This is a genomic window from Bacteroides sp. LFL-34 (genome assembly GCF_027257075.1).
GTDB lineage: Bacteria > Bacteroidota > Bacteroidia > Bacteroidales > Bacteroidaceae > Bacteroides > Bacteroides ovatus.
The window spans coordinates 1-230,686 of sequence record NZ_JAPQKZ010000003.1 but is presented as its reverse complement, the minus strand read 5'-3'; the positions used below and the strand labels follow the sequence as shown (position 1 = coordinate 230,686).

Annotated in this window: 151 protein-coding genes and 1 pseudogene (1 of these 152 cut by a window edge); 61 read left to right on the top strand and 91 right to left on the bottom strand. The window is 41.3% G+C overall.

Features of this window, described 5'->3' with window-relative positions; all coding sequences use genetic code 11:
• The 3 genes in view from N5O98_RS03005 to N5O98_RS02995 are tightly spaced (at most 13 nt apart) and all read left to right on the top strand, a layout consistent with a single transcriptional unit that may run on beyond the window.
• Positions 1–2,129, top strand: partial view of a S9 family peptidase gene (locus N5O98_RS03005; protein WP_022199977.1) — the 3' portion only. Its footprint begins 229 nt before the window's first position; only the last 2,129 of its 2,358 coding nucleotides appear in the window; its start codon lies beyond the left edge, outside the window; it ends in the stop codon at positions 2,127–2,129.
• The gene (locus N5O98_RS03000; protein ID WP_022199976.1) at positions 2,113–4,830 is read left to right on the top strand and encodes a S9 family peptidase; all 2,718 of its coding nucleotides are present in this window, start codon (positions 2,113–2,115) and stop codon (positions 4,828–4,830) included. Before N5O98_RS03005 ends, N5O98_RS03000 begins: the two co-directional genes overlap by 17 nt.
• A gap of 13 nt (positions 4,831–4,843) precedes the next feature.
• Positions 4,844–5,248: a lipocalin family protein gene (locus tag N5O98_RS02995; protein ID WP_022199975.1), complete on the top strand. Its 405-nt coding sequence runs from the start codon at positions 4,844–4,846 to the stop codon at positions 5,246–5,248.
• Positions 5,249–5,405: 157 nt separating this feature from the next.
• On the opposite strand, the gene ybeY is transcribed toward N5O98_RS02995, so the two are convergent.
• Positions 5,406–5,822, bottom strand: coding sequence for an rRNA maturation RNase YbeY (gene ybeY / locus N5O98_RS02990; RefSeq protein WP_004298035.1), 417 nt, complete (start codon positions 5,820–5,822; stop codon positions 5,406–5,408).
• Positions 5,823–5,838: 16 nt separating this feature from the next.
• Positions 5,839–7,071 carry a nucleoside recognition domain-containing protein gene (locus N5O98_RS02985; RefSeq protein WP_022199974.1) on the bottom strand — a complete coding sequence of 411 codons (1,233 nt, stop codon included), beginning with the start codon at positions 7,069–7,071 and terminating at the stop codon, positions 5,839–5,841.
• A 126-nt stretch (positions 7,072–7,197) separates the two neighbouring features.
• On the opposite strand from N5O98_RS02985, the gene ruvB reads away from it, so the two are divergent.
• The 5 genes from ruvB (at position 7,198) to N5O98_RS02960 (ending at position 14,114) form a co-directional block, all read left to right on the top strand.
• Positions 7,198–8,229 (top strand): Holliday junction branch migration DNA helicase RuvB, encoded by a 1,032-nt coding sequence (ruvB, locus tag N5O98_RS02980; RefSeq protein ID WP_004298040.1) that lies wholly within the window; start codon positions 7,198–7,200, stop codon positions 8,227–8,229.
• 62 nt (positions 8,230–8,291) lie between these two features.
• Positions 8,292–9,068, top strand: coding sequence for a dienelactone hydrolase family protein (locus N5O98_RS02975; RefSeq protein WP_022199973.1), 777 nt, complete (start codon positions 8,292–8,294; stop codon positions 9,066–9,068).
• 30 nt (positions 9,069–9,098) lie between these two features.
• A complete protein-coding gene (locus N5O98_RS02970; RefSeq protein WP_022199972.1) occupies positions 9,099–10,595 on the top strand; it encodes an oligosaccharide flippase family protein in 1,497 nt (498 codons plus the stop codon).
• 2 nt (positions 10,596–10,597) lie between these two features.
• The gene (locus tag N5O98_RS02965; protein ID WP_004298044.1) at positions 10,598–11,953 is read left to right on the top strand and encodes a TIGR00341 family protein; all 1,356 of its coding nucleotides are present in this window, start codon (positions 10,598–10,600) and stop codon (positions 11,951–11,953) included.
• Between the two features lie 19 nt (positions 11,954–11,972).
• Positions 11,973–14,114, top strand: coding sequence for a S46 family peptidase (locus tag N5O98_RS02960; RefSeq protein ID WP_004302969.1), 2,142 nt, complete (start codon positions 11,973–11,975; stop codon positions 14,112–14,114).
• A gap of 28 nt (positions 14,115–14,142) precedes the next feature.
• Here N5O98_RS02960 and N5O98_RS02955 read toward each other — a convergent pair whose 3' ends face one another.
• Positions 14,143–15,009 carry a DMT family transporter gene (locus tag N5O98_RS02955; protein WP_022199971.1) on the bottom strand — a complete coding sequence of 289 codons (867 nt, stop codon included), beginning with the start codon at positions 15,007–15,009 and terminating at the stop codon, positions 14,143–14,145.
• 143 nt (positions 15,010–15,152) lie between these two features.
• Between N5O98_RS02955 and N5O98_RS02950 the strand changes: the two genes are divergently transcribed.
• Positions 15,153–17,810 (top strand): glycoside hydrolase family 78 protein, encoded by a 2,658-nt coding sequence (locus N5O98_RS02950; RefSeq protein WP_022199970.1) that lies wholly within the window; start codon positions 15,153–15,155, stop codon positions 17,808–17,810.
• Here the strand turns inward: N5O98_RS02950 and N5O98_RS02945 are convergent.
• The 9 genes from N5O98_RS02945 to N5O98_RS02905 all read right to left on the bottom strand — a co-directional run bounded on the left by N5O98_RS02945 (position 17,804) and on the right by N5O98_RS02905 (position 28,555).
• Positions 17,804–18,010, bottom strand: a complete 207-nt coding sequence (locus N5O98_RS02945; RefSeq protein WP_008776139.1) for a sugar-binding domain-containing protein — start codon at positions 18,008–18,010, stop codon at positions 17,804–17,806. The genes N5O98_RS02950 and N5O98_RS02945 overlap by 7 nt on opposite strands.
• 558 nt (positions 18,011–18,568) lie before the next feature.
• Positions 18,569–20,503 (bottom strand): DEAD/DEAH box helicase, encoded by a 1,935-nt coding sequence (locus N5O98_RS02940; protein WP_004311911.1) that lies wholly within the window; start codon positions 20,501–20,503, stop codon positions 18,569–18,571.
• Positions 20,504–20,618: 115 nt separating this feature from the next.
• Positions 20,619–21,686: a tyrosine-protein phosphatase gene (locus tag N5O98_RS02935; protein ID WP_004311910.1), complete on the bottom strand. Its 1,068-nt coding sequence runs from the start codon at positions 21,684–21,686 to the stop codon at positions 20,619–20,621.
• Between the two features lie 163 nt (positions 21,687–21,849).
• Positions 21,850–23,319 carry a glycoside hydrolase family 125 protein gene (locus tag N5O98_RS02930; RefSeq protein WP_008776138.1) on the bottom strand — a complete coding sequence of 490 codons (1,470 nt, stop codon included), beginning with the start codon at positions 23,317–23,319 and terminating at the stop codon, positions 21,850–21,852.
• Between the two features lie 35 nt (positions 23,320–23,354).
• A complete protein-coding gene (locus N5O98_RS02925; protein WP_008776137.1) occupies positions 23,355–24,518 on the bottom strand; it encodes a glycoside hydrolase family 76 protein in 1,164 nt (387 codons plus the stop codon).
• Between the two features lie 214 nt (positions 24,519–24,732).
• The gene (locus tag N5O98_RS02920) at positions 24,733–26,349 is read right to left on the bottom strand and encodes a DUF6377 domain-containing protein (RefSeq protein ID WP_061447504.1); all 1,617 of its coding nucleotides are present in this window, start codon (positions 26,347–26,349) and stop codon (positions 24,733–24,735) included.
• 152 nt (positions 26,350–26,501) lie between these two features.
• A complete protein-coding gene (locus N5O98_RS02915) occupies positions 26,502–27,422 on the bottom strand; it encodes a carbohydrate kinase family protein (RefSeq protein ID WP_004302990.1) in 921 nt (306 codons plus the stop codon).
• The gene (locus tag N5O98_RS02910) at positions 27,410–28,015 is read right to left on the bottom strand and encodes an SIS domain-containing protein (protein ID WP_004298060.1); all 606 of its coding nucleotides are present in this window, start codon (positions 28,013–28,015) and stop codon (positions 27,410–27,412) included. The genes N5O98_RS02915 and N5O98_RS02910 overlap by 13 nt, the downstream gene beginning before the upstream one ends.
• Before the next feature lie 6 nt (positions 28,016–28,021).
• Positions 28,022–28,555, bottom strand: a complete 534-nt coding sequence (locus N5O98_RS02905; RefSeq protein ID WP_004311906.1) for a TIGR00730 family Rossman fold protein — start codon at positions 28,553–28,555, stop codon at positions 28,022–28,024.
• A gap of 105 nt (positions 28,556–28,660) precedes the next feature.
• On the opposite strand from N5O98_RS02905, the gene N5O98_RS02900 reads away from it, so the two are divergent.
• From N5O98_RS02900 to N5O98_RS02890, 3 genes are all read left to right on the top strand, one after another.
• Positions 28,661–29,881: a M16 family metallopeptidase gene (locus N5O98_RS02900; RefSeq protein WP_004298062.1), complete on the top strand. Its 1,221-nt coding sequence runs from the start codon at positions 28,661–28,663 to the stop codon at positions 29,879–29,881.
• A gap of 85 nt (positions 29,882–29,966) precedes the next feature.
• Positions 29,967–31,535: an ATP-binding protein gene (locus N5O98_RS02895; RefSeq protein WP_008776135.1), complete on the top strand. Its 1,569-nt coding sequence runs from the start codon at positions 29,967–29,969 to the stop codon at positions 31,533–31,535.
• 13 nt (positions 31,536–31,548) lie between these two features.
• Positions 31,549–32,646, top strand: a complete 1,098-nt coding sequence (locus tag N5O98_RS02890; protein WP_022199967.1) for an SGNH/GDSL hydrolase family protein — start codon at positions 31,549–31,551, stop codon at positions 32,644–32,646.
• 107 nt (positions 32,647–32,753) lie between these two features.
• Here the strand turns inward: N5O98_RS02890 and N5O98_RS02885 are convergent, their stop codons facing one another.
• The 7 genes from N5O98_RS02885 to N5O98_RS02855 form a co-directional block, all read right to left on the bottom strand.
• Positions 32,754–33,653 carry a glycerophosphodiester phosphodiesterase family protein gene (locus N5O98_RS02885; RefSeq protein ID WP_004298066.1) on the bottom strand — a complete coding sequence of 300 codons (900 nt, stop codon included), beginning with the start codon at positions 33,651–33,653 and terminating at the stop codon, positions 32,754–32,756.
• A 66-nt stretch (positions 33,654–33,719) separates the two neighbouring features.
• Positions 33,720–34,685, bottom strand: coding sequence for a glycerophosphodiester phosphodiesterase family protein (locus tag N5O98_RS02880; RefSeq protein WP_004311901.1), 966 nt, complete (start codon positions 34,683–34,685; stop codon positions 33,720–33,722).
• Positions 34,686–34,755: 70 nt separating this feature from the next.
• Entirely contained in the window at positions 34,756–36,426 is a 1,671-nt protein-coding gene (locus N5O98_RS02875) for a PKD domain-containing protein (protein ID WP_224262811.1), read from the bottom strand.
• 29 nt (positions 36,427–36,455) lie between these two features.
• Positions 36,456–37,850: a RagB/SusD family nutrient uptake outer membrane protein gene (locus tag N5O98_RS02870; RefSeq protein ID WP_022199965.1), complete on the bottom strand. Its 1,395-nt coding sequence runs from the start codon at positions 37,848–37,850 to the stop codon at positions 36,456–36,458.
• A gap of 10 nt (positions 37,851–37,860) precedes the next feature.
• Complete coding sequence (locus N5O98_RS02865; RefSeq protein WP_272219541.1) at positions 37,861–41,106, bottom strand: TonB-dependent receptor; 3,246 nt, start codon at positions 41,104–41,106, stop codon at positions 37,861–37,863.
• Positions 41,107–41,400: 294 nt separating this feature from the next.
• Positions 41,401–42,342, bottom strand: coding sequence for a FecR family protein (locus N5O98_RS02860; protein WP_004311897.1), 942 nt, complete (start codon positions 42,340–42,342; stop codon positions 41,401–41,403).
• A 149-nt stretch (positions 42,343–42,491) separates the two neighbouring features.
• Positions 42,492–43,058: an RNA polymerase sigma factor gene (locus tag N5O98_RS02855; protein ID WP_004298079.1), complete on the bottom strand. Its 567-nt coding sequence runs from the start codon at positions 43,056–43,058 to the stop codon at positions 42,492–42,494.
• A 394-nt stretch (positions 43,059–43,452) separates the two neighbouring features.
• On the opposite strand from N5O98_RS02855, the gene N5O98_RS02850 reads away from it, so the two are divergent.
• The 4 genes from N5O98_RS02850 to N5O98_RS02835 all read left to right on the top strand — a co-directional run bounded on the left by N5O98_RS02850 (position 43,453) and on the right by N5O98_RS02835 (position 48,719).
• Positions 43,453–44,076, top strand: a complete 624-nt coding sequence (locus N5O98_RS02850) for an HU family DNA-binding protein (protein ID WP_008648950.1) — start codon at positions 43,453–43,455, stop codon at positions 44,074–44,076.
• A gap of 257 nt (positions 44,077–44,333) precedes the next feature.
• A complete protein-coding gene (locus tag N5O98_RS02845; protein ID WP_022199964.1) occupies positions 44,334–45,434 on the top strand; it encodes an AraC family transcriptional regulator in 1,101 nt (366 codons plus the stop codon).
• A gap of 209 nt (positions 45,435–45,643) precedes the next feature.
• Positions 45,644–47,326 (top strand): leucine-rich repeat domain-containing protein, encoded by a 1,683-nt coding sequence (locus N5O98_RS02840; RefSeq protein ID WP_022199963.1) that lies wholly within the window; start codon positions 45,644–45,646, stop codon positions 47,324–47,326.
• 508 nt (positions 47,327–47,834) lie between these two features.
• The gene (locus N5O98_RS02835) at positions 47,835–48,719 is read left to right on the top strand and encodes a D-isomer specific 2-hydroxyacid dehydrogenase family protein (protein ID WP_022199962.1); all 885 of its coding nucleotides are present in this window, start codon (positions 47,835–47,837) and stop codon (positions 48,717–48,719) included.
• Here the strand turns inward: N5O98_RS02835 and N5O98_RS02830 are convergent.
• Complete coding sequence (locus N5O98_RS02830) at positions 48,702–49,490, bottom strand: aspartate dehydrogenase domain-containing protein (protein ID WP_022199961.1); 789 nt, start codon at positions 49,488–49,490, stop codon at positions 48,702–48,704. The two genes, N5O98_RS02835 and N5O98_RS02830, sit on opposite strands and share 18 nt — an antisense overlap.
• Positions 49,491–49,672: 182 nt before the next feature.
• Between N5O98_RS02830 and N5O98_RS02825 the strand changes: the two genes are divergently transcribed.
• The 9 genes from N5O98_RS02825 (at position 49,673) to N5O98_RS02785 (ending at position 66,627) form a co-directional block, all read left to right on the top strand.
• Positions 49,673–51,316 carry a DUF6377 domain-containing protein gene (locus tag N5O98_RS02825; RefSeq protein ID WP_118161196.1) on the top strand — a complete coding sequence of 548 codons (1,644 nt, stop codon included), beginning with the start codon at positions 49,673–49,675 and terminating at the stop codon, positions 51,314–51,316.
• A gap of 210 nt (positions 51,317–51,526) precedes the next feature.
• Positions 51,527–54,532 (top strand): SusC/RagA family TonB-linked outer membrane protein, encoded by a 3,006-nt coding sequence (locus N5O98_RS02820; protein ID WP_004313826.1) that lies wholly within the window; start codon positions 51,527–51,529, stop codon positions 54,530–54,532.
• On the top strand, positions 54,532–56,067 hold the full coding sequence (locus tag N5O98_RS02815) for a RagB/SusD family nutrient uptake outer membrane protein (protein WP_004313827.1): 1,536 nt from the start codon (positions 54,532–54,534) through the stop codon (positions 56,065–56,067). The genes N5O98_RS02820 and N5O98_RS02815 overlap by 1 nt, the downstream gene beginning before the upstream one ends.
• A gap of 30 nt (positions 56,068–56,097) precedes the next feature.
• Entirely contained in the window at positions 56,098–57,588 is a 1,491-nt protein-coding gene (locus N5O98_RS02810; protein WP_004309890.1) for a glycoside hydrolase family 30 protein, read from the top strand.
• Positions 57,589–57,610: 22 nt separating this feature from the next.
• Positions 57,611–59,608 (top strand): DUF5125 domain-containing protein, encoded by a 1,998-nt coding sequence (locus tag N5O98_RS02805; RefSeq protein ID WP_118161195.1) that lies wholly within the window; start codon positions 57,611–57,613, stop codon positions 59,606–59,608.
• Between the two features lie 185 nt (positions 59,609–59,793).
• A complete protein-coding gene (locus N5O98_RS02800) occupies positions 59,794–62,046 on the top strand; it encodes a glycoside hydrolase family 3 C-terminal domain-containing protein (RefSeq protein WP_008770461.1) in 2,253 nt (750 codons plus the stop codon).
• 213 nt (positions 62,047–62,259) lie between these two features.
• Positions 62,260–63,069: a Fic family protein gene (locus tag N5O98_RS02795; protein ID WP_004309893.1), complete on the top strand. Its 810-nt coding sequence runs from the start codon at positions 62,260–62,262 to the stop codon at positions 63,067–63,069.
• Positions 63,070–64,233: 1,164 nt separating this feature from the next.
• On the top strand, positions 64,234–64,722 hold the full coding sequence (locus tag N5O98_RS02790; RefSeq protein ID WP_004310328.1) for a hypothetical protein: 489 nt from the start codon (positions 64,234–64,236) through the stop codon (positions 64,720–64,722).
• Between the two features lie 195 nt (positions 64,723–64,917).
• On the top strand, positions 64,918–66,627 hold the full coding sequence (locus N5O98_RS02785; protein WP_004324264.1) for a GH35 family beta-galactosidase: 1,710 nt from the start codon (positions 64,918–64,920) through the stop codon (positions 66,625–66,627).
• Positions 66,628–66,681: 54 nt separating this feature from the next.
• Here N5O98_RS02785 and N5O98_RS02780 read toward each other — a convergent pair whose 3' ends face one another.
• The 4 genes from N5O98_RS02780 to dapB form a co-directional block, all read right to left on the bottom strand.
• Positions 66,682–67,317: a WbqC family protein gene (locus N5O98_RS02780; RefSeq protein ID WP_004310330.1), complete on the bottom strand. Its 636-nt coding sequence runs from the start codon at positions 67,315–67,317 to the stop codon at positions 66,682–66,684.
• Between the two features lie 82 nt (positions 67,318–67,399).
• Positions 67,400–68,341 carry a signal peptidase I gene (gene lepB / locus N5O98_RS02775; protein ID WP_004313835.1) on the bottom strand — a complete coding sequence of 314 codons (942 nt, stop codon included), beginning with the start codon at positions 68,339–68,341 and terminating at the stop codon, positions 67,400–67,402.
• A gap of 42 nt (positions 68,342–68,383) precedes the next feature.
• Entirely contained in the window at positions 68,384–69,868 is a 1,485-nt protein-coding gene (lepB, locus tag N5O98_RS02770; RefSeq protein ID WP_004307501.1) for a signal peptidase I, read from the bottom strand.
• A 35-nt stretch (positions 69,869–69,903) separates the two neighbouring features.
• The gene (dapB, locus tag N5O98_RS02765; RefSeq protein WP_032856028.1) at positions 69,904–70,668 is read right to left on the bottom strand and encodes a 4-hydroxy-tetrahydrodipicolinate reductase; all 765 of its coding nucleotides are present in this window, start codon (positions 70,666–70,668) and stop codon (positions 69,904–69,906) included.
• 83 nt (positions 70,669–70,751) lie between these two features.
• On the opposite strand from dapB, the gene N5O98_RS02760 reads away from it, so the two are divergent.
• Together N5O98_RS02760 and N5O98_RS02755 are read left to right on the top strand one after the other, a co-directional pair.
• Positions 70,752–72,035: a DUF2851 family protein gene (locus tag N5O98_RS02760; RefSeq protein WP_118161194.1), complete on the top strand. Its 1,284-nt coding sequence runs from the start codon at positions 70,752–70,754 to the stop codon at positions 72,033–72,035.
• 139 nt (positions 72,036–72,174) lie between these two features.
• The gene (locus N5O98_RS02755; RefSeq protein ID WP_004310334.1) at positions 72,175–73,518 is read left to right on the top strand and encodes an energy transducer TonB; all 1,344 of its coding nucleotides are present in this window, start codon (positions 72,175–72,177) and stop codon (positions 73,516–73,518) included.
• A 170-nt stretch (positions 73,519–73,688) separates the two neighbouring features.
• Here N5O98_RS02755 and N5O98_RS02750 read toward each other — a convergent pair whose 3' ends face one another.
• From N5O98_RS02750 to N5O98_RS02725, 6 genes are all read right to left on the bottom strand, one after another.
• A complete protein-coding gene (locus N5O98_RS02750) occupies positions 73,689–75,044 on the bottom strand; it encodes an O-antigen ligase family protein (RefSeq protein ID WP_225483861.1) in 1,356 nt (451 codons plus the stop codon).
• 430 nt (positions 75,045–75,474) lie between these two features.
• Entirely contained in the window at positions 75,475–75,921 is a 447-nt protein-coding gene (locus N5O98_RS02745; protein ID WP_008641713.1) for a hypothetical protein, read from the bottom strand.
• A complete protein-coding gene (locus tag N5O98_RS02740; protein ID WP_008776122.1) occupies positions 75,918–76,376 on the bottom strand; it encodes a hypothetical protein in 459 nt (152 codons plus the stop codon). The genes N5O98_RS02745 and N5O98_RS02740 overlap by 4 nt, the downstream gene beginning before the upstream one ends.
• 4 nt (positions 76,377–76,380) lie before the next feature.
• Positions 76,381–77,922 (bottom strand): hypothetical protein, encoded by a 1,542-nt coding sequence (locus N5O98_RS02735; RefSeq protein ID WP_008641715.1) that lies wholly within the window; start codon positions 77,920–77,922, stop codon positions 76,381–76,383.
• A 7-nt stretch (positions 77,923–77,929) separates the two neighbouring features.
• A complete protein-coding gene (locus tag N5O98_RS02730) occupies positions 77,930–78,982 on the bottom strand; it encodes a hypothetical protein (RefSeq protein ID WP_118161193.1) in 1,053 nt (350 codons plus the stop codon).
• 30 nt (positions 78,983–79,012) lie between these two features.
• Positions 79,013–80,818: a transglutaminase domain-containing protein gene (locus N5O98_RS02725; RefSeq protein ID WP_004313842.1), complete on the bottom strand. Its 1,806-nt coding sequence runs from the start codon at positions 80,816–80,818 to the stop codon at positions 79,013–79,015.
• Between the two features lie 286 nt (positions 80,819–81,104).
• Here N5O98_RS02725 and N5O98_RS02720 point away from each other — a divergent pair, with 286 nt between their 5' ends.
• Positions 81,105–81,665 carry a hypothetical protein gene (locus N5O98_RS02720; protein WP_004313843.1) on the top strand — a complete coding sequence of 187 codons (561 nt, stop codon included), beginning with the start codon at positions 81,105–81,107 and terminating at the stop codon, positions 81,663–81,665.
• Positions 81,666–81,758: 93 nt separating this feature from the next.
• Here N5O98_RS02720 and N5O98_RS02715 read toward each other — a convergent pair whose 3' ends face one another.
• Genes N5O98_RS02715 through N5O98_RS02695 form a run of 5 tightly spaced genes read right to left on the bottom strand, consistent with a single transcriptional unit; the run spans position 81,759 to position 90,094 of the window.
• Entirely contained in the window at positions 81,759–82,274 is a 516-nt protein-coding gene (locus tag N5O98_RS02715) for a DUF1573 domain-containing protein (protein ID WP_099146105.1), read from the bottom strand.
• A gap of 38 nt (positions 82,275–82,312) precedes the next feature.
• The gene (locus tag N5O98_RS02710) at positions 82,313–84,466 is read right to left on the bottom strand and encodes a DUF4838 domain-containing protein (RefSeq protein WP_118161192.1); all 2,154 of its coding nucleotides are present in this window, start codon (positions 84,464–84,466) and stop codon (positions 82,313–82,315) included.
• Positions 84,441–87,410, bottom strand: a complete 2,970-nt coding sequence (locus N5O98_RS02705) for a hypothetical protein (protein ID WP_118161191.1) — start codon at positions 87,408–87,410, stop codon at positions 84,441–84,443. Before N5O98_RS02705 ends, N5O98_RS02710 begins: the two co-directional genes overlap by 26 nt.
• A 30-nt stretch (positions 87,411–87,440) precedes the next feature.
• The gene (locus tag N5O98_RS02700; RefSeq protein ID WP_269495479.1) at positions 87,441–88,916 is read right to left on the bottom strand and encodes a glycosyltransferase family 2 protein; all 1,476 of its coding nucleotides are present in this window, start codon (positions 88,914–88,916) and stop codon (positions 87,441–87,443) included.
• 5 nt (positions 88,917–88,921) lie between these two features.
• The gene (locus N5O98_RS02695) at positions 88,922–90,094 is read right to left on the bottom strand and encodes a HEAT repeat domain-containing protein (RefSeq protein ID WP_004298140.1); all 1,173 of its coding nucleotides are present in this window, start codon (positions 90,092–90,094) and stop codon (positions 88,922–88,924) included.
• 325 nt (positions 90,095–90,419) lie between these two features.
• On the opposite strand from N5O98_RS02695, the gene N5O98_RS02690 reads away from it, so the two are divergent.
• The 3 genes from N5O98_RS02690 (at position 90,420) to N5O98_RS02680 (ending at position 95,705) form a co-directional block, all read left to right on the top strand.
• The gene (locus N5O98_RS02690) at positions 90,420–91,790 is read left to right on the top strand and encodes an LruC domain-containing protein (RefSeq protein ID WP_008776119.1); all 1,371 of its coding nucleotides are present in this window, start codon (positions 90,420–90,422) and stop codon (positions 91,788–91,790) included.
• Between the two features lie 115 nt (positions 91,791–91,905).
• Positions 91,906–92,598: a DUF6250 domain-containing protein gene (locus tag N5O98_RS02685; RefSeq protein WP_118161190.1), complete on the top strand. Its 693-nt coding sequence runs from the start codon at positions 91,906–91,908 to the stop codon at positions 92,596–92,598.
• 35 nt (positions 92,599–92,633) lie between these two features.
• On the top strand, positions 92,634–95,705 hold the full coding sequence (locus N5O98_RS02680; RefSeq protein ID WP_269495476.1) for a chondroitinase family polysaccharide lyase: 3,072 nt from the start codon (positions 92,634–92,636) through the stop codon (positions 95,703–95,705).
• Between the two features lie 417 nt (positions 95,706–96,122).
• Here N5O98_RS02680 and N5O98_RS02675 read toward each other — a convergent pair whose 3' ends face one another.
• The 23 genes from N5O98_RS02675 to N5O98_RS02565 all read right to left on the bottom strand — a co-directional run bounded on the left by N5O98_RS02675 (position 96,123) and on the right by N5O98_RS02565 (position 141,484).
• Positions 96,123–97,400, bottom strand: a complete 1,278-nt coding sequence (locus tag N5O98_RS02675; RefSeq protein ID WP_008019293.1) for a DcaP family trimeric outer membrane transporter — start codon at positions 97,398–97,400, stop codon at positions 96,123–96,125.
• 54 nt (positions 97,401–97,454) lie between these two features.
• Positions 97,455–98,402 carry a tRNA-dihydrouridine synthase family protein gene (locus tag N5O98_RS02670; RefSeq protein ID WP_004313853.1) on the bottom strand — a complete coding sequence of 316 codons (948 nt, stop codon included), beginning with the start codon at positions 98,400–98,402 and terminating at the stop codon, positions 97,455–97,457.
• Positions 98,403–98,629: 227 nt separating this feature from the next.
• A complete protein-coding gene (locus tag N5O98_RS02665) occupies positions 98,630–99,730 on the bottom strand; it encodes a DUF5017 domain-containing protein (RefSeq protein ID WP_004313854.1) in 1,101 nt (366 codons plus the stop codon).
• Positions 99,731–99,760: 30 nt separating this feature from the next.
• Complete coding sequence (locus tag N5O98_RS02660) at positions 99,761–101,533, bottom strand: RagB/SusD family nutrient uptake outer membrane protein (protein WP_004313855.1); 1,773 nt, start codon at positions 101,531–101,533, stop codon at positions 99,761–99,763.
• Positions 101,534–101,560: 27 nt separating this feature from the next.
• Complete coding sequence (locus N5O98_RS02655; RefSeq protein ID WP_004310356.1) at positions 101,561–104,719, bottom strand: SusC/RagA family TonB-linked outer membrane protein; 3,159 nt, start codon at positions 104,717–104,719, stop codon at positions 101,561–101,563.
• Positions 104,720–104,878: 159 nt separating this feature from the next.
• Positions 104,879–106,414, bottom strand: a complete 1,536-nt coding sequence (locus tag N5O98_RS02650; protein WP_004310357.1) for a sulfatase-like hydrolase/transferase — start codon at positions 106,412–106,414, stop codon at positions 104,879–104,881.
• A gap of 292 nt (positions 106,415–106,706) precedes the next feature.
• A complete protein-coding gene (locus N5O98_RS02645; protein ID WP_004310358.1) occupies positions 106,707–110,765 on the bottom strand; it encodes a hybrid sensor histidine kinase/response regulator transcription factor in 4,059 nt (1,352 codons plus the stop codon).
• A 195-nt stretch (positions 110,766–110,960) separates the two neighbouring features.
• Positions 110,961–112,256: an acetylxylan esterase gene (locus N5O98_RS02640; RefSeq protein WP_004310359.1), complete on the bottom strand. Its 1,296-nt coding sequence runs from the start codon at positions 112,254–112,256 to the stop codon at positions 110,961–110,963.
• Positions 112,257–112,261: 5 nt separating this feature from the next.
• A complete protein-coding gene (locus tag N5O98_RS02635) occupies positions 112,262–113,332 on the bottom strand; it encodes an endonuclease/exonuclease/phosphatase family protein (protein ID WP_004310360.1) in 1,071 nt (356 codons plus the stop codon).
• A gap of 22 nt (positions 113,333–113,354) precedes the next feature.
• Positions 113,355–115,127: a RagB/SusD family nutrient uptake outer membrane protein gene (locus N5O98_RS02630; protein WP_004310361.1), complete on the bottom strand. Its 1,773-nt coding sequence runs from the start codon at positions 115,125–115,127 to the stop codon at positions 113,355–113,357.
• 11 nt (positions 115,128–115,138) lie between these two features.
• On the bottom strand, positions 115,139–118,171 hold the full coding sequence (locus tag N5O98_RS02625; protein WP_118161188.1) for a SusC/RagA family TonB-linked outer membrane protein: 3,033 nt from the start codon (positions 118,169–118,171) through the stop codon (positions 115,139–115,141).
• Positions 118,172–118,183: 12 nt separating this feature from the next.
• On the bottom strand, positions 118,184–120,022 hold the full coding sequence (locus N5O98_RS02620; RefSeq protein WP_004310363.1) for a RagB/SusD family nutrient uptake outer membrane protein: 1,839 nt from the start codon (positions 120,020–120,022) through the stop codon (positions 118,184–118,186).
• A gap of 19 nt (positions 120,023–120,041) precedes the next feature.
• Complete coding sequence (locus N5O98_RS02615; protein WP_008776109.1) at positions 120,042–123,281, bottom strand: SusC/RagA family TonB-linked outer membrane protein; 3,240 nt, start codon at positions 123,279–123,281, stop codon at positions 120,042–120,044.
• Positions 123,282–123,309: 28 nt separating this feature from the next.
• A complete protein-coding gene (locus N5O98_RS02610; RefSeq protein WP_004310365.1) occupies positions 123,310–125,058 on the bottom strand; it encodes a hypothetical protein in 1,749 nt (582 codons plus the stop codon).
• A 37-nt stretch (positions 125,059–125,095) separates the two neighbouring features.
• Positions 125,096–128,605, bottom strand: coding sequence for an alpha-galactosidase (locus N5O98_RS02605; RefSeq protein ID WP_004310366.1), 3,510 nt, complete (start codon positions 128,603–128,605; stop codon positions 125,096–125,098).
• Entirely contained in the window at positions 128,602–130,701 is a 2,100-nt protein-coding gene (locus N5O98_RS02600) for a glycoside hydrolase family 36 protein (protein WP_004310368.1), read from the bottom strand. Before N5O98_RS02600 ends, N5O98_RS02605 begins: the two co-directional genes overlap by 4 nt.
• Before the next feature lie 12 nt (positions 130,702–130,713).
• Entirely contained in the window at positions 130,714–131,868 is a 1,155-nt protein-coding gene (locus N5O98_RS02595) for an MFS transporter (RefSeq protein WP_004310370.1), read from the bottom strand.
• 136 nt (positions 131,869–132,004) lie between these two features.
• Positions 132,005–133,606, bottom strand: coding sequence for a hypothetical protein (locus N5O98_RS02590; protein WP_008641751.1), 1,602 nt, complete (start codon positions 133,604–133,606; stop codon positions 132,005–132,007).
• A 22-nt stretch (positions 133,607–133,628) separates the two neighbouring features.
• On the bottom strand, positions 133,629–134,207 hold the full coding sequence (locus N5O98_RS02585) for an SIS domain-containing protein (protein ID WP_004310374.1): 579 nt from the start codon (positions 134,205–134,207) through the stop codon (positions 133,629–133,631).
• A gap of 5 nt (positions 134,208–134,212) precedes the next feature.
• Complete coding sequence (locus N5O98_RS02580; protein WP_004310376.1) at positions 134,213–135,181, bottom strand: ROK family protein; 969 nt, start codon at positions 135,179–135,181, stop codon at positions 134,213–134,215.
• Between the two features lie 5 nt (positions 135,182–135,186).
• On the bottom strand, positions 135,187–137,589 hold the full coding sequence (locus N5O98_RS02575) for a glycoside hydrolase family 2 protein (RefSeq protein WP_004310379.1): 2,403 nt from the start codon (positions 137,587–137,589) through the stop codon (positions 135,187–135,189).
• A gap of 122 nt (positions 137,590–137,711) precedes the next feature.
• The gene (locus tag N5O98_RS02570) at positions 137,712–140,348 is read right to left on the bottom strand and encodes a family 78 glycoside hydrolase catalytic domain (protein WP_004310380.1); all 2,637 of its coding nucleotides are present in this window, start codon (positions 140,346–140,348) and stop codon (positions 137,712–137,714) included.
• Between the two features lie 125 nt (positions 140,349–140,473).
• Complete coding sequence (locus tag N5O98_RS02565) at positions 140,474–141,484, bottom strand: LacI family DNA-binding transcriptional regulator (protein ID WP_004310382.1); 1,011 nt, start codon at positions 141,482–141,484, stop codon at positions 140,474–140,476.
• A gap of 187 nt (positions 141,485–141,671) precedes the next feature.
• Here N5O98_RS02565 and N5O98_RS02560 point away from each other — a divergent pair, with 187 nt between their 5' ends.
• Complete coding sequence (locus tag N5O98_RS02560) at positions 141,672–142,313, top strand: carbohydrate-binding family 9-like protein (protein WP_004310385.1); 642 nt, start codon at positions 141,672–141,674, stop codon at positions 142,311–142,313.
• A gap of 84 nt (positions 142,314–142,397) precedes the next feature.
• Here the strand turns inward: N5O98_RS02560 and lpxA are convergent, their stop codons facing one another.
• The 5 genes from lpxA to N5O98_RS02535 form a co-directional block, all read right to left on the bottom strand.
• Positions 142,398–143,168, bottom strand: coding sequence for an acyl-ACP--UDP-N-acetylglucosamine O-acyltransferase (lpxA, locus tag N5O98_RS02555; RefSeq protein WP_004307481.1), 771 nt, complete (start codon positions 143,166–143,168; stop codon positions 142,398–142,400).
• 18 nt (positions 143,169–143,186) lie between these two features.
• On the bottom strand, positions 143,187–144,578 hold the full coding sequence (locus N5O98_RS02550) for a TolC family protein (protein WP_061447859.1): 1,392 nt from the start codon (positions 144,576–144,578) through the stop codon (positions 143,187–143,189).
• Positions 144,579–144,589: 11 nt separating this feature from the next.
• The gene (locus N5O98_RS02545) at positions 144,590–148,021 is read right to left on the bottom strand and encodes an efflux RND transporter permease subunit (protein WP_022199066.1); all 3,432 of its coding nucleotides are present in this window, start codon (positions 148,019–148,021) and stop codon (positions 144,590–144,592) included.
• Positions 148,022–148,037: 16 nt separating this feature from the next.
• On the bottom strand, positions 148,038–149,213 hold the full coding sequence (locus N5O98_RS02540; RefSeq protein ID WP_118161187.1) for an efflux RND transporter periplasmic adaptor subunit: 1,176 nt from the start codon (positions 149,211–149,213) through the stop codon (positions 148,038–148,040).
• A 184-nt stretch (positions 149,214–149,397) separates the two neighbouring features.
• Entirely contained in the window at positions 149,398–152,505 is a 3,108-nt protein-coding gene (locus N5O98_RS02535; RefSeq protein WP_022199064.1) for a glycoside hydrolase family 2 TIM barrel-domain containing protein, read from the bottom strand.
• A 484-nt stretch (positions 152,506–152,989) separates the two neighbouring features.
• Between N5O98_RS02535 and N5O98_RS02530 the strand changes: the two genes are divergently transcribed.
• From N5O98_RS02530 to N5O98_RS02515, 4 genes are read left to right on the top strand one after another with little or no spacing between them, the layout of a single operon-like run.
• Positions 152,990–156,115, top strand: a complete 3,126-nt coding sequence (locus N5O98_RS02530) for a SusC/RagA family TonB-linked outer membrane protein (RefSeq protein ID WP_061447849.1) — start codon at positions 152,990–152,992, stop codon at positions 156,113–156,115.
• 11 nt (positions 156,116–156,126) lie between these two features.
• Entirely contained in the window at positions 156,127–157,923 is a 1,797-nt protein-coding gene (locus tag N5O98_RS02525; protein ID WP_004310397.1) for a RagB/SusD family nutrient uptake outer membrane protein, read from the top strand.
• 27 nt (positions 157,924–157,950) lie between these two features.
• Entirely contained in the window at positions 157,951–160,722 is a 2,772-nt protein-coding gene (locus N5O98_RS02520; RefSeq protein ID WP_008649039.1) for a SusC/RagA family TonB-linked outer membrane protein, read from the top strand.
• Between the two features lie 8 nt (positions 160,723–160,730).
• A complete protein-coding gene (locus N5O98_RS02515) occupies positions 160,731–162,386 on the top strand; it encodes a RagB/SusD family nutrient uptake outer membrane protein (protein ID WP_004298337.1) in 1,656 nt (551 codons plus the stop codon).
• A gap of 96 nt (positions 162,387–162,482) precedes the next feature.
• Here the strand turns inward: N5O98_RS02515 and N5O98_RS02510 are convergent, their stop codons facing one another.
• From N5O98_RS02510 to N5O98_RS02500, 3 genes are all read right to left on the bottom strand, one after another.
• The gene (locus N5O98_RS02510; protein WP_004298336.1) at positions 162,483–162,959 is read right to left on the bottom strand and encodes an HU family DNA-binding protein; all 477 of its coding nucleotides are present in this window, start codon (positions 162,957–162,959) and stop codon (positions 162,483–162,485) included.
• 333 nt (positions 162,960–163,292) lie between these two features.
• Positions 163,293–163,637: a hypothetical protein gene (locus tag N5O98_RS02505; protein ID WP_004298335.1), complete on the bottom strand. Its 345-nt coding sequence runs from the start codon at positions 163,635–163,637 to the stop codon at positions 163,293–163,295.
• Between the two features lie 475 nt (positions 163,638–164,112).
• Positions 164,113–164,724 (bottom strand): DsbA family protein, encoded by a 612-nt coding sequence (locus N5O98_RS02500; protein WP_022199784.1) that lies wholly within the window; start codon positions 164,722–164,724, stop codon positions 164,113–164,115.
• Between the two features lie 337 nt (positions 164,725–165,061).
• Between N5O98_RS02500 and N5O98_RS02495 the strand changes: the two genes are divergently transcribed.
• Together N5O98_RS02495 and N5O98_RS02490 are read left to right on the top strand one after the other, a co-directional pair.
• On the top strand, positions 165,062–166,978 hold the full coding sequence (locus tag N5O98_RS02495) for an Ig-like domain-containing domain (RefSeq protein ID WP_008649040.1): 1,917 nt from the start codon (positions 165,062–165,064) through the stop codon (positions 166,976–166,978).
• Entirely contained in the window at positions 166,923–167,798 is an 876-nt protein-coding gene (locus tag N5O98_RS02490; RefSeq protein WP_008641759.1) for a DUF3108 domain-containing protein, read from the top strand. The genes N5O98_RS02495 and N5O98_RS02490 overlap by 56 nt, the downstream gene beginning before the upstream one ends.
• Before the next feature lie 169 nt (positions 167,799–167,967).
• Here N5O98_RS02490 and N5O98_RS02485 read toward each other — a convergent pair whose 3' ends face one another.
• From N5O98_RS02485 to N5O98_RS02475, 3 genes are all read right to left on the bottom strand, one after another.
• On the bottom strand, positions 167,968–168,378 hold the full coding sequence (locus N5O98_RS02485; RefSeq protein ID WP_004298330.1) for a PaaI family thioesterase: 411 nt from the start codon (positions 168,376–168,378) through the stop codon (positions 167,968–167,970).
• 32 nt (positions 168,379–168,410) lie between these two features.
• A complete protein-coding gene (locus N5O98_RS02480; protein WP_004310926.1) occupies positions 168,411–169,403 on the bottom strand; it encodes a FecR family protein in 993 nt (330 codons plus the stop codon).
• 101 nt (positions 169,404–169,504) lie between these two features.
• The gene (locus N5O98_RS02475; protein ID WP_004310927.1) at positions 169,505–170,101 is read right to left on the bottom strand and encodes an RNA polymerase sigma-70 factor; all 597 of its coding nucleotides are present in this window, start codon (positions 170,099–170,101) and stop codon (positions 169,505–169,507) included.
• Positions 170,102–170,506: 405 nt separating this feature from the next.
• Between N5O98_RS02475 and N5O98_RS02470 the strand changes: the two genes are divergently transcribed.
• From N5O98_RS02470 to N5O98_RS02430, 9 genes are all read left to right on the top strand, one after another.
• Positions 170,507–172,231, top strand: a complete 1,725-nt coding sequence (locus N5O98_RS02470) for a hypothetical protein (RefSeq protein ID WP_004310928.1) — start codon at positions 170,507–170,509, stop codon at positions 172,229–172,231.
• 57 nt (positions 172,232–172,288) lie between these two features.
• Positions 172,289–175,789, top strand: coding sequence for a TonB-dependent receptor (locus N5O98_RS02465; protein WP_004307468.1), 3,501 nt, complete (start codon positions 172,289–172,291; stop codon positions 175,787–175,789).
• 20 nt (positions 175,790–175,809) lie between these two features.
• A complete protein-coding gene (locus N5O98_RS02460; protein ID WP_008776094.1) occupies positions 175,810–177,642 on the top strand; it encodes a RagB/SusD family nutrient uptake outer membrane protein in 1,833 nt (610 codons plus the stop codon).
• 26 nt (positions 177,643–177,668) lie between these two features.
• Complete coding sequence (locus N5O98_RS02455; RefSeq protein WP_004307466.1) at positions 177,669–178,754, top strand: family 43 glycosylhydrolase; 1,086 nt, start codon at positions 177,669–177,671, stop codon at positions 178,752–178,754.
• A gap of 3 nt (positions 178,755–178,757) precedes the next feature.
• On the top strand, positions 178,758–179,834 hold the full coding sequence (locus N5O98_RS02450; protein ID WP_008641764.1) for a metallophosphoesterase: 1,077 nt from the start codon (positions 178,758–178,760) through the stop codon (positions 179,832–179,834).
• Positions 179,835–179,873: 39 nt separating this feature from the next.
• Positions 179,874–181,682, top strand: coding sequence for a glycoside hydrolase family 2 protein (locus N5O98_RS02445; protein WP_118161186.1), 1,809 nt, complete (start codon positions 179,874–179,876; stop codon positions 181,680–181,682).
• A gap of 282 nt (positions 181,683–181,964) precedes the next feature.
• Positions 181,965–183,167: a glycoside hydrolase family 88 protein gene (locus N5O98_RS02440; protein ID WP_004308000.1), complete on the top strand. Its 1,203-nt coding sequence runs from the start codon at positions 181,965–181,967 to the stop codon at positions 183,165–183,167.
• Between the two features lie 151 nt (positions 183,168–183,318).
• Entirely contained in the window at positions 183,319–184,869 is a 1,551-nt protein-coding gene (locus N5O98_RS02435; protein ID WP_004298319.1) for a sulfatase family protein, read from the top strand.
• A 113-nt stretch (positions 184,870–184,982) separates the two neighbouring features.
• Positions 184,983–187,844 (top strand): chondroitinase family polysaccharide lyase, encoded by a 2,862-nt coding sequence (locus N5O98_RS02430; RefSeq protein ID WP_004308001.1) that lies wholly within the window; start codon positions 184,983–184,985, stop codon positions 187,842–187,844.
• A gap of 139 nt (positions 187,845–187,983) precedes the next feature.
• Here the strand turns inward: N5O98_RS02430 and cysS are convergent, their stop codons facing one another.
• From cysS to N5O98_RS02405, 5 genes are all read right to left on the bottom strand, one after another.
• Positions 187,984–189,465 carry a cysteine--tRNA ligase gene (gene cysS / locus N5O98_RS02425; protein ID WP_118161185.1) on the bottom strand — a complete coding sequence of 494 codons (1,482 nt, stop codon included), beginning with the start codon at positions 189,463–189,465 and terminating at the stop codon, positions 187,984–187,986.
• Between the two features lie 231 nt (positions 189,466–189,696).
• Positions 189,697–190,509, bottom strand: coding sequence for a Cof-type HAD-IIB family hydrolase (locus N5O98_RS02420; RefSeq protein WP_004307449.1), 813 nt, complete (start codon positions 190,507–190,509; stop codon positions 189,697–189,699).
• 163 nt (positions 190,510–190,672) lie between these two features.
• On the bottom strand, positions 190,673–192,676 hold the full coding sequence (locus N5O98_RS02415; RefSeq protein WP_004307448.1) for a PL29 family lyase N-terminal domain-containing protein: 2,004 nt from the start codon (positions 192,674–192,676) through the stop codon (positions 190,673–190,675).
• A gap of 21 nt (positions 192,677–192,697) precedes the next feature.
• Positions 192,698–195,301 (bottom strand): DUF4955 domain-containing protein, encoded by a 2,604-nt coding sequence (locus tag N5O98_RS02410; RefSeq protein ID WP_004308007.1) that lies wholly within the window; start codon positions 195,299–195,301, stop codon positions 192,698–192,700.
• 145 nt (positions 195,302–195,446) lie between these two features.
• Complete coding sequence (locus tag N5O98_RS02405) at positions 195,447–198,287, bottom strand: DEAD/DEAH box helicase (protein WP_008641771.1); 2,841 nt, start codon at positions 198,285–198,287, stop codon at positions 195,447–195,449.
• A gap of 53 nt (positions 198,288–198,340) precedes the next feature.
• Between N5O98_RS02405 and mnmA the strand changes: the two genes are divergently transcribed.
• The gene (gene mnmA / locus N5O98_RS02400) at positions 198,341–199,498 is read left to right on the top strand and encodes a tRNA 2-thiouridine(34) synthase MnmA (protein WP_004308010.1); all 1,158 of its coding nucleotides are present in this window, start codon (positions 198,341–198,343) and stop codon (positions 199,496–199,498) included.
• 180 nt (positions 199,499–199,678) lie between these two features.
• Here mnmA and N5O98_RS02395 read toward each other — a convergent pair whose 3' ends face one another.
• Positions 199,679–201,205, bottom strand: a complete 1,527-nt coding sequence (locus N5O98_RS02395) for a GH3 auxin-responsive promoter family protein (protein WP_004308011.1) — start codon at positions 201,203–201,205, stop codon at positions 199,679–199,681.
• Between the two features lie 137 nt (positions 201,206–201,342).
• Between N5O98_RS02395 and N5O98_RS02390 the strand changes: the two genes are divergently transcribed.
• A complete protein-coding gene (locus N5O98_RS02390; RefSeq protein WP_004298309.1) occupies positions 201,343–202,353 on the top strand; it encodes an ATP-dependent 6-phosphofructokinase in 1,011 nt (336 codons plus the stop codon).
• On the opposite strand, the gene rnc is transcribed toward N5O98_RS02390, so the two are convergent.
• The 3 genes from rnc to N5O98_RS02375 are packed head-to-tail and all read right to left on the bottom strand — an operon-like array spanning position 202,295 to position 204,833.
• The gene (gene rnc, locus N5O98_RS02385; RefSeq protein WP_004298308.1) at positions 202,295–203,353 is read right to left on the bottom strand and encodes a ribonuclease III; all 1,059 of its coding nucleotides are present in this window, start codon (positions 203,351–203,353) and stop codon (positions 202,295–202,297) included. The two genes, N5O98_RS02390 and rnc, sit on opposite strands and share 59 nt — an antisense overlap.
• Positions 203,319–204,581, bottom strand: coding sequence for a beta-ketoacyl-ACP synthase II (gene fabF / locus N5O98_RS02380; RefSeq protein WP_004307441.1), 1,263 nt, complete (start codon positions 204,579–204,581; stop codon positions 203,319–203,321). Before fabF ends, rnc begins: the two co-directional genes overlap by 35 nt.
• A 15-nt stretch (positions 204,582–204,596) precedes the next feature.
• The gene (locus tag N5O98_RS02375) at positions 204,597–204,833 is read right to left on the bottom strand and encodes an acyl carrier protein (protein ID WP_004291965.1); all 237 of its coding nucleotides are present in this window, start codon (positions 204,831–204,833) and stop codon (positions 204,597–204,599) included.
• Positions 204,834–204,931: 98 nt separating this feature from the next.
• Between N5O98_RS02375 and purN the strand changes: the two genes are divergently transcribed.
• Positions 204,932–205,558 (top strand): phosphoribosylglycinamide formyltransferase, encoded by a 627-nt coding sequence (gene purN / locus N5O98_RS02370; RefSeq protein WP_004324324.1) that lies wholly within the window; start codon positions 204,932–204,934, stop codon positions 205,556–205,558.
• Positions 205,559–205,664: 106 nt separating this feature from the next.
• Here purN and pdxB read toward each other — a convergent pair whose 3' ends face one another.
• Complete coding sequence (pdxB, locus tag N5O98_RS02365; protein ID WP_004308015.1) at positions 205,665–206,705, bottom strand: 4-phosphoerythronate dehydrogenase PdxB; 1,041 nt, start codon at positions 206,703–206,705, stop codon at positions 205,665–205,667.
• A gap of 117 nt (positions 206,706–206,822) precedes the next feature.
• On the opposite strand from pdxB, the gene N5O98_RS02360 reads away from it, so the two are divergent.
• Genes N5O98_RS02360 through N5O98_RS02350 form a run of 3 tightly spaced genes read left to right on the top strand, consistent with a single transcriptional unit; the run spans position 206,823 to position 209,597 of the window.
• Positions 206,823–207,428, top strand: a complete 606-nt coding sequence (locus N5O98_RS02360) for a DUF4254 domain-containing protein (protein ID WP_004307438.1) — start codon at positions 206,823–206,825, stop codon at positions 207,426–207,428.
• 3 nt (positions 207,429–207,431) lie between these two features.
• A complete protein-coding gene (locus N5O98_RS02355) occupies positions 207,432–208,463 on the top strand; it encodes a glycosyltransferase family 9 protein (protein WP_004308020.1) in 1,032 nt (343 codons plus the stop codon).
• Positions 208,464–208,520: 57 nt separating this feature from the next.
• Positions 208,521–209,597 carry a glycosyltransferase family 4 protein gene (locus N5O98_RS02350; protein ID WP_008776084.1) on the top strand — a complete coding sequence of 359 codons (1,077 nt, stop codon included), beginning with the start codon at positions 208,521–208,523 and terminating at the stop codon, positions 209,595–209,597.
• On the opposite strand, the gene N5O98_RS02345 is transcribed toward N5O98_RS02350, so the two are convergent.
• A complete protein-coding gene (locus N5O98_RS02345; protein WP_022199021.1) occupies positions 209,580–210,638 on the bottom strand; it encodes a glycosyltransferase family 9 protein in 1,059 nt (352 codons plus the stop codon). The two genes, N5O98_RS02350 and N5O98_RS02345, sit on opposite strands and share 18 nt — an antisense overlap.
• Positions 210,639–210,870: 232 nt before the next feature.
• Between N5O98_RS02345 and N5O98_RS02340 the strand changes: the two genes are divergently transcribed.
• Positions 210,871–211,782, top strand: coding sequence for a lipopolysaccharide kinase InaA family protein (locus tag N5O98_RS02340; RefSeq protein WP_004298299.1), 912 nt, complete (start codon positions 210,871–210,873; stop codon positions 211,780–211,782).
• Here N5O98_RS02340 and N5O98_RS02335 read toward each other — a convergent pair whose 3' ends face one another.
• The 7 genes from N5O98_RS02335 to N5O98_RS02305 form a co-directional block, all read right to left on the bottom strand.
• Entirely contained in the window at positions 211,783–212,595 is an 813-nt protein-coding gene (locus N5O98_RS02335; protein ID WP_004298298.1) for an FkbM family methyltransferase, read from the bottom strand. It abuts the gene before it with no gap.
• A complete protein-coding gene (locus N5O98_RS02330; RefSeq protein WP_004307434.1) occupies positions 212,592–213,725 on the bottom strand; it encodes a glycosyltransferase family 4 protein in 1,134 nt (377 codons plus the stop codon). The genes N5O98_RS02335 and N5O98_RS02330 overlap by 4 nt, the downstream gene beginning before the upstream one ends.
• 29 nt (positions 213,726–213,754) lie before the next feature.
• Entirely contained in the window at positions 213,755–214,567 is an 813-nt protein-coding gene (locus N5O98_RS02325) for a LicD family protein (RefSeq protein WP_004308026.1), read from the bottom strand.
• Between the two features lie 15 nt (positions 214,568–214,582).
• Positions 214,583–215,314 carry a phosphocholine cytidylyltransferase family protein gene (locus tag N5O98_RS02320; RefSeq protein ID WP_004308027.1) on the bottom strand — a complete coding sequence of 244 codons (732 nt, stop codon included), beginning with the start codon at positions 215,312–215,314 and terminating at the stop codon, positions 214,583–214,585.
• Positions 215,311–216,360, bottom strand: a complete 1,050-nt coding sequence (locus N5O98_RS02315; protein ID WP_004308028.1) for a pyridoxal phosphate-dependent aminotransferase — start codon at positions 216,358–216,360, stop codon at positions 215,311–215,313. The genes N5O98_RS02320 and N5O98_RS02315 overlap by 4 nt, the downstream gene beginning before the upstream one ends.
• Before the next feature lies 1 nt (position 216,361).
• Complete coding sequence (locus N5O98_RS02310; RefSeq protein WP_004308029.1) at positions 216,362–217,171, bottom strand: glycosyltransferase family 2 protein; 810 nt, start codon at positions 217,169–217,171, stop codon at positions 216,362–216,364.
• A 422-nt stretch (positions 217,172–217,593) separates the two neighbouring features.
• The gene (locus N5O98_RS02305; protein WP_004298291.1) at positions 217,594–218,583 is read right to left on the bottom strand and encodes a glycosyltransferase family 2 protein; all 990 of its coding nucleotides are present in this window, start codon (positions 218,581–218,583) and stop codon (positions 217,594–217,596) included.
• Between the two features lie 293 nt (positions 218,584–218,876).
• On the opposite strand from N5O98_RS02305, the gene N5O98_RS02300 reads away from it, so the two are divergent.
• A complete protein-coding gene (locus N5O98_RS02300; RefSeq protein ID WP_004308031.1) occupies positions 218,877–219,881 on the top strand; it encodes a glycosyltransferase in 1,005 nt (334 codons plus the stop codon).
• 93 nt (positions 219,882–219,974) lie between these two features.
• Here the strand turns inward: N5O98_RS02300 and N5O98_RS02295 are convergent, their stop codons facing one another.
• Positions 219,975–220,916: a glycosyltransferase family 2 protein gene (locus N5O98_RS02295; protein WP_004298289.1), complete on the bottom strand. Its 942-nt coding sequence runs from the start codon at positions 220,914–220,916 to the stop codon at positions 219,975–219,977.
• 276 nt (positions 220,917–221,192) lie between these two features.
• Here N5O98_RS02295 and N5O98_RS02290 point away from each other — a divergent pair, with 276 nt between their 5' ends.
• From N5O98_RS02290 to N5O98_RS02280, 3 genes are all read left to right on the top strand, one after another.
• Positions 221,193–222,173: a glycosyltransferase family 2 protein gene (locus N5O98_RS02290; RefSeq protein WP_004308032.1), complete on the top strand. Its 981-nt coding sequence runs from the start codon at positions 221,193–221,195 to the stop codon at positions 222,171–222,173.
• 11 nt (positions 222,174–222,184) lie between these two features.
• Positions 222,185–223,159: a glycosyltransferase family 2 protein gene (locus N5O98_RS02285; RefSeq protein ID WP_004308033.1), complete on the top strand. Its 975-nt coding sequence runs from the start codon at positions 222,185–222,187 to the stop codon at positions 223,157–223,159.
• 119 nt (positions 223,160–223,278) lie between these two features.
• A complete protein-coding gene (locus N5O98_RS02280) occupies positions 223,279–224,190 on the top strand; it encodes an alpha-1,2-fucosyltransferase (protein ID WP_118161184.1) in 912 nt (303 codons plus the stop codon).
• A gap of 18 nt (positions 224,191–224,208) precedes the next feature.
• Here the strand turns inward: N5O98_RS02280 and N5O98_RS02275 are convergent, their stop codons facing one another.
• Complete coding sequence (locus N5O98_RS02275) at positions 224,209–225,000, bottom strand: family 6 glucosyltransferase (RefSeq protein ID WP_008776080.1); 792 nt, start codon at positions 224,998–225,000, stop codon at positions 224,209–224,211.
• A gap of 313 nt (positions 225,001–225,313) precedes the next feature.
• Positions 225,314–226,312 carry a glycosyltransferase gene (locus N5O98_RS02270; RefSeq protein ID WP_004322484.1) on the bottom strand — a complete coding sequence of 333 codons (999 nt, stop codon included), beginning with the start codon at positions 226,310–226,312 and terminating at the stop codon, positions 225,314–225,316.
• A 384-nt stretch (positions 226,313–226,696) separates the two neighbouring features.
• Between N5O98_RS02270 and N5O98_RS02265 the strand changes: the two genes are divergently transcribed.
• The 3 genes and pseudogenes from N5O98_RS02265 to N5O98_RS02260 all read left to right on the top strand — a co-directional run bounded on the left by N5O98_RS02265 (position 226,697) and on the right by N5O98_RS02260 (position 229,525).
• A complete protein-coding gene (locus tag N5O98_RS02265) occupies positions 226,697–227,569 on the top strand; it encodes a glycosyltransferase (RefSeq protein ID WP_118161183.1) in 873 nt (290 codons plus the stop codon).
• A 168-nt stretch (positions 227,570–227,737) separates the two neighbouring features.
• Positions 227,738–227,926, top strand: a pseudogene (locus N5O98_RS27465) (ATP-binding protein); the annotation flags it as partial.
• A gap of 45 nt (positions 227,927–227,971) precedes the next feature.
• Positions 227,972–229,525, top strand: coding sequence for an ATP-binding protein (locus tag N5O98_RS02260; protein ID WP_004298280.1), 1,554 nt, complete (start codon positions 227,972–227,974; stop codon positions 229,523–229,525).
• A gap of 171 nt (positions 229,526–229,696) precedes the next feature.
• Here the strand turns inward: N5O98_RS02260 and N5O98_RS02255 are convergent, their stop codons facing one another.
• Positions 229,697–230,308: an HU family DNA-binding protein gene (locus N5O98_RS02255; RefSeq protein ID WP_004298279.1), complete on the bottom strand. Its 612-nt coding sequence runs from the start codon at positions 230,306–230,308 to the stop codon at positions 229,697–229,699.
• Positions 230,309–230,686 lie beyond the last annotated feature (378 nt).

Genomic DNA, 230,686 nt, shown 5'->3' with positions numbered 1-230,686 from the left:
ATCCGAAGAAAAAGGAAAAACGTCTTCTGTTTGATACGGCTGAATTATTGAGTAAAATTGCAGTATATACCAAGAAAGCCTATTCTTCGGCAGATCCATATTTGTCTTTCACTTTCATGAAGGATAACGAAACGATTCGTATTGATTTTGACCGTGGACTTTATACGTACAATATTCATACGAAAGCACTGAAGCAGCTTAATGAGAAACCATCTTATGGAAATAGTGATCCGTATTGGATGAAGTATTCTCCAGATAGTCTTTATTTTCTTTATGCCAGCAAGGATAATTTGTATTTTGTTGGGAATCAAAAGAAAGGGCAAGATACCATTCCTGTACAACTGACAACGGACGGTGAGCCGAATTATACATTTAACCGTGAAGATGAGGGTAAGCTGGAAGGACGCTTCGGAGCCGAATCTACTCATTGGATTCCAGGTAGCCATCGTTTTTATGCTGTTCGTGAGGATAACAGGAAAGTGCGTGATTTATGGTTAATCAATTCGTTGTCTACTCCATATCCGACACTGAAAACTTATAAAGCCGAACTGGCAGGCGATACACATGTCACCCAATATGAATTGTTGATTGGAGATGTCGATACCCGTGAAGTGAAGAAAATCGATATTAATCGCTGGCCTGATCAGTATATTGACATATTGTATATTTCAAAGGACGGGAAGCGTTTGTATTTCCAACGTTATAACCGTCCATGGAACCAGTCGGATATTTGCGAGGTAGACGTAGAAACCGGAAAAGTGCGCGTAGTGATTCATGAAGAAAACAAACCATATCTCGATTATCAGATGCGTAATGTTTCTTTCCTGAATGACGGGAAAGAAATCCTTTTCCGTTCCGAACGTAATGGTTGGGGACACTATTACCTGTATGACACAGCAACGGGAAACTTAAAGAACCAACTGACCGATGGAATATGGGTAGCTGGTCCGGTTACCAAGATTGATACTATCGGGCGTAAGATGTATTTCTATGGTTATGGTCGTGAGAAAGGCATTGACCCTTATTATTACATTCTTTATGAAGCTCAACTGGATCGTCCGAATGCTGTTCGTCTGTTAACTCCGGAGAATGCGTCACATGATGTCAGTATCTCTCCGTCTTACCGATATATGGTAGATTCTTATTCTACTGTTTCGCAGGAACCGGTGAATGTGGTTCGTAACCGGAATGGAAAGGTGATTATGACGTTGGAAAAGCCCGATTTGCAGCCTGTCTATGAGATGGGATGGAAAGCACCGGAACGCTTTAAGGTAAAAGCTGCCGATGGAGTGACCGATTTGTATGGCGTGATGTGGAAACCTGCCGACTTTGACTCGACAAAGGTTTATCCTATCATTTCGAATGTTTATCCGGGACCGTTCTTCGAATATGTGCCGACACGTTTCACGATTAATGATGTTTATAATACCCGTTTGGCTCAACTGGGGTTCATTGTAATCACTGTGGGGCACAGAGGTGGCACTCCGATGCGCGGAAAGGCTTATCATACCTATGGATACAACAATATGCGTGATTATCCGTTGGCGGATGATAAATATGCTATTGAGCAACTGGCTGCCCGTTATCCGTTTATTGATGCCACCAAAGTCGGTATTTACGGCCATTCCGGTGGAGGGTTTATGTCGGCGGCTGCCATTTGTACTTATCCTGATTTCTATTCGGCTGCTGTTTCATCGGCAGGTAATCATGACAATCGTATTTATAATAAAGGCTTTGTTGAGATTCATTTCGGTGTAGATGAGAAGGTGAAAACGACTAAAGATAGTTTGGGAGTAGAAAGTACGATGTATGATTATAGTGTCCGTGTACGTCCGAATCAAGAGTTGGTAAAGAATTACAAGCACGGCTTGTTGCTGTTTACCGGTGCGATGGATAAAACTGTGAATCCTGCTAACACATTGCGTCTGGTGGATGCATTGATTAAGGCTGATAAGGATTTCGAAATGTTTGTATTGCCGAAATGTACACATGGATTCTTCGGTGAGTCTGAGGATTTCTTCGAGCATAAGATGTGGCGTCACTTTGCCCGCTTGTTATTGCATGACAACTCGGCTGATTCTGATGTCGATTTGAATAAGGATATGATTAAAGATGACAGGAGAAGATAAGATGAACCGGATATTTGTATATATAGGGATTATAGCAGGATTGTTGCTGGGGGGAAGCTTGTCTGTTGAGGCTCAAAAGAAACCGTTGGATATAGAAGCATGTACATCTTGGAAACGTATTGATGCACCGGATATTTCACCGACAGGCAGATGGGTGACTTACCGTATATCGTTGATGGAATATAATCCGGCTAGCAAGGAAGAAAAAAAACTGCATTTATTCGATTCCCGTACGCGGAAGGAAATATTGCTGAATGGCGATATAGAGCGTCTGGAGTTTTATAATAACGACCAGGGAGCTTTTTATCGGTTGGCAGACTCGGCAGGAGTAATGAAAACATTTTTGTTGTCATTGCCTTCGGGAGTAAAGACCGAATGGAAACATAAAGAGGCTTTTCGTCCTGTGGAAGGGACCCCTTACTCAATCTCTGTAACTAATGTGTCGAAAGATACGGTAAATCATGTTCCGGCTTTTAACAGGCTGGTGGTACGTCATCTGAAGACAGAAGTTGCTTTTCATATTGACAGTATCGGCTATCATACATTATATGACGGAGGACGTTCTATTCTTTTCATTCGTAAAAAGTCAGACAGGAACGAGCTATGCTATGGCCCTTTAGCTGGTCCATATAAGACTCTTTATCAGAGTTCTGTAAAGAGTGAACCCTCTTCTTATAGTTTTAATGAAAAAGAGATGATCGGGGAGTTTAGCGTAAATGATTCTTTGTGGTATGCTTTTTCATTAAAGAAGCCGGGTTGTAACTTGCTTTTTGACCGGAAAGAAATTGTTTTGCCTGATGGTATGTCTGTCGGACGTATTGACTTGTCTAAAAGCCATAATTTTTTGATACTTGAACTTCGGGACTCACAGCAGATTTCCCGTAGAAGGGAAGAATCGGAGAAGAAACCGGACAAGAGTTTTGAATTAGAGTTGTGGACGTGGAACGAAATGGAAGTTCCGACTTTACAAAGGGGCGGACGTTATAGGCAAGATAAGTCGGTGACGTATATTTATGATATTTTTTCTAAGAAGCTCACAGAAGTTGCTCCATTTACCGTAGATTTACTCTTACCATCGGGAGCAGAGAATTTGAACTATGTGCTTTACACAGATGAATCTCCTTATAAGATGCAGCGTGAGTGGTTGGATCGGTTGCCGTTCGATATATATTCAGTGAATGTGCATACAGGTGCAAAACGGTTGATCGGACGTAGTTATCGTACAGCTCCCAAATGGTCGGTAAATGGCAAGTGGGCAGTAATGTATGATCCGATTGCTCAAGTCTGGAATAAGTTTGATGGTGCTACCGGTAAGGTTGTTAATATATCTGATGCTATCGGTTATCCAATGTTCATGGAAAGTTATGATAAACCGGCTCCTGCTCCCGCTTATGGAATAGCAGGGTGGACGGCTGACGGGAATAATGTGTTTCTGTACGATGCATATGACTGGTGGAAGATTGATTTGACAGGAGAACGTCAGCCGGAGTGCCTGACTAAAGGATATGGTCGCAAGCATGGCAAATCTATTCGTAAAATGACGAGTAATATAGATAAGGATGTTTTTCAGAAAGACGAAAAAGTCATAGTTAGCCTTTGGGATAAAGACACGATGGATGAGGGTGTCTATCAGCTTGATATGAAAGGCCGTCTGAGAAAATTGATGGAGGGGAATTATGTATATACTATACATCGTTTTTCTGACAATCATGAGTATTGCGTTTGGAATCGTCAGAATGTATCGGAATTTAGGGATTTGTGGTGGAGTAAGTCCGATTTCTCCAATCCCGTTAAAGTGACGAATGCGAATCCTCAACAAGCAGATTATAAATGGGGTACAGTTAAACTGATAAAGTGGACTAATTATGAGAATAAGGAAAATAAGGGGTTGCTTTATCTTCCGGAAGATTATGATCCTCAAAAAGAATATCCGGCGTTGGTGCAATTTTATGAAACTCATTCCGGTGAGTTGAATATTTATCATGCACCTTTGTTGAGTAGTGCGTTAGGGAATCCTATGTATTTTGCCAGCAATGGTTATATTGTGTTTATGCCGGATGTGCATTTCACGGTTGGGACTCCCGGTCAGAGTTGTTATGATGCTGTTGTGAGTGGAACGAAGTATCTGATAGAGCAGGGGATAGTACATCCCGGGAAAATAGGTTTACAGGGACATAGCTGGTCTGGCTATCAAACATCATATTTGGTGACAAAGACAGATCTTTTCACTTGTGCCAATATAGCGGCTCCAATTACGGATATGGTGACCGGATATTTAGGAATTCGTAATGGAAGTGGGTTGCCACGCTATTTTATGTACGAAGAGACACAAAGCCGGATGGGAAAGACTTTATGGGAGGCAAAAGATAAGTATCTGGCAAGTTCAGCAATTTTGGAGGCTGATAAGATACATACACCTTTGTTGATATTACATAATGATGAGGATGAGGCTGTTGCATATGAACAAGGACGTGCTCTTTATTTGGCTATGCGTCGCTTACAACGTCCTGCATGGTTGTTGAATTACAAAGGTGAAGGACATTTCGTACTGGGAAGAGGTGCACAGAAAGACTGGACAATCCGGATGATGCAGTTCTTTGACTATTACCTGAAAGGAACAAAAGAACCACGTTGGATGAAGGAAGGTATTCATCTGCGAGAGCGTGGAATTGATCAGAAATACGATTTACTAAAAAAATAAATATTGATTTAAGATGAAAAAATTATTGATTACGGCTATGGCTCTGTCTTGTTTCGCTTTAAGCTACGGACAGAAGAAAGTAGAAAAACAGATTATCGGAAAATGGTGCAATCCTTATACATACAAGTCTACGGGTGAGTTGAAAGGATTTGAGTTCAAGAAAGGTGGTAAGTGTTCTACTATCAATATTCCGTCTTTAGATTTGAAAACGTGGAAAGTGGATAATGGTTATCTGATTGTGGAAGGATTCAGCAAGGAAGATGATGGAAAGGTTGAGGTGTACAAAACTCGTGAGCGTATCGGCTACCTGACATCGGATTCATTGCAGTTGATAGTGAACGAAGGAACTCCTCGTTTGGCTTTCCTGTACCTAAATACAAAATCAATTAAGGAACTGGTTACTCCTGAAGTGAAGTAACTCCAAACTATTAATAAATTGACTAAATCTCTCTCTTAATAATTTAGTGTTAATTAGCATAAGCTAATGGAGTGCCTCGGCGTAGTGATTACGCCGGGGTTTCTTTTTTATGAAAGGCGAATTGAAAAGCAGTGTACGAATTGAAAGCAATGAGCGCTTATCGCAACATCCCCAATGCCTTATTCTCAGCTGCTTCCATAACTTCCCGTTCTCCGGGACCTTTATCGTTGATGCCGCACAAATGAAGAATTCCGTGGATAATCACACGATGTAGTTCGTCTTCGTATGAAGCACCAAACTGTTCCGCATTGGTGCGTATCGTATCCAGGCTGATGAATAAGTCACCTGATAGACGATCGCCTTCACAATAATCGAAAGTAATAATGTCCGTGTAGTAGTCATGTTGCAGATACTGACGGTTTACCTCCAGAATTTTTTCGTCCGAGCAGAAGATATAAGCGATTTCACCGAGTCTTTTCCCGTAAGAAGCAGCTACGGTCTTTATCCATTCCGTAGTCTCACGTTTCTTGATATCAGGCATTTTTACGCCTTCTGTTTGATAAGTTACAGCCATAATTGAATGTTATGATTTAAAAGAAAAATAAATAACTGATTAAGATAGCGGCTATGATACCCGAGAAGTCTGCTATCAGACCGCAAGTCACTGCATTACGAGTCTTGGTTATACCCACACTGCCGAAGTAAACGGCCAGAATGTAGAATGTGGTATCTGAAGCTCCGCGTACTACGCAACTCATACGCCCTACAAATGAATCCGGTCCCAGTTCTTTCATCGTATCGATCATCAAGCCGTTGGCACCGCTACCGCTAAGCGATTTCATCAATGCAGTAGGCAGTGCCCCTACAAAGCTCGTGTCAACTCCGCATGAGCCTACTATGTAGCCAATGCCTCCCACTAGAAAATCCATAGCTCCCGAAGTGCGGAACACGGCGATTCCTACAAGGAAAGCAACCAGATAAGGTATGATACGTACAGCTGTCGTAAATCCTTCTTTAGCTCCCTCTACAAACGAATCGTATACATTGATTTTTTTCCTGACTCCCGTCAGAATAAACAGGATAATGACACTGAATAGCAGAATATTCGCTATCAATGTAGAATAAGTACCCATATCCTCTCGTGAAACGCTTAGGAACAGATAAATCAAACCGGAAAAGAAAAGGCAGATAACGCCCATTAAAATGAGAATAGGCTTATTGATTAAGTTTATCTTTTGAGCGATGCTGACTGCTATGACTCCTACTAAAGTTGAAATGAAAGTACTTAGCAGGATAGGGATAAATACATCTGTAGGCTGTGCAGCCCCCATTTGTGCACGATATACCATGATACTGATCGGAATGATGATAAGGCCGGATGTATTAATCACCAAAAACATAATCATCGGATTGGAAGCAGTGTCCTTTTTCGGATTCAGATCCTGTAGCTCTTTCATAGCTTTCAACCCCAGCGGGGTGGCGGCATTGTCGAGACCAAGCATATTGGCGGACATATTCATGAAGATGGAGCCTAACACCGGATGCCCTTTAGGAATGTCTGGAAACAGACGGCAAAGCACCGGACTAAGAAAGCGGGCCAGTGCATTAATCAATCCGCTGTTCTCGCCGATTTTCATGATACCTAACCAAAGGGCCAGTACACCCGTAAGTCCCAGCGATATCTCGAAAGCTGTCTTTGAAGAGTCGAATGTAGCGTTCATGATAGCCGTAAATATCTCCGTATCTCCCAAAACAATCACTTTTATAAGAGCGATGATAAAGGCAATGACGAAGAATCCTATCCAAATGTAATTTAGAACCATAGTTGATAACGTGTATATAGATAGTGCAAAAGTAGTTATTACGTTTCAAATAAACTAAATCTTCGTCTTTCTTATACTGAAAATGAATGTAAATCTCTATCTTTGTCTCCTACTTTCAAGAAATAAATGGAACAGGAAGATTTTAACATACGCGAACATCAGCTTACTTCAAAAGAACGGGATTTCGAGAATGCACTCCGTCCGTTAAGTTTTGAAGACTTTAGCGGGCAGGACAAGGTGGTGGAAAACCTTCGCATTTTTGTGAAGGCGGCACGTCTGCGTGGCGAAGCACTCGACCATGTGCTGTTGCACGGCCCTCCCGGATTAGGAAAAACAACTCTTTCGAATATTATCGCTAACGAATTAGGAGTTGGCTTTAAAGTAACTTCCGGTCCGGTACTTGATAAACCGGGTGACCTGGCAGGTGTATTGACCAGCCTCGAACCGAACGACGTGCTTTTTATTGATGAAATTCATCGGCTGTCGCCTGTGGTGGAGGAATATCTTTATTCGGCGATGGAAGATTACCGCATCGATATTATGATCGATAAGGGACCTTCGGCACGCAGCATCCAGATAGATTTGAATCCTTTCACGCTGGTTGGTGCAACCACACGTAGCGGTCTGCTGACGGCCCCGCTTCGTGCACGTTTCGGTATTAATCTTCATTTGGAGTACTATGATGATGATATTTTGAGCAATATCATTCGTCGTTCTGCGTCCATACTGGATGTGCCTTGTTCGGTACGTGCAGCATCGGAGATCGCTTCCCGTAGCCGCGGAACGCCCCGTATTGCAAATGCCTTGCTCCGTCGGGTACGTGATTTTGCGCAGGTGAAAGGCTCCGGTTCTATCGATACGGAGATCGCCCAGTTTGCATTGGAAGCACTGAATATTGATAAGTACGGCCTGGATGAGATAGACAACAAGATACTTTGCACCATTATAGACAAATTTAAAGGTGGTCCGGTAGGTATCACTACCATTGCCACGGCTTTGGGAGAAGATGCGGGAACCATTGAGGAAGTTTACGAACCTTTCCTGATAAAAGAAGGATTTATGAAGCGTACTCCCCGTGGACGTGAGGTGACCGAACTTGCCTATAAACATTTGGGAAGAAGTCTTTATAACAGTCAAAAAACGCTGTTTAATGACTAACATAAAGCGTCATGTGACAAGTGGTATTAACGGTATAAAAGAACTTTATAAAGCATAGTTGGATGATGAAGCAATGGACTACTTTACTTGTTTTTCTCTTTTTGAGCTTGTCTTTATCGGCTCAACAGGAATATGGGAGGGATATTTTTGTCTCTTCTAAAGGAGACTCTTTACCTTATCGGATGATTCATCCCGAATCGGTGAAGCCAGGTGAAAAGTATCCGCTCGTACTGTTTCTGCATGGAGCCGGCGAACGGGGAAATGATAATGAGAAACAGTTGACTCATGGTGGACAGATGTTTCTTAATCCGGTCAATCAAGAGAAGTATCCCGCTTTCGTTCTAATTCCACAGTGTCCGACAGACGGTTACTGGGCTTATACAGGACGTCCGAAGTCGCTTATCCCTACAGAAATGCCAGTGGGACAAGAGATCAGTCCTATATTGCAAACGCTTAAACAGTTGCTCGACTCTTATCTGGTAATGCCCGAAGTGGACACACAACGGGTTTATATTATCGGTCTTTCAATGGGAGCGATGGGAACGTATGATTTAGTCGTGCGTTATCCGGAGATTTTTGCAGCTGCAGTTCCTATTTGCGGTACAGTCAATCCAAGTCGGCTATTGGTTGCCAAGGATGTGAAATTTCGTATCTTTCACGGAGATGCGGACGATGTAGTTCCGGTGAAAGGTTCTCGCGAAGCGTATAAAGCACTGAAAGCTGCCGGTGCAGATGTGGAATATATTGAATTCCCCGGTTGTAATCATGGGAGCTGGAATCCGGCTTTCAATTATCCCGGATTTATGGATTGGTTGTTCAAACAAAAGAAGAAACGTTGAACCAATCTGAATGATAATCACTAATAAAACATGGCTGGACTAAAATCATTAGCTAAAGATACGGCAATTTATGGGTTGAGTAGTATTGTCGGACGGTTCCTTAACTACATGCTGGTGCCTTTGTACACAGCGGTATTGCCGGCTTCCACCGGAGGTTATGGAGTTGTTTCAAACGTATATGCGTTTACAGCCCTGATGCTTGTACTGCTTACGTTCGGTATGGAAACGGGTTTCTTCCGTTTTGCCAACAAATCGGGAGAAGACCCGATGAAAGTATATGCCAACTCCTTGTTATCGGTAGGAGGGGTATCTTTGATTTTTGTTTTCCTTTGCCTGTTATTCCTGCAACCCATTTCCAATTTACTGGATTATGGCGATCATCCGGAGTTTATAGCGATGATGGCTGTTGTGGTAGCTTTAGACTCTTTCCAATGCATTCCTTTTGCCTATTTACGGTATAAAAAGCGGCCTATTAAGTTTGCTGCTATCAAACTGCTCTCTATCGTTGGTGGCATCGGTTTGAATCTATTTTTCCTACTGGTGTGCCCGTGGCTGAATGTACATTGTCCGTCAACGATCTCCTGGTTTTATGATTCGGATTATTTAGTGGGATATATTTTTATTAGCAACCTGATTATCTCGGTTGTTCAGATGTTCTTTTTTATCCCGGAACTGACGGGGTTTGCTTATAAGTTGGACCGGGTATTGCTGAAACGAATGGTCGTATATTCTTTCCCGGTATTAATCTTAGGTTTGGTAGGTATTCTAAATCAGACTGTGGATAAGATGATCTATCCGTTTCTTTTTGAAGACCGGCAGGAAGGGTTGGTGCAATTGGGTATCTATGCAGCAACCAGTAAGATTGCGATGGTGATGGCAATGTTTACGCAAGCTTTCCGTTATGCTTACGAACCGTTTGTTTTTGGCAAAGACCGAGAAGGAGACAACCGGAAGATGTATGCCGCTGCGATGAAGTATTTTCTTATATTTTCCTTGCTGGCTTTCCTTGCTGTCATGTTCTACCTCGACTTGCTGCGTTATCTGGTGGCAAGGGGTTACTGGGAAGGCCTGGGGGTAGTAGCTATTGTAATGCTTGCAGAGATCTGTAAAGGGATCTATTTCAACCTTTCCTTTTGGTATAAACTGACGGATAAGACCTATTGGGGAGCCTACTTCTCGGTGATTGGTTGTGTTATTATTGTCGTATTGAACATCCTGTTTGTGCCGGTTTACGGTTATCTTGCTTCGGCATGGGCTTCTGTTGCAGGCTATGCAGTTATCTTGCTGCTATCCTACTGGATAGGACAGAAAGAATACCCGATTCATTATGACTTGAAGAGCCTGGGACTTTATGTTCTGCTGGCAGCGGTACTTTACGTTATTGGAGAGCAGGTTCCTATCCCTAATATAGTGCTCCGTCTCGCTTTCCGTACCGTACTCTTATTGCTATTTATAGCTTATATTATCAAGAAGGATTTACCATTGAGTCAGATTCCTGTTATTAATCGATTTATAAAGAAGAAATAACTATGAAGACAGATGAACGTAATAAGTTTGCTATCAAGTCCTTTCTGGGAGAATATCTGGACTTGAGGAAAGATAAGGATAACGAACTGGCCACAGTGGATTCTATCCGTAAGGGGGTAGAGTTCAAAGGTGCCAATTTATGGATTCTGATCTTTGCCATATTCATGGCATCACTCGGATTGAATGTGAACTCCACTGCCGTTATTATCGGTGCCATGTTGATTTCTCCATTGATGGGACCTATTATGGGAGTAGGACTGTCTGTCGGACTGAATGACTTTGAATTAATGAAACGCTCTTTGAAGAGCTTTCTCATAACGACTGCTTTCAGTGTGACTACGGCAACAATCTTTTTCCTTCTTGCCCCTATTGCCGGTTCACAGTCAGAGTTGCTGGCACGTACATCGCCCACTATTTATGATGTATTCATCGCGCTTTTTGGTGGTTTGGCAGGTGTCGTGGCTCTCTCTACCAAGGAAAAAGGAAATGTGATTCCGGGTGTTGCCATTGCTACTGCATTGATGCCGCCGCTTTGTACGGCAGGTTACGGACTGGCTTCCGGTAATCTCATTTATTTCCTGGGTGCTTTTTATCTTTACTTTATCAACTCTGTTTTTATCAGCCTGGCTACTTTCCTCGGTGTTCGTGTGATGCATTTCCAACGGAAAGAGTTTGTGGATAAAACCCGTGAGAAGACCGTACGTAAATACATCGTTCTGATTGTAGTGCTTACCATGTGCCCTGCAGTTTATCTGACATTTGGAATTATAAAGAGCACTTTCTATGAAGCAGCAGCCAATCGTTTTATAAACGATCAGTTGAGCTTTGAGAATACGCAGGTACTTGATAAGAAAATTAGCTATGACCATAAAGAAGTACGGGTTGTTTTGATTGGTCCTGAAGTGCCTGACGCTTCGATATCTATTGCTCGTAGCAAGTTGAAAGAGTATAAGCTGGAAGATACGAAACTGATTGTATTACAGGGGATGAACAATGAGGCGGTAGATGTATCTTCTATCCGTGCCATGGTCATGGAAGACTTCTATAAAAACAGTGAGCAACGGCTTCAACAACAGGCGGTGAAAATTTCCCAACTGGAGACAACACTGGAGCAATACAGAACGTACGATGCTATGAGTCGTACATTAGTACCCGAATTGAAGGTACTTTATCCTTCCATCACAACTCTTTCCATCGCTCACTCGCTCGAAGTGCGGGTCGATTCGATGAAGACGGATACGGTAACATTGGCTGTCCTTAAATTCGCCAGACATCCGTCTGTTGCTGAAAAAGAGAAAATCAGCGAATGGCTGAAAGCCCGCGTAGGAACGAAGAAGTTGAGGCTGATTACAGAATAATGAATCTAAAAATAATAATATGAAGTTCAGACTAACCGTCTTGATAGTCTTTTCTCTCTGTCTGTCGAATGTATTTGCCGATGAGGGAATGTGGTTGTTGGGAAATCTCCGAAAGAATAAACAGACTGACCGGGTAATGAAAGAACTTGGTTTGCAGATGCCTGTGAATAAAATATATGATCCGAAGAAACCATGTCTGGCAGATGCTGTTGTCAGTTTTGGAGGCTTCTGTTCAGGAGTGGTGGTTTCTGAAGACGGTCTGGTGTTTACTAATCATCATTGTGGCTTTAGCAGTATTCAGCAACATTCTTCAGTGGAACATGATTATCTGAAAGATGGCTTCTTTGCACGTAGTCTTGAGGAAGAACTGCCGAATCCGGAGTTGTATGTTCGTTTCCTGCTTCGTACGGAAGATGTTACTAAACGTGTATTGTCTGCCGCCCGGCATGCTAAAACGGAAACAGAACGTCGTGTGGCTGTTGATTCGATTATGAATGTAATTAGTATGGAAGTCTCCGAAAAGGATTCTACATTGACTGGTATTGTAGATGCTTATTATGCAGGGAATGAATTCTGGCTTTCTGTTTATCGTGATTATAATGATGTCCGCCTGGTTTTTGCACCTCCTTCTTCTGTCGGGAAGTTCGGATGGGATACGGATAATTGGATGTGGCCGCGTCATACGGGCGATTTCAGCGTATTTCGTATCTATGCTAATGCCAAGAATGGTCCGGCGGATTATTCTCCTGAAAACGTCCCTTATCATCCCGAATATGTAGCACCCATTTCTTTGGATGGATACAAAGAAGGTTCTTTCTGCATGACGCTTGGCTATCCGGGCAGTACGGAACGTTACCTTTCCTCGTATGGTATCGAAGAGATGATGAATGGAATCAATCAGGCAATGATTGATGTACGGGGAGTGAAACAAACCATCTGGAAACGAGAGATGGACCGTCGTCCGGATATTCGCATTAAGTATGCTTCAAAATACGATGAAAGCTCCAATTATTGGAAGAATAGCATCGGAACGAATAAAGCCATCAAGCATTTGAAAGTGTTGGAAAAGAAACGGGTGGCTGAAGCAGCGCTTCGTAACTGGATTCAGTCTCATCCGGAAGAGAGAGAAAAACTGATTCGTTTATTCTCTTCTTTAGAGTTGAGTTATAGTAATCGCCGTGAAACCAATCGTGCGTTGGCTTATTTCGGTGAATCGTTTATAAATGGTCCCGAGTTAGTGCAGCTCGCTCTTGAAATTCTCAATTTCGACTTTGAGGCGGAAGAGAAGTTGGTGATAACCCGCATGAAAAAGTTACTGGAGAAGTATGATAATCTCGATCTTTCCATTGATAAGGAGGTTTTTGCTGCCATGCTCAAAGAGTATCAGTCGAAAGTGGATAAAAAGTTTCTGCCTGCTATGTATGAGAAGATAGATACGCTCTACAACGGGAATATTCAGACCTATGTAGACTCTTTGTATGCAACTTCCAATATAACGTCTCCTAAAGGCTTAAAACGCTTTCTGGAGCGAGATACTACTTATAATCTCATAGAGGATCCGGCTGTTTCCTTAAGTCTGGATTTGATTGTGAAGTATTATGAGATGAATCAAAGCATTTCCGAGGCTTCCGAGCAGATAGAGGAGGGGGAGCGTTTGTTCAATGCAGCCATGCGCCGGATGTATGCTGATCGTAATTTTTATCCGGATGCCAACTCTACCATGCGGCTTAGTTTCGGAACGGTTGGAGGATATACTCCTTTTGATGGAGCCACTTATGATTACTACACAACCGTGAAAGGCATTTTTGAGAAAGTGAAGGAACATGCGGGTGATATTGACTTTGCCGTTCAGCCGGAGTTGTTGAGTTTGCTTTCTTCCGGTGATTTCGGAAGATATGCCAATGCGCAGGGAGATATGAATGTTTGTTTTATCTCCAACAATGACATTACAGGCGGTAATTCCGGCAGTGCCATGTTTAATGCCAAAGGAGAATTACTAGGCTTGGCTTTTGATGGCAACTGGGAAGCAATGAGCAGTGATATCGTATTCGAACCAGATTTGCAGCGTTGCATTGGGGTAGATGTGCGGTATATGCTCTTTATCATAGAAAAATACGGTAAGGCAGCCCATCTTATTCAGGAATTAAAAATGGGTCGATGAAGTAAATATTCCGATGAAACCGCATTTTTTATCGTTTTAATATAATAACGATTACGGCAGCGATAATCAGTGCAATACCTATACCAATGCTTGTGGTGAAGGCTTCCCCGAAAAGAAAGATACCTACACATACAGCAGTTACCGGCTCCATAGCTCCCAACACAGAGGTGAGTGTGGAGCCGATGCTTTTTACGGCTCTTACTAGAGCAAGATTAGAAACTACGGTAGGGATTAAAGCTAATAGAATCAAGTTGCCGGCAGTATGCCATTCGCTGATGGGTTGAAGCTGGCTGATGGTTTCCGTTCCGATAAAAAGGAGAATACCTCCGAAAAGGAATACGTAGAAAGTAAGCAGTAGCCCCTTCATCTGTCCAATTTTTAGTTGGCTCATTGTGACGAGATAAAGCGCATATCCGAGTGCCGACAGAAGAACAATGAAAAGTCCCAGGAAAGAAAAGCTTCCCGTTTTTGTATCTCCGCCGGATAAGAAATAAACTCCTGCCACTGCGGATGCAATGGCAGCGATCCGCCAGCCGGACTTCTTTTCTTTAAAGAAGAGCATCATGATTAACGTGGTAAGCACCGGATACATGAAATGAATAGTGGTGGCAACTCCGCTAGCCATAAACTTATATCCCCAGAACAGGAATACGGCAGACATTAAATAAAGAAGCGCAAGAAGAAACAGGGAAGGAATGTCCTGCCTCTTGATGCGAAATGATTGATCATTCACCAATAAGATTCCGCCTAGCGCCAGACAGGCAAACAGGAAACGATAGAAAAGTATAGACTCAAATTGCATCCCTGCTTGCATGGCAGGAATGGTAAATAGAGGGATAAGTCCAAAAGAAGCCGATGAAAGCAGCCCATATAGTAAACCATTAACTTTATTCATAGTCAAGTATATATTCGGGCCGCAAAGATATAGCTTTTTTGAGGCAAGTAGATAAAGCGTCCATACAATATTTTTCGTAAATTAGCACGCGATGTAAATATGGCATCCGATTGAAAGAAAATACAAACTAATTTTTGGATAAAATGAAACGATTGACACTATTACCGGGATTACTATTTTTAATGCTGCAAGCAGCATTTTCACAAGAGTCGGGCAGCTGTAAACCAGTGAATCTGGTTTGTGATTATTTGGTGAATCCCTTGGGAATAGATAATCCTGCTCCCCGGTTATCATGGATGCTGAATGATGCTCGAAAAGGAGCACGGCAAACAGCCTGTCAAGTCATCGTAGACAAAGACTCTCTTGAATTGATTGCAGGGAAAGGAACTATCTGGGATTCGGGCAAAAAGGACTCCGAACAGATTCTGATTACCTATTCCGGACAGGAACTTCGTCCTTTTACCAAGTATTATTGGAGAGTGAATGTATGGGATAAGGATGGAGTGAAATCTTCTTCGGATATTAATAGTTTCGAAACGGGCATGATGGGGATGGAACACTGGCAAGGGGCTTGGATTAGCGATAACAAAGATATTAATTACCGTCCTGCTCCCTATTTCCGGAAAGTGTTTGATGCACGAAAGAAGATACGGTCGGCAAGGGCATATATTGCCGTAGCAGGTTTGTATGAACTGTATATCAATGGTGAGAAGATTGGAAACCACCGGCTGGACCCGCTATATACCCGGTTTGACAGGCGTAATTTCTACGTTACTTATGATATTACTTCCCAAATACAGAAAGGGAAAAATGCGATTGGTGTGTTGCTGGGCAATGGATGGTATAATCATCAGTCAATGGCCGTGTGGGACTTTCATTGTGCACCTTGGCGTAACCGTCCTGCTTTCTGTATGGATGTGCGGATTACTTATGAGGATGGTTCCGTTGAAGTCGTTTCTACGGAGCGGGACTGGAAAACTTCATCCGGCGCATTGATCTTTAATAGCATTTATACAGCCGAGCATTACGACGCCCGTTTGGAACAGAAAGGCTGGAATACCGTGAACTTTGACGATTCTAAATGGAATGGAGTAGGATATAGGGCTGTTCCTTCACAGAATGTGGTGTCACAACAAGTGCAGCCGATTCGTGCAGTAGAAACGATCCCCGTAAAAACCTGGAAGAAACTTAATGACACAACGTATGTATTCGATTTTGCCCGCAATATGGCAGGAATCACCCGCATTAAAGTGTCCGGGGAAGAGGGAACTGTAGTGAGACTGAAACATGGTGAGCGGTTGTATGACAACGGACGAGTGAATACGTCAAATATTGATGTGTATCACCGCCCGGTAGACAACTCCGATCCTTTTCAAACGGACATCCTCGTTTTGAGTGGAAAGGGAGAGGATGAATTTATGGCACGATTCAATTATAAAGGTTTCAGATACGTGGAAGTAACAAGCACTAACCCCCTTGTATTGAATGAGAATAGTCTGACTGCCTACTTTGTGCATAGTGATGTTCCGCAGAAAGGGACGATTCATACTTCGAACGCACTTATCAACCGTCTTTGGTGGGCAACAAATAATGCCTATTTGTCCAACTTGATGGGGTATCCTACCGACTGCCCCCAGCGTGAAAAGAACGGATGGACAGGCGACGGTCATTTTGCTATTGAAACGGCATTATACAATTATGACGGTATCACTGTTTATGAGAAATGGCTTGCCGACCATAGAGACGAGCAACAGCCCAATGGTGTACTTCCCGATATAATTCCTACAGGAGGCTGGGGATATGGCACGGATAATGGACTGGATTGGACAAGCACTATCGCTATTATTCCATGGAACATTTATATGTTTTATGGCGATCATAAACTGTTGGCAGACTGTTATGAAAATATAAGGCGGTATGTAGACTATGTGGATCGCACCAGTCCGACCGGATTGACCTCATGGGGAAGAGGAGACTGGGTGCCTGTTAAATCACATTCTTCCAAGGAACTGACCTCTTCTGTCTATTTCTATGTGGACACCAAAATACTTGCCAATGCCGCAAAGATGTTTAATAAAACGGAAGACTATAAATATTATTCTGCTCTTGCCAATAAGATAAAGAACGCGATTAATGACAAGTTTCTGAATAGAGAAACGGGCATTTATGGTAGCGGCGTTCAGACGGAACAAAGCGTTCCTTTGCAATGGGGCATTGTTCCCGAAGAGTTGAAGAGAAAAGTAGCCCGGAATCTGGCAAAACAGGTGGAAGCAGCCGGCTTTCATTTGGATGTAGGTGTGTTGGGGGCAAAAGCTATATTGAATGCGTTAAGTGAGAACGGTGAAGCTGAAACGGCTTATAAATTAGCTGCACAAGACACTTATCCATCATGGGGCTGCTGGATTGCCAATGGTGCTACCACATTACTGGAGAACTGGGATTTGAATGCCACACGTGACATATCGGACAATCACATGATGTTCGGTGAAATTGGCGGATGGTTCTATAAAGGATTAGGTGGGATCTTCCCTGACCCCGAAAATCCCGGATTCAAACATATTCTTCTTCGGCCTAATTTCCCCAGTGGATTAAATGAGTTCGAAGCCAGATATCAATCACCTTATGGGGAAATCTGCTCTAAATGGGAACGTAAAAAGAACCGTATTGTCTATCATGTAACTGTTCCGGCAAATAGCACTGCTACCTTTTATGCACCCGACAATGTGAAAGGAGAGCGTGCAGTAAATTTGGAAGCAGGAAAACATATCTTGGAATTACCTATAAAGAGAGCTGTTTATTGAATGTCTTTCGATTGGTAATCCTGGTTGCTGTTTACCCAGATGTAAAAAACTGCTTCTACACCATTGAAACGGATGAATATATCTCTCCCCTTCCATGAATCGGGCAGAGTGAAATCCTTCCGATAGCTACCTACCGGATTGGGCATGGAAGCGAAAGTATAATCTGCCGGACGAGGCTGGATGACATTGGGCCACTGCACTCCTTTGCTATAATCGCAGAATGGATAGATCACGTTACAATAGAGAGGTTTGTCCCAATTTCGTGCTTTTGTATAGCTGCTTTATAACTAATAGATGGAGTGTTTTGAAATAAGAACTTGACAAACGACTTTTTATTTTGTATCTTTGTGATCAGAAAAGAAACTTATTGATTGGAAATTATGTGTATGAATAGTATAATATTAGAACAGAGTTGCCGACGATTTACCTCTCTTTAGAAGAAGAGGAAATTTATTATATACTAAAGGTTGCAGACTTTTGATGAGTTTGCAACCTTTTTTGTTGTATAAAATTGAATTGTTTGCAGTAGATATACTTCTTATCGTTTTTAATAAATAGGAATACCGTTTATTAAAAACGATAAGAAAGTTTATTAGAAACACAAAAGTAGATTCTGTATGAACAGTTGTCTTTTTTCAATAAGATAGAATAGGGATAATGTTGTTCCTTCTCATTAGAATGTCAAGATGGTAATTAGTTGTAACATAAAGACCTCTGACTAATAATGTACAAATCTACGGATTATGCTTGCTTCATATTTATTTCTTCTTAGGTTTTCTACGTGCCCATCCTTCTTCGCTGAAGTCAGGTTCTTTATCTTTAAAAAACTCTTGCCAGTCATCTTTCTTTTTCGGACCGCGAGCATCAGAGTATCCTCGCTCAGCACGACTAGGCTTATCTTTTTTTGTTGACTTTGAGTCTTTTGCAGAAGCATCTTTCGGTTTTCTATCCTTATTTTCATAGCGCGGTGCACGTTCGTCGCTTTTGCCGCCGAATCGTTTACCTCCCTTGCGCTCATTTGAACCGTTTTCACGTCCTTTTCCGTTTTCTTCACCGGCACCGGCAATCTCAACAACTACCTTGCGTCCGTTCCATTTAGCCCTATTCAGCGCCTTGATTACATTTGTCGCTTCCTTTTCCGGCACTTCAAAGAAAGAATAGTTCTGCATTAGGTCAATACGTCCCAACTCGATACGTCCTCTTGTGTTACTATTTAGTAGTCCGATAAGATCGCTAGGGAAGAAACTGTCTGTTTTACCCAAATTGATAAACAGGCGGTTAAAGCCCGGTGCAGCTTGGCGGCTTCTTTTTTCGAAACCACCTTCTTTGCGGTCACCCCGTCCGGTACGTTCTCCTCTGATGTCAGTCGGTACTTCTATTTCTGCACGGTTGCGATAATACTCGGCGAAACGGTTGAATTCGTGAGAAACCATTCGTTTAATCAGGTCCTCTTTGCTCAACCATTCCAGTTTACGATAGATTTCCGGCATAAAGTCAGCAATCTCTTCCTCGTTTACTTTTACTTTTTCGAGATCATCAATAACCTTAATCAGCTGCTTCTGACAGATTCCTGCTGCTGTTGGCATTTTTCCGACAATGAATTTTTTGCTGATAATCCGTTCAATTTCTCTCATCTTTCCTTTTTCACGGAGGTTGATGATGGCAATGGAAGTTCCTGTTTTTCCGGCACGTCCTGTACGTCCGCTGCGATGTGTATAACTCTCTGTATCGTCTGGTAATCCGTAATTGATAACATGCGTCAGATCGTCTACATCAAGTCCGCGGGCAGCCACGTCAGTTGCCACGAGCAGTTGCAAGTTGCGGATGCGGAATTTCTGCATAACAGCATCCCGTTGTGCTTGAGAAAGCTCACCATGCAAAGAATCGGCATTGTAGCCTTCTTGCATTAATTTGTCTGCAATTTCCTGAGTCTCTTTACGGGTACGGCAGAAAATGATACCGTATATTTGTGGGTAGTAATCGACGATACGCTTTAAAGCTTCGTATTTGTCTTTAGCCTGTACGGTATAAACAACGTGTTTAACGTTGTTGGTACTTTCATTCTTACGGCCAATAGTGATTTCTTTCGCATTGCGCAGGTAATTTTTGGAAATGCGTGCGATTTCCGGACTCATTGTTGCGGAAAACAATAGAGTGTTGCGTTCCTGCGGTACATCAGCCAGAATGGCGTTGATGCTTTCTGTGAACCCCATATTAAGCATTTCGTCCGCTTCATCCATTACTACATTGTGGATGGTAGACAAGGAAACGGTTTTGCGTTCCATCAGGTCCAACAGGCGTCCGGGTGTAGCTACAATGATGTGTACTCCTCGTTTGAGGCTGCGTATCTGGCTGTCAATAGAAGAACCACCATATACAGGTAATACTTTTAGTCCATCAATGTATTTGGAATAGTCGTTCAAATCTCCTGCTATCTGGAGACAGAGCTCGCGGGTAGGGCAGAGGATAAGCGATTGTGGAATTCTGTTTTTTACGTCAACTTGTTGGAGCAAGGGCAAACCGAATGCGGCTGTTTTACCTGTTCCTGTCTGTGCAAGAGCTACTACATCATTATTTTCTCCTAAAAGGTACGGAATCACTTCTTCTTGTACCGGCATGGGATTCTCGTATCCCATTTCTTCAATTGCTCTACGTATCTCCGGAGAAACGCCAAGCTCTTCAAATGTCTTCATTAAATCTCTGTATATCTTTTATTTCGGCTGCAAAGATAGTTAATTTAGTTGATAATGAATGATTGATAGTAGATAATTATTATAGACGCCACCCTATTTTATCACTTATCAACTATTAATTATCAGTTAGTAAGATGCTGCGTAACTGTTCAATTTCTTCTGCAGAAAGTCCGATTCCCTTTTTCAGATAGGTCTGTACGCTCCCGTATTCAGCCTCAATCTGTTCTTTGGCAGCGTTCAGGAAATCTTCTTTTGCAGAGTAGATGGTTGTAATGGCTTCTTGCGAATTGACCGATAACTTATATGCATATTGAGAAGCTTTGGGAATATTAAAATAGTCATTACTCAAACGATAGTCTTCCATAATGACGTCTTCGTTGACTCCAAGAGCGGCAAGCAATAAGGCGGAAACGACCCCTGTACGCCCTTTCCCGGATGTACAATGAATCACAACCGGATAATGAGTACGGTCGAGAAGGACGGTGAACAGCTTTTTGAATTCCTTTTGGTAGTTTATAACTAATTCCCGATTCATTTGTTCTACCAAACGATAAATAGTGTCACTTTTTATCTTCTCTTCCTGAATTCCTTGCAGAATTTCTTCCATGTTCCCTGTGAGAATAGGGATATGTATGATATTAAATTCATCATCATGCAATTGCGGGTAGTTGTGGCGTTCATTTTCAGAACGTAAGTCTATAATCGTCCGTACGCCCATATTCTTGAGTTCCCGGCGTGAGCAGGGAGGAATACTGTCTATTTGTGCGGAACGGTATATCATTCCCCAGCGAAGAGATTTTCCGGTACCAGCAGATTCGTATCCTCCTAAATCGCGGAAATTCTGTATGCCGGGGATGTTAATGTTGCGGGTGGCCACTTTAACCCGGTATTTGTTATTAAATACCATCAAGTAGTAATAACGTTGAGACGGATCGTTGGTTACGATTGTCATTTTACCACTGGAAATGTTTGCCATTGCAATGGGAGAATCTTCCGGAATAGCTTCAGGAGAAGTAGAGGTGTATACTTTTACCTGTCCTTTTAATACCGGTGCTGTTTCCCATTTGATAATACAGTTTCCTACGTTATTTTCTTCACATACCACAGATATAGCAGGTGATGTGCCAGAACATGATGGGAGCACTAATAAAACAGTAAGCCAGCTTAACAGGTTTCTATACATAGTTTCTTTGTCTTGAATCGTATACTGCAAAGATAAGAATTACCCGAAGATGTGGTAATTCCTTTGCTATAATTAGCCAAAGTTAATAGTAATTTACGTGTTAAAAAAGGGCGCTTCTTCGTTATAGAAGAGCGCCCTGAATGAGAAGTAACCTAAGTTTGCTTTATTGAATATTGTTCAATAGATCTATTTTTCCTTCGTTGACCAACTTTAAAATGAGCTCACCAAATAAGGTGTTTTGCCATGCAAACCAGGCGCGTGTGAAGTTTTTAGGGTCATCCTTATGGAAAGATTCGTGCATGAATCCTGTTCCTGCATCTGTATCCATCAGCATTTTTATGCAAGACTTAATTTCCTGGTCGTCCTGACTGGTGAATGCCTTCATCATGATACTCATAGGCCATATCATATCATAACCGATGTGAGGTCCTCCAATACCTTCTCCTGCCTTTCCTTTGAAGAAGTAGGGGTTGTCTTTGCTCCATACAAAACGACGTGTGTTTTGATAAATAGGATCGTTGATGTCTACATCTCCCAGATAAGGCATTGCCAGCAGGCTTGGTACGTTGGCGTCGTCCATTAAGAGATGATTTCCGAATCCGTCTACTTCAAAAGCATAGATTGTACCATATTTAGGATGATTGTAAGTTGCATATTCTTTTAATGCGGTTTCTACTTCTTGTGCCAAATCTGTGCATTGTTTCGCCAGACTGGTGTTTTTGTTTACAACATTCAGAATTTCCGCAGCTTTCTTTAGAGAAGAAACAGCGAAGAAATTAGACGGTACGAGGAACTGTAAAGTGGTTGCATCGTCAGACGGACGGAAAGCTGAAACAATGAGTCCGACAGGATTTACAGGAGCACCTAGACCGTTATTGTTTAATGTGTCGAGTGCGCGTTCTGTCTTACGCTGGAATTTATAGGGACCCACTCCCTCTTTGCGCTGTTGTTCCTTGAAAGTTGTCAGTATGTTGGCGATAGCCTGTATCCATTCATTATCAAAGATGCTTGCATCACCGGTTTCTTTCCAATATTGATAGGCCAGACGTAATGGATAACATAAAGAATCTATTTCCCATTTACGTTCGTGCAGTTCCGGTTTCATATCGGTCAGGTCGGACATCCAATCTCCTCCCACAGCCCCATCATTGAAAGCATTGGCGTATGGATCGATATTTATACATTTAAATTGTCTGCGTATCACTCCTTCGAGCATTTTCTTCAATTCCGGGTCTTTATTCGCTAATTGTATATAAGGCCAAACCTGTGCTCCTGAGTCACGTAACCACATGGCATGGATATCTCCTGTGTAGACGAAAGTATCAGGCTTACCGTCTGTTGTACGGTAATGAACTGTTGTCTCAAGGGTATTTGGAAAACAATTCTCGAACATCCATGCCAATTTTTGATTAGTAAGTAGCTTTTTCACCCTGATGATTTCTGCTTCCACGGCTTTTGATTTAAAAAGCCGCTTGTTTACGGGTGGACGATTACTTTTATAAGCGGCAATTTCAGCTGCTTGATTGACCACATTGGTATGATCCTTAGCCAGGATAAGTTCTGTAGCTTTGGCAGGACCTCCCATTAATAGGGTGGTCGTGATGATACATATTCCGATATTTCTTTTCTTCATATCTCTATTGTTTTTAAGAGGGTTATTAAAAGTGATTATTGCAAATCGATTCCGCCTAGTCTTCCATACATTTCTATGAAAGCAGCTTGTGTCAAGAGCCATTTTTTCTCGTTTTTATCTGTGCCGCTCCAATCTGTCTGGAACAAGCCCCGTTCATCTCTGGCATGATGCCATGCGTAATCAAGACTTTTCTGGAAATCGGTTAGATAAGTCTTGTTATGGTCTATCTGATAAAGTTCAATAAAGCCTCTAAGCATAACGGCTGTGAACCAAATATTTCCTTTTTTCAGTAATTGGAATGTTTGTCCGTCTGGAGAGGTGAACTGAGTGAAGAAGTGCTTGTGACACGCTTCTGCTATATTTTGTGCATCTTCCAGATAACTTTTCTGTTTGGTAATTTGATAGAGTAGGGCAGCTGCCTGCATCATTTGTCCACTGTTATAGGCAAATTTGGCACGACCGATTTTCTTGTTGAGTGAGATGTTGTCAAAGTATAGATGATCTTTTGAGTCTTCCAGGTTCTTTTTAGTCCATTCGTATAACTCTTTTCCTTCTTTTAAATAGGCATCATCTTGAGTAGCTTGAAATAGTTTGAGAGCGAATACGGCTCCCGGTGCATTAGAACAAGTATTTTTAGATTCCTTCTTTTGTTCGCACCAGTAGATTCCTCCGCCGAGTACGTCATCTTTACCACTAAGGATAAACTTCCATATTAGTTTAGCTTTCTCCAGATAAGCTTGTTTTCCTGTCATACGATAAGAATCGGTAAAATCGATACCTAACCAGACGTTGTCATCATAAAAACGATCGGAGAGAGGTTGACTGCTGATATAAGATGAGTAAGCGAATGGTTTCCTTCGTGTGTCGAAATACTCTTCTAATCCGGGTAGTACTTTATTTTCCAAAAGTTTTTTATACTTTTTATTTTCAGTGCTCTCCAGTAGTGCATTTACTGCAGAGAATGTACCCGAATACGGCCAAAGGTAGGAATATTCATTGCGTCTTTTTGCTTGTTCTTCTGATGCCAGATAAGTTGCCTTATTGTCCTGGTCAAAAGGATAATTCTCACGTAACAGACAAGTGTTGGTTGCTGCATAGTTTTGGTAAAGAGCATCCAAAGTTTGCTGTGCTTTTTCTATGTTAGGATTTGCGTTTGCAATGGTGAAAGCACAAATAACATTAAGTAATAGGCCGTTCATAATTTTTTATTTAAGTGGTGTTTATATAAATAGTAATTTGAATGAGTTCGCAGGTTTTATTGTGACTCTACAAAAATACCTTATTTCGGTTACTTTTTAAATGGGGAGTGAGCAGATTGTAAATGATTGTTTGGGGTATGTTGTTGATAATCAGAGAGTCTTTGATCGGAGAGTCTCTGATAAATGTAAATGATGCTGTATGATTAATACACTGTTATTCCCGGATTTGTTGTCCGATTCGAGCTACTTTTTCTTCAAATTCATTCCGGTCTCCATTTGCTTTGATCCGCATTTTTGAGCGGTAATTATAGATGGTCGATAATGAATACTGTAAGAAATGAGCTATTTTCACACTGTCTGTAATTCCAAGTCGGATAAGTGCGAAGATCCGTAACTCGGGTGTTAAGAGTTTGCCGGGTCCTGGAATGATTGCATTTTCCGGTAAAAGCAATGCGTTAAAATCTTCGACGAAATTCGGAAAGAGATTCAGGATTGCTTTGTCGAAGTTATTATAAAATTCAGCCAGATCTTCTTCTGTATTGAGAGAGGAGTGGAGGAAAGAGGTTACTTTCTTTATATCTTCACTTTTGGCTATTTTGAGTGCTCTTTTCTTAAAATTGGCAATTTTACTGATATAACTGGTATATTGTTCCATATACAGCCCTACATATTCTTCTTTGATTTTATTGTTATCTGCCAATATTGAGTTCATTTGTTGTATTTCGTAAAGATGATAAGACAAACTCTCATTAGCTTGTTCCACTTTACCTTTTTGTTTTTTCAGTTGTACGGACAGGATGAATAGCAGAATGCAGACAATGCATAATGCAATGAGCAATGCCGTTATGATGATAAATTTATGTTTCTCCTTTTCTTGAAATGCCTTATCTATGAAAAGATACATATCTGAGGCTTCGATGGTGTTAATTCTCGCATTGCATAGGATAGCGTCCTCCATTGCATTTTTCATATATTTAGATGCCCGGTCTATATCCCCACTCTCAAAGATCAGCTTGGCTAATATTTTTAAAGAGAGATTTTCTCTAGCTCCATTTAATACATCAGAAATGGCGGATATTGCGAAATATTTAATCGTATTTTCACGGTCATTTTTACCTTGATAGGCAGATGCCAGAGAATATGCTATGATTCCGGCATTTCTTGAATAGGGTGTATAACTTTGATAAGTGCTGTCCAGTATATGAATAGCATCATCATACTTTTTATGGAAAAGAAGAGTCGGTGCAGTTATAAAAGCTCGTACGTTTGATGGGACTTCTTTGCATTGGAGCAGCGAATCGCGATATATTTGTGCTATCAGATCATTTTCTTGTGAATCGTCCTCGTTGGAAGCAAAAGCTTTCTGGTGATTATAGATCGTGACTTGTCCGAGAAAATATTCAGCTTTGAGTTTAGGAGATAGTTGCTTTTGTTGCATCGAATTGGTAATTGCCAAAGCTTCTTTGAAAAAGCCCATCGAAGATAATATTCTTGAATAATCCAGTTTAGCTTCAATTAAAAGTTCTTTGTCATTACTTTCTTGAGCGAACCTGTTCATGTGGATGGCATAGGCTAAAGCGGAATCTTTTTGGAAAGATGAATACTCAAAACAAAGAGACTGTGCTGTCCCAACTTTCTTTCGAATATCCCTGGATTGTCTTAATATTATTTTCAGGCTGTCTATCTGTCTTTGCTTTTGTTGGGTATAACTAGCTTTGTTTTGTAGAGATTTATCTAATACTTTTAACAATGTTTTTACTTCATCGTTTGCTTTTGCTGGTAAACTGATGAAGATAAAGATTATCAATAGAGGTAAAATAAATCTTTTCATATATTAAGTAAGATTGCTTATTGAATATGGTTGTTTGCAAAGATAAGGAAATCCATATTAAGTTAAGGTTGACAGATTAACTTAATATGGATTTTATGAAAATAGGGATTTCGCTGGATGAATTACTTATATCCAAATCCTTATTTGTAATATCACTTGTATTTTTGTGCAAACTCCACCGAAACCGAATTGCTGAAACTTCGGCAAACTTCAGCTGCGAAGTCTTTCCCGCATTGGATTATTTTATCCCAGATCTCTTCATTCAAGTTATTTAGATCGCGGTATCGGACATCGTATTTGAGTAATCCGTAGATCAGCCCTGCATTGAAGTTATCACCAGCTCCAATAGTACTGACTGCTTGTAATGGTTCTATCGGATAATCTTTATTGACCAGATTAGTGCGTAACGCTACCTTTTCCGCACCTGCAGTACAGATGAACCGGGGACAGTAGAATTTGATTTTATCCTTGTAAATCTTGTCTATATCCTGCATGTTATACATATATAGAAAATCCTCTAAAGAACCGCGTACAATATCCGCATATTCCAGATTTTCAATAATGGTCGGAGCCAGTTTCATGGCTTCATTCTTGTGTGAAGAACGGAAATTCGGGTCATAATAGATGATGGCTTTCTTTTCACGTGCCTGATCTAGTAATTCGAGAATCTTCTCCCTCAGAACCGGATTCAGTGCGTAATAAGAACCCACCATGACAATGTCGTCTTCCTCTAGTTTCGGAAACAGAACATCCAGACGTTGCTTCGGGTAGTCTTTGTAGAAGATATATTCAGCATCACTCTGCTCGTTCAGGAAAGCTAAGGATACGGGCGATTTTCCATCCGGGAATACATTTACATGATCGGTTGGGATATGATTCTCACGCATAAACTGCAGGATAATATTGCCTACACGGTCATTCCCGGTTTCACTGATGAAGCCGACGTTTATTCCCATTCGTCCCAATGAGACAATACCGTTGAATACAGAACCTCCCGGTACGGCGGCAGAAGGCTGGTCACCTCGAAAGATGATATCGAGGATGGTCTCTCCGATACCGATTACTTTTCGCATAGTGATCTTGATTTTTCTCCCAGATAACCGCCGTGGTGACGTTTTGAATATTCAGCGATAGTAAATCCTGTTTCCTTCATGGTTTGTACTACCAATATATCTCCGATCACTGTCATGGCAGTAGTGGATGTAGTAGGAGTCATCCCTAACACACAGACTTCTGCAGGCTTGCCGGTACTTAGACAGACATCCGATTCTTTTGCCAGCGGACTATCCGGATTTCCGGTGATAACGATAAACTTCAGATCCGGGTCCAGATTATGGGCCAGGCGGGTTAATTCCACAATCTCACGTGTCTTGCCAGAGTTAGAGATCAGCAGGAGTAGATCGTTTTTTTGTAAGATACCCAAATCCCCGTGTTGCGCCTCGCTAGGATGCAGAAAGACGGATGGAATACCGGTGGAACAGAAAGTCGTAGCAATGTTCATAGCAATCTGCCCGGCTTTTCCCATACCGGAAGTTACCAGTTTTCCCTTTTTCTGGTGTATTTGTTCTACAATCAGTTTCACCGCTTTTTCATAAGCGTCTGTTACGGGGATGTTGAGCACAGCTTGTGCTTCCTGTTGCAAAAGTTGTTTGATGGAGTCTATCATATAGGATTAGTTTATTTTTTCTTTTAATTCATTTAATGTGTTTGCTACTTCGTAATAGGTTGAGAAAGGCTGTCGTGCAAAACCTTTGTCCTCCAGGGTGTGGAGTGCTTTTAATAGCTCATCGTAAAAACCATATTCATTGTAGAAAATGACCTTCTTCCGATGATATCCGATAGAGGCAGCGGCTATTACGTGGAAAATCTCATCAAGAGTACCGACGCCTCCGGGGAGTGCAACCAATACCTCCGACTTCTCCGTTATGATATCTTTGCGGTCACTCAAGTTACGGGTATGAATTTCTTCATCTAACAGAGTGCTTACCTTGCCATTCTCTTCCAGTTTGGCAGGAACTACTCCAATAACCTTACCACCATTTTCTTTCACGGCACGAGCTATGCATTCCATTAATCCGAGGCTGGCTCCTCCATATATCAAGGTTTTGCCTGTCTGCCCCATCCATTTGCCTATTTGGCTGGCGCTTTCGAAGTACATTTTGTCAATGTTATCGGAGGCGGAACAGAATATTCCTATCTTTTCCATATACGTTGTTGCTGTTATAGTCCACAAATATCTGCAATTTTCTATAAACAGCAATAAGTTTTATTGTATTTTTGTGGCATTAATTCAATAAGGAAGTATAAAACGATGCAAGGTAACGAATATACATTGCCAAATGGCCTGCGTATTATCCATGAACCAACCCTCTCAAAAGTAGCTTATTGTGGTTTTGCGATTGATGCCGGAACTCGTGATGAAGCGGAGAATGAGCAGGGAATGGCCCATTTTGTAGAACATCTGATTTTTAAGGGAACGGAGAAGCGGAAAGCCTGGCATATCCTCAACCGGATGGAGAATGTAGGTGGTGACCTGAATGCCTACACAAATAAGGAAGAAACTGTCGTCTATGCCGCTTTCCTGAAAGAACATCTGGAACGTGCGCTTGAGTTGTTGGGGGATATTGTATTTCATTCAACCTTTCCGCAGCATGAGATAGAAAAAGAAACAGAGGTCATTATCGATGAAATCCAGTCGTATGAAGATACTCCGTCGGAACTGATATTTGACGATTTTGAAGACATGATCTTCCGCAATCATCCATTGGGAAGAAACATTCTTGGTAAGCCGGAACTTCTGCGAAGTTTTCGCACGGAAGATGTTCTATCGTTTACCCGCCGTTTTTACCAACCGGGAAATATGGTGTTTTTTGTTCAGGGGCAGTACGAGTTCAAGAGAATCATCCGCCTGGTAGAAAAATACCTGTTGGATATTCCTGATGTGAAGGTAGAGAATCGGCGTACACCTCCGCCTCTGTATGTGCCGGAACATTTGACGGTGGCTAGAGATACGCACCAGGCACATGTTATGATCGGTAGCCGTGGCTATAATGCGTATGATGACAAGCGTACTGCACTCTATCTGCTGAATAATGTCCTTGGAGGTCCCGGAATGAATAGTAAACTGAATGTGTCCCTTCGCGAACGCAGAGGACTGGTCTATAATGTCGAATCCAATCTGACTTCCTATACGGATACGGGAGCTTTCTGTATTTATTTCGGGACGGATGTGGATGACATGGATACTTGCCTGAAATTGACCTATAAGGAATTGAAGCGGATGCGCGATACAAAGATGACTTCTTCCCAGTTGGCGGCAGCGAAAAAGCAGTTGATCGGGCAAATCGGAGTAGCGTCCGATAACTTTGAGAATAATGCGTTAGGGATGGCGAAAACATTCCTTCATTATCATAAGTATGAATCATCCGAGCTTGTTTTTAAGCGTATAGAAGAGCTAACAGCAGAGATGTTGTTGGAAGTTGCCAATGAGATGTTTGCAGAGGAATACTTATCTACGTTGATTTACAAATAATTGATTGACAGATTTGCTTTCATTGCCAGAATTCGTATTTTTGTAGCAGATACGTATGTGATAACAATCTAATAGTAGAAATTGTATGTTGGTGACGGGCAGAAAACTCCCTATCGGGATTCAGACTTTCGAAGATATCCGCAATGACGGATACTTGTATGTAGATAAGACCGCATTGATGTGGACTATGGCAAACATCGGTAAACCTTTTTTTTTAAGCCGTCCGCGCCGATTCGGAAAGAGTTTGTTAATTTCTACGTTTGAAGCCTATTTCAAGGGACGGCGTGACCTTTTCACGGGACTTGCCGTGGAACAATTAGAAAAGAAGTGGGAAGAATATCCCGTACTGCATCTGGATTTGAATGCCGAGAAATATGATTCACCGGACAGATTGGATGCTATTTTAAGTAACCAGTTAACTCAATGGGAAGCTATATATGGCAGGGGAGAAGATGAAACCACTTTGTCTTCCCGCTTCTTGGGTGTCATTCGTCGTGCCTCCGAACAAGCAGGCAGGGGTGTTGTAGTCCTGGTGGATGAGTATGATAAGCCCTTACTACAGGCTATTCAGAATGAACCGCTTCTCAATTCTTACCGTTCTACTTTGAAAGCTTTCTACGGTGTGTTGAAGAGTGCAGACCGCTATCTTCGTTTTGCTTTTCTGACAGGTGTCACCAAATTCTCGCAAGTAAGTGTGTTTAGTGATCTGAACCAATTGAATGACATCAGTCTGAATTATGACTTCTCTACTCTTTGTGGAATCACCCGCGAAGAACTTCTTGCTAATTTTGAACCGGAGATTGCAGCTTTATCGCAAGCAAATGACATCAATACGAAAGAAGTTGTGGAAACAATGACCCGGCAGTATGACGGTTATCATTTTCATCCTAATGGAGAAGGAGTGTTCAATCCATTCAGTGTTCTGAATGCATTTTTCAGTAAAGAGTTCGGTAATTACTGGTTTCAGACCGGAACTCCTACTTTCCTTGTGGAGTTATTGAAAGAGAGCGATTATGATCTTCGCTTGCTGATGGATGGTATAGAGACAGCTGCTTCCGCTTTCACTGAATATCGTGCTGATAGGAAAAATCCTATTCCATTGATTTATCAGAGTGGTTATCTGACTATTAAAGATTATGACAGAGAGTTTAGACTTTATCGTTTAGGCTTTCCTAACGACGAAGTACGTTATGGCTTTCTTAACTTTTTACTCCCATTTTATACGGCAGTCACGGATGAAGAACGAAGCTTTTATATAGGTAAGTTTGTTCAAGAACTACGTACAGGCAATGTTGACGCTTTCATGCACCGCTTTGAAGCTTTCTTTGCAGATTTTCCTTACGAGTTGAATGACCAGACTGAACGTCATTATCAAGTCATCATATATTTAATATTCAAACTGATGGGACAATTCACGCAGGCAGAAGTACATAGCTCACGGGGACGTGCAGATGCGGTTGTACGAACCCCGAAGTTCATCTATATTTTCGAATTCAAGCTGAATGGGACTGTTGAGCAGGCCATGGAGCAGATTGAAGAAAAAGGTTATGCTTTTCCTTATACGGCAGAGGATCAACAAGTGATAAAAGTTGGTGTAGAGTTTAGCGCAGAGAAACGAAATGTAGAGCGCTGGATGGTAGCGAAAGAAATTTAATATAAAATTGATTATGAAAAACTTAATACGAAATGTCTGGGTTTGCTTGGGGCTGATGGTGCTTCCCTTCACAGCCTCCGGACAACAAAAGGATAACATTACCTATGTACCGGCTCAAGAGCTTTTACTGGTAGGCAAAGCAACTACCGAAGGCGAATACTTCCATCGGGTAGATACAGCCAAGTATTGTACAATGCCTCCCACAGTGAAGAAACTATTCACAAACTCTGCCGGTCTGGCTATCTCTTTTACAACGAATAGCCCCGTCATAAAAGCCAAATGGATGGTTCCTGATAATTACCAGTTACCCAATCTGACCAGAGTTGCTCAGAAAGGTCTGGATTTATATATCAAACGGGATGGAAAATGGCAATTTGCCGGAGTAGGGATACCGGGTGGTGTGACTACGGAAAAAGTGCTTGTTGATAATATGGGTACGGAAGAGAAAGAATGTTTGTTATATCTGCCTTTATATGATGAACTGAAAAGTCTGGAAATAGGTGTTTCTTCTGATGCACACATACGTAAAGGAGAAAATCCGTTCAAAGAAAAGATAGTGGTATACGGGTCCAGTATTTTGCAGGGAGCATCTGCCAGTCGTCCCGGGATGGCTTATCCGGCTCGTTTGTCCCGTAGCAGCGGATATAATTTTATCAATTTAGGATTGAGCGGAAACGGCAAGATGGAGAAAGAAGTTGCCGAGATGTTGGCGGATATTGATGCGGATGCTTTCATTCTCGATTGTATTCCTAATCCTTCTCCCAAAGAGATAACCGACCGGACTGTTGATTTTGTAATGACGTTGCGCCAGAAGCATCCGGATACGCCTATTATTGTGATACAGACATTGATACGTGAAACAGGTAATTTCAACCAGAAAGCTCGTGAGAATGTAAAACGGCAGAACGAGGCCATCGCTGAACAGGTAGAAGTATTGCGAAAGAAAAATGTCAAAAACCTGTATTTCATAAAAGAAGATCAATTCTTGGGAACAGACCATGAGGGGACTGTAGATGGGACCCATCCGAATGACTTGGGATTCGACCGAATGTTGAAGAAATATAAACTGGCTATCAGTAAGATTCTGAAGATCAAATTCAAGGCTGAATAACAGGAATGAAAGATTATAACAGAGACAGATAGAAAAAAATAAAGGTCAATTCATGGGGGTGAATTGGCCTTTTTCTTTTGCAAATGTGTTAAGTTGCTGTTGGTATTTTATAGTTTCCTTAAACCTTTATCTTCTAAGTATTTGATTAATTCTTGGGGACGATCAGTTTGTATCATAGTTGCCTTATGTTCCAGTATCCATCCCCAATGCTTATCTTTACCTTCTAATAGGGCGTTTTCGTCATCATGTCCACCGCATAGACTATCCCATAGAGTATTCATCCATACCCGACTACCAGATTGTACAATTTTATCAATAACCTTTAAATTTGAAGTCTGTTCGTCTTTGAAGCAGAGTTCATAGGCTATTGGCGTAAAGTCTTTAATAAAACTTTCGGTCGCTTTTATATCTTCTTCTTTCCATAAATGAATGATAGGCATATAGAGCATACTGGTATTGGTTCCATATTCCTCTTGAACTTTCTCGACAGGATACCTTCCTTTTATAATCACTTGTTTTTCCATTCCACATTTTCGAATGATGGGAAGAATCTCCTTTATATATGTTCCGCCTTTATCTATATTGACCAGAATACGGTCTTTACATGTCATTAACGCTTCTTCTAAAGTGGGTATGGATCGGCGGGTCTTTATACCGTTTCCACTTTTCAGCACAAATTGTTTTAGTTCTGTTGTCGTATAGTTTTTAATGGCGCCTTTTCCTGTTGAAGTGCGGTCTAGCGTTGCGTCATGCATACAAATAAAGTTGTTGTCTTTGGTTTGCTGAATGTCAAGTTCAACCATGTCTGCTCCCATAGCGATGGCATTCTCTATACATTGTATGGAGTTCTCCGGAGCATTCCTCCAGTCGCCACGGTGAGCTATAACAAATACATATTGAGAATTCTTGTCGTGAAGATTCCTCAATAGTTTATCAATTCTGGATTCTGCTTCAGCAGATAATGAAACCAGAAGAACTGATAATAGAAATATAATTTTCCTTGTCATACGTGCTTTTCTTAAATAAAATGTTTTGATCTATATTGGGTACCTATGAAAAACTATCCTATAAAGTTATCTTAATCCTTTTTCTTTTAAATAAGAGTTGACAAGATCAGAGTAATCAGTTTGCACAACTTCTATTTTGTTATCTATAAAAGTTTGAAGGTGCGAATATTTACTATTCAGTAGATCGCTATCCCAATCTAAATGATTGGCATAACCTACTAACTTGGCATCTTTAATAGCTCCCATTAGTTCAGTGAGAGATGCATTGTCTATTCCGAATTGTACCATTTGTACTTTACTGTAATATTTGGCGAGGACTTTTACTTCTGCCGCAGTGGATACCCATGGAAAAGGAATGGCTCCAGGGTTAATAGTATTCATTTCTTCAATATATGATGTACTGGAACCAGTATAATAGCAAACCTGGTCGATCATCCCTTTTTCTGCAACCGTTTTAATGATTTTACCTAAAAGCCCCTTCTCTTTTACATCGACACAAACATAGATTTTGCCTTTCGCAGCATCCAATACTTCCTCAAGTGTAGGCACTTTGTATTCAGTGATACCTTTAGAACCTTTTAAAAAATATTGATAAAGAGTTTGATAAGTCATATTGGCTACAGCACCAGTTCCGTTTGTTGTAGCATTAATGGTTGTATTGTGCATATTTACGATTACTCCGTCAGAAGTAGCTCTAGGGTCTATTTCAATCATATCGGCACCGACTTCTATTGCATATTGGATAGCGGGAATAGAATTTTCAGGAATTCCGTCACGTATTCCCTTATAGGTGTTGCTACGATGAGCGCAAGTCCACATTTTCAGACTTGTGTTGCCGGAAAGATTCTTTAAGTCGGTTGTTAAACTTTTAGTGTCAGGTTCTTCACCTGGGTCCTCCGGGTCTTCATTATCATCCGGAGGAGTCGGCTGATTTTTGTTTTCATATTCATCATTGGAAGAGCCGCAACTGGTACACATCACTTGCCCGGATACAAGTAAGATGATTGCCAAAAGAAAAAATACTTTCTTCATAGTCTTTTTATTTTATTTATTAGATAATGTAGGATAGGTTATCGAAATAACCTATCCTGTTTGATTTGAATTATTTTACTGTAGCAGTGTGTTGAGCGTCTTTTGCACGCATCGGCCAGCCTGTTGTTGGTAATCCTTTCACATATTTGGATGACAGGGCCACTAATAAACTTTTCGATTCATCTTGAGTGTTAGTAATGGCCACATAGATAGTCCCGTCTGCATCCACTACCGGTGAACTCCAGAATTTGCCTTGTGTTGCAGCCCATTCGGATGCATAAGCACTTTCGCTGTTAGCAATTGCTCCGGCCACATCAAGTACGGCAATAGCGTCAGTACCATTTGCGTCAAGGATATAGAAATTACCACGTTCCGTACCGAACAAGATATGTCCATCCTTATCAATAACAGGAGTACTGCTGACACTTTCTGATATCTCATATTGCCATTTGATAGTTCCACCTGCTGACAATGCAACAATTCCGCCAGGCATATCTCCCTGACTTTTCAATGAGGCATATACAGTGCCATCTGTGCCGATAACGACTCCTCCCTGATCTTGTTTGCCGGTATTCTCAATAGGGGTAGTCCAACGTACACTACCGTCACTGGCAACGGAATAGATGGTAGTAGTCAGATCAGATGTATAAATCATGCCATATACATTTCCTTCATTGTCTATGGCCATTGATGCATGACAGCCGCTGTTCAAACCACTGTCAAATGCTCTCCATGCCCATGGGCTGAAAGTATTGTCATCTTTAGCCATAGTAGCTTTTGCTACACCAAACATTCCGTAGTTGGTACACATGATATACATCATTCCTTGTTTGGAGATAACAGGACCTGCATAAACACCTCCGGCAGGACCGCTGGTACCATCTGCGTTAGTTAAATAGCTAACACGGTTTCCTGTTGTTTTGTCTACCGCAATCATTGAACCGGTGCTTCCCCCATTACCACAGTATACATATTTATCATCAAATGCTGGTGACACACTACGCATTTTGGCATTGGCGGCGTTACCTTTATTCCAGAAACCGGTAGTCGGATCATTGAAAGTAATCCATTTCTTATTTCCATCAGGATTGATAGCAAATAGTTTACCATTGCTTCCGTCACCTGTGCCAATGTAGATTGTACCATCCGTATCTACAGACGGTGTCATGTTTGAGCCTCCTGTTGCCTGCGCTCCCCAAGATGGATCAGTCATGTCGAATGACCATTTTTCAATACCTGAAGTTACATCATAACTATGTAATATGTGGTCATTACTATTGATGTAAACCGTTTTTTCATCAGGAGAAAGAGCGGCGGAATTGGAAACTAACTTGGCTAAATGAGTGGAGGAGGTCCATAGTAATGTAAGGTCTCCTTTTTCTACTACTTTATCGGTAATTTCAATTGTTTTCCGGTAGAGGTTCGATCTTCCACTGCTGTCGGTTATGGTCAAACTAACAACAAATATACCTTTCTCATTGTACACGTGCTTCGGGTTTTCTTCGGTAGAAGTCGTTCCGTCCCCGAAATCCCATACATAAGTAAAGTTGCCACTACCTCCATAAGATGCGTTAGTGAATTGTATTTCACCTTCTATTTGCCCTCTTTCGGGAGCGATTGAGAAAGTTGCGGAAGGAATATCTTTCCCGGCATTGTCTTCGTTGCTGCATGCGGCAAATAATAAAAGACAAACAATATATATGAACGGACATATCCGTACTTTATTTTTAATAGTTGTCATACACATAATAATCATTTAAGGTTTTGTTATTAATTTCCTGTATATCCCGCATATCCGGGATTTTGTGGGTAGGCTACCGTACCGGCCATGTCAATCTCATCTTGAGGGATCGGATAATACATCAGATAAGTACGACCATCAAGTGTTTCTAGCAATTCTAAGCGATTTGTACGTTTGATGTCCTGCCAGCGCATACCTTCAGCATAAAATTCACGACGGCGTTCGTCCAAGATCAATGTCTGATATTCTTTGTCCGATAGAGCTTTGATTGCTGCTTCACTTGGAGCGGTAGTATATCTTTTTTTCATATATTCCACTAATGCGGCGGCTCCGTTCGTTTTTCCGAGAGCTTCGGCTTTTACCAGATACATTTCTGAAATACGGGAGATTACTACCGGTGTGCAGGTATAATCTGACGTTTCCGCCAATTGATAAGTCCCATTCGGATATTTGATTACGCGGTTGGCATCTTGGCTGGTGAATGTGGCTTTTAACCGTACGTCTCCTTTGCGTGAAAGAGTATTATCATCAGCAAAAAGACTACTATAACACCAATCAGATGGAGCATAATTCCATGAACCGTCCGTGTCATTAACGTATAATGTGAAGTTTAGAGGACTGGATGCTCTTGAATTATTAACATAGGCAAATATAATTTCCGGACTTGAACTTCCTGCAACCCAATTTTTAGAGAAATCCATAGCGGTGGATGCGAGCGAGAAACTGGAATTAGCTAATACTGCTTCTGCATAGTTTGCAGCATCCGTCATCTTGTTCTGGAAAAGAGCTACACGTGCAGCAAGTGCATTTGCTGCGTCAGAAGATACGTACCATTTGGAATCTGCTTTTGACAGTAAGCGGATAGCTTTACCCAAATCTTCTTCGATGAATGTCCATACTTCAGCTTCCGGAGAGATAGGAACCACCTCTTTTGAACGTTTACGCAGGATGGGGACATTTCCATAATGAGAGGCCAGACGATAATAAATAAATGCACGGAAATAGTAAGAGACACCACCTACTTTTTTCATAAGAGCACTTTCTTTATTTTCGGAAGCTTCATAAGTTTCTACGAGAAAATTGACCTGATGCAATGTTGTAAATGAGTTTCTCCAAAAGGAGAGAATGTTAATTGCCTGATTGGTATACGAGGGAGACATTTCGCATGGGTCTGTAATTTGACCTCCTCCGGGACCTGCTTTGAAATTTTCCCCTTGTATATCATCCAACCACCAGAAAGTGAATGTATAATTTTCCATAGTGGCGTATACTCCATTTAATAGCTTTTCGAGATCATCATCCGTCAAGGCTGATTGAGGAATTGCATGTCGGGGGCTGATGTCGTCCAGCCAGTCAGAACAGCTCGTGCCGAGTATAGTTATGGTCATTAAAACCAGAGTGAATAATAGTTTTATATTTTTCATATCGTTAGTTTTAGAAGTTAATGCTTGCACCTATGATAAAACTCTTTAATGTGGCTTGTTCTCCGAAATCTGCTCCGTAGCTGTTGCCTGTCGGATTACTTTCGTATGAGAATTCCGGATCATATCCGGAATATTTGGTCAGTGTAAAAAAGTTGTCGAGAGAAACAAAGATGCGAGCTCCCGTTACATGTATTTTTGACAACAGAGAATGAGGAAGGCTATATCCCAATGTGATGGTTTTGAATTTGAAATAAGAAGCATCTTCCAGATAACGGGTAGAAACAAGATTGTTTCCGAAACCGCCGGTGAACGTGCCTGCCAAAGTAGGGCGTGGAACAGTGTTGCTAGTTCCTTCTCCCCTCCAGTAATGGTTGGCGGCATATTTTGATATGTTATAGAATTGTTCCGAATCGACCAGTGTGCCATTTTTGTAACCTTTGATACTGCTGGACGCCAAGCCGAGATGTTCCGTACCTTCTGTTCCCCCGCAGCCTTTCCATGCTGACAGGATTTTACCTCCGGCTGCAAATTGGCAGAAAATGGATAAGTCGAAGTTTTTCCAGTTCATAGTCGAAGTGATACCACCATAAATGTCAGGTGTAACCTTTCCTACATACATGCGGTCATCGTCTGTGATGTCTCCGTCATTGTTGTAGTCAAAGTACTTACAATCACCAGCACGTACTCCTTTTGCGTAGAGTTTGCTTGGTACTTCCTGGTCGGTTTGATAAATACCATCCTGACGCAACATATAGAAAGCACTAACCGGTTTACCTACCATTAAAGCATGCATTACTTTACCGGTATTGGCACCACCACCGTTGATTTTCATATCAAGTACTCCATCCAATGACAACAGTTTGTTTTTTGTATAGGAGAGGTTAGTAGCAAGCTCCCATTTAAAAGGACCATCGAATATTTTACCGCTCACCATCACTTCCAATCCTTTGTTCTCCAGCGAGCCGATATTGGCTGTCCGGGTAGTATATCCTGTTGTAGCAAGAGTACTGATATTATAAAGTAATCCGCTTGTCTTTTGATAGTATCCGTCTACAGATAGCGCCAGTCGTCCGTTGAATAGCTCTGCGTTGATTCCGACATTCACCTGATTAGCTTTCTCCCAGATAAGATCCGCAGCATCTGCTCCGATTTTAAAACCGGATGAACCATTATAGGAATTTCCTCCCGAAGTTACTAATGACATAGCTGCCCAGTTACTGATACCATCCATACTGCCAGTCTTACCCCAACTGGCTCGTAGCTTTAAGTCATTCAGTGGCGTGCCTTTAGGGAAAAAAGGTTCGTTGATAATCCGCCACGCGAAAGAAGCAGAAGGAAATGTTCCATAACGTTTATCTTTTGAGAAACGTGAAGAACCGTCACGACGCATCGTTACATTTAAGATATAGCGATTATCCCAATTCAGGGCGGCACGTCCGAAATAAGATTCGAGTGCATATGCATTATATCCGATACTACCTGCGTAGATGTTAGAACCGGAATTTATCAGACCGAAGCTGGAAGAAGGATAAGCACCGTTTGCGTAATTATCACTGTAAGCTCCAAAAGTTTCATAGTTATACTCTTCGTATGAGTGACCAAGCATGGCTGAATAAGTCAGTTTATCCCAACTATTTTCATACGAAATTACGTTGTCTATAACATATCGGTAACTTACATTTTTCTGTTCGCTAAGTGCACCCCATCCTGCATTTTTGGAACGTGCGTCATGTTTCTCTGAAATTGTTTTCTTTTCTTCATCAAGAATACCGTATATGCTGAATGAGGGAGTGTATTTGAGTCCTTTGATAGGAGTAATATCAAAACTAAGGGCAGCTACTCCTTGTTTCTTATGTACAGTCCAGTCTTCTTCATTAATCAGCATAACGGGATTATGACGACATAATTCTGTTGACATCACTGTATAGCCTCCATCTTCCCGATAAGCTCCAATCCATGGTTGTTCTTCACGGGCAGTACGAATCACTTTCAAACTGGTAGATGACTCTTCCACTTTATCGAAACGGCTGTAAGATCCTGTGAGATTCAGATTCAGTTTAAACCATTTGTTCAGCTGATGAGTAAATTTTGCCCGTAGGTTGGTTTGCTGGAATCCGCTGGTGCGGATGATACCTTGTTGGTCGTTAAATCCCACAGAGGTGAAAAAAGTAGTTTTCTCATTACCTCCCGAGAGATTGATAGATGCCGTAGTAGAGTGTGCTATATCACGTTGAATGAGTCCGAGCCAGTCTGTTTCGGTAATCCGGTCGGGGATAAAGAATGATTTTGTGTCCTTCTTCTGCACATTCCAATTATCTACGGCTGCTTGCATAGTACGAGTATATTCTGCTACATTTGCCATTGGTATATCGTTGGCAATCCATCCAAGGCTGTGGCGTACACTGGCATTTACGCGTGTTTTACTGTTGGTGTTTCCCGATTTTGTGGTGATGATGACAACACCGTTGTTAGCTCGCGAACCATAGATGGCAGCAGCTGAAGCATCTTTCAATACGTCCATGCGTTCGATGTCGTTGGGGTTTAGCATAGGCATTGATTCACTGGGAACTCCATCGACCACATACAATGGGGTGCTGTTACCTGTGATGGATGCAATACCGCGTACCCGTACACTCGGTTGTTCACCGGGGGTACCGCTGGCAGAGGCTACATTTACACCAGGAGTACGACCTTGCAGCATTTTAGCTACATTGTAGTCACTGCCTTGGTCCAGATCATCCACTTTCAGGCTACTGATAGAAGTAGTTACTAGTTTTTCGGACTGGGAGCCATAGCCGACTACAACTATCTCATTTAATGCAATGCTACTTTCTTTCAAATATATTTTCAGATTGTTTTTATTGCCGGCTTTCACTTGTTGTGAGTCAAATCCAATATAAGATACTGTTAGTGGTTGGTTAGGATCTGCTACAATGGTAAAGTTTCCGTTAATATCTGTAATGACTCCGGTTCCTTTTCCTTGCATGACATTGGCGCCAATAATAGGAATTCCACTTTCATCTAGTACGGTTCCTTTAATCGCTCTCTTTTCATTACTTCTTTGTTCTGTCTCCTGCTTTACCAATACGATGGTGTTGTTGGTAAATGAATAAGATATATTCAAAGGAGTAAATACCTGTGAGAGCGCTTCGCTGATAGGTTTCTTTGTGCAGCTAATTGTCACTTTAGTCTGATCGTTAAGAACATGATTCCGGTATACAAAAGTATATCTCGTTTGCTGTTCTACTTGTTTCATGAAAGTTTTTACCGTGCCATTTTTGATATGAATGGACACATTTCCTTCTTGGGCAAACACTCCCGAAGGGAATAAAATTATAGCAGCGGATAAAATGGTAAAGTTTCTAAAAATAAGGCTGTTCCGCAGTTTCCTTCTCAATAAAAATGTTAACTTTGTGATATTCATAGTTGATAATGTTTTGATGTATAAAATTTTATCGACTTCCATACAACCAAAGGATTGGGCGATTCTTTGGTTGTTCTTTTTTGATTTTAACTACTATGTGTTTTCCATAAGCTCCTTTCTTTTAAATTAGTAAATAGTTATTATATCTTTATGTATCTCGTACTTAAATCCGTATTGTATGCTTAAGGATCTTATGACATTCTGTATACTTTCGTTTCGGAAAGATCCCGATAGTAAATCTTGTGCGATTTGCTTATGATGCAATCTGATTTCCACCCCATACCATCGTTCTATCTGGGCTATTACATCAATTAATGGTGTGGATTCAAAGATGAGGTAATTATCTCTCCATCCGGCTTCAACATGGGCATCCGCTTTGCTTATTCGTAGTGTTCTGTCCATAGCGGAATAGGTTGCCTTTTGTCCAGGTGAAAGCGTATATTCATGGGGAAGTGAACCACCTGATATTCTGATTCGTCCGCTAAGTAAAGACGTTTCTACAATGTCTTTTTTATAGGTCTTTACATTGAATGAAGTTCCTACTACTTCAATTTGCAGATCGTTGATTATTACCTTGAATGGGCAATCGGGATTCTTGGCAACATCGAAAAAGGCTTCTCCTGATAGTTTGACGAGGCGTTGCTTGGAGTTGTTTACATCATATTCCAGGTTTGTAGCCGCATTTAGATGTACAAATGTACCATCAGGGAGAGCCATTTCTGCTTTACTGCCAGCTCTAACTGTTACAGCAACCATTTGACTTTCCGGGTTATTCATCCATGTATAAAGTCCAAAAGAGGATGATAGGATGATAGCGATAATGGCAGCATATTTCATATATTGCAGCCAACGGCGTCTCCAAATGATTTGTTGTAGTTCCTTTCGAATTTGCTTTTTCATCATAGGAGGCATCTTTATCTCTACTGTGTCGTTTTCCATATCTATCATGGTATTCCATAACTCTTCGTCAGGTATGTTGTTGAGTTCATTTCTGAACTTTCCAATATCGGAAGAGGTGATTCCTTTTTCGATGTACTGGCAATATAACTTTTTAAATTGTGGACTCATATTATTGGTGTTTCTATAGGTTATACGTAAATACATAAAGGGAGTACTAGACTTTTTTTATGTTGTAGAGCATGGAAAAAGTTAGGAATAGTAGGTGTTTGTAGAGTTTTGTGGAGTTTTAATTATTCCTACTGAAAGTGTTATTCTTGTTACAGGAAGAAAATAAAGAGAATATTATATTTCATCATTTCGCTGCGAAGAATCTTCAGGGCGGAAGTCAGATAGTTTTTCACCGTTTGTTCGGAGAGATCCAGTTGTTCGGCTATTTGCTTGATGGGGATATGTTTCTCCCTGCTTAATTCATAAATCTCGTGTTCCCGTTGTGACAGAACTTTCTTCGATTGTTGAAGTTGTTGCAGGAATTCGTCGTACAATAAGATATCTTCCGGCGATACGTCAGTTGCCTGGTTCTCGCAATACTCCATAAAGTCTTCGAATTGCAGTTCGTTGACTTGTTTGCGGAAATAATCGATTACCTGATGTTTGGCAATAGTGAAAATAAAGGCTTGCAGATTGCCGAAGCTATTCAACTGGTTACGGTTGTCCCATAGGCGTAAAAAGGTATCCTGAACAATATCCTGTGTCAGGGAACGATTTTTTAGTTGTTTAAGAACAAAGCTGTAAAGTCGGTCGGCATAGGCTTCATAAATCTGTGTAAAAGCCTGGTAGGAGCCGTTGCGTAGTTCTTTTATGCACTGTATTTCGTCTATTTTCATCCTTTCTGCAATAGAAGTAGGTCGGGCAAATGTACTGAAATAATTTAGAAATCAACAAATCTATGTGAATAAATAAAGAGAAACCGATGTCCGGTAGTTGGCAGATGAATTTTATTTTGCAATCATATTACAATCATATATTGAGCTTTATTGTGCCGTCTCTTGCTTTCCGCTAATTAATTTTGTATCTTTACTGTTTTTTACCCTTGTAAAGACAGGTGGTCACCTTATGCAGTGATAAATATCACCTTATAAGGTGACATTAGGCTGTTTACAAAGTGACTATTGTCCCGTTACAATCGGACAACTACCCGAGTGCATAAACAATGATAAATCTCTGCACTGAAAATCTTTATTCTCTGCACTGAAAAATCTTAAATATAACAATAAGATTATGGCCTTTTACAATTTAAAGAAGAAGCCTGCCTTGACTACTAAGGAAGGAGAAACGGAAACAATGTATGCCGACATTGTCTACAGTGGAACGATTCCGGCAGAACGATTGATCCGTGGCGTTGCTAAGAGAACCGGATTTAAGGAAGGAGTGATAGAAGGTATCCTGATGGAACTGAAAGACGATGTATTGCAATATCTGGGTGAAGGATACCGCGTCGAATTGGGAGAGTTCGGCTTCTTTTCAGCCAAAGTGAAAGCTTCCCGATTGGTAGCAAATAAGAATGATATTCGTTCTGAATCCGTAGCTTTCAACGGGGTGAATTTCCGTGCTTCCAAGAGTATGCGTGTAGGTATTCGCGGAGATTTGGAGCGTAGAAAGTGTGTCGATTTCAACACTTCGCGTAAGTGGGACAGAGACAATCTGAAGAAACTTGTCCTGCAATATATCGGAGAGCATGGCTTCATCACAAGAGCCACTTATACGCAACTTACAGGACGCCTGAAGAATACTGCATTGGACGATCTTAAATCTTTTGCAGCCGAAGGCATTATCAAGCGAGAGGGACGGGGTAATCAGATGCATTTCATTGCACCGCCACGAAAGGAACCGGATGGCGAGTAGTGAAATCTAACGGAATATCGATGGAAACCTTTGTCGTACAAGATTGGAGATTGGGAACAGAACAGAGAAATGAAGAGGTAGTATCTACCCGAATGGATTGAATCAGTGCAAAATGTGGTATAAGTATGATGTATGGCTAAAAAAATACAGTACCTTTGGCTGTGAATACAGGTAAAACGGTGATGAGGTGTATATGAAACAGCCTTACAGTGGATTTCTCGTCCGAATGTTGTTTGACCGATAACACAAACTATAATATGTTGGATATCATATACTACTTCAATATCTTCGGTTGTCTGACGATGGGGATGGCTCTACTGTTGATTCAAACAGCCCCACAGCTGATAAACCCGCACTACCGCAATGCCAAACGATTCCTGGGTATTGCATCGATTATCGTGGCTCTGTGCAATGCGCTTATCCTTTACAACAGGGTGCAGGAGAGTGTTGCCGAGATATTTGCAATGCCTGTGCTCGTTGCGGCACAGTTGCAGGCGGCGCTTTTTACTTTTATCGTACTGATACTTTTTCATTCACCATACGTTTGCCGGCGAAATATTTTGCGACACCTCTGCCCGACATTGTTTTTTGTGGGACTCTATCTATTAACGATACTTCTATTTCCTGATGTGAGGATCTATTCGGTGGATGAGTATATAGCGAATATCACGAATCCGGTTCTTTTGTTAAGAACTGTATTTGCGGCTACTTATCTGACGCAGATCGTGATTTACGTCCGTTTATTCCGGCGTGAGCAACGGAATTATATGGCCAAGATTGAGAACTATTTCTCCGACACCGGCAAATATGAATTCCGGTGGGCTTCGAGACTGTTCTACGAGGCTGCCTGTATCGGCATTGCCGTTCTGGTGTTCAGTATATTCCCTGCCCCGTTATTCGACGGAATAATTACGGTGGTGGTTACAGTGTACTACTTTAACTTTGGAGTGAGGTATATCAACTACCAATACAAACTTTACTATGAGGCTTTGCCCGCGATAGAGGAGAAGGAAGAATCGCAGCCGACAAAGGAGAGTGAAGGAGACAGGGAACTGGAAGATGAAATGGCAAAACTATTATTGTATCTCCAGCAGGGTGTTGTGCTGGGCGACTATGCCGAGGCTCTGCATATCCCGGAACGGAAACTATCTGTATTCATCAATTCGACTTACGGGGTGAGTTTCAAACGTTGGGTGAACAATAAACGGGTAGAATACGCCACAGAGCAAATGGCGAAACATCCGGATTATACAATGGAGAGAATTGCCGAGCTTTCGGGTTTTGCCCACAAAAGCCATTTCTGTAAAATCTTCCGGGAGATAACAGGGGGATCTTTTACCGAGTACAAAAATAGATAACACCTCCAAGCTGTTGTATATTGGGTGATACAGCTTGTTTAAACATATAATAAACCCACAAAAAAACACTTGTGTTGCACGTTTCGACGTCAGATATGCGTAAACATGCACCAATCATCCAAAATTTTCATTATATTTTTGCTGCGTAGGGCATAAACCGCTCTGCGCTTTTTTGTTTTCCCATGAATATTAATCAAATATAAAACAACATGAAAAAGATTTTTTCTTTGTTAGTGCTATGTGCAACAGTAGTCTTTGCTTCGTGCAGCAAGGACGATCCGGTAACGGAGCCCGTGCCGGAAGGTATCACCGTCACCACCTACGAAGCCCTGCTCACCGCCCTGCAGACGGGCGGCACCTCGGCCGACGCCCCTACACTCATCACGCTGGGCGGCGACATCACGATACCCGCGGGAGGTGACAACAACAACCCTCCCATAAACGGCAGCGGCCACTTCAAGATAGACGGCGGCGGCCACACCCTCACCTGGGAAGGGGAAGGCAACAACTTCCACTTCCTCGGCAATTCCAGCCCCGACGCCGATGCCGTTTATATCGAACTCACCAATATCAATCTGGTCCGACAAGGTATGAACTCCGCGGTAGGTGTTTACAACGGCAGGATTACGCTGGGCAAAGACGTGGCATTGAACGGGCAATATGAAAACATGATTGTGGCTGTCGGCGAGAAAGCGGCATTGGAACTGGGTGACGGCTGCGAATTGTCTTGCACGGCAGTCAGCGGTTCGTGCTGTGTAAGCGTCTGGTATGGCGCCATCCTCGTGCTGAACGGGGGAAAGACCGCTGCCGGGGCTTACATAGACCTATACAGCATTTTTAACCCGACCGTTTCCCATCCCCTTATCTCTGTTCCGAAAGCCCTCACGGGTGATGTGCATCTCCTTTTCACCACGACCGGTGTAACCTCCATCGCCCAAGGTGCCGGCGGTTACCAACTGACGCAGGCGGACTGCGACCGTCTGAAAGTGAATCCGGAGTCAATGGTCAGCCTCTATGGAGAGCCGCTTCAGAAGTACGACGACAACTTCGAGCTTTACCTCGACCCGGCGGCGGAACATCAAATCGAGCTGCGCCTGAAGAATTTCACACCCCCCACTTCCGGCAACATCGACATGACCTCCATGACTGCCGACGAAGCGCAGCTAACCATCCGTGCCGCCCTCGCCGCAGGCTTCACCGAAATCAAGCTGACGGGCGAACTTTCCAAAACAGGAATTGGCGGTAACTGGGGTACATTTACCAATAATAAAAAAATCACGAAATGCGACCTCACCGGAGTGACGGACTGGGGTAGAACGCCAACTTTGCCCGATGCCGCCTTTTCGAATTGCACCGCCTTGCAGGAGGTGACGCTGCCCGATGATATGAAAGTAATCGGAGGTGGTGCTTTTTTCGGTTGCGCTGCGCTGACTAAGGTGAATCTTTCGCAGGTTACCTGGATTAATCTAAACGCATTCTGGGAATGCACTTCATTGGAGACGCTCGCTTTGAATAATGTGACTGCGATAGGCCGGGAGGCTTTCTACGGATGCACGGGCCTCGAAACGCTCAAAATACCGAAGTGTACCCAGTTCGGCAATTATATCGTAACGGGCTGCAAAGCTCTCACCCGGATAGAAGCCACCGCAGCCGGAGATTTCGTTGACATAAGTTATGGTACCAGCAGTATAGAGCGCTCCGCCGTTTTTCACAACAGAGACGGTCATACCGGAGATAACGCATTCGATCCCGCCAAGTGCGACCTCGTGCTGAACGCCGACAAGCAGTATGGTGGCACTGCCGTCCCCACAGCCACAGCCTACAACGAATGGACTGTGGGGGAAAACGGCTCCCCCATGAAATGGAAGAGCGTCAGCATCACGCCACCATAATCCGCGCCTTTCCCGAAGTTGAACTTCGAGGCGGTCTGATTTATTTTTTGAAATCCAATTTTATGCCTGATGCGGTAGACGACATATGTTGTCGTAAAAAGATTATATCTTAATTAGTAGTCGATTAAAAAGGCTCTGCCATTGGCAGATTACAAAATATATCTCCGCCCAACTTGCAAAAAGGGTCCCTACTGTCAAATTGCAGGGATCCTTTTGCTTTATACAATTTACTCCGCATGACTTAGGAAAGCTGTCCTCTGTCAAAAGGAAGATTATCGAATAACGGAGTTTTTTTTACTGTCGAATTGTATAAAAACCGGTCGTGAGTTTGTTTCCTGAGAGAATTTTGTTACTTTTGTATTCGAAAGAGTTACTTGAAGATACAACTCTGCAAATCGCTAAAATGCGCACAGTTACCAAATTGTTATCTCTCAATTCCCCAAATTATGCAAAGTGTTTATTCTTCAATTGGTTATCTTAACCGCGAATAATCTAAAATAAAAAAACGATGTTTCAGAAACTTGTAGTTATAGAGCCGGTCAGTCTGGTTCCGTCGGCCGAAAAAGCGTTGTATTCATTTGCCGGTCAGGTGGTGATGTATCCTGACATACCCGCGAATGATGATGAAATCATTGCCCGTATCGGAGATGCTGATGCGGTGCTTTTGAGTTACACCTCCCGTATCAACCGGTATGTACTTGAATGTTGTCCGAATGTGAAATACATTGGAATGTGTTGTTCACTCTATTCTCCCGAAAGTGCCAATGTTGATATTCGTTATGCCAATGAACGGGGTATCACGGTGACAGGTATCCGGGATTATGGTGACGAGGGGGTAGTGGAATATGTAGTCAGTGAGTTGGTGCGCTGTTTGCACGGCTTTGGACAGGAATCGTGGGAGCAGTTGCCTCGTGAGATTACCGGATTGAAAGTCGGAATAGTCGGACTGGGTAAGTCTGGCGGCATGATAGCGGACGCCTTGAAATTCTTTGGTGCTGAAATTTCATATTATGCCCGCAGTGAGAAAGAAGTGGCTACTGCCAAAGGATATCGCTTTTTGCCATTGAGGGAACTCCTGGCAGAGAGTGAAGTCATTTGTTGTTGCCTTAATAAAAATACGATTCTGTTGCACGAAGAGGAATTTAAGCAGATGGGTAACCGGAAGATCTTATTCAATACCGGTTTGTCACCAGCATGGGATGAGGCTGCTTTTACTGAATGGCTGGAAGGTGATAACCTTTGCTTTTGTGACACGATAGGTGCATTGGGGGGTGAGCAACTTCTCAATCATCCGCATGTACGTTGTATGCAGGTGTCTACTGGCCGCACGCGTCAGGCGTTTGACCGCCTGAGCGCAAAAGTGTTGGCCAATCTGTCAGAATACAATGGGTGAAGCGATATTAATCAGGGTGCTCACTACTGACCACCCTGCAATATCCGATGTGGCACTATAAATGTCTACTACGGCATGCACCTGGTCGTTTTTGATTTCTACTCTTTGCGTATCTCCCACAAATCCGGGAGTAGACTGTATGGATACCTGCATGTTCTCCGGACCGACAGAAGCCCGTGAGGCGGCAACTGTAACATTCACTTTGGTTGGAAAGAGGCGAATAGCTTCCGCAGCACTACCGGAGAAAACAGTGCGCTGCTCCGTTTGCAAGGAATCATCATAAACGGGAGTTCCTTTGAGTCCATTAGGACCTTTTTCATTGAAGAAGCGGCCCGTCGTATTTCCCATCAGAGAGGCAGTTCTTAAAACATCGAATCCACCGGTAGCTCCGGATGCAATATAGACCCGTGTACCATTTGCTCTGGCGGTTTCTGTCACTTCCTGATAGAATGTCTCGTCTGCCAAAGCACCGATAGACAAGGTAATGACAGACGTTCCGTTTTTCAATGCCGGCAAAGCCAATTCCCGCATAGCGGCAGGAGAGGCCGATTCCACCAGATAATCTGGTTTTAATGCCAATAACTCTTCCAATGTGGCGCAAGCAATGCAAGGCTTGCCATGTTGCTGCATTTTATTTACGATGTGTGCTGCTTTTGATGCCGTACGCGAATAGACACCTACCAGATGATAATCTGCTAATAAGCCTTTGACAACTGCATCCGCAACGATTCTTGCAAGTCGTCCACATCCTACAATGACTAACTTTTTCATGCAACAAAGATAATACTTTTATTGGTAAGAGCTTCGGTTGGTAATATGGTATTTATTTTCATCAGGTATGTATCCGGGGGTTGTTCCTTTAATTTATGAACTATTTGTAATAAGATTACGAAGATTTTCTCTACATTTGTCTTTATTAATCTTGTAATCTTCTATTAAAGTTTAATACTCCGATGAAAAAAAAGTACCTGATATTTCTTTTACTTCTCTCTTTTCCATTATATACCTGGGCCGATAAGACCTTGGACTCACTGTTGAATGTGCTTGATTTGACGATTCAAGAACATGAGACTTATGTCGCTCAACGTGAATCACGTATCAAGTACCTTAAAGAACTGACGCACGGAATAGAACCTAATTCCGCGGAACAGTACAATCTGAACAGTCAGATATACAAAGAATATAAAGCCTTTATCTGCGACTCTGCAATCCACTATTTGAATGAAAATATCCGGATTGCAGAGCGCTTGCGTGATACGGACCGGAAGATAGAAAGTCAGTTGCAGCTTTCGCTATTATTATCATCAACTGGAATGTATAAAGAGTCTCTTGATGTGCTGGAATCGGTAGATCGTCGGAAAATCATTCCTCGTTTAATAGCCGATTATTACACCTGCTTTGACCATGTGTATGGCGAGTTGGGCGTTTATACACAGGATAAAACCTTTTCGGGACGTTATTGGAGTATTTCACAGGCATATAGAGATTCATTATATGCTATATTGCCTCCGGAATCGGAAGAATACCTGCTGATGCGTGAAGCATCATTTCGCGATCAACGCCAGTATGAGGATGCCCTGAAAGTGAATGATCTCCGGTTGACGAAAATAGAACCATATACTCCCCAATATGCGATGGCTACTTATCATCGTTCTTTGATTTACAAGTACAGTAATGATAGTCTGGGAGAGAAACGGAATCTTTGTCTTTCTGCTATATCGGATATTCGTTCTGCCATTAAGGACCATGCTTCGTTGTGGATGCTTGCCCAGCTACTTTACGAAGATGGTGATATGGAACGTGCGTACCAATATATGCGCTTTTCGTGGAATGCGACCAAGTTCTACAATGCCCGTCTGCGTAGTTGGCAGAGTGCTGACGTGCTTTCATTGATTGATAAAACCTATCAGGCAATGATTGAAAAGCAGAACGACCGTCTTCAACAGAACCTGCTGCTTATCACTGCACTATTGGTGTTGTTGATTGTAGCTTTGGGATATATCTACCGTCAGATGAAAAAGCTGGCAGATGCAAGAAATCATCTTCAGGTAGCTAATAAGCAGTTAAACGGATTGAATGAGGAGTTGAGGCAAATGAATAGTTGCTTGTCTTCTACCAATATCGAACTCTCGGAGTCCAATCAGATCAAGGAAGAGTATATTGCCCGTTTCATCAAGTTGTGTTCTACTTATATCAACCGTTTAGACGCTTACCGGCGGATGGTGAATAAGAAAGTGTCTGCCGGACAAATTGCGGAGTTATTAAAGATAACGCGTTCCCAAGATGCTCTTGACGAAGAACTGGAAGAATTGTATGCTAACTTTGATACAGCCTTTTTGCATCTCTTCCCTAACTTTGTGGGAAAATTCAATGACTTATTACAGGAAAATGAACAGATTTTACCGAAGAAAGGCGAGTTATTGAATACTGAACTGCGCATCTTTGCTTTGATACGTCTGGGTATTGAAGACAGTTCACAAATTGCGGAGTTTCTTCGTTATTCGGTGAATACAATTTATAATTATCGGGCGAAAGTAAGGAATAAAGCCCGTGGATCGAGAGAGGATTTTGACGATTTAGTGCGAAAAATTCGCTAATTCGGACTGTAAATCAACCACTTTTTTAGGTATACGTTCTGAATGTAAATAGATGAAAATAAGTGGATTATCGTTTTGTGTAATCCACTTATTGCCCCCTCCTTGTTAGCTCACTTTAATTTCTTTATACTTTTGACCTGTGCTTCGAAAGTAATGAGAATAGCCCATTGCTGACGAGCGTCTTATTATTAACTTTAAAACTTAGTACGCATGAAAAAAAACAGGCGAAAAATCCTTTCGGGGAGTCGCAAGATTTTCTTTGCTATCTTGGCAATGTTTTTATCTTTGAGTGCATCCGCACAGCAAATTACTGCATCCGGTCAGGTCCTGGATGCTCAAAAAGAACCGCTAATCGGTGTTAGTGTACAAGAGAAAGGTACGTCTAACGGAGCAATTACCGATTTAGATGGCAACTTCACATTAAACGTTAAGCAAAACGCCATTTTGATATTCTCTTATGTGGGTTATAAGTCGCAGGAGGTAAAGGCAGCCCAACAGATGAAGATCACACTTCAGGAAGATAATGAAGTGCTTGATGAAGTGGTGGTCATCGGTTATGGTTCGGTGAAACGGAAAGATGTGACTACCGCTATCTCTTCCGTATCTACCAGGGATTTGGATATGCGGCCTATTGTTTCGGCAGGGCAGGCCATTCAAGGTAAGGCAGCCGGTGTCTCGGTGATTCAGCCTAACGGAACGCCGGGCGGTGAAATGTCTATCCGTGTTCGTGGTACTACTTCAATGAATGGTAGTAATGACCCGTTGTATGTAGTAGATGGAGTGCCTGTAGACAATATCAAGTTCCTTTCTCCGAATGATATTGAGAGTATGCAGATATTGAAAGATGCTTCATCAGCATCTATCTACGGTTCGCGTGCTGCTAACGGAGTCATTCTAATTACTACGAAGGCCGGTGCAGCCGGTAATGCCAAAGTTTCTTTGACAGCCCAGTTCGGTTTGAACAAAGTGGCCGATAAAGTAGAATCCCTGAATGCAGCACAATATAAAGAATTGCAGGATGAAATCGGACTAGTGTCTTTGCCGGACGGATTACCCGACCGCACCGACTGGTTTGATGAAACGTATACGACCGGAAAGACTCAAAATTATCAGGTAGCTGTATCCAATGGTAATGAGAAAATGAAATATTACCTTTCTGCGGGTTACCTCAAAGAACAGGGAGTGTTGGACATCTCTTATTACAAGCGTTACAATTTCCGGGTAAATCTGGAAAATCAGGTTCGTAAATGGCTGACAGTAAGTGCTAATATCTCTTATTCAGATTATACAAGCAATGGAGGCGGAGCAATGGGAACAGGCTCGAATCGGGGTGGTGTTATTCTGGCTGTTATCAATACACCGACTTATGCGCCGGTGTGGGATGCTTTGAACCCTAATCAGTATTACAATAACTTCTATGGAGTGGGGAATATCACCAATCCATTAGAAAATATGGCCCGTGCGAAAAATAACAAAGACAAAGAAAACCGCTTGTTGGCATCGGGTAATATATTGCTGACTCCATTTCCGGAACTGAAGTTTAAGTCTACTCTTACTCTTGACCGTCGCAACGCCGTTAATACCACTTTTCTTGATCCGATTTCTACTGCTTGGGGCCGCAATCAGTACGGTGAGGCTTCGGACAATCGGAATATGAACACAGTGCTGACATTTGATAATGTATTGACTTATAATAAAAACTTCAAGAAACATGGCTTGGAAGTAATGGCCGGTTCGTCATGGACGGATTCAGACTATTCAAATAGCTGGATCAATGGCTCCCACTATCGTAGCGATCAGATTCAAACATTGAATGCTGCCAATAAAATATCTTGGGATAATACGGGTACGGGTGCATCTCAATGGGGGATTATGTCATTCTTCGGACGTGTAGCTTATAACTTCGACAGTAAATACCTGGTAACAGCTAATCTTCGTGCCGATGGTTCTTCTAAATTGCATCCTGATCATCGTTGGGGCGTATTTCCTTCATTCTCTGCAGCCTGGCGTATTTCTTCAGAAAAGTTCATGGAGAACCTTACATGGATTGACGATTTAAAATTGCGCGGTGGTTGGGGACAAACCGGTAACCAGTCGGGCATTGGTGACTATGCATATTTGCAGCGTTACAATATCGGTCGTATCGAATGGTTTAAGAAAGGCGGCGAAGGTGATTCTACTGATTATGCAAATGCTGTTCCTACCATTAGCCAGGCCAACTTGCGTACATCTGATTTAACATGGGAAACCACGACACAGACCAATATAGGTCTGGATCTGACCATATTGAATGGACGATTGACGTTTAATGCCGACTATTATTATAAGAAGACCAAAAACATGTTGATGAATGTATCATTACCTGCCGGTGCCGCAGCCGCTACGTCTATTGCCCGTAACGAGGGTGAAATGGTAAATAAGGGTTTTGAGCTTTCTATTAGTTCGAAAAATCTTCGTGGAGGAGCATTTACATGGGATACAGACTTCAATATCTCTTTTAACCGGAATAAATTGACAAAACTGGAATTACAGAAAGTTTATTACGATGCTAAAACTGCGGATGTGGTGAATGACTATGTGGTACGTAATGAGCCGGGCCGTGCTTTGGGAGGTTTCTACGGTTATATAAGTGATGGGGTAGATCCTGAAACCGGTGAATTGATGTATCGTGATTTGAACAATGACGGTAAAATATCATCTTCCGACCGTACCTATATCGGTGATCCGAATCCCGATTTCACCTATGGTATGACTAATACCTTTTCATGGAAAGGCTTTAATTTGAGTATCTTTATCCAAGGTTCTTATGGAAACGATATTTATAATGCTTCACGTATTGAAACGGAAGGTATGTATGATGGTAAGAATCAGTCGGCTCGTGTACTGAATCGTTGGAAAATACCCGGACAGATAACAGACGTGCCTAAGGCTAATTTCAAATTGCTCAATTCTACCTATTTTGTAGAAGATGGCAGTTATCTAAGATTGAAGGATGTTTCCTTGTCCTACAACGTTAAAGGTAAACTATTGAAGAAATGGGGAATTACCCGTTTGCAACCTTACTTCACGGCTACTAACCTGCTGACATGGACCAGCTATTCGGGAATGGACCCGGAAGTAAACCAATGGGGTAACAGCGGTACGGTACAAGGTATCGATTGGGGTACTTACCCGCATTGCAGATCATACGTGTTTGGTATTAATGTTGAATTCTAATGAAAGGAAAGATTATGAAACTAAGAACTATATTTTACGGATTAACCTCCGGCTTGCTATTGGGACTTTCTTCCTGCTCGCTGAATTATGAGCCATTAGACACCTATTCGGATGTGACGGAAGGAGTGACAAGTGATGGTACAAAAATCGTATTCAAGGATAAAGCTGCAGTTGAAAGTCATCTGACAACGCTTTATAATCAAATGCGTGACCGTCAGGAACATTGGTATGTGGATTTACTTTTGATTTCAGATTCCCATTCGGATAATGCTTATGCCGGTACTACCGGAGCGGAAGTTGTCCCGTTTGAGAATAACTCTATTGAAGGTTCCAATTCTGTGTTGGAACGTGACTGGAACCGTTATTTGGAGGATGTGGCCCGTGCCAATAAACTCATTTGTAACATTGACCTGGTGACAGATAATTCGTTGACTACTGCCGAACGGGCGCAATACAAAGCAGAAGCGAAGATATTCCGTGCCATGGTAATGTTCGACATGGTACGTCTGTGGGGTGATTTCCCTGTGATTACAACGGTGGCTGATGATATTACTTCTGAAAACATTGATGAGGTATATCCACAATATTTCCCCAAACAAAATACGGAACTTGAAGCTTATCAGCAGATTGAAAAGGATTTATTGGATGCAGTATTGTATGCTCCGGACAATACGCCGGGGAATAAGACGTTGTTTTCCAAATCTGTAGCTCGTACCTTATTGGCTAAAATATATGCCGAGAAACCTTTGCGTGATTATACGAAAGTTATCCAATATTGTGATGAGGTGAAAGCAGACGGTTTTGATCTGGTAGATGATTTCAGTGATTTGTTTGGAATGAATGCTGCGGGAACAGATGCAAAGATGCGTAATACAAAAGAATCGATTCTTGAAGCACAATTTACATCCGGAGCAGGTAACTGGTGTACATGGATGTTCGGGCGTGATCTCGTGAACTGGAATAACAATTTCACGTGGGCGAAATGGGTGACTCCGTCCCGTGACCTGATTAGTGCTTTCAAACAGGAAGGGGATGAAGTCCGTTTCAAAGAATCAATAGTCTATTACGATTGTAATTGGAGCAACTATTATCCGTCTGATAATTATCCGTTCATGTATAAATGCCGCTCTGCCAACAGCAGTATTATCAAGTACCGTTATGCCGATGTCCTGTTGCTGAAAGCAGAAGCACTGATTATGCAGGATACGCCGGATTTGGAAGGAGCCGCCGATATAATAGATGAAGTGCGCGACCGTGCCAAATTGGGAGCACTTCCCACCTCTGTCCGTTCAAACAAAAACGTCCTGCTGAATGCCTTACTTAAAGAACGTCGGTTAGAACTGGCTTTTGAGGGACAACGATGGTTTGATCTGGTCCGTCTGGACAAGGTAGAAGAGGTGATGAATGCAGTGTATTCCAAGGATTCAGGTCGCAAAGCGCAGATTTACACTTTTGATAAGAACTCTTATCGTTTGCCAATTCCGCAGTCGGTAATCGACGCGAATGATAAGATTCACCAGAATCCGGGTTATTAATTCAACTAAAAACATAGAAAACTTAAGATTATGATAGACATGAGAAATATAGCATTGACCTTTTTAGGATGCTTCACCATATTAGCTGCATGCAGCAACAGTGACGATGCGGAGAAACCGGTTACACCTGTTCCGACCGGAGATGTGACTATTTATGCGACCACTAGCAGCCTGACTCGCGATTTGACCCGTGATGCCGTTAATTTCAGCTCGAAAGATAATTTGGCACCTACTTCAATCACATTGAATCCGACTGAACAATATCAGACAATGGATGGCTTCGGAGCTGCTATCACAGGCGCCACTTGTTTTAATCTTCTGCAAATGAAACCGGAAGATCGTCACGCCTTCCTTACGGAAACATTCTCTGACGACAAAGGCTTCGGATTTAGCTATATCCGTATCTCTATCGGCTGCTCGGACTTTTCATTGAGCGAATATACCTGCTGTGATACGAAAGGTATTGAGCATTTTGCTTTGCAAAGTGAAGAGAAAGACTATATCCTTCCGATTCTGAAAGAGATTTTGAGCATCAATCCTTCTATTAAAGTCATTGCCGCCCCTTGGACTTGTCCAAAATGGATGAAAGTAAAGAGTCTCACAGATCTTACTCCGCTGGATTCATGGACAAACGGTCAGCTGAATCCAGCCTATTATCAGGACTATGCCACTTATTTTGTGAAATGGGTACAAGCCTTCAACGCCGAAGGCATTGATATTTATGCTGTAACTCCCCAGAACGAACCGTTGAACCGTGGTAATTCCGCTTCACTTTATATGAGTTGGGAAGAACAGAGGGACTTTGTGAAAACAGCACTCGGACCTAAATTCAAAACAGCCGGACTGGCTACGAAAATTTATGCATACGATCATAACTATGATTATAGTGATATTGCAACGGAAAAGAACTACCCCGGTAAGATGTATGAGGACGCAGCTGCTTCCCAATACCTGGCCGGAGCTGCTTATCACAACTATGGCGGGAATCGCGAAGAGCTTTTAAATATACATAAAGCCTATCCTGAAAAGGAACTTCTTTTCACGGAGACTTCTATCGGAACATGGAATAGCGGACGTGATTTGTCGAAACGATTGCTGGAAGATATGAAAGAAGTAGCATTGGGTACGATCAACAACTGGTGTAGGGGAGTTATAGTGTGGAACCTGATGCTTGATAATGACCGTGCTCCTAACCGTGAAGGCGGTTGCCAGACTTGCTACGGAGCGGTGGATATCAGTAATAGCGACTATAAGACAATTATCCGCAACTCACATTATTATATCATCGCCCATCTCTCAAGTGTGGTGAAACCGGGAGCGGTACGTATCGGTGCATCCGGCTATGCTGATAGCAATATCATGTATTCTGCTTTCGAGAATCCGGATGGAACATACGCTTTTGTACTGATGAATAATAATGAAAAGACTAAAAAGATAACCTTAAGTGATGGTAAGCGTCATTTTGCTTATGATGTTCCGGGCAAATCTGTGACTTCCTATCGTTGGGCAAAGTCGGAATAAGAACTTTAAAACGATCAAGACAATGAAAAAAAACAGTTATATTATATTGGCTTTGGCAGGAATGTTATCCATGAATTCCTGTAATGATGACGAATTCTTGCCCGGTAATCCGAGTATGGAAATCAAAGCAGAGAATGCAGATGCTCTTTTTGGTGACAGTCTTCCGTTTACGATTAAAGCCTCGGATGTGGATGTGCCTCTTTCTACGTTGAAAGCACAGCTTTTTTATGGAGAAGAACAAGTGTCTGAAACGGTCATCCGTACAAAGACAAGCGGAAATGACTATACTGGTAAAATCTTTGTTCCTTATTATGCTAATATTCCTAATGGAAAGGCAACTTTGAAATATATTCTTCAGAACATTCATTTTACTACCACAGAAATGACGAAAGAACTCGCTCTGGCACGACCGGACTTCCCCTATCTGACATTAGTGGATGAGGAAGGAAAAGAGTACCGGATGGAACGGCAAGCCATGTACAAGTATAGTGTGACAGGAGACTTCTCGCAAAAGATGAAAGCGTATATCAAGACTCCGAAAGTGGGAGAGAATGGGAACGAATTGACCTTCGGCTGGGAGAATGGAACGATTGAAGCCGGTTCTACTAATGCTATCTCATTTTCTAATACGGAACCGGGAAATTATGCTATCAAGTTTAATACGTTGACTTACGAGGCAGAACCATTTGCCAAATTAAAGGTGAACGGTGAAGATATGGAATTGGTAGAGAATGATATCTATGCAATCAAGTTGACTTTGAAGAAGAATGACATTCTAGCGTTTGAAGGGGTGCCTGATTATGATAATTGGTGGATAGACCAGGATTATTTTGAAAAGCAGGAAGATGGAACATTGAAATTCCTGCCGATTGACGGAAGTTACCAAATAACAGCCAATGGTAAAATGAAGTATTTCTCTGTCATTGCTTTGAAGAATGGTGAGGCTGCCAAGTTGCAGGATGATGGAACAGGTGCTATCTGGGCTATTGGAACAGGAATCGGTAAACCGTCGGTGGCACTTTCTGAAGTAGGGTGGACTCCGGAAAACGGTCTGTGTATGCCACAGCTTACTGCGAAGAAGTATCAACTGACATTTATAGCTGGCGTTACCATGAAAGTGGATGATATTAACTTTAAGTTCTTCCATATCAATAAATGGGACAACGGCGAGTTTAAGGGTGATGCTATTTCTACAACGAGTGAATTGGTTAAAATCTCATCGGACGGAAACTTGGGACTGGAAGAAGGTCAGAAGTTCGAAAGAGGAGGTATTTACAGGTTTACAGTTGATGTGACGAAAGGCAATACCAAGGCTGTGTTGACAGTGGAGAAAGTAGGGAAGGTAGATTTACCTGCACCGGATATTTTCTTTGGTAATGATAAGATGGAGGTGACAGATACTGATATATATAAGTCGGAACAGGCGTTTACACAAGGACAAATGATAACTGTCACGGGCATTGATAATTTGAATGAATGGTGGATCGATCCTGATTTCTTTGAGAAACAAAGTGATGGTGCATTGAAGTTCCTGCCGATTAACGGAGATTATCGGGTGACAGCTAATGCTGTTTTGAAGTATTTTTCTGTAATGGCTTTGAAAGATGGTAAACCGGCCAAATTGCAAGATGACGGAACGGGTGCAATCTGGGCTATCGGAAAAGGAATCGGTAAGCCTTCTGTTACGTCTTCCGAAGTAGGTTGGGAGCCAAGTAAAGCGCTCTGTCTGGCGCAAGTTGCTTCTAAAAAGTATCAGCTAACCTTGAAAGCCGGGGAAACGTTGAAGACTAGTGGTGACCCGGAAGTGATTAGTTTTAAGTTCTTCCATCAAAATGATTGGGGAGGAGAATTCGGCAATTATGCAAGCTCTATTTTAGTGGAACAGCTTAAACTTGCAGATTCCGGAAATTTGGAAATGCAGGATAATAAAGCATTTGAAGAAGGAGCTGTCTATCGATTTACCATTGATGTAACGAATGGCAATGCAAATGCTGATCTGAAGGTTGAGAAAATAAATTGATCTGAAGATTAATGCCGGATTTTTATTGAAACTATCCTGAAAGGGTATGATGAATTGTACCCTTTCAGGATTCATCTTTGGTCGGAATAATGTAAAAAACATTAATAAACTCGTCCGCAACTAGGAAATATCCCCTGTTTGGGAGTCTATATAAATAAAGTATGAACTTATTTCTTATATCATAAATGAACATGAAATTCAAAGCAATGTTACTTGGCTTGTCTGTGATAACTGCGTTGCCTGCCTTTGCGCAGAAGCCCGTGTATCTGGACACTGGTAAGCCTATCGAAGAGAGAGTGAAAGATGCATTGAACCGGATGACCCTTGAAGAAAAGGTGAAGATGATTCATGCACAGTCTAAATTTAGTTCGGCAGGCGTTCCCCGCCTCGGAATTCCCGAAGTATGGGCTACCGACGGTCCTCATGGTATCCGTCCGGAAGTGTTGTGGGATGAATGGGATCAGGCTGGATGGACAAACGATTCCTGTATTGCCTATCCGGCATTGACGTGTCTTTCTGCTACATGGAATCCCGAAATGTCGCATCTTTATGGGAAAAGTATCGGTGAAGAGGCGCGTTACCGCAAGAAAGACATCTTGTTGGGGCCCGGTGTGAATATCTACCGTACTCCCTTGAACGGACGTAACTTCGAGTATATGGGAGAAGACCCGTATCTGTCCGCCACTATGGTGGTTCCTTACATCAAAGGTGTACAAGAGAATGGGGTAGCTGCCTGTGTGAAGCATTATGCATTGAACAATCAGGAGTTCAACCGTCATACCACCAATGTGCAATTGAGTGATCGTGCTCTTTATGAAATATACCTGCCTGCTTTTAAAGCGGCTGTTCAGGAAGGTGGAACATGGTCGATTATGGGCTCTTATAATCTTTATCAGGGACAGCACGCTTGTCACAACAAACGTCTGCTTAAAGATATTCTTCGTGATGAATGGGGTTTTGATGGCGTTGTAGTGTCCGACTGGGGAGGTGTGCACAACACCGAACAGGCTATTCACAATGGCATGGACTTGGAGTTTGGTTCATGGACGAACGGACTGTCTGCCGGAACGAGAAATGCGTATGATAATTATTACCTTGCTTTCCCTTACCTGAAACTGATAAAAGAGGGTAAAGTAGGAACAAAGGAACTGGATGAAAAGGTTAGTAATGTCCTTCGTCTGATTTTCCGTACTTCAATGGACCCGCACAAACCATTTGGCTCTTTAGGTTCTCCCGAACACGGGCAAGCCGGACGTCAGATTGGAGAAGAAGGGATTGTACTGTTGCAGAACAACGGTAACTTATTGCCTATCGATTTGAATAAAGCTAAGAAAATAGCCGTTATCGGTGAAAATGCCATTAAGATGATGACTGTGGGCGGTGGTAGTTCTTCTTTGAAAGTGAAATATGAAATTTCTCCATTGGATGGACTGAAAAGTCGTGTGGGCTCAAAAGCAGAAGTAGTATATGCCCGTGGGTATGTAGGCGACCCGACAGGAGAGTATAACGGTGTGAAAACCGGTCAGGACTTGAAAGATAACCGTTCGGAAGATGAATTGCTTGCAGAAGCTTTGCAAGTGGCTAAAGATGCCGACTATGTAGTCTTCTTCGGTGGCTTGAACAAGAGCAATCATCAGGATTGTGAAGATTCGGACCGTGCTTCTTTAGGTTTACCATACGCACAGGATAGAGTGATTAGTGAACTCGCAAAGGTGAATAAAAACCTGATCGTGGTCAATATCTCCGGCAATGCTGTGGCTATGCCTTGGGTAAATGAAGTGCCGGCCATTGTACAAGGCTGGTTCCTGGGTTCGGAAGCCGGAACAGCTCTTGCTTCCGTATTGGTAGGAGACGCCAATCCTTCGGGAAAACTTCCTTTCACCTTCCCGGCAAAACTGGAAGATGTAGGGGCTCATAAATTGGGCGAATATCCGGGCAATAAGGAGGAACTGGCACAGTCTAAACATAGAGGAGATACGATTAATGAAATCTATCGGGAAGATATTTTTGTAGGTTACCGTTGGGCGGATAAAGAAAAAATCAAACCGCTGTTCCCGTTCGGACACGGATTGAGCTACACAACTTTCGCTTATGGAAAGCCTTCGGCTGACAAGAAAACAATGACAGTAGATGATACTATCTCTTTCACGGTCAATGTGAAGAATACAGGAACTCGTGAAGGTCAGGAAGTTGTTCAGCTTTATATCAGTGATAAGAAATCCTCTCTCCCTCGTCCGGTAAAAGAGTTGAAAGGTTTTCAGAAAGTGAAACTGGCTCCGGGAGAAGAGAAGGCGGTAACGCTGACGATTGATAAGAAAGCATTGAGCTTCTTCGATGATGCTAAACACGAATGGGTGGCCGAACCGGGTAAGTTTGAGGCAATCATCGGTAGTTCATCCAGAGATATTAAAGGTACTGTACCATTTGAGTTGAAATAGGTAGATGTTTGGTTAGAGATTTTTTTAAGGAGATGACAGAGAGTCTGGGTACTCGGAAAACGCTAAGTGATTGCAACAAATCGACCTAGCGTTTTTTTATTGCCTAATTTTCCCAGCGTTTGCAAAAAAATAGTAAGAAAGTAGTCGTTTCGCTTGGTAAAGTGTTGTATCAGAAGTAATTTTGGGAAAAATAACAATTAAGGTAACCTAATTATGGAAAAAGGTATTTGGCTGGAAATAGAGGAACTGTATAAGGAGTTTCAGCAACTCGGTATCAGTCAGTCGGTGGACTATGAGAAGTACTACCTCTATTCTCTTATTACCCATTCTACAGCCATTGAGGGTTCTACACTAACCGAAATGGATGCACAGCTTCTTTTCGATGAAGGTGTAACAGCTAAAGGAAAGCCGTTGGTATATCATCTGATGAATGAGGACTTGAAGAAAGCATACGAGCTTGCTAAAAAGGAAGCGCAACGCAATACTGTTATAACTCCTGCTTTTTTGCAGAAGTTAAACGCTACTTTGATGCGGACAACAGGGGGAAGGCATAATACAATAGGCGGCTCTTTCGATTCTTCCAGAGGTGAGTTCCGTTTGTGTGGCGTTACGGCTGGTGTAGGTGGGCGTTCTTATGTGGGTTATCAAAAAGTACCTGTTAAAGTAGAAGAACTTTGTTTCTTGTTGCAGGAACGGCAAAAGAATGTGGAAACGTTCCGTGAACAATACGAATTAAGTTTTAATGCTCACCTCAATTTAGTGACTATTCATCCTTGGGTGGATGGCAACGGGAGAGCAGCTCGCTTATTGATGAACTATATTCAATTCTGCTATCATCTTTTCCCCGCTAAGATTTTTAAGGAGGATAGGGCAGATTATATCCTTTCTTTACAACAGGCGCAAGATGATGAAACCAACCAGCCTTTTTTGGATTTCATGGCGGTGCAATTGAAAAAATCACTGTCTTTGGAAATTCAAAAATATAAAGCTTCTCACGATAAAGGATTTAGTTTTATGTTTTAATCTTGTAGGGCTTCTTTTGATAAGACTTCCACCCATTGTATATTGTGTTGTTTTTCATTAACGAAATCACCATTACAGTAACGGCGGTTGCATTTATTAATATCGAACTTATGTAATTCTCTAATAGTTTTAAATAAAGGTTCATCAGTTTCACCGTTAGCTGAATAGTTATAGACCAGATATTTATGGTGGAAGAGGTACATAAAATAATAAAGAATCATCCTTCACACTCTTCACTGTTCTTTTTATATGCCATAAGCTAAAGTAAATATGCTATAAGCAAAAACGAATATGCTATCAGCTAAAATTAATAAGCTCATAGCAAACGCTCCATCAAGTATTAACATTTGAGCTATCGACTATTAATACTTTGTATTTAGGCTATTAATACTTGAGTTGTTGGCTATATATACCCAAGACGCACGATATATATATCCAACGTGTTAGATCTATATGACCAATACATTGGATCTATATGCCCAACAAATAGGGTGTATAGACCCTTAATCTATACGATATAAGCGTCTTTTAGTCTGGTTATTTGAAAGAAAGAGAAACAATCTTGTTAATATCTGCTAAGGAGCTATATCGATAAAAAGCTATCTAAACTTGGGGGCTTACTAGTTCTTCGTTAACAATCTTAAAGCTTATAAGAAGTCTCTCTTTCGAGTGCAAAACTAAAAGACGCTTACTTTTATTTTGTGAAGGAGGTGAAGGATGATTCTTTATTATTTTATGTACCTCTTTCACCATAAACATCTGATTTATACTCATTCAACTAAAGGTGAAACCGGTGAACCTCCTAAATGAATTTTATAGTTACAAGTAGCTTTAGAAGATTTTGTCTTTTGCTGATCGCTGTAAACTTCAATTTATATTGATTTTCTTTTCTCTTTTCTGATTTTATATTCTATCTTTGCAATGCTCTTTATCAAAATCCACAGCAGGGGAACCTGCTGTATCAATGTGGCAGGCTTTTTTATGCTTGTCCTATCATTCTATATGGCGGTTTCGTACCCCCATGTAGGATGTTAATGCACCTACTGCCTGTTGTGGATGGTGAAGAGCAATGGGACAGGCGGAACCGCTTCTTTTATTTCTTAAAACTACCTTTCTGTATCGCCCCATTAAACTTAATTTATTCACCATTTAATTAAAATTCTTATGAAAGAAGTTTTAAGCAACCAGCAGGCCCGTCCGGGGGACGCGACGCAACTCATGCACGCTATCTTTTCATCCGATGATGAAATGATGTCTTTTTATCTGACCCTCAATCGTTTTATGAATCCTGAAAGCTATCTAGTGGAACGAACAGATCGAAAGAGACTGGAGGATTTAGCTAGTACGCTTTGTAGTAATGTGGCAGCCTTTGAAGCCATCCGTAATTATAAGTCGATAAGTGTGAAAGAGGTGATTAGAGGATTCGGGGCGCACATGATGAATACGCTAATCTCCAATACCAATCGTTTCCAAAGTGCCGATGCCGTGGGAATGTTAATGAATTGCATACTGAATACCACTAAAAACAGTTGGCAGTTTAAGAAAATGGATCGGAATAACGATATACATCTTCAAAATGTACGCTATTTGTTGAGTCGGCTGGATGCGGCAGAATCTAATGAAGAGAAGAACTGTGAAGAAGTAGCGATATAAACAGTTTTCTCTAAAAATTACTTAGGAAACGCAAATAGAGGGTATAAGAATCGGAGATAATGTATAGATAAAGGCAAATGTAACGTAACATAAAGCATCTGTAACCTGCCCGATAGAAAAGGAACACAAGACGTTGTGCTCCTTTTTTATATTGTTGTAACTTTGCTTTCAGATAATATGATAAAGCTGATTGTTATGAGAAACACACTTTTTGGGATTCTATTCCTTTTTATTTTGCCTCTTCAGGCACATCAGAAACTTCCGTATTTGCAGAAACAGGGAAGTACCACACAACTTATGGTAGATGGAAAGCCATTCTTGGTGATTGGCGGTGAATTGGGAAATTCTTCAGCTTCCTCTATTGAAGATATTGAACGTATATTCCCGAAATTGCAACGTATGGGGCTGAATACGGTACTGGTTCCTGCATATTGGGATTTAACAGAACCACAGGAAGGTAAATTTGATTTTACTCTGACGGATAAAGTGATTCAACAGGCTCGCGCGAATGATTTGAAGGTGGTTTTCCTTTGGTTCGGTGCGTGGAAAAACTCAATGAGTTGCTACGCTCCGATCTGGTTTAAGGAAGATTATAAGAAATACCCGCGTGCCTATACGAAAGCAGGGAAGCCCCTCGAAATAGCCAGTTCCTTTTCGGAGAATGTGTTTCAGGCGGATAGCCGTGCTTTTTCCCAATGGATGAAACACATTGCTTCTGTGGATAAGGAAGAGGGAACGGTTATCATGATTCAGATAGAAAACGAAATCGGAATGTTGGAAGATGCCCGCGATTATTCCAAAGAAGCGGATAAACTGTTTTATGCACCAGTTCCGTCTCTTTTCATCGACTATTTGCAAAAGAACAAGAGATCTCTGCATCCCGAAATGTTGGCAAAATGGGAGAGCCAGGGATTCAAGAAGAAAGGTACGTGGCAGGAAGTGTTTGGTGCAGACGTGTATACGGATGAAATTTTTATGGCCTGGTCGTATGCGCAGTATGTAGAACGAATGGCAAAGTTAGCACGTTCTATCTATAATATTCCGTTGTATGTCAATGCAGCAATGAACAGTAGGGGGCGGAAACCGGGAGAATATCCGTCGGCAGGACCATTGGCTCATTTAATAGATGTATGGCATTATGCAGCACCCAACATTGATTTTCTGGCTCCGGATTTATATGATAAAGGTTTCGTTGATTGGGTGGCAAAGTATAAACTGCACAATAATCCTCTCTTTATACCTGAAATTCGGTTGGAAGACAATGATGGAGTACGTGCTTTCTATGTGTTTGGTGAGCATGATGCGATTGGCTTTTGTCCTTTCTCTATTGAAAGCGGTTCGGATAGAGCAGATGCACCTTTGGTACAGAGCTATATTAAATTGAAAGAACTGATGCCTTTATTGACAAAATATCAGGGTAAAGGAGTGATGAACGGTCTTTTGTTTGATGAAGAGAATAAAGAACGAATACTTTCATACGATGATTTGGAGATTACCTGCCGTCATTACTTCACTCTGCCATGGGACCCACGTGCCCGGGATGGCACTGTATGGCCTGAAGGGGGAGGTGTTTTGCTACGTCTGGCTCCAGATGAGTATATCGTTGCCGGCAGTGGCTTGGTACTTGAATTTAAGAAACAGGGGGAAAATAAAATGAAAAGTTCACCGGCATTGGGCGAGGATGGTTTTGCCAGTGTGGGCGGAAAGGCATCAAAAACGGAAAATAGCTGGCAAGGTGGTATGAGAGCCGGTATCGGTTCTGTAGATGAAGTTAATGTGAACGAAGATGGTTCACTGAAATATATCCGGCGCCTGAATGGCGATCAGGACCATCAGGGAAGGCATGTACGTATTCCTGTCGGAGAATTCAGTATTTTACACGTCAAACTGTACGAGTATAAATAATGTGACGACATGGTGCACCTTTGTTGGCTACATACGTATAGAAGAGTGGAGTCATTACTTGCCTAGTACCAACAGACTTTCCGGTCCCATATTGAACAACAGGTCTATGATACTCAAATTAGGAAGAAAACCCAGTTTGGGCTCGAAAACCTGATAGTAAGGTTGCGGAATAAACTCTGTATCCACTTCTCGGAAATCCTTTTTGGGATGAATGACTTCCCGAAAATCGAATTCTCCGGGAGCAAACTCCATCTTATATTCGCTAGTACGCTCCATAGTGGGGTGAATATCTATCAATTCACAGACCATCCGGCATAGTTCTTCGTTGAAATCGATTAAAAACTCGTATTTCTTTTCGTAGAAGGGACGGAAGTCGTCCTTGTAATATTCAAAGAAAGGAGTACTGTTGTAGGCTGATTCGATGGCGTTCCAGTGCAGATGTCTCCAGTTGCCGTGGTCGGAGATGCGGATATCTTTCATCGGACACTTCAATGTGTCGGGTTTTACGGTTGGGATAGAAAGAGCTAATTCGCCGGATGGGCCGGCAATGGTGCACCGGTTACGATAGGTTTGTTTGATATAGTGGTCGTGTTGCTCTACAAACACTTTGTCATAAGCCAGAAGTTTGGTATAATATTCGACGGGAGCGAGATAAGCTGAAGATAAATAAGCTATTTTCATTTCTTTCATTTTAATACGTTTAGGGGGCTCTATAATAAGGATATTAATTAAGGATATTATTAAGGAGTTATTTCTTTTATGTTCCGGAAGATTATTTCACCGTTCTGAAGAAACGGTTCCATCGGTATCCGTCAAACAAGCCTGTCTCTTTTTCTTTGGAGAACCAAATGATGGAGGCTTTCCCGATGATATGGTCTTGCGGGACAAACCCGAAGAGCCGTGAGTCGGAAAAGTTGACGGTATTGTTAGATCCCATCCAATAGTAATCTTTAGTGAAATAACAGTGTTGTGTAGGTTTGCCGTCTACGTAGAGAGTGTCGTTCTTTATTTCTGCCTGTTTGCCTTCGTGCATCACGAGGGTATTCCGCAGTAAGGTTATGTTCCAGGGATAGACCCGGATAAATTTCCCTTTTCCGGGAACAATCAGCGGATTCGGTTCGGCATCTTCCCTGTTTGACAAAGGTTGGACAAAACTCTCTTTCCCATTCATTGCCTGTTCCAACAAATAATATTCGTAACGGCTGAAACTACGCACATGAGTACTGTCATTACTTCCCATCAATCCGTCGTTGGTGATGGAAAGAGTATGCATGAGTGAGGTAATCAGATTTTCTTTTGACGCGGGGTACGAATAAAGCCTTTTCTTATCCGGATTGAATTGTGCCTCTGGAGAAATAACGGAGAAAAGAGAATCGACCAATAATGTATCTCCCGGAACTCCGAGGCAACGGCTGATATAGATTTCCCGGCGGTCGATGATAGGTTCCCGGATTCCAGCCGGATTATTGAACACTACAATATCTTGTTGCCGTACAGGACTTTCGCACCAACGATGATAAGAAAAGAGCGACATGAAAGGAACTCGCAATCCGTAACTCCATTTGTTCACTAAGATACGTTCACCCTGGAAAATGGAGTTTTCCATACCGGTGGAAGGGATAAGGCAGGACGTAAAAGCAAATCCCCGGAGCAGAAGCACTACGACTACTGCTCCGGCAAATGCTAGTATCCATTTGAATTTACGAATGTTCATCAATATTTATCACCTTATCACTCTATTCTATCCGTACACTTATCAGTCTACCCACTTGAAGAGGCGGTTCCAGCGAATCTTACCGTCAAACCATCCACGGTCTTTGTCAAGCGACAGCCATACGACAATCGGCTTGCCCACTACGTGATCTTCGGGTACAAAACCCCAATAACGGGAGTCGGCAGAGTTGTGACGGTTGTCACCCATCATCCAGTAATAATCCATTTTGAAGGTATATTCATTGGTCTTTTCACCGTTGATGTAGATACCGTCCGGTTTCACTTCCAGCTTGTTGCCTTCGTAGGCTACGATGCAACGCTCATAGATAGGCAGGTTGTCTTCTGTGAGGGTAATGGTAGCTCCTTTGGCAGGAATCCAGATCGGACCGTAATTGTTGCGGTTCCATTTGGTATAAAGGTTCAGCGGATACATCTGTCCGGCGTATTCTTCCGGTTCCATTACTATTTTGCTGATTAGCTTTTTATTGCCAAGGAGAGTGTCATACATCTTTTTAGTCAATGGAAGATGATATACCGGATTCAGTTTGCCTTGCGCATTCCGGTTGTCCAGTCCCATATCCAATAATCCGCCTTCCCAGCCAGAGTCTTCTATCAGCATGGTGTCATCCTTGCTGATGCCTAATTCGCGGAGCATATCTTCCGGAATGTACGGGCCGGTAGTCTGTACGAAGTAGTTGAATTGCAGGTTTTCGGGGTTCTCAATCGCCTTACCGTCAATCATCACCTGTCCGTCTACAATTTGCAATGTATCACCGGGCAAGCCGACACAACGTTTCACATAATTCTCGCGACGGTCTACCGGACGCCACAGTACTTCACCGTAAGTACGCGGATTGTTTAGAATCTGTTTACGTCCGGCGTCATAGTAGAGGTCATAGATTGCACGTTGCTGTGAACGTGTCAGGCTATCCATTTCAATCTGTTTGGAGTAGATGCGTTGTCCTTCACCATAAGCCAGCGTATAGAAGTCCGTTGTCTGTTGGTAGTTCACTGCCACCGTATCTCCTGCCGGGAAGTTGAAAACCACAATGTCATTCAGCTTCACTTTGCCGAAGCCCGGTACCCGTTTGTATTTCCATTGTGGCCACTCAATATACGATTTAGTATTGAAGACAGGCAGCGTATGTTGTGCCAACGGCATAGAAAGGGGAGTGTTCGGTACGCGGGGACCGTAGCTCATCTTGCTTACATACAGGAAATCGCCTACCAGCAATGATTTTTCCAGCGAAGAGGAAGGAATCTGGTAATTCTGGAAGATGTAGATATTGACGAAGTAGACGGCAACCAACGCAAATACGATGGCATCCACCCAACTCATCACACTGCGGACAGCCGGATTCTTCGACTTCTTCCAAAAAGACCAAGGTATTTTCTTTGTGATATAAATATCGAAAATGAAAGGAACAACAATCAATCCCCACCAACTCCGTACCCAGAGGAGGAAGACGAGGTAAAGTAGAATAGCAATGGCACATTTGATCCATTGTGCGCGTGTGGCTTGTCTCATAATGTTATATTTGTTTAGAACTAGCTTCTGAAATCTTAGTCGTTCAAGAATGGGAATAAATCACTCATGCCCAAAAAACCTTCGTGTGTGGCAGTATATTCGGCTGCCAGTACGGCTCCCAATACAAATCCGCCACGACTTTTGGCATCATGCGTGATAGTTATGCTGTCTACATCAGATTCATAGCGAATGGTATGAAGGCCGAACACTTCTCCTTCGCGGATAGAGGCGATAGGAAGTTCATTTGGGGCGCAATCGTTGGTTCCGCTAATGGTTCCGTCCGGTGCAAGGAAAGTGCCTTTCACCCATTTGTCCTTACGGTCCAGCTTTTCCAGAATACCTTCCGCCAATGTAATGGCTGTTCCGCTGGGAGCATCCAGTTTGTGGATATGATGTGTCTCGCTCATGGTGACATCATAAGCAGGGAACTGATTCATGATTTTAGCCAGATACTTGTTGAGAGCGGAGAAGATGCTGACTCCCAGGCTGAAGTTGGACGACCAGAAGAGTGTTTTGCCCTCTTCCGTGCAGAGCTTCTTGATTTCTTCGCCATGCTCGGCCATCCATCCGGTACTGCCCGATACCAGTTTCACACCGGCTTTGAACGCTTTCATATAATTGCTGTAAGCTACCATCGGATTGGTAAACTCAATGGCCACATCGGCCGATTTGAATGCTTCCGATTCGAAGTCATCCTGATTATTGATGTCAATGATGCAGACGATTTCATGTCCGCGACTACGGGCAACCTTTTCTATCTCTTTGCCCATCTTTCCGTAACCGATCAGTGCTATTTTCATTGTTTTCTGACTTATATTCAAAATAATAGTCGCAAAGATAAGATTTTTATTACATTTGCAGCGCACATTAACGTCTTGTTAACATGGAACATCTTCTCCACTACGTGTGGAAACATAAATTATTTCCCCTGAAAGTACTGCAAACCACCAACGGCTTACCGGTAGAAGTGATTGACTCCGGTCTGCAAAACCCGAATGCCGGTCCCGACTTTTTTAACGCGAAACTAAAGATTGATGGTGCCTTATGGGTAGGGAATATAGAAATACATACACATTCTTCCGATTGGTTTCGCCACGGGCATGATTGCGACAAAGCCTATGATTCTGTGATTCTCCATGTGGTGAGCGAGGCGGATACGGAAATAACCCGTACCAACGGTGAACAGATACCACAACTATTGCTGACTTGTCCGGAAAATGTGCAATCCCATTATCATGAACTTTGCGTAGCCGATCATTATCCGGCTTGCTATCCTATCCTTGCTTCTCTTCCCAAACTTACCATCCATTCCTGGCTGACCGCTTTGCAAACAGAGCGTTTGGAGCAGAAAGCACAGTTAATCATGCAGCGTCTCGAACTTTGCAACAATAATTGGGAAGATGCTTTCTTTATCACCCTTGCCCGTAATTTCGGTTTCGGCTTGAATGGAGATACTTTTGAAACGTGGGCGGGATTGTTGCCATTTCGTGCGATGGATAAGCACCGGAATGATTTGTTTCAGATAGAGGCTTTTTTCTATGGCTTGGCGGGATTGTTGGAAGAAACGTTTCTGAAAAAGGAACAGGAAGACGAGTATAGTATTCGTCTTTGCAAAGAGTTTCGTTATTTGCAGCGAAAATTTGAAATCGGGCAGGGGATGGATGCTACTTTATGGCGTTTTCTACGGCTTCGTCCGGAAAACTTTCCGCATATTCGCTTGGCGCAGTTGGCCTATCTCTATCAGAAAGGAGATAGGCTGTTTTCACGTTTACTGGAAGCGGATACTCTGACGGATGTGAGAGCTTTACTGGATACACGTACGTCTTCCTATTGGGAGAATCATTATTTATTCGGGCGACTTTCTTCACAAAAGGAAAAGACGATGGGAGAGCGTTCCAAGGATTTGATTATCATTAATACAGTGGTTCCTTTTCTTTATACTTACGGATTGCATAAGGCAGATGAACGAATGTGTGAACGTGCCGGACGTTTTCTGGAAGAATTGAAGGCGGAGAGCAATCATATTATCCGTTCGTGGAGTGATGCCGGGCTTCCGGTTGTCAGTGCGGCGGATAGTCAGGCATTGATACAGTTGCAAAAAGAGTACTGTGATAAGCGAAAGTGTCTGTACTGTCGCTTCGGTTATGAATATTTGAGGAAAAAGTAGCTTCGAAAAAAAGGCTTTGGTCGATGAAATATGTATAATTTTACCACGTTAGTGTATTTTTCTATGTATACGTTTTTTTATTTTATCACTATCTTTACATTGTGCAATAAACAAAACATCTTATAGAAAGAACAATATTATGAATAAAATTATTAGCCTTTTCATTGCTGTATTTTTTAATGTATATACTTCTGCTCAGATAAATGCAGGAAGTACCAAAGAATCTTTAATGACTCTTGACGAGATGCCATCATGGATTTTAAGTAATATTCAATTTCCTCAAGAAGCGTACAAATATGGAATAGCTGGCATTGAACAAGTTTGTATTAGTGCATCTTGGGATGGAAAAGTTTTCATAACAAGCATACTGAATACATTAAATCCTGCTTTTGAGAAAGAAATTATGGATGTCATAAGTAAAGCTCCTCGATGTCGATATAATGGAAGTCAACCTAAAGATATATATAAATATATGCTAATTGATTTTCATCAATATATTCCTGAAGATAAACGGGAACAAATACAACAAGTAACTATGCATATTCCACCGCGTTTATCGAATATTCCTACGAGTCCTTTTAATAGCAGGGACAAGTTTGTTCAATGGATACACAACAATATTCAAATACCATCAACACTGAAATGTTATTCAGATACATTACTTTTTCAGTATACAATAACTAAAAAAGGAAAGGTAAATAATATATCTATATTACAGTGTAAGAATGATATTGTAAAATGTGCGATAGAGGATTTATTAAAAAAATCTCCTAAATGGGAACCGGCCATTGCTGATAGAACAACTCCAATTGATGTTACTATATGTGATAAGATTATTATAAAAACCGATAATGATGGAATGCTTTTGCCATTAATAGTGTATCGTGATGATGTTTTTTGTAATACAAGAAGCAAACCAACTGATCCGGATATGATCGTTTTTAATCCAGAAATAAAGGCAAAATACAATGAAGAGGGTAATTTCTTGAAAAATATTATGTGTGATGTTATAGTTGATAAAAAAATGGTTCTGAATGGCTCGTTTGTTATAGAAAAGGATGGTACGACTAGTCATATAGAAATTTCAAACAGTCCGGACGCGGAAACTGATAGTATTGTAACAGAAGCTATCGCTCGAACAAAATGGATCGCTGCGATGCAAGGAGAAAGCGCAGTACGAACGATTTATTCATTTGGGGTAAATAAGCAACCGCGAAAACAAAATCAATCCAGTAAGTATTCTTATTATGATATTTTCGGTAAATATTTTATAGCCCTCCAAGCTAATCCGATGCGTACGTCATATAGATTCATTCAGGGGGATGGAACGATACAGAACTATCCATTTAATAATCAAGGACTGTTTGACTATAAGGCTTATTACCAAGGAATGTTATATTACTACAAAAATATGGCCGGAAAGAATAGTAATATTTCAAGAGATTATTTTGATAAACTCTATAAAATGTATGCGGGATATTAAAAGAAAAGATTTGTGCAAAAAGACAATTTCAAGGAAAAAAATTTAGTCCCCAATATTAGATATTGCGGTCTCTATCAAGGAAGCCAAAGTCTGCTTATAGACTTTCTTCAGTAATCTAATGGGTTACAGATGGCAGATGTGTGATAGCTGACTTGTACTGTGGTAGATACTTATTGTGTTTTCTTTATATTCTTTTCTTTATGAAGAAACTCTAAAATTTCAGCTTCCATTCGTAAAGCTTTTGTTCCTTTTTTCTTTATCGGTTGTTTTAAAAGATAATTTCCCATGTCGATGGCTGCATTTATATTTCCTTTGTCTATATAAAGCTGGAATAATTTGTACGAAGGAGTGATATGATGTGGAATCATGGCAGCAGCCGTTTGATAGCATGCTTCAGCTTGAGCGTAATCTCTTTTTTGTTTCCAAAAATCTCCCATCTTGATATATAGTTCACTATTAGGAGCAATTCGGGCAGCTGTTTGTAATATTTGTGGTTTTGTATTTAAAGGATAATCTTCCAAACTACTTTTTGAGTAGATGTACATTAACTGTGGATTATAACAAAATAATGGGTATAATGTGGATAGTTGAGAATGGGCTTCTTCGGATATTTTATTTTTATCCACTATCCTGATAATTGTGGTAAAAGTTTTATGGTAAATATGATAGGACCAGATTGATATACATATAATAGAGATGGAGGCTATACTTCTAACGATGTATTTTGCTAAAATAGATATTGTAAACACTTTTATGGTTTTGCTTTTCATCATTCCTATTATGCTGATGAATAATATTTCTAATGGAAAAACCTGGCCAGGATAAGAAAAAAAAGAGAAGACTAGGAAAGTGGTTAAGGCGGATTTCAGACAATGGTCAGTATTATTCTTTTCTTTATAACTAAATAATGCATAAAACAACCATGAAACAACAACTAATCCAACTATTCCCTGTTCTGCTGTTATATATAAAAATTCGTTGTATGTATAAAAAATGTTGTCAGCTAATAATGTGTATGGAGAATTTGTAGCTTGTAAGAAATATTCAGCTTGGTAAAGCATGTAATTAGCTTGCCATCCTCCGGTCCCAATACCGAATAGAGGATAATCTTCTATCATCTTTATTGTGTTATACCATATTAGCAATCGGCCATCTGCCGAATCTCTTCTTATAAAGTAGATTGATATGATAAAAACGGTGATGATAAGCAGAAAACCTGATTTCAAAAGAGTTGGTTTGACTTTGATTGTATGTTTTCTTTTTAACCATTGCCATAGGAATATCATGCTTCCTACCAATGCAGCTGTCCACCCGGCGCGTGAACCAGATAATAGTAAACCATATAAAATAAAACAGGCTATCATGCAAAATGATAATGTTAATATACGATGCTTGTTTTGTATGTTTTCATAAATGAAAAAAATAGATACTATCCAGCATACTGCTAATAATCCGCCTAATGGTCCTGGATTTCCAAACGTTCCTGTGATTCCGAAATCATGATGATTGCTCTCTAAATAATTCACTTTTTGAAGTGTTGAAATGATTACTTCGGTAATTCCCCAAATACAGACTATGTATAATAGGCAATAGCACTGTCGTTTTGGCATAATGCGTATACACGTATATATAAGGCATAATACAGTCACTCGCCAAATTGATGAGTAGTCAATAGGTACAGCTCTATTTAAGAACAGTAATATGCAAATTGATATAAGTAATATATCTTGTATTCTGATGTTTTCAATAGAATAGCTTTTCATACTGTTTATAAGGTACATTTAATTTAAGTGGAAATATATTTATATATGATTTATCCTAAAGATGAGCAATGTGTAATCTAAATTTTCCAGCACTCTTGGTTTTGTTTTACACAAAGAATGCTGGAAAATAATAATTTTCATAATCGATCGGCACTAATTTTTACAGAACTGTACCGTATAATAATAAAACTTCTTAATCTATATATAAATTCTTCTCATATCTTTTAGAAGTTAGTTTTCCTGTTTTTTCATCATTAGAATATGTTGAAAGAAACAAATGTGCCCTTACTACATTATTGGCTGGGATAGAATCCAAAGGATAGGAGAGTTCTATTCTTCCTTTTGGAGATAAACTCTTGTGTAATATCCATTTCCCGCTTTCAAGAGTAAATAGACAAATCGTCAAATCCGCGCTTTTCCCATTAGAAGATTCTGTTAAAACAATATAGCTTCCACTAAATTCACTTAACCGCCCTTGATTCATAACTAAAATTTCTTTGTCTGTATTATTAGTAAGTATAAGGGTTAAAGAATTATTCGGTTTATCATAAGAAAATTCAATTTTTACTTCTTGGGCGGTACAAAAAATAGAAATGCCCAAAAGTACAATACCTATAAATAAATGTTTACTTGTTATCATTTAATTTGTTTTATGGGTAAATCATTTTTATATCTTTTGCTAACTAATTTTCCTGTCTTCCTATCTCTAAAATATGTGGAGAGGAATAATCTAGCTCTTGTAACATTATTTGCAGGGATAGCTTCAAATGAATAAAAAAGTTCTAGTCTTTCGTTAGGGTTTATTGTTTTAGAACGGATCCACTGTCCATCTTCATAGTCATATAACGAGATGATTAGATCACTCTGTCCATTATCATGTTTTTCAGTTAAAATAATGCAGCTTCCAGATGATTCATTCAATAGGCTTTGATTCAATACTATTATTTCTTTATCCGTATTATTGAAAAGTTTTAGAATCAAAGCATTGTCTTGTCTATTATAAGCAAAAGTAATTTCTAAATCCTGTGTTTGTCCCTTGCTAGGAATTGACATACACAATAATATACTTATAAAAAAAGATTTAATTGTATTCATAATTTTATTTATTTGATGATTGTTCTGTAGCAATTATTAGAAGTTGTTCATAAGTCCATTCTAACCAAGTTCTTTCATTCTCATAATAATGTGATACCTCTGGAAAGTTTTCGCGTTCTGCTTTATGCGTCTCTAATTCATTTTTATAATATTCTATTGTTCCATAGCGATCAATGATTAATTCTTGCTTAAAATCAGCTTCTCTTGTTTCGGGAGTCATTATATATTTGCCATACATTATATCTAATCTTTCATTCAATATCTTTTCAATATATGGTGGAGGATTTAGGACAATTGTTTTTTCGAGAATAGTCATTTCAAGTTTTCCATAATGCTTATGGTCAATATGGTACATCTCATGCCATATTGTGGCTATTCTATCTATTTCTGTTAAATTATCTGAGCTAAAAAATAATTGACATAGTTGAAGAACTCCATCCTTGCTTGTACGTGCAGTTGAACGACAATAGTTTTGTTTTTCAATTGTGTATTTCGTTCGATCAATATTCTTAAGCTTTTCTAGTTGGATTAAAAGGCTATTTACTGCTTTTTTTTCAGCTGTAGATAAAGGAATAGATTTTTCATCAGAATTCTGGTCACCATTATTATTTTCTGTCACAGTATCATCTTCCGTACTCGTCGATTCCGGTTCTGTCGGTTCGGGGTCTATTGTTCCACTATCGGGAGGTGCTATGATTTCCCATTCATCGTTTCCGCCACTTGTTTCATTATTATTTGATTCTGGAGTAATTATGACTTCTTCAAGTGTCTCACCAATATAAGTGTAATCATCTTCATTACCATAATCATAATCGTAGTTATAGTCATCTTCTCCACGCGTTAAGACCATCTTTTTCTTTTGAATATATACAGTAGATGCTAATGCGCGAGCCTGCTCATACTTATCTGATAAATTAGTTTTCCCTGAAGCATTTAATAGAAATACCCCTCTCGTTTTTACTCCGTTCTTAAAAGTACTTATACGAGCTGTAACTTGTGAATATACACAGGAATATAATGCTACTCCTGTAAAACCACCCTTGTCTGCACAATTTATAAAGTTGTTACAAGTTTGTGCACCATTTCTACTATCATATAATTTGGAGGGTATCAAAGTTAAGATGTATTGATCCATTCTATTGCTCTTTACATCTTTTACTATCACTAGTTTCTGATATACATTGACTTTTCCTGCAGAAGGCTTGCCATTTCTTTCATCTACATAAATTGCTTTAAAGTGATAAGTCGGAGTTATAGGAATATCATAGCAAGCGAGTCCGTTGTTGGTAGAACTGACTGCTGCATCCCAGTTAGGTACGAAATCACCGGGGGAAACTGTTTTATTCCTTTTGTTATCCAATGAACGACTTAATGTTAAATTAGCATGAGCTTGAGTTTGAAAAAAGTTTTTAGCTTCTTGCAAACTAAAATCTTTCATGTCAGTCTGTAAACCTGATTCTAGCAAATCTTCATCTTTGCAATTTACTATACTAATGACAATTGCAATTACACATAAAACAGTATAAATATAAGTTGATTTTTTCATAAAATAATCATTTTAATCCTTTTCTTTTCATTTTTCTTTCAAAATCGTATTTCCACCAACCATACCATTTTTTATAATTATCAACCTTGAATAAAGGATTTACTGTCTTACAGAAGGTTTCACCTAATTGGGAGAGTTGGTCGTATTTATCGCTATCAGACAGTTTTTTCTGATTGAGAATCTTATATTCTTCAATTGCATACTTATTATAAGCTGTCTTGAATTTGTTTATTTGCTCCTGATTTAGCCCATATCTTGATTTCAAAGTATGATCTAATGCTGCATTATTTACTTTTTTCCACTTTACAGAAACAGACGGAACAGTCTTTGCTATTTTTTTTGCCATCTCATCATCAATAGCCATCAGTTCCACTTCCCTTTCGGCATTTTTTTTATTGCTATTGAGTATGTTTGCACGTTTTTGTTTATACGTATCTTCTATTTTTGCTATGGTAAAGGCATCTTTGTATGTAACTCCATATTTGTCCATATTGTCAAGTGCTCTGAAGAACAGTCTCTTATATTCGATATACCAAGTCCCATTTTCAGTTCCTAATATTTGTTTTATTTTAATATTTAGCTCGGATACCATAGTATCACTATTTTCATATTTTTCCCATGCTTCTCCAGTATCTTTATGCATTTTATCTCGTTCTTTGCCCCATTCCGATTCGGCCTTATACAAAGCACGCATTTTTTCATATGGAATAAATTTGTTTTCACTTAGTATTTGGTAACGTTCCATTTCTTGGGTACAAGAGCTCCATTTTTTATGTTTTCCTCCAGAAAATGCTTGGCTGATTATTGTACCATATTTTTTATAAAGCTTTTTTTGTTCCGCTTTAAATTGAGTAGAGCTAATTTTCCGATTCTTTAGCTGGTCATTCTCTTTCTGTAAGGAGAATAGAATTTGTTCGTATTCATCTGCCTTTTGACTATTGATTTTATACGTTCTCATCATATATTCCTTGCGTTTACCGATGTTTACGCCCGGAATAATTTGTGAAAAGCCCACACTTCCTATTAAAAGTAAGGACAAAAACAAAGTAATTTTTTTCATAATTTTATTATTTAATAGTTAGAAATAATTTTACCACCATATCTGTTTCCCATTTTCATAAGTGAATGGACGTTCTTCACGGCCTTTAGTCAAATTGCGCAACCATAACAGAGCTTTTTGAGGTACGTTATCATAAACGACACTATCACCTATTGGTCGTTTCCGGCCTAAACTTATCCATTGATCCTGCCAATAAAACAGTTCATAAGTGTCTGTTGAAACTATTGCATTATCGTCATTACGTGGAGCAAATCCAATTTTTGAAATCTTCACAGGTTTATATAAATCCACACCAACCCATAAGTCTATGCCACCACTCACTTGATAATAGGTAAGTGGTTGTCCATCGAAAATATTAAGCATAGTACTGTCTTCGTATATAGCATCACAAGCTATAGGGTGGAATGGTAGAAGCTTTTCATCAGATTGATATAAACAAAATTCTGCGATACTAAAGGTCCCTTTTGGTTTTCTATAACGTATGTAACGATAGGCTTTCTCTGCAGATATTTCTATCTTTTGCATTTTGCTTTCCGGAGTTTTTGTTATTTTATAAAGTTCCGTTGCATCAGAAAAGTCTGCTTTATTTGCCCCTTCAAAAACTCCCATAATCATCAATTTTGAGAAATCAACAATTCGCATATTCAAAGGGAATTTGCGTTTACATACTACTCTTTCAAGATGTTTAGTGTCTGGTTTTATTTCCCTTACTGAATCCTCCGATACTATTATTGGGCTGCCTATTGGAATGGCCTCTTCATTTACCCAGTGAGTTGGGAGATAAACTATGCCATCACCTAAATCAATAGCTTCCTTATTACGATCAACATTGTATATATTTCCAGTCCCAATGTGATGGAATGTTTGAGAAGAGGAAAAAGCAACAGGTACCCATCTTTTTGGGGAAAATACAGATAAAAAATTTTCTTTTTCTTTATTTATATTAGTCGAGACTGTAACATCACAAGAGCCGATGTTGTGCAATTTTGTAACATCCAGTAGGTCATTGTGACGAAATAATTCGGGAATATTGTCGATGTGTTTGGCTAAATCTTGTATTGAATACATCTTACGATATATTTTAGGAGTTTTACGTGATAGGTAATAATCTCCGTTTGCTTGTTTGTCTGTGTTTTGTAATGGATATATTTTATTGTCTGGTAATATAATTGAAACAAAAGAATGTCCATTGTTATTGCTTCCCCAATAAGGTACAAATTCAAATGCGGCAGGAATTCCTACTGACCGTAAGGCCATAGTAACTAATGCTGTTCTATCATCACATTTACCATATCCTGTCTTTATTATTGATGAATATGATTTTAATGTATCTTTGTAAAATTCGGGAGATAGCTCTATTTTAATTTGAGCATTTATATTCTGTGCTGTTTGAATAATATCGTTGGTACATTGTTTCTCAAATTTTCTACTACAGTCCCATTTCCAATAATATTGTAATGATTCATCAGCGACTCTGTATGGTAAGATGTATTCGCAGAACTGTTCGAATGTATAATTTTTCAAATAAGGACTCTTTTCTTTTAAAAAGAATGAATGCTCTAGTGATTTTATGAGAGAGTCAGCTTTTACTATATCAATATCATATATTTTCTGTTCTTTGCCATTGATGGAATATTTGTTAGGCATATTTTCTATCAGAAAGCAAGCAGCTTTATATTTATCTTTGTCCTTATTTGTTTTATAATGTTCTAAAAAGCGAGTAAGTTCCTTTTTATTTGTTTGAGAATTGTTTGCTATTTCCCATGCTAGTTTTTCACTGGATGAAGTACAACTGAGTAACAAGAGAAGTAAAAATACGGTGTAAATTGTTTTCATAGTATTATAATGTTAAAGTGTATTCTTTGTTTGTATGTTGTTACAAAGGTGAGGAGAAATAAGTATTTAGGTATGAGTAAATGGTACATTAGTAGGATGAAAACGTACATTATTTGACCGTAGACGAATGGAATCGGATATTTCTTTAAAATCTTTTATTTAGAACGTAATAACGAAGTTTCTTTTGTGCCTTGATTTGAACCAATTTTAATGTATAAAAGTATTGCAAAACCAAACTTGTTACTATCTTTGCGCCGTCAATTAAACTATTAATTTATATAGTGTTATGAGAGCTAAAAAGTTTGTATGCTGCTTGCTGGCTATGATGCTGCTCGCAGGTGTTTCGTTTATCTCCTGCGGTAATAGTTCCAAGGCAAAAGCCGATAGTGAACTGACTACACAAGACGGTGAAGATTTCAAATCCTTTCTGGATAAATTTACTTCCAGTGCAGCCTTCCAGTATACTCGTATCAAGTTCCCATTAAAGACTCCGATCACTTTGTTGGCAGATGACGGAGAAACCGAGAAAACATTCCCTTTCACTCGGGAAAAGTGGCCGTTGCTGGATAGCGAAACCATGAAGGAAGAACGTATCACCCAGGAAGAGGGAGGTATTTATGTTTCCAAGTTTACGTTGAATGAACCGAAGCATAAAATCTTTGAGGCAGGCTATGAAGAATCCGAGGTTGATTTGCGTGTCGAGTTCGAGTTGCAGTCGGACGGGAAATGGTATGTGGTAGATTGCTATACAGGTTGGTATGGATATGACTTGCCGATTGGAGAGTTAAAGCAGACTATTCAGAATGTGAAAGAAGAAAATGCCGCATTCAAAGAAATACATCCTTAGAAAGGAGAAATAAGTATTAAGTATCAAGTGTTGAGTATTAGCCAGTCATTTGATGTTAATACTTAATATTTGATACTTGATACATGATATCGATTACGGTTCTCCGACATAATATCCCAGTTCAGATTCTTTTCCATCCACCATCTCTCTGACAATACCATTTTTGGTGTTGAACTCTTGATAGAGTTCTTCATAATCACGTGTATAGTCTGCATCGGGGACTACGTTAACATCAAATTTAAGTTCGGCTCTCCCGTCGGGGAGCATATTGCCGAAAATCCGGATGCGGTGAACCACTTCGCCTACATTCTTGATGCTGTTGTAGGTTGCTTTGAATTGCCTGATACCGTCTTCGGGAATGATGATATGCGAACTTTTATCCAGAATGATACAGCCACAGGAAGGTTGCATTTCTGAAATGATTAACGGAGCGTCTCCCGTGTTGGTGATGGTAAACATGATATCGAGTTGCTGACCTTGCTTGATAGGGTAATAGTGTCTGACGGAATCTTTTATCGTCATGCTGGTGGGACGTACTTCCTTCCTGCACCCTGTAAAGCAGAGCGGAAGTGCCGTCAGTAGTAAAATATAGAATATAGATTTATTCATTGTTGCCATTTATTTTTGTTATATCACTTTTTCAGCATTTAAGGGATGAATGCAATTTCATCGATACCCATTTGCGTTCCCGGCTTCTTTAAACAACTGATTTTTATGCTTAATTGTTCTGTTCCGTTCAAGTCTGCCGGAACGGTGGCTTTCATCATTTCTCCTTTTTCTGGGGAGTCTTCCGGTTTCAAGTCTATTGTTTTATAGGCTACTCCGTCTTTCAACAGTTGAACTTGCTGTGGAGCATAGATACGGTGGCGGGGAAGATTCAGAAAACTGATATAGAATGTTCCTGATGCATTGAGTCCTTTAACCGGTAGGTTGATGGTACATTCTTCTCCCGGAATGATAACCCAACCGCAATGATAGTCTCCGGGTAAACCGTGAGTGCCGTCGGTCAGTTTCTTTGAATCATTTTTATTTAGTTTAGGGGTTGTGGAAGGATTCATTCCCAGAAACAAACTTTTCTTTATGTCGGAAGCAAGTATATATTGTTCCCATTCCTTTATATAATAGTCAATCTCATAAGCTGACTCATTATAATATTCCATTCCGGCAAATGCTTGATGCTCTTTGAGCTGGGTGACCCATTTACGAGCTTGGGGAAGCGGTTGAATATCCTTTCCATTCCGCTTGGCATATCCGTAAGCGTCGAAACTGTGGTCACGTGCTAATTCCATGCGCGTGAAAGACAAGGCGGTCTGGAGCTCGTGCAGCTTTTTGCGCTCTTTCCCTTTTGCTTCGGATACAAAATCTCCCATTTCATCATAGAATTTGATAAACTTCTCCGGATAGAGGAATCCTTTTTCCGATTCTCTGATACCGACGTAAAGTCCGAGCCGCTTTCCGGATTGGGCGTTGTTTTCTAGCTCTGTGTAGTAATCGTACAGCCATTTTTTGGATACCGGGTATTCCTGATTGAAATAGCTTTTAATTAACTCATCAACCGGAAGTTCCGGGTTGATAAGAAGGGCTGATAATACAAAAGTCCTCATTTCATCGAAGGAAGAATAGCTGTAACCGCTTCCGTTGAAAAATATGCCGCTGGCTCCGTGTTGTTTGAAAAGTTGGAGTCTTTGCTGGGCTATCTTTAATATGGGGAAAGGAGTGAGGTAGTCGTCGAAGTTGTTGATATAGTCCCATATATAGATGTTGTTCGTTACTTTCTTCCAGTTGTCGAGTTGTTCCGCAAATTTCTTGTCTTGCTCGTCCTTGCCGTCTGTCCGGCGGAGCGGGTAGTCGATAGTGCTGACAATTACCCCGACGTTAGGCGGGAGCTGCTTGTTTGTGACTTGTTGCGTAGTCAGGTAGGAAGTCGTAAAGAACGTGTGTTTGGAAAAACGCTGCGACAGGCGGAGGATCAGTTCCGTAACGGCGGGAGTTGCGTTCTTCTCTGTATTTCCTAATGCGGTGCAGGTGGCACACGTACAGGCGTACGGAGTATCATCCGGTGCGATTACAAAACGGAAATTCCCCTTTTCACCGAAGTTATCTACGATGTAACTTTCTATCTGGCGATACATATCCTCGGAAGAGAAACACAGTTGTGAGTCATCTGTCTTCCCGTGAATGGTGGCATATACTTTCTCTGCATCTTTTCCCAAGACTTTTCGCAGGTTGTGTCCCCATATTCCCCAGCTGTCGTCAAAGTTGTTCAGGCCGATAACGCCTGTATGATCGGCGTTCAGGCCGTATGGAGAATAAATACTTTGATAGTCAAATGCAAAAGCTCCGCAAGTATCGTTGAGATTGATAAGGGCGGGAGGAAGATCCGAACCGTCTATACGCGGGTCTTCTTTGCTGATCTTCTTTATCAGTTGGTATTGCAGCCATAACATTTGTTTGTCGTCACTTGCGGTCAGTCTGATATCAGAGCCTTTGCAGGCTACTTTGAATCCTCTCTGCAATGTTGGGTCTATCTGTATGATGATGCGCCACATGTCCATTTCGGAAACGCCAAAAGCTACTATTTCATCGTCGTTTGCACGCTTCTTGAGATGTTCGTACAGGTATTTCGCCCACCGGGTGTCTCTGTCGGTCGGATCCTCACCAATGGTGACGAGATACCCTTCTTTAGATGGGAACATCTCCGTGCGTGCCTGCATACGGCAGCCGGATAAAAGGCAGCAAATACATATCATTCCTGCCAATACAGGGCCAAGCGTATCAGAATGAAATATAAACTTGTGCATAAATGTTATATAAGTTTTTATAGCGTGTCGATATGGATTCTATCGGGTTGAGCGGACTGGTCCCTCGCACGGTGTTGGTCTGGTTATAATAAGTATTCCAGGTACCCATCAGACCTATGGTAATGTTAGGACTGACCATATACTGGCCTCCCAATCCCACCATAGTATTGGTGTGAGAGAAAGAGCCGGGCAGCGCATAGTCCAGTACGGCCGTTTCCGGTGCCGATCCGATGCTTGCCATGGCGTTGATATTTGTCTTTCCGTCATTAGCCGGGAAGTATTTGGCGCCAATCTGAGCATTGTAATAGAAGTTGGAGTTGAAGAAGTGCATATCTATCTTCGTGTTGAGACGAACGACTTCAATGGTCTTGGCTAATTCTCCGCCTACAGTGAGTAGGTTAGTTTTTGACTCATTCCAACCCGTAAACAGATAGCCATTGTCTCCGGTGCCACCTGCAAAGAATTCATCGTTCCATTCATAACGCTTTGTGTAGGCGGCTACCCGTCTATAACCCACATGTGCACCTATTTCCCAATCATTCTTGAGATAATGCCGTAAAGCGACATCAGCCGTTATGTCCGGGAAGTATTTGGTCGCAAAGGCTGCATTGGCCGTGAGGCTCCACTTCGGTGAGAAGTGATGCGTCCACTCACCTTGTACCTGAATGCCGACTCCTCCCGGTGTCTGTTCTTCAGCCTCCATGCTGTCGCTTGCCGAGCCGCTTCGTCCTGCATAGTTGAGACGTCCCGTGTAGCTGTTCTTCTGGCCTTTTCGAGTGTATTCAGCGGTGGCAACGGAGGTAATGATGTCTTCTTCTCCGTAGCGTGCACGCAGGTAGGTCAAAGCAATCTCATTCTTGAGCATCATGCTTCTAAGGCCCGATAAATGTCGTTGGAAAGAGCGATATTCCATGATGGATGGCTCGTAGTACTTTTGGTAATAATAGGCTGAATCCGCTTGACGGTTGGCTTCATATACCACTCCCTTAGTGTACTTCAATGATTTGTTCTGACTGTCATAAAGCAAAGCTGTATCAAGAACAGCGAGAGCCTTTTCCGGTTCTTTGGCCTTTGTCAGTTGCAGGGCACGGTATTCACTGCTCTGTGAGAATGCGCCTATAATCTCTTTGTTGCTCGGGTATTTGTTGAGTATCGGCTTCAGGAATTCCAAAGAAGCTTCGTATCTCTTGTCACGTTCAAGCACGGTAGCTCTTTTAGCCTGATAGAATGGTTCTTCAGGATAATAATTGATTCCTTGTACTGTATATTTCTCGAATTCATCGTATTTTCCGAGTAAACCGGACGAATTGATGGCATACCGTAATCCGAGATCGCTTGATGGATTCAGGCTAATTAGCTTAACAGATTCCTCGTATGCTTTCTTCGTAGCTCCGGCTTCCATACATTTCTTGATGTACGGCACTGCTAGTTCCTCGTATCCGATAACATAGAAAATGCGCATATCCTCATCACTCTGCTCGATGGCAGATAGATACAGTTGCAAAGCCTCTTCGGTTTTATCCATTTTATCGAGAATAAATGCCCTTTTCAACGTGCCGTTTTCGTAATCAGGGAAGTGAAGAGTGATGGTGTCCAATGTTGCAAGTGCTTCATTGTAACGTTTCATATTGATATAGCAACTCAAGGCTTTTTCCCATGCGGCACCGTTCACTTCATTGTCGTCTACATGTTTTTGAGAAACGAACAATACGTGCGGCAATGCTTCTGCGTACAGACCAAGTTCCATCAGTTTTTCAGCTTTCTTCATGTGTTGTGCGCTCATGGCAAGCGTAATATCATAATCATCAGGATACATCTCATACATCTTTTTCAGCGTTGAATAGGCAAGATCATCCTCATTCATCTGGCGATAAAGCATATATTCTTTATAAAGAATTCCTTTATCATTGTTGCCATATTGTTTTTTAGCTTCTCTGATATAGAAGAGTGCGTCATCGGTATATCCCCGGGTGACGGAAGTGTTCAGCAGGTAGTCTAATGCTTCCTTGTTCTTATTACCTCCTTCGTAGGCCATGCCATATAATACATAAGGATCCCGCTGCTTCTCTGCTCGGGCAGCCTCCATTAACAGGTCGTTATACATACGCCGTATGGCAGGGCTGTTGTTTCTTCGCATTTGCTCGCGTATAAACACCAGAGCTTCCGGATAACGTGCCAATTCACTAAGGATACTCGCCCTTTTGACGATAAGCGCACCGCTTCCCGGTATGGCAGCCAAACCGTTGGATGACCAGCCTAGAGCAGCTTCCCGGTTTCCTTCCTGTAAATGCAGGTTAATGATGTCCAGATAATATTCTTCGTTTTGAGGAGATACTTTGATAAGCTCCGTCAGCTTTTCGATAGCCTCTTTTCGGTTACCGCCTTTTTTTATTTGCTGGTAGCCTACCTCCATGCTGTAGATATAATCCTTCCTTAGAATCGTATCGTTCGGGTAAATCTGATTGATTCGTTTCAACAGGCGGTCTGCTTCCACATCGTTGTTCTGCTTGCGGTACAGTTCAATCTTTCTTCGCCATAAACCTCTCCAATACGGATTCACTTCCAGCAACTCATTAACGTAACAAATAGCACTGGAATAATTCTCGGTGATATCTTCTACGTCTACCAGCAGATGTTTGGCATTGACGTTGTTGTAATTGTCATCTATCGCTTTGACAAGATGATAACGCGACTGGTCATAGTTCTTTTCGTGGAACCAGTATTTTCCCATGAGCCATTCAAGGTCAGAAACATTCGGGTATTTCTGAAGGCCCTCCTCCAACAGCTCTTTCCCTGCTTCCCATTCCTCGTTCGCAAAATGCTCCTGTACAATCTGGGCATATTGCTCCGGTGTCTGGAATCCGTTGTCGGTCCCGGAGGAAGAGGTTATCAGTAAAAACAGACAACCTAATATGGTGATCTTATGGAGAAATTCTCTGTTCATTCTATCTTGTCTTTAATCTTTCTTTCTTGTTTAAATCGTAGCAGGTTCGGGCTTCATTGCCGTTATATCAGTACCGTCTGCACTTTCTTCTTTCTGCTTGAATCCCTTACGTTCCATGTTCTTCCACTTGAAGTCTCTATTGGTCAGATAACTGAGGTATCCTCTCAATGAACAGAAAGTGATGATGGGATGATAGAAGATAGGCTCTAATATGGACGCAATGATAATCCACAGGTATTCGTATCCTCTTTTATATAGCATCCCGACATAGTAGTCGTAGGTAATAACAACGATGGAAAGGAACTGGCAGAACGTATAGATCGTCAGGTAAATCATCCATGCCGTGTTCCAGTTGACTGCTCCTGTAAAGGCCAGATAGATAAATACTATCAAACCGACGAGCTCGATGATCGGCGCTAGAAACTCAAAAACGAACATATAAGGCAGAGTTAACAGTCCCATCTGTTTATACGTCTTTTTGAAAATCATCTTACGATGGATATTAAGTGTCTGGAACAATCCCCGTGCCCAACGGGTACGTTGCCGGTAAAGCATTGCCAGGTTGGGAGGTCCTTCCGTCCAACAACAAGTATCAGGAATCTGTACGATCTTATAAGGACGGGAGAAGTCGCACATATATCCTACCATGCGGGTGATGAGGTCCATGTCTTCGGCAAAAGAGGGAGCATCGTATCCTCCGGCTGCAATCGCTACCGAACGATCGAAAAGACCGAATCCACCGGAAACATTCGGCATACCATTGATAGCGGACCATCCCATCTTACCAATCAGATAAGAGCGCATATACTCCAGATTCTGGAAAAGTGGAATCGGTGTACGGGGAGTTCTAACGTCTATGATTTGTCCGTCTTTCACGACGCATCCGTTAGCCATCAACATCGTTCCGCTGACTGCAATTACTTGTTTTTCTGAAGATATAATGGGCGAGATACAACGATAAAGAGCATACTTTTCCAAAATGCAATCCACATCCGTGCAGATAAAATAAGGATGAGAAGCAGCGTTGATACCCGCATTGGATGCATCCGCTTTGGTTCCTCCATTTTCTTTGTCTACAACGATGAGTCGGCTGTATTTCGGGTTGGAGGATTTGAGGAGTCTTCGGAACGGTCTGGTTTTGATTCGCTCGATATAAGCATAGGGCACTTCTACCAGTTCATAATATTCGGTCATCTTTTCCAATGTACTGTCCGTACTTCCATCATTTACAATAACCACCTCGAAAAGCGGATATTCCAATGCAAGCATGGAGTTCACATTATCAATGATTGTCTTTTCTTCATTGAAGGCAGGAGCAATTACCGAAATGCCTGGTGTATAGGGGGATTCCTTGATTGTTTTCCGCATATAGCTTTCCACATAGTAATCCTTTCTCCGTTTTAGAGAAATGAAAGAGAGGAAGGCGAATGTGACGAAGAATATCGCCAGCATGCTCGTATAAAAGAATACGAAATAATTGAAGAATGTAAATATTATATCTCTCATGTTCTCTAGTTTAACTGGTTGATTAACGGATGCTTGGTGTGGGCAAACAATATAGCTGTGTGGGAATCTGCTTTTCTTTCCAATTGATCGAATGTTTTCCTTCCCATTGCACTATACTCATAGAGGGCTTTGAGTATGACTCTCTTGGTTCCCCAGTTATCTGCTTCATCATAAGCATTGTAAAGAAATCCTAAAGCCTTATCGGTCTTTAGATCCGCAATAGCCGAAATGATTTGTCGTTTGACTTCTTCCGGTTGTACATTATACATTTCAATCAGCTTAGGTTCAACCTCTTTGTATTTTAGTTTACCTAAAGTCTTGATCGCTTCACCTCGTATTTCCACAGAACGGGCATTGAGTTGCTTCGCGAGAATTGGGGCACTTTCGGTTTCATTATATAGCCGGATTTCGTTGATAAAGAATATCTTAACGTTTTCTTCAGCTGAAGTATTCACCCATTTAATAAAGGTGGGTGTGTTATATCCCACTTTCTTACGGTGCTCCAAGATAGCGTGTAACTCCATCATGTCCCATTGCCTTAACTTCATGCCGATGTCTTCGTCGAAGAAGCGGAACGGGTCACCCTGGCTTAACCACATATAAGTGTAGCGTGCCGAGTTTCTTAGTTCTAGTTCACGATGATAGAGGAAACGCACCAATACCGCTTCAGAAGCATACCCATTGATGGACTGAATAAGTTTCAGAGCTTGTATCTTTGATCTTTTGGAACCGAATTGAAGTTCGCGTTCAAGGAAACGTGTGATTTGGAATACGGTTTGAATCGTTTGATAGTTTAGTTCATTGATCTCATCTTCATGCACACTCTTGATTTCTGTTAATAGTTGAGTGATAATGCGTAACTCGTTAGGTTTCGGGCGCTTTTTCGTATCATATTCTAATCTGTCAGCTATCTCTTCTTCACTCAATGTGTTGGAATCTAGTGAGATAGATTTCATTTCTTCATAATACTTATCAAATGCTTTATTGTATTTCCGCTTCTCTTTTCGCCTTTTAAATATACCATATATAATATGGAATAGGAGAAATAAGTACGCAATAATACAAAACATTACAGCAATTGAGCATATTCTTATGATTAAAGGATAGCCAATAAACTTGTAATATATCCAATAGAAATAATATTCTATGTAATCTATACCATACAGTACTTGATCCATTTCCCTTGATATATTTATATATAGAACTTGTATATTCGGAATAAAAGCTCTATATTTGTTGTATTGAATGTTCTGTCTAATGCAAATATACGAAATAACTTGTATATATTATCCAGTGTTCATGAACAGGCCTTTTGAGCCCTATTTTAGCTCTTGTGATTATTCTCGATGGAAAGGATTGAAATTACAAATAAAGGCAAGCAAAAAGCTATTAGGAGTTAAATATATTTTTGATAAGTTAACAAATGGAGCCTGAAAATAAGTGTGATAAGCCAGGTTCTCATGCGAAACAAAAACAAACAATAAATTTAAAAATTAAATTAAGATGAAAATTAAAAGTTTGATGTATGTCCTTATGGGGACAATGTTGGTTACTACTTCCTGCTCTGATAATGAGTTGGAAAAAGGTAACGATGGTTCGGGAACTGTTGACCCGGTAAATGCTTCTGCACTTGTGAATGTATATTCCGATAAAAGTGGTTCTGAAGCGAGTCTGCTTGTGGGAGATGTATTAGTGAAAGATTCCCGTACTCTTACGTTGAATGTTCCTGCTGCTTGCGAGAAAGTGTATATGAAATACAATACAGTTTCGGGAACAGAAGCTACAAAAGAATTTGCTTTGTCTCCTGTTAGTCGTGGTGTAGATCAGAGTACTGGTTTCAATTTTGAAACAAACCGTCTGGCATCGGTAACTCTTGCGCTTCCTGAAGATGCAGTGCAGCCGACAAATGAAACGGACCAAGGCTATCTTTTCTATCATAACACAGGTGTGGTGATGTTCGAAGATGGTTGGCCTATTCAACTGGATTCATGGTATGATGAAGATTTCAACGATGTTGTATTCGAGTATGACTTGAAGGTGACTGAATGTCATAGTCAACAGATGATGGAGACTGTAGGAGGTAAAGAAGAATTGTTGTTGACTTTGGATGTTCGTGCTGTAGGTGGTATATACCCGACTGTGTTAGGTGTTGTACTGGATGGTTTGAAAAGCGAGTATGTTGATCGGATTACTGCAAGCCTTGTACTAAAAGGTGGTCAGGGAACAATGACAGACTTAGCTAAAGAGGAACTTTCTACAAAAAATATAGTGAAAGTTGAAAATAAAAATTGGAATTGGAGTAATGATACTCGCAAAGAACCGCGTTTCGCAATATTGACAGTGGATAAAGCACAAGCGGAAGGAACTGTTATTACACTGGATGGTTTAACTTCTTTGATGGATAATAATCAGGATATGTTTCAGGTAACACAAGGAAAAGTAAGAGAAGGACTACCTATGTTGCGTGCTGAAGTTAGACTGATTGGTAAAGAAGGATTAACTGGAGCTGAAAGAGATGCTCAGCTTGCAGCATTTAGAGAGTTGATTTTAGATACTAATAGACAGAATTTCTTTATTAAGGTGAACGGTGGTAAAGAAATACACATGAGGGGTTATGCACCGACTTCTGCTTACAAAGCAGAATATGAAGCATTGGTTGCGGGTGACACTACACTGGATGCAAATGTTTATTATTCAAATACCAAAGGTTCCACTTGGGGAGTTAAACTTCCGGTTGGCACACGTCATGCTTATGAACGTGTACCATTTAGAGAAGCATATCCTGATTTTACTAAATGGGTAGATAGTAAGGGTGCTTCAAACCAGAAATGGTATGAGAATTTTGTTGATGAAAAAACTATAAGATATTGGTAATGCAAATTATCAGTCAATACGTTATTTGAGTTATTTTGTACAATTTGAACCCCTCTTTTTTCGAAAAGAGGGGTTTCTTTGTATTCGGAAGAATAATCTTTAAACTAATACCGTAATGACGAAGCGATTTTTTATAGGCTACAGTTTGATTACTTTTTTTCTCTTAAATAGTGTGGTGCTTTTGGCACAGCACAAAGCTTCTTTTGTGCAGCAATGGAAAATAGAAGATGCATCCCATGCTTTGCAAATAATAGAACGTGCAGATACATTAGAATTGATAGTTCCGGACGGACTGACTATGTGGTATCGGCAACGATTGACGGGCGATTATGAAATAAGTTATCGTATTTGTATGGTGATGCAAGGTGGAAAGTATGACCGCTTGAGTGATCTGAACTGCTTCTGGGCTGCCAATGATCCTAAATACCCTGATGATCTTTTTGCCCGTAGTCAGTGGCGTGACGGCATCTTTAAAAACTATAACACATTAAACCTTTTCTACGTTGGATACGGAGGAAATGATAACTCAACGACCCGTTTCCGTCGATACAAAGGAGAATATTATGGAGTGGCAGATGACAAGGTGAAACCTTTATTGAAAGAATATACCGATGCCTCTCATTTACTCGTCCCCAATCAATGGTATGAGATTCGGATTCGAGTGGAAAAGGGAATCACAACTTATTCTGTGAATGATGAAGAGTTGTTTCGCTATACCCTTGCGGGTAGTGAAGGTGACGGACACTTCGGTTTACGTCTTTTGCAGAATCACGTACTCTTTACAGATTTTAGAGCGACTATACTTTGACTTATATACTGAAAACCTAATAAGACTATATTTCCATGATGAAACAACCTTTTACTAAATTTGGAGTGACAACTCTGTTTTCTCTTTTGTGTTCAGCATTCCTTCATGCGCAAGTTGTAACAGATGAACGGATGTTTTCTTTTGAAGAACCGCAAATACCGGATTGTATCACCGCTACCCATTCCCGCCTGTCGGTATCTGATCTGCATTATAAAGATGGAAAACATTCGTTGGAATGGACATTTGAACCGGGTGGTATATTGGAACTCAAGAAAGACCTGAAGTTTGAGAAGAAAGATCCGACCGGCAAGGATTTATATCTTTCGGCTTTTATTGTGTGGGTTTATAATGAAGTTCCCCAAGATGCGACCATTGAGTTTCAGTTTCTGAAAGACGGCAAACGATGCACATCTTTCCCTTTTGGTATTAATTTCAGTGGTTGGCGTGCCGCATGGGTTTGCTATGAACGTGATATGCAAGGCACACCGGAAGAAAGCATGAATGAACTCCGGATTATTGCTCCAAATTCAAAAGGAAGCCTTTTCATCGATCATTTGATTACGGCTACTAAAGTTGATGCACGTCAACAGACGGCCGATCTGCAAGTTCCTTTTGTCAATGCCGGGACCACCAACCATTGGCTGGTTGTCTATCAACACTCGCTTTTGAAACCGGATATTGAATTGACTCCTGTAGACGATAAGCAAAGAGCAGAAATGCAACTGTTGGAAAAGCGTTTTCGTGATATGATCTACACGAAAGGAAAAACGACTGATAAAGAAGTAGAAACCATCCGCAAGAAATATGATTTCTATCAGATAACTTACAAGAACGGCCAAGTATCGGGAGTACCTATTTACATGGTACGTGCTTCAGAAGCTTATGAACGGATCATACCAAACTGGGATAAAGATATGCTGACTAAAATGGGAGTGGAAATGCGTGCTTATTTCGACCTGATGAAAAGAATTGCCGTTGCATATAATAATGCGGCAAATCCGGTGATTCGGGAAGAAATGAAGAAGAAGTTCTTAGCAATGTACGATCATATAACCGATCAGGGAGTAGCTTATGGTAGTTGTTGGGGAAACATCCATCATTATGGCTATAGTGTTCGCGGTCTGTACCTGGCATATTTTCTGATGAAAGATGTGCTTAGGGAAACCGGGAAACTTCAGGAAGCCGAACGGACATTACGCTGGTATGCGATTACTAACGAAGTATACCCTAAACCGGAAGTCAATGGAATTGATATGGACTCTTTCAATACACAGACCACCGGACGCATTGCCAGCATTTTAATGATGGAAGATACACCGGAAAAACTACAATATCTCCGGTCTTTCTCCCGTTGGATTGATTTTGGTTGCCGTCCTGCATTGGGATTATCCGGTTCGTTTAAAGTAGACGGAGGTGCTTTCCATCATCGAAATAACTATCCGGCTTATGCTGTGGGCGGACTCGATGGAGCAACCAATATGATTTATCTTTTCAGCCGGACGGAATTTGCTGTTTCCGAGTTAGCTCATGAAACAGTGAAAAATGTACTGTTGACCATGCGTTTCTATTGCAATAAGCTGAACTTCCCTCTTTCCATGTCCGGTCGTCATCCGGATGGAAAAGGTAAACTGGTTCCTATGCATTTTGCTATGATGGCTCTAGCTGGTTCTCCCGATGGAAAGGAGGAATATGATAGTGAAATGGTTTCTTCTTACCTCCGTCTGATTTCAGACCCAAGTATTGCAAATGACTCTCCCGAATATATGCCTAAGGTTTCAAATGCTGAAGAACGTAAGGTGGCAAAACTTCTTATAGAGAAAGGTTTCCGTCTGGAACCGGACCCGCAGGGAAATATAGCGATGGGATATGGTTGCGTCTCTGTTCAACGTCGTAGCAATTGGTCGGCTGTGGCACGTGGACATTCCCGTTATCTATGGGCGGCAGAACATTATCTGGGAGCAAATCTATACGGTCGCTACCTGGCACACGGCAGTTTGCAAATATTGACTGCTGCACCGGGACAGACAGTAACTCCCGCCACTAGCGGCTGGCAGCAGGAAGGTTTTGACTGGAACCGTATTCCGGGAGTGACATCTATTCATTTGCCATTGGAGCAATTGCAGGCTAAGGTGCTCAATGTGGATAGTTACTCTGGAATAGAAGAGATGCTTTACTCCGACGAGGCTTTTGCCGGTGGTTTGTCTCAACAGAAGATGAATGGTAATTTCGGAATGAAGTTACATGAGCATGATAAGTACAACGGATCACATCGGGCACGTAAATCTTACCATTTCATCGATGGAATGATTGTCTGTCTTGGTTCGGATATTGAAAATACAAATACGGAGTTCCCGACAGAAACGACTATCTTCCAATTGGCAGTTACTGATAAAGCAGGGCATGATTATTGGAAAAATTATCAAGGAGATAAGAAAGTATGGGTGGACCATTTGGGAACGGGTTATTATGTTCCAACTCCCATCCGGTTTGAGAAGAACTTTCCTCAATACTCGCGAATGCAAAATACAGGAAAGGAAACAAAGGGTGATTGGGTTTCTTTGGTTGTAGATCATGGAAAGGCACCGAAAAACGGAAGTTATGAATACGCTGTTCTGCCTCAGATGAATGAAACTCTGATGAAGAAATTTGCAAAGAAGCCCACTTATAAGGTATTACAGCAAGACCGGAATGCACATATTGTAGAGTCCGTTTCCGAACAGATCATTTCTTATGTGTTGTTTGAAACTCCTGAAACGACATTGCCGGGTGGTTTATTACAACGTGTGGATACTTCCTGTCTGGTTATGATTCATAAAGGATCTGCTGATAAGATTAAGTTGACGGTGGCACAACCGGATTTGGCTTTGTATCGCGGTCCAAGCGATGAAGCGTTTGATAAAGATGGGAAACGTATCGAACGTAGTATCTATTCACGACCATGGATTGAAAATGCCAGTGGTGAAATACCTGTGACTGTAACGATAAAAGGGCAATGGAATGTAGAAGAAACTCCCTTTTGCAAGGTGATTTCTTCTGATAAGAAGCAAACAGTTTTGCAGTTCAGTTGCAAAGATGGTGCTAGCTTTGAAGTGGAGTTAAGGAGATAAAAGTCAGACAATAGGAGATCATTTGCTTTCCCTGATAGGGGAACAGTAGTTTCTCTTGGAGAAACCATAGTTTCCATGCCGTTGAAACTATTGTTTCTAGGTGCTGAAACTACAGTTTCCCAATGCTGAAACTTTAGTTTCCCGGTACGAAACCTTTGGTTTCAAGCCTTGAAACTAAAAGTTTCCCTACGAGAAACAAGGGTAATGCATTCATGAAATAAATAGGATTGCCTGGAGCTTCCGGAGTGAATACCTCCGCGTTGTGAAATGTAGCTTATCTGTTTCTGGTGACAGCATTATTGTTGTCACACTGCTGTCACCTATTGCTGTCACGGTGTTAATTGTTAATAATCAAACCGTTAAGCAGCAATCGGTGACAGGTGACAGATATATAATTAAAATAATTGTATAGAGAGGTTAGAACATAAACATGGCAACGGCAACAATACGGTTGTTACATACGGCATGGGTATCTTGAATTTTCCCATTGGACGTATTGAGCGAACCATACCATGCAGAGCTTAATGTATATTCCAACCCGAATTTCCAGTGGGGGACATTGTAGGTCAGTTCTGCTCCTGCCGTAACTAATTGGTTAAGGTCTGTTCCTGTTCCATAAAGTTTTGCATCATTTCCTTTGGGAGCATATAGTGCATCACTTGTTCCCAGATTCTTGGCATAGCCTACGAAGATTCCCGGCTTCCATTTCTGTCCGTAGACAACGTTGAACCAAGAGCTGGAGAAACGTATCGGAGTATATTCTTGTTCTCCCGTTTGTTCGTTGACAGACTTGATCCCGAATCCACCCAAACCGGAAGCTTGTGTCAGATTGGATCCTAATACACTCTTCGCACCTATAAACCAATCTTTATTCGTATATTTTACATGGGCTTCGTAGGACAGGGTGGTAATGCGTTCGTCCACCTTGAAGGTTGTTTCCATTGAATGCATATAGCCGGTATACGGGTCTGTAAAATAATGATGGAGTATTGCTTCCGTTCTAGGTTTCAGTGAAAGCATTTCGACGCCTACTCCTGCTTGCAATTGTTTACTTTTATAGTCTAATCCTAAGTAAATTTCGGGAATACAGCTTTGCTTCAGATACTTATGTGTTTTCCCTTCCGGTCCTTGTGAAGTATATTGTGATTGCCACACTGCGGCTCCGGTAAGTTGGAAATTCTTGTTTGTATAGCGATAACGAATTTGTGGCGCACGGCTGAATGGTTGGAACGGTGCTCCTACGGAGAGATTAAGAATCTGCGGAGACACATCTCCGAATAACGGATGCCAGTTTTGCCCGAGCAATAAAGCCGATTTACCCCAATCCAGATTCAAATAAGCATGACGAAGGCGAATGACCGAATAAGAAGTGCCTGTGCCGCGGAAGTCGACTTCTACTTTGGCAGACGTCTTGGCTGTTCCCAGTTTTGGACCGGCAACGTCTACTCCAAGGCGTGAATATAAAGTATAGAAGTTACTGTTGGGTGTTGAGGTCAAATCGTTCCCCTCCGGATCACGCACTTTGTCTTTTGGATACATATAAAACAATCCGTCTACGGTTTCTTCGTTAGCACGACTATTATAATAGAAGTCAGTACGAATCTGTCCGTAGAATTTGAACTTGAAATCCTGCATTTGTGCGAAACTGCCCGATACGGTTATCAGACAAAGAAAGATTAGAATGTATTTTTTCATAATGTGCATGTTTGTAAACGGGCGCAAAATTACGTAAAATTACTGGTTATCAGTTCATCGTTGATTAAAAAAGGCAAGGATTGCCTGATTATATTTATTGAGACTTGTGCTTTTATGAATTGCTTTCAGTAATTTTCTGTCTGCTTGCGGCATTAAATATTCCCAGAAAGTTTTCATTTTGTTCAGAAGTTGTTCGTCTCCTCCTTCCAACTGTTCTGCATATTGATTGTATACGCATTTGTGCATAGATTGCAATTTTTCTCTCATTTCATCGAACTCGAGTGCACGGTTTTGTCTATACTCCAAAGCTAATGCCGGGTTGGCAAGTAATCCCCGTCCTATCATCATTCCGGCTAGTCCGGGAAACTGTTCCTGAATGCGGTGAATATCTTCTACACTATTGATATCCCCATTATAGATGAGCGGATGTTTGCAGACTCCCTGAAAGGCTTCAAACGCTTTAAGGTCGACTTCTCCTTTATATTGCTGTTTTCCCAAGCGGGGATGCATAACCACTTGTCGTAGGGGGAGCTCATTGATAATCGGAGCCAGTTTCAGACATTCCTCCGGATCTTCCCAACCCAACCTCATTTTGATAGAAAAACTAATTTGCGGATATTCCGTAATCAGCCAGCTAAGTAACGCTTGCACTTCTTCGGGATAAGGAAGAATACCGGAACCATTGTGGCGTTTAGCCAGCATGGGAAAAGGGCACCCCATATTGATATCGACTTCCTTATATCCCTTTTCAATGAGTAGGGATAAGATTTTTTCTGCTTTCTCAAAAGAGGGAGCTATCAGTTGTGGAATCAGATGGGGTACTTGATTATTCCCGGGCTCGATTCCTCGGACATCTCTATGGCGAAATCCGCCTTTTTCGAGTCGTACAAATGGGGTATAATAAGTATCTATACCTCCGAAGCAGGCAGCATGAGCATTACGGTAAATCACGTCGGTATACCCTTGTAATGGGGCAAAATGAATAGGAAGAGTCTTTTGCATTGTTTTTATTTTTGTGCAAACTTATATATAAATGTTGATTTATACGCTAGTTGAGTAAAGAAAAATGCTTTTTCGGAGGAGAAGAAAGGGAAGAGGGTGGAAAGATATGGTAAAAGTAAAAGAGAGGAACCTCGCGGTCCCTCTCTTTCTGATGTTAAATTGATTAAAGTCTGATTTTTATAAACGTTTTCTATGATTGAAGGTTAGAAAAATTGGGGGATATGCTTTTATTCTACAACGTTTATAGTCAGTTCACGTACTACTTGACCACCTTGATGGACGTAGTTTGCATTGTTGGCTACGAAGGTAGCGGTATATGTTCCGGCCTCCTCGTAGGTATGTGAGTATATCTCTAATGTTTGCGAGATATTTTTGATGGCTACACCAGCGTCAGGATCGCAGGAACCATTGAGGAGGATTGGATTGGAAATAAGCCAAGTATCTCCTTTGGTATAATCTTTGCTACCCCCGCTAGTTACGAAATCGTTTGGTTGGCTAATTCTCCAAAAATAAGGAATATTACCATCCACTGTGGTGTATGCTATCTTGTCTGCATATTCAGCACTTTTCATTTCTTCAAGTGTGAGATTTTTGTTTCCTAATGCTTCCTTCAGTTTGGTAAGATGAGTGTTGTTTTTTGAAAGATCATCTAAATTGTAGGTTACATTTAAAGCCGAGAATTCGAAGTTCTTTGCATTAATTGTGGTTGATTTCCCATTGTTGAATTCTAGATTAAGTTGTAATCCTTTAATATGTATAACAGGCATTGTAGCGCTGTTGTCAAGGGGATTCAGGCGGAAAGCAATGCTGATTTCCTTGCCCAAGTAAGAAGTCAAAGGGCAAGAATAGTCTTTAGTAACTTTGGTTGCTTTGGGAAGATCTTCCTGGCTGACAAGTTCCGTCCAGTCACAGTTAGTAACAGCTTCTTTGTCTTTTTCCACGTTGTTGCCACTAATTCCTCCAAATCGATCGGATATTAATATGTGAGTAGAACCTTCGATGGTTTTCGCATTGCCATAGTCATATAATATAGAGAAATTGATTTCACATTTTTCTACGTCTTCCGGTTGCATTTCAATTCTGTCCCGATGTTTGTATTCATGGCCTATTTCTCCACTGAAGAAGCTGATAAAATCAGGGTCGCCATCGAAGCTGAACGTTACAGGGCTTCCTTTTTTTACAGTCACAGTTTTGCCATCGAAGCTGACATTGCTGTCTGTCACCACACCCACTTCCATTGCTGTTTCTTCTTTTAATTCCTTGTCGCATGAAGCCAGGGATAGTCCGGCAAAAGCGATAGTCATCAAACTTTTATATATTGTTTTCATGTCCTTTTCTTTTTAAAGTTATTAAGAGAATTACCAACCCGGATTATTCGTCTTGATAGCACCGTTTGATCCTATTTCATTGGCAGGAATCGGGAAATAATTGTAAGACTTCGGAATATTGAAGTAAGTATATACATTGATTCCGAACTTCCAGGATTCGTCAGCCTGTGCCTTGTCCACTTGTTCCTGCATCAGTTTGTAATAGTCTCCCCAACGGATCAGGTCGAAACGACGTGTGTACTCGAAACAGAGTTCCATTGCACGTTCGTCTTTGATAGCCTTCCGGAAGTTGGTTTCATCCAGATTTGCAGCAAGCTTGTTGATTCCTGCACGCTCTCTTACTGCGTTGATACATTCATAAGCCAGATCATTAGGACCATGGTTGACTTCATTTTCCGCCTCTGCAATCATTAGCAGAATGTCAGAGTAACGGAGAAGAGGGAAGTTGATGGAAGTATCGTTTTTACTCTTCTTGTCTGCTTCATATTCTCTACGATATTTGGCGGCAGCTCTGTTGCGGTTCTTATTGGCATCGTTCTTCGATTCACGATCACCGTAAGTGGAACCCGGCTCTGTTTTACCATAGCTGAAGGATTTGTCCCAGTATTGTTGTTCCACTTCATCTCTTTTTCCCTTTACAAATTCACGACCGTCTACCGGAGTACCTTCTCCTGCTGACTGGGTGTAAGTGAATGGAGCGATGTTCCAGTTGCAACGGTCAATGTCACCGTTTGCTTCATACAATTCGAGCAGTTTAGGAGTATTCCAGATAAAAGCGTATGCATAACCCGGATCACCTTTACCGGTGATGGATGCTTTGGAAGAAAGATCTTTACCCTGAATACCAATGATATTACCGATTCTACCTTCTGCACGTACATCCGTTGAACGGTTACCTGCAAATTCTACTTCCCAAATACTTTCATTAGCCTTGGCACCATCCTTATTGAGAGCTGTGTTATACTTATCAGAGCAAATGTCGATAAAGAAATCCCAATATTTGGCAGTCAGTGAATGTCCTTCGTTTCTGACTAACTGTGCATAGTAACTCGCTTTCTTGAAGTATTCTGTAATCTCTGCATTTGTCGTACTGTTGGCTAAACCTACTTCCTTGTCGCGCTTAGGTTCGCCGGCTCTGAACATATATACCCGTGCCAACATACCCCAAGCTGCCGATTTGGAAACACGTCCCGGCAAGTAGTTCAAATCTTGGGCGGATTTGAGATCCTCGGCAGAACCGTACATCTCTCTGATGATGAAATCATAGATCGTCTGTTTGTCTGTACGCGGGATGGCGAGGTTATAAGCATCTTCTGTAGAATTAGTTTTGAAAGGTACATCTCCCCAACATTCTACCAAAGTGAAATAATAGAATGCGCGTAAGAAACGGGCTTCGGCTTTGTATTGCTTGCGGGTGTCGTCGTTCATATCGGGCACTGCATCAATATTTTCCAGGAAAATATTGGCTCTGTTGATGCCGGAGTATAATGTGTACCACAATGCTGCAACGGCCGGATCACTTGTATTGGCATTGTTACAGATCAACCCACTTTTGTTAGGTCCGCGGTTGGCACCACCATAGTGTCCCAGATCGTCACCTCCTACAAGGTATAAGAATTCATTTCCGTAGAAGGAACTTTGTCCCAGAATGGCATAGGTTCCTGTCAGCCAAGAGGTAGCGTCCGCTTCATTTTTGAAGAAGTTTTCAGGAGTGGTGTATGTCGGGTCTTTTTCCAGGAAATCGCAGGAAGTCAGGTTAAGTCCGATAAGAAGTGATATGATGATTATTTTTATTGTTTTCATATACGTAATTGTTTGAAGGATGATTGATTAAAAACCTAAGTTTATACCAAAACTGATAGAGTAGGCTCTCGGATAAGCGGAGAAGTCCAGTCCTGGAGTCAGTGCGCCTTCACGGATAGATACTTCCGGGTCATAACCGGAATATCCTGTACATGTCCATAGATTTTGACCGGCAACGAATACACGTGCATTGTCTATCTTCCATTTCTTGGTCAGTTGTTTCGGCAGTGTATATCCTAAAGATACGGTTTTCAGACGAAGGAAAGAACCATCTTCGATAATGCGTGTAGAGAACACTTTGTTGGAACCGGAGTCGGTAGCTCTCGGAATATTACTTTCCGGGTTTTCCGGTGTCCAACGGTCTGCATAACTTGCGTACTGGTTCAAGTCACGTGTCTTATTGCTGTTCTCGAAGAACAGGCGGTTGGCATTCAATACATCGTTTCCATACGACCATTGGAAGAAGATGCTCAAGTCAAATCCTTTGTATTCGAAATTGTTGGTAAATCCGCCCGTATGTTTCGGCATACCGTTACCGATCATAGTGCGGTCGTTATCGTCGATGATACCGTCACCATTCAGGTCTGCGTATTTCGGCATACCCGGTTGTGTATTACTTTCGGAAGAGAAATACGGAACATTGCGTTTCAGTGTATATGTATCACCTACTTTGTCGAAATCTTCGTATTTGTATGTACCTTCGTAGATGAATCCGTACATCATTCCCATCGGATAACCCACTTTGGCAATGTAGCTGTATTGAGAGTTATAGTTCTGGTCAAATTTGGCTGCACTCAACAGAGAAGATTGGTTTTCGGCCAATTCTAATACTTTGTTCTTGTTGAATGCGATATTAAAGTTAGTAGTCCATGAGAAATGACGGTTCTTGATATTGGTCGTGTTCAATGTGAACTCGATACCTTGATTGCGTACCTTTCCTACATTCTTCATGGCACTGAAATAACCGGAAGAGGTGGGAAGTGCAGTATTCAGCAACAAATCACGAGTCGTTTTACGATACCAGTCTACGGTTAATCCGATGCGTTCGTCCAGGAAGCCTAAGTCCAGCCCTAGGTTCCACTGTTCGGTAGTCTCCCATTTCAGTTTTCTGTTTCTTAAGGAAGTGGGCACTGTACCTACACTTGTCAGGCTGTTTTCGAACGGATATACACCACTCGGTAGGCTACCGATCGAAATAAAATCTCCGACTTTATCTTTTAATATCTGATATAAAGCATACGTATCATACTCGCCTACACGGTTGTTACCGGTCAATCCCCAGCTTGCTCTTAATTTACCTGAAGAAACAACAGACTTCAATGGTTTCATAAAATCTTCTTCCATGAATCCCCATGCCAATGAACCGGAAGGGAAGTAGCCGAAACGGTTATCACCACGGAATTTGGAAGAACCGTCGGAACGGAAAGAAACCGTTGCATAATACAATGATTTATAGTTATAGTTCAAACGGCCCAGGAAAGAAAGCATAGACCAGGAACTCTTTAATGATTTAGTCGTACTGGGAGTTCCTTCACTCATTCCCGCCATGCCGAGTGCTTCGTTCGGAATCTGTACCGTTTTGTATGAATAGTATTCATAGTCGGAATTCTGCAGGGTTACACCTACCATGCTATTGAAGAAATGTTTCCGTTTGATATTGGTCTGATAGGTTAGAATATTTTCGTTCAACCACGTTGCACGTTGAGAATGGTAGATTTCTGCATTTACCTTATCGGATGATTTCGGATTACCATAGCGGGTCTTCGAGTTGTTGAATGTTTCCCCTTTGCGGGTATCGAACGTGTAACCGCCGGAAACTTTCAACTTCAATCCTTTGATAAATTCATATTCTGCAAATCCGTTGAACTGGATATAGTTCGCGTACGTCTTGCGATATTCATTTTTCAAAGACATGATAGGGTTGAAACGATAGTCGTTGGTATTGTTTATCGCGTCGTCCATGATGTTATCCATCAACGAGTTTAATGGTCTGTCCGGTTCGGTCACGGGGCGATATCCCCATACACTATAGAACAGGTTATTCATACCACTGTATGAGTTCTGGGAAGGAGAACCACCAGTGGTTGTAGTGCTTGAATAGTTGGTTGTCAGATAGATTTTCAGTTTCTTCTTTTGGATGGTAGTACCCATACGGCCTTGTACACGTTTGTAGTTTGATTCCAATAAGATACCGTCCTGGTCATAATAAGATAAAGAAGCATTGTAGCGAACTCCTTCCGAACCACCGGTCAGGCTGACATTGTGGCTTTGCATCCATGCGCTGCGGAAGATTTCATCCTGCCAGTTATATTGCGGGATATTTCTATAATCTTCCAGTCCCCATTTCTTACCGTCATAATTCATGAAGTAGGTAGTTTCCATATCTTTGGGACTACGTTCTGCCTGTAGTTTGACGAATTCATAGGCATCCATCATCGGGATCGTTTTGGTGATATGCTGAATACCGAAACTTCCGTCGTATTTAATTTTAGGTTGGCCGATTGTTCCTTTCTTGGTTGTAATCATCACGACACCGTTGGCACCACGGGCACCGTAGATAGCGGTAGCAGAGGCATCCTTCAGGAAGTCGAGTGACTCGATATCGTTCTGATTAATGGCTGCGGCTATGGAGGGGTCTTCCACCGGGAAACCGTCAATGACATAAAGAGGAGAGTTGTCCTGTGTCAAAGAGTTGTTACCACGGATGACGATGTTCATCTGTCCGCCCGGCATACCTTCGCCCGAACTTACGTTGACACCGGCAATACGTCCGCCCAATGTCTCGCCGAAAGAAGCAGTCGGAGTGCTAAGCAGTTCTGCCATACTGGCTTTGGCAACAGAGCCAGTCAGATCCTTCTTGCGTATCTCCTGATAGCCGACTACTACCACTTCGTCCAATGTCTTTGTGTCTTCCTTTAATGTGATAACCATTGGCTTTTGAGTGTCCACCTTCATTTCTACTGTGACATAACCAATGAAAGAAATAACCAATATCGAATTTTTATTGGGCACGTTAAAAGCAAATTTACCGTCAAGGTCAGTGATTGTTCCTTGCGAAGTACCTTTTACCTGGACACTGGCTCCCGGCACTCCTTCTCCTAAGTTATCCTTCACTGTACCTTTAACAAGTACCTGTGCAAGTACAAAAGAAACAGAAAACAAGATCAGTCCGATGGAGGAGAGCATCCTTTTTCTAGTTTGAGTGGATAAATGTTTTTTCATATATTAAAAATTAAGTGATTTTATTGAATCTACGCTTGCAAAGATAGATGGATTGAATATTCTAATATGGATAGAATTATTCAAGATTGGTGCAAAATCATACAATTTTTCTTTTCTCATAAACTATTTTTCTTTTACGGATTCTAGTAATTCAGATAATTCTTTCACTATGTCGGGGTATTGTTTTGATACATTCGTTTTCTCCGATGGATCGGAAGATAAATCATAAAGTTGAGGCTGTTTGTCGTTGCCTAACTCCATTTTCGTCCAATACTCGATAGCGGGGCCGTCGCTCGGTTCGATGTATTTCCATTGACCTTTTATGATGGCAAGTGTGTTATTGAGATTCTGTTGAACGACATACTCACGGTTTGTATTATTTTTGCCGAGGAGTACGTTCAGATGTTCTTGACTATCGGGAGCAGCTCCTTTACGTAAAGGTTGGTCCAAAAGGGAGGCGAGCGATGCATACACATCTATTTGAGAGAAAAGAGCTTGTTGCTTGTTCGGCTTTACTCGGGCAGGCCAGCGGACGATAAATGGAACGCGTGTCCCCGCTTCGTAAGCACTGTATTTCCCACCACGGTAGATCCCCATCGGAGTATGCCCGTTGAGAAGTTCGTAAGCTTGGTCTTGATAGCCGTCGTCGATAACAGGACCGTTATCGCTGGTAAAGATCAGGATGGTGTTGTCTGCGATGTGGAGGCTGTCCAGTGTGTGCATGATTTCACCGATGGTCCAGTCCAGTTGCAGGATGACGTCGCCACGAGTGCCGAGTCCGCTTTTGCCTGCGAAACGTGGGTGGGGGATGCGTGGTACATGTACGTCTTGCGTACCCATATATAAGAAGAAGGGTTCTTCCTGATGGGATGCAATGAAATTCTTGGCCTTGTTGGTGATGATATCGGCTATGTCTTCATCTTTCCAAAGGGCGGATTTTCCTCCGGTCATCCAGCCGATACGGGGAATGCCGTTGATAATTGTATTGTTGTGTCCCTGGCTGGGTTTTAAAGTGACGAGCTCTGGGTTCTCTTCTCCCGTAGGCCAGTCGCCTACTTTGTGGTCGTAGTTTACGGTGATAGGATCATTGGGGTCAAGTCCTACGACATGTCCGTTTTCTACAAATACACAAGGTACACGGTCTACGGTAGCCGGAATAATAAATTCGTAGTCGAACCCGATGCTTTGTGCGTTAGGGGTAATCCGGTTGTTAAAGTCGGTTCCACCTTTCGGACCGAGTCCCAGATGCCATTTGCCTACTGCACCGGTTGCGTATCCTGCATCTTTCAGCATATCTGCCATGGTGATGCAGGTAGTGTCGATAATGAGTTCAGAGTTGCCGGGAGCGATTCCTGTGTTTTCCTGTCTCCAAGGATACATACCTGTCAGGAGTCCGAAACGGGAAGGGGTGCTGGTGGCAGAAGTTGCATAAGCATTGGTGAATTGTACTCCTTGTCCTGCCAACCGGTCGATGTTGGGAGTGCTCACTTTTGTTGCTCCATAACAACTTAAATCACCAATGCCGAGATCATCTGCAAATATATAAATAATGTTAGGCTTTTGGCTATTCTGCCCATTGCTCTTTTGGGGTGCATGATTGCATCCTGACAGCGTGACGATGCCGGACAATAGGGGAAGTAGACGCGAAACGTTTTTCATAATGCTGAATGTTTTAGGAAATAATGTAATGAACACAAAGATAAGCGAATGGAAGAAAAAGAATGAGTAGGAATGTACAAGTGAAGTACAAAATAGTACACTTAAGAAGTTACCTTCTTTATTCGGGCGAAGATGTCCGGGTTAAGAAACCGTTTATATCATAAATTTAGGCACGGATTACACGGATTAACGCTGTTGTTTTCATACTCATCGTTTTTTAATCCGTGAAATCCGTGTGATCCGTGCCTAATAATATAAGATTATTTTGCAAGAGTGCTTGTATAGTTGCCTGCTAATCTGTTTCTTCTCCGTCCCCTTCTTCTTCGCTCTCTTCTCCTTTACGATAAGCCAGCGGACTGACGTGATAAATCTCCTTGAAACATTTACTGAAATAGCGGGAGGAGGAGAACCCAATCCGGTCAGAGATCTCCGTGATATTCAGCTCCGGGTTATTCCTTAACATGACAGCGCCTTTTTTGAGACGTATGCTTAGGATGAAATCATTCGGGGTCTGGCCTGTAACTGCTTTCAGTTTAGTGAATAGGTTCGTACGTGCCATACCCATTTCGCGGGCGAAGATATTAACGTTGAAATCCGTATTGTCCAGATGACGTTCGATAATGGCCATCGCGCGGTCGAGCATCTCCTTATCCATCGGGTTGGTAGCCAACATTTGGGCAAAAGCCTGTGGTTGTTTGCTGAACTTCTCTTGCAATAGCCGGCGGGAATTAACCAGGTTATTGCAGCGGGAAATCAGAAGATTGGTATTAAACGGTTTCGTGATATAATCATCCGCACCAATCTTCAAACCTTCGATATTGTGCTCTATAGCAGTACGTGCGGTTAATAATACCACCGGAATATGGCAAGTGTTAAAGTCCGTCTTGATCTGTTTGCAAAGTTCCGTACCCGACATGCGTGGCATTACGACATCACTTAAAATGATGCTCGGCATATCCTTCTGTATCATCTCTAATGCTTCTACTCCGTCGGAAGCCGTACTGACTTGATAGAATGTTTCGAAAATACCGACTAACATCTGTTTGATAGATTCATTGTCTTCCACTATCAGCATTTTGGCGTCTTCGATGCGCTTGTTATCTTCTTCTTTCCATTCCGAATCAGGGATTATTTCTACTGAAGGAACAATAGTCTCTGTTTGCTGGATGGTTTCCGTATCATCTTTCGCTATTTGCTCTTCTGTGAAGTGTTCCTTGCCTAGTTTGAGGGTGATAATGAAACTGCTTCCTTTGCCCGGTTCGCTTTCTACCCGGATTGTGCCGTGATGAAGTTCCACAATACCTTTTGTCAGTGCCAGTCCGATGCCTGTACCGGCTCCGGTATTCAGCGAGTTGAGATGTTCGGTCTGATAGAAACGGTCGAATATCTTATCAATTTCGGCAGCGGCGATACCTGTCCCGGTATCTTTTATTTCAATGATGACATGGTCTTTCTCCTGCGATACATTAATCGAAATTGTATCTTCGGCCTTGGTATGCTTCACTGCATTAGACAGCAGGTTGTTTATTACTTTCTGCATCTGCTTTTGGTCATACCATACTTCAATGTCATCCTTCTGTTTGTTGAACTTGAAGTTGATTTGTTTACTGCTCGCATATTCGAGGAAGAGCAGATAATTCTCATACAGGAAGTTAACCAGATTGTGCTGGCTAACTTTGATCTTCATGTGACCCTGTTCCTGTTTACGGAAATCAAGTAGTTCCGTAATCAGTTCCCGTAATTGGAGACTGTTCTTGTAGATTCCCAATACCTTATTATATATGTTAGGCGTAAATGTCTGCACCTGCAACAAAGTTTCCACTTGTCCCACGATCAGCGTTAACGGTGTGCGGAATTCGTGCGAGATGTTAGTGAAGAAACGGAGTTTCGACTGGTTCAATGCTTCGAGGTCTTCAATATGCTTCTTTTCGTACTTCAAAGACTCACGGAGTTTGATGCGCGAATTATAGTTCTGAATAAGATACCATAACAGGCTGATAGTGACAATGGTATAAATCAGGTAAGCCCACCATGTCTCATACCATGAAGGGAGTACGATAATCAGCAGTCTGGCCTCTTTTATTCCTTCCCTCTGTGATTTGATGACAAGGGTATATTTACCCGGATTCAGGTTTGTATAAGTAATCAGCGTTTGCTTCCGGTAAGTATGGTTCCATTCGTCTGAGAAACCCTCCAGGCGATAGAGAATTTCATCTCTGTTGGCAGGGATGAAGTTGGAAGTGGCATATTCGATGCTAAACATCGATTGATTCGCTTTCAGACTGATTTCCGGAGTATGACAGATCGACTGTTCCAGGATGCCGCTTTCATCTCCCGGAACTACTTCTTTTCCGTTGACAAACAGGCGGGAAAGAATGATATTATATGATTTGGGAGTGAAATGTAATTTTTTCTCCCAGAAAGAAATCATTCCCTGAATACCGCCAAGGAATACTTCTCCGTCATGTGTCACAAATAGTGCGTTTTCATTGACGGCAGTCAACGGGAATCCATTCTCCGTACCGTAATTATAGAATTTCTTGCTTGGATAGTTGAACTGTGAGAATCCCTGATTGGTAATCAGCAATAAGTCTCCTTTCTGTATGGACGATTCGCATACTTCGTAGATACAGTCGCTGGATAAACCATCTGTCTGTACATCGAAGTTTTCAAAGTCATCACTTGCCTTACGGTAACGGTCGAGACCGCTTCCGGAGGTGCAGAACCACAGATTACCGTTACTGTCCTGCATGATACTGTTGATATTATTGTTGCTAAGACTGTTCGGATTAGCGGGATTGTGTGGATAATTAGTAAGTTTACCGCTGTCGAACCGGTAAGAATAAACACCCTCCCCGGTAGCCGCAATCCACAATGTACCGTCTTTATCAATGCAAAGACTGGCTACCATGCCAATACCTCTTCCTTCTTTAGTCTCTTTGAAGAGCTGTTGGCAAGCGCCTGTTGCCGGATTGAAAAGACAAACACCGTTTTGTGTGGCGACAACCAGCTTGTCCTTATAAGGTACAATGTCTCGGACGATATCCGAAGGTAGTGAGGTTGGGTCTCCGGCTTTCATTCGGTAGACTGTGAAACGGTTAGTACGCAGGTCGAGTTTGTTCAATCCTCCCAAGTGTGTACCTATCCACATGATTTCATTAGTCCGGTCGTAGTAGATTGCTTTGACATTGTTATGGGAAATGCTATTTTTGCCCTCTTCGTGGCGATACCACCGATAGGTGTTATCCTTCCGGTTATACACATTCACGCCGCCGCCTTCGGTACAAATCCACAGGTTTCCGTCCTTATCTTCAGTCATTCTACCGACGATCGGACTACTTAGACCTTCTTTCTCTGTATCTCCGGTTTTGTAACGGGTATAGATTTCATATTCTGGATTGAAATAGTTGACACCTCCGAAATAAGTACCCAGCCAAATTGTTCCTTGTTCATCTTTGACGATGCACCAGATGGAGGAGTGGGTAAGTCCGTCGGGTTTGTTCGCGTTGGCAGTGTAAAGTTGGAATTTACCTGTGCTCTTTTCATAGCGATTTAACCCGTGAAAGGTTCCTATCCACAGATTTCCTGCATTATCTTCACAGCAACTCCTTACGAAATCGGTGCAAATACTGTTTGGATTTTTAGGATCATGACGGAAGTTCTCAATGGTACTATCTGTTTTTATCCGGTAGAGTCCTTCTTCCCAGGTACAGATCCATAATTCTTTAGACGAATCTTCGTAAATACTCGCGATATTACCTCTTGTGACAGGTTGGGAAATCTTTTTGTCTCCCGATAAACAGTAAAGTCCGTTACTGGTAGTTCCCATCCACAGATTTTTCTTTTCGTCCAGGTGGAGGCAGGAGAGGGTGATATCTTTTCCGGCAAGATGATAGTAGAGATCGAAGTTTCCGGTACTTTCATTATATACAAACACTTCTTCTCTTTTCCCGATATATAATTTCTCGTTGAAATAAATAGCATCTACATTGCCTTGCAGCAACGTTTTGAATCTTTGTGTGGTCAGATCGAACTCTGCTACCCCGTCCGTACAGAGCAGGTATACCTTCCCATTTTTGTTTCCGGTGATACGCAGCACTGTATTGCTGAACAAACTGTTCGGATCGTTTTTATTAAGTTTGAAACTTTTGATATCGTTACCGTTATACCGGTTCAGTCCTTCACGCGTGCCAATCCATATAATCCCCCGTTCATCAATATAAAGGCTATTGACAGAAAATTGGGAGAGTCCGTCGTCCGTGGTCAAGTGGCTAAAAGTGATGTTTTGACCTTGTGTGCGGACTCCAGCTACGCTTAAAAATAGCAGAAATAAAAGAATTACTTTTCTCACTAATTTATTTTTTAAGGTGTTTACATCTATGCAAATATATTGTTTTTATTCGATTTCAGTGAATCTTATTAGAAGAAAGTAACTATAAAACACCGGAAGAGAATTCTATTTAACAGAATTACTCTTCCGGTTTCTAACCTAACTAACCTCTTGTTATAGTGTTTGTGCCTGTTTCGTTTTTATCAGTTCAGATTATTACCACACTACATACTGATTGAAAAAACGAGTACTTTCAGCAATCCATGAGTCCATGTTCTCATAAGCTGCAAAGTGTCCTGATGTAGGGTAACATATCCAGCGTTTAGGTGTACGGATGTGATTGTATGCTGCAAAATTTGTATGTGGTGGTGTAATGTTGTCCTGAAGTCCGAATCCCATTAATACTGGGCATTTGATCCATCCGGTCAGATTCTTCAAGTCAAAGTAAGTTAGTAATGAGAATATTTTATCTTTGTCAATATTCTGCCGGGCAGCTCCTTCGAATACCAAGTTGGCAGGCCAGTGAACCAAACGGAAATAATCGGGATAGTCTGACAGAAAGGGTACGATAGGCGCAGCTGCGGAAATACGATGGTCGAGTGACGCTGCTGCTAATGTGAGCGCTCCACCTTGCGAAATACCTGTAGCAAAAAGGTTTTGTCCGTCAAAGCATGGCTGAGCAAAAATAAAATCAATACTGCGGACTGTATCAGCAAAAGCACCTCTGTAATAGTAATGTTTGGGTGAATCCAGTCCGAAAGCAATCCACTCACCAAAGCGGTTATAAGGTTTGTTGAGGCCTTGTCCACGGGGTGGAATGACCAAGATACACCAACCGGGATAGTCGTCGGGACTGGGAATCCAGGTGACGGCATCATAACCTTGATAAACCACTACGGCCGGATGACTCTGACCATCTGTAGGGACTGCCCAATACCCCCGTAAGATTTCTCCTTCAAGCGAGCGCATTTCTACTTCGTAAACATCACGCTCTGGCTTCGAAGATTCAGGTAGACGTGTCATTTTATAGGCAGGGTGTACACGTTTAAGTTCGGTGATGGTTTTATTCCAAAATCTTTTTAAGTTAGGGGGACCATCCGGTTTGGATAAAATCTGTTCGGCTTCGTATCCAAAGAAGAAATGTTTCAGAGTGTCGGTGCCGGCAATGAAACAAACCTGGTAAAATCCGGGAGTGAGATTCGTGAGAGTGACTGATGCACGACTGCGAAAGCCTCCACCGGGAGCTATCGAATCTGTTCCGAAAGAGTAGGTTATAAAGGTAGACGATACAGCATTGCCGAAATCTGTTGCAATGTCCATGCGTATCCTATCCGAAAAACCTGACTGTGCAGATGTCAATTCCAGCATGAAGCGTACTGGATGTTCGTTATCGAACATCCAGTTTTGCTCAACAGGAATATTGAGATTTATGGTCTTCTGTGTATAACTTCTTATTGAGTATCCGGTCAGGAGTATAATGACGTATATCCACTTTTGCATCCTGTTAATCATTGTAATTACTCTTTGATATAAAACGTAATCAGCACTCCTTTATGATCGCTTGGCCACTGATTGTTTACGGGCGGAATGATTGGATCTTTGGTTTGTTCTTCTATTCTTTGTCCGCGTACAATAGAGCCTGTTGGACCTACTATCTGGGCACTTTTTATTTGTAGATTTTTATTTGGATAATAGTAAACGAAATCAATTCGTTCGCGTTCATCTGCCTCCGGTGCCCATGAGAGATTCTCTGGAATGACTGATTTATTGTCTGCTGGAAAAGTGAATCCCGGACATTTCACCGGATCGGGATGAATTACCCGGTAGGCATCTTTATATCCCCGTTGAACCAACAATTTGGAAGTTCCCCAATTGACGATACATCCGCGATGATCGAATAGATCTTTTGTATCGGCCTGCCAATCCAGATAAGAAGGCTCATTCAGATCTCCGGCAAAAAATACGAGTGCTCCTTGCTCTAGCTCTTTGGCAGCGTTGTTGATAAAAGCTTGGGCGGATTCTATACGGTCTGATTCTTCGCAGACAGCAAGTATCTTGTTTACATCAGTGATAGGAGCCGGAAGTTTATCCCAATTAACGCTACCGTCATTGTATCCCCGGGGATAGTAACAGGTGTAGTAACGATACTCTGAATGTGCCGGGTAAACGGCCACTCGTTTCCCATTGACATCCAGAATCGCTTTGAACATCCATTTGTTGATGCGTTCTGTCTCTTTGATCGGATATTTTGATATGACCGCTCTTCCGTCTATTCGTGCATCGTAATAGATGAGTCCCTTATCTTTAAGCCCTTGCATTAGTTTAGGCATCACGGGATCGTCTTGTGGACCTTTATATAATTCGCAAAATGTAGCAATGTCTGGCTGTAGGGTAGCAATCTGTTCTATCAGATATTCCGGAGCATGCTCCACCTTGGTACACTCCACCCATAAGTTGAGTTGAAGGAACTTAATCTCTGTTTTCTTTCCTGTTTCTTCTTCCGGTACAGATACTTCCGTATCGGTTTTAGAACATGCAGTGATAACAGGAAGTATGGCAATAATAATAGTTAATAACCACTTTTGCATAATCTGTATTTTTTAGATTTGATTACCAGCCCGGATTCTGACAGTTAGTTCCTGAAGCATTCTGTAACCGGATCGCTTCGTCACCCGGTATTGGATATAATAGGAATTTTTCACTATATGCTTTTCGGTTATTATCTACTACAAAACGGGAGTAACTTCCATCTGAGTTTGCCTTCATTCCGGTAATTACTTTATCTGTTTGATCCAGCATCTTCCAACGGCGTACATCAAAGAAACGGTGTTCTTCAAAAGCAAGTTCTACGCGTCTTTCGTTCCTGATTCGCAGACGAAATTGATCACAGGATAATCCGTAAGGAATGCCTGGCATACCTACTCTGGAACGTACTGCATTGACTGCGTCTACGGCATCATTGGGTACAGTTCCGGTAGTAGATGCTTCATTAGCTGCCTCTGCATAATTCAAATATAATTCAGCCAGGCGGAACTCTTTGAAGTAACCATCCAGATTGCCGGAACGTCCGGATTTATAATGTGAGAACTTACGCGTATAATAGCCGGTACAGGTGTAACGTGCGTTACTGGGATCAAGTGCACAGTTTCCTCCTGTCTTGGTTGAGAGTAGTGCACCGGTTTCCAGGTTTAGTTTGGAACCATCGTAATAAATAGAAGCTTTAAGACGCGGATCACGGTTCTCATACGGTTTGGCTCGATTGTAGAGACCTTCAACAGCCGAATTCAAGTTAGGCTGCAGATGATTGGCATCTAGATAAGGGCTCTCTAAATTGAGCAGAGGATAAGATTCTGTCATGTCACCGTTCACAACTTCATAGGCATCAAGTAGCTCTTGCGACGGACACGCACCGGCATCTGTCTGGCCGTCGGTAGTTGGCAGGCCAGCATAATTCCACATATACATTTGTCCAACTTCCATAATGGTTTCTTTGTCATTAACTACCGGCAAGTCAGTGCGCGAATAGAAATACACATCATAAGGAGAATAACCAGCTGTAGCATTCGGCTGTTTCTTATAAAGTTCATAATTGTTCGCCAGACAGTCATCCAGAGACTTTTTAGTAATTTCTGCGGCTTCTGTCCAAGTGATTGTTCCGTCATTGTACAGAGGACTGGCTGCATAGAGTGATATCTGTGAACGGATGGCTGCACAGATGGCTTTTGTCATAACGTGACGGTAGTTCTCCTTATCTAAGGAACGCCATCCCCATTCTTCAACAGTGGGAATATCAATAGCAGCCTGACAATCAGCTAATATTTGGCGGGCACACTCGCCAAATGTACCTCTTTTAACCTTGGTATAATCGTAGTCGGGAGTTGTTATGATGGGAACACCTCCATAACGTTTCACCAATTGAAGATAATAGAAAGCGCGTAATGTAAGTACCTGTGCCTTGAAACTGTTACGTATATCTTCCGAGTAGACACTGGCAGTAGGGATATTGGCAAGAAAGATGTTGCAGGCACGAATCCCTTGATAATAATAATTGTAGTTTTCCGGATTTCCTTCGATGCCCTCCAGCGGATTGCTGAAGGGAGATAATTGTCCTTCATTCCATTTGCGGGTAACTCCGTTCTGTAGTTCCCAGGAATCTTTGGCTTCATCCGTACAACCAGCTAGCATGGTATAGTTATAGTTCATTCCGTAATTCAGAATCCATCCATAACATTGATTCATATAAGTATACGTTTTACGGTTCGTGGTAAACAAATCGCTGTAATCCGTACGGCCGTCCGGATGATCTTCAATTTCAGTACATCCTATGAATGAGGATAATATGAGCAAGGAGAATACTCCTGATATGATTTTATTTATTTTCATAACTTCAGTCTTTAGAAATTCAGGTTAAGTCCTATGTTAAATGTTCTGTAAATGGGGTATACAGAGTAGGAATATTGTTCCGGGTCCAGATTATCGAACTTGAGAGATGAGGTGGTCAACAAATTGGCTCCGCTGATATAGAATCTTATTTTCTCCAGTTTCAGCTTACTGCTCCAACGTTTAGGAAGTGTATAACCTAATGCTACATTCTTCAATCTCATATAGTTATTTTTGGAATAGAAGAATTCATTCGATTGGAGACTTGAAGAGCTTCCTGTGGTCAAAGCCGGATAGCTGATTTTTTCATTTGCCGCATAGCGATCTGCTGTCCAGGCATTACGGTGCAGGTCTGTGTACACTCCTTGGTAAGCATTATCGAAGATACCGCATCCACTGTAATAGGCTGCTGTACCTGATACACCTTGTAACTGAACATACAAGTCAAAGTTTTTGTATTCCAGTTGAATAGAACCACCATAAGAAAGTGTAGGTAGTGTCTGGGCTTTGTCCATCGGTGCCTGGTCACGCTCATCTATATTTCCGTCGTTATTTAAGTCTTTGTAAATGAAATCACCTGGGCGCGGAGAAGCACCAGAGAATCGCAGACCGCTTTTATCTATTTCCTCCTGGCTATTATAGTAGCCGTTTCCGTTGGAATAGTCAATCAGATATCCGAACTGTTGTCCTGCAGAATAGCCGGTTTTACGATATGGATAGTAATATCCGCTGGCGGTACGGTTCAACTCTTTTATGTCAGTTACTTCATTTTTATTGTATCCCATATTCCCTCTGATAGTCATTCTTAATCCACATTTCAGATTCTTGATATAAGATAGTTCAAGATCAAATCCTTTGTTGTTCATCTTACCCAGATTTTCAAATGGCAGATTTTCACTGGCGATACCTTGTGCAGAAGATACACTGTTATTTTGGATAGCCATTTGGGTCTGTTTCACGTTCCAATAATCAAATGTGATACCTAGTGAGTTGAATAAGGTAACATCTATTCCGTAATTTTGCTGGAAAGATTCTTCATAATGGATATACGGATTACCTTGCATACCTTCTACAGTATGAAAGCCATAGTAGTTGCTTAGTAAGTAACCTGCATCTTTATAACGTACATCTGTAGCATACAGGAAACGGGTGTCAGATATCTGGTCATTACCCAGCCAGCCGGCAGATGCGCGTATTTTGAGGAAGGACAACCAATCTGTGTCTTTCAGGAAACTTTCGTTGGATACCACCCAAGCGGCAGATACTGTCGGGAAGAATTTAAAACGGTTACCTGGTTTGAACTGTTCTGTGCCATCATAGGTAAAGTCTCCCTGTATATAGTACCGTGAATCATAGCCGTATTTCACATGTCCCATTAATGACAAACGATCGTATGGGAGATCACCGTTTTTCATCATATTCTCATTGAAATAGCTGACAAATGCATCTACTTCATGTTTGCCTCCAAAAATACGATTATAGTTGATGAATCCTTGGAAGTTGATAAAGTAGCGCATATTAGCGGTCTTACTTAAACTTAGAGGAAGAGTGGTGTGAGTACCGAAAAGTCCGCTGCCATTGGCTGCATAACGTGCGTAGTCAGTAGAACCATAGATTGTTCCGTCATAGTTTGCTTCATAACCTACTATTCCTTTTACGCTCAATCCTTTAGTCAGGAATCCCAGATCCAGATTCATTCCATAAGCGACGTTCAGATTGATACCTGTTTGATGGCTATATCCGGAGCGGTTGATAAGTCCGTAAGTAGGATATTCATTGTATTCTGCAGTAATCACTTTTCCGTCTTCGGTGATAGGTCCAGGTACGGTGGGGGCCATCTGATAGATCGAATTCATGATATCTCCTGTCCCGTTGTATCCTTGATTCATCCGGTCGATAGTGACATTTGTGTTAAGGAAACAGTTTAGATAACGATGCAGAGTGACGTCCACATTAGCTAAAATGTTGAAGCGATGCAATTTGAGTGCAGGATTATAATTATCATTCTTCTCTGCATCAATCAGGCTGTTTTGGTGAAGATAACCGGCATTAACAAGGTATTTAACCCGGTTGTTACCTCCGCTGATATTTACGTTGTAACGTTGCATACTGGCTGCATCATTCATAAAAGTGTCATACCAGTCGTGTCCCGGCATAGTTCCATCTGTAAACCCGGCTATTTCATATAAAGAATAGAGTGGAGTGCCACCGTCATTGAGTAAGGCCTGGTTACGCATTTGTGCGTATTCACCGGTACTTACTATTTTAGGACGCTGGGTAGCCTGTTGTATGGAGAAGTCCATGTTCACATTTACTTTAGTACGTCCTATTTCGCCTCTTTTTGTAGTAATAAGAATTACTCCGGAAGAAGCTCGCGGACCATATAATGCTTTAGCTGCGGCATCTTTCAGAATACTGACAGATTCTACAGTGTTGGCATCGAGTGTATTCATATCGAATAATGGAGCCGGAATTCCATCGAGTACAACCAAAGGTGAATTACCGTTTATGGAATTCAGACCACGTATATACATCGTTGTTGCATCATCGGCTGGTGTGCTGGTGGATTGGATAGAAGTCAATCCTGCCAAGCGTCCGGTCAGCGTAGCTGAAAATCCGCTATTAGGTGTTTTAACTAACTCTTCTCCCTGAACGGTAGAGATTGCTCCTGTATAACCTCCTTTTCTCTCTTTCTGCAGCATGGCTACTTCGAGAGATGTATCCTGACCGGCGATGTCTGATATCAGACAAAACTCTACCGGTTTATTCAGAGTGAATTTCATTGTCTGGTTCCGATATCCCGGAATCTTACAAATGACCATACTGGCTCCCGACGGAATCTCCATGATGAATTTTCCGTCTTTATCACTGCTTGTGGTGTATTCGGGATTGTCCGGGACAGAAATGATTGCGCCGTCTAAAGGTTCGTTGCTCTCATTCCGCACCACACCGGATATAACTTCTTGCACTTGTGCCCGGCATACTTCATTGCCTGTGAACAGGCATACGATGCACAAAAGTGTGATTATTCTGTTTTTCATATACATTCTGTTTTATGATTACCATCCTGCATTTTGCCACGTCTGTCCTGTCGTGCCTTCCAATACGGCTGCTTCATTGGCAGGGATAGGATATACGTGCCATTTCTTTTCATAACTCATTTTGCTCGGTTTGCTGCCGTCTGTTCCTAGATTGATTCTTTCATAAGAGAATGAGTTTCCATTTTTGGTGATTCTCATACCTGTGGTAAACTTCTCATTTTCCATATTCTCATTGGCGGGTGTCCAACGGCGGATATCGAAATATCTGTCTTCTTCACAAGCCAGCTCTATCTGGCGTTCGTGGCGTACCAATAAACGAGCTTCGTTCTTGTCGTTTGTCGACAGATCAACCGAAGGATCAAAACCTGCGCGATGACGGATTTCATTGATCCATTCCAGGCCTTCGGTAAGGTGTCCGCTTTCAATAGCGGCTTCGGCGGCATTCAGATAAATTTTGCCTAATCGGTAAAAACGGAAACGGCCATCATATCCAGCCACTCCGGCTGCCTTACAGTTACCGTTTACCATTCTTTTTCTCCAATAATAACCGGTACGTGTATTCGTATTTCCACTTGTACGGATTTCGCTATTTCCTCCCACGTACGTTTCTACTACTGCCGGTTCCTTTCCTAACAGCACAGGACTGTTATTATAAAAAATTGTAGCCTGGAAACGAGGATCACGTCCCTTATAAGGGTTGGCTGGGTCATAACCGCTATTAGGGTTATAATTAGGTGACAGATGCTTCTCATCGTTATAAGGTTTCGATAAATCCAGTACAGGCTTTCCTGTTGCTAGCATATCATAGGCGTCTACTAATTCTTGGGAAGGAACAATAGTTAATTGAGCGTTTCCCAATACCGGAGCTCCGATAACGTCATACAAAGGATTGGTGTATGGGTCGGGCCAATAGCCTTCGGTACTTTGCCAGATTGTTTCTTTATCACTGGGATCTGTTCCGATATAGTTATTGAGCGTAAAGTACTCCATATAAGCATTGTTATAGTACTTTTCAGTATCCGCACATTTAGTATACAATTCATATCCATTGGCTTTCAGCTGTTCCAGACAGTCTTTGTTGATTGTGTAAGCCCATTCCCAAAGATCTTTGCCGCCATTGTTGTAAGTGCTGGCTGCGAATAGACATGCTTCGGAACGGATAGCCATTGCGATACCTTTGGTCATTCTGATCTTCTCGTTGAGTGTTGTCAGTCGCCAAGGGAGGTTGCTGGATTGCAAAGCTATTTCGCAATCATCTACAATGAATCGGGCACAGTCTTCGAAAGTAGGACGTGATAGAGTTGAATAATCATAGTCTAAACCGTATGGCTCTTTCTCAATAGGCACAGGACCATACCATTTCAGTAACTCCATATAGAAATAAGCACGGAGTACATGAGCCTCTGCTACCCAACGGTCACGGTCGCTTTCTCTTGGTATGGCGGCGGTGGCTGCCCGTTGGAGGAATGTGTTGATAATACGGATTTGCCCCCAGTATAACTGCCAGTATCCTCCTTCTGAGTAGGTGTCACCCATATCTCTGCGAACGTCGAGATAGAAGTCGGTGGTGGTACAGTTGCCGGATGCGGCATGTGCAAAGCCGGCACCGGAACCATCCGTGCAATCCCACGCTTCATCACTAAGTGCTACGGGATAGTTGCTCCAGAAATGATATCGTAAACTCTTTTTAGGCAGATAGTCAAAGCAAGTACTGAAATAAGCTTTAGTCAGATCGGGATCTTGGAATACTTCGTCCAGTGATAATCTTCCGTCGGGAGCTACATCCAACGCTTCATTACAAGAACTGAATGTGAGCAAGGAAGCAAACATGCATATATAAATCAATCTTTTTTTCATATCGGTTTTGTTTTAGCCGTTAAAATGTAATATTTAAACCTACATTGTACGTACGCATTGTTGGATAGGCTGCCGGACTGTTTTGTTCGGGATCGAAGCTGTCAGTCTTCAGGTGAGTCCATGTATACAAGTTGTTACCACTTAAATAGAAACGTACATTGGAAGCACCGATTTTCTTGCTGATGCTTTCCGGTAATGTATATCCTACTTCTGCATTTTTCAGACGTATATATGAGGCATCCATGATAAAGAAGTCGTTGGGCTGCAAGCTCGGGCCGCCACTGCTGGACAGACGAGGATACGTAATCTTTTCGTGATTATTATAGCGTTCTTCGCTCCAACGTTCCATGTGCATCTTGTAAAAGTTGCCGCTGCTTTCATAAATACCGGCTCCTGAATAAGTCTTGCTGTATTGGCCTACTCCCTGCAACATGATAGAAACATCGAATCCTTTCCAGTTGGCAGATAAAGAGAAACCGTAGTTGATGCGAGGCAATAGGGAGGAATAGCCAATGGGAGCCTTGTCACGGTCATTGATGACACCGTCTCCGTTGAGATCTTTATAAATAAAGTCTCCGGGTTCCGGTGTTCCTACACCTTCATAAGTCAGTCCGCTCTTGGCAATACTCTCGTCGCTATAGAAGAATCCTGTGCCGTCACGCCCTTTTTCAGGATCATAGCTGTGGTCGATGATATATCCCCAGTTTTGTCCTAATGAGAAGCCGGTGGTGCGGGTGCGATAAGCATAATCCTTACCTAATAGTGGCTCGTCATATTCCAATACTTTGTTTTTGGCATAACTGAAGTTTGCATTAGCAGAAACAGATAGCCCGTTTTTGAATTGTTTCTGATATCCGAGGACCATTTCGAATCCCTGATTCTTTACTTCACCATCGTTCATCAGTGGAAGAGCGGATGAGGGAAGACCTTGAATCATAGGAGTAGTCTGCGGGATAATCAGAATATTTTTTCTTTTTTCAACAAAGTAGTCAAATGAGAAGGAAAGATCATGATACAAGGATATGTCTATACCATAATTCTGTTTTTCAGCTGTTTCCCATGTGATGCTTTTGTTTCCTATGTAGTTTTCGGCTATCTTGTAACCTTGTCCCCAACCGGAACCATTGGAAGCATATCCCAAGCTTGGGGATAACCAATGATCTCCTTTACTGTCGGTGACTACGGAATATTGACTGATATTATCCAGATAAAGGAAACGGGCTGAACCGAAGGCGTCGTTACCAACTTTTCCCCAAGAAGCTCTTAACTTCAGATTGGTCAAAACCGGATTATCCTGAAGGAAGCCCTCATTAGTAATCAGCCAACCGAAAGAGGCAGCCGGGAAGAGACCAAATCGTTTGTCCGGTGAAAATTGTTCAGAGCCGTTATAACCTACGTTGACCTCTGCAAAATAACGTCTGTCATAGTCATAAGTTGCACGTCCGGCAATACCGATGACGTTGTAAGGAAGCAGTAGGTCACCGGATGTTTCTTTGGATTCTTTGATGTCCCGTTGAGCTAGAAACATAGCAGTGACATTATGCTTTCCGGCGAAGGTCTGGTTATAGTTGATTTGTCCCTGTAAGTTCATAACCCAATAAGATTCGGAAGACTTTGTGAGTTCAATCGGGCCGTCTTCGTCCTCCAGGCTAGGATGGCGATTGATAAACAAATGCTCTCCTGAAGCTAATGTCTGATACGTATACCAGGTATAGGAACGTTTTCCGATTGTTTTCCCAAATCCTTTGGAGTCGAAAGATACCTGGCCTTTGACAGAGAGCCCTTTAGTGATAAATCCCAAATCTATTTCTACTCCTCCGATAACATTGATTCCCGATCTGGTTTCCAGTTGATAGCCCGAACGGTTGATTAGCGGATATGCACTCAATGAATTGTTGGCGGGATCTTCTACGGATAATCCGGCACCAATAGGGAAAGTACGTATAGCATCAGTAGCGTATGCACCTTCCGGGGTGAGATACATGGAAGTAGGGCGTGAGGTCAAAGCGCTGTTGAATACACTTGACATACTTGCGGAAGTTCCGTTGATCCGTTCCAGATAAGAGGAAGCGTTTAAGTTAATCTTTACCGACTTATTGACTTTGTAGTCGATATTTGAGCGGAAGTTGTAGCGGTCTAATGAAGACTGGGCATTGTATCCCAACCTGGATTTAGGTTCTACGTTGAACATACCTCCCTGATGCAGATAGCCTGCACTTACAAAGTATTGAAGTTTGTCCGAACCTCCCGAAACGTTCATGTTGGCTCTGGTCATGGGAGCATAATCTCTGAACAAGATATCTTGCCAGTTATTATTCGGATAAAAATCCGGGTCTACAGGATTACCTGTTTTCCATGAGTCGAACTTATCAATGTCCGGCCCGAGGAATTCAGCGGAATTTCCGTCGTTCACGAGTGCTTCATTGCGAAGTCTGACCCAGTCCCATGAATCCAGACGTTCGGGCTTGAAAGCGATTTCCTGCATGCTGAATTCTACATTGGCACTGATACGGGCAGTTCCTTTTTCACCTCTACGAGTGGTAATCATTATCACTCCGTTGGCACCACGTACTCCGAATACTGCTGTTGCGGAAGCATCTTTCAATACGGAGATATTAGCAATCTCGTTCGGGTCGATAGATCGCATATCGTCTACAGCTACTCCATCTACCATAATTAATGGGTTTGTTCCGTTTGTAGTGGCAGCACCACGCAGGAACATGGTGACTTCGTCACGTCCCGGTTCACCGGAGGTCTGGATAGTTGTCAATCCTGGGAGTTTTCCGGATAAAGCGGAACTTAGGTTGGGCGATGAGGATTTCATCAAATCTTTTCGATCAATGGAAGCTACGGAACCGATGACAGAAACCTTTTTCTGGGTACCGTAAGCTACCACTACAACTTCCTCCAGGTTCGCTACGTCCGGATGCATGATGATACGCATGTCTTTTTTAGCAGGAATGTCCTGCTTTTGATAACCTACATAACTGATTTCCAGTATAGCGTTGGGGGCAACCGATAAAGAGAAACGACCGTCTATGTCTGTAATAGTACCATTCGTTGCTGCTCCTTTTTCTATGACGGAAGCTCCGATCAGGCTTTCACCGGACTCGTCTACGACGACTCCAGAGGCTGTTATTTTAGACTGTTGCTGTGTCAGGGTAGCATCTCCGATATCCGATGCATTTCCTGTAACGGGAATACAGATTCCCAACCCAAGCAACAGGCACATTTTGTATAGCCAATAACTTTTTTTCATAACTATAACGTTTAAGATTGTTTTCTGTCTAATTAAATGAACTCAACATTTTATCCTTGTCGTATCCTATGTATTCATAGCGTTCTATCCGGACACCTTGATTCTTTGCGGTAATACATGGGCTTGTGCCATTCCATGGGCTATCCATCCACCATTCTTCTACTAGTAGCTTCCTTTGAGTTGAAGAGCTGTCGGTAAATGAGAACTGAACTTTTGAGGCATCTACAGCTCCACCGGAGTAACCTAGTACGGAATAAGTACCTGCCAGATTACGCAGATCAACATAAGTGAGCGGACAACCGGATGCATTTAGTGATGTGATGGATTTGCACCGGTTTATATCCAGATATGCTAATCCCGGATTGTTGCTCACATCTATAGAGGTTATCATATACTGATCGCCAGAAATGAATTTGGTTAATCCTGCATTCTTGGCACTGAAAGTCTGAATTCCTTTCTCATCTACCGGACCTGCCGTGTAGCTGGTACTGATTGCGTATTTACTAAGATCGATTTCTCCCAGATTATTTCCATCCAGAATGAGGTTTTTGTATCCGCAGAAGTATTGTAGTCCTTCCAGATTAGTGATTCCCTTATTGCTAAGATCAAGGGTCGTGTTATTCCTGAAGTATTCAGTATTCAGAGCAGCCACTGTCAGAACTTTATCTCCATCGAATACATCCGGAACCAATGCTTTGAGTGCGTTTCGCAGATTGATATCAGGAATTTCTCCGTACTTTTTCATTGTCTTCTGATATTTTCCGTAACTGTAATAATAGTTGTTGTTTCCATCGGGATAGTCGTGCATCCAGTCGTACCCTTCCACTGTCACTCCATTATTGATGGCATCTACGATAGAACCGCTATTGCTGTAGTATGAGTCCATCCACCAGGATTCCATTTTCAGGAGTCGTTCTTTACTTGCGTCATCGCTGAAAGTAAATTTGAAGTCTGTGCTGTTGTAGTTCAGACATCCGCCATAGATACTGTGGTAATTGCGTACATCCAGATATACCAGTTTACAGTTTAGAGCAGAGAACTTCTCAATGTTATAACAATAATACAGGTCGACAGATTCTAGTTTGGTACTTCCATCTATGTTGAGAGATACCAATGTCGTGTTCGGCTGTTCCGAAGTGGCTAGTTCCAGTTTGGTCAGACCAGTGTTTTGTGCAGTCAGTTCAGACAGTCTGGATAGTACTTCTGCAGGAATTTCACTGATATCATTATTGTTGCAGATCAGTTTCCGAATGTTGCTGAAATATTCGAGTCCCTCCAGAGAAGTGATATTTTTATCGCTGATATTTAGTGTGCCATCAGTGAAAGTGACATATTTAGCACTGGAAGATATCTTTTCTCCTTTAAATATATCAGGGAAAAGAGCAGACAAGGCATTACGCAGGTTTTCGTCGGGCATAACTCCAACAGTACTGTTGATGACGCCTAATGTTCGCATTTTGCTACCGCGTACCAATACAAGTCCATAAGAATCTTTGGTGGCCGTAGAGGGGTAAAGTACCGTGATATGATCGGATTGTACTTCTCTGGTTTCCATGTAGATGGGCTGTTCGGTTCCTCCTGAAAGGGGAGAAAGAGCCAGTACATCACAGTCGATAAAGCCATTTCCCTGAATGGTAATCTCTGTGCCCAGGGATTCTTCCGAAATATCCGGAAGCACTACATTGGTTACTCCTAGGTCTGTGCCTAACTTTTCGTCTTCACATCCCAAAAGGAATACCATTCCAAGCATTAATAAAATGTAGAAATGTGTTTTCATAAATACTATTTGTTTAATGAATAAATAGAGTACATAGTTATTCTTGTTTTAAGACGATCACAGAATGAGCCGGAAGTAAACATAGAATTTTATCGTTCACTTTGAGAGGCTGGGCGTCCGGAGCCAACATTTGGTCTGTGGTAGGTAAACCGTCTTTGATATAACGGTAAACCTGATAATTCCCTTTGGTTTGCGTATGTTGGTTGATTAGGCTTATTGCTTTCTCCTGGTCCATTCCATTGGCGAAAACATATACCCATTTGCCATTTGTGTTTCGAACAGCAGTTCCTGCATACCATTCTTCCGGTGTTGCTATCGGATAGATTTCAGCTCCCGGGCGTATGAAACGTGTCAACAGAGAATAGGCATAGTACTGTGGGCGTACCTCGTAATCACTTTTGATATCGTTGTAGTATGGTTCCGAAGCGTATGTTTTCTTTACATACTTCCATAAACCCAGTTGCTGCATTGCTCCGTAGTCTGCATCCTTACCATAGTATTGGTCTATCAGGCTCCAATAGCTAACACCGCTTGCTCCTGCATTGAGTAGATTGATGGCTATGCGTGTCATGAGTACTCCTCGTTCATACAAGTCGATATCTTTTTGTCTGGTGGCACCTACGCATTGATTACCTCCGAATTCACCGATGAAATGGGCTTTTCCAACTGAAGAGGCCAATTGAGAGTTTTGTTTTTCCCAATCCAGAATTGTGGAGTTCGGAGTTTCGTAGCCGAAGATATAGGTGTGGGAGTTGAATACGTCAGCAACGTTCGCCAGTCCTTTCGTGCAGGCTGCCAGATATTTATGCGTTCCTGTACCTCCGTCTGAATTGTCAGAAAGGCTGAAATGTACTTTATTTCTTATTCCATCCTCTTTGAAACGTCTGTCGAGTACTTTACACATTTCAATATAGTCGGCGGTGGGAGCAGCTTTACCTTTGATGATATATGACCAATCTGGTTCGTTGATCGGAGTAATCTCTTTGACGCACGTGTATTTTTTGTTGTTGAGCAGGTGTTGTACAAGTGCGGAAAAGTTCTCGCTCCATTCTTCATAGTTAGTCGGGGCTACTACCCAGTTACCATAATTCCCTTCGGCCAGGAAATGTCCCGGAGGGGCTCCCCAAAGTACAAGGGTGACTTCCATTTTCTGTTCTTGTGCCATATCCAATACTTTGTAGAGTGATTGCATTTCTACAGAGTTGAAAGTGAAATTATGCCAGTCGATTTTGGATGCATCCGGATTGTCATTCTTTGGCTCATACCATTGTGGCATCACCATCACCCGTAAGCTTTGCAGTCCCATTTCTTTGACACGTTTCACAACGATGCGATCCCAGTCTTCAGCTTTAGCTCCATCATTGCGGGTCACATTTTGTGAGAGAAAGTGGGGATCTAGTTCTGCACCTATAGCACGGAGCTTTACACCGGTTTTCTTTCCTACAGAAAGTTTCTGTATGGCAGTTGTTGAACTTTGGTATTTGATTATCAGACTACTTTGCGGGTTATCCAGTGTCAGCGTGAAGCCGTTAGCCAGTTCTTTACCGGTTTTCTTTATAGCTTCTCCTGTATCTTTATTGGTGAGTATATAAGTGTGGTCAGGGTGTAGCCCTGATAAATTGACAGTATAGCTCTTGTCCGGATTGTCTTTGCGGCGGAAAGCTACGATGTATCCGCTGTCATCCGACGGACGATAAAGTTGGTATGCTAGCCAGATATTTTCCGAAGTAATGTTGTTTATTCCACTCAACGGATAGTAATCTTCATAGAAATAGGGGCGGAGTTCTTTGAACTCTGCCTGGCGGTCGCGCATATCATAGATGGATTGTCCGGCTTCGGTTATTTTCCAGTTGTAGATAATAGAGGTTCCGAGGCTGGAACGGAAAGTGAATTTATCGGCACTCACAGTTCCTGTACCATGCAGGGGAAGGTATAAGTTCAATCCGTAAGTATGGCATTGATAGCCGATTGGTTCTCCATAACTGTAATCTGTTCTCCACATCGGTGCACTGCGTGAGATACTTTCGAGGTCAATACGGCGTCCGCCACTGGCACAATTATCAACCAGCAAGCCCGGAAAGCGGTTCAGCAGATATTCCCAGAAAGAATAAAGTCCTTCAATGTATCGGATTTCGCAGATACCTTGTCTGCCAGGTTCATCATTGGCAGCCCAGAAACCTTCCGGCTCTATATTGAAATCCTGGCGGTAGTAGTCTATGCCATTTTCTTCGAGGAAGTCTCCGATATATTTACTCATCCATCGACATGCCTCCGGATTTCCGAGATTGAATAGATAAGAGTCGTGCTCACCATCTTTTGTCCAGTCTTCCTGTTTGGCTTTTCCTCTGGCATCCAACATCCATTGAGGGTGTTGCAGTGCCCAAGCTGAGCCTTTCATAACACGCTCCGGTTCAAACCATACCATGAACTTGGAACCAACTCTATGCACTTCGTCGGCGATGGGGCGTAATCCTTCGGGGAAACGAATAGAGTCGACGGTCCAGTTTCCTACGGTGTTCGCCCAATTCTTATGATTGGCTACATCTGCAGAGTGATTGTACCATCCGGCATCCAGCCAGAATACTTCGGGTACTAATTTGAATTGTTCATACCGTTTCACCATAGCAATGGCATAATCTGTAGTCAGGCAGGTATATTCATTACAGGGAGTAGGATCACCGTAGTTGAAACTGGTCGATATTGGATATACGGTCGGTTTACCACCTACTTTCCAAGTGTGGTGGGCTTGCACGAAACGGCGGAACTGGTTGTGTCCTTTCATCCGGTCGGAACCGTTCCAGAATGACAGGCATACACTGGAAGTGCGGATGCTCTCTTCCGGATACAGATAGGTTTTCAAACGTTCAATTCCGGAGGTAAGCGCTACGCTTTGCTGGTCTGCACAGCGCACATCGGCAAACCAGGTTCCTGTCCATCCGATGGCTACGATAACTCCTTGATTAGCCGGAGATTCAATATTGAAGAATGGCATACGCATTTGTGAAGAGCGTCCACCTTCCGGTCTCATATAAAGATTATCACCCGGAGACAAGATTGTAAGTTGCTGGCTGAAATCTGATTTGGATGCATGGCTGCCTTCGGAATGATGAAGGTTGAATGCTCCCGGATGCTGGTAGCGGAATGTGATATCAGACACTTTTATGTTGGCAATCTCCGGCGTATTTTTCTTTCCCTGGTTGGTGAAACGGAGTACCCATTCCACCGTATTGAAGTCGGTAAAGCCTTTCACTTCACATTCGACTTTTAATCCTCCGGATGGTTCACGATAAGTATAAAGGTATTTCAGAACCTTGGGATCGTCACTTTTCTGACGCGTAGCCGTATAAGACCAGCTTTTGATAAATTCCTGTGAAGGTTTACCTCCATATTCGAAAGAGAAAGGAGGGACCACACCGCGGGCAAAGTGGGTGGTTATCCATTGGCTGGTGTTTACCGGGCGGTCGCTCATGCGGGCTACCGTCTGTCCTGTTCCATTATGAGGGAACAGAAGCAGAATGAATAGATAATATAGTATTCTTTTTTTCATTCTTTATTCGGTTTTTCGTTGGTAACTTTATATTTTAGTAATAAGGAACTATGTGGCTTTTCGAGGATCAGTGGCAACTGACTGGTCAGTTCTTTTCCCTGATAGATTTTGCTCTGTCGGCTATCCATGTCTGTCACTGTATAGTATTTTTCCGGATCCACTCCTGAAAGTCTGACGGTGATTTTTTTGTCTTTGGAGGCGGTTCTGCGGAAAGCAACGATAATACCACTGTCGTCCGACGGACGATGCATTTGATAGGCTAGCCAGATATTATCCCGCGTCATGTCTTCTGTACCCGTCAGTGGGTAATAATCTTCGTAATAGTAAGGTCTGATTTCGTGGAATTCTTTCAGACAACGTTGCATTTCGTAAACGGAGGCATTTTTATCGGTTATTTTCCAGTTATAAATCAAAGCTGTGCTGACGCTTGAGCGGAAAGAATACGGATCGGTCTGTAAACTACCTGTTCCATGTAAAGGTAGGAAGAAATTCAGGCCATACGTGTGACATTGGTAGCCGTCCGGATCGTCGTAATGATAATAATCACTCCTCCATAGTGGTGCGCTTCGGCCGATTGTTTCCCAGTCAATACGTCGTCCCCCACTGGCACAGTTGTCTATGAGCAGGTTCGGGAATCGGCTCAGCAGATAATCCCAGAAGTAGTATAGTCCTTCGATGTGTCGTATCTCTTTCATTCCTGTACGTCCGGGCTCATCGTTGGCTGCCCAGTAGATATCCGGCTGCATATTGAAATCCTGACGGTAATAGTCTATGCCGTTTTCTTCGAGCATATCGCCTATATATTTACTCATCCAGTGGCAGGCTTCCGGATTTCCCAGATCGAACAGTAGGTAGGTGTCATTGTTGTGTTCGGGAATGTCGAGCATCCAGTCGGGGTGTTCTACTGCCCATTGGGTACCACGGATGACACGCTCGGGTTCGAACCAGACCATGAATTTAGCTCCTACTTTGTGTATTTCGTCGGCTACAGGACGAAGTCCTTTGGGGAAGCGCAATGTATCTACAGTCCAGTTACCGGCTGTGTTGGCCCAGGTCTTGCCATGTTCGAAGTCTGCAGCATCGGTGTTCCATCCGGCATCCAGCCAGAATACTTCGGGTTTCAATCCGAACTGTATGTAACGTTTCACCATGGCAATGGCATAATCGGCTGTCAGGCATGAGTATTCCGTACAAGGTGCGGGGTCCCGATAGTTGAATCCGCTGGAAAGAGGATATTCGGCAAATTTTCCGTTGATTTTCCGTGACTTGTGTGCCAGGACAAAACGGCGGAATTTATTGTGTCCTGCCATCCGGTCGATATTTTCCCAAAACATCAGACTGATACTTGGGGTACGAATTGTTTCCTGTGGACGTAAGTATAATTTCATGGTTTTCATTCCCGAAGCCATGGATATTGTACGATTATCTTGTGCGCATACATCTGCATACCAGGTGCCCGACCAGCCTACTCCTAATATGACTCCCTGTCCGGCAGGTGATTCAATGTTGAAGAAAGGAAGATAGTCCCCTTCTGAAGAGCGTCCTCCTTGTGGAGACATCTGTTTGGTTTCACCCGTTGCCAGAGTAACCGAACGTGGATGGAAATCATATTTGGAGATATGGTTTCCGTCTGCATAGTGTAACTTGAATTCTCCTTTAGAAGCGTATTGCATGGCAAGGTCCACTACTTTCACTTGTTCCAGAGTGGGAGAGTTGCTCGTACCTTTGTTGGTGAAGTTCAATACCCATTCGGCAGCCTGATAACTGGGATAGCCTTTTACGGTACATTCTACTTTCAGTCCGTTGGTAGGATTGTAGTAGGTAAAGAGATACTTTATCACATCCGCTTCTTCGGATTCTATCTTTTGCTGGGAATAGTCCCATTGGCGGATAAATTCTGCGGAAGGTTTCCCGTCACATATAAACGAGAACGGAGGTGTTTTTCCTTTAGCGAATTGTTTCTGAATCCATTTTTCGATTTCAGGAATGTGTTTGGAGATTTTAGCCGTCGTCTGACCCACGGCTATGATGCTCCACACACTCATAATCAGTAATGAGAACAGGAATTTCGATTCGATTTTCTTGAAATGTTTCATTAGAATATAGGTTTATGTGGTTTTTATTTTTCTCATTATTCCGATCAGATAGCACCATACAATGGCAAGTACTATGATTGCAGATAACTGACTGTGGAATGAATCGGTAATTACTCCTAAAATAGGCGGGAGGACGGCGCCGCCAGATACACCGACGATAAGAAGTGCAGATACTTCGTTCGCTTTCTCGGGAACACGTTTCAAAGACAGAGAGAAGATGATGGAAAACAGATTGGCATATCCTATCCCGAAAACTGCTACACATCCGAGGATAAACCAGAGATTAGTGCTAATGGTCATCAGTATCAATCCTGCGAGAGCTATCCAGACGCTATAAATATAGAATTTACTTTCTGAATATTTCATCAGTAGGATACCACCCAAAAAGGCTCCTACAGTGCGGGCGAAGAAATACACACTATTTCCCATTCCTGCATCTGTCAGTGGTAGATCACAACGTTCCATCAGGAATTTAGGGAAAGTCATATTGATACCTACGTCTACACCTACCAGCACGAGAATACCGATAAAGAAAGCAAGAATGTATTTGTCTTTGAATAATTCAAGAGTGACTTTGAAAGAAATGTTCTTCCGTTCCTGTTGTTTTTCTTGTATAGGGGTAAGCCATAGCCATATCAAAGCGAGCAGTGACAGTCCGGCATAAATGGGGAATATCATTTTCCATCCGAAAAAACTACCAGTCACCCAAGCTGCCAGGATAGGACCCAGGAATGAACTGACTGCTTTGACAAATTGTCCTAGGGTTAATGTACCTGTCAACTTATCGTTTGCAACGACATCCGTTACTAATGGATTGAGTGAAACTTGCAATAGAGTGTTACCGATACCTATCAAGGCAAATGCGATTAATATGGCGGTAAAGTCGTATGCAACGAGTGGAAGGCACATGGCTAATACATGGAATGCGAAGCTAAGTAGTACGGTTTTCTTGCGTCCGATGCGATTCATTAACATTCCGGTGGGAATAGAAAGCACCAGGAACCACAAGAAACAGGATAGAGAGATGAGATTAACCATCGTATCGGTGAGATGGCTGAAATCATTCTTCACATAGCTCGTGGTTATTCCGACAATGTCAACAAATCCCATAACGAAGAATCCGAACATGACGGAGAGCATTTTTACTATGGATATTTCTTTTTTCATTCGTGTACTTTTGATGATAAATTACTTGGTTGGTGGGCATATATATCCAGCACGGTGGATATATATGGCTAACATGGTGAATATATATGCCCAATACGGTGTATATATATCCCCACTAAATGGGGTGTATATACTTCTATTTTTGTACTAATACCCTGATTGATGAACGAGATAATTTAAGTTTTAGGTTATTCTCTTGCGTGTTGACCGTTTCTGTTGATTCTATAAGATTATCACCTTCCGGTAGGCGTCCTTCCATATATTTGTAGACATTGTATTCTCCATTGGCACCTTCTTTATCATTTTCCAACTGTATCATCTTGTCTTTGTCTGTAGCGTTGGAAAGTACATACGTCCATTTTCCCTCTGTGTTGAGAAAAGCACTTCCGGCTATCAACTCGTCGCCGAGATCCAATGGATATACTTCGTCGCCCTGGCGGACAAAACGTGTCAACAGACTATATGCATAGTATTGAGGACGTACCTCGTAGTCTTCCTTGATTTTGGAATATACATCTGGGTCTTCGGTATAAGCGGATTTTAGATATTTCCATAAACCGAGTTGCTGCATTTCCGAATAGGAGGCATTGCGGTTATAATATTGATCGATCAGACTCCAGTAGCTTACTCCGCAAGCACCGGCATTCAGATAGTTCAGAGCAACGCGGATTATCTGTACCCCTCGCGTATACGTGTCTATACCATATTGACGGGCACTTCCGTATCCAGGAAAACCGAATTCTCCAACAAAATGTCTTTTACCTCCTGCAGAAGCTATATTTTGACGTTCCCAATTTACGAGAGTCGAATTAGGGGTGTTGTAGTCAAACTTGTATACATGAGAGTTATACAGGTCGGCTTCATCGTTTGTGAAAGCGGAAACACAGGCGGCGATATATCCGGGTGTACCGTCTGTATTGTCAGAAAGGTTGAAGTGTACCTTACTGCGTATTCCATCTGCTTTAAACTTGGCATCCAGTGCTTTCACCATGGGGGCGTAGGTGTCCTGCCAACCCATGGTTTCAAAATCACCTTGCCACATGATGCGGCCGTAACCTGCTATATGACTGTCAGGTTCATTGAATGGAGTAATTTGATTGATACAGGTATAATGCTTTTCTTCAATCAGGTATTTCACCATTGTGGAGAAGTTTTCAGCAAATTCTTCATAGTTATCTATACCGGCAATCCAACCCGGATTAACGTTATAACTTCGTGCATCACACAAGAAATGCTTTTGACCATTGTTAATGCCTGATAGTAAGTCGATATTGGTAATGGCTCCCCATACGACTAATGTCACTCCGATATTATTCTCCTGGGCCAGATCCAATACTTTGTATACAGATTGCATTTCTTCCGAATCAAAAGTGAATTTGCTCATATCCGCGACATTAGGATCGTTGTTGTCATTGGAGGGTTCCCACCATTGTGGCTGCATCATGATTCGGAATTGTTGTACTTTCATTTTCTTTACCCGTTGTACAACTATATTTTCCCAATCTTCAGCCTTTGAACCATCATTGCGGGTGATGTTTTGTGAGAAGAAGTGTGGATCCATCTCGACACCGATAGCATGAACCGGAGTTCCTGTTGAATTCCCTACTGCAACAGGATAATAGTTGCAAGCCGGGCAATCGTCATATTTGTTATAATCATCCGAGCAGGCGGACATTCCCCAAAGTGTGCAAACAATACTCAATAGAGTTTTACTGATATGTGTCATTTTCATTGCCATATTGATTAAATTTAGTAGGTTATTATTCAAAGCCTAATTCTGCCTCAATTGCCTGAATCAGAATGTGGATAACTTTGATGTGAATTTCTTGTATTCTGTCGGAATGTGCTGCTCGTGGCGCGCAGACTGCAATGTCTGCCAGTCGTGACAGTTCATTCTCTCCTTTTGAAGTCAGCGCTATCACTTTCATTCCATTGTTGTGTGCTTGTACGGCAGCTTTCAGTATGTTCTCGGAATGTCCGCTTGTGCTGATGGCCAATAATACATCTCCCTTACATCCCATAGCTTCTACATAGCGGGAGAAGATCTCGTTGAACGAAAAATCATTTCCCACACAGGTCATGTAAGCCGGGTCATTGATTGCAATTGCCGGTAGCGGGATGCGGTTGTTGCGGTAACGTCCGGTTAGTTCTTCTGCAAAGTGGGTGGCGTCACATAAAGAACCTCCATTACCACAGCTGATAATCTTATTTCCGGCTTTTAATGCTTCGGCGCAGGTAGAGGCTGCCTGTGAAATAATCCCGACTGTTGTTGTTTCCTCAAGAAAGCTCTCCAACGTTTGCCGAGCCTCTTCCAGTGTTGTTTCAATAAGCTCTTTCATAATAGTTAATCGGTTAAGTTAGCGGCTACAGAAAGAGCTGCATAATCTCCTATCTGCTCTCCCAAGGCGGCTGGTTTCACTTTACATACTCTGTTTGCACAGGATAATGCTTCCTGATCGATTATCTTTTGCATGATGGGTTCCATCATATTTTTATTCCGGGTATAGATGCCACCTATCACAATGACTTCCGGATTCAAGATATCGATCACCATGGATAATCCTTTTCCCAGATAAATAGCAGACGTCTCATATATGCTTTGGGCTAATTTATCACCTTTGGCAGCTTCTTCAGCCACTTTTCGGGCAGTAAGCTGATCTAGTTCCTGTAAGGTACACCATTCAACTTTCTGTCCGGTCTGCAATTTCTCCATCACATACATTTTGGAGAGTTGAGCAATACCTCCACCGCTGGCAAATCCCTCAAAAGAGCCCTTTTTACCGTAACCTATCGGACCGAAATCCGACAGGCGGATATGTCCCAGTTCTCCGGCATTGTCATTGGTGCCCGTATACAGTTTGCCATTTAATATTAATCCTGCTCCCAGTCCCGTACCGAATGTGAGAAAGACCATATTCTTAGTTCCTTTTCCTGCTCCGAACTTCCATTCGGCTAAAGCACAGGCATTGGCATCATTGTGTAGATTGGTTTTAATGCCCGTCTTTTTTTCCACCATTGCCACAATGGGGATGTTGTCCCATCCCGGTAGGTTAGGGGGAGACATCACGATGCCTGTTTCACTGTTGAGAGGACCTCCGCAACAGATTCCAATCGCTTTTGTGTTAGTAGGGGTTAGCTGGTGGAGGTTCATCATCTTTTCGGTTTCACAGAGAATTCTGTCTATTGTTTCGTCGACTGTGGTCGTATCAAATTTCTTTTTGTCGATGATATGTAGCTCGTCGTTTTCTTTGATACCGTAGATGATGGCGCATTTGGTGCCTCCTACGTCAATTCCTAACAAGTTCTCTTTCATAACTATTATTTTTTAGCGTATAATCCGGTTTTTTGTAACAGCCGCTTGTATTCTTTCAAGTTGAAAGGTGCCTTGCCGTATAGGTAATGATTCATGAATTTCTGATTACCGATCTGGTATTGGATCAGATAGATTCCTTGACCGCTTTCTTCCGGTAGTGAGGCTATTCTGACCTTTTGATTGGCTGGAATACGGAAAGTGCTCTCATAGATTTTACGTCCCGAGGATGTATCTGTTACCGTTACATTACCACTTTGTACGTTGCGTGTGTCATTCGTTCCTATCAGTGGGTAATTTCCGCCTTCTGCATCATTGATTAGTACACAAACATCCTGTTGAACATTCTTGATGAAATAATATGCCATCTTCTTTGAATTGTAGTAGTCAACAATCGCATCAGAGATCACTGGCCATCCATCCCGCAGGTTCCACCAGACAATACCAGTCTTGTCGTCAAACTTCTTTCCACGCCACATTTCTATGAAATATTTCATAGCTTCTGCCTGTACGGATTGAGAAGCGAATATAAAATCATCCAGTTTGGAGGGAACTTCACCAAAAAGTAAACGTACCTGATTAATCATAAGATTATTGCGATCGAATGTCTTTCCCCATTCTGGGAATCTACGAACAGATTTGGTAACCCATTCATCATTCCATTCATGATTTTTTGTCCAGGGATATACGGCATCTTTTGTCATCATTTTCTGGAGACTTTCTAAATTAGGGCAGCCGTGATAGCCGATTTCACTGACAAAGCAGCAGGTAGCATCCGTATAGAATTTGTCTTTGTAATATCCTCTGGGACCCCATAAATGGTTTTCTGGTAAATATTGGTCAGCACTTCCTCTTTCATATACCGCTTGGCTGTAGTAAGGAGAGCTGGGAAGATAAGGGCGAGTAGGGTCAAACTCATAAATAACTGCCGGGAGGACCTTGCGGCTAACTACATCCTGATTTGGATTAATATTAAATGGTTGCAAAGACCAGCGCAGTGCACAATCGTCTTCATTATTTCCTGACCATAAAACGAGTGATGGATGATTGCGTAACTTGCATACAACGGAAATGGCCTCTTCTTCCAATGCTTGTGTAAATGAGCTGCGTTGAGGATAGAAAGTGCATCCCATCGTAAAATCCTGCCATACCATAATGCCGTTTTCATCGCATAAATTAAAGAAATGATGATCTTCATACACGTTGCCACCCCAACAACGTATCATATTGCAGTTTAATTCTACAGCCATGCGGATAGATTCGTCTACGAAAGAATGATCCCGGCTATGGAGTGCATCCATGGGTACCCAATTGGTTCCGTGAATAAAAATAGGTTCTCCATTGACTATGAAACAGAATTTACCCGGATGATCCGGTGGGAGGTTGATGTCTGTAATGTCTAGTTGAATCGTGCGGAGGCCTACCCGTTTATTATCTGTTGATAAAATAGTGCCGTCAGAATCTACTAACTCTACTTTTGCATCATATAAAGCCGGTTCTCCATATCCTCTTGGCCACCATAAATCAGCATTCTTGATTTCCATTATATATCGGAATGCTGGGGAAACGACAACAGAGCTTCCTTTATATATTTCTTTCCCATGGCGACTTAATGTATATACGGCTTTCACTTTGTCGAACTTTTCGAAAGGTAGTTTTACTTGTACATCAGTATACAAACGTACATTTCTGGTAGCAGTGTCTACATTGGCGACCATATAGTGAACATCTGTGAGACGTGCCGGATTCAATACGCGTAATTCTACATCTCTCCACAAACCTGCACTGACTAATCGTGGCAGAATGTCCCATCCATAGGTGTGCGGAGCTTTTCTGATGAATACGGATTCTTCAGACGGGAAGTTTCCAATACTGAATGTCCCTAACAGATGTTTTTGTCCTTCAATAACAGATGAACGGAGTATCACTTGGAGTTGATTGCTTTCTCCTGCTTTTATTTCTTTAGTTACATCAAAAGCATGTTCAATCATCATATTTTCTGCTTTGCCAATGTGCTTTCCATTCAGCCATATATCGGCCAGACAGTCTATTCCGGCAAAGAAGAGTTGATATTGTTGTCCTGGTTTTAGTTGTGGCGCTACGAATGATTTGGAATAACACCATTGATAGCCTTCCCATTTGCGTAATTCATTTACATTACTGCCAATCATCGGATCTTTAATTAAGTTGGCAGCCATTAGGTCTAGTTCTACATTACCGGGGACTTGGGCTGATAGATGTTTCACTTCAGCTAGTTGCATGTCCTTGGGCGAAGTTATAGGTTCTTCAGGTTGCATCCAATAAGAGAGTTCCCATGTTCCATTTAAGGAGATGGAACTACCGGAATCGGCAAAAACACCACTTGTACAAGTGAGAAATATCAAAAATAGCAGTGTACTGATTTTATTCATTGTTAATAGATTTGATTGATGGTGTGACAAAGTAACTAGTGTTATATTTTTATAGTATTACATAACGGTCTCATTTTTGCTTCTTTATATACCTCTATTAAACCTCCTTTCTTTTGTTTCAATTAAAATGTGAGTTGATGTTTTCCTGACCTTAAATCTATCTTTTTACCATTATATTCTACTGTTGCATTCGTATTGACTGGGATCGTGACTTTGAGAATCACTTGTTCTCCTTTACGTTCCCATTCAGAACGAATGATTCCGTTTACAGATTTATATTCTGCTTTTACCCAGTCAAGACCTTTTACGAAATGAGGTTGGATAAGAATATGTTTGAATCCGGGTTTCTGTTCATCATAATTAATGCCTGCCAATATATTGTACATCCATGCATTAATGTCTCCAAGAAACATGTGATTTACGGAGGCATCTCTAAATTCAGGTGAAAGTATCCATGTTTCTGCTAGTGTAGTGAAACCTTGTTTTATCCAATTGCCCCAAGATGGAGCTTCTTCTTGTGCGGCCATCTGATATGCCAAGTCAGCATATCCATATTTGGAAAGCATCCGCAGGACTGTTTTACTGCCTAAAACTCCAAAATCGAGCAGGTTTTTATTGGCTTTTATCATCGTAGAAAGATTATCTGCAACCTGCTGTTCGTATTCTTTAGGAACGATTCCAAGGTATAAGGCAACTCCTTGTGCTGCTTGCGAACCATTGGCATAAATAGCTTTGGATGTGTCGAAGTATTTGTGATTGATAAGCAATTTCAATTCTTCTGCTTTCTTAGCATAACTACTACCATCTTTTCCAATGAGTTCTGCAAATTTAGCCATATACAGATTGTCTAAATAATAATAGCAGGTAGTGGTGAATTCTGTAGGGGTTTGTGTTTTATGGAATACCCAGTCACCAATTCCGTAAGTTACGGTTCCTTCCGCGTCCTCGCGTCCTGCGAGGTAGGCAAGGTATTTGGTGCATACAGGCCATAGTTTTTCGATGCTTCTTGTATCTCCATAGTAGTGGTAAATTGCCATTGGCACGATAAACATGGCAGCATCCCATACAGGACCTATCCAGTCATCATAGCCCCATCCGGAACTAGGAATGATTCCCGATATACGTCCTTCTTCATTTTGATTATCAATCATATCATCCAGCCATTTTTCATAGAAAGTAATACCATCGAAGTTTAATAATCCTAAATCCATTGTTATGTGTGCATCGGCAGTCCATCCATTTTTCTCTCGTTGGGGACAGTCAGTCGGGATACTCATCAGATTTGATAAATATGATTGATTAGCAGCTTTCCATATTTTATTTAATAGTTCATTTGAACAACTGAATTTACCAACAGGAGGAACAGCCGTATGTATGAATTGAGCGGTTAAGCTCTCTTTAGTAAGTTTTACAGGACGATCTGAACGAACTTCTACATATTGAAATCCATGATATGTAAAATCTGGAGTGAATGTACCTTGTTTTCCGTCCAATATATAAGTGTCTGTTTGAAAAGCGAGGCCAGGTAATGGTTTGTAGTAAATATCTAAGTTGCGCATTTCCAAGCGTCCGTTATCTTTTAGCAATTCGCCGTGTTGCATACTGACTTTAGTGCCTTTCTTGCCATTGATAGAAAGAGTACAGACCCCTGACATATTAACTCCAAAATCGTATACATAGACTGTATCACCAAAAGAACGCATATTGATTGGAGTGATAAATTGTTCCGTTTCAATAGCAGGCATGTTTTGTGATACTAGTAGGGGAGAAGGGGCAGCCACCTGAATTGCATTTGTCCATTTAGAGTCATCAAAACCCGGTTTGTCCCATCCAGCAATTGCAAGACATGCATCATAGGTATCACCACTATAAATATTGTTTTGTATATAAGGACCGGTACTCGTTTTCCAAGTAGAATCTGAATGGATGGTTTGCTTTTCTCCATTTTTATATAATATCTCCATTTCGCAGATCATTCTTGGGCGGTTACGCCAGCGGGCTTGCTCATAGCTCCATGTTGCTACAGGGGCCGATTCGTTGTAGAATCCGTTCCCAAGTATTGCAGATAGTACGTTCTCTCCTTTGAGCAGTTGTGAAGTGACGTCGTATGTGTTATACAGATTTCTTTTATCATAATGAGTAAAACCCGGATTGAGATGTGATGATGTTATTGATTTACCATTTAATGTCATTTTATAATATGCAGCGGCACTTACATATAATCTTGCTTGTTGTATATCATCTTGAGCGATAAACGACTTGCGCAACATGGGCGCTGGCGTATAATCTTTATCATGATTATCAGTAATCCATACTCCTGTCCAGTCACTTTGGTTGAGTTGAGCTGTTTCAAAACTGGATATAGGAGAGATAATCTTATGTTCCTTTGTTTTATCCCATGCTATTACTTGCCAGTAATAACGAGTTCTGGATTTCAATTTTTCTGATCCTTGATAGGTCGCATGAGGAGTGTCAGAGTAAATAGTGTCAGATTGCCAGCTATTATCGGATGAGTTTCTCAAATCTTGTTCCCGGGTGGCGATATATAGCTGATAGCTGTCTTGAGAAAACTCTGTTGCATCTTCATTATTGGTTGTGTAATTCCAAGTAAAACGCGGTGCTGGTGAATCAATGCCAATTGGAGAAATTTGATATTCACATCGCATATTTTCAATATCAATGTTGTTACTGCTGCATGCCCATACTAGAAGTCCTAATAGAGCCAGCATGTATTTTTCATTTTTAATTTGGAACTTCATAATTCTGTATCTTTATGTTAATAATTAGAGGGCTATTTTCTTTATTGTTACATTTGTTAATTTGATATCATTATTTATTTTCACTAAACCGGTTAAGTGATTGAAGAAAAAATGTAAAATCATGACTAGGGTAATGAACATGGCAGGACAAGTGTTTCTACTTCTTTTTTTTCGGTCGAATTTTCCAAGCGATATTTGATATCGCCAAGTAGAATCCTTACGGCATTCTTACCGATCTCTTCTATTGGCATTCTTGCGATGTTCATATTAGGTGCTAAGACACGGAATGCTGATACTCCATGAATACAAGCCAATTCATATCCTTTATTTATATTGATTCCTTTTTCATAAAAGTAACGGAATGCTTCCAGAGCCAAAATATGGGTTGTGAAGAAGAACCCATCTACATCAGGTACTTTGCTGAATATTTGATCAAGAGTCTTGAAAACATTCTTCTCATAATCAACAAAGGTCACCTCTCCATATAGATCAGGATCAACGGGTAGGTTGGCTTCAATTAAAGCTCTTGCATACCCTTCTCGTCTCATATTCATTGTGCGGAGATGAGGATTCGTGGTAATAATAGCTATTTTAGATGAACCGTTATCGATCATTTTCTTTACTAACTCGTAGCTACTGCCTTCATTGTCAATAATGATGTAGTTTGTCTGCATCTCAGGAAAGTAGCGGTCAAATAAGACTAATGGATAGCCTTCTTTGACTAGATTCTGTATTTCAATTTTAGAAACTTTTGTGGGGGCTACTATAATTCCATCCACCTGTTTCGCTTTGAATAACCGGATCATTCTGTTTTCTCTTTCTATTTCAGATTCAGAGCTACAAATCATTAATGAATAGCCTTGTGTTTCCGCTTCCTTTTCTATAGAACGGGCAACTTTGGAGTAAAAAGAGTCTGTAATATCCGGTATGATTAATCCGATTGTGCCTGATATACCCGTATTTAGGCTTCTGGCTAATAAATTAGGCTGGTAATTCAACTGTTTGGCGCATTGAAAGACTTTTTCTTGTGTAGCAAGACTAATACCTTTTTCATCCCCCTTACCAGAAAGTACCCAAGAGATTGTTGTCTTGGATAATTTTAAGGTTTCTGCTATGTCTTTAAGGGATGTTTTCATAAACAGTATCTATTTAATCGGTTAAGTGATGGCAAATATATGAAAAAATATCTCATTATATAATAGTTGAGTAATATTTAACTAAATATTATTTTTTGATATAATAATTTGCAATTTAAAAATAACATAGAAATAAGGTGTAAACCAAAGAAAGTAACTATATTTGTATCATTCAAACGAAAGATATATGAAAGTAAAGAAAATTAGTGCGGCTAACGTGGAGGCTTGTTCGCTTCCTAAACTATTCGATGAAGAAAAAATAGATTTTCAGTCGATTCAGTGTGTCAATTGGGCTGAATATCCTTACAAACCTAAAGTGAATTTTCGAATTGCTCACACACAGAACTCGATTTTGCTACATTTTAAAGTGAAAGAGGAGAGTGTACGTGCCAAGTATGGAAAAGATAACGGTTCTGTATGGACTGACTCCTGCGTGGAATTCTTTTCCATACCTGCAGGCGACGGGATCTATTATAATATAGAATGCAATTGCATCGGAACTATTCTGGTGGGTGCCGGACCTGTGCGTAACAACCGCGAACATGCACCGAAAGAGGTGACTGCTCTTGTACAACGCTGGTCTAGTCTGGGTAATCAGCCTTTTGCTGAACGCATCGGTGAAACGGACTGGGAAGTGGCCCTTATTATTCCGTATTCTGTGTTCTTTAAGCACCAGATTGATTCGCTCGACGGAAAGGAGATAAAAGCTAATTTCTATAAATGTGGCGATGAATTGCAGACCCCTCATTTCCTTTCATGGAATCCGATACAGATTGAACAGCCGGATTTCCACCGCCCTGATTTCTTCGGAACGTTGGAGTTTGAATAGTGAATTGAATCTTTGAATTTGAATATAAAAAAGAAGGTTGATACTTGAAAAAGTATCAACCTTCTTTATATGGACTCACTTTGTTTATTTCACAATCCCTCTTTCCGAGTTCTTCACGAAATTTACAATATTCTCGATCTCCTCACTCATAGGAACCTGATCGATGATCTTCTGTACAGCATCCTGAACGCTAAAATTACCCTGATAAATCAAACGGTATGCGTTGGCGATGTGACGGAGGACTCTTTCCGATGTATTGCGATGTTGCGAGAGAACCACAGCATTTACACCGTGATATGCCACCGGATTTCCTGACATGATAACGTATGGAGGCACATCCTTAGATATACGGCATCCACTTTGTACCAGTGTCCAGCTACCTATATGACAATATTGGTGTAAGGTGACATTGCCACTTAGGATAGCGCAGTCATCCAGCATACACTCTCCTGCAATGGTAGTACCTATGCCTACTACACAGTTATTGCTGATTTGTACATCATGGCAAAGGTGTACCTTATCCATCAGGTAGTTTCCATTTCCGATTTTGGTAGCATTGCCGGCAAATGTAGCGCGGCTGATTACCACATTCTCACGAATATCGTTGTTATCTCCAATAATCAGGCTACTTTCTTCTCCTGTGTAGTGGAAATCTTGCGGTTCCGCTCCGAGGACGGCATTCTGATGTACCTTATTTCCTTTTCCCATTTTAGTACCTTGCAAGATACTAGCGTAAGACATGATGACGCAGTCATCTCCGATCTCTACATTCTTTTCGATGTAGGCAAAAGGCAGAACAGTTACATTCTTGCCCAGCTTTGCTTCGGGATCTACGTAAGCTAACGGACTAATCATAATAGTATATGTTTAAAGTTATTCTTCTCTTCCACCACCCAGTGCCTGGTAAAGGCTTACTACTGCCTGCATTCGATCAAAGCAATCAGAAACCTGAGAGATTTGTGCGCTCAGGTAAGACTGTTGTGCAGACAATACTTCCAGGTAGGTTGAGGTCCCTAAGTTAAACAATTCTTTTGTATCTTCCGAAGCTTTTTTAGCAGATTCTACCTGCATTTGGCGAGATTCTACCTTTTCACTGGTCTTTTGGTATAAACTTAGCGCATTGCTAACCTCACTACCAGCATTCAATAAGGCTTGTTGGAAAGATAATTTCGCTTGTTCTTCCTGCGCTTTAGCAGCTTTCAGGCGAGCGATGTTCTGTCCGCGGTAGAACAATGGCTGTGTCAGTGAACCGACAACAGAGGCCAACAATTTGCCGGGATTAACGATTCCGGCTCCTGAATTATTTGTCCATCCTGCTGAACCGCTAAGTGTGATTTGCGGATAGAAAGCGGCACGAGCCGAGTTGGTATTATAATAGCAACTAGCCAATGACATTTCGGCTGCTTTTACGTCCGGACGATTGGATAATAGCTGAATAGGCACACCGGCGGAAAGTTCGGTTGGAAGTACTTGTGCTTCCAATTCACCACGCTTGATGGCATGGGGAGCCTCTCCCAAAAGAGTAGACAGTGCATTTTCCGTTTCGCGGATACTCTGCTCGATATCAGGAATACTGGCAAGTACCTGTGCGTAAGCGGCTTTACTTTGTTCTACACCAGCTGAATTGATGCTATACATGGCCGCATCTTTCATGGCTTCCATCGTTTCTGCATTCTTTTTCAGAATTTCTGCTGTAGCCTTGGTTATTTCCAGTTGGCGGTCCAACATCATTAATGTATAATACATATTGGCGATGTTAGAGACAACTTGTGTTTGTACTGCCTGGCGGTAAGCTTTCATTTGCTTCAGTGTAACTTGCGCATTTCGTTTCGAGTTCAGCAACTGACCGAATAAATCGACTTGCCAACTGGCTGTGACAGGTAATGAATAAGTTTTTGTAGCTGCATTCTTGTCAAAGCTGCTGATCGTTCCTTGCGGAGACAATCCCAATGACGGGGCATAAGCCAGGCGTGCCGACATGAGGGATGCTTCTGCTGCTTTCACATTTTGAGCGGCGGACAAGAGGTCCGTATTTTGTTTCAGTCCCGTTTCGATGAGAGACTGGAGTTGCGGGTCGGTGAAGACTTCTCTCCACGGCAGATTACCGAAGTTGGCTGTATCCGAAACCAGTGTATCATTATCTGCTACCGGATCGCGATACAGGCCGGAAGTGGTGATATCTTCGGGTCTGTCATACGACTTATAGATGTGGCAGCTGCTCAAGAGAGCAGTTGCGCACAACATATATAGAATCTGTTTCTTCATATCGAATTTCATTATTTAGCGTATTGTTCAATCTCTGTTACGGCATCTGTATTGTCGATATCTTCCCATTCCATCGGTTTAACCTTCTCTTGTAAGTACTGGAAGACTACAAACAGCGCAGGAACGATAAAAATTTGGCAAATCATACCGATTAACATACCACCGATAGAAGCTGTACCCAGTGTACGGTTACCGTGAGCACCTACACCGAAGGCAAACATCAACGGAAGCAAACCGACTACCATAGCCAATGATGTCATCAAAATCGGGCGGAGACGGGCACCGGCACCCAATACGGCTGCCCATGTGATACTCATACCCATCTTACGACGGTCGAGGGCGAACTCTACAATCAAGATGGCATTCTTTGCCAACAGACCCATCAACATGATTAACGCGATCTGCATATAGATATTATTGGACATCGTACCCAGAATCATCTTCAATGCCGAAATATTACCGATAGCACTTACACCGTTCACAAACAGGAAGCTGCCTAACAGACCGAACGGAACGGATAACAATACAGCCAGCGGAAGAATGTAACTTTCGTACTGTGCACTCAACAATAAGTAAACGAATACGAAACAGAGCACAAAAATCAGTCCGGTAGCACTTCCGCTACTTTGAGCCTCTTCACGCGCCATACCTCCTAATTCATACGTATAACCGGTAGGCAGGTTTTCTTGGGCAACCTCGGCGAGGGCAGTCAATGCCTGACCGGATGTATAACCACTTGCCGGAGCTACCATTACTTTCATAGAGGTATAAAGGTTGAAACGGCTGATAATATCCGGACCATATACTTTCTCCACAGAGATGAACTGGGCAATCGGGGCCATCTCACCTGCACTATTACGTACCTTGATATTCTTCAAAGATTCCAAGTTTTTGCGTGACAATGGATCTGACTGAATCATAACACGATACATCTTACCGAAACGGTTGAAGTTGGATGCATATAAACCTCCGTAATATCCTTGCATAGTAGTGAGGATATCGCTCGGGCTGATACCTGCTTTTTTACAAGCTGCTGCATCGATGTCGATCATGTATTGCGGGAAATTCGGGTTGAAGGAAGTCTTTGCCGAATTGATTTCCGGACGTGCTTCCAGTGCTGCCGTATAATCATTAACCACATCGAAGAATTTGTTCAGGTCACCACCGGTCTTATCTTGCATATTTACCTCAATATCCGTAGATGCCGAGTAACCCGGGATCATAGGAGGAGCGAAGAACAATACCTGTGCTTCTTTGATAATCTTTTGTGCACGCATATATAAGGAACCGACTACAACGTCTGAATTCTGTATCATGGAACGTTCGTCCCAGTCTTTCAGTTTGATGATGAAAGAACCGTATGACGGTCCCTGGCCACCGATAAAGCTGAATCCGGAAATCATGGTACGTGACAATACCGCAGGATCGGAAGCGATCAGACTGTCTACACGTGCCAGGATTTTTTCAGAACGGTCTTGGGAAGTACCCGGAGGCAATGTCACTGCTCCCATCAGCGTTCCGGTATCTTCATTAGGCACCATACCTGTCGGAGTGGTGTTCATGAAGAATACAAGTATCGCAATGGAAGCGACAACTAATCCCATAGACAACCATTTCTTCTGGATAAAGAACAATACTCGTTTCTTATAACGTTTCAGGATTGATTCGTATGTATCGTTGAATCTGTTTTTAAACTTCTTCGTACTCATTCCGATCAGTGCCAGAATACTAAGCACTACGAAAATTGCAGTAACTATCGGATTGATACTGAACAAACCAAAGATCATGCCGAGAATGGCAATAAGCGTGAAAGTAAGTGTAATTCCCGGATGCAACATCTTTCCGATAGCCTCGGTATATCTGTTGATCATGGTTGTATGGGCTGCCGTATAGGCTACTTTCATACGTTCTTTCAATGTGGAGTCTTCCGTTGTTCCGTCTTCTTTTTTGTGAGGTTTCAGAAGAACGGCACACAAAGCCGGACTCAAAGTCAATGCGTTCAATGCGGACAGACCGATAGCGATAGCCATAGTCATACCGAACTGGCGGTAGAATGTTCCTGCTGTACCTCCCATGAAACTTACCGGAACGAATACGGCCATCATGACCAGCGTAATAGATACGATAGCGCCGCCCAATTCATTCATGGCATCGATAGAAGCCAGACGGGCAGATGTATAACCTTGGTCAAGCTTGGCATGCACACCCTCGACGACCACAATCGCATCGTCGACCACAATCGCGATAGCAAGCACGAGCGCACATAACGTCAACAAGTTCAAACTGAATCCTACCAGGGACAGGATGAAGAAAGTACCGATCAGAGCTACCGGAATGGCGATAGTCGGAATCAATGTGGAACGTAAATCCTGCAAGAAGATATACACTACGATAAACACCAGGATAAATGCTTCGATCAACGTCTTCAACACTTCATGGATAGAAGCGAAAAGGAAGTCGTTGGCATTCATGGAGATGTTCAGTTTCAATCCGGTAGGCAACGTTTTTGATGCTTCATCCAACAATGCCTCAATATCACTGATGGTCTGTGTCGCATTGGTTCCTGCCATCTGGTATACGATACAAGTCACAGACTTGTGCCCGTCTACCCGGTTGGTAAAGTTATATCCCAAGCGGTCCAGCTGAATTTCTGCTATATCTTTCAGACGGAGTACTTCACCGTCAGGAAGAGATTTGATAACGATATTTTCAAACTCTTCAGGCTGTTGCAAGCGTCCTTTATAACGGATGGTGTATTGGAAAGTCTGGTTACTGCGTTCACCGAACTGTCCTGGAGCAGCTTCGACATTCTGTTCTGCCAGAGCAGCGGAAACATCACCGGGAACGAGCTTGTATTGTGCCATGACGTCCGGTCGTAACCAGATACGCATAGAATAATCCTGACCCAAAACGTTGGCATCACCTACACCCTGTACACGTTGAACTTGAGGAATCAGGTTGATCTTAGCATAGTTTTCAATAAACGATTCACTATATGTATCTGTCTCGTCATAGAGAGAGAATACTACCAGCATGGAAGTCTGGCGTTTTTGAGTGGTTACACCGACTTTAGTTACTTCGGCAGGCAACAGACCTTGTGCCATAGAGACGCGGTTTTGTACATTGACGGCGGCCATGTCCGGGTCTGTTCCTTGTTTGAAATATATGGATATATCACCGGAACCCGTGTTTGACGCAGTTGAGGTCATATACATCATGTTTTCTACACCGTTGATTTGTTCCTCCAACGGAGCAATCACGGAATTCAATACGGTCGATGCACTGGCTCCCGTATAGGTGGCTCTTACCGAAACGGTAGGAGGCGCGATGTCCGGATACTGCGTGATAGGCAGTGTCGCCAATCCGATAGCCCCCAGGATGACTATCAGGATAGAAATAACGGTTGATAGTACCGGACGGTTAATAAATCTATCTAATTTCATAATGATTATCTGATTATTAGTTGAAGGCTGTGGCTAAATTACCGTCGTGTTGGTCTTTCAAATGTTGTTGATAGTTTGCTTCTTTTTGCGCCGGTGTGATAGGCTGAACCTTCTGACCGTCTTTCAGGTTTTGTACTCCTTCGATTACGATTTTATCTCCTGAATTCAAACCGGAAGTAACCAAGTACTCTTTTCCGTTATCCAGATTGAAGATTTTGATTTCTGTATATTTTACCGTGTTGTCCGGTTGCAAAACGTAAACGAACTTCTTATCCTGGATTTCTACTGTTGCAGACTGTGGTATAGTGATAACATTCTCCATGGTATAAGGAATCAGAACGTTTGCAGTACCTCCGCTACGCAATACATGTTCCTTATTCGGGAAGATAGCACGGATGCTTACCGAACCGGTAGATTGGTCGATAACACCTGTGATAGCATCTACTTTACCCTCTATATCGTATGTGGAACCATCAATTAATTGCAGTTTGATAGTCGGTATTTTGCTGATTTCTTCTTTGATAGTGCTACCGGACTTGGTCATTGTCAGCAATTCCTTTTCTGTCATTGAGAAGTATACATATACTTCGTCAATCTCGGAAACAGTAGTCATCGGTGTAGCGATAGAAGGACTTACCAATGCTCCTACACGATAAGGGATATTGTTGATAACGCCATCTGACGGACTTTTAACCTGTGTGAATGACAAGTTCTGTTGAGCAGTGGTCAGTTGTGCTTTTGCTTGTGCCAGCTGGGCTTTGGTCTGTGCCAGGGAATTTTCTGCCATTGCCAGGTCATAGTCACTGATGATTTGCTTTTTGTTCAATTCTTTCTTATTGTCATACGTCATCTGTTGAGTACTCACTGCTGCTTCTGCTGTAGCCACTGCTGCTTTGGCAGTGCGTACAGCTGCTTCGTATTGAGTCGGATCAACAATGAACAACACTTGTCCTTTACGTACAGTTGCTCCTTCGTCTACACAGAGTTTCGTGATGAAGCCCGATACTTGGGGGCGGATTTCTACATCTTGTTTTCCTTTAATTGTAGCCGGATAGGCAGTTGTTAAATTAGCAGTTGTTTTTTGTAACTCTTGTACTGCATATTCAGGAGCCTTTCCTGTGTCATTGCCCTTATTGCCACAACTAGACAAGAGGGCTACGCAAAATGCAAATAAAACAATTCTACTTTTCATACTTAATAAATATCTGTTTTTTAATTTAATGCGTTTGTTGCCAGTGTGCTGTTCGTCCATATAGATTAAGGGGGTTAAGGAAGAAAAAGCCGGAAACTAATTCGGTTAAATTAGTTTCCGGCTGCAAAAGTACTTTAAATTCGGTATTCTTGTTCTCTGATACCGTGTTTTTTAACTATGTTTTTTACTTTATTTTATGATATACAGGAGTCATAATAAAACTTAACTCATAATCTTGGTAAGGAAGACGGTATTTTTCCAGTGGTATAGCTCCCCAACTGTTCACACAAGCAAGCCCTGCTTGTGCCTTATCGATACAGAAATTGGTGAAGTCTGCCTTTTCTACTTCCGGTGAGTGACGTTGATCTTTACCGTCACCGTCATCCAATGACTCGATGGTATAATTCAGGGCAGAAGCAGAGAAAGGAGCATCCGATATGAATTGCAATCCGTTACCACTAATGTTCAGAAGTCTCCACCAGCGGATATCCGTTTTGGTTCCGGTTTCCTGCGGGCGGATGTAAGGATAGAATTGTTCTTCTACTGTCTGGCGGTATTTGCCTAGCATGGCTCCGTGGTTACGGTCAGCATAGTTTTCTCCCGGACCACGGCCGTAGTACTCCACCTCATTGAAGTTGACAGGCATACGCATTTGCATACCGAAGCGGAACATTTCAGAAACCTTCTTGCTCTTGTCTGCCACCATCTTCTGCGTAACCTTCACTGCACCTTTATTATTAATAGTATAAGTCAGTGACAATGTTCCACCTATCGATTTCATATCATATTCAGCACGAACCACTGCCTGGTCGTTTTCAATAGCATGTTTTAGAGAAGTCAGTTTCAGCTCCGGATTCTTCCATGCAGCATATTTATGTTGCAGTCCGGCTCCGAAATCATTGTCGGTCGGTGCACGCCAGAAGTTAGGAGTCAATGCGCTGCCGTCTTCCATCATTTGCATACCATTGACGTCGTAGCGACAAAGGTAACCATTGTGCTTATTGAAGTCCATAGAGAAGTTTTCACCTTTAACAATCAGGTAATTGCGGTCGTTATCCAAAATACTGGGCACGATAACCGGAACGTTGGAAGCCTGTTGATTTTCCAGTTTCAGTTCCGGTGCTTTGTAGTCGCGGATGCTTAACTGGTCGTAAGCGATAGTCGTTCCTGCTGGCAGCAACGTTTCGGCGGCTTTCAGTTTATAGCTCACATTCAGCAACAATTCCTTGCAAGGACAGATATTCTTCACGTCAAACGGAATTTGCACTTTCACAGTTTGCTGGGGTGCAACTTTCAGGTCGGATACAATGCCTGTTTGCACTACTTCCCCGTTTGCCAGTAATTGCCATTCCATATAATATGCAGAGAGGTCGCGGAAGAAATATTCGTTGAAGATATTGATTTCACCTTTGGCAAGATCCGCAGGAGTAGTCCATATATCCTGATAGAAATAAGCTACTTCATAAGCATGCGGATTAGGCACGCGGTCGGGGCTGATTAAACCGTTATCGTTGAAGTTGTTGTCCGAAGCGTCGTATTTGTTGAAATCACCGCCATAACCATAGATATTTACTCCGTCTTTGTTTTTCCAGTGGCAGGACTGATCTACAAAGTCCCAGATAAATCCACCCTGATATTTCGGATATTTGCGGATGATGTCCCAGTATTCTTTGAATCCTCCCTGTGAATTACCCATTGCGTGCGCGTATTCGCATTGGATTAACGGCTTTTGGATGTCGCCTTCGCTATATTTGATACAAGCGTCGTAGTCATAATACATCGGGCAGAAAATATCGGTGAATTCGCTGGTTCCTGCTTGTTCATACTGTACGGCACGTGTCTTGTCTTCGTTCTTAATCCAAGTGTAGCATTCCTCAAAGTTCGGTCCCATGCCGGCTTCGTTGCCCAGTGACCAGAAGATGATGGACGGATGGTTGTATCCGCGTTGTACATTGCGTTGGTTACGCTCCATGTGAGCTTTAGCGTAACTCGGGTTCTTTGCCAGTGTCTGATCGCCGTAACCCATTCCGTGAGATTCTACGTTGGTTTCGGCCACTACATACAGACCATATTGGTCACAAAGGTCATACCAACGGTTGTCGTCCGGATAATGGCAGGTACGCACAGCGTTGATATTCAATTCTTTCATTACTTTGATATCCTGCAACATACGTTCGAGAGAAACGACATAACCGCCGTCCGGGTCCATTTCGTGGCGGTCGGCTCCTTTGAAGAGTACCGGTTGCCCGTTTACGAGTATCTGTCCGCCTTTCAATTCAATCTTGCGGAAACCTACTTTAACAGGGATTACTTCTACTACGTTGTTGCCGTTTTTCAGTGTAGCGGTCAGTGTGTAGAGATTAGGTGTTTCAGCAGTCCATTTTGCCGGATTGGAGACGGATAGAATCGTGTTTAATTTGCCCGAACCTTTCAGGTCGGCAGTCGCTACGCTGTTGCCTTGAACATCTGTCAAGTCCAAAGCTACTGTGCCGCTTCCTTTCAGGTCAACGGCTATATTCAATGTACCGTCTTTATATTGGCTGTCCAAATCGGGAGTGATGCGAATGTCCTGGATGTATTTCTTGTCGCGTGCGTAAAGATAACAGTCGCGTCCTACGCCGGAGTAGCGGAAGAAGTCCTGATCTTCCAGATAACTACCGTCGCACCAGCGGAAAACTTGAAAGGCGATGACGTTCTTACCCGGTTTCAGGTAGTTAGTCAGATTGAATTCAGCTTCCAGTTTGCTGTCTTCGCTATATCCTACGTAGCGTCCGTTCACCCAAAGGTACATATTGGACGTTACCGAGCCGAAATGTGCGAAAATTTCTTTGCCTTTCCAGTCGGCAGGAAGGATGATTTCTTTGCGGTAAGAGCCTACGTGGTTGTTTTCTGTCGGCACTAGCGGAGGGTTGTTTTTGAATTGGCTTCTCCAGGCATATCCTACGTTGACATAGATAGGGTCACCGTAGCCGTTCAACTCCCAAACGCCGGGAACTTGAAGGTCATCCCAACCTTTGTCGTTGAAATTAGTCTGATAAAAGTCAGTCGGGCGTGCATCTGCATGTCTTACCCAGTTGAATTTCCACGGACCGTTCAGGGTCATGAAATTCGTTGAATTTTCTTTAATGCCGGCTTTAGCTTCATCAGCCGATGCGTAAGCAAAGTAATTAGTGTGCATAGCGGAGCGGTTTACGGAATTCACTTCCGGGTCTTTCCACTCATTGAAGCTTTGTGCTTGAATTGCTGTCAGTCCCAATGCAGCCAAGCAGCAAGAGAGTAGTTGTTTCTTCATGGGTTTTTGTATTAGGTTTGAATTTCGGGAGTCAAAGATAGGGAATAATTTGATTAATAAAGGAGAATAATAAGTCTAATAGGTATGTCAATAGTTCAATTTTAATTTATTTATGAACTATTCAATGGAGTCTGGTAATGGTATGTGGAGTTGGCATAGATTTACGGTGAAAGAAGAACTTGGTAAATTAACTTTTTGAGTATCACCTCTCGAGTATGGTAAAGTCAAGAAGAAACGATGAATAGGCTGTATTTTTCTAGCGTGACATCCTGATACTATGAGTAATACAGCTAATTTTAATGCTTTTTATTTCTTATTTTGTACTATTTTGTCCCTTTTTAGTATGATAATTGTATCTTAAAAACTATTACATTCACTTAATTTGTGACGAGTGTTTTTAACAAACCTATTTCAAATTCTTAAATTTATTATTATGAACAAACTGACGAGACTAAAAAGATGCAAGAGGTGCATCAGTACGTTAATGCTTATGTGTTGTTCGCTCTTGGCATGGGCGCAAAATACAGTAACGGGAACTGTATTGGATGAATCTAACTTAGAGGTGATTGGTGCCAATGTAAAGGAAAAAGGCACGGCCAACGGTGCTATTACTGACATGAATGGTGTTTTCCATTTAAAAGTAAGCAATCTTCAAAAAGCAGTTCTGCAAATTTCGTTCATGGGATATGAACCTCAAGAAGTGCCATTAAATGGACGCAAACAACTGAAAATTATTTTAAAAGAAACGGCCAATGAACTTCAGGAAGTTACAGTTGTGGCCTATGGTACACAAAAGAAAGAAACTCTGACAGGAGCTATTTCTGCTGTAAACAATGAAGCGTTGATACGTTCGCCGAATGCAAGTGTGGCCAATTCCCTGGCGGGTCAGATTACAGGACTCTCATCCGTCCAGACTAGCGGTCAGCCGGGACAGGAAGACCCTAAGGTGTTTATTCGCGGAGTGGGGTCCTTGACAGAAAGTGCTTCCTCTCCTTTGATTTTGGTGGATGGTATAGAACGTTCGTTTTATCAAATGGACCCGAATGAAATAGAGAGCGTGACGGTTCTGAAAGACGCTTCTGCTACTGCCGTGTTCGGTGTGCGTGGTGCAAATGGCGTAATTTTGGTGACTACACGTCGTGGTAAGGAAGGCAAAGCGAAAATTTCCGTAAATTCTTCAGTTGGTATCCAGATGCCCACCCGTATGCTTGAAATGGCAGACAGCTATACGTATGCTACTTTAAGAAACGAGATTATAACAAATGACAAACCAAATGCTACCGAGAACGATTTGGTGTTCAATAATTATGCAGTTGAACGGTTCAGATTGAATGATGAAGCTATTATGTACCCCAGTATCGACTGGAGAAAGTATCTGCTTAATAAAACATCTATGCAGACACAGCATAACCTGAATATTTCCGGAGGAACAAAGGATATACGTTACTTCATATCTTTAGGTTTCTTATATCAGAATGGTCTGTTGAAACAGTTTGAAGGAGTGGGGTATGATAATAATTATAAATACAAAAGATACAATTATCGTGCGAATTTAGACTTTAATGTAACTAAGACTACCACGCTGAAGATTGGTATCGGCGGGATTGTAGGTAACCGGAATGAGCCGATGATTAATGATGCGACTAATTCGATCTGGACACTGATTAATCAGACAACTCCGTTCAGTAGTCCGGGTGTAATTGACGGACAACTCATAGTTACCCCCGAGGAACGTTTTGATAATAAAATAAATCTGGGCAACAGTGCTTTGCCTAAATGTTATGGAACGGGTTACTCAACTGCTATTAATAATACGATGAATCTGGACCTTCTGTTGAATCAGAAGTTGGACTTCATAACCAAAGGATTGTCGGCGGAAATAAAAGGTGCTTATAATACGAGTTATGGTTTTACCAAAAAGCGTAAAGGGCAAGTGGAACAATTTATGCCTTTCTATCAATCTTCTTTGGAAGATCCGTCACTTGGTTATGATTCGCCAGATTTCAACAAGAATATTGTTTATAAGATCAAAGGAGAAAATAAGAGCTTGCAATATGAGGAAACTTCCTCGCGGGCACGAGACTGGTATCTGGAAGCAAGCTTGAGATATAACCGTAAGTTTGGTTTTCATAATGTCGGGGGATTGTTCTTGTACAATCAGAGTAAGAAATACTATCCCGCTCAATGGGTGGGAGTACCGTCTGCTTACATCGGTTTTGTAGGCCGTCTGACGTATGATTACAAATCCCGCTATATGGCAGAAGTTAACTTCGGTTATAATGGTTCTGAGAATTTTGCTCCGGGTAAGAGATTCGGTGCGTTTCCTGCCGGTTCCATCGGTTATATCCTGTCGGAAGAGGCCTTCATGAAAAAACAGAAGGTGGTTGATTATCTGAAATTCCGTGCTTCTGTCGGCTTGGTCGGAAATGACAATCTTGGAAATAACCGCTTCTTATTCCTGCCGGACTCTTATGATGTGAATCTGAGCGGAGTAGACGGATGGAATAACAATAAGTATGGATTCAACTTTGGTTATAACAGTAAGGCGTTAATTCTGGGTGCATTGGAGAAGCGTCTGGGTAATCCGAACGTGACTTGGGAAACTGCGCTGAAACAGAACTATGGATTGGACGTTCATTTCTTGAAGAGCCGTCTGAAAATCTCTTTGGACTATTTCCTCGAAGAACGTAAGGATATTCTCATCAATCGTAAGACAGTACCTTTATTAACGGGGTTGACTTCATCAATTCTACCTGCCGTAAATATGGGTAAAGTGAAAAACCGTGGATATGAGGTAGAAGTGAGGTGGAATGACAAGATTGGGCAGGTTCAGTATAATGTTCAGGCAAACGTTTCCTATTCAAAGAATAAGATTATTTTCCAAGACGAGGTTGAGCCTAATGAACCTTATATGTGGCGGACAGGAAATCCGGTCGGGACACTCTTCGGGTATGTAGCGGACGGTTTCTATACAGAAGCGGACTTCGGAGAGAACGGCAAACTGGTGGCAGGTCTGCCCGATCCGGGTGTGTCTGTGAAGCCGGGTGATGTGAAATACCGGGATTTGAACGGTGATGAGGAAATTACTTCCGATGACCAGACTATTATTGGAAACCCGACTCGTCCGGCTTATACATTCGGATTGAATTATGGCATCAATTACAAAGGCTTTTTCCTGACGATGAACTGGACTGGTGCTGCACAACGCTCTTTGTTGCTGGACGGAGCTTTCAGAGAACCTTTTGGTAATGGTAAAATCCGTGGTTTGATGCAGTTCCATGCAGATACGCGCTGGACACCGGAAACGGCTAATACAGCTACTACACCGCGGTTTACAGAGACAAATGCAGTCTATAATATGCGTTCCTCCTCTTTGTGGGTGCGAGACGGTTCTTATTTGAAGCTGAAGAATGTGACAATAGGATATAACTTCACAGATAAGAAGATGTTGAAGAAACTGGGTATCCAGCAGTTAGGTATAAAACTGACAGGCTATAATCTGCTGACTTTTGATAAGTTTGACATCATGGACCCTGAATGTAATCCGAATAATGCGGATTCTTACCCTATCATTAAAATATATAATTTAGGTATTAATCTAACCTTTTAATAGTGCTGACAATGAAAAACTATAAAAAATATATAGGCTGTCTTTCTCTCTCTGTATTGACACTGATAGGGTGCGAAGACCTTAAATTTGGAGAGAAATTTCTGGATAAGCCGATAAGTAACGAACAGAATATCGATTCTGTTTTTAACAAAAAGGTATATGCTGAGCAGGCACTGGCGGAAACTTATCATTCCCTGCCGGATTATCTGCCGATGCAAGGACGTCTGGGATATGGCGTTCTGGAAATGCTAACCGATCTGGGTGACTGGACGAAAAAGGGAGCGCCTAAATTCTATACAGGAACAGTGGACGGAACAAATACATATCTGGAACATCTTCCATATCGGTTGGATGTCGCCAGTGCTACGATAGGAGTAGGGCCGGTTTATGGTATTCGAAGAGCCTACATTTACATTGAGAATGTGGATAGAGTGCCGGATATGACTGCGGATGAGAAAGCGATAGGAAAAGCGGAAGCGCAAGTAATCATTGCCTATCATTATTCTCAAATGCTCCGTTATTATGGTGGTATGCCGTGGATAGACCATGCATATACGGCAGAAGATGCGATGAAATTTCCTCGTATGACAGTGGAAGAAACCGTACAGAAGATTGTTGGATTACTGGATGCGGCAGCCTCTGTACTGCCTTGGCAGGTGAATGCAGATAATGACGGACGAATGACGGCTGCTTCTGCTTTAGCGTTAAAGTCCAGGGTGCTTCAGTTTGTGGCGAGTCCTTTATTTAATGCTGAAAAACCCTATCTGGAAGGAGATGCTTCGTCTCAATTCCTTACCTGGTATGGTAACTATTCACCGGACAGGTGGCAGAAGGCGTTGGATGCCGGATTAGAATTTATGCGGGCTAATAAAAAGAACTCGGACGCTTATCAACTGGTGAATACAGGTAATCCCCGCGATGATTTTGCAGCAGGATATTTCAATCGCCATAACGGTGAAGTTTTGATTTCTTCCAGAAGATTCACCACTTATGCTACGGGAAAGCTTCCGTTTGCCCAGGTGCGTTATGGAGTTGCTTCTCCTACATTGACTTATGTCGATATGTTTCAGATGAAAGACGGAACAGAATTCGACTGGAACAATCCGGACCATAATAAATTCCCTTTCTTTGATAAGGACGGAAACCCCAGAAGAGACATCCGCTTATATGAAACGGTTGCTGTGAATGGAGATAAGTTTAAGGGCGCCCAGAAAGTGCAGATTTATGAAGGAGCCACCCAGGCGCCTTATAAAGACGGACGAATGAGTTACAATGGGGTTGCCATGAGAAAATTTATACGAAACTTCAATGACGAAGTGAATGGCAAATTTTATTCTTGTCCGTTGATCCGCCTTCCGGAGGTTTATCTGAATATGGCCGAAGCGATGAATGAATTGAATAAGGCGGAAGTCCGTGATGAGTTTGGCAATACGGCTTATGATTATCTGAATAAAACCAGACTGCGTGCAGGTATGCCTGCGATTTCGGCAACAGATGTTCCGGCTGGCAAATCTTTGCGTGAAGCGATATTACGCGAAAGAGCCATTGAATTCGGCTATGAAGAAGTACGCTATTTCGATCTGGTACGTTGGAAACGCGCAGATATATTTACCGGACAATTGTCACGTCTGATTATTAAAAAAGCGGCCGGTGAGCCAAGCGGCTTTTCTTATGCCGTATCTCATGCAATGGCGGAAACGCGTCAGTATGCAAAACCTGAAAAGTGGAACGACAAGTATTTCCTGTTGCCTCTGCCTATAGATGAGATAAACAAGAAATATGGATTGATTCAGAATCCGGGTTGGTAATAATCAAATCGTTGAACAATAAGAAGAATGATTATGAATAAATCACTTTATATCGTGGCTTTCTCGTTGGCATTTGCCACTACGGGTATAGCGCAAAATAATGAAGGACAAGATAAGGTAATCGATCTGGGCACACAGACGACCACCGAATTACGGAAGACACAGGCTGTCTCTACCATTTATTCGGATGAATTAGATAAAAATGCTACCACTAGTCCTTACAATGCCATTTATGGCCTGTTGCCGGGATTGAGTGTGATGCAGAACACTAGTTGGGGCACAGATAAATCTCGTCTCAATGTGCGGGGACGCGGTTCTTTGAATGGAGATACACCTTTATTTGTAGTAGATGGTTTTGCACGCCCTCTCGAATATATCAACCTTTCGGAAATAGAATCAATATCCGTTTTGAAAGACGGTGCTGCTACTGCTCTTTGGGGAGGCAGAGGCGCTAACGGAGTGGTATTGATAACTACCAAACGCGGTATATATAACCAGAAGGATATAAAAGTAGACTACAAGTTCGGTTTAGGCTTACCTGTTAATCAGCCGGAATTTGCCGATGCTTATACCTATGCCAAAGCCCGTAATGAAGCATTGAGATATGATGGCTTGCAACCGGACATGGATGAGGCTTCTTTCCTGTCCGGAGGCAATAGCGATCTTTATCCGAATGTGGACTGGCAGAAAGAAGCGTTACGCAATCATACGACCAGTCATCAACTGGACATTACTTTCCGCGGAGGTGGCAAGCGGCTTCGTTATTTCAGTGTCCTCAATTACAAAAACGATATGGGACTGCTGAATAGCAAGTACACTGATTATACAGATCGCTATAACTCCCAGATGAAGAAATACTTCCTCAATCTTCGCATGAATCTGGATGTGGATATTACGGACGCGACAAAATTGAAATTGAGTATGCTCGGTATGCTGCGAGAGACCAAGCGTCCCACCACATCGGAAGCTACTTTGTTTGAACAGATTTTCAACACCCCGTCCGCTGCATTTCCCGTGCAGACACAGAATGGATTCTGGGGCAGTAACAATGTGCTGAAAACAAACCCGATAGCCAATCTGGCGGACGTAGGTTATTATAAACTGAATCAGCGTATGTTGCAGGCGGATTTGCGGTTGGTGCAGGATTTGTCTGTATTGACTCGCGGGTTGAGTGCGGAACTCGCTATTGCTTATGATAATAATGCAACCTATCAGGAAACAGCCAAGAAAAGTTTTATGTACCAGACCATTGAAAAAGGCACAGACGGAGAACCGATTTACACGAATTACGGAAATCCTAACGATGAACTGGAAATCAGCAACAAAGGATTGGCCAATCAATACATACATGCCAATTTTGAAGCGAAGGTCAATTATCACCGGACATGGGATAAACATGATTTTACGGCCAGTGCTATGTTTCGTCAAGAATCAATGACGTTGACAGGGGCTAATAACAGTCGTTACCGTCAATACATCATCGGAACCGCAGGTTATAATTTTGACAACCGTTATATGGTGGATATCGTAGCCAACTGTTTTGGCAGCAGCGTATTGGGGAAGAATGACAAGTATCGTGCATATCCCGCCATTTCTGCCGCCTGGATACTTTCGAACGAGAATTTCATGAAAGAAATTTCTGCTTTTGATTATCTGAAACTTCGTGCTTCTTACGGACGCTCCGGATATGATATTTATGATTATGACATGGATAAGCAATATTGGGTAGGAAGCGGTGCTTACTATTTTCAGGCCGGAAATACTTCTGCCGGAAGTAGCCTGAAGGAAGGAGTGTTGGCAATGGAACAACTGGATCTGGAAGTTGCGGATAAATATAATATCGGTTTGGATATGAGCCTGTTCAAGGGACTGACTTTTTCTATTGACGGTTTTTATGACAAGCGCACTAATATCCTGATTGACGGAAGTGGGCTGATCTCATCGGCAATCGGGGTTACTATTCCGCAGATGAATGCAGGAAAAGTGGAAACAAAAGGAACGGAACTCTCTGCCATGTGGAAAAAGGAATACAAGGACTTCAACTATTATATCGGAGCCAACTTCTCCTATGCCAAAAGTAAAGTCGTAGAAAATGGTGAGGGATATCAGCCGTATGGCTATTTGTCTAAAAAAGGTTACCCTGTCGGGCAGTGTTTTGGCTGGGAGGCTATCGGTTATTTCAGAGATGAGGCGGACATAAAGAGCAGTCCTGTGCAGAAATTCTCGGAAGTACGTCCGGGTGATGTCAAGTACAGAGATCTGAATGGCGATAACGTGATTGACAACAATGACCAGAAGGCGATAGGATATTCCACTGCCATACCGGAGATTTATTATGGCATTAATTTGGGATTTGAATATAAAGGTTTCGGCGTGGATGCTCTGTTTCAAGGAGTAGCCCATTATAGTGTGATGTTGAACACTGCCAGCGTATACTGGCCGTTGAGAAACAACACGAATATTTCCAGCTGGTATCTGAACGACAGAATCCGCTGGACGGAAGAAACGAAAGATATCGCAAATGTCCCCCGCCTGACTACGCTGGATAATGCCAATAACTTCAGAAACAGTACACAGTGGTTGGAGAACGGTAGCTATTTCAAACTTCGTAACCTGAATGTCTACTATAACCTTCCTTCCTCTTGGGCGAAGAAAGTGAAAATGGAAAAGATTCAGGTATATGCGAGAGCTAACAATCTTTTTTCGCTCGATCATGTGAAGTATATGAACAGTGAAGATCTGAAAATCAATTATCCGGATATGACTTCCGTTTATTTCGGGTTGAATATTAACTTCTAAAATGTGAAATGACCATGAGAAAATATATCCTTTTATATACAGGTTTGCTATTATCCGTATCGGGGTGTAGCTTGCTCGAATTGGACGAATCGACAGGCTTGGACAGGGAAGAGGCCTATTCCTACTTTAGCAATGTGAAAGGTTTGGCTACCTACGTTTATAGCCAGTTGCCCGGAGATCTCGGAGTGCTCGACGGGGCTTTGAGGGAGTCTGCAACGGATAATTCTGTTTATGTCTGGAGTGATAATAGTGTTCACGACTTTTATAACAATGCCTGGAGTCCCAACAATGCAGTCGATAATATGTGGTCGAAGTGCTATGGAGCTATCCGTTCCGTCAATTCATTTCTTGAAAACTATTCACAGGAAAAACTGGAGCGTTTCCGCTGGAACGACACGTATGAAGAAGACATTGCCAAAGCTACCATGTATCGTGAAGAATTACGGGTGTTGCGAGCTTTTTATCTGTTCGAACTGGCTAAACGATACGGTGATATTCCACTTTTGACACGTACGTATGCTTTGGATGAAATCAACGGCGTGGAAAAGACTTCTTTCAATGAAGTGATAAAATATATCTGTGACGAATGTAGTGACGCGGCCAAAACTCTGCCTGTCAGTCATCAGGACTTTTGGGCGGAGACGGGACGTGTGACCAAAGGTACAGCGTTGGCATTGAAATCCCGTGCTCTTCTTTATGCGGCGAGTTTGTTGCATAATCCCGCACAGGATGCCGATAAATGGAAAGCGGCTGCCGATGCGGCTTATGCTATCATAAAAGAGAACTGGTACAGTTTGCCGAAGACGAATGTAGATCCTCTGTATGACAAGAATGGTGGAAACGATGTATTGAAATCTCCGCAATTAATTTTTGAACGTAGAAATGGGGAAAGCTTTGATTTTGAAGCTAACAATTTGCCCATCAGTTATGAAAAGGGGAAAACAGGCAACGTGCCCACCCAGAACCTGGTGGATGCCTTCCAGATGACTAATGGAAAAGACTTTGACTGGGAACAGATTACACCGGGGCAGAATCCGTATGAAGGCAGAGACCCGAGATTCTATAAAACGGTGCTTTGCAATGGCGATACATGGATGAACTCGACCATCCAGTCTTATGAAGGAGGAAAAGACGGTGCCGGAACAACCGGAGCGACTACCACAGGTTATTATTTGAAGAAGTATATGAATGAGACTGTTTCTCTAGCTCCTTCCAATGAGAAAAAGAAACCGCACCATTTCATCATATTCCGTTATGCGGAAATTCTCCTGAACTATGCGGAAGCAATGGATGCCTGGAAAGACGCTGATTATACGGATAATGACCATCCGTTGTCTGCACGTGCGGCACTGAATCAGGTGCGTGCTGCTGCTGATATGCCTGCCATTACAACAAGCGGCAATGCGTTTACTGAAAGCGTCCGTCGTGAAAGACGAGTGGAACTTGCGTTCGAAGACCATAGGTTCTGGGATATCCGCCGTTGGAAAATCGGTGATAAAACCAAAGCTATTTATTGCATCAAGATCACTATGGAAAACGGCTTGCCTGTTTATAAGAAAGAATTGCTTGAAACACGTAACTGGGATGATAAGATGTACTTATATCCTATACCACAGACTGAATATTATAAGAATCCTAATTTAGGTCAAAATACAGGCTGGTAACTATGACTAAGCGAACCCTAAAAGTTTTTGTCTAACTTTTAGGGTTCATTTTTATGGGAAGAAGTTCTTTTCTATGTGTGGTCCCTTGTTCCAGTTTTATGCTGCAGGATCCGGGGCCTCACCGCTACCGCCTTCGTCCGGATTTTCCGGTTTATTTCCCCCTCCATTTCCGGAAGAGGTGCCGCCGTTTCCTTCCGTCTTGTAAATACTTACATTATCCAGCATATCCTTAAATTTATATCCCGGCGTAAATACAATTTTCACCCGACGAACGGTATCGGCATCTACATCTTTTTCCTCTTTCTGGCTTTTGCAACTCATGCCCGGACGGAAACATCCGAAGTCACCTAATTGCACAGACAATCCTTTGTTGAGGTTCGTGTTCAACGCATCAATCAGTGCGTCAATCACGTGTTTCACTGCGCCTTCGGGAATCATACCGAACATGGATACTTCCTTGCATAAATCTCTGAAATTTACCGTATTGGTAATTACATTCTGTGCTACATACTTTTCAGTCTTTGTTTTGTCAAAGCCGAAAACTCTTTTCTTGACAACATACTTTAATGCCATAGTCTTTCTTTTTTTAATAGTTAGTTAATCTGTTTTATTGTTGTTTTGTGATCACGATGCAAAGATATGGTTTCCGAAATTCATGACCAAGCTGAAAAAGAATTGTGCGTTAATAAATTAGTTAATAAGTAGAATGCTGCTGTATTGGGGAATTTTATGTAAAAAAAATTTGGCAGAAAGATAGAAGAAGAGGATGCCGATCAAGATATTGGGGTGTCAAGTGTGGGGAAGGCATCCTCTTCGAAGATAGAACGAAAGGACTACTTGCACAAGCAATCTTTTTCGCTTTGTTGTCTATCTTCTATATATACTGGTAAGGAGTATGATTCTGAATTATTCCGTATCTTCTTTGGTTCGCAGGCTGACTAACTCTGTCCACTTGCTTATACTTAAGTCGAACCCTCCTTTCTCCAGATGTTGGAGGGCGGTTCTAAAATGTCGTATTACTTTTTCTGTATCATTGGTTGTTTTATACTCAAGCTCTCCAAGTGCATATTCAAGACGTGCCATTTGGATGTAATCTAACAAGGTATAGTTTTCGTCAACGGATAAAGTTGAAAGATAGTTCAACAAGTCGAATGCTTTTTCTCGTTCTTCATCTGATAAGTTGGAGATGGGGCGGCGCGCGATAGGGTGCTGCATTAATAGAATAATGTTTTCTTTCAAGTCATCGTACATATCTTTGTTATGTTTGTCGCATCATTTCCCTGTGGTGCGCGGTTTAAAAAAGAGAGCGTGGGAAACTACCAACTGTACGCCAACCATAGGCTCGGCAAAGACCCTCCGCGACATAAGTGATAGTCCCACGCCCATTGGGTATATAAACAAATTATATACAGAAGTGTGCACGAGACCTGACATCACTTATTGCCATTCGCGGTAAATTTTTGCCGAATTTATGGTTGAATGCAATAAATAATCGTTCTCTGTAAAAAAATAAAATGTTCCTCTCTACGTATGAAAGGAACCGCTACAAAAGTAGCAATAAATATTGATAAAGCAAGTAATCTTGTTTTATAATTTCATAGATAGTTCTGATTTACTAAAAGTCAGTATAAATATGATTAATATAAAAAGAACCCTACACTGAATTATTGTTTTTTTGTTCAGTTCAGAATTGGAATTCTAGGTAATTCTGCTAGATGATTTTAACTTAACTTTCTGTTTCCTTTGCATAAACCACCTGTTTGCCTGTTCCATAACGGATTAAGAGTCCACGTTCGATAAAAGCATTCAGTTCTTTCAAAGCACGTTTTTTGTCGTGTCCTGTCAATCGGCTATAGTCGGTGCGGGTCAGGCAGGGATATTTGTTCAGATGCTGGTTGATTATTGTCAAACATTCTTCTTCACTGTGCCCTTTCCCATGGTGACGAGTCATCGATTCTCCACGTTCTAGTCTCATTTGCTGGCCTACTTCTTTCTTAAACTGGCTGCCTACCCGGAAATTGACATTCTTCAGCTCAATAGATTGTGCGTGCACATCTTTTTTCTTCATTACACGAGGTCCCTTTAAAGACACTGAAAAATATCCGATATCTCCCAGTTCCACAATCCATCCGTTGGCAATCAGATCTCTCAACTCGCTTTGGAAAGACTGCATAGCACCTGCCAGTAAACTGCGGCTTATTCCTGTGAATTTGTGTACACGGTCTAGAAATTCTTCCTGATCAACGGTTCCTTTGAATACTACGCGGGGATGAAGCGGTTGTGCGTCGCCTGTTTGTTGAATGTCAGGCGTGTCGTAAAGGTCATATTGTATACTCATATTCGTTTTTATTTAGTGTAGGCACATTGATAAATCCGTTTGCCTATCCGGATTTACTTCACTTGCTACTTTTATTTCGTTCCACTATAGTTTCTCTTTCGTCCCACTATAGTGCTCCGCAAGGGAAACTATAGTGTTCTTTGCGGAACACTATAGTGGAACGAAAAAAGATTAGGCAACAAAGGTAATCTCTTTAGGCAATAAAACTAATTATATTAGCAGGAAAAAAATAAAAACGTCGCAAATATTGTTTATTACCTTAAGTCACCCTTTCCTTTTTTAATAAATTAGCTAGAAAGTGTGGTGTTTATTGAATAAGAACGCTTATTTTTGCAGCATGTTACAATTTGAGAATCAAAAGATAAAGCAAATAGTTCGCAAGGTGCTTCCGGTAGTAACGCTGGGAGCTATGTTATATTCCTGCGCCAGTATTGGACGGCCGGACGGAGGCCCTTATGATGAGACGCCGCCCCGTTTCATCGGTAGTACTCCTGCTGCGGGCGCTCTGAATAATGAAAGGACTAAAATTTCTTTGATGTTTGATGAGTTTATTAAGCTGGAGAAAGCAACCGAAAAAGTCGTTGTTTCTCCTCCCCAGATACAGCAACCGGAAATCAAGGCTTCCGGCAAGAGAATACAAGTCAACCTACTCGACTCTTTGAAGCCTAACACGACCTATACGATTGACTTCTCGGATGCAATTGTCGACAATAATGAAGGTAACCCGCTAGGGAATTTTGCATTTACGTTCTCTACCGGTACGGAAATCGATACGATGGAAGTAGCAGGAACGATGCTCGATGCCTCTAACCTGGAGCCTATTAAAGGTATGCTTGTCGGACTACATTCCAACTTGAACGATTCGGCTTTCAACAAATTGCCTTTCGACCGTGTGGCACGTACGGACAGCCGTGGGCGTTTCTCTATCCGGGGTATAGCTCCCGGCAAGTATCGTATCTACGGTTTGATGGATGCCGACCAGAACTTCACTTTTAATCAGAAGAGCGAGATGATCGCTTTCCATGACTCGTTGATTATCCCTCGTATGGAAGAACGTATCCGCATGGATACGGCTTGGGTGGATTCATTGACTTATGACACGATTGTTGAGAAGAAATATATGCATTATTTGCCGGATGATGTCATCCTCCGTGCCTTTAAGGAACTCAATTATTCGCAATACCTTATCAAGTCGGAAAGACTGGTTCCGCAGAAGTTTACGTTCTATTTTGCAGGTAAGGCAGATACTTTGCCTGTATTGAAAGGCTTGAACTTCGATGAAAAGGATGCTTTTGTTATCGAAAAGAATCAGCGGAACGACACCATCCATTATTGGGTAAAAGACTCCCTGCTCTTTAAGCAGGATACGCTGGCCATGAGCCTGACTTATCTTTATACGGATACATTGAATCAGTTAGTGCCCCGTACGGATACGCTCAACCTCGTTTCGAAGCAGAAATATAAGAAAGAGGAGCCGGATAAGGACAAAAAGAAAAAGAAGAAAAAGAAAGGTGAAGAGGATGAACCCGAACCGACAAAATTCTTGCCGGTAAATGTCGGTGCTCCTTCGTCAATGGATGTATATGGTTCTATCTCTTTGAGTTTTGAAGAACCGATAGCCAGTTTCGATACTGCGGCCATCCATCTACGGCAAAAGGTAGATACGCTCTGGAAAGATATACCATTCGACTTTGAACAGGACTCTGTGAATCTAAAGAGGTTCAATCTGTATTATGATTGGGAGCCGACACTGGAATATGAATTTTCGGTAGACTCGACTGCGTTCCATGGTATATACGGATTGTTTACAGACAAAATAAAACAAGGGTTCAAGGTGCGTAGTTTGGAAGAATATGCCAAAATCACGTTTGTGGTGACGGGAGCGGAACCTAATGCTTTCGTTGAACTGTTGGATGCGCAGGATAAAGTGGTACGCCGAAGAAGAGTAGAGGAAGGAGGTTATGCCGACTTTTATTACTTAAATCCCGGTAAGTACTCCGCCCGGTTGATTAACGACCGGAATGGAAACGGTGAATGGGATACCGGCAATTTTGAAAAAGGGGTGCAGCCCGAAGAGGTGTATTATTATAATCAGATTTTAGAGCCGAAAGCCAACTGGGATCTAGAACAAAGTTGGGATATTCATGCAGTTCCGCTGGATAAGCAAAAGCTGGATGAACTTAAAAAACAAAAACCAGATGAAGACAAGAAGAAAAAGGATCGGGAACGAAATAGTCAGAACCGCCGTCGTTAGCGTTCGGCGCAATTTTATTATCGGATTAGTGGCCTTACTGATGGGAGCTTTCGCCCTCCCAGCCAGTGCTCAATGTGAAGCGAAGAATGATGCGTTTCAATCCGGCGAACACGTAATGTATGATTTATATTTTAACTGGAAGTTTGTCTGGGTGAAAGCCGGACTTGCCAGTCTGACGACGAATGCTACTACTTATCATTCACAACCTGCCTACCGGATCAATCTGCTTGCTTTGGGCAGTAAACGGGCAGACTTCTTTTTCAAGATGCGCGATACGCTGACTTGTGTGATCGGTGAAAAACTGGAACCGCGCTATTTCCGCAAAGGTGCTGAAGAGGGAAAACGTTACACGGTTGATGAGGCTTGGTTTTCTTATAAGGACGGTCTTTGCCTCGTAAACCAGAAACGTACTTATCGGGATGGAGCGTTTGATGAATCTGAAGCTAGCGATAGCCGTTGTATATACGATATGTTAAGCATCTTGGCGCAGGCACGTTCTTACGACCCTGCAGATTATAAGGTGGGAGACAAAATCAAGTTCCCGATGGCTACGGGCCGTAAAGTGGAAGAGCAAACGCTTATCTACCGTGGAAAAGAAAATGTGAAAGCGGAGAATGGAGTTACTTACCGTTGCCTGATCTTCTCATTGGTAGAATATGATAAGAAAGGAAAAGAAAAGGAGGTGATTACTTTCTTCGTGACGGACGACTTGAACCATCTTCCTGTCCGTCTGGATTTATTCCTGAACTTCGGTTCGGCAAAAGCATTCCTGAATAATGTGACGGGTAACCGGCATCCGCTGACTTCTATCGTTAAATAGATATAGAGAAAAAACGAAGGCATATCAGAAGTAAATGGCCCTGCCAACCTGTTATTTTTTAGACGCGGATAACGCGGATGACACGGATTTATTATCTTTTTATCCGTATCATCCGCGTTATCTGTTTCTAAAAGGTATACTTTTAAAAGTGTTGATGCGCTTTCCTGTTTTATTCCTGAACTTCGAAAGGCACTTTCTGATCCTTTCGGAATACGCTAGATTCAAAAGTTGCAATCAACTCTCCGTCTTGGTTTGTTATATCTACCTGATAGCAACCTGTACTTCGACCGATATAGCGTTCGCGTGCTTCGGCAAAGAGAGTATCTCCGGGGCCGCTGGCACGTAGGAAAGTAATAGTGGACGAGAGAGAGAAAGCTAGTGTACCGTGCGAGTTGGCAGCTGCGGCAAGCGCCAGATCTGCTAATGTGAAGATCGCTCCTCCTTGTGTGCGGGCACCTGCGTTAAGATGTTCGGGTTTTATTTCTAATTTGGCTTTACTGTAACCTTTGCGTACTTCCAGCAGTACTACTCCTGCATTTTCGGCAAACAGATCGTTCTTAAAAAACTCTTGTGCGGTCATGATATTATTTTTGAAGATTCTTTAATCGTTTCTTATTTTTTCAATGAATGGATATATACCTTATCTTTTTCAATTGAGTAGCTAAATTTATTTGTTTCAGACATAATATCCAATATTTTCTCTAAATTATTTGTTTCTATAATAAAACTTCCATGGAAAATCAAATTCTTGAGTTGCTCTGACTCAAATGCGAATGTCACATCAAACTGGCGCTCCAACTCTTTAGAAATGATCGACATAGGAACTTCATCCCAGAATACTTTGCAGTTGATCCACTGTTCAGCATAGTCAGCACTCTCGGTCAGCTTATAAGTTTGGTCAAGCTTATTAACTGTCATCGTTTGATTAGGCTTCATTATAAACTCTTGGTTGATGCACAATAAGACAATGGAACCTTCTAGGAGTGATACCTTTATATAATTCTCATCACCATAATTTTTAACGTTAAACTTAGTACCCAGTACCTTGATCTGTGCGGAGTCTGTTTGTATAACAAATGGATGCTCTCCATGCTCTACCTCAAAATACCCTTCGCCTTCCAGCCGGACATTGCGATTCTTTCGACTAAAACTCTCGGAGTAAGAAAGCTTGGAATCTGCGTTTAACCACACTATAGAACCGTCAGGAAGCTTCATTTTTAATTTCGATTTTCTTGGAGCGTATACTTCGGAAATCAAAGAATCATCAGGTGTTGTAAAATTATAAATTATAAAAGGAGTGGTAAACAGTAATATAATGATTGCCGCTGCGTAACCTGCATACTTCACAAATAAGGCTCTTCTCATCTTTCCTGCCGGAGCACTCTTATGTTTGCGGATTCGTTTCGCAAATCTGTTATAGGCTTGTTCTTCGTGTACAGATACATTTTTATACTCGGCAGACAGAAGCCAGATTCGTTTCTGCTGTTCAAAATATTTCTGATTCTCCGGATCGGAGTATATCCATTCGTTCAACTTATGCAAGTCCTCTTTAGCGATACTTCCCGAGAGGAAATCATATATCAGTTTATCAAATTCTTCTTTCATACCATCTTAAACTTAATATCTATTGAAAATCATATACCTGCGCTATCATCAGGACAGTTTGTCAATAGAAGAAGTATAGTGAATTACTTTGCTTTTTAATATTAATTAAATATATTCGTAATAAACATTACAATCAGGGCAAGATAAGATCTTGCTGCTTCCTTCAGTTTATCCAGTGCACTTCGCATGTGATATTTCACTGTATGAATAGTGATTCCCATGATTTCGGCAATTTCTTCTTGTCTTTTGTTCTCGAAACGACTCAATAAAAATACCTTCCGGGTTTCCGGAGATAAGCCGTCAATCGTCTTCTGGATAATAGAATGTAGCTCTTTACCCTCTAAATGCTCAACCGGATTTTCGCCCAAGGACCATAAATCGCTGTAAATGACCAGGTCTTCTGACGAGCAGGCCGTTTCCCTTCTCACATATTCAAGCTGAAGATAATTGATACACTTATTGGCTACACTTCTGAAAAGGTAGTTCTTCAATGAGGTGTTAATTGTTATTTTAGAGCGGTTTTCCCATAGACTATACACCAAATCTTCTACTATAGATTCTGATAGATAAGAGTCTGTCAAATACCCTCTCGCTATCCGGCAAAGATCTGTATAGTAAGTTTTATAGATGTATCGGAATGCCTCCTCTTTACCCGATTTCAGGGCCTCGATAATCTCTGTTTCCAGGTTTTTTTCCATTATGTCTTTCAGAAATCGTATATTTGATTTATTAGTTAATATATTAAGGTGAATACTCACAGGTTCTGTTTCTCCGATGGATAATTCGGGGGCAAGGTATTGAAAAAATGTAAGATGACCAAACTCACTAATAAAAAGATGAGTTGAAGGGCTGAACGAATAAAAAAATCATTTCTCACTATACTTTTTATTAATCTGGCTGTCATATTAATGAATAGGCCAATAAAGCATATTTTAACCTGAATCTCTATGAATGGTAAAAAGAAGGATTGTAAAAGAGCATAGCGCGACACTCTTTTTTAAGTTATAAGGTATACAAACAGCTGTTTTAGTTTAGTCATGCAGGATAAAGATTGTTTTCAGGAATAACAGAAAATAAGCTATTTCTTATTTAAATAATATTGTATGAAGAAACTACATTTTCTATTAAGCACATTCCTTGTGTTTATATTCACGTCATGCGGAGAAGATGAACTGAAAGGTGTTGTCTTATCCGAAGATCCGGGGTACGTAAAAGAACCATTGGTAGCCATACAGGCAGAAGATGGCACAGGGAACTGGATAAATGGTCTTATTGACCAGAACAGTAGGGTCATAGCCTTAGATTTTCGCATTTTGGACGACCAAAGTGCGGTGAATGTGAAACTCAAACTGGCGGATGAATGGGCAAAGCCCATTGATCCGCTTACTACTGATGCTGTACTGGACTTGAGCAGCGGTATCACCCGTATTAAAGTGAATGATGGAGCAGATGATATCGAATATACCATTTTCAGCACTTCTACTCAGCTACTTCGAGGCGTAACGGCTACTTGTAACACAGAGCAGGTTAGTGCTAACTTTATTAATGGCATCGCTTCGTTACGTTTCAAACAAAACACTGCATTTGCAAACGTTGTGTTGATGCCGACTTTGGCAGATAACGCAGAAATCATCTCTACGGATCCCGTCAGTCAAAAGGATGAAAACGGAAACCTGATTGTTGACCTAAGTAGCACACTTACTATTACTGTAAAAGACAATACGAACAACATGACTAAAAAATATCACTTGAGTGCTGTAAATGGAATTATTGACGCAGGGGTAAACTGGAAAAATATTACTGCTGATCTAAAAAGCCAACACAGTAGTATTTGTATTCCTGATTTCATGATTGTCTATGAAAATAAAAACTTGCATGGAAGGAGCGGTAATACGGGATGGTTGATAACTATTCCTGCCGGTAGAATAAATATGAAGGTTAGCTGGGATATGAATAAAGACAATGTAACATGGGCTGAACCCACTGCTCAACATCGTACAACAGCTATCATGAATGATAATATGGATTATTCATTGTTTGTTCCGGGATTGTCCGGGCAATTCTGGGTACCGATATTTTATAGCCTCGGGTGGAATGATAGTGGGCTGCTATCCGCACCGCGTCTCGGATATAACCTATCTACTTCTTTGAAGTATTGTCCGGGAACTCTGGGAATTACAGCTGATGGAAAAGCGGAGATTTCGTATGCAGAAGTGATAGATAATAACTTGTATAAGTTTACCAGCGGCGGAGCCGGCAAACAAGCTGCCAATGGAGTACAGTGGTCCCCAACCAGTGCTGTCAGTGGATATTCCTATCCGTTGCAAAAAGGGCAGATCATGATTGCCGGAGAAAATGCAGAACTTTACAAGACATTTGCTACTAATGAAGGAAGAAATACTTCGACCCGTAACAGAGGAATGGATGGAGCATTGTCAGGAAGTAATTCATGGGCTGCTAATCCGGTAAGCATTTGGACTTTTGATGGCAAGCCTGTAGGACGCCGGGCTGTCGGTATCACGGAAGAAGGAGACTTGGTCATTTTTGTAAGTAATCGTTTTACGAATTCTTATAACTCGGTAAAAGCAGCTTGGAATGTCTTTAGTGATGGCTCTTCTTTACGGGAAGTTGCTGTGGCATTGCAGGAAGTGGGTTGTACGGATGCCATTGTGTTTGGTGAGAACTATCATAGTCCTGTTGTTATTCGGGATGATAGTAGAGGGGTGCCTTTAGGAAAGGTAGCCGGTAGATACGACTGGGAAACGAACGGCAATGTTAAAAATGCGGATAATGAGGCTAGTTCGCAATCCTGGATAATGTTTAAATAAGAATATTGTAAAACAATGAGTTAGTAACAAAAGATATACACATAAAAACTTAAATCAATGAGTAAAATCATCAAATGCATGTTCTTCGTGCTATTAGCTGCAGTTCTTCCACTGTCGGTTCATGCACAACAGGTGACCTTACATTTGCAAGACGTAACGGTGCGCAAAGCGTTCCGGGAGTTGGAGGTCAAAGGAAATGTATCCTTAGTATATGAGAAAAATGATGTGGACCTGACCCGTAAGGTAACTGTAAAGGTAGATAATCAACCGATAAGCAAGGCACTGGATCAGATTCTGAAAGGGCAGGAGTTGATTTATAAAATAAAAGATAATCATATTATTATCACCCGGCCTGTCGTTCAGAAATCGGATAAGAAACGGCGTATCAATGGTGTCATCAGCGATGTCAATGATGAATTGTTAATTGGAGTATCGGTATCAATTCCCGGTACTAATATTGGCACGGTGAGTAATATGGAAGGGAAATTTGAATTGGAAATACCGGAGGACGCTAAGAAATTGCAAGTGTCTTATATCGGTTTTGACACGCAGGAAATTTCATTGTCGCCCGGCAAGACGACATTCAACATTGTAATGGGAGAGAATGTGAAAATGCTTTCAGAAGTAGTAGTGGTTGGTTATGGCACGCAAAAGAAGGTGAACCTGACCGGTTCGGTTGCTACGGTAAATTTGGAAAAGGAATCACTTTCCCGTCCTTTGGTCAGTGCTTCGCAGGCGTTGAGCGGTATGACAGCCGGTTTGCAGGTGATGCAAAGCTCCGGGACTCCATATAATGAAGGCTTTTCTTTCAATATTCGGGGAGTAGGTACCCTGAACAGTTCTTCACCACTCGTGTTGGTGGATGGGATGGAACAAAGTCTGAATAATGTAGATCCCAACGATATTGCTTCTATTTCCATCCTGAAAGATGCGGCCTCGTGTGCTATTTATGGTAACCGGGGGGCAAATGGGGTTATTCTGGTTACTACCAAAACCGGACAAACAGGAAAGGTCAGCGTATCTTACAATGCTACTTTTTCACTGAATCAACCTACCAAACTGATAAAAACGGTATCTAACTACGCCAAGTATATGGAATTGATGAACGAAGCTGCTACTAATATAGGAGAATCTGCTCCTTTCAGCGACATTACCATCAATCAATGGCGTGAGGCGGAAAAAGATCCGAATGGCATTTCGGCTTCCGGCTATCCTAATTATGTAGCTTATCCTAATACAGATTGGTACGATGAGATATATAGTAACGACTGGATGATGAAACATTCGCTTTCCGTCACTGGACAGGAGGGACGTACCGGATATAATCTTTCTATATCTTATACTGACAATCCGGGATTAATCAAGGATACCGGATACCAACGCTATTTTTTGCGTGCCAATGTTTATTCGGATATTACTAAGTGGTTACGTATTGGTACTCGCGTATGGGGGTATCACACTGACCAGAAGAAAAGCGATACCGGTTCACTCACCAATATCAATACCCAAAAAATGATACCGGGCGTATATCCATATTATGACGGAAAATATGGTGCGCCGGAAGCGAACGAGGAAGATCCGCAATCTCACAATCCTCTGTGGGACATGGCACAATCGGAAGGGCATATCAAAAACACGCAGTTCTTTACTACTTTCTATGCCAACGTGAAGTTTCTGAAACACTTTTCATACGATGTTAATCTGAACTATAAAGATTACCGTTATGAATCGATGTCCGTAAATACGGATTATGGGAAATATAGTTTTAGTACAGATCAGTGGATAGCTGCCCCCAAAGATCCTGCCGATTTGTATACCCGTATGGCGTATGTCCGTGAAAACCATTGGAAATTAACGCACTTGCTCAACTATAACCAGACTTTTTATAAGCATGATATTGGTATGTTATTGGGCTTTGAAGAAGAACGTTTTGTCAAACGGACTACCGACACTGCCAAACTTGGATTAATAGATTCGTCTGTGGGTGATTCAAGTTCTGCTACTACTCCTTCTTCCATAGGTGGTACAGGTGAGGAATTTACATCCCGTTCTTACTTCGGTCGTATTAACTATGCTTTCGACAGCCGTTATTTATTCGAGGTTAATATGCGTTATGACGGTTCCTCCCGTTTTGCTCCGGATAATCGCTGGGGGCTTTTTCCATCTTTCTCTGCCGGGTGGAGAATCAGTGAAGAGAGATTTATGAAAGGACTTCCTATCGACAATCTGAAATTACGTGCTTCGTGGGGTAAGTTAGGGAACAATGCGATTGGTAACTACGAATGGCAGGCTGTGTACAACTCGGCAAAGTACGCGTTTGGAGGTAGCCTTAATAATGGTTTGGCAATTACTTCTATTTCCAACAACCTGTTGGAGTGGGAAAGTACTGCCATTACGAATATTGGTATCGACTTTGCAACTTTAAGAAACCGTCTGACGTTTGAGGCTGAATTTTATAATAAAGTAACGGATGGAATCTTATATCGCCCTGATATGTATATGTCTCTCGGGACAGCCAGTGGCCCTCGTCAGAACATTGCGGAAGTGACTAACCGCGGTATTGAAATGACCCTGAATTGGCAAGACCGTATCGGTAAAGTAGAATATCGTGTATCCGGTAACTTTGCCTATAACCAGAACAAGGTCAGTAAATACAAAGGAGAGTTGCAGCGTGGCTGGGTGACAGATGAAAACGGGAACCGTGTTTATCAAACCAATATCGGCGATGTCTCTACCGGAGGATCTACCCGTGTAATAGAGGGTAAAATGATTAATGAATACTATATGTTGCAACCATATAAAGGCAGTGGAAACGGTTTTAACGCAGATGGAACAGTCAATATCAACGGTGGTCCGAGAGACGGAATGATCCGTACAGTAGACGACATGAAATGGCTGAATGCTATGGTAGGGGCAGGGTATAAGTTCTATCCGCGTCAGAACGTCAGTAAGAGTGGCATTTGGTATGGTGATTACATCTATGCTGACTTAAATGGCGACGGTGTATATGGTAATGACGCTGATAATGAGTTTCAGGGATGCTCCAATGTGCCCAAGTATAACTTCGGTCTGCAGGCAAGCGCTAATTGGAAAGGCTTCGATTTCTCCATGAACTGGTCCGGTGCGGCAGGTTTCAAGATTTACTACTATCGTTTGGCATTGAACAGCAGTGCTACCATCAAAGGATATGCTATTGGGGAAGCAATAGCAAACGATCACTATTTCTTTGATCCCAAAAATCCCAATGATCCGCGCACGAACTTGAGTTCAAAGAATCCTCGTTTGACAAATAACTCCGGTAACGACCAAAGTGGTATGACACAGTCATCAGTACATTTGCAAAAAGGGGATTATATTAAACTGAAGAACCTGACTATCGGATATACATTGCCTGCTGTCCTGTCGAAAAAAGTATATGCACAGAATATCCGTTTCTTTGCTTCCGGTGAAAATTTATTTACCATTACCGGGTATGAAGGAATGGATCCGGAAATGCGTACCGCAGTGGGATATTCTACTATGAGACAATATGCATTCGGTGTAAATATCACTTTCTAAACTTACTCTAAAACGATTTTATGATGAAAAACAAAATAAAAATATTTCGGAAATTAGTAAGATGTGCATCTATTGCCTTGCTGTCTTTCTCTATGGCTGGATGCGGTGCGGACTTTTTAGATACTACTCCTACCAATAACATAAGCGGTAGTAGTATCTGGACGAAAGCAACTTTGGCCGAACAGGCTGTTATCGGCGTATATAATGTCTTTCTGGATCAATATTGTCCTAACTCCGGCATTTTGGATTCGCACCGGATTCCATGGGATGCTTATTCTTCTGTGATGGATACAGACAAGAACTGGATTAAGCGAATGCCTAATTGTACAGGAGCAGCTACTCCCTCAAGTGGCCTGTTCAGTGATATTTATAAACGTTTTTATACTTTTATCTATCGTGCTAATGATGTGATAGATAATATTGGTCAGGTTCCTGATATGTCGACCGGAGAGAAGCAACGGGCTATCGCCGAATGTAAATTCTTGCGTGCATTTGCTTATATGCGCTTGAATATCTTGTATAAAGGAGTGCCGTTATATATGAATGCAATCACGAGTCCTGAAAACGGTAACAAAGCCCGTTCTTCAGAAGCGGATGTTTGGGCGGCTATACTCCAGGATCTGACAGATTGTGTGAATGAACCCAATCTACCGGGTAAATATAATTCGGGTGACTCTAACTATGGACGGGTAACCAAAGGAGCTGCTTATGCATTACGCGGACAAGTATATATGTGGCAGAAGAATTGGGAGGCGGCGGTTGATGATTTTAATTCTGTGGCTGACTGTGGCTTCGGGTTATATACTAAGGCCGGTGCTACCAGTTATAAGCAGTTGTTGAAAATAGCAAATGAACAATGTGAAGAAATGATATTCTCTGTGCAATGCATCAAGCAATATGGCTACTCCAATACAAGGAACATCACTTACGGCAACCGTTGTACAGCAGGTTCTATGTGGAATAACTATTTGCCTAATCCGCATTTTGTAGAATCTTTTGAGACGGCGACCGGAGAAAAGTTTAATTGGGATAACTACTTGCCGGGCTATAGTGCGATGAAAGAAAAAGAACGTGTGGTGTTTTTTCTACGCGATGGACTGTCTGCGGCGGAAAAGGAACGTATGGCTGCCTATGGGGCAGATATGAACAAATATCTGGATAGTGGCAATGAAGCACGTATCAAAAAAGCTTACGAGAGCCGTGATCCACGTCTGCAAATGGCTGTCATTACCCCTTACGCACAATACAATGGTGCTTCTTCTGGAATAGCTCATACTTATACATTGCGTTGGCCTTATCGTGGCTCCGACAGTGCAGAGCCTTTTGATATCCGTACTGATACAAACGATAAGTTTTACTATCTATGGAGAAAGTTTGTACCTGAAGGTCTGGAACAGACAGAACGTGATACTTATGGATTGGATATTCCATTAATACGCTATGCGGAAGTATTGCTCCTGAAAGCAGAAGCGCTAAATGAATGGGGAAGTACCCATGAAAGCGAAGCAATCAGATGTGTTAATGAAGTAAGACGTCGTGCAGGGCATGTCGAATTGAATAATGCAACTTATCCTGCTACGAAAGTTAACGGGCAGAGTGATTTGCGTGAACGTATCCGGAATGAGTATTACTGGGAAATCGGTGGCGAAGATTCCATGTATTTCCATGAATTGCGTTGGGGAACGTGGAAAGATAAGAAGTTTGATAATAATCGTAACGGTCTGATGCAGATGTGGGGTGAAACGACTTATACCTGGTACTGGTTGGGAGATCAGTGCTGGAGTTGGCCTATTCCTGCTAAAGAAATGGAAATGAACTCGAATTTGGAACAGAATGAAGGTTGGATAAATTAATCTTAGTTTTAACTAATAAAGTATATATGAAAAAATTATCTTTTTTAATTGCAACAGCATTGTGTATCATGGCATGTTCCGGTGGCTCTGACGAACAACCGGATGGGCCGGGTAACGGTAATGGAAATGGGGGTGGGGGGAGTACCCCTAATCCTGTTTCATTCTCCAATCCTATAGTCGGCAAACAGTTGCCTGATCCGACTATAATCCATGCGGCAGACGGGAACTTTTATTTGTATGTTACCCAACAGGATAATATCTATATTCCGATTTACAAATCTACTAATATGACACAGTGGACTTATGCTGGGGCAGCCTTTCTGCAAAAACCGAACTGGCAGCCGGACACTCGCTTATGGGCTCCGGACATTAACTATATCAATGGTAAATATGTGCTCTATTATACTCTTGGGCACTGGGACTTGCCTAAGAATAGTTGTATCGGGGTGGCGGTCAGCGACTCTCCTGTAGGGCCTTTTACGGATCACGGAAAACTTCTTGACTACAATTCTGGTACTATGCAGTGCATCGACCCTTGTTATTTTGAAGATAATGGTAAGAAGTATCTTTTCTGGGGAAGTTATAATAGTACTTCTAAAGGCTATGAAGGAGGTATCCGTTATGTAGAGTTAAGTGCTGACGGTCTATCCATTAAAGGGGCTGTTTCCGAAAAGATAGCGGGTCCTTCAATAGAAGGCATCATGGTTCATAAACGCGGGAATTATTATTATCTATTTGGCTCTACGGGTAGTTGTTGTGAAGAGGAAAGAAGTACGTATCGTGTAGTGGTGGGGCGTTCTAAAAATATCGAAGGTCCTTATGTGGGTAAAAACGGTACTGTGATGAAAGAAAATAGTAGTTATAATGAAGTAATTCTACAGGGTAATAACCTGTTTGCCGGAACCGGACACAATTCCGAAATTATCACGGATGATGAGGGTAATGACTGGTTCTTCTATCATGCCTGGCAGAAAGCGAAAATAGATAATGGTCGTCAATTGATGTGTGACCGCATACAATGGAGCAGTGATGGCTGGCCTTATATTACTAATGGCACACCGGCATCCGTATCTCGTGCACCTGTATTTAAAAACGAAGAAGAAAAAGAGTAATCTATGAAACTATTCAACTATTTATTGGCCGGGATATTGTGTGCTTCTGTCACTTGTCTCCCGGCGCAGCATCGGGCTGATCCCCAGAAATTGGTCAATCCGGAATCCTTTTCTATGATTTTGCTCGGTGATCCACAGGGATATACCAAGTATGATATTAACCAGCCGCTTTTTGATCTTTGTACCGCATGGATTGCGGACAATATAGAGTCGCTTAAAATTAAAGCTGTCCTTTGTACAGGCGATTTGGTGGAGCAGAATGATAATAATGTATTAAACCGTAAGATGCTGAACCAGACCAGTCGTGAAATGTGGGAGGCAGCATCGCAGGCTTTGAAAAGACTGGATAACAAAGTACCTTATATTATTGCCGCAGGCAATCATGATTATGGATACAAAGCCGCAGAAAACGGTCGTACTTATTTTCCTGATTATATTCCTTTTGAACGAAATTCTACCTGGCGGAATATCTGTGTCAGTGAATTTCCTAATCGTGAAGGCAGGGCGTCTTTAGAGAATTCGGCTTTTGAGTTTGATGAGCCGGGATGGGGAAAGATTTTGGTTATAGCAGTAGAGTTTGTGCCTCGTGATGAAGTTCTGCAATGGGCGAAAGATTTGGTAAACAAGCCGAGATACAAGAATTATAAGGTGATTTTTATCACTCATTCTTATCTTGATATAGGTAATAAGCGCGTTACGAAAGATGGGTATAAGATTTCTCCACAAAACTCGGGGCAGGCTATTTGGGAGAAACTTATTTATCCTTCTTCCAATATCCGTCTCGTACTTTGCGGACATGTGGGAAGAGGCACCGGTGAATATGAGAATAATGTGGCTTATCGGGTGGATAAGAACAGTGCCGGGAAAGATGTATCACAAATGACGTTTAATGTACAATATGTAGGAGGCGGTCCGGAAGGGAACGGAGGGGATGGTTGGCTTCGCATTCTGGAATTTATGCCGGATGGTAAAACGATCAAAGTACGTACTTATTCTCCCTTGTTTGGGATTTCAAAATTGACCAGGCATCTGGCACATCGTACGGCACCTTACGATCAGTTTGATATTATATTGGAATAACTTGACCTAGTAAAAATACTCTTAATAGAAATAATGTAGATGAGAAAAGTTGTATGTTCTTTAGTGATACTTATTAATAGTGTTTATCTATTTGCACAGTGGAAACCGGTTGGCGGTCGAATTATGACGGAATGGGCGGCGAAAATAGATGTTGAAAACGTGTTGCCCGAATATCCCCGCCCAATTATGGAACGTGCTGACTGGATAAATCTGAACGGATTGTGGAATTATGCTATTTCTCCGGTAGGTCAAGCTATGCCACAAAGTTATGGTGGTCGGATTTTAGTTCCTTTTGCTGTAGAATCAAGCTTGTCCGGAGTGGGGAAAAGTCTTGGGGAGAAGAATGAACTTTGGTATCAGCGTCAATTCTCGGTTCCCTCCAAATGGAAAGGACATAGGATCTTATTGCATTTTGGGGCTGTTGACTGGAAAGCGGATGTTTGGGTAAATAAGGTAAAGGTGGGACAACATACAGGAGGATTTACTCCTTTTTCTTTTGATATCACGCCTGCCTTGCTGAATGGGGAAAATGAATTGATCGTGAAAGTGTGGGACCCGACTGATAAAGGTCCTCAGCCTAGAGGAAAACAGGTTAGTAAGCCGGGAGGTATCTGGTATACTCCTGTCAGTGGTATTTGGCAAACAGTTTGGCTAGAACCCGTGCCAATCCGGTCGATTGTCAATATCAAAACGACTCCTGATATTGACAGGAATAAGTTGACAGTAGAGGTTATGACAGATCATCAGATGCTTTCAGATAAATTGGAGGTGAAGGTATTAGAAGGAAAGCAGTTGGTGGCTGTAGGAAGTTCCGTAAATGGTATTCCGGTTGAAATTGCTATGCCGTCTGATGTAAAGTGGTGGTCACCGGATTCTCCGTTTTTATATGATATGGAAATTTGTCTGTATTCAGAAAATAAGTTGATCGATAAGGTTAAGAGCTATACTGCCATGCGTAAATATTCAACGAAACGCGATAAAAATGGAATTGTACGTCTACAATTGAATAATAAGGACTTGTTTCAATTTGGTCTTTTAGATCAGGGCTGGTGGCCGGATGGCTTGTATACGGCACCTTCGGATGAGGCTTTAGTATATGATATTCAAAAGACAAAAGATTTTGGATATAATATGATTCGCAAACATATAAAAGTAGAGCCTGCCCGTTGGTATACGTATTGTGATCGTTTAGGGGTTATTGTGTGGCAGGACATGCCGAGTGGCGATAAGAATCCCGAGTGGCAGAATCGGAAGTATTTTGAGGGAACAGAATTTAAACGGTCTGCTGAATCAGAGGCTATTTATCGTAAAGAATGGAAAGAAATTATCGACTGCCTTTACTCTTATCCTTGTATTGGCACATGGGTACCTTTCAATGAGGCTTGGGGGCAGTTTAAAACCCCTGAAATAGCAGAATGGACAAAGCAATATGATCCTTCCCGTTTAGTGAATCCTGCCAGTGGAGGTAATCATTATACCTGTGGTGATATGCTCGATTTGCATAATTATCCCGGTCCGGAGATGTATTTATATGACGCACAGCGTGCAACTGTACTCGGAGAGTATGGAGGAATTGGTTTAGTGCTGAAGGAGCATCTTTGGGAGCCGAATCGTAATTGGGGGTATGTTCAGTTTAGTACTTCCAAAGAAGCTACTGATGAGTATCTGAAGTATGCTAATATGCTGAAGGATATGATTGCACGTGGATTCTCGGCTGCTGTTTATACACAGACTACAGATGTTGAGATCGAAGTGAACGGATTGATGACATACGACCGCAAAGTAATAAAACTGGATGAACAGAATTTGAAGAGGGTAAATACGGAAATTTGTGAAAGTTTAAAGTAAGAAGCCGGATTAGCCATTTGGCTGAACAAGGCAACTCATCTGTAGCCATTCGAATTATAGATATAGTTTGCAATATTATATAATTGAGAAAACAGAATTCAGATACTTTCTTTGTATCTGGACTCTGTTTTTTTGAATATATAATTCTATCCATTCCTTCATTTTTCAGTGAAATGTACCAAAATTGTCCTTCATTTGGATTATTTAGGTCGGTCAATTCTATTTAAATGCACTACTTTTGCCATCAGGAAAATTAATCACTTAACAAATAATCCTTGTATTATGAAAACAATTCTTAGCGCATTAGGACTTTCCCTATTGATCTTTACGAGTTGCGGTGGACAAAAAAAGGTTGAAGTAGACTTTATTCAGGACAACATCGACAACGCTGTGGCACAGAACACAATCCAGACGGACATTATCGAGAAGTCCGGTAAAATCTTGAATCCGAGAACAATCAACGAAGATGGGAGTATCTCTTACATACCGATGGAAGACTGGTGCTCCGGATTCTTTCCCGGTAGTATATGGTTGACTTATAACCTGACGGGTGATAAGAAATGGTTGCCGCTGGCTGAGAAATACACAGAAGCTCTTGATTCTGTGAAATATCTGAAATGGCATCATGATGTAGGTTTCATGATTGGTTGCAGTTATCTGAACGGCTATCGCATGGCAGATAAGAAAGAGTACAAAGACGTCATTATAGAAGCTGCCAAATCATTGTCCACTCGTTTTCGTCCGAATGCAGGCGTTATCCAGTCATGGGATGCCGATAAAGGTTGGCAGGGAACACGGGGATGGAAATGTCCGGTGATTATTGATAATATGATGAATCTCGAACTCTTATTTGAAGCAACAGCTCTTTCCGGAGATTCTACTTTCTACAATATTGCAGTGAAACATGCTGATACAACAATGGCTCACCACTTCCGTCCGGACAACAGCTGCTACCATGTGGTAGATTACGATCCGGAGACAGGAGAAGTGCGTAAGAGACAAACTGCACAGGGATATGCGGATGAATCTTCTTGGGCCCGTGGACAAGCTTGGGCACTCTACGGATACACTACTTGCTATCGTTACACGAAAGACAAGAAATATCTCGACCAGGCACAAAAAGTCTATAACTTCATCTTTAATAATAAGAACCTGCCGGAAGACCTCGTACCATACTGGGATTATGATGCTCCGAATATTCCGAACGAACCGCGTGATGCTTCTGCAGCAGCTTGTACAGCCTCTGCCCTTTACGAACTGGATGGCTATCTGCCGGGCAACCACTACAAAGAAACGGCTGATAAGATAATGGAAAGTTTGGGCTCACCTGCTTATCGCGCAGAAGTTGGAACAAATGGAAACTTTATCCTGATGCATTCGGTTGGCAGTATTCCTCACGGTCAGGAAATTGACGTTCCTCTGAACTATGCTGACTATTATTTCTTGGAAGGACTGATGCGTAAAAGAGATTTGGAAAAGAAATAAGAAATAGACAATGAACGGTAAACAGTGAACGGTGAATGCTTAGCGGATTCTGACGGAACATGTTTACCGTTTATCATTCGCTACTTATTATCTATAACTTTCTATTGACCGTTTGTCATTTACCTGTTTTAATTATTTATCATAAACTATCATGAATAAACCTATAAACCTTCTTGTAGGAGGCTTGACGCTGTTTGCCGCACAAGGTTGCAAGGCTCCGAAGCAAGCGTCCCAACAAGCGGAGCATCCTAATATAATCTATGTATTTCCCGATCAATACCGTAACCAGGCGATGGGCTTCTGGAGGCAGGACGGATTCCGGGATAAAGTAAACTTTGAAGGAGACCCCGTGCATACTCCTAATCTGGATGCCTTTGCACGTGAATCTATGGTCTTGTCGTCTGCACAGAGTAACTGTCCGTTGAGCAGCCCTCATCGTGGAATGTTACTGACCGGTATGTATCCGAACAAAAGCGGTGTACCATTGAATTGCAATTCTACACGTCCGATCAGTTCCTTACGCGAGGATGCGGAATGTATCGGCGATGTGTTCAGCAAAGCAGGTTATGACTGTGCTTATTTTGGTAAACTTCACGCTGACTTCCCGACTCCGAACGATCCCGAACATCCGGGACAGTATGTGGAAGAAAAACGTCCGGCATGGGATGCCTATACACCGAAAGAACGCCGGCACGGCTTTAACTACTGGTATTCTTACGGAACATTTGACGAACACAAGAACCCGCATTATTGGGATACGGATGGTAAGAGACACGATCCGAAGGAATGGTCACCTTTACACGAATCAGGCAAAGTCATTTCTTATCTGAAAAATGACGGTAACGTACGTGATACCAAGAAACCTTTCTTCATAATGGTGGGCATGAATCCTCCTCACAGCCCGTATCGCTCCTTGAATGACTGTGAAGAGCAGGATTTTAATCTTTATAAAGATCAGCCTCTGGATAGTCTGTTGATTCGTCCGAATGTCGATTTGAAGATGAAGAAAGCGGAGTCTGCACGTTATTATTTCGCTTCCGTTACCGGAGTAGACCGTGCTTTCGGACAGATTTTGACGACATTGAAAGAATTGGGATTGGATAAGAATACAGTCGTAATCTTTGCTTCCGATCATGGTGAGACGATGTGTAGCCAGCGCACTGATGATCCGAAGAATTCCCCTTATTCTGAATCCATGAATATTCCGTTCCTGGTTCGTTTTCCCGGTAAGATTCAGCCGAGGGTAGATGATTTATTGCTCTCCGCTCCTGATATTATGCCTACGGTGCTTGGCTTGTGCGGACTGGGTGATTCTATTCCGGCGGAAGTGCAGGGACGTAATTTCGCTCCTCTTTTCTTCGATGAAAAGGCTGAAATTGTTCGTCCTACAGGTGCACTGTATATTCAGAATGTAGATGGTGATAAAGATGAAAATGGATTGGTGCAGACTTACTTCCCTTCTTCAAGAGGTATCAAGACGGCTCAATATACATTGGCGTTATATATCGACCGTGATACGAAGCAATTGAAGAAAAGCCTCTTATTCGATGATGTAAAAGATCCATATCAACTGCATAACCTGCCTTTGGAAGAAAATAAGGAGATTGTGGCACAACTTTGCGGTGAAATGGGAGCTATGTTGAAGGAAATTAATGATCCTTGGTATACGGAAAAGATTCTGTCGGATCGGATTCCTTATTAGCGATTAGTAATTTATAAAACGCTGATTAACTCAAATAAGTGCCAATTTTAGGAGTAAATCTCTGCGACAATAATAGGTGTTAATCCGCATCCGCGTTTAAATTGAAAATAGTAATGAAAAACAGTTGTTTTATAGTATTATTCCTTTTGGGAATCATTCCTTCAGCTTTCGCTCAACTCATCGGATTTGAAGAAGAAGTGCCCGAAGCATTTACAGTTTCCGGAAAGGGAGAAGTGAAAATCTCTTCTCTTTTTTACAAAGAGGGTGAAAGTAGTCTGGAATGGGACTTTCAGCCCGGTTCTACGCTGGATGTTCAAATTGCTCCTTTATCGTTGAATACGAGAAACGAGAAGCAGTTCGGCATTACCTTGTGGATTTATAATGAGAAACCGCAGCAGGATTCTATTCGTTTTGAGTTTCTGAATAAGGAGGGAGAAGTCTCTTACTGGTTCTCTTATCGTTTGCAGGCAGCAGGCTGGCGGGCTTGCTGGATCTCTTTTGAGTATATGCAGGGCGACAAGAAAGATAAGAAGATCGTAGCCTATCGGCTGGTTGCCCCGCAACGGAAGGGACGTATCTTTCTTGACCGTCTGATTTTTCCGGAAAAGAAAATGAATCTTCGTACCACTCCCGACCAACAGTTGCCTACCAATAATGGGCTGTCTAATCGTGACCTGTGGCATTGGTGTCTCGTGTGGAAATGGGAACAACAGTCGTATGATATTCCTCTGCCTTCTAAATTGACAAGCGAACAAAAGAAGGAGCTGAAGACTATCGAACAACGTTTGACTGACTTTCTGGAAGTGAAAAAGGCTCCGCAAGGACCGATTAATGCTGCCTATAAAACATTTGAGAAAGCGGCTATCAGTCCATCCATCGCTGGGACGGGATTTATAGGAACTCCTATTGTTGCTCCTGATGAACAGGACAAGAAGAAAGGAGAAATGTCATGGAACGATATTGAAACGATGCTTTCCGGCTTTGCCTATGATGCTTATTATAACCAGAACGAAACATCAAAGAAAAACTACTTTACCGTATTCGACTATGCTATCGATCAGGGATTTGCATACGGTAGCGGTATGGGTACCAATCATCATTATGGTTATCAGGTACGTAAGATATATACAACTGCCTGGCTGATGCGTGATGCTATCTATAAACATCCTCATCGGGATGCTTATCTCTCCACATTGCGTTTTTGGGCGGCTCTGCAAGAAACTCGTCAGCCATGTTCTCCAACACGTGATGAATTGTTGGATTCCTGGCATACGTTATTGATGGCGAAATTTATTTCCGCTATGATGTTTCCCGATGCAAGGGAACAGGCGCAAGCTTTGAGCGGCTTGTCACGTTGGCTATCTTCTTCTTTGCGTTATACTCCGGGAACGATCGGTGGTATAAAGGTAGACGGTACGACTTTCCATCATGGCGGTTTCTATCCGGGATATACCACTGGAGTACTTGCGACTGTAGGAGAATATATTGCATTTACCAATGGTACAAGTTTTGAACTGACCGAAGATGCGCGCAAACACATGAAATCAGCCTTTATTGCTATGCGCAATTATTGCAATTTCTATGAATGGGGCATCGGAATCAGTGGCCGTCATCCTTTTGGAGGGAAGATGGGAAGCGATGATATCGAAGCATTTGCCAATATCGCTTTATCCGGCGATTTGTCCGGTCAGGGAAATACGTTTGATCGTGGTCTGGCTGCCGACTATTTACGTCTGATACGCAATAGTGATACTCCGAATGCGCGTTTCTTCAAGAAGGAAGGTATTCAACCGGCACAGGCTCCACAGGGATTCTTCGTTTACAACTATGGTTCGGCAGGCATTTTCCGTCGTGCGGACTGGATGGTGACATTGAAAGGGTATACCACTGACGTATGGGGCTCTGAAATTTATACGAAAGATAACCGTTACGGACGTTATCAGAGTTATGGCTCCGTGCAGATTATGGGGAAAGGAAATCCCGTGTCACGTGCCGGAAGCGGTTTTGTGCAGGAGGGATGGGACTGGAACCGTTTGCCGGGCACAACTACCATTCATTTGCCTTTCAACTTGCTTGATAGCCCATTGAAAGGAACGACTATGGCACGCTCCAAAGAGAATTTCTCCGGAAGCAGTTCTTTAGATGGTAAAAATGGAATGTTCGCTATGAAATTGGCAGAACGGGATTATGAGAACTTCACACCAGACTTTGTGGCCCGTAAATCCGTTTTCTGTTTTGATAACCGGATGGTTTGCCTGGGAACAGGTATTGCGAACTCCAATGCGGATTATCCTACGGAAACGACTCTTTTCCAGACAAAATATAATGGTAAGGAGCCCAAAGTAGGAGAGGATAACTATTGGCTTCATGATGGTTATGACAATTATTATCATGTAGTGGACGGAACCGTTCGCGCACAGGTGGCAGAACAGGAATCACGGCATGAAAAGACGCGTGAAATAACCAAAGGAAAATTTTCTTCTGCCTGGATAGAACATGGCAAGGCGCCGAAAGAGGGGACTTATGAATATATGGTATTGATACAGCCTTCTGCTTCCGATCTCGACGAACTGCGTAAAACTCCTGCATACGAGGTGTTGCAACGCGATCAGACTGCTCACGTTGTTTATGATAAAAAGACTGGTATCACGGCGTATGCCGCTTTTGAAGCTTATCAGCCTGCCGCTGATAAAGTGGTCGTCGCTATTCCTGCGGAAACAATGGTGATGTATGCAAAAGAATCTGATAAGGGTATCCGTTTAAGCGTCTGTGATCCGAATCTGAATATAGAAGAGAAGACGTATACAACGAAAGAGCCCAGTCGTCCTATTACTAAGGAGATACGGCTTAAAGGACATTGGAGATTGACAAGCCCGATGGAAAATGTCCGGTTGGAACAGCAGGGAGACCAGACCGTACTGACAGTAACCTGTCAGCATGGACAGCCGGTCGAAATGCTCATGGAAAATAAATAATTAGTGAATAAGATAAGAGAAAACAAGAATTTAAAGAGAGGTATTAGTCATCATGTTTCTATGAAAAAAGAGAAGACCGGTTCATGGGGAGCCGGTCTTCTTTGTATTTACACGGTGCGTTGAGCACTTTCTTTTCTTGTTACTTATTCAGTCTCCATTCGAAACCGTCTTTGGTATCTTTGATTTCAAATCCGAGTGCTGTCAGTGTGTTGCGGATCTCGTCGGAAGTAGCCCAGTCTTTGTTGGCTTTCGCTTTCATACGTTGTTCCAGTAGCATATCTACTACCTTGCCGTAAGCTGCTTCACGACCATCTGAAGAGCCTTTTTCTTCTTTCAATCCCATGATGTCGAAACTGAACAGATGGAATGTTTCTTTCAGGTCTTTCAGGTCTTCGGCGGAGATGGTGGCATTGCCGGCAATGATATTGTTTATAATGCGGGCGCCTTCGAAAAGCTGTGCGATGACAATCGGTGTATTCAAATCGTCATTCATTGCTTCGTAGCATTTGGCGCGCAGTTCTTTCACGTTGATTCCCTCTGAAGTGGCCGATGAGGGAGTTATCTTATCTAATGCGTCAATAGCTTCCATCAGACGTTGCAGACCCTTTTCGGATGCTTGCAGTGCTTCATTGCTAAAGTCTACCGTGCTGCGGTAATGAGCTTGCAGGATGAAGAAACGGATTGTCATTGGTGTGTAGGCTTGCGCCAGCAGCTTATGAGTACCGGTGAAGAATTCGTCCAGAGTGATGAAGTTACCAAGTGATTTACCCATCTTGGTTCCGTTGATGGTAATCATGTTGTTGTGCATCCAGTAGTGAACCATGTCGTCGCCTTGTGAAGCTACCGATTGTGCGATTTCACATTCGTGGTGAGGGAAAATCAAGTCCATTCCTCCTCCGTGAATATCGAAGTGTTCACCCAGGTATTTGCGTCCCATAGCAGTACATTCGGCGTGCCATCCGGGGAAACCGTCGCTCCATGGAGACGGCCAGCGCATGATATGTTCAGGTTGTGCCTTTTTCCAAAGGGCGAAGTCGGCGGGATTGCGTTTTTCGCTTTGTCCGTCGAGGTCACGGGTGGTATTTAATACGTCGTCCAGATTACGTCCGGAAAGTTTTCCGTAGTGGTAATCTTTATTGTATTTGGCTACATCGAAGTAGACGGAGCCTTCGCTTTCATAGGCATATCCGGCATCCAAAATCTTCTGTACCAGTTGGATTTGTTCAATGATATGTCCTGAAGCATGTGGCTCAATGCTTGGAGAAAGTACATTCAACGCTTCCATTGCTTTATGATAGCGGTTCAGGAAATATTGAACAACCTCCATTGGTTCCAACTCTTCCAGACGTGCTTTCTTGGCGATCTTGTCTTCTCCGTCATCGGCATCGTGTTCCAGATGACCTACGTCGGTAATATTTCGTACGTAGCGTACTTTATATCCTAGGTGGGTGAGATAGCGGAATAACACATCGAAGGTTATAGCCGGACGGGCGTGTCCTAAATGGGCATCTCCGTAAACAGTCGGTCCACACACATACATGCCTACATGAGGTGCATGAAGCGGTATAAACAACTCTTTCTTTCTATCTAAGGTGTTGTAAATGGTAAGTTGATGTTCCATAACATTTTATATTTGTTTTATTGGAATCGCAAAGTTAGTATAAAATCTGAATATGCGCCCTATCTTTAATCGGTTGATTTTAAGTGTCGGGTCGTTTTTACCAGTAATGTGATTTGTTTCCCGGTATGAAACTAACAGTTTCACACCGAGGAACCAATAGTTTCATTCCTTGAAACCAAAGATTTCTCACCGAGAAACTAAAACTCTGCCGGCATGCCAGTAAATGTTTGGCTATTGTTGATTGCAAAACTTCTTGATTGCTTCTGCTACACCGTCTTCTTCGTTACTTAGAGTGATGTAATCTGCTGCTTTCTTTACAGGTTCTTGAGCATTTCCCATGGCAATCCCCAGTCCTGCAAACCTAATCATGGATAGGTCATTATATCCATCACCTATGGCTATAACTTCTTCACGCGCTACTCCTATTTCTTTTAACAGGACGGCCAAAGAAAGGGCCTTGTCGATACCTTGCGGGACTAATTCGAGAAAATAGGGTTCTGAACGGAAAACATTAATGCGACCTTGTAACCGGAGACAAAGTTCGGCTTCAAGTGGAATCAGTTTATCGGCATCTCCTACGATGAGGCATTTGGCTACGGGAAGCGTGATGTCTGTCAGGAAGTCATTTGTCTCCCGAACTGCCATTTTATTGAGAAAGGCTTCTTTTAATACGTATGGATCTTGAGAGTTTTCGGTTATTATCTCTGCTCCGTCATAGGTTAATATACTTAGTTGATGGGTACGGGCACATTCGTAGAGCACTGGAACAACTTCATTAGGCAACACATTTTCATATACCATCTCTTGTGTTTCCCAATTAATGATTTCTCCTCCGTTATAGGACAGGATGAATCCACCGAATTCATTCATACGTAACTCATTAGCTAATGGCACAATACCATAAGTAGGTCGACCGGAAGCTAATACCAGTCGTATTCCTTGCTCTTGCATACGTATCAGAGTTTCCCTGTTGCGGGGAGTGATTTCCTTTTTAGAGTTGGTGAGTGTGCCGTCAAGATCGAGCACGATAAGTTTGTATTTCATGTAGGGTTGTTTTGGATGCAAAGATAAATTAAAAAAGTTTTTCTGCAAGGTGGTGGGGGAAAAGATGTGGTTTTAGCTGAAATTGCACTGTGATAGTGCAATATACAAAAAAAGGATACCTGTAGGGCATCCTTTTTTGTATTGAGAAACGTGAGTTTATAGTTTATTGGTTAATAGTAGACCCGAATCCTGTATATGCATTGTCTGGTATAAAGATGCCTTTATCCAAATCCATTGAAGTGAACGGACTATTTGTCAGGCGAAGTAATTGTTCTTCGATTGGGTTGGTAGGCTTAACTGTTGCGCCAAAACTATTCCATTTATTTGTTTCGGTAAGTCCATATGCTATATTATCTTTCACATCGAATTCTGGAGTACTTTCTGTTTTATAAATACCACACATTGTAGCGTCACTATTCATGTTGGGATCTGCATAGAAAATATTTTTCGAGATCGTCATCTTTGTAGCATCGTAGAATTTTAGATGATAGTTCTTCCCTACATAGTTTACAATGCTATTATTACAGAAGGATACTTTTATTTGTTGCTGGTCGGGGGTTTGTACAATCTTGTTATCCCATGAAAGAATCTGTCCGGCAACAGATGTTTTATTGTATACAATGTTATTTTCAAAAGTAAACATTTGCATTGCGTCTAAGTGTGTTGTTTTGTAGATATTGAATATTAGAATACCATCTACTGTAGTATTTAATTGGAAACGTGAATTCTTTGCATAAATATTCTTGATTGTATAAGTTGCTACATTGTTATAATAAAAGTTCTTTTGAATATTAGTTATTTCACAGTCTTCGAACACAAAGTCTTCAAAATCTGCAGTAGCATCTGCATTACAGAACATATACTTATTATTACCTCCACTAGCATCAATTTTAGTTAGGTCTAATTGTATATTTTTGAATATCAATTTACCAGATTTGAGTTTCCACAAAAGCTCTGGTTTCAGTATAGGTTTACTGTCACTATATCTTCCGATTATAACAACTGTTCCTGTGATTTCAGCAATGGATGGTGTGTTAAAATCATAAGCTCCCTTTTCCAAGAAAATAACAGTTTGTTCTGTCTTTTGATGGATTAGGTTTCTGATATTAGAAGCACTCTCATCAGAGCCATCTAATAATATAGCTTCATTTGCTCCTTTTGTTATAGAAACATTTCCAATAGTAATATTCCCATTTGTATTATACTCTGTGTAGAAGTCTTTGGATTGTGGGGTATCTATAACTTTAACCTGAATCTTTGCAATCATAGCATACTTTCCGCTTGTTGCCAATACCGCAATATCAGTACTGTTATCAGCTGTTGCACGAGTCATCATCTTTGCGCTTGATGCAGGGGCAGTAACAACCAATACATTTTCTTTTCCAGCTTCCTTAGAGAATTTAGCACTCCATCCTTCGGGAGCAGTAATCATTGTATTTTCTACTCCTCTCACGGTCATGGTAAACTCTTTCACTTCACCTGCCGAAAACTCCTGTACTTGTTTTAAATCTTCGGCTGCAAAACTACATTCGAAATCACGAACGATAGGGATACGTATGGTTGGAGCATCCTCACCTGCAAGTACTAAGACCAGTTCGTTGTTTTCTACTGTTACACTCTTGAAGTTTTTGTCTTCTGTCGGAGCAGAACCGTCACCGGTTGCGCTGACTTTGTCATTAGTTCCTTCTTTGTATATATAACTATAATTCTTTCCTCCGTCATAGCTAACCTGCCAGTAACCTTCACTATCTACATTGAATGTAGGAGTCTTGCCACTCTCTCCATTAGCTTTCACAGGTTGTCCGTTTACAGTCAGACGCTCCGGAGTTTCATTTTTGTTGTAAAGAACAGTCCAGTAGCCTTCTGAATCAATACCGATAATAGGGCATAACAGGTTATTATCGTTTTTCATATATAGATTTACTGTCTTTCCATTGCTCAAAGTGAGTGTGTAAGAATCAGACTTTTCCTCTATATTAGTAATAAATGTTCCTTCATTATAAAGTTCGCGAAGAGCTTCAGTATTACTATTTATATCACGTACTTGTGTTTCGAGTGCGGTAACGCGCTTTTTCAGTGCGTCTACATCATCTTCCAAATCGTCAATGTTGGTACATGCTACCAGGCATACAGCCAATAACATGAACATACTCCATACTTTTTTCATGATTATATTGTTTTAAAGTTATTATTTTAAAGAGGATAGCCAGGAAGGAACATATCCCAAACGTTTACGTAATTGAGCCTCATAGAGTGAATATGGTTCCACAGCAGTTCCGTTGCTTTCGAGTCGCTTCATTTGAGTATCATCAAAATCTAAAGGACTTCCGTGGAAACCGACAATGATAGGAGGCATAAATTTCCACCAAAAGCCGTTACCATCCCACCAGGTAAATTTACCTTCTGTATCGATGTCCTGGTCTGTTTGTGCATTTGTTGCGTAGAAATTCCATATTGTCAGATTCTCCATATGATTAGGCATTTGAGCAGAGTCTCCTCCTTGTCTCCAATGCATGAAACCACCGGAACAGCAGTCGATTAGTGTTGCACGTGGCTGTGTGGCATGTGATTCAAAGCAAGAATCATCTCCCCATCTAACATTCCATATTACAGCACCCATACTTTGCTTTGAAACACCGCAAGCGTGATATTGGCCAACGTTCGTTTTATATTCCATCAATGTGCTTTCACCTTCTCCTTTTCTAAGTGTGTAGCCATTGCTGTTTTCAGTTACTTTTCCAATAAAAATGCGGGAAGAAGCCTGTGAACGGATAGAGGCATGTCCACGATTACCGCCAATAGTGATGTCATAAGCAGAACAGTTGGCAGAACTGGTGATTGACATGGCTTCACTAACACTCTCAAAATTAACCCGGCGCATCCACGAATTGGTCAGACGCACAAAATCGATGAGCTTAAAACCACCATCATCAATGTCAGAGCCGTGGTGAATGAACTTCTCTTTGGCATGTCCTTTGAATGTAAGATCTTCTACACCAACATTGGCATAATTGGCGAATTTATGTACATTCCATCCCCAATCTTTATTGATGGCGTGCATGATCGGTTCTTTGAAGGTGACACTATTGCCGCTGATTTTTTCAATCTGATGGTATTCGAATATTTGAATACCATTTGTTTTGATATTGGGAGTAGTGCCTTGCTGTACTTTAATATCTTGCCATCGATAGGGAGATAGTTCGGAATTAATAACATCATCATTCGTGTTTCCCAACTCTGGGGTTCCCAGTACAAGGCATACCCAACTGCCTGCGCTTACTCCGGTTAAACTGGCCGTTATGGTTCTGCTGCCTATGGGAGCATCTTCAGTGATAACACCTATTGATTCTTTTAATCCTGTATTGTGTTTGAACTCCATCATGACAGGAGCATTCCACATCTCTTCGGTTGGTTTGGGAGAATTATTAGCAGCGGTCATTTCGAGTGTCGTTTTGTTTTTTCCGGCTCCTTTTAAAACAATATCACTCATCGATATACGAATCCTGCGATCTTTAGAACCCTCATCTTGCAGGATATAATTTCCTTCGGGGAAGTAGATAATAGCTTTAGCATTTTCTTTGATATATCGGTCGGTCATATTGTTGTCTTCTTGCTTTGTTTGACTCGCTATTTCTTCCAAAACCTTCATGAAAGCTACTCTGTCAGATTTGCCGTCGTTGGGGATAGCTCCATATTTGGGATCTGTAACATCGTATACTTTATATCCTTGCGCTGTTAGCGTTTCTATTTCGGGAGGAGCCATTTCACCATACTTATAGCCGGCGTATGAAAAGTCTAATAACACATTCTGTTGGTCAGCGTTAACAAACTGCTGCCAGGCTTCTGCTCCAGCTTCGCTGGAAAGTTGTTTAACTTCAATAGATACAATACGGATATAATTCTTTGATGAAGTCAGTACAATTTTAATAGTTTCTTCCACATCCTTTGTCGCAGTTGCTTGTGGTGTGATAGTTAACAAGTTCTCGGATAAAAGAACATTCCATCCTTTGGGAGCTTGTACTACGGCTTGTTGTACGTCATTCTGTTCTACTTTATATTCCTTATGATTCTCATTGGGGACGAAAACCTGCACAGCTTGTTCGCTGTTGGCATCATTGAGACCATAAATTATCAGTCCAAAGGTGTCATCTACCGGAAAGGTATATGTTTTTCCTCCATCGGATAATGTGAATGAGAAAGTATGGTTTGCTTCATTATATTCTACCTTACTGAATATACTGGTTCCTCCCTGACTTCCACCTTCGGCCTTAGTTCCTAAGCTTGTATACGTTTGTCCATTATCGTAGCTCACTTGCCAATATCCACTGGAAGATACGCTGATTAATGGAGTTGCCACCACATTGCCTTCTTCATCACGGGGCCATGCTGATACTTTCTCTCCATCGGCTCCTGGCAGATATTTGAAATCGGTATCATTACTTGTTTTATATATCCAGTAGCCTTCTTCGTCTACGGAAAATTCAGGGACAGACGCCTGTACTGCTTCACTTTCCATGACTTTAATGCTTGTTCCGTCACTAAGTTCCAGCAAATATCCCAGACCATCTTTAGTCGGAGTAATTCCGATAATGACTTTGTTTTTTTGCATAAGGGCTTGCAGACTGGCAAATGAAGTATTCAGTCCTTCCGTTGCTTTTTCCAAAGCAGCGACACGGTCTTTCAGAGAATTGATGTCTGCTTCCAGGTCATCTGTTTTCTGGCACGATTGCATGATTGCCAACATGCTGCAAATACCAAATAGTAATAGGTAGGTAATGCTCCTGTTTTTCATACGTTTATTATTTCGGGTTATTTATAATTTTCACAATGGCAAAGATAACGGGATAAAATAAGAGTATATGGATAAAAAAATTCAGGAATACGATGAAATAATACATTTTACACGTCTCTGTGATAGATTGCGACTTTATGTATTATTAGAGCAGGTCTACCCATTGCTCGTTGCTTAATATAGGTAATGGCTCACTATCGGCAACAAATGTTTCTGCCAGTTTCCGTTTCTCATCTTGTAGGTGAAGAATCTTTTCTTCGATACTGTTTTGGGTAATGAAGCGGTAAGCAATTACTTGCTTGTCCTGCCCGATACGATGGGCGCGGGCGATCGCCTGCGATTCGGCGGCAGGATTCCACCAGGGGTCTATGATAAATACATAGTCGGCTTGGGTCAGATTCAGTCCCACGCCTCCTGCTTTTAGTGAAATCAGGAATGCTTGGACATCTTTTTGATCGGTGAAATAGGCGATTTCGGAAGGACGGTTGTTGGTCGATCCTGTTAATAAGGCATATTTCCAACCCCGTTCGTGGAAAGCTTCGGCGAGCACCTCCAGATGTCTGACGAATGAGGAGAAAATTAAAACTTTGTGGCCTTCACTCTGTAGCGTATCGAATGTTTCGATTATCTGTGCCGTTTTTCCGGATGTTCCGGTATAGTCGGGAAGGATAAGTTGCGGGTGGCAAGATAGTTGTCGTAAACGTAAGATGCCATTTAATACACTAAACGAATGAAGCCTGTCGGTACTTTGAGGATGCTGAAGAAGGATGTTGCGCAGGCTGTTTTTCTCCTGTTCGTAACAAGTATTCTGCTCTTCAGTCATGTCGCAGTAGATGGTCTCTTCGGTAAGTGCCGGAAGTTCCGGGGCTACCTCTTTCTTGCTTCTACGGAGGATAAATGGGGCTATCAGTTGTTGCAATAATACTTTTGCACGGGCATTCCCCTGACGAATCGGCATTATAAACTGCTTTTGGAAAGCATTTTCCGTACCCAGTAAGTCTGGTTGTATAAAGTGAAATTGAGCCCACAGGTCCTTTAATGAGTTTTCGATGGGAGTGCCAGTAAGTACAAGCCGGTGTTTACTTTGTAGTCGAATGGCTGACCGGAAGGTGAGCGATTCGCTATTTTTGATATTCTGGCTTTCATCGAGCACGATGTATTCGAAACGGTATGAACAGAGTATATCAATGTTATTCCTCATCATGCCATACGTCGTAAAGATCAAGTGAAAATGACCGAAGAATTTTTCCGGTTGTTCCTTGTCTATAGCCATGGTGTTGTTGTATTCCGCCATCGAGAGTGCTGTAAAGCGTTTGGCTTCCCGTCGCCAGTTATGAAGTAGCGATGTGGGGACAACGATCAGGGTAGCCGGTTGTCTGGGGGTAGATGGTTTATATATATACTGTAATAGAGTAAGAGTTTGGAGTGTCTTCCCAAGCCCCATGTCATCTGCCAGGCATCCGCCAAATCCTTGTTTATGCAAATGTACCATCCATGAGAATCCTTTCTGCTGATAGGGACGTAACGTTGCTTTGAGGTTTTTGGGTACGGCAATATTTTGTATCTGTTGCTTCACCGGAAATTTCTTTAATTCCTCTTCACCTAAGGCGGTCTGTGCGGCACCTACAAATGTATGTTTCAAGCGGATTCCTTTTTCCGTTTGAATTCCCATCTCTAGTAAATTCGCATATTTGCTGAACCATTCCTCTGGCAGGAGAATCATGCGGCCATCAGGTAACAGATATTCTCTCTTTTCCTCCAGGATATGTTTGCGGAAGCGTGAAAAAGGAATACGTAGATTGCCGATAACAACGGTGATGTGCAATTCAAACCAGTCGACCTCATCGTCACAACTTTGCTCGATGCGTATCTCGTCCAGGCAATAAGGTGTGTTTCCCATATTGCTGGTGAGATGGAAGGACTGCTGCAACATCTCCCGATGGCTGTTGATCCATTCGACGATCGTTTTCTCCGGAGCTTCAGGGGATAGGCTGAAATGTGTATTATTGAGTTGTTGCAGGCCTGCATCCGTTAAGAGCTGAACGACTTGTTCTTCAGCAGTAATGTTCCGGCGAAAAAAGAAGATTTCACCGGATGTTTTCCGATAAATGATTTTTTTCATTTCAAGGGCACTATCCGATGTAAATGTCTGATCTCCATAACGGAAACCAAGCTGCAATGCTTGTCCGTTGTACGTGGTATCTTCGAATGAGAGAATTGCTTCACAGGGGCATTTCTCTTCCATTATACTCAAACCGTGAGTCTCGATTTCATGATAACGAGCAATCGGGATAACAATGTTATCTATGTATTTTTCAATTTGGGAAGCGTCTACGCTGATCGATCTTTTCTTTGTAAAAGGTAAGATGCGTGCGCTTTCAATGTGCGGAAAGAAATATAGCTCCATTCCCAATAATAGCGTGGCTGGTGCGGATGTCAGTACAACCACAGGTTTCAACTCACTTAAAGAGAATGGCTGTCCTTCATAATAGCACTGCAACTGATAACGAAACGTTTTATTGTCAACATGAAACGTTACACGAATTTCTGCATTATGAGGATTTATGTGATAGGCATGATGGGCGTATAGTATTTTACTGCCGGCTTGTTTCTGATAAAAAGGCAGTCCGTTGTCCCGTATCAGTACCAGCATTTCCAACAGTTTCTTTTCGATAGATGGACGGATATCATTCTTTATTCGTTCCGGATCTTCGGATAATTTATGTAAAAAACGCGATACTGTTTTTTCGCGGGAGTAGACACTCATTAGATGCTTCTCTGTATAATAAGAGGCGATATGAATAGCTTGTCTTTCTGCCTCACTCATCTTGCTCATAGCTTCGGGAGAGGCGTGAAATGCTTGTTCTACCAATTGCAAGGTACCATCGTCCAGCTTTTCCGCAATATAGGGAATCAGCAATATGCCGAGTATCGGATGCTCTGTGAAAACGATTATAACTTGTCCGTTAGTTGGTCTCTCTTTCATTCTCTTTTAGACTTTAACAAACAAAGATACGGGAAAATACTTAATTTTGCAGCATGATGGAGGAAAACAAACGAGTATTGCTTGGAATGAGTGGCGGTACAGATAGTTCTGTTGCTGCTATGCGATTGCTGGAAGCCGGTTATGAAGTGATCGGAGTAACCTTCCGTTTTTATGAATTGAATGGCTCGACAGAGTATCTGGAAGATGCCCGTAATCTGGCAGAACGTTTAGGAATACGGCATATAACATACGATGCCCGTGAAATATTCAGTAAACAGATTATTGAATATTTTGTGCAGGAGTATCTGGCAGGACGGACTCCAGTCCCTTGTATATTGTGCAATAATTACCTGAAATGGCCTCTGCTTGCTAAAATTGCCGATGAAATGGGCGTTTTCTACATCGCTACCGGGCATTATGCACAGAATATACAACTAAATAATACCTTTTATATAACATACGCTGCCGACTCGGATAAGGATCAAACCTTCTTTCTATGGGGATTGAAACAAGATATTCTTTGCAGGATGTTGTTGCCGATGGGGGATATTACGAAAGTGGAAGCTCGTGTCTGGGCTGCGGAACATGGGTTCCGGAAGGTGGCAACTAAAAAGGATAGTATAGGCGTTTGTTTTTGCCCAATGGACTATCGAACTTTTCTGAAAAACTGGTTGGCTCAAAATAATGAGGCATTGGCAGAAGAAGAGCAGATGATGGGGGAGAATCAAGCATTGGTTGGAGATTGGCAAGTATTGGTTGGAAGCAATCAGGCAGGACTCAATAAAGTGAAACGAGGAAGGTTTGTCGATGAAAAGGGAGATTTTATTGCCTGGCATGAGGGTTATCCTTTTTATACCATTGGACAGAGACGTGGCTTGGGCATTCATTTGAACCGTCCCGTATTTGTGAAAGAGATTAATCCTGAAAAGAACGAAGTAGTATTAGCTTCTCTTTCAGCTCTGGAGAAAACAGAAATGTGGTTGAAAGACTGGAATCTTGTCAATCAGGAGCGTACTTTAGGGCATTCTGACATCATTGTGAAAATACGGTATCGCAAACAGGAAAACCATGCTACGATTACCATTACACCAGATCATCTACTGCATGTGCAACTTCATGAGCCTTTAACCGCCATTGCTCCGGGACAAGCTGCTGCATTCTATAAAGATGGCTTATTATTGGGAGGAGGGATAATAGTCAACGCCCGGTAATTAGCCGACATAATTTAGGCACGGATTACACGGATAAACACGGAAAGAGAATAAACTTTATCCATGTAATTCGCATAATCCGTGCCTGGAAGAAATTGGAGAGGTGCTTCGAAACGCTCTCCTTGTACAAGTAATCTCTGTAATAAAGAAAACTAGTGTCGGTTATGTCTTGGTTTTTGGTTATTCTTCCGAAAGAATGCTGTCATTCAGCGCTAACATTGTTTCTATATATTCGCGCGTATTACTTAATCTGGGGACTTTGTGTTGTCCTCCCAACTTTCCTCTCTGTGCCAGCCAATCATGGAATAATCCCTCACGGGCAACGATTACTTCCAATGGTTGCAGAGCTATATCTTTCCATCGTTTCGCCTCATAATCGGAGTTGACCTCCTTCAGTGTGGCATCAAGTATCGCTGCAAATTTTTCTACTGAATCCGGCATCTTAGCGAACTCTATTAACCACTGGTGCCGGCATTTGGCATTCTCATCCATAAATACAGGTGCCGCGGTGTATTCACTAACTTGTGCTCCGGTTTCGGCACAAGCCTTTGCCAATCCTTTTTCAGCGTTATCGACAATCAGCTCTTCGCCAAATGCGTTGATGAAATGCTTTGTTCTTCCTGTGATGACAAACTTATAGGGATTCTTGCTGGTAAACTTCACTGTATCCCCAATCATGTATCTCCATAAGCCGCAAGAAGTAGAAATAACCATTGCATAGTTCTTGTTGAGCTCGACTTCTTCAAGGCAATAAGCTCGTGGACTCTCTTTTCCTACTTCCTCCAGCGGAACAAATTCGTAGAAGATTCCGTAGTCGATCATTAATAACATGGCAGGATCAGAGAGGTCGTTTTGAGTTCCAAAATATCCTTCCGAAGCATTATAAGTCTCTACATAATGCATTTTCGGTGTTTGAATTACCTGCTTGTATTGCTCACGATAAGGAGTGAAAGCCACTCCACCGTGGAAGAAAACTTCCAGGTTGGGCCATACTTCTTCCAAAGCCTGTTTTCCTGTCTTTTCAAGAACACGTTTGATAAGTACCAGCATCCACGACGGTACGCCGGACAAGCTTGTCACATTTACCGGAATAGTGCTGTTGGCGATTGCTTCTATTTTGGTCTCCCATTCGCTCATCAATGCAATTTTCTTGCTAGGTACACGAATGAAATTGATAAGCGGATTCACATTTTGAATCAGAATAGCGGATAAATCTCCTACTAAACTATGGTTGGAGTTGAGGTTCGGACTATGGCTACCCCCGAGAATCAGTCCCTTGCCGGAGAAAAAATGGCTATCCGGATTGATGCGGAAATAAAGAGCTGCCGCGTCTTTTCCTCCTCTGTAATGAATGTCTTCCAGTGCCTCTTTGCTGACGGGAAGGAATTTACTTTTATCATTAGTCGTTCCGGAGGATTTTGCAAACCAGCGTATCTCCGATGGCCAAAGCAGATTCTGTTCCCCGGCTCGCAAACGTTCTACATAAGGTTTGATTTCTTCGTATGTTTGGATAGGAACACGTTTTCGGAAATCTTCATAGTTACGGATAGAGGAATAATCGTACTTTCTTCCCCATTCAGTCTGAGCGGCCTGGCGTGTTAAGCGGCTTAACACACGATGCTGTATCTCACTAGCCTGATTAGCATATAGGTCTATCTGTTTTAAACGGGAATCGAAAGTCTTACTAATAATTTTTGTAATATTCATTTCTGCTTTAACATAATAATGTTTAGTCGTGCAAAAGTAACTTATTTATCTTTTTTTTCTATCTTTACGACGGAAATAATCGTTAAAAATTGACGACTTTCATATAAATCCCGAGTTTTAGACTAAAAAATGCGACAATGAGAATTGGAATCTTAACATCCGGCGGGGACTGTCCCGGTATTAATGCCACGATTCGTGGCGTGTGCAAAACTGCCATCAATTATTACGGAATGGAAGTGGTAGGTATTCACAGCGGTTTTCAGGGCTTGCTGACTAAAGATGTCGAATCTATTACAGACAAGTCGCTCTCCGGTTTGCTCAATCTGGGTGGAACGATGTTAGGAACTTCTCGTGAGAAGCCTTTCAAAAAAGGAGGCGTTGTCTCTGATGTTGACAAACCGTCTTTAATTCTTCAGAATATCCATGAAATTGGGCTGGATTGTGTCGTTTGTATCGGTGGAAATGGAACGCAGAAGACTGCAGCCAAGTTTGTTGCAATGGGAGTTAACATCGTATCTGTTCCTAAAACCATTGATAATGATATTTGGGGCACGGACATCTCTTTTGGTTTCGACTCGGCGGTAAGTATTGCTACTGATGCCATCGACCGTCTACATTCCACCGCAAGCTCTCATAAAAGGGTGATGGTGATTGAAGTGATGGGGCATAAGGCTGGCTGGATTGCTTTGTATTCCGGTATGGCAGGAGGAGGGGATGTGATTCTCGTTCCTGAAATCGCTTATAACATTAAAAATATTGGCAATACGATTCTGGAAAGACTAAAGAAAGGCAAACCCTATTCTATTGTAGTGGTAGCGGAAGGAATTCAGACTGACGGGCGTAAACGTGCTGCTGAATATATCGCGCAGGAAATTGAATATGAAACTGGTATAGAAACTCGCGAAACAGTTCTGGGGTATATTCAGCGTGGTGGTTCGCCTACTCCTTTCGACCGCAATCTTTCTACCCGCATGGGCGGGCATGCAACAGAATTGATAGCCAATGGCCAATTCGGGCGTATGGTGACTTTAAAAGGAGACGATATAGCATCTATTCCTCTTGAAGAAGTTGCAGGAAAACTGAAATTGGTTACTGAAGATCACGATTTGGTGATTCAGGGTCGTCGCATGGGGATTTGTTTTGGTTAGTTGCCGGAGCTTCTGTGTCCTGTACTGTGGAAATCTCATCGACGAGGATGTTTTCTTCTGAAACATTCTCTGGTTTTATCTCGGGATTTGCATTCAGTTCGGTTTCGAGTTCATTCTCAAGCTCGGTTGCCAATTCAGTATCAGAACCTGTCGCAAGTTCAACTTCCATTTCTGTTTCCGTTTCAGTTGCCGAATGTTGTATTTTAATCTCCTCGATGGTTGACATAAATGTCGGTTCCTTTACTTTCTTTATAGCCATCTGGGCGGCATTCTGTTGAGATTCCTTCTTGGAATACCCCGTACCTGTTCCTGCCGGAAGTCCTTCAATACGTACTTCAGTTTGGAATACAGGGTTACTGTCATGATCGAGAAACTGCTCGATTAATTCAAAGGAAACCTCCATTTTGTTCTTTTGGCTCCATTCGATAAGCTTGGATTTGAAGTTAACCTCTTTTCGGGATATTTTATCCAGATCGATATAACGGTTAATGATCCGTTGTTCCATAAACAGTTTGCAGCGTTCATATCCCTGATCCAGATAAATAGCTCCGATGAACGCCTCAAAAGCATTTCCATACATGTAGCTGTTGTGAGAAGAGGAGCGGGTAGAATACTTGATGAGCTTATCCAGGCCGATTTCAACGGCCAACTTGTTCAACGTCTCTCGTTGTACGATCTTGGAACGTGTATTGGTCAGGAAACCTTCCCGTTTCCCTTCGAAACGTTTGTAGACAATATCTCCCACGATGGCGTCGAGGATGGCGTCACCTAAAAACTCCAGCCGTTCATTGTTGAGAGGACGTCCCTTGTCGGAGCGGACAGAAGTCGATTTGTGCAGGAGAGCCTGCTCATAAAGCTGGATATTGCGCGGGTAGAACCCGAGTATCCGGTAAAAACAAAGATAAGACTCTCTATCCTTGCGGAACAAGAGCCTTATCTTATCTATTTCGTTACGTAACACGATATTACTCTGCGTATTTCTTGAAGATAACGCACGCATTGTGACCACCAAATCCAAATGTATTGGACAAGGCAACATTAACTTCGCGTTTCTGTGCTTTATTGAACGTGAAATTAAGGTTGTAGTCGATGTTCTCGTCGTCGTCACCTTCTTCGTGGTTGATAGTCGGAGGAACAATGCCGTTCTTAATGGCAAGGATGCTTGCAATAGATTCTACCGCACCGGCAGCTCCCAGCAAGTGACCTGTCATTGATTTGGTTGAACTGATGTTCAACTCGAACGCATGATCACCGAATACTTCCTTGATTGCTTTTGCTTCTGAAATATCACCAACCGGAGTAGATGTACCGTGTACATTGATATAGTCTACTTCTTTCGGATCCATTTCCGCATCTTCCAGTGCATTCATCATCACCAGTTTCGCTCCCAGACCTTCCGGATGAGAAGCAGTCAAGTGATGTGCATCTGCAGACATACCTACACCGGCAACTTCTGCATAGATTTTTGCACCACGAGCTTTAGCGTGTTCCAGTTCTTCCAGGATCAAGCAACCGCCACCTTCGCCCATAACGAAACCATCGCGGCTTGCGCTAAACGGACGTGAAGCTTTAGAAGCTTCGTCGTTGCGTGTTGACAAGGCGTGCATAGCGTTGAAACCGCCTACACCTGCCGGGAAGATTGCTGCTTCGGAACCACCGGATACAATTACATTTGCTTTACCCAAACGAATCAGGTTGAAGGCATCTGCAATAGCGTTGGTTGAAGTAGCACATGCTGAACAAGTCGCGTAGTTAGGACCATGGAAACCATACATGATAGAAATCTGTCCGGCTGCAATATCCGAAATCATCTTTGGAATGAAGAACGGATTAAACTTCGGACCCATTTCCTGACGAGTGTAGTAGTTGCCTACCTCTTCTTCAAATGTATGTATACCACCAATACCGGCGCCGAAAATAACACCGATTTTGTTCAAGTCTTCTTTCTCGACGTCAAGACCGGAATCACTCACCGCTTCTTTAGCAACAGCGATGGCATATTGAGTATACAGGTCCATCTTTCTTGCTTCTTTGCGGTCTATGTATTTCGTTGCATCGAAGTCTTTCACTTCGCATGCGAATTGGGTCTTGAATAACGACGCATCAAAATGAGTAATAGGCCCTGCTCCACTAACCCCGTTCACAATGTTTTCCCAAAATTCGGGAACGCTGTTGCCAACGGGAGTAATGGCGCCAAGGCCTGTTACTACCACTCTTTTTAATTCCATATTGATGAAATCGAATTACTTAGCGTGTTCTTCGATATAAGATACAGCATCACCTACAGTACCAATCTTTTCTGCTTGGTCATCAGGAATAGAGATACCGAATTCTTTTTCGAATTCCATGATAAGTTCTACAGTGTCAAGAGAATCTGCTCCCAGGTCGTTAGTGAAGCTTGCTTCGTTAGTAACTTCTGATTCTTCTACGCCTAATTTATCAACGATAATCGCTTTTACTCTTGATGCAATTTCAGACATAACTTTAAGTTTTTAATTAATAATTAGTTTTATTTCTTTAAATTTGCGGTGCAAAGGAATGAATATTTATCGTTTTGCGCAAATATTTGACTAAATAAATGCAATGTTTTGCACATTTTTCACTGTTTTGTGCATCGAATTTGAGAGTTATGAAGAAAAACATCGCAATTTTCGCTTCCGGTTCCGGTTCAAATGCCGAGAATATTATCCGGTATTTCCAAAAAAACGATTCCGTTCAGGTTTCGTTGGTGCTTTCTAATAAAAGTGACGCCTATGTTTTGGAACGTGCGCATCGCTTGGGAGTGCCTTCTAACGTGTTTCCAAAGGAGGATTGGATAGCCGGAGATGAAATTTTGGCTATTTTGCAGGAGTACCGCATTGATTTTGTCGTGTTGGCCGGCTTCTTAGTTCGCGTGCCGGATTTGCTTTTGCATGCTTATCCCGATAAAATTATAAATATACATCCTGCTCTTCTGCCGAAGTACGGAGGCAAAGGAATGTATGGTGACCGGGTACATGAAGCGGTAGTGGCTGCCGGTGAGAAAGAAAGCGGCATTACTATACATTATATAAATGAGCATTACGACGAAGGAAATACGATTTTTCAAGCTACTTGCCCTGTTCTTTCGACTGATTCTCCGGATGATGTAGCTAAGAAGGTGCATGCTTTGGAATATGAACACTTCCCTCAAATCATAGAACAAGTACTAAATAATAAGAATTAAGTATCAGGTATTAAGTATTACGTCGTACAGATAATCCTTTGACAGAATTTTATTAAATTTTTCGGTCAATGCGATTAATGTTTGATACTTACTTGAAACTTAATACCTAATACTTAATAATGTATGCTTTCTCTTCTCTCCGCAAAGGATAATCTCCGCGTAGGGTTTCGAATAGCTCCGGTTGATTTTTTAGCCGGTTGCTGTCTTCGGTTGGATTATACATTTGGAGGACTGCTTCTTCGTGGTTTTTTGCATGAATAATGGGGGAGACAGGTGCGGGTGCGTTAATTTCATAATCCCCTTTTATTTGGAAAAATTTGCAGATGGCATCCAATGACATACGTGTGGCGTTTGCTTTTCCATCTGCAGAGTAACCTGCAATGTGAGGAGTTCCGATAAATGTCTTTTCCAATAGATCACGGTTGATTTCCGGTTCATGCTCCCATACGTCGATGATGGCATCCGAAATCATCTGGCTGTTCAAGGCTTTTAAAAGAGCATCAGTCTGGATGACTTCTCCTCGTGAGGTATTGATGATAACAGGCTTCCGTTTGAGTGACTGAAAGAAAACTTCATCCGCCAAGTGGAACGTTTTATACTTTCCTTCCTTATATAAAGGTACGTGAAAAGTGATGATGTCACACTCTTCCGCTATTTTCTCCAGTGAAGAGAATCGTTCTGCACCTTCTTTTTCTTCCCGTGGCAAATCATTCAATAAAACACGCATGCCAAAATCCTGGGCAACTTTAGCTACCTTACTCCCGACATTTCCTACTCCTATGATTCCAATCGTCAGTTCATTCAGTCTTTTATTCCTGACGGACTTCCATACAAGAAGCGATGACTGTATATATTGGGCGACAGAAGCCGAATTACATCCCGGTGCATTCGTCCATTCGATACCGGCCTGTTTGCAATACTCCGTATCAATATGGTCGAAACCTATGGTTGCCGTCGCTATGAATTTCACTCGACTACCTTCCAATAAATCCCGGTTGCAATGTGTGCGGGTACGGACAATAAGTGCGTCCGCATCCCGTACGAGCTCCGGAGTGAAATCTTTCCCCGGTGCATAAACTACCTCATCGGCTATTCTCTGCACCGCTTCTTTTATATAAGGTATTTTATTGTCGATAATAATTTTCATATACAATTCATCTTTTATACCCACAAAGGTAACAAATAAAAAAGTAAGAAACGGTTGCTTGTCTGAAAAATATTACATAGATTTGCCCTATTATATATCTATTAGCTAGTTAAGATTATGACATTTAGTAACCTTTGCAACGAGATTTTTTGGAAATCGACAACAGATTACCATGTAACGGATAGTGTGGATGCTCCGATGAACAATCCTTACGAGTTGAAAACTATTGAGTATTATTTATATCTAAAGAACTGGATTGATGCTGTGCAATGGCATTTTGAGGATATTATCCGTGACCCGCAGATTGATCCGGTAGAAGCATTGGCCTTGAAAAGAAGAATTGATAAATCAAATCAGGACCGTACAGACCTGGTGGAATTAATTGATAGCTACTTTTTAGACAAATACAAAGAGGTAAAACCTCTCTCTGACGCAACGATTAATACGGAAAGCCCTGCATGGGCAATTGACCGCTTGTCAATTCTTGCATTGAAAATTTACCACATGCAGCAGGAGGTGGAACGTACGGACACTACCGAGGAACACCGTGCTCAATGCCAGGCTAAGTTGAATATCCTGCTGGAACAACGCAAAGACCTTTCTACGGCTATTGAACAGCTGTTGGCTGATATCGAAGCCGGAAGAAAATATATGAAAGTATATAAACAGATGAAGATGTATAATGACCCGGCATTAAATCCGGTGCTTTATGCGAAAAAATAACGAATGGCGCGTATTCTCATTATTCGTTTTTCAGCTCTTGGCGATGTAGCCATGACAATCCCGGTAATACATTCGCTGGCTGTGCAATACCCGCAGCACGAAATAACAGTGTTAAGTCGTGCTGTATGGCAGCCACTCTTTCAGGGGTTGCCTGCCAATGTGGGTTTTGTCGGAGCTGATTTAACAGGCAAGCACAAGGGGCTTTGGGGCTTGAATAGCCTTTATTCGGAATTGAAAGCGATGCATTTTGATTACATTGCTGATTTTCATCATGTACTTCGTTCTAAGTATTTATGTTTGCGATTCCGTCTTGCCAATAAACCGGTAGCTTCCATTTGTAAAGGAAGGGCAGGCAAAAAGAAGCTGGTTCGCCGTCATGATAAGGTGATGGAAAATCAGAAGAGTTCTTTTCGTCGTTATGCCGATGTACTTGAGAAGCTAGGTTTACCGGTACTATTAAATTTCTCTTCTATTTATGGCGAAGGAAAAGGAGACTTTGCGGAAATAGAACCAGTCACAGGGCCTAAAGAAGATCAAAAGTGGATTGGTATAGCTCCTTTTGCCAAACATGCAGGTAAGATTTATCCGTTAGAACTGCAGGAGCAAGTTATAGCACATTTTGCTGCCAATCCCAAAGTAAAGGTTTTCCTCTTTGGAGGCGGTAAAAGCGAGCAGGACGTATTTGATGCATGGATTGCTAAATATCCTTCTGTCGTTTCAATGATCGGTAAACTGAATATGCGTACCGAACTGAATCTGATGAGCCATCTGGACGTGATGCTTTCAATGGATTCTGCCAATATGCATTTGGCATCCCTGGTCAATATTCCGGTTGTCTCTATTTGGGGAGCCACCCATCCTTATGCCGGTTTTATGGGTTGGAAACAATTGCCGGTCAATACCGTGCAACTCGATTTGTCATGCCGTCCCTGTTCTGTATATGGTCAGAAGCCTTGCTGGCGAGGTGATTATGCCTGTTTGAGGGATATAAAGCCGGAGCAGGTCATTGCGAAAATAGAAGGGTTTGTAGATTAATCCTTGCTGAAGTTCAAATTAGCTGTTTATTGAGCCGAAAGAGCGTAGAATCAAATAATGATGAAAGAGATACAACGAAAGAAAAAGGTACTGATAGATCTTACGAATTATGGTAGTCTCACAGCCGGCTTCGGGCAGATTGCGGCCAACTATGCAACCGCCTTTTCGTCTATGCTGGTAGATGATCTTCATTTTGTATATTTATTGCGGCAGAAATATATGCAGGAATTTGGCCCGAATGTGACCTCTGTTCCGGTACGTCGTATCAATAAGTTTTTTCCTTTTACCCTTCCCAAGGTAGATGTATGGCATGCGGTGAATCAACAGCGCAAGCTGTTGCGTATTGCCGGTGGGACAAAGTTTATCTTTACTATACACGACTTTAATTTTTTAACAGAGAAAAAGCCCTGGAAGGCAAAAATGTATCTTCGCCGGATGCAGAATAAGGTCAATAAGGCAGCGGTCGTGACTACGATCTCTCATTATGTGGCAGATGTCATTCGGCAGCATGTAGATTTGAAAGGGAAGGAGATCCGGGTCATCTATAATGGAGTGGAGAGAATCGATACATTGGAAGGAATAAAGCCGTCGTTTGCTACAGGGCGTCCTTTCTTTTTTACGATTGGACAAATCCGTAGAAAAAAGAACTTCCATCTCTTGGTTGACGTAATGCGTCATTTCCCGGAATATGATCTATATATTTGTGGCGATGCTCATTTTGCTTATGCTGAAGAAGTGCGCAATCTGATCCGTGAGAATCAGCTCACTAATGTCTTTTTGACGGATGTTATTTCTCAAAGCGAGAAGATCTGGTTATATCGGAACTGTGAGGCATTCCTGTTTCCTAGTGAGGGAGAAGGCTTTGGATTGCCGGTGGTGGAAGCTATGCAATTTGGGAAGGCTGTATTTGCTGCTAATCGCACTAGTTTGCCGGAAGTTTGTAATGGACACGCTATCATGTGGGAACATTTGGATACAGAATCTATGGTGGAAAGTATCCGGGAGCATCTACCTGATTTTTATAAAGATAAGGAACGCTTGGAGAAAATCAAGGGACATGCCGCTTCATTCAGTTACGAGAAGCATATACAAGCCTACCTTGATTTATATCGGGAGTTAGCTCAATTGCCTTAGTATTGGAATCAATTGCTCGTATACCTTTTCGGGAGTAATTAATGCAAAACGCTCCTCATAGGGTAATGTCGCCTGTTGTTCCGGTGGAAGAATGTCGTCAGGACTAATTCCTTCGGCGAGTACGGAATTGGCGGGTAACCACATTGACTTTGACGCACTTGGTGAATAAATGGCAAATGAAGGAACTCCAAGAGCTTGGGCGATGTGTCTGGCTCCTCCTTCGTTCCCGAAGTAAAATGAACAGTTGGCACAAAGTGCTGCCAGTTGTCGTAATGAAGAAGCTTGTATATCGATCTTGATACGTTCCGGACATCCTAATTCCTTGTAGATATTTCTGGCATCTTCTTCTTCGTACCCCGGCGCGTAGTTGAAGATCATTTGTATGTCCTTGTATTCCTCTAATATTCTTTTCAGTGTGGCTGCCATGAACTCCGTATTCCATTTTTTATGGATGAGTTTGGTTGTGACTCCTATTAATAACACAGGGCGTGCAAAATCAATCCCTTCCTTTTCCATATAATATCGGAAATCTTCTTTTTCCCGGTCAGTCAGATATAACTTGAATTCTTTTGTGTATTGAATAGGTCTGATCTTTTCTAATGGTGCTGCAAGCAATAGATTGCGTTGTACCATGTCAGTTGTCAGATTCTTACTGTAAGTGTCTGTCCGGTAGTTCAGTAGAAAATGTGTATATCCTTTAATGCGTCCTATCCGGAAAGGAGTTCTTAATGAAAAAAGAGAGAAAAAAAGGGTCCGGATAGTAGAGCGCATATCGATGATTACATCGTATCTGTTTTTATGCATTACCTGCCATACTTTTTTTATATAAGCAGTGAATGGTTTATTCTCATTCTTGTCAAATGTAATGACTTTATCTATATCCGGATGCCCCTCATAGAGTGGAGCAATATTTTTATTAAGCACGAAGTGTATCTCTGCATCGGGAAAACTTTTTTTCAGCGTGCTGCACAATGCAACAGCCAGAATTGAGTCGCCTATTTGTCTAAATCGAATAATTAGAATTCTTTTGATTGGTTTCATGCTTAAACTTCCTTATGCTTTTTATCGTGCAAACATAACTAAAAAAAAGCATTTATGTCTAAATATAAATGAAAAGAAAAAAGAAAAAATGACTAAAGCGGTTCGTAACAGGACTTATATGTAGAGAGAGTTAGCCAATCTTTGTGAGAAAAGAGAAAAATATAGTCGGAATATGGCCTAATTTCTTTATCTTTGCTCAATCTTTGTAATTAGTATTATATAGGAGAGTGTAATGAGAGTGATTGTAAATCCCAAGTACGCACATTTGCAGAAGGAGATAGAAGAAATTCCAAGGTCCTTCCAGAAAGAAAGAGATGTGGTGTATGATGGTCGTAATGTTTTAAAACGAATTGGCTTGGGCAGTATTGATGTTGTGGTGAAGAGCTTTAAGAAGCCTCACATCATCAACCGCGTTGTATATTCGTTTTTCCGGCAATCAAAAGCAGAACGTTCCTATATTTATTCTATGGAGATCCAACAGCATGGTTTTGACACTCCGGAGCCAGTGGCTATGATTGAACAATTTCAGAATGGTCTTCTTTCACATAGCTATTATATTTGTTGTTATGATGGTGGCGAAACTGTCCGTTCCCTGATGGATGGGAAAGTAGAGGGAAATGAAGATAAACTTTCTGCTTTTGCGCGCTACACTGCTGCTTTGCATCAGGCAGGTATTCTCCATTTGGACTATTCTCCCGGTAATATACTGATTCATCAGAATGAAACGAATGAATACAGTTTCTCTCTGGTCGACGTGAATCGCATGCAGTTGCTATCGGATATTGATTGTGATATGGTATGCCGTAATATGTGCCGTTTGTGTATTTCGCGTGAGGTACTGACTTACATCATGACAGAATATGCTTCTTTGCGTGGATGGGACGTCGAATCTACGGTCAGTCTGGCCCTTCGTTACAGCGATCAGTTTTTTACTCATTATATTTATCGTCGTGCGGCACGGAAAGAGAAAGAAAAGCATATTGTATCCCTGATTTTATTCTTCCGTTTATACCGTTCCGTACGTAAATTCTTTTCTTGGGAACCGCATATCTCACGTTTCTTATTGAAAAAGGAAAAGCATATCTATGATACATACCTGTGCAAGTATGATTATTGTGAATTGCTTTCTGCTGATTATCAATGATTACTTCTTACTTCCGCGCATCACTACACTGCGGATTTTATGCCTGAAAAACCCTTTTTGATTAATATATGTGCAGTTATGTTTGTCCAGAAATGCAGAGATAACTTCTTCGTCATCACGCAAGTGGTATGTGCAAATGGCAAAATCCAGCTTCTGGCAATTCTGGAATAAGTTATTGCATCCGGCCAATGCGTGCCGTTCGGCTCCTTCTATATCCATTTTAAGAAATAGATGTTCATTCGTCTGGTTGTTGAAGAAATCATCTAGTGTTTGCTCTCTCGAAGAATTATGGTCACTCACATACTTCTGGACAATCGTCACTTTATCCTGCCATGGTTCGAAGGTAGCTCTGATGGCTTCCAACCATTGCTCGTCCTGCTCAAACAAATAAACATGTTTGGCTTCTTCGATAATTTCCAATGATGAATAGCCTTCGGCACAACCGACATCCACAAATACTTTCCCTGTCACTTCTTTAACGCTGTTGAAGTAATGGTGCGGTGAGCGCCTGTCTTGTTCCATACTCAAAGCCCTATAATATTTTTGAATTTTCTTGGCTGGAGTGCTTTTTCTGAAATAGAGTCGCTTCTTTTCTTTTTGAACATAGTATAAGCCTTTTTCCTCATCTTTCTGTACATCAACAGGCATATTGGCGTATTCATCCTTGAATTCATACAGGTGTCTTGAATATCCATGTTCTTTAATATATTCATAGTATTTCAGATAAGGAGAGCCAGGCTTATATCCTTTCATGAAATAATATGGGAGAGTGCCATATATAAATTTCTTTATTGTATGTTTAAGTACGTTCATTTCATTAGTTTCTTGTAGATGTTTAAGATTTCTTCCGCTTGCTTTTCTTCAGAGAATCTTTTGGCAAATTTTTGCCCCTTTTCAATCATCTCCTTTTTTCTTTCAGTATCGGAGTATATCTGTTTGAAAGCATTGGCCATTCCTTTGATATCGTCAGGATGTACATAGATAGAGTCGGGACCTCCGGCTTCTTCCAGGCAAGATCCAGTCGCGGCCACTACCGGAATACCGGAGTATAGAGCTTCTATAATGGGAATACCAAAACCTTCGAAACGGGAAGGGTATACAAAAATTTCTGCTAACTGATAAAAAGCCGGTAGATCATCAAAAGGAACATTGCTGATGATATGTACCCTTTCTTCCAGCTTATTCTCCTTAATGAAACGTTCAATTTTATCAGTATATTCCGTGTGGCGTCCTACAATGACGAGATGAATCTGTTCAGGAAGCATCGTTAGTGCCTGCACCGCTGAAAGGGCGTTTTTGCGTTCTTCAATACTTCCTACGTTAAGGATATAGTGATCCGGTAGCTGATATTTAGCCCGGATTTCTCTTTTCTTCTCTGCTGCTACAGGATGCATGAATGAAGGATCACATCCCTGATAAACAACTTCTATCTTATCGGCGGGAATCCTGAAATACTCAATAATATCACGCTTGGTACATTCGCTGATAGCAATGATTTTATCGGCATTTTCGCAAGCTTTACGGAATTTGTATGTGTATATTTTCCTGTCGATCGAATGGTAATACTGCGGATAGCGCAGAAAGATCAGATCGTGAATCGTTACAATACTTTTTACCTCGCTTTGATGTATATTCAGGGGCAACTCATTACTAAGTCCGTGGAATATATCGATTTTTTCTTTTTCCAGTTGTTGGGTAACGCCCCATACTCGCCACAATGAACTTAACTTTTTCCAGGAAGAAGTAGTGGGATAAGAAAGCTGTAGTTGCTGATACTGCTTCGTTAATTTGTCCAGTCTCTTGTTTTCCCGTTTCTTGGGGGCATACAGCACATATTCATTCTCCGGATAGAATTGGCATAGGATATCCACTATATAGCGGCTATAATTACCCAGACCGGTGAAATTCTGTACTGCACGTTTTCCGTCAAAACCTATTCTCATTTCTTCTTCTTACCTTTATGTGATTATAATTAGACTTCAAAATTCCGATAAGGTTTATTCAAGTCTAAATAATGGAAATTATGTTGTCTTTGTCCACTTTGTTTAGGTCTGGTCATGTAATCTCCATATTTCTGTGACAGATAAGCGTCGTATTTCTGTACTCCCCATACTTCTTCATCTTCAAACCGGATAGGAGTGGGAGTGCCCAGGATATCCTTCGACATGATTCCTTTCATTCCATCATCATAATCGCAGACTAATGCGCATTGGTCGAAATCGTATTTCTTCATCACCTTCCTGATGCTTTCCTGTGCTCCGGTAAGGGTAAAAAACTTTCTGCATAATAGCGGTATCCATGAACTGGGACCTTTCCCATGTTTGTATGGATCGCGATGAATAAGATAAAGTACTCGTTTGTAGAACTCATACTTCGCAAAATGCATTCTTTGCGCCATACGGCTTTCCGGAACTCCATCTAGTGGAAATATATCAATATATACACCTCCCAGATATTTGAGATGCATACGCTCGATTAAGGTTGTGTTGGCATCCTGCACCTTTGCGAACGGAAGAGGATATTCCTTATCATTCTCAGCGCATACCGCTTCGTAAGGTTCCGGTAACCATTCTTTGGCATTAGCCATTAGTAAGTCATAATCAGCTCTTGGCATTCCGATATCCAAATCATCATCCCAGGGGATGAATCCTTTGTGGCGCACAGCTCCCAGCATGGTGCCTGCCATGATGTAATATCGCAGATTATGTTCTTTGCAAACTTTGTCAACAGCTAATAAGTTCTTTAATATGCGAAGCTGTAGAGGGCGGATGTCGTAATTAGCCATTCTATCTGATTTTAATTAATAAAGACTGGCTGGAATCAGCTTCTGTGCCTGTTGAAAGTCTTCTACTGTGTCCAGCTCGGCCGAGAAGAACTCGGTGGTGTCCATAACGTAAAAACTATATCCTTGCGGAATCAGTCTCTCAAAAGCCCGTTCGTAGAATATATTATCCAGCCCTTCGGTAGTAATCATAATTTCCAGTTCCCGGAATAGCGCTTTGGTATATTCAGCTGACATCTTTTCAATGCCGATAGATTCTCCGATAGCATCGGATATTGAGCAGACTTTGCTGATTTCAACGACCTTTTGTGCGTCGTCCACGATGACTTTTATTTCTTCTGCTCCGAGCTCATGACGATTCAGTGCCAATATGTCGTCCTTATCCGAATGAAGCAGTTTCTCTACAATCTGCGGATCAAATACAATGTCGCTGTCTAATAATAAAATCTCCTGCCCATCTGTATAGGAACGGGTGAGCCATAATGAATAGATATTGTTGGTTGATTCATACCTGTCATTATAGATGAAAGTAATATCTTGGGTTGGATAATGTGCCTGTAGGAAATCAACGATTTGCTGCTGGCGATACCCGGTGACAATGATGAACTCATCAATTCCGTTTTGTATCAGAGCATCAAAAGCTCTTTCCAAAAGGCATCGTTCTCCTATTTTGAGAAGACATTTGGGCGTCGTATCGGTCAGCGGGCGTAAGCGTGAAGCTATTCCTGCGGCTAATATTACTGCTTTCATTTGGATGCTATTTTTTTGATTGTATCTATAACGATCCGGTTCTGCTCTGGGCGTCCCAATGTGATACGCAAATGAGTATTGATATCCGGTTCATTCATAAACTTCACTTTATAACTCTGTTTAGCAAAAGCCTTTTGTAAAGCCTCTTTCAGTTCTATCGGGTATTTGATTAAAATAAAATTGGCAACCGATTCATATACTTTGAATCCGGGTAACACGCCGATTTCCTTTTCGTAACGCTCACGGTCCTCGTTCATCAGTTTGGCGATGTTTCGATAGTGTGCGTCCGATTTAAGAGCCGCAATGGCGATATCTTCGGATATCCGGTTATATCCCAGATATTTATTGCTGTATCTGCTGAATTTTTCCAGCTCCTTACTCATGAATCCGAATCCCATACGTAAACCGGGCAATCCATAAAACTTGGATAAAGTACGGGAAATAATCAAATTCGGATATTTATTAACCAGCTTTTTGATATAACTGGTATCAGTTGAAACAAAAGAAGCGTATGCTTCGTCTATCAATACCACTGTTTGACTGGGTACTTCTGCAAGCAGTTCATCCAATTCTTTCGGAGTTAAACCATTGCCGGTAGGGTTATTGGGAGAAGCTAGTAAAAGAATCTTCGGATTCTCTTTCTGAATCATATCTTTTAGCGTCTCAAAGTCATATTTAAAAGTATTTCCGTCTTCGTAGAGAGGATATTGCAAAGTATGGCCATTCACCTCATCTGCAATTGATTTATAATACCACCATGAGAACTTGGGAATCAACATCGTTTTATTTCCATCTTCTTGAGTCAGGAAGTAGTGTACAGCTTGCTTCAGAATATCTTCTCCGCCGTATCCTAATAAGACTTGTGTTTCATCTATATCGTAAAGTTCGGATAAGAAAACAGATAATATACTTTTCTTTCCTTCATCATAAATGCGGGTATAAAAACAAAGTTTATTTATATCGAAGTTTTTTAAAGCCTCTACTACTTCTTTTGATGGACTGTAGTTAAATTCGTTTCGATCTAAAAAGTTCAAATTCTTTTCCATATTAGTTTTGTATGATTCCTTTATCGCACCAGGTTAGCTTCCTGACTTTCGTTTCGTTCAAAATACTGCGGTTGTTGCTCAAATTATCCGTTCCATGTAGCTCATGATAAAGATGGAACACAATTCCCGCAAATTTGATGGTACGCTTGCGTACACCGTTATTGATGAGGCGGCACACTAATTCATGATCTTCGCTTCCCCATCCGGTAATAGCTTCATTGTACCCATTGACTTTTAATAAATCCTCTTTCCAGAAAGCCATATTGCATCCTCTGGAATATGAAATATCCCATTGGCGATAATGCTGAAGTAGTGGGCTTAGCCAAGGCAAATGTACTCCGTTGATTGTGTTTTTAGTACCTTTGTCGTGAATAGAGATAATGCAGTTCCTTTCTGCCAGCATCTTTTTGGTTAAACCTTCCCGGATTAATACACGGCTACCGGTTACGAAACTGCCTTTTTTAGCAAAATGTACATGATCTTTGACGAAATCTTTGTGTAAGACGATATCCCCGTCAATTTGTATAATATATTCTTTAGATGCTTTCGCAATAGCTTTGTTACGGATGGAAGCCAGTCTGAAGCCTAGATCCTCATGCCAAACATGAATAATGGGGACTTCGGAAGAAGCAGCCAATTGATGAATTAGCTCTCCTGTATCTTCTTTAGAACCATCATCGGCAATGATAATTTCATCAGGAAGGAGAGATTGACGTAGCACGCTTTTAACGCATAATTCTAATGCGTCGCTTCTATTATAGGTGGATATAATTAGCGATGTACTTATGTTGCTCGCCATGGGTTTATTCATATAATTATTACTAAGTTAGTTAAATAGTTAAGGGGGCTTGCACTAAAATTCTACAAATGTATACATTTTATTTGGTTGTAACAAGCGTTAAAGGCTTTTTCAGGATAGCTACATCAAATTTTATGATTCTTTTTTTTGTTCTGGAATTAATAAGTCTACATGCAAGTTCGTTGTCTTTGCGGCTCTAGTAAGTCATCTCTTCATTATAACTATTGGCTTTGTATAAATCTTCTTTCCAAAAGACTATATTCATCCTCTTACATACAAAATATCATTATGATGATACTTCTCTTGTAAATGACTAAGAATGAAGAGATGCTTTTCCATGTTTTTAAGAAGTATAAGACTGTAAATTTTGTAAATGAAAATAATATTTTCTATGAACCTTCTTATAGTATATTATTTGTTGATAGTTTTTCCGCCTAAGTTTTGTCCTTTTTGTATTTATGACTTTTAATTAGATACTGAATGCTAAAAGGAAGTTTTAGGAATAAAAAACGTTTTATAGATTTGAATGTTAGTCGGGTTTCCAAAATAGGAGGGATACAGTTTTGAGAGAGCCTTGCTAATCCTTTTATTAAATCAACCCTTTTAATATTTGAGTACATCGCTGGTAGGTATCGATGATAAATTTCAAATAAATAATATAAGTTTATTTCTTTTTGAAGATGTTTGCTAAGGTTGTTGTCTGCTTGCATCAATCTCCTGATCTCACTAAAAACTATGGTAAGATCATTTAGATGCTTCAAGGTGTAGCCTTGTTCTATATTTGTAATAGAGTCTTCTCTCTTGCAATTATAAAGATAAGTTGTCCGGTTGGTTAGGCTAAATGATCTGGTATTTAGAGCGAGCATGGCATGCATTACTATGTCTTCGTGGTACACGTGTTCCAAAAAATGAATATGAAATTCTTTTAAAAAAGAAAGATTATATAATTTATTCCATGTAGTTACCCATATCTCATTTTTTTCTTCATAAAAGTATTGAGCCATACATAATTTACCTTTTCGTGTAATATTAGGATAGTTAGTAATTTTGAGTGAATTTTCATTCTCATCAATTTGATTGATTCCGGCTGCTACAAAGTCTACTTTCTCGTGTGAAATAATATTATATAAAGTTTCAATGCAATCAGGAACAATAGCATCGTCGCTATCCATAAAGTATAGATATTTCCCTTGAGCAGATTCAATTGCTGTGTTTCTTGTTCCTCCCAAACCAAGATTTTTTTTATGTGTAATTATACGGATGCAGTTACCTCTAGGATGTGTGCTTTTAAGTTGGTAGACTATATCCATGCTGTTATCATGCCCTAAATCGTCTACTATCAAAATCTCTAAGTTTTGATAGGTTTGGTTTAATGCAGATAATAAGGCACGTTCAATGTACTTTTCTACATTATAAATAGGCATTGAGAGAGTTATTAAGCACATACTTTTCTTCAATCATTAATAACAAAATAATATTAGGTGATTACAAAGTTACTTTAATATTTGTAATGATGAAAGTTATTTCGTTTTTTATTGATTTCTTATCCCGAGCTTGCCCTATATATAGAAAGAATAATTTCATTAGAATAAAACTTTGGATTATTTTCATTACCTTTGTTCAGAATATTGTGTTTGTCTAAATAATGGGACTGATGTAAATTCTGCAATTCCTCTATTGTTTAAGACTATTGTTCTTTAATTTAAATTTTAATAATATGATATATATTATTTGTTATGATTGGCCTTCAACATCTGGTAATCATACAGGAATGAGGTATCTTTATGAATATATTCAAAAAAGAAATCCTGAATTGTATAAAATGTATACTTTCAATATGGGTAGGCGTTTTTTGGATAAGGGAAAAAAGGGGAAGAAAATCTCTGTGCTTTTTACGGCACTTAAATTAGCAATGACATATAAATCAGGAGATAAGTTTGTTCTTACTGAATATTTACATAGAGATTCATATCAAATATTGTTTGCAAAAATAATACGCTTTATATGTCCTAAAGCACCTATATATGCTATGGTGCATCTTGTTCCTGAAAAATTGGAAAGGCGATATTCGAAAGCACAAATAAAGAAGAGTTCGCGATTTGTTACAGAAATTGTAACATTGGGAAGTAGTTTGACATGCTATCTCAATAATTTAGGAATAGAGAATGTTTATACTTCCTTTCATTATGTCGATAATAATTATTATACTCCTTCTGCAAATCTTTATAACAGAGGTGGTGATGTCAAGGTAATAGTAATGGGTGCTTTGGCACGTGACTTTGAACAGATTGCTTATATTGTTTCAAGACTTCCGCAAATTCATTTTTATATATGCAAAGGGCGGGAGAATATTGATTATTTGTTTTCAGGTTTAAAGAATGCAACATTGGTGGGGTATGTTCCGGAGGCGGAATTAAAGCATTATATGAATGATTCTGATATTTCATTAAATGTGATGAAGGATACTATTGGAAGTAATGTAATTTGTACTTCAATGGCAACAGGATTGGCGATGGTGGTTAGTGATGTTGGATCTATACGGGACTATTGCGATGAGACTAATGCATGTTTCTGTTCTTCTCCCGATGATTTTATAAAGAATATTATGATCTTAGCAAATGATCGAGAGTTGCTCAATTCGTTAAAAAAAATGTCTTTGAAAAAAGCACAGCAGTTTTCTATCGATAATTATTGTGTTAGCTTGTCATCTCTATTGAAGTAATTGAAGAGTATGGCCGTTTACAGTTATTATAGTAAAATTCTTAAAGGATATTGTTAGCAAGGGTATTCCTTAAATTCAAAAATATAAGGCAATTTATTTATTGCGAGTTAATTGCCTTTTTATTTTCTTCCCAACATGATGAACTAAAACTAGCAAAGATACATTTAGTGTGAGTTTTCTTAGAGCGTTGCATAAAAGTAAAAGGTCGTGTAAGCTAAAGTCGTTTTTTAGCGAATGCTGTAGGAATTTATATATATAACGTTTGATTGCTTTTTTGAATTTTCTTTCGTGAAGATGGGAATGGTAGTTTATACTAATCCATTCCATGAAAAGTATTGTTGCTCTAATCTTTTCTTTATTGAAATGAGTGGAGTTTGATATATTCTCTCCTTCAGCATTTCTCCAGCTGACAGGATTGCCTGGTAAAGATATGATTCCTCCTGTAAATTCTGCAAATTTAGCCCATGTTGCATCATCGGTGCACCAAGCCAAAGGGAATTTAATAAATCCTCCCGTTTGCTCCCATACTGTTCGGCTAAATACATACTCACAGGCGGCAGAACTAATTTTCCCAGATAATTTATCTAATAGGAATTCATATCCAGAAGTTAAATCGGTTTTAAAAGGAGGGTTTTTATACTTTAGTTTACCATACTCGTCAACGACTTCTAAAGGAAAACGGAATATATATTTTCCTTCAGAATGTTTTTGTGAGGCTCGAATTATACGTGCTACTCCGTCAAAGGGCATTAAGTCGTCATCTGAAAAAAGCCATATAAGTTCTTCTGCTGACAATAATATACATCGTTCCCAATGACCGGGTAGGTCTTTTTTGCCCATGTTTTGTTCAAAACGATGATATATAATGTCAAACTTGTTCTTGTAACGATCTACTATGGTCTCTAATGGGTAGGGACTTGCATCATCACCAATATATACGGTAAATTCGTGATTGTTTTGTTTAGCGATAGAATCAAGTGTTTCTTGCAAAAAACGTGGTTTATAAGCTGGTATAATAATTGCTAATTTTTTCATTTTTATTGCTATCAATTAGGTTTTGCAAATATACACATTCAGTTTGTTTAAATATTGTATTTGCAAACTTTTGTGATGGAAAACTATACTAGCAAGTTGCTGAATGCAAAATACCCCATAGAATTTTTTCTTTTGGCTTTTCAGTTATATATACGTATTGTTAATAATGATTAATTGCAAGCGTGAAATTCTGCTCTATTTGTAAACAATCTCTTTTTAGATACTTCCTATGGATATTATTCCTTATTTTTGCAAGTAGAAAATGAATATTCAAATATGGAATCTCAATACTCGGTAAGCGTTATCATCCCTGTTCATAATACAGCTCCGTATTTGCGACGTTGTATAGAGTCTGTACGTAATCAGACGTTGAAAGATATAGAAATCATATTAGTGGATAATTTGTCGACCGATGATTCCCCTTCTATTTGTGATGAATATGCTAATATTGATTCTAGAGTAAAAGTGTTGCATCTTGATGAGGCAGGTTTATCTATAGCTCGTAATGCAGGAATTGAAATAGCGACTGCTCCATATATTGGGTTTATAGATAGCGATGATTATATTGAACCGACAATGTATGAAAACATGTTGTCAGTCATGGTACAGAACAAAGTTTATATGGTATATTGCAACTTTTGCTTTGAGTATGAAGATGGCCGTATAGAACAAATGTATCCTAATACAGCTAATGTGTATGTACGTACTAGTCAAGATGTTCAGCGAGATATTATTTTTGAGAGAGTAAGTAGTTCAGCTTGTACTAAACTTTTTGATAAGATTTTTTTTGATTCTTATCGCTTTCCTGTAGGTATGTTTTTTGAGGATCATGCGACTATTTATCGCTGGATAAGTATTTGCGATAAAATAGTTTGGATTGATGCTGCTTATTATCATTATATACAGAGAGGTGATAGTATTTGCCATACAATCAATCCTATAAAACGTTATCATTATTTCTTGGCTGAATATTCAAGATTGGAGTTTGCAAAGGAGCGGCGGTTGTTTGAAGGTAGAGATTGGCTTGATGCCGTCAATGTGATTGTGGAAAATTGCTTTAATCATTTTCAAGGGTTTATGACGGATCCTAATCATCAGTCGTATCCTGTTGAAATTAAAGATATGAGGAACAAGTTGAGTAGATGGCGTTTTTTGTCAAGAAAAGAATTGTCTTCTAAATATTATAAACGATTACGTAAGATAACTTATTTTTGGCCAATTTATTATTGGACTCACTTTGCCAAGAAAAAGAATTAAAAAATGATATAATGGAAAAAGAATACCCTTTAGTTTCGGTTATTATTCCTGTTTATAATGCGCACAATTCGATAACTAAAACGTTGCAGAGTGTTATTAATCAAACGTATACTAATCTTGAAATTGTTGTAGTGAATGATGGAAGTACAGATGATAGTTTAGATATAATAAAGACGTATGCGGCTGAAGATCCCCGGATTGTTGTATTTAATAAACAAAACGAAGGATTAGTGCAGGCGCGTAAATCGGGTATAGATATTGCTACTGGCAAATATATCCAATATTTAGATAGTGATGATATTATGCATGAGGATGCAATAACTAGGCTGGTTGCTAAAGCAGAGGAAACGCAAGCGGATATGGTAGTGGCCCCTTTTATGTTTTGCTATGATGGAGAGTTTCATAAATCAACTTTTTTTGATTTTGTAGAGTTGTCAGGCGTGGAGTTTTTGAAAAATATTCTTTTAAAAAAGGCTTATTGGTGTGTATGGTCAAAATTTCATCTTCGATCATTATATCAGAATGAAATAGAAAGGCCAGATATATCATTTGGTGAAGATGTCGTTCTTTCCACACAATTATTGTTATACTTACAAAAAGTCGTTTCAGTTGATTATATAATTATTGACTATAATTTTACCAATACGTCAATGTCACATCCAGCAACTTTTGATGATAAAAAGTATGGAGACTTTGTGAATTATACAATATGGATTGAAAATTATATTGATAAAAAAGGGTTGAGGGAAGAGATGAAGGAAGCACTTGCTCATTTCCATCTTGAAAATGCCTTTAGAAGAATTTATTGGAAACGTTTTGCTGATATTAGGAAGGAAATGAAACGGCTTGTTAATGAAATGGAATCCTATCCTTGTTTAATAAACAACTTGTCAAAAAGAGAACGTAAGATTGTGAATGCTTATAGAGTATCAGGTTTCTGGGGAGATTTGAAACTTAGATATTATAATATGCGCCATAAACTGTAATGTGCTCAGATAAATTAAGGCGTTGAGAAATGAAGCATATATTGTTTATCGCTTATAATCTAGCTGGTTGGAGGATTTGAATCTGTTGCAGTATAGTTGGTAAAATAAGATATAAAGAAATGAGTATTATTAGAAGGTGGCAAAGAAGTTGTTATAAAAGAATGTTGAAGGCTCGCTTAGTTACTCCTAAGGTTGTAGTGTTGATGGATGGTGGTATTTGTTCTCAAATGCTCCAATATTTGTTGGGAGAATTTTTTAGAAAGCATGGATGTAAGGTTGTGTATGATCTATCCTTTTATAAGGAATGGGGAAGTGACATGGATTATAAATTTGCCCGCAATTTTGATTTGTTGAAAGTGTTTCCTTATTTGGGGCTGACAATTGCAACAGAGTTCGAAATCTCCTATTATAAGAGACATTTTTATTATGTTGGGAATAATACATCGGAATGGATAGATGATTTTTCATTTTTGGAAAAAAATCCCCCTATTTATTTAGGTGGATATTATCATTTGCCGATAAATATTTGGGTACCCGCATTTATGTCTACTTATAGAATCTCATCTGAAATATTTGATGAGGGTAGCAAAATGTTAATGTCAGAAATAAAACAGAATATCAATCCTGTAGCAGTGCATGTTCGACGGGGTGATTTAAGTGTTGAAGTTCGAGCGTATGGGAAGCCTGCTTCTTTGAGCTATTTTAAAAGGGCTGTTGATTATATGGAAAAAGAGACTGTTATGCCTTTTTTTTACTTTTTCTCAGATGAGCCGGAATGGGTGGCATCAGAACTTATTCCCTATCTTGAATTTGCAAATGAGAATTACAAGGTGGTGGATATAAATGGTTCAGATAAGGGGTATATGGATTTGTTTTTGATAGCTTATTGCAAACATCAGATAACAAGTAAAGGTACTTTGGGAAAGTATGGTGCTTTATTGAGAGATAGTGCAGATAAAATAGTGATTCTTTGTGATGATAAAGTTGAATATCAGTGGAAAGGAGTTTTCCATAATTCTGTATTTTTATAATAGAGAAAAATTGGATAACTAATCAGCCGATTTAAATTTTTGGCAGATTAGCTTAATCCTTTCCCATAAAGAGTTTTTTCTTCGCAATAATTCATGCCCGCCATATTGGGGGTTATTTTTGTCTCGAATGAGGATTATTGGTTCAAAAGGAAGGAGCCAACCTTCTGGGTATAGATATGCAGGGGACAATGTAATAGCTGGTGGATTATCTAAAAAGTATTTATTGATTAGAGATTCGTCGTGCCAAATTGGTATTATATGGTTTGTGGCATCTCTGTCAACCCATGAGCAAATTGTTGTGCAGAGTTTCAAGTAGGCCTTTGTACATCCACCTGAAAGCCCTCCAGCGTAATAATATCGACCTTCTCCCTCTGGGATATAGGCAGTAGAAGCATCTCTTCGCTCGTATGTAAATTCGGAGTTCGGTTTATTGTAGAATCCAGGGTGCATAGTTCCTAGTAATCCGTTACTATCTGATGGTGGTAGAATTTCTTTGCCAATAGGACTGGTGAATAAGAGATTGGCATTGAAGAAAAATAGATAGTCGGTTTCTCGCTCTAACTGTTCCTTGATACGAAGGAATATATGGAAACGTTTTAATGTGTTGTCAGGCCATCCTAAATTCTTTTGTTTGATCCGGTGAATATGTTTGTTGTTTTCTTCGTCATATAGTTTAGGACTATCAGTAAATACATAATACTCGATAATGAAAGATTGGTCTTGCATAAAATAACGTTCTGCGCTTAGATAAAAGTCTTTCCAAAAAATGTCATATTTGCCAGTACAGATATATAATATACCAATTCTCATTTTATTTATTGCTTTGATTCATATTATTGGCAAATATATAAAGATTTATTTTATATTATTTGTTTGAGGTGTTTTTATTTTCTGTGAATTACCGGTAGCAGGAGCTTTTTAAAAGTAAATTCTATTTATTTCTGGTCATGAGTGTCTTGCAAATGGGTAGTAAGCATTCGGTGAACCCCGTTTTTTCTATAGTTCTTACTCTGTATCTTTGCAAGTTTTTTCCAGTGCAAACATATAATATACCAATTCTCATGTTTATTGTTTTAATTTTAGACCTTCGGTTTTGTCCATTTGAGAGTGTTATTTATATTGATTATACTAAAAATAAAGCAGTAAGTAGTAGAATTGCTAATAGTATAGAGATACTTACGAATATTGAGTATAGACGTTTGTATTTTCTGTATTTTGGTTTATAGTCTGTTTTTTGTGCAAGGGCTATTAAAGGTTTTTTATATAGGTCAAGGATGTATTGTAAATGATAGCATAACCATTGGTCTTGTTTTTGACCTAGGTAATTAAAAAAGAGAATAAAATAGTATATATACCCTGCATAGCCTTGACTGTTATTGTCAAATATAGTCCGAAAGAATGATTCTCTGGTGTCAAATCCTGCTTCTTCGAGGTTGCTGCATGGTTTCATTCCATGAAAATGGATAAGCTTAGCATTCCCATTAATTCCCCAGTACGGTTTCCAGTTATATTCAATAGGTAAAATTTCCATGTCCTTGAAACACAGCTCGTTTAAGTACCCTTGATCAAAAAGTCCTGAAGTAGATCTTTGCCTTTTTTTCATCATCTCTACAAATTGCTGATATTTGATTCTCATTCCTTGGATGTTCATGACTAATATTCCAGCATTGAAATAACTCATTCTTTTTGTATCGCGTTCAAATTCGGGAGCAGCAGCTAAATAAGCAGGATGAGGTAGATCTTTCAGTAATATATCATCATTAAAGATTATGTCCATATCGGTGTATAATACATATTCGTCTTCTTTTTCTATTATAGGAATCTCCATTCTCATGAATGTGCCGAATATTCGACTATATTCTATATCTTTTCCTAGTTCTGTTTCCATCCATTCGTGAGAATATATTTCCATTAGTTCCTTTTTATATGGTAATTCATGGATGATGATCTCAACTTTAAAATCTTTTAGTAAGTTGTAAACAGGATCGCCAATTTTACCATCATATAGGCAAATTAATCGAAGAGATGTGTTTTTACGAGCACTAATTAAGGTTACCTTTAACATGTTAAAGTAATCTTTTCTGTTGACAATAGAGTCTGTCAAACAAATATAACATTTCATAATTTATAGAATATATAAAATAAATTATACTAATATGTTTCTCAAAGCTATCATAACTGTAAGTTATACAATAGTCCTTGCCAAACTGTTAGAATTGTATTGTATCTTACAAAAATAAGCAAAAAAAACTTTTACTAAGACGTTTTGATAAATAATTGTGATATGTTAGGATTTTCTTTCCTGAAGAATTGAATTCGAAGAGTTAAGGATGGATGATCTACATTCTATATTTATCTGTTAGCTTTGGAAGTCTGGAGTTTTTTATTTTTTTAAATCTAAGTTTGTCCTTACAGGATTTTATCCTTAGTTTTGTGAACTATTTTTTTATGAATTAGAGATATTCGTATAAAAGTATCTTAATATATAAAATTGATTTGAATAAATATGATTTCTATTATAATATGCAGTAGGTTTCAATCCATCTCTAAGGAATTGAAGGATAATATTGAGAATACGGTTGGGGTTGTTCATGAGATTATATGTATTGATAACAGTAAAAGTCAATATGATATATTTAGTGCTTATAACGAAGGGGTCAAAAGGAGCCAATATCCACTTCTATGTTTTATGCATGAAGATATTTTATATTACACTAGTGATTGGGGAAAGCTTCTGATAAATCATTTCAGAGATTTGAAAGTAGGGCTTATTGGAATTTCTGGACCACGTTTTATTAGTCAAATACCGGGTATTTGGTGGGGACCTGGAAGTACAGATGCAGGAAAGGATGCAATTTGCCAGTATTCTATTGACACTAATAGAGCTGATCCAACCATTACTTATAATACTTGCTTTAAACCCATTGCAGATGCGAATGCCATAGAAGTGGTAGCAGTGGATGGATGTTTTTTTTGCATGAGGAAATCTGTTTTTGATAAAATAAGATTTGATGAAATAAATTACAAAGGATTTCATTTTTATGATCTTGATATCTCATTGCAGGTTTATATGCTGGGACTGAAATCATTATGTGTATATGATATTCTAATAGAGCACATTAGTAATTCAAAGCTAGATAATGAATGGCTGACTAATGCACGAATATTTTTCACAAAATGGAAAAACTGTCTGCCGATAGTAAGTTATCCAGTGTCAGCAAAAGAAAGAAGAGTTTTAGAGAAGAACAATCTTCAAACTATGAATTATATTATTAATGAGAATAATCGAAAGCCTAGTCATTATTATAAATTCTCAGAGAAGCTATATTTATTGCGATACTGCTGTGATAAAAAAATGCTTCAGTCACTAATCTATTAGGTAAAATGTGTCACTTTATGTTGAGTGGAGCACGGCTTTTCATTTAAGAAATATTGTTTATCGCTTGTTATTGTAATAAAAATCCTTATATTCGTGTGCAGCGATGCGGAAGCATCGCCTTAGGCATTTCTTCTTATCGTTCATTTTTAATTTCTTTCTACTTTGTGAGTTGTACGTCCGGTAACTACATCAGAGGTCTCTGATTTTACAATAGGTGGTTATACCTTTGAAGTAGGTGGGAAGAATAAATCGCAGAAGCAGGTGCATGATGTGGAGAATGCGTATATCGTGAAAGATGATATTGAGTACGGGATGCGGAATGTGATTCCTCTTTGGACATTTGGTTTTTTATATTGAGATAATATGTATATTTGTACGATGTGAACTTAAACAGATTGAAATATGGGTGGCAAGATTTACCCTATTGGTATACAGAATTTTGAGAAACTCCGTAGAGGTGGCTATTTTTATATTGATAAAACGGCATTGATTTATCAATTGGTGAAAACCGGGAGTTACTATATCTTAAGTCGGCCGCGCCGTTTTGGCAAAAGTCTGCTTATTTCTACGCTTGAAGCTTACTTTCAAGGAAAGCAGGAACTCTTTGAAGGGCTGGCTATGGAGAAGCTGGAAAAAGATTGGGTAAAATATCCTATATTACATCTTGATCTTAATACGGAAAAATACGATACTCCGGAAAGTTTGGAGAATAAACTGAATGGGGCGTTGGTGGAATGGGAGAAGATATATGGCGAAGAGCCCTCGGATAAATCTTTAGCGATGCGTTTTGAGGGGATTATTAGGCGTGCCTGTCAGCAAGAGGGGCAAAGTGTGGTGATCCTAGTGGATGAGTATGATAAGCCGATGTTACAGGCTATTGGTGATGATGTTTTGCAAAAGAGTTTCCGCAATACATTGAAAGCCTTCTACGGCGCATTGAAAAGTCAGGATGGGTGTATCAAGTTTGCTTTGTTGACGGGAGTTACCAAGTTCGGTAAAGTCAGTGTGTTCAGTGATTTGAATAACCTGAATGACATTTCAATGTGGAATAAGTATATAGATATTTGTGGTGTGAGCGAACAGGAGCTATACGATAATCTGGATGCCGAACTTCATGAATTTGCCAATGTGCAGGGAGTGACGTATGAAGAGATATGTGCCAGGTTGAAAGAAATGTATGATGGCTATCATTTCACGCACAATTCCAAAGGAATGTACAATCCTTTCAGTCTGCTTTTAGCTTTTGATAGGAATGAGTTTAAAAGCTACTGGTTTGAAACAGGTACTCCCACTTATTTGGTGGAATTGCTGAAGAAACACCATTACGACCTTCATCGGATGGCCCATGAAGAAACCGATGAACAGGTACTGAACAGTATGGATTCTGAATCTACCAATCCTATTCCGGTGATTTATCAGAGCGGATATCTCACCATTAAGGGATATGATGAAGAATTTGGTATTTACCGTTTAGGTTTTCCTAATCGTGAAGTGGAGGAAGGATTTATCCGTTTTCTGCTTCCTTATTATGCGAACGTCAATAAAGTGGAATCTCCCTTTGAAATCCAAAAATTTGTTCGTGAGGTACGTGCTGGTGATTACGAATCTTTTTTCCGCCGTCTGCAAAGTTTCTTTTCGGATATTCCTTATGAACTAGCACGCGAATTGGAATTACATTATCAGAATGTACTATATATCGTGTGTAAACTGGTAGGCTTCTATGTAAAAGCGGAATATCATACGAGTGAGGGCCGTGTGGATATGGTATTGCAGACCGATAAATTTATCTACATCATGGAATTTAAATTGAATGGTACGGCGGAAGAAGCTTTGCGGCAGATAGAGGATAAACATTATGCTCGTCCGTTTGCAACGGATTCGCGGAAACTTTTCAAGATTGGCGTTAACTTTAGTGTTGAAACAAGAAATATAGAAAAGTGGTTGGTGGAGAATTGATGCGCCTCTGAAATGGATATAAAATATTCATTTCTCATGTTCTCATAAATATGACCTAAGTGTCAGATTGTTAATGGTGTAAGCTATGAGAAATGATTTTAAATTTAGTGTTTCTCATAGCTTTATTCACAAATAGACCTTAATTTGGCTTATTTCTCATACCCGTTGAAATCATTTCTCATAATGCCCCGGAGTTGGTACATAAATAGGCTGTGTGGGTTTACCTATATTCTGTAAGTTTCCTTGTGCCTTTAGACGACGAATCTGTCTGCTGGCCATGCTTTGGGTAAAACAACAGAGTGACTGCATATTACTACGGGTCAATACAGGATGGGTTGCAAAATAGGCAGTGAGTTTCTTGTCGATCTCTTCTTCTGAAAGAGAAGCCGAATGTGGCTTGTATTTCGAACGTCGTAAGTGACTACTCATACACAAACTCTTTAAATTCCTGTCAGCCTGGAAGTTAATGGATTTTAGTTTCACTTTATCTGCACGGGTGGTAAGCGAGTGCACGGGTTCGGTCGCTTGCAATGTAATCTGGAAATAGCCGATCCCATCCAGATGTACTCGTTCTCCTTCGCATAGGTGGTTGCCCATGCATCTGCTCAATTCCATTAGCATGGCTTCTACTTCCGCTTTTCCGAAAGTGGTTGCCATGTGGATTTCTCTTGCCAATTTTTGAGTAGTCACATGTTGAAAGTTGACTACCCGTGGATGATAACTAGGTTCTTCTCCTTCTTTCTCCGGTTGGGGATTCTTATAAAACTCGAATTGTATTGCCATCTTTGTTCTAATTTAATGGTTGTTTATATATTATGTAATTGATGCGCTTAGTGTATCTTGCCTTTATTCTTTTATTATTTAACTACCAGCTAGTTCGTTCCACTAGAGTGAACGGTTCTTTTCACTCTAGTAGACAGATCTTTCTACTCTAGTGAACCAGGGCAGACGCATTATATTTTTTACTATATTCTCCTTTGTTATTTCTTTGCTATACTACTGATTATTAATACACTATCATTTGTTTATATCGATTGTTTTTCTTATCTTTATAAGATATATTAAAACATAAACTAACATGAAAATTGGCATAATTGACCTTTGTAAACAAATAGAAGATCCTAGGATGAACCGCAAAAAAGTACATAAAATGGAAACTAT

What these genes read in the sequence shown, in the direction of transcription:
- N5O98_RS02760 (WP_118161194.1), top strand. Translation starts at nt 70,752, where the DNA reads ATGGAACATCTTCTCCACTACGTGTGGAAACATAAATTATTTCCCCTG.
- N5O98_RS02685 (WP_118161190.1), top strand. Translation starts at nt 91,906, where the DNA reads ATGACGAAGCGATTTTTTATAGGCTACAGTTTGATTACTTTTTTTCTC.
- N5O98_RS02740 (WP_008776122.1), bottom strand. Translation starts at nt 76,376, where the DNA reads ATGAATACAATTAAATCTTTTTTTATAAGTATATTATTGTGTATGTCA.
- N5O98_RS02490 (WP_008641759.1), top strand. Translation starts at nt 166,923, where the DNA reads ATGAAGACAAGAAGAAAAAGGATCGGGAACGAAATAGTCAGAACCGCC.
- N5O98_RS02420 (WP_004307449.1), bottom strand. Translation starts at nt 190,509, where the DNA reads ATGAAATACAAACTTATCGTGCTCGATCTTGACGGCACACTCACCAAC.
- N5O98_RS02870 (WP_022199965.1), bottom strand. Translation starts at nt 37,850, where the DNA reads ATGAAAAATATAAAACTATTATTCACTCTGGTTTTAATGACCATAACT.
- N5O98_RS02340 (WP_004298299.1), top strand. Translation starts at nt 210,871, where the DNA reads ATGAGAGTGATTGTAAATCCCAAGTACGCACATTTGCAGAAGGAGATA.
- N5O98_RS02730 (WP_118161193.1), bottom strand. Translation starts at nt 78,982, where the DNA reads ATGAAAAAAATTACTTTGTTTTTGTCCTTACTTTTAATAGGAAGTGTG.
- N5O98_RS02815 (WP_004313827.1), top strand. Translation starts at nt 54,532, where the DNA reads ATGAAAGGAAAGATTATGAAACTAAGAACTATATTTTACGGATTAACC.
- N5O98_RS02885 (WP_004298066.1), bottom strand. Translation starts at nt 33,653, where the DNA reads ATGACAAGGAAAATTATATTTCTATTATCAGTTCTTCTGGTTTCATTA.
- N5O98_RS02830 (WP_022199961.1), bottom strand. Translation starts at nt 49,490, where the DNA reads ATGAAAAAGTTAGTCATTGTAGGATGTGGACGACTTGCAAGAATCGTT.
- N5O98_RS02675 (WP_008019293.1), bottom strand. Translation starts at nt 97,400, where the DNA reads ATGAAAAAATACATTCTAATCTTTCTTTGTCTGATAACCGTATCGGGC.
- N5O98_RS02825 (WP_118161196.1), top strand. Translation starts at nt 49,673, where the DNA reads ATGAAAAAAAAGTACCTGATATTTCTTTTACTTCTCTCTTTTCCATTA.
- N5O98_RS02915 (WP_004302990.1), bottom strand. Translation starts at nt 27,422, where the DNA reads ATGCGAAAAGTAATCGGTATCGGAGAGACCATCCTCGATATCATCTTT.
- N5O98_RS02550 (WP_061447859.1), bottom strand. Translation starts at nt 144,578, where the DNA reads ATGAAGAAACAGATTCTATATATGTTGTGCGCAACTGCTCTCTTGAGC.
- N5O98_RS02595 (WP_004310370.1), bottom strand. Translation starts at nt 131,868, where the DNA reads ATGAAAAAAGAAATATCCATAGTAAAAATGCTCTCCGTCATGTTCGGA.
- lepB (WP_004307501.1), bottom strand. Translation starts at nt 69,868, where the DNA reads ATGAGACAAGCCACACGCGCACAATGGATCAAATGTGCCATTGCTATT.
- dapB (WP_032856028.1), bottom strand. Translation starts at nt 70,668, where the DNA reads ATGAAAATAGCACTGATCGGTTACGGAAAGATGGGCAAAGAGATAGAA.
- N5O98_RS02485 (WP_004298330.1), bottom strand. Translation starts at nt 168,378, where the DNA reads ATGACCGCACAAGAGTTTTTTAAGAACGATCTGTTTGCCGAAAATGCA.
- N5O98_RS02895 (WP_008776135.1), top strand. Translation starts at nt 29,967, where the DNA reads ATGTTGGTGACGGGCAGAAAACTCCCTATCGGGATTCAGACTTTCGAA.
- N5O98_RS02310 (WP_004308029.1), bottom strand. Translation starts at nt 217,171, where the DNA reads ATGAATAAACCCATGGCGAGCAACATAAGTACATCGCTAATTATATCC.
- N5O98_RS02565 (WP_004310382.1), bottom strand. Translation starts at nt 141,484, where the DNA reads ATGAAAACATCCCTTAAAGACATAGCAGAAACCTTAAAATTATCCAAG.
- lepB (WP_004313835.1), bottom strand. Translation starts at nt 68,341, where the DNA reads ATGAACATTCGTAAATTCAAATGGATACTAGCATTTGCCGGAGCAGTA.
- N5O98_RS02540 (WP_118161187.1), bottom strand. Translation starts at nt 149,213, where the DNA reads ATGAAAAGTAGAATTGTTTTATTTGCATTTTGCGTAGCCCTCTTGTCT.
- pdxB (WP_004308015.1), bottom strand. Translation starts at nt 206,705, where the DNA reads ATGAAAATTATTATCGACAATAAAATACCTTATATAAAAGAAGCGGTG.
- N5O98_RS02680 (WP_269495476.1), top strand. Translation starts at nt 92,634, where the DNA reads ATGATGAAACAACCTTTTACTAAATTTGGAGTGACAACTCTGTTTTCT.
- N5O98_RS02305 (WP_004298291.1), bottom strand. Translation starts at nt 218,583, where the DNA reads ATGCCTATTTATAATGTAGAAAAGTACATTGAACGTGCCTTATTATCT.
- N5O98_RS02515 (WP_004298337.1), top strand. Translation starts at nt 160,731, where the DNA reads ATGACCATGAGAAAATATATCCTTTTATATACAGGTTTGCTATTATCC.
- N5O98_RS02470 (WP_004310928.1), top strand. Translation starts at nt 170,507, where the DNA reads ATGAAGAAACTACATTTTCTATTAAGCACATTCCTTGTGTTTATATTC.
- N5O98_RS02455 (WP_004307466.1), top strand. Translation starts at nt 177,669, where the DNA reads ATGAAAAAATTATCTTTTTTAATTGCAACAGCATTGTGTATCATGGCA.
- N5O98_RS02780 (WP_004310330.1), bottom strand. Translation starts at nt 67,317, where the DNA reads ATGAAAGAAATGAAAATAGCTTATTTATCTTCAGCTTATCTCGCTCCC.
- N5O98_RS02275 (WP_008776080.1), bottom strand. Translation starts at nt 225,000, where the DNA reads ATGAGAATTGGTATATTATATATCTGTACTGGCAAATATGACATTTTT.
- rnc (WP_004298308.1), bottom strand. Translation starts at nt 203,353, where the DNA reads ATGCGTGCGTTATCTTCAAGAAATACGCAGAGTAATATCGTGTTACGT.
- N5O98_RS02865 (WP_272219541.1), bottom strand. Translation starts at nt 41,106, where the DNA reads ATGAAACAAGTAGAACAGCAAACGAGATATACTTTTGTATACCGGAAT.
- cysS (WP_118161185.1), bottom strand. Translation starts at nt 189,465, where the DNA reads ATGGAACATCAACTTACCATTTACAACACCTTAGATAGAAAGAAAGAG.
- N5O98_RS02660 (WP_004313855.1), bottom strand. Translation starts at nt 101,533, where the DNA reads ATGAAAACAATAAAAATAATCATCATATCACTTCTTATCGGACTTAAC.
- N5O98_RS02560 (WP_004310385.1), top strand. Translation starts at nt 141,672, where the DNA reads ATGAAAGTAAAGAAAATTAGTGCGGCTAACGTGGAGGCTTGTTCGCTT.
- N5O98_RS02985 (WP_022199974.1), bottom strand. Translation starts at nt 7,071, where the DNA reads ATGGTTCTAAATTACATTTGGATAGGATTCTTCGTCATTGCCTTTATC.
- N5O98_RS02345 (WP_022199021.1), bottom strand. Translation starts at nt 210,638, where the DNA reads ATGAAACCAATCAAAAGAATTCTAATTATTCGATTTAGACAAATAGGC.
- N5O98_RS02890 (WP_022199967.1), top strand. Translation starts at nt 31,549, where the DNA reads ATGAAAAACTTAATACGAAATGTCTGGGTTTGCTTGGGGCTGATGGTG.
- N5O98_RS02350 (WP_008776084.1), top strand. Translation starts at nt 208,521, where the DNA reads ATGATGAAAGAGATACAACGAAAGAAAAAGGTACTGATAGATCTTACG.
- N5O98_RS02460 (WP_008776094.1), top strand. Translation starts at nt 175,810, where the DNA reads ATGATGAAAAACAAAATAAAAATATTTCGGAAATTAGTAAGATGTGCA.
- N5O98_RS02580 (WP_004310376.1), bottom strand. Translation starts at nt 135,181, where the DNA reads ATGAAAGAGAACTTGTTAGGAATTGACGTAGGAGGCACCAAATGCGCC.
- N5O98_RS02450 (WP_008641764.1), top strand. Translation starts at nt 178,758, where the DNA reads ATGAAACTATTCAACTATTTATTGGCCGGGATATTGTGTGCTTCTGTC.
- N5O98_RS02965 (WP_004298044.1), top strand. Translation starts at nt 10,598, where the DNA reads ATGAAGACAGATGAACGTAATAAGTTTGCTATCAAGTCCTTTCTGGGA.
- N5O98_RS02805 (WP_118161195.1), top strand. Translation starts at nt 57,611, where the DNA reads ATGAAAAAAAACAGTTATATTATATTGGCTTTGGCAGGAATGTTATCC.
- N5O98_RS02520 (WP_008649039.1), top strand. Translation starts at nt 157,951, where the DNA reads ATGATTATGAATAAATCACTTTATATCGTGGCTTTCTCGTTGGCATTT.
- N5O98_RS02690 (WP_008776119.1), top strand. Translation starts at nt 90,420, where the DNA reads ATGAAAATTAAAAGTTTGATGTATGTCCTTATGGGGACAATGTTGGTT.
- N5O98_RS02860 (WP_004311897.1), bottom strand. Translation starts at nt 42,342, where the DNA reads ATGAGTCCACAATTTAAAAAGTTATATTGCCAGTACATCGAAAAAGGA.
- N5O98_RS02285 (WP_004308033.1), top strand. Translation starts at nt 222,185, where the DNA reads ATGGAAAAAGAATACCCTTTAGTTTCGGTTATTATTCCTGTTTATAAT.
- N5O98_RS02705 (WP_118161191.1), bottom strand. Translation starts at nt 87,410, where the DNA reads ATGAACAGAGAATTTCTCCATAAGATCACCATATTAGGTTGTCTGTTT.
- N5O98_RS02950 (WP_022199970.1), top strand. Translation starts at nt 15,153, where the DNA reads ATGAAACGATTGACACTATTACCGGGATTACTATTTTTAATGCTGCAA.
- N5O98_RS02935 (WP_004311910.1), bottom strand. Translation starts at nt 21,686, where the DNA reads ATGTATAGAAACCTGTTAAGCTGGCTTACTGTTTTATTAGTGCTCCCA.
- N5O98_RS02635 (WP_004310360.1), bottom strand. Translation starts at nt 113,332, where the DNA reads ATGCAAAAGTGGTTATTAACTATTATTATTGCCATACTTCCTGTTATC.
- N5O98_RS02325 (WP_004308026.1), bottom strand. Translation starts at nt 214,567, where the DNA reads ATGGCTAATTACGACATCCGCCCTCTACAGCTTCGCATATTAAAGAAC.
- N5O98_RS02670 (WP_004313853.1), bottom strand. Translation starts at nt 98,402, where the DNA reads ATGCAAAAGACTCTTCCTATTCATTTTGCCCCATTACAAGGGTATACC.
- N5O98_RS02905 (WP_004311906.1), bottom strand. Translation starts at nt 28,555, where the DNA reads ATGGAAAAGATAGGAATATTCTGTTCCGCCTCCGATAACATTGACAAA.
- N5O98_RS02695 (WP_004298140.1), bottom strand. Translation starts at nt 90,094, where the DNA reads ATGGATCAAGTACTGTATGGTATAGATTACATAGAATATTATTTCTAT.
- N5O98_RS02445 (WP_118161186.1), top strand. Translation starts at nt 179,874, where the DNA reads ATGAGAAAAGTTGTATGTTCTTTAGTGATACTTATTAATAGTGTTTAT.
- N5O98_RS02720 (WP_004313843.1), top strand. Translation starts at nt 81,105, where the DNA reads ATGAGAGCTAAAAAGTTTGTATGCTGCTTGCTGGCTATGATGCTGCTC.
- N5O98_RS02440 (WP_004308000.1), top strand. Translation starts at nt 181,965, where the DNA reads ATGAAAACAATTCTTAGCGCATTAGGACTTTCCCTATTGATCTTTACG.
- N5O98_RS02795 (WP_004309893.1), top strand. Translation starts at nt 62,260, where the DNA reads ATGGAAAAAGGTATTTGGCTGGAAATAGAGGAACTGTATAAGGAGTTT.
- N5O98_RS02710 (WP_118161192.1), bottom strand. Translation starts at nt 84,466, where the DNA reads ATGCACAAGTTTATATTTCATTCTGATACGCTTGGCCCTGTATTGGCA.
- N5O98_RS02300 (WP_004308031.1), top strand. Translation starts at nt 218,877, where the DNA reads ATGATATATATTATTTGTTATGATTGGCCTTCAACATCTGGTAATCAT.
- N5O98_RS02735 (WP_008641715.1), bottom strand. Translation starts at nt 77,922, where the DNA reads ATGAAAAAATCAACTTATATTTATACTGTTTTATGTGTAATTGCAATT.
- N5O98_RS02920 (WP_061447504.1), bottom strand. Translation starts at nt 26,349, where the DNA reads ATGAAAAGATTTATTTTACCTCTATTGATAATCTTTATCTTCATCAGT.
- N5O98_RS02330 (WP_004307434.1), bottom strand. Translation starts at nt 213,725, where the DNA reads ATGAGAATAGGTTTTGACGGAAAACGTGCAGTACAGAATTTCACCGGT.
- N5O98_RS02855 (WP_004298079.1), bottom strand. Translation starts at nt 43,058, where the DNA reads ATGAAAATAGACGAAATACAGTGCATAAAAGAACTACGCAACGGCTCC.
- N5O98_RS02850 (WP_008648950.1), top strand. Translation starts at nt 43,453, where the DNA reads ATGGCCTTTTACAATTTAAAGAAGAAGCCTGCCTTGACTACTAAGGAA.
- N5O98_RS02655 (WP_004310356.1), bottom strand. Translation starts at nt 104,719, where the DNA reads ATGCTCTCCTCCATCGGACTGATCTTGTTTTCTGTTTCTTTTGTACTT.
- N5O98_RS02315 (WP_004308028.1), bottom strand. Translation starts at nt 216,360, where the DNA reads ATGGAAAAGAATTTGAACTTTTTAGATCGAAACGAATTTAACTACAGT.
- N5O98_RS02625 (WP_118161188.1), bottom strand. Translation starts at nt 118,171, where the DNA reads ATGTATATGAAAAACAGAATAATCACACTTTTGTGCATCGTATGCCTG.
- N5O98_RS02525 (WP_004310397.1), top strand. Translation starts at nt 156,127, where the DNA reads ATGAAAAACTATAAAAAATATATAGGCTGTCTTTCTCTCTCTGTATTG.
- N5O98_RS02255 (WP_004298279.1), bottom strand. Translation starts at nt 230,308, where the DNA reads ATGGCAATACAATTCGAGTTTTATAAGAATCCCCAACCGGAGAAAGAA.
- N5O98_RS02970 (WP_022199972.1), top strand. Translation starts at nt 9,099, where the DNA reads ATGGCTGGACTAAAATCATTAGCTAAAGATACGGCAATTTATGGGTTG.
- N5O98_RS02800 (WP_008770461.1), top strand. Translation starts at nt 59,794, where the DNA reads ATGAACATGAAATTCAAAGCAATGTTACTTGGCTTGTCTGTGATAACT.
- N5O98_RS02910 (WP_004298060.1), bottom strand. Translation starts at nt 28,015, where the DNA reads ATGATAGACTCCATCAAACAACTTTTGCAACAGGAAGCACAAGCTGTG.
- N5O98_RS02605 (WP_004310366.1), bottom strand. Translation starts at nt 128,605, where the DNA reads ATGAAAAAAAGAATACTATATTATCTATTCATTCTGCTTCTGTTCCCT.
- N5O98_RS02295 (WP_004298289.1), bottom strand. Translation starts at nt 220,916, where the DNA reads ATGAAAAAATTAGCAATTATTATACCAGCTTATAAACCACGTTTTTTG.
- N5O98_RS02845 (WP_022199964.1), top strand. Translation starts at nt 44,334, where the DNA reads ATGTTGGATATCATATACTACTTCAATATCTTCGGTTGTCTGACGATG.
- N5O98_RS02700 (WP_269495479.1), bottom strand. Translation starts at nt 88,916, where the DNA reads ATGAGAGATATAATATTTACATTCTTCAATTATTTCGTATTCTTTTAT.
- ruvB (WP_004298040.1), top strand. Translation starts at nt 7,198, where the DNA reads ATGGAACAGGAAGATTTTAACATACGCGAACATCAGCTTACTTCAAAA.
- N5O98_RS02755 (WP_004310334.1), top strand. Translation starts at nt 72,175, where the DNA reads ATGAATAAAATTATTAGCCTTTTCATTGCTGTATTTTTTAATGTATAT.
- N5O98_RS02590 (WP_008641751.1), bottom strand. Translation starts at nt 133,606, where the DNA reads ATGGCAATGAAAATGACACATATCAGTAAAACTCTATTGAGTATTGTT.
- N5O98_RS02495 (WP_008649040.1), top strand. Translation starts at nt 165,062, where the DNA reads ATGTTACAATTTGAGAATCAAAAGATAAAGCAAATAGTTCGCAAGGTG.
- mnmA (WP_004308010.1), top strand. Translation starts at nt 198,341, where the DNA reads ATGATGGAGGAAAACAAACGAGTATTGCTTGGAATGAGTGGCGGTACA.
- ybeY (WP_004298035.1), bottom strand. Translation starts at nt 5,822, where the DNA reads ATGGCTGTAACTTATCAAACAGAAGGCGTAAAAATGCCTGATATCAAG.
- N5O98_RS02530 (WP_061447849.1), top strand. Translation starts at nt 152,990, where the DNA reads ATGCTTATGTGTTGTTCGCTCTTGGCATGGGCGCAAAATACAGTAACG.
- N5O98_RS03000 (WP_022199976.1), top strand. Translation starts at nt 2,113, where the DNA reads ATGACAGGAGAAGATAAGATGAACCGGATATTTGTATATATAGGGATT.
- N5O98_RS02570 (WP_004310380.1), bottom strand. Translation starts at nt 140,348, where the DNA reads ATGAAGTTCCAAATTAAAAATGAAAAATACATGCTGGCTCTATTAGGA.
- N5O98_RS02615 (WP_008776109.1), bottom strand. Translation starts at nt 123,281, where the DNA reads ATGAAAAAAAGTTATTGGCTATACAAAATGTGCCTGTTGCTTGGGTTG.
- N5O98_RS02265 (WP_118161183.1), top strand. Translation starts at nt 226,697, where the DNA reads ATGATTTCTATTATAATATGCAGTAGGTTTCAATCCATCTCTAAGGAA.
- N5O98_RS02600 (WP_004310368.1), bottom strand. Translation starts at nt 130,701, where the DNA reads ATGAAACATTTCAAGAAAATCGAATCGAAATTCCTGTTCTCATTACTG.
- N5O98_RS02405 (WP_008641771.1), bottom strand. Translation starts at nt 198,287, where the DNA reads ATGAAAGAGAGACCAACTAACGGACAAGTTATAATCGTTTTCACAGAG.
- N5O98_RS02940 (WP_004311911.1), bottom strand. Translation starts at nt 20,503, where the DNA reads ATGAAGACATTTGAAGAGCTTGGCGTTTCTCCGGAGATACGTAGAGCA.
- N5O98_RS02725 (WP_004313842.1), bottom strand. Translation starts at nt 80,818, where the DNA reads ATGAAAACAATTTACACCGTATTTTTACTTCTCTTGTTACTCAGTTGT.
- N5O98_RS02290 (WP_004308032.1), top strand. Translation starts at nt 221,193, where the DNA reads ATGGAATCTCAATACTCGGTAAGCGTTATCATCCCTGTTCATAATACA.
- N5O98_RS02575 (WP_004310379.1), bottom strand. Translation starts at nt 137,589, where the DNA reads ATGAATAAAATCAGTACACTGCTATTTTTGATATTTCTCACTTGTACA.
- N5O98_RS02630 (WP_004310361.1), bottom strand. Translation starts at nt 115,127, where the DNA reads ATGAAAATAAATAAAATCATATCAGGAGTATTCTCCTTGCTCATATTA.
- N5O98_RS02650 (WP_004310357.1), bottom strand. Translation starts at nt 106,414, where the DNA reads ATGAAAAACGTTTCGCGTCTACTTCCCCTATTGTCCGGCATCGTCACG.
- N5O98_RS02840 (WP_022199963.1), top strand. Translation starts at nt 45,644, where the DNA reads ATGAAAAAGATTTTTTCTTTGTTAGTGCTATGTGCAACAGTAGTCTTT.
- N5O98_RS02270 (WP_004322484.1), bottom strand. Translation starts at nt 226,312, where the DNA reads ATGAAATGTTATATTTGTTTGACAGACTCTATTGTCAACAGAAAAGAT.
- N5O98_RS02510 (WP_004298336.1), bottom strand. Translation starts at nt 162,959, where the DNA reads ATGGCATTAAAGTATGTTGTCAAGAAAAGAGTTTTCGGCTTTGACAAA.
- N5O98_RS02955 (WP_022199971.1), bottom strand. Translation starts at nt 15,009, where the DNA reads ATGAATAAAGTTAATGGTTTACTATATGGGCTGCTTTCATCGGCTTCT.
- N5O98_RS02320 (WP_004308027.1), bottom strand. Translation starts at nt 215,314, where the DNA reads ATGAAAGCAGTAATATTAGCCGCAGGAATAGCTTCACGCTTACGCCCG.
- N5O98_RS02960 (WP_004302969.1), top strand. Translation starts at nt 11,973, where the DNA reads ATGAAGTTCAGACTAACCGTCTTGATAGTCTTTTCTCTCTGTCTGTCG.
- N5O98_RS02820 (WP_004313826.1), top strand. Translation starts at nt 51,527, where the DNA reads ATGAAAAAAAACAGGCGAAAAATCCTTTCGGGGAGTCGCAAGATTTTC.
- N5O98_RS02535 (WP_022199064.1), bottom strand. Translation starts at nt 152,505, where the DNA reads ATGAAGAAACAACTACTCTCTTGCTGCTTGGCTGCATTGGGACTGACA.
- N5O98_RS02900 (WP_004298062.1), top strand. Translation starts at nt 28,661, where the DNA reads ATGCAAGGTAACGAATATACATTGCCAAATGGCCTGCGTATTATCCAT.
- lpxA (WP_004307481.1), bottom strand. Translation starts at nt 143,168, where the DNA reads ATGATTAGTCCGTTAGCTTACGTAGATCCCGAAGCAAAGCTGGGCAAG.
- N5O98_RS02465 (WP_004307468.1), top strand. Translation starts at nt 172,289, where the DNA reads ATGAGTAAAATCATCAAATGCATGTTCTTCGTGCTATTAGCTGCAGTT.
- N5O98_RS02415 (WP_004307448.1), bottom strand. Translation starts at nt 192,676, where the DNA reads ATGAAAAAAGTATGGAGTATGTTCATGTTATTGGCTGTATGCCTGGTA.
- N5O98_RS02500 (WP_022199784.1), bottom strand. Translation starts at nt 164,724, where the DNA reads ATGAGTATACAATATGACCTTTACGACACGCCTGACATTCAACAAACA.
- purN (WP_004324324.1), top strand. Translation starts at nt 204,932, where the DNA reads ATGCAATGTTTTGCACATTTTTCACTGTTTTGTGCATCGAATTTGAGA.
- N5O98_RS02620 (WP_004310363.1), bottom strand. Translation starts at nt 120,022, where the DNA reads ATGAAAAAAAGATTGATTTATATATGCATGTTTGCTTCCTTGCTCACA.
- N5O98_RS02665 (WP_004313854.1), bottom strand. Translation starts at nt 99,730, where the DNA reads ATGAAAACAATATATAAAAGTTTGATGACTATCGCTTTTGCCGGACTA.
- N5O98_RS02335 (WP_004298298.1), bottom strand. Translation starts at nt 212,595, where the DNA reads ATGAACGTACTTAAACATACAATAAAGAAATTTATATATGGCACTCTC.
- N5O98_RS02810 (WP_004309890.1), top strand. Translation starts at nt 56,098, where the DNA reads ATGATAGACATGAGAAATATAGCATTGACCTTTTTAGGATGCTTCACC.
- N5O98_RS02410 (WP_004308007.1), bottom strand. Translation starts at nt 195,301, where the DNA reads ATGAAAAACAGGAGCATTACCTACCTATTACTATTTGGTATTTGCAGC.
- N5O98_RS02395 (WP_004308011.1), bottom strand. Translation starts at nt 201,205, where the DNA reads ATGAATATTACAAAAATTATTAGTAAGACTTTCGATTCCCGTTTAAAA.
- N5O98_RS02745 (WP_008641713.1), bottom strand. Translation starts at nt 75,921, where the DNA reads ATGATAACAAGTAAACATTTATTTATAGGTATTGTACTTTTGGGCATT.
- N5O98_RS02785 (WP_004324264.1), top strand. Translation starts at nt 64,918, where the DNA reads ATGAGAAACACACTTTTTGGGATTCTATTCCTTTTTATTTTGCCTCTT.
- N5O98_RS02585 (WP_004310374.1), bottom strand. Translation starts at nt 134,207, where the DNA reads ATGAAAGAGCTTATTGAAACAACACTGGAAGAGGCTCGGCAAACGTTG.
- N5O98_RS02435 (WP_004298319.1), top strand. Translation starts at nt 183,319, where the DNA reads ATGAATAAACCTATAAACCTTCTTGTAGGAGGCTTGACGCTGTTTGCC.
- N5O98_RS02930 (WP_008776138.1), bottom strand. Translation starts at nt 23,319, where the DNA reads ATGAAGAAAAGAAATATCGGAATATGTATCATCACGACCACCCTATTA.
- N5O98_RS02360 (WP_004307438.1), top strand. Translation starts at nt 206,823, where the DNA reads ATGACATTTAGTAACCTTTGCAACGAGATTTTTTGGAAATCGACAACA.
- N5O98_RS02280 (WP_118161184.1), top strand. Translation starts at nt 223,279, where the DNA reads ATGAGTATTATTAGAAGGTGGCAAAGAAGTTGTTATAAAAGAATGTTG.
- N5O98_RS02880 (WP_004311901.1), bottom strand. Translation starts at nt 34,685, where the DNA reads ATGAAGAAAGTATTTTTTCTTTTGGCAATCATCTTACTTGTATCCGGG.
- fabF (WP_004307441.1), bottom strand. Translation starts at nt 204,581, where the DNA reads ATGGAATTAAAAAGAGTGGTAGTAACAGGCCTTGGCGCCATTACTCCC.
- N5O98_RS02390 (WP_004298309.1), top strand. Translation starts at nt 201,343, where the DNA reads ATGAGAATTGGAATCTTAACATCCGGCGGGGACTGTCCCGGTATTAAT.
- N5O98_RS02475 (WP_004310927.1), bottom strand. Translation starts at nt 170,101, where the DNA reads ATGGAAAAAAACCTGGAAACAGAGATTATCGAGGCCCTGAAATCGGGT.
- N5O98_RS02430 (WP_004308001.1), top strand. Translation starts at nt 184,983, where the DNA reads ATGAAAAACAGTTGTTTTATAGTATTATTCCTTTTGGGAATCATTCCT.
- N5O98_RS02715 (WP_099146105.1), bottom strand. Translation starts at nt 82,274, where the DNA reads ATGAATAAATCTATATTCTATATTTTACTACTGACGGCACTTCCGCTC.
- N5O98_RS02610 (WP_004310365.1), bottom strand. Translation starts at nt 125,058, where the DNA reads ATGAAAACACATTTCTACATTTTATTAATGCTTGGAATGGTATTCCTT.
- N5O98_RS02480 (WP_004310926.1), bottom strand. Translation starts at nt 169,403, where the DNA reads ATGAAAGAAGAATTTGATAAACTGATATATGATTTCCTCTCGGGAAGT.
- N5O98_RS02925 (WP_008776137.1), bottom strand. Translation starts at nt 24,518, where the DNA reads ATGAACGGCCTATTACTTAATGTTATTTGTGCTTTCACCATTGCAAAC.
- N5O98_RS02545 (WP_022199066.1), bottom strand. Translation starts at nt 148,021, where the DNA reads ATGAAATTAGATAGATTTATTAACCGTCCGGTACTATCAACCGTTATT.
- N5O98_RS02260 (WP_004298280.1), top strand. Translation starts at nt 227,972, where the DNA reads ATGGGTGGCAAGATTTACCCTATTGGTATACAGAATTTTGAGAAACTC.
- N5O98_RS02790 (WP_004310328.1), top strand. Translation starts at nt 64,234, where the DNA reads ATGAAAGAAGTTTTAAGCAACCAGCAGGCCCGTCCGGGGGACGCGACG.
- N5O98_RS02835 (WP_022199962.1), top strand. Translation starts at nt 47,835, where the DNA reads ATGTTTCAGAAACTTGTAGTTATAGAGCCGGTCAGTCTGGTTCCGTCG.
- N5O98_RS02875 (WP_224262811.1), bottom strand. Translation starts at nt 36,426, where the DNA reads ATGACAACTATTAAAAATAAAGTACGGATATGTCCGTTCATATATATT.
- N5O98_RS02975 (WP_022199973.1), top strand. Translation starts at nt 8,292, where the DNA reads ATGATGAAGCAATGGACTACTTTACTTGTTTTTCTCTTTTTGAGCTTG.
- N5O98_RS02995 (WP_022199975.1), top strand. Translation starts at nt 4,844, where the DNA reads ATGAAAAAATTATTGATTACGGCTATGGCTCTGTCTTGTTTCGCTTTA.
- N5O98_RS02375 (WP_004291965.1), bottom strand. Translation starts at nt 204,833, where the DNA reads ATGTCTGAAATTGCATCAAGAGTAAAAGCGATTATCGTTGATAAATTA.
- N5O98_RS02505 (WP_004298335.1), bottom strand. Translation starts at nt 163,637, where the DNA reads ATGTACGATGACTTGAAAGAAAACATTATTCTATTAATGCAGCACCCT.
- N5O98_RS02355 (WP_004308020.1), top strand. Translation starts at nt 207,432, where the DNA reads ATGGCGCGTATTCTCATTATTCGTTTTTCAGCTCTTGGCGATGTAGCC.
- N5O98_RS02640 (WP_004310359.1), bottom strand. Translation starts at nt 112,256, where the DNA reads ATGATTAACAGGATGCAAAAGTGGATATACGTCATTATACTCCTGACC.